General features: G+C 58.7%; 195 protein-coding genes, 5 tRNA genes, 3 rRNA genes, 1 other RNA gene and 7 pseudogenes. 106 read left to right on the forward strand and 105 right to left on the reverse strand.

The genetic code is table 11. From position 1 onward, the window contains the following. The first annotated feature begins 346 nt into the window (after positions 1 to 346). The 9 genes from LG371_RS06345 to xth all read left to right on the forward strand — a co-directional run bounded on the left by LG371_RS06345 (position 347) and on the right by xth (position 7313). On the forward strand, positions 347 to 1327 hold the full coding sequence (locus tag LG371_RS06345) for a bile acid:sodium symporter family protein (RefSeq protein ID WP_225748062.1): 981 nt from the start codon (positions 347 to 349) through the stop codon (positions 1325 to 1327). A 109-nt stretch (positions 1328 to 1436) separates the two neighbouring features. Beyond that, entirely contained in the window at positions 1437 to 1937 is a 501-nt protein-coding gene (locus LG371_RS06350; protein WP_225748063.1) for a GNAT family N-acetyltransferase, read from the forward strand. 120 nt (positions 1938 to 2057) lie between these two features. After that, positions 2058 to 3218 (forward strand): beta-ketoacyl-ACP synthase III, encoded by a 1161-nt coding sequence (locus LG371_RS06355; RefSeq protein WP_225748064.1) that lies wholly within the window; start codon positions 2058 to 2060, stop codon positions 3216 to 3218. 89 nt (positions 3219 to 3307) lie between these two features. After that, positions 3308 to 3700 (forward strand): hypothetical protein, encoded by a 393-nt coding sequence (locus tag LG371_RS06360; protein WP_067592989.1) that lies wholly within the window; start codon positions 3308 to 3310, stop codon positions 3698 to 3700. 39 nt (positions 3701 to 3739) lie between these two features. Beyond that, a complete protein-coding gene (locus LG371_RS06365) occupies positions 3740 to 4390 on the forward strand; it encodes an FABP family protein (protein WP_225748065.1) in 651 nt (216 codons plus the stop codon). A gap of 215 nt (positions 4391 to 4605) precedes the next feature. Continuing rightward, the gene (gene mltB / locus LG371_RS06370) at positions 4606 to 5652 is read left to right on the forward strand and encodes a lytic murein transglycosylase B (protein WP_225748066.1); all 1047 of its coding nucleotides are present in this window, start codon (positions 4606 to 4608) and stop codon (positions 5650 to 5652) included. Positions 5653 to 5910: 258 nt separating this feature from the next. Beyond that, the gene (fdx, locus tag LG371_RS06375) at positions 5911 to 6252 is read left to right on the forward strand and encodes an ISC system 2Fe-2S type ferredoxin (RefSeq protein ID WP_225748067.1); all 342 of its coding nucleotides are present in this window, start codon (positions 5911 to 5913) and stop codon (positions 6250 to 6252) included. Between the two features lie 17 nt (positions 6253 to 6269). Continuing rightward, a complete protein-coding gene (gene iscX, locus LG371_RS06380; RefSeq protein WP_225748068.1) occupies positions 6270 to 6464 on the forward strand; it encodes a Fe-S cluster assembly protein IscX in 195 nt (64 codons plus the stop codon). An 81-nt stretch (positions 6465 to 6545) separates the two neighbouring features. Then, on the forward strand, positions 6546 to 7313 hold the full coding sequence (gene xth / locus LG371_RS06385; RefSeq protein WP_225748069.1) for an exodeoxyribonuclease III: 768 nt from the start codon (positions 6546 to 6548) through the stop codon (positions 7311 to 7313). A gap of 237 nt (positions 7314 to 7550) precedes the next feature. Here the strand turns inward: xth and LG371_RS06390 are convergent, their stop codons facing one another. The 13 genes and pseudogenes from LG371_RS06390 to LG371_RS06445 form a co-directional block, all read right to left on the reverse strand. Next, complete coding sequence (locus LG371_RS06390) at positions 7551 to 8186, reverse strand: hypothetical protein (protein ID WP_225748070.1); 636 nt, start codon at positions 8184 to 8186, stop codon at positions 7551 to 7553. Between the two features lie 97 nt (positions 8187 to 8283). Continuing rightward, positions 8284 to 9319 (reverse strand): annotated as a pseudogene (gene pyrC, locus LG371_RS06395) (dihydroorotase). Positions 9320 to 9405: 86 nt separating this feature from the next. After that, positions 9406 to 9633 (reverse strand): sulfurtransferase TusA family protein, encoded by a 228-nt coding sequence (locus tag LG371_RS06400; protein ID WP_225748071.1) that lies wholly within the window; start codon positions 9631 to 9633, stop codon positions 9406 to 9408. 326 nt (positions 9634 to 9959) lie between these two features. Continuing rightward, positions 9960 to 10721: a HEPN domain-containing protein gene (locus LG371_RS06405; RefSeq protein ID WP_225748072.1), complete on the reverse strand. Its 762-nt coding sequence runs from the start codon at positions 10719 to 10721 to the stop codon at positions 9960 to 9962. Positions 10722 to 10769: 48 nt separating this feature from the next. Continuing rightward, complete coding sequence (locus LG371_RS12390) at positions 10770 to 11069, reverse strand: DUF58 domain-containing protein (protein WP_370632669.1); 300 nt, start codon at positions 11067 to 11069, stop codon at positions 10770 to 10772. Further along, positions 10981 to 11676 carry a hypothetical protein gene (locus LG371_RS06410; protein WP_225748073.1) on the reverse strand — a complete coding sequence of 232 codons (696 nt, stop codon included), beginning with the start codon at positions 11674 to 11676 and terminating at the stop codon, positions 10981 to 10983. Before LG371_RS06410 ends, LG371_RS12390 begins: the two co-directional genes overlap by 89 nt. Continuing rightward, complete coding sequence (locus LG371_RS06415; RefSeq protein WP_225748074.1) at positions 11673 to 12578, reverse strand: MoxR family ATPase; 906 nt, start codon at positions 12576 to 12578, stop codon at positions 11673 to 11675. The genes LG371_RS06410 and LG371_RS06415 overlap by 4 nt, the downstream gene beginning before the upstream one ends. Before the next feature lie 115 nt (positions 12579 to 12693). Continuing rightward, a complete protein-coding gene (rbfA, locus tag LG371_RS06420; protein ID WP_225748075.1) occupies positions 12694 to 13065 on the reverse strand; it encodes a 30S ribosome-binding factor RbfA in 372 nt (123 codons plus the stop codon). A gap of 19 nt (positions 13066 to 13084) precedes the next feature. Beyond that, positions 13085 to 13462: a hypothetical protein gene (locus LG371_RS06425; RefSeq protein WP_225748076.1), complete on the reverse strand. Its 378-nt coding sequence runs from the start codon at positions 13460 to 13462 to the stop codon at positions 13085 to 13087. A gap of 246 nt (positions 13463 to 13708) precedes the next feature. After that, positions 13709 to 16480, reverse strand: coding sequence for a translation initiation factor IF-2 (gene infB, locus LG371_RS06430; protein WP_225748077.1), 2772 nt, complete (start codon positions 16478 to 16480; stop codon positions 13709 to 13711). Positions 16481 to 16495: 15 nt separating this feature from the next. Continuing rightward, complete coding sequence (gene nusA / locus LG371_RS06435) at positions 16496 to 17992, reverse strand: transcription termination factor NusA (protein WP_067593028.1); 1497 nt, start codon at positions 17990 to 17992, stop codon at positions 16496 to 16498. 38 nt (positions 17993 to 18030) lie between these two features. Further along, a complete protein-coding gene (gene rimP / locus LG371_RS06440; protein WP_067593029.1) occupies positions 18031 to 18456 on the reverse strand; it encodes a ribosome maturation factor RimP in 426 nt (141 codons plus the stop codon). 233 nt (positions 18457 to 18689) lie between these two features. Beyond that, positions 18690 to 19136, reverse strand: a complete 447-nt coding sequence (locus LG371_RS06445; RefSeq protein WP_067593030.1) for a CopD family copper resistance protein — start codon at positions 19134 to 19136, stop codon at positions 18690 to 18692. A gap of 106 nt (positions 19137 to 19242) precedes the next feature. On the opposite strand from LG371_RS06445, the gene LG371_RS06450 reads away from it, so the two are divergent. After that, positions 19243 to 19449, forward strand: coding sequence for a glycine zipper 2TM domain-containing protein (locus LG371_RS06450; protein ID WP_067593031.1), 207 nt, complete (start codon positions 19243 to 19245; stop codon positions 19447 to 19449). 85 nt (positions 19450 to 19534) lie between these two features. Here the strand turns inward: LG371_RS06450 and rnpB are convergent. From rnpB to LG371_RS06465, 3 genes are all read right to left on the reverse strand, one after another. Further along, positions 19535 to 19889: RNase P RNA component class A (gene rnpB, locus LG371_RS06455), an RNA gene on the reverse strand. A gap of 254 nt (positions 19890 to 20143) precedes the next feature. Then, on the reverse strand, positions 20144 to 20863 hold the full coding sequence (locus tag LG371_RS06460; RefSeq protein ID WP_225748078.1) for a hypothetical protein: 720 nt from the start codon (positions 20861 to 20863) through the stop codon (positions 20144 to 20146). Between the two features lie 451 nt (positions 20864 to 21314). Continuing rightward, positions 21315 to 22241, reverse strand: coding sequence for a patatin-like phospholipase family protein (locus LG371_RS06465; RefSeq protein ID WP_067593035.1), 927 nt, complete (start codon positions 22239 to 22241; stop codon positions 21315 to 21317). Between the two features lie 212 nt (positions 22242 to 22453). On the opposite strand from LG371_RS06465, the gene LG371_RS06470 reads away from it, so the two are divergent. From LG371_RS06470 to rrf, 7 genes are all read left to right on the forward strand, one after another. Beyond that, positions 22454 to 22885: an EamA family transporter gene (locus LG371_RS06470; RefSeq protein ID WP_225748164.1), complete on the forward strand. Its 432-nt coding sequence runs from the start codon at positions 22454 to 22456 to the stop codon at positions 22883 to 22885. A 167-nt stretch (positions 22886 to 23052) separates the two neighbouring features. After that, entirely contained in the window at positions 23053 to 24729 is a 1677-nt protein-coding gene (locus tag LG371_RS06475; RefSeq protein WP_067593042.1) for a formate--tetrahydrofolate ligase, read from the forward strand. 425 nt (positions 24730 to 25154) lie between these two features. After that, positions 25155 to 26695, forward strand: a 16S ribosomal RNA gene (locus LG371_RS06480). 66 nt (positions 26696 to 26761) lie between these two features. Next, positions 26762 to 26838: transfer RNA gene (locus tag LG371_RS06485), tRNA-Ile, on the forward strand. 51 nt (positions 26839 to 26889) lie between these two features. Continuing rightward, positions 26890 to 26965 (forward strand) — tRNA-Ala (locus LG371_RS06490). Between the two features lie 310 nt (positions 26966 to 27275). Continuing rightward, positions 27276 to 30352 (forward strand): 23S ribosomal RNA (locus tag LG371_RS06495). A gap of 165 nt (positions 30353 to 30517) precedes the next feature. Beyond that, positions 30518 to 30630 (forward strand): 5S ribosomal RNA (gene rrf / locus LG371_RS06500). Together the 16S, 23S and 5S rRNA genes with 2 tRNA genes alongside form the textbook arrangement of a ribosomal RNA operon. Before the next feature lie 214 nt (positions 30631 to 30844). Here the strand turns inward: rrf and LG371_RS06505 are convergent. Together LG371_RS06505 and LG371_RS06510 are read right to left on the reverse strand one after the other, a co-directional pair. Continuing rightward, positions 30845 to 31084, reverse strand: a complete 240-nt coding sequence (locus tag LG371_RS06505) for a polymer-forming cytoskeletal protein (RefSeq protein WP_225748079.1) — start codon at positions 31082 to 31084, stop codon at positions 30845 to 30847. A gap of 57 nt (positions 31085 to 31141) precedes the next feature. After that, positions 31142 to 33871, reverse strand: coding sequence for an Rne/Rng family ribonuclease (locus LG371_RS06510; RefSeq protein ID WP_225748080.1), 2730 nt, complete (start codon positions 33869 to 33871; stop codon positions 31142 to 31144). A gap of 612 nt (positions 33872 to 34483) precedes the next feature. On the opposite strand from LG371_RS06510, the gene LG371_RS06515 reads away from it, so the two are divergent. From LG371_RS06515 to LG371_RS06545, 7 genes are all read left to right on the forward strand, one after another. Continuing rightward, positions 34484 to 35473: an RluA family pseudouridine synthase gene (locus tag LG371_RS06515; RefSeq protein WP_067594343.1), complete on the forward strand. Its 990-nt coding sequence runs from the start codon at positions 34484 to 34486 to the stop codon at positions 35471 to 35473. Between the two features lie 86 nt (positions 35474 to 35559). Further along, positions 35560 to 35775: a hypothetical protein gene (locus tag LG371_RS06520; RefSeq protein ID WP_225748081.1), complete on the forward strand. Its 216-nt coding sequence runs from the start codon at positions 35560 to 35562 to the stop codon at positions 35773 to 35775. Positions 35776 to 35896: 121 nt separating this feature from the next. Next, a complete protein-coding gene (locus LG371_RS06525; RefSeq protein ID WP_225748082.1) occupies positions 35897 to 36418 on the forward strand; it encodes a hypothetical protein in 522 nt (173 codons plus the stop codon). A 79-nt stretch (positions 36419 to 36497) separates the two neighbouring features. After that, complete coding sequence (locus LG371_RS06530; RefSeq protein WP_067594349.1) at positions 36498 to 37322, forward strand: hypothetical protein; 825 nt, start codon at positions 36498 to 36500, stop codon at positions 37320 to 37322. Between the two features lie 231 nt (positions 37323 to 37553). Continuing rightward, entirely contained in the window at positions 37554 to 38336 is a 783-nt protein-coding gene (locus tag LG371_RS06535; RefSeq protein WP_225748083.1) for a hypothetical protein, read from the forward strand. Between the two features lie 56 nt (positions 38337 to 38392). After that, positions 38393 to 40069 carry an energy-dependent translational throttle protein EttA gene (gene ettA, locus LG371_RS06540; RefSeq protein WP_225748165.1) on the forward strand — a complete coding sequence of 559 codons (1677 nt, stop codon included), beginning with the start codon at positions 38393 to 38395 and terminating at the stop codon, positions 40067 to 40069. Positions 40070 to 40147: 78 nt separating this feature from the next. After that, on the forward strand, positions 40148 to 41494 hold the full coding sequence (locus tag LG371_RS06545) for a deoxyguanosinetriphosphate triphosphohydrolase (protein ID WP_067594355.1): 1347 nt from the start codon (positions 40148 to 40150) through the stop codon (positions 41492 to 41494). Between the two features lie 193 nt (positions 41495 to 41687). Here the strand turns inward: LG371_RS06545 and LG371_RS06550 are convergent, their stop codons facing one another. Continuing rightward, positions 41688 to 42101: a Spy/CpxP family protein refolding chaperone gene (locus LG371_RS06550; protein WP_225748084.1), complete on the reverse strand. Its 414-nt coding sequence runs from the start codon at positions 42099 to 42101 to the stop codon at positions 41688 to 41690. A 175-nt stretch (positions 42102 to 42276) separates the two neighbouring features. On the opposite strand from LG371_RS06550, the gene rpe reads away from it, so the two are divergent. The 4 genes from rpe to LG371_RS06570 all read left to right on the forward strand — a co-directional run bounded on the left by rpe (position 42277) and on the right by LG371_RS06570 (position 44562). Next, positions 42277 to 42960 carry a ribulose-phosphate 3-epimerase gene (gene rpe, locus LG371_RS06555; RefSeq protein ID WP_067594361.1) on the forward strand — a complete coding sequence of 228 codons (684 nt, stop codon included), beginning with the start codon at positions 42277 to 42279 and terminating at the stop codon, positions 42958 to 42960. A gap of 169 nt (positions 42961 to 43129) precedes the next feature. Beyond that, entirely contained in the window at positions 43130 to 43714 is a 585-nt protein-coding gene (locus tag LG371_RS06560) for an NAD(P)H-dependent oxidoreductase (RefSeq protein ID WP_067594364.1), read from the forward strand. Between the two features lie 71 nt (positions 43715 to 43785). Continuing rightward, positions 43786 to 43929, forward strand: coding sequence for a cyclophilin-like fold protein (locus LG371_RS06565; RefSeq protein ID WP_225748085.1), 144 nt, complete (start codon positions 43786 to 43788; stop codon positions 43927 to 43929). A 72-nt stretch (positions 43930 to 44001) separates the two neighbouring features. Further along, complete coding sequence (locus LG371_RS06570; RefSeq protein WP_067590405.1) at positions 44002 to 44562, forward strand: DapH/DapD/GlmU-related protein; 561 nt, start codon at positions 44002 to 44004, stop codon at positions 44560 to 44562. 143 nt (positions 44563 to 44705) lie between these two features. Here the strand turns inward: LG371_RS06570 and LG371_RS06575 are convergent, their stop codons facing one another. The 8 genes from LG371_RS06575 to LG371_RS06610 form a co-directional block, all read right to left on the reverse strand. Further along, complete coding sequence (locus LG371_RS06575) at positions 44706 to 45785, reverse strand: sulfate/molybdate ABC transporter ATP-binding protein (RefSeq protein WP_067590408.1); 1080 nt, start codon at positions 45783 to 45785, stop codon at positions 44706 to 44708. Beyond that, a complete protein-coding gene (gene cysW, locus LG371_RS06580) occupies positions 45782 to 46633 on the reverse strand; it encodes a sulfate ABC transporter permease subunit CysW (protein WP_067590411.1) in 852 nt (283 codons plus the stop codon). Before cysW ends, LG371_RS06575 begins: the two co-directional genes overlap by 4 nt. Then, positions 46630 to 47466: a sulfate ABC transporter permease subunit CysT gene (cysT, locus tag LG371_RS06585; RefSeq protein WP_225748086.1), complete on the reverse strand. Its 837-nt coding sequence runs from the start codon at positions 47464 to 47466 to the stop codon at positions 46630 to 46632. Before cysT ends, cysW begins: the two co-directional genes overlap by 4 nt. 335 nt (positions 47467 to 47801) lie before the next feature. Beyond that, the gene (gene narI, locus LG371_RS06590; protein ID WP_225748087.1) at positions 47802 to 48488 is read right to left on the reverse strand and encodes a respiratory nitrate reductase subunit gamma; all 687 of its coding nucleotides are present in this window, start codon (positions 48486 to 48488) and stop codon (positions 47802 to 47804) included. 24 nt (positions 48489 to 48512) lie between these two features. Continuing rightward, a complete protein-coding gene (gene narJ, locus LG371_RS06595; protein WP_067590423.1) occupies positions 48513 to 49157 on the reverse strand; it encodes a nitrate reductase molybdenum cofactor assembly chaperone in 645 nt (214 codons plus the stop codon). Continuing rightward, positions 49157 to 50716 carry a nitrate reductase subunit beta gene (gene narH, locus LG371_RS06600; protein ID WP_067590426.1) on the reverse strand — a complete coding sequence of 520 codons (1560 nt, stop codon included), beginning with the start codon at positions 50714 to 50716 and terminating at the stop codon, positions 49157 to 49159. Before narH ends, narJ begins: the two co-directional genes overlap by 1 nt. 77 nt (positions 50717 to 50793) lie before the next feature. Then, on the reverse strand, positions 50794 to 51147 hold the full coding sequence (locus LG371_RS06605) for a cupin domain-containing protein (protein ID WP_067590429.1): 354 nt from the start codon (positions 51145 to 51147) through the stop codon (positions 50794 to 50796). Positions 51148 to 51238: 91 nt separating this feature from the next. Further along, the gene (locus LG371_RS06610) at positions 51239 to 54919 is read right to left on the reverse strand and encodes a nitrate reductase subunit alpha (protein ID WP_225748088.1); all 3681 of its coding nucleotides are present in this window, start codon (positions 54917 to 54919) and stop codon (positions 51239 to 51241) included. A gap of 290 nt (positions 54920 to 55209) precedes the next feature. Between LG371_RS06610 and LG371_RS06615 the strand changes: the two genes are divergently transcribed. From LG371_RS06615 to LG371_RS06625, 3 genes are all read left to right on the forward strand, one after another. Then, a complete protein-coding gene (locus LG371_RS06615) occupies positions 55210 to 55638 on the forward strand; it encodes a molybdopterin-binding protein (protein WP_067590435.1) in 429 nt (142 codons plus the stop codon). A gap of 118 nt (positions 55639 to 55756) precedes the next feature. After that, positions 55757 to 56221 (forward strand): hypothetical protein, encoded by a 465-nt coding sequence (locus LG371_RS06620; protein WP_225748089.1) that lies wholly within the window; start codon positions 55757 to 55759, stop codon positions 56219 to 56221. Then, on the forward strand, positions 56205 to 56438 hold the full coding sequence (locus tag LG371_RS06625) for a hypothetical protein (protein WP_225748090.1): 234 nt from the start codon (positions 56205 to 56207) through the stop codon (positions 56436 to 56438). The genes LG371_RS06620 and LG371_RS06625 overlap by 17 nt, the downstream gene beginning before the upstream one ends. Before the next feature lie 183 nt (positions 56439 to 56621). Here the strand turns inward: LG371_RS06625 and LG371_RS06630 are convergent, their stop codons facing one another. Then, the gene (locus LG371_RS06630; protein ID WP_067590441.1) at positions 56622 to 57368 is read right to left on the reverse strand and encodes a HesA/MoeB/ThiF family protein; all 747 of its coding nucleotides are present in this window, start codon (positions 57366 to 57368) and stop codon (positions 56622 to 56624) included. Positions 57369 to 57530: 162 nt separating this feature from the next. Between LG371_RS06630 and LG371_RS06635 the strand changes: the two genes are divergently transcribed. Beyond that, entirely contained in the window at positions 57531 to 58094 is a 564-nt protein-coding gene (locus LG371_RS06635; RefSeq protein WP_067590444.1) for a hypothetical protein, read from the forward strand. A gap of 93 nt (positions 58095 to 58187) precedes the next feature. Here LG371_RS06635 and LG371_RS06640 read toward each other — a convergent pair whose 3' ends face one another. Both LG371_RS06640 and LG371_RS06645 read right to left on the reverse strand, forming a co-directional pair. After that, positions 58188 to 58841, reverse strand: a complete 654-nt coding sequence (locus LG371_RS06640; RefSeq protein WP_225748091.1) for an alpha/beta hydrolase — start codon at positions 58839 to 58841, stop codon at positions 58188 to 58190. A 9-nt stretch (positions 58842 to 58850) separates the two neighbouring features. Then, positions 58851 to 59222: an EthD domain-containing protein gene (locus LG371_RS06645; protein WP_225748092.1), complete on the reverse strand. Its 372-nt coding sequence runs from the start codon at positions 59220 to 59222 to the stop codon at positions 58851 to 58853. A 61-nt stretch (positions 59223 to 59283) separates the two neighbouring features. Between LG371_RS06645 and LG371_RS06650 the strand changes: the two genes are divergently transcribed. From LG371_RS06650 to LG371_RS06665, 4 genes are all read left to right on the forward strand, one after another. After that, complete coding sequence (locus LG371_RS06650) at positions 59284 to 59619, forward strand: MerR family DNA-binding transcriptional regulator (RefSeq protein WP_067590454.1); 336 nt, start codon at positions 59284 to 59286, stop codon at positions 59617 to 59619. A gap of 252 nt (positions 59620 to 59871) precedes the next feature. After that, positions 59872 to 60630, forward strand: coding sequence for a molybdate ABC transporter substrate-binding protein (modA, locus tag LG371_RS06655; RefSeq protein ID WP_067590456.1), 759 nt, complete (start codon positions 59872 to 59874; stop codon positions 60628 to 60630). 86 nt (positions 60631 to 60716) lie between these two features. After that, on the forward strand, positions 60717 to 61388 hold the full coding sequence (modB, locus tag LG371_RS06660; RefSeq protein WP_067590459.1) for a molybdate ABC transporter permease subunit: 672 nt from the start codon (positions 60717 to 60719) through the stop codon (positions 61386 to 61388). Further along, positions 61385 to 62074 (forward strand): ATP-binding cassette domain-containing protein, encoded by a 690-nt coding sequence (locus tag LG371_RS06665; protein WP_067590462.1) that lies wholly within the window; start codon positions 61385 to 61387, stop codon positions 62072 to 62074. Before modB ends, LG371_RS06665 begins: the two co-directional genes overlap by 4 nt. A gap of 48 nt (positions 62075 to 62122) precedes the next feature. On the opposite strand, the gene LG371_RS06670 is transcribed toward LG371_RS06665, so the two are convergent. The 12 genes and pseudogenes from LG371_RS06670 to LG371_RS06725 all read right to left on the reverse strand — a co-directional run. After that, positions 62123 to 62983, reverse strand: coding sequence for an EamA family transporter (locus LG371_RS06670; RefSeq protein WP_067590465.1), 861 nt, complete (start codon positions 62981 to 62983; stop codon positions 62123 to 62125). Positions 62984 to 63077: 94 nt separating this feature from the next. After that, on the reverse strand, positions 63078 to 63653 hold the full coding sequence (locus LG371_RS12395) for an IS1595 family transposase (protein WP_370632666.1): 576 nt from the start codon (positions 63651 to 63653) through the stop codon (positions 63078 to 63080). Then, positions 63650 to 63955, reverse strand: coding sequence for a MazG-like family protein (locus LG371_RS06680; protein ID WP_225748093.1), 306 nt, complete (start codon positions 63953 to 63955; stop codon positions 63650 to 63652). Before LG371_RS06680 ends, LG371_RS12395 begins: the two co-directional genes overlap by 4 nt. Before the next feature lie 9 nt (positions 63956 to 63964). Further along, the gene (locus tag LG371_RS06685) at positions 63965 to 64288 is read right to left on the reverse strand and encodes a DNA methyltransferase (RefSeq protein WP_225748094.1); all 324 of its coding nucleotides are present in this window, start codon (positions 64286 to 64288) and stop codon (positions 63965 to 63967) included. Positions 64289 to 64370: 82 nt separating this feature from the next. Then, positions 64371 to 64613, reverse strand: coding sequence for a hypothetical protein (locus tag LG371_RS06690; RefSeq protein WP_225748095.1), 243 nt, complete (start codon positions 64611 to 64613; stop codon positions 64371 to 64373). A gap of 2 nt (positions 64614 to 64615) precedes the next feature. After that, the gene (locus LG371_RS06695) at positions 64616 to 64915 is read right to left on the reverse strand and encodes a hypothetical protein (RefSeq protein WP_067589377.1); all 300 of its coding nucleotides are present in this window, start codon (positions 64913 to 64915) and stop codon (positions 64616 to 64618) included. Further along, positions 64915 to 65157, reverse strand: coding sequence for a hypothetical protein (locus tag LG371_RS06700; RefSeq protein WP_067589374.1), 243 nt, complete (start codon positions 65155 to 65157; stop codon positions 64915 to 64917). Before LG371_RS06700 ends, LG371_RS06695 begins: the two co-directional genes overlap by 1 nt. A gap of 70 nt (positions 65158 to 65227) precedes the next feature. Next, positions 65228 to 65713 carry a DUF4760 domain-containing protein gene (locus LG371_RS06705; RefSeq protein WP_225748096.1) on the reverse strand — a complete coding sequence of 162 codons (486 nt, stop codon included), beginning with the start codon at positions 65711 to 65713 and terminating at the stop codon, positions 65228 to 65230. A gap of 334 nt (positions 65714 to 66047) precedes the next feature. Next, positions 66048 to 66260, reverse strand: coding sequence for a hypothetical protein (locus LG371_RS06710; protein ID WP_067589371.1), 213 nt, complete (start codon positions 66258 to 66260; stop codon positions 66048 to 66050). 9 nt (positions 66261 to 66269) lie between these two features. Beyond that, positions 66270 to 66446: a hypothetical protein gene (locus LG371_RS06715; RefSeq protein ID WP_225748097.1), complete on the reverse strand. Its 177-nt coding sequence runs from the start codon at positions 66444 to 66446 to the stop codon at positions 66270 to 66272. Positions 66447 to 66839: 393 nt separating this feature from the next. After that, the gene (locus tag LG371_RS06720) at positions 66840 to 68492 is read right to left on the reverse strand and encodes a hypothetical protein (protein ID WP_225748098.1); all 1653 of its coding nucleotides are present in this window, start codon (positions 68490 to 68492) and stop codon (positions 66840 to 66842) included. Positions 68493 to 68611: 119 nt separating this feature from the next. After that, a pseudogene (locus LG371_RS06725) lies at positions 68612 to 68932 on the reverse strand (transposase); the annotation flags it as partial. A 97-nt stretch (positions 68933 to 69029) separates the two neighbouring features. On the opposite strand from LG371_RS06725, the gene LG371_RS06730 reads away from it, so the two are divergent. The 4 genes from LG371_RS06730 (at position 69030) to LG371_RS06745 (ending at position 76722) form a co-directional block, all read left to right on the forward strand. After that, positions 69030 to 71513, forward strand: coding sequence for a class I SAM-dependent DNA methyltransferase (locus LG371_RS06730; protein WP_225748099.1), 2484 nt, complete (start codon positions 69030 to 69032; stop codon positions 71511 to 71513). A gap of 2 nt (positions 71514 to 71515) precedes the next feature. Further along, positions 71516 to 72760 (forward strand): restriction endonuclease subunit S, encoded by a 1245-nt coding sequence (locus tag LG371_RS06735; protein ID WP_225748100.1) that lies wholly within the window; start codon positions 71516 to 71518, stop codon positions 72758 to 72760. 114 nt (positions 72761 to 72874) lie between these two features. Beyond that, positions 72875 to 76030, forward strand: coding sequence for a type I restriction endonuclease subunit R (locus LG371_RS06740; RefSeq protein ID WP_225748101.1), 3156 nt, complete (start codon positions 72875 to 72877; stop codon positions 76028 to 76030). A 2-nt stretch (positions 76031 to 76032) separates the two neighbouring features. Next, on the forward strand, positions 76033 to 76722 hold the full coding sequence (locus LG371_RS06745; RefSeq protein ID WP_067590474.1) for a M48 family metallopeptidase: 690 nt from the start codon (positions 76033 to 76035) through the stop codon (positions 76720 to 76722). 136 nt (positions 76723 to 76858) lie between these two features. On the opposite strand, the gene LG371_RS06750 is transcribed toward LG371_RS06745, so the two are convergent. Both LG371_RS06750 and LG371_RS06755 read right to left on the reverse strand, forming a co-directional pair. Continuing rightward, complete coding sequence (locus LG371_RS06750) at positions 76859 to 77530, reverse strand: response regulator transcription factor (protein WP_225748102.1); 672 nt, start codon at positions 77528 to 77530, stop codon at positions 76859 to 76861. Next, positions 77527 to 79440 carry a type IV pili methyl-accepting chemotaxis transducer N-terminal domain-containing protein gene (locus LG371_RS06755; RefSeq protein ID WP_225748103.1) on the reverse strand — a complete coding sequence of 638 codons (1914 nt, stop codon included), beginning with the start codon at positions 79438 to 79440 and terminating at the stop codon, positions 77527 to 77529. The genes LG371_RS06750 and LG371_RS06755 overlap by 4 nt, the downstream gene beginning before the upstream one ends. A gap of 308 nt (positions 79441 to 79748) precedes the next feature. Here LG371_RS06755 and LG371_RS06760 point away from each other — a divergent pair, with 308 nt between their 5' ends. From LG371_RS06760 to grcA, 11 genes are all read left to right on the forward strand, one after another. Next, positions 79749 to 80999 (forward strand): nitrate/nitrite transporter, encoded by a 1251-nt coding sequence (locus LG371_RS06760; protein WP_225748104.1) that lies wholly within the window; start codon positions 79749 to 79751, stop codon positions 80997 to 80999. Between the two features lie 79 nt (positions 81000 to 81078). Beyond that, entirely contained in the window at positions 81079 to 82464 is a 1386-nt protein-coding gene (locus LG371_RS06765) for an MFS transporter (protein WP_067590486.1), read from the forward strand. A 133-nt stretch (positions 82465 to 82597) separates the two neighbouring features. Next, on the forward strand, positions 82598 to 83824 hold the full coding sequence (glp, locus tag LG371_RS06770; protein WP_225748105.1) for a gephyrin-like molybdotransferase Glp: 1227 nt from the start codon (positions 82598 to 82600) through the stop codon (positions 83822 to 83824). Positions 83825 to 83933: 109 nt separating this feature from the next. Further along, complete coding sequence (gene moaA, locus LG371_RS06775; RefSeq protein ID WP_225748106.1) at positions 83934 to 84920, forward strand: GTP 3',8-cyclase MoaA; 987 nt, start codon at positions 83934 to 83936, stop codon at positions 84918 to 84920. A 3-nt stretch (positions 84921 to 84923) separates the two neighbouring features. After that, on the forward strand, positions 84924 to 85445 hold the full coding sequence (gene moaB / locus LG371_RS06780; protein ID WP_067590494.1) for a molybdenum cofactor biosynthesis protein B: 522 nt from the start codon (positions 84924 to 84926) through the stop codon (positions 85443 to 85445). Positions 85446 to 85449: 4 nt separating this feature from the next. Further along, complete coding sequence (locus LG371_RS06785) at positions 85450 to 86064, forward strand: molybdenum cofactor guanylyltransferase (protein WP_225748107.1); 615 nt, start codon at positions 85450 to 85452, stop codon at positions 86062 to 86064. 244 nt (positions 86065 to 86308) lie between these two features. Beyond that, entirely contained in the window at positions 86309 to 86782 is a 474-nt protein-coding gene (gene moaC, locus LG371_RS06790; RefSeq protein ID WP_082890688.1) for a cyclic pyranopterin monophosphate synthase MoaC, read from the forward strand. After that, entirely contained in the window at positions 86766 to 87020 is a 255-nt protein-coding gene (gene moaD, locus LG371_RS06795; protein ID WP_067590495.1) for a molybdopterin converting factor subunit 1, read from the forward strand. Before moaC ends, moaD begins: the two co-directional genes overlap by 17 nt. Position 87021: 1 nt before the next feature. Beyond that, positions 87022 to 87468, forward strand: a complete 447-nt coding sequence (locus LG371_RS06800; protein ID WP_067590496.1) for a molybdenum cofactor biosynthesis protein MoaE — start codon at positions 87022 to 87024, stop codon at positions 87466 to 87468. 356 nt (positions 87469 to 87824) lie between these two features. Next, positions 87825 to 88163: a cupin domain-containing protein gene (locus LG371_RS06805; protein WP_067590504.1), complete on the forward strand. Its 339-nt coding sequence runs from the start codon at positions 87825 to 87827 to the stop codon at positions 88161 to 88163. Positions 88164 to 88279: 116 nt separating this feature from the next. Next, entirely contained in the window at positions 88280 to 88669 is a 390-nt protein-coding gene (gene grcA, locus LG371_RS06810) for an autonomous glycyl radical cofactor GrcA (RefSeq protein ID WP_225748108.1), read from the forward strand. A gap of 116 nt (positions 88670 to 88785) precedes the next feature. Here the strand turns inward: grcA and LG371_RS06815 are convergent, their stop codons facing one another. The 7 genes and pseudogenes from LG371_RS06815 to LG371_RS06845 all read right to left on the reverse strand — a co-directional run bounded on the left by LG371_RS06815 (position 88786) and on the right by LG371_RS06845 (position 94750). Then, a complete protein-coding gene (locus tag LG371_RS06815) occupies positions 88786 to 89499 on the reverse strand; it encodes a hypothetical protein (protein WP_225748109.1) in 714 nt (237 codons plus the stop codon). A 96-nt stretch (positions 89500 to 89595) separates the two neighbouring features. Then, positions 89596 to 90338 (reverse strand): annotated as a pseudogene (gene nfsA, locus LG371_RS06820) (oxygen-insensitive NADPH nitroreductase). 198 nt (positions 90339 to 90536) lie between these two features. Next, complete coding sequence (locus LG371_RS06825; protein WP_225748110.1) at positions 90537 to 92096, reverse strand: TerC family protein; 1560 nt, start codon at positions 92094 to 92096, stop codon at positions 90537 to 90539. Between the two features lie 209 nt (positions 92097 to 92305). Continuing rightward, positions 92306 to 92767, reverse strand: a complete 462-nt coding sequence (locus tag LG371_RS06830; protein WP_067590516.1) for a threonine/serine exporter family protein — start codon at positions 92765 to 92767, stop codon at positions 92306 to 92308. 3 nt (positions 92768 to 92770) lie between these two features. Next, positions 92771 to 93538 (reverse strand): threonine/serine exporter ThrE family protein, encoded by a 768-nt coding sequence (locus LG371_RS06835; RefSeq protein WP_225748166.1) that lies wholly within the window; start codon positions 93536 to 93538, stop codon positions 92771 to 92773. Positions 93539 to 93841: 303 nt separating this feature from the next. Beyond that, a complete protein-coding gene (locus LG371_RS06840; protein WP_067590522.1) occupies positions 93842 to 94108 on the reverse strand; it encodes a hypothetical protein in 267 nt (88 codons plus the stop codon). 207 nt (positions 94109 to 94315) lie between these two features. After that, complete coding sequence (locus LG371_RS06845) at positions 94316 to 94750, reverse strand: MarR family winged helix-turn-helix transcriptional regulator (protein WP_067590525.1); 435 nt, start codon at positions 94748 to 94750, stop codon at positions 94316 to 94318. Positions 94751 to 94888: 138 nt separating this feature from the next. Here LG371_RS06845 and LG371_RS06850 point away from each other — a divergent pair, with 138 nt between their 5' ends. Further along, positions 94889 to 96010, forward strand: coding sequence for an efflux RND transporter periplasmic adaptor subunit (locus LG371_RS06850; RefSeq protein WP_225748111.1), 1122 nt, complete (start codon positions 94889 to 94891; stop codon positions 96008 to 96010). Continuing rightward, on the forward strand, positions 96010 to 99087 hold the full coding sequence (locus LG371_RS06855; protein WP_225748112.1) for an efflux RND transporter permease subunit: 3078 nt from the start codon (positions 96010 to 96012) through the stop codon (positions 99085 to 99087). Before LG371_RS06850 ends, LG371_RS06855 begins: the two co-directional genes overlap by 1 nt. 344 nt (positions 99088 to 99431) lie before the next feature. Here LG371_RS06855 and ccsB read toward each other — a convergent pair whose 3' ends face one another. The 5 genes from ccsB to LG371_RS06880 form a co-directional block, all read right to left on the reverse strand. Next, the gene (gene ccsB / locus LG371_RS06860; protein ID WP_067590715.1) at positions 99432 to 100634 is read right to left on the reverse strand and encodes a c-type cytochrome biogenesis protein CcsB; all 1203 of its coding nucleotides are present in this window, start codon (positions 100632 to 100634) and stop codon (positions 99432 to 99434) included. A gap of 34 nt (positions 100635 to 100668) precedes the next feature. Next, positions 100669 to 102717 carry a cytochrome c biogenesis protein ResB gene (locus LG371_RS06865; RefSeq protein ID WP_225748113.1) on the reverse strand — a complete coding sequence of 683 codons (2049 nt, stop codon included), beginning with the start codon at positions 102715 to 102717 and terminating at the stop codon, positions 100669 to 100671. Between the two features lie 156 nt (positions 102718 to 102873). After that, positions 102874 to 103236 carry a PepSY domain-containing protein gene (locus LG371_RS06870; protein ID WP_225748114.1) on the reverse strand — a complete coding sequence of 121 codons (363 nt, stop codon included), beginning with the start codon at positions 103234 to 103236 and terminating at the stop codon, positions 102874 to 102876. A gap of 111 nt (positions 103237 to 103347) precedes the next feature. Continuing rightward, on the reverse strand, positions 103348 to 103701 hold the full coding sequence (locus LG371_RS06875; protein ID WP_067590538.1) for a YgiW/YdeI family stress tolerance OB fold protein: 354 nt from the start codon (positions 103699 to 103701) through the stop codon (positions 103348 to 103350). A gap of 205 nt (positions 103702 to 103906) precedes the next feature. Next, a complete protein-coding gene (locus tag LG371_RS06880; RefSeq protein WP_225748115.1) occupies positions 103907 to 104545 on the reverse strand; it encodes a cytochrome c in 639 nt (212 codons plus the stop codon). Positions 104546 to 104682: 137 nt separating this feature from the next. Here LG371_RS06880 and yihA point away from each other — a divergent pair, with 137 nt between their 5' ends. The 4 genes from yihA to LG371_RS12255 all read left to right on the forward strand — a co-directional run bounded on the left by yihA (position 104683) and on the right by LG371_RS12255 (position 107483). Next, on the forward strand, positions 104683 to 105342 hold the full coding sequence (gene yihA, locus LG371_RS06885; protein WP_067590718.1) for a ribosome biogenesis GTP-binding protein YihA/YsxC: 660 nt from the start codon (positions 104683 to 104685) through the stop codon (positions 105340 to 105342). Between the two features lie 178 nt (positions 105343 to 105520). Further along, complete coding sequence (gene tsaE / locus LG371_RS06890) at positions 105521 to 106000, forward strand: tRNA (adenosine(37)-N6)-threonylcarbamoyltransferase complex ATPase subunit type 1 TsaE (protein WP_067590540.1); 480 nt, start codon at positions 105521 to 105523, stop codon at positions 105998 to 106000. Further along, complete coding sequence (locus tag LG371_RS06895) at positions 105970 to 107247, forward strand: N-acetylmuramoyl-L-alanine amidase (protein WP_225748116.1); 1278 nt, start codon at positions 105970 to 105972, stop codon at positions 107245 to 107247. Before tsaE ends, LG371_RS06895 begins: the two co-directional genes overlap by 31 nt. 107 nt (positions 107248 to 107354) lie before the next feature. After that, complete coding sequence (locus LG371_RS12255; RefSeq protein ID WP_255593089.1) at positions 107355 to 107483, forward strand: hypothetical protein; 129 nt, start codon at positions 107355 to 107357, stop codon at positions 107481 to 107483. Here LG371_RS12255 and LG371_RS06900 read toward each other — a convergent pair. The 5 genes and pseudogenes from LG371_RS06900 to LG371_RS06920 all read right to left on the reverse strand — a co-directional run bounded on the left by LG371_RS06900 (position 107480) and on the right by LG371_RS06920 (position 111276). Next, a pseudogene (locus LG371_RS06900) lies at positions 107480 to 108812 on the reverse strand (ATP-binding protein). The gene LG371_RS12255 and the pseudogene LG371_RS06900 overlap by 4 nt on opposite strands. A gap of 84 nt (positions 108813 to 108896) precedes the next feature. Beyond that, positions 108897 to 109574, reverse strand: coding sequence for a response regulator (locus tag LG371_RS06905; RefSeq protein ID WP_225748117.1), 678 nt, complete (start codon positions 109572 to 109574; stop codon positions 108897 to 108899). Between the two features lie 123 nt (positions 109575 to 109697). Continuing rightward, positions 109698 to 110069, reverse strand: coding sequence for a SirB2 family protein (locus LG371_RS06910; protein WP_067590551.1), 372 nt, complete (start codon positions 110067 to 110069; stop codon positions 109698 to 109700). A gap of 148 nt (positions 110070 to 110217) precedes the next feature. After that, entirely contained in the window at positions 110218 to 110658 is a 441-nt protein-coding gene (locus tag LG371_RS06915; RefSeq protein ID WP_067590555.1) for a hypothetical protein, read from the reverse strand. A gap of 36 nt (positions 110659 to 110694) precedes the next feature. Further along, positions 110695 to 111276: a class I SAM-dependent methyltransferase gene (locus LG371_RS06920; RefSeq protein ID WP_067590558.1), complete on the reverse strand. Its 582-nt coding sequence runs from the start codon at positions 111274 to 111276 to the stop codon at positions 110695 to 110697. A gap of 98 nt (positions 111277 to 111374) precedes the next feature. Here LG371_RS06920 and gshA point away from each other — a divergent pair, with 98 nt between their 5' ends. The 3 genes from gshA to trpS all read left to right on the forward strand — a co-directional run bounded on the left by gshA (position 111375) and on the right by trpS (position 114558). Next, on the forward strand, positions 111375 to 112718 hold the full coding sequence (gene gshA / locus LG371_RS06925) for a glutamate--cysteine ligase (RefSeq protein ID WP_225748118.1): 1344 nt from the start codon (positions 111375 to 111377) through the stop codon (positions 112716 to 112718). 275 nt (positions 112719 to 112993) lie between these two features. After that, complete coding sequence (locus LG371_RS06930) at positions 112994 to 113296, forward strand: hypothetical protein (RefSeq protein WP_225748119.1); 303 nt, start codon at positions 112994 to 112996, stop codon at positions 113294 to 113296. A 254-nt stretch (positions 113297 to 113550) separates the two neighbouring features. Then, positions 113551 to 114558 carry a tryptophan--tRNA ligase gene (gene trpS, locus LG371_RS06935; RefSeq protein ID WP_225748120.1) on the forward strand — a complete coding sequence of 336 codons (1008 nt, stop codon included), beginning with the start codon at positions 113551 to 113553 and terminating at the stop codon, positions 114556 to 114558. 91 nt (positions 114559 to 114649) lie between these two features. On the opposite strand, the gene LG371_RS12260 is transcribed toward trpS, so the two are convergent. The 4 genes from LG371_RS12260 to hslO all read right to left on the reverse strand — a co-directional run bounded on the left by LG371_RS12260 (position 114650) and on the right by hslO (position 117295). Beyond that, positions 114650 to 114781, reverse strand: a complete 132-nt coding sequence (locus LG371_RS12260) for a hypothetical protein (protein WP_255593090.1) — start codon at positions 114779 to 114781, stop codon at positions 114650 to 114652. A 103-nt stretch (positions 114782 to 114884) separates the two neighbouring features. Then, a complete protein-coding gene (locus LG371_RS06940; protein WP_156503471.1) occupies positions 114885 to 115211 on the reverse strand; it encodes a hypothetical protein in 327 nt (108 codons plus the stop codon). 122 nt (positions 115212 to 115333) lie between these two features. Then, a complete protein-coding gene (locus tag LG371_RS06945; protein ID WP_067590576.1) occupies positions 115334 to 116269 on the reverse strand; it encodes a dihydroorotate oxidase in 936 nt (311 codons plus the stop codon). Between the two features lie 135 nt (positions 116270 to 116404). Then, the gene (hslO, locus tag LG371_RS06950) at positions 116405 to 117295 is read right to left on the reverse strand and encodes an Hsp33 family molecular chaperone HslO (RefSeq protein ID WP_067590578.1); all 891 of its coding nucleotides are present in this window, start codon (positions 117293 to 117295) and stop codon (positions 116405 to 116407) included. Positions 117296 to 117422: 127 nt separating this feature from the next. Between hslO and rfaD the strand changes: the two genes are divergently transcribed. Next, entirely contained in the window at positions 117423 to 118424 is a 1002-nt protein-coding gene (gene rfaD / locus LG371_RS06955) for an ADP-glyceromanno-heptose 6-epimerase (protein WP_067590580.1), read from the forward strand. A 177-nt stretch (positions 118425 to 118601) separates the two neighbouring features. After that, positions 118602 to 119039, forward strand: coding sequence for a GNAT family N-acetyltransferase (locus tag LG371_RS06960; RefSeq protein WP_067590583.1), 438 nt, complete (start codon positions 118602 to 118604; stop codon positions 119037 to 119039). 245 nt (positions 119040 to 119284) lie between these two features. On the opposite strand, the gene LG371_RS06965 is transcribed toward LG371_RS06960, so the two are convergent. Further along, positions 119285 to 120433 carry a class I SAM-dependent methyltransferase gene (locus LG371_RS06965; protein WP_225748121.1) on the reverse strand — a complete coding sequence of 383 codons (1149 nt, stop codon included), beginning with the start codon at positions 120431 to 120433 and terminating at the stop codon, positions 119285 to 119287. 258 nt (positions 120434 to 120691) lie between these two features. Here LG371_RS06965 and mraZ point away from each other — a divergent pair, with 258 nt between their 5' ends. From mraZ to ftsZ, 18 genes are all read left to right on the forward strand, one after another. Further along, a complete protein-coding gene (gene mraZ, locus LG371_RS06970) occupies positions 120692 to 121147 on the forward strand; it encodes a division/cell wall cluster transcriptional repressor MraZ (RefSeq protein ID WP_067590587.1) in 456 nt (151 codons plus the stop codon). Beyond that, positions 121144 to 122100, forward strand: a complete 957-nt coding sequence (gene rsmH / locus LG371_RS06975) for a 16S rRNA (cytosine(1402)-N(4))-methyltransferase RsmH (protein ID WP_067590590.1) — start codon at positions 121144 to 121146, stop codon at positions 122098 to 122100. The genes mraZ and rsmH overlap by 4 nt, the downstream gene beginning before the upstream one ends. Next, complete coding sequence (gene ftsL, locus LG371_RS06980; protein WP_067590594.1) at positions 122093 to 122356, forward strand: cell division protein FtsL; 264 nt, start codon at positions 122093 to 122095, stop codon at positions 122354 to 122356. The genes rsmH and ftsL overlap by 8 nt, the downstream gene beginning before the upstream one ends. A gap of 71 nt (positions 122357 to 122427) precedes the next feature. Beyond that, a complete protein-coding gene (locus tag LG371_RS06985) occupies positions 122428 to 124164 on the forward strand; it encodes a penicillin-binding protein 2 (protein WP_067590602.1) in 1737 nt (578 codons plus the stop codon). Positions 124165 to 124183: 19 nt separating this feature from the next. Beyond that, on the forward strand, positions 124184 to 125665 hold the full coding sequence (locus tag LG371_RS06990; protein ID WP_067590605.1) for a UDP-N-acetylmuramoyl-L-alanyl-D-glutamate--2,6-diaminopimelate ligase: 1482 nt from the start codon (positions 124184 to 124186) through the stop codon (positions 125663 to 125665). A 196-nt stretch (positions 125666 to 125861) separates the two neighbouring features. Then, entirely contained in the window at positions 125862 to 127244 is a 1383-nt protein-coding gene (gene murF, locus LG371_RS06995; RefSeq protein WP_225748122.1) for a UDP-N-acetylmuramoyl-tripeptide--D-alanyl-D-alanine ligase, read from the forward strand. Positions 127245 to 127371: 127 nt separating this feature from the next. Then, positions 127372 to 128454 (forward strand): phospho-N-acetylmuramoyl-pentapeptide-transferase, encoded by a 1083-nt coding sequence (mraY, locus tag LG371_RS07000; protein WP_225748123.1) that lies wholly within the window; start codon positions 127372 to 127374, stop codon positions 128452 to 128454. 234 nt (positions 128455 to 128688) lie between these two features. Next, positions 128689 to 128862 (forward strand): hypothetical protein, encoded by a 174-nt coding sequence (locus LG371_RS07005; protein ID WP_225748124.1) that lies wholly within the window; start codon positions 128689 to 128691, stop codon positions 128860 to 128862. Between the two features lie 132 nt (positions 128863 to 128994). Then, entirely contained in the window at positions 128995 to 130338 is a 1344-nt protein-coding gene (gene murD, locus LG371_RS07010) for a UDP-N-acetylmuramoyl-L-alanine--D-glutamate ligase (RefSeq protein ID WP_225748125.1), read from the forward strand. 168 nt (positions 130339 to 130506) lie between these two features. Next, positions 130507 to 131661: a putative lipid II flippase FtsW gene (gene ftsW / locus LG371_RS07015; protein WP_067590615.1), complete on the forward strand. Its 1155-nt coding sequence runs from the start codon at positions 130507 to 130509 to the stop codon at positions 131659 to 131661. A gap of 10 nt (positions 131662 to 131671) precedes the next feature. Then, positions 131672 to 132739: an undecaprenyldiphospho-muramoylpentapeptide beta-N-acetylglucosaminyltransferase gene (gene murG, locus LG371_RS07020; protein ID WP_225748126.1), complete on the forward strand. Its 1068-nt coding sequence runs from the start codon at positions 131672 to 131674 to the stop codon at positions 132737 to 132739. A 236-nt stretch (positions 132740 to 132975) separates the two neighbouring features. Then, a complete protein-coding gene (locus tag LG371_RS07025) occupies positions 132976 to 133476 on the forward strand; it encodes a hypothetical protein (RefSeq protein WP_225748127.1) in 501 nt (166 codons plus the stop codon). A 227-nt stretch (positions 133477 to 133703) separates the two neighbouring features. Further along, positions 133704 to 135104: a UDP-N-acetylmuramate--L-alanine ligase gene (gene murC / locus LG371_RS07030; protein ID WP_067590624.1), complete on the forward strand. Its 1401-nt coding sequence runs from the start codon at positions 133704 to 133706 to the stop codon at positions 135102 to 135104. 97 nt (positions 135105 to 135201) lie between these two features. Next, positions 135202 to 136254, forward strand: a complete 1053-nt coding sequence (locus LG371_RS07035; RefSeq protein WP_225748128.1) for a hypothetical protein — start codon at positions 135202 to 135204, stop codon at positions 136252 to 136254. Between the two features lie 79 nt (positions 136255 to 136333). After that, positions 136334 to 137254: a D-alanine--D-alanine ligase gene (locus LG371_RS07040; protein WP_067590629.1), complete on the forward strand. Its 921-nt coding sequence runs from the start codon at positions 136334 to 136336 to the stop codon at positions 137252 to 137254. Beyond that, on the forward strand, positions 137238 to 138008 hold the full coding sequence (locus tag LG371_RS07045; protein ID WP_225748129.1) for a cell division protein FtsQ/DivIB: 771 nt from the start codon (positions 137238 to 137240) through the stop codon (positions 138006 to 138008). Before LG371_RS07040 ends, LG371_RS07045 begins: the two co-directional genes overlap by 17 nt. Before the next feature lie 46 nt (positions 138009 to 138054). Next, positions 138055 to 139296 (forward strand): cell division protein FtsA, encoded by a 1242-nt coding sequence (gene ftsA, locus LG371_RS07050; RefSeq protein WP_067590636.1) that lies wholly within the window; start codon positions 138055 to 138057, stop codon positions 139294 to 139296. Between the two features lie 100 nt (positions 139297 to 139396). Next, positions 139397 to 140569, forward strand: coding sequence for a cell division protein FtsZ (gene ftsZ, locus LG371_RS07055; protein WP_225748130.1), 1173 nt, complete (start codon positions 139397 to 139399; stop codon positions 140567 to 140569). A gap of 98 nt (positions 140570 to 140667) precedes the next feature. Here the strand turns inward: ftsZ and LG371_RS07060 are convergent, their stop codons facing one another. The 4 genes from LG371_RS07060 to LG371_RS07075 form a co-directional block, all read right to left on the reverse strand. Next, positions 140668 to 141435, reverse strand: coding sequence for a TatD family hydrolase (locus LG371_RS07060; RefSeq protein WP_067590643.1), 768 nt, complete (start codon positions 141433 to 141435; stop codon positions 140668 to 140670). A 2-nt stretch (positions 141436 to 141437) separates the two neighbouring features. Beyond that, entirely contained in the window at positions 141438 to 141797 is a 360-nt protein-coding gene (locus LG371_RS07065) for a PilZ domain-containing protein (RefSeq protein WP_067590646.1), read from the reverse strand. A gap of 16 nt (positions 141798 to 141813) precedes the next feature. After that, positions 141814 to 142812 (reverse strand): DNA polymerase III subunit delta', encoded by a 999-nt coding sequence (gene holB / locus LG371_RS07070; RefSeq protein WP_225748131.1) that lies wholly within the window; start codon positions 142810 to 142812, stop codon positions 141814 to 141816. 139 nt (positions 142813 to 142951) lie between these two features. Further along, complete coding sequence (locus LG371_RS07075; protein ID WP_067590652.1) at positions 142952 to 143590, reverse strand: DedA family protein; 639 nt, start codon at positions 143588 to 143590, stop codon at positions 142952 to 142954. Positions 143591 to 143790: 200 nt separating this feature from the next. Here LG371_RS07075 and LG371_RS07080 point away from each other — a divergent pair, with 200 nt between their 5' ends. From LG371_RS07080 to LG371_RS07110, 7 genes are all read left to right on the forward strand, one after another. Continuing rightward, positions 143791 to 144174 carry a hypothetical protein gene (locus tag LG371_RS07080; RefSeq protein ID WP_225748132.1) on the forward strand — a complete coding sequence of 128 codons (384 nt, stop codon included), beginning with the start codon at positions 143791 to 143793 and terminating at the stop codon, positions 144172 to 144174. 103 nt (positions 144175 to 144277) lie between these two features. Next, positions 144278 to 145396, forward strand: a complete 1119-nt coding sequence (locus LG371_RS07085; protein WP_225748133.1) for a carbamoyl-phosphate synthase large subunit — start codon at positions 144278 to 144280, stop codon at positions 145394 to 145396. A 1-nt stretch (position 145397) separates the two neighbouring features. Further along, positions 145398 to 146474, forward strand: coding sequence for a GNAT family N-acetyltransferase (locus LG371_RS07090; RefSeq protein ID WP_225748134.1), 1077 nt, complete (start codon positions 145398 to 145400; stop codon positions 146472 to 146474). 192 nt (positions 146475 to 146666) lie between these two features. Further along, on the forward strand, positions 146667 to 146933 hold the full coding sequence (locus LG371_RS07095; protein WP_067590661.1) for a hypothetical protein: 267 nt from the start codon (positions 146667 to 146669) through the stop codon (positions 146931 to 146933). 256 nt (positions 146934 to 147189) lie between these two features. Further along, the gene (locus tag LG371_RS07100) at positions 147190 to 147780 is read left to right on the forward strand and encodes a Rieske 2Fe-2S domain-containing protein (RefSeq protein ID WP_225748135.1); all 591 of its coding nucleotides are present in this window, start codon (positions 147190 to 147192) and stop codon (positions 147778 to 147780) included. 158 nt (positions 147781 to 147938) lie between these two features. Next, positions 147939 to 148271: a hypothetical protein gene (locus LG371_RS07105; protein ID WP_225748136.1), complete on the forward strand. Its 333-nt coding sequence runs from the start codon at positions 147939 to 147941 to the stop codon at positions 148269 to 148271. Between the two features lie 11 nt (positions 148272 to 148282). Beyond that, entirely contained in the window at positions 148283 to 148927 is a 645-nt protein-coding gene (locus tag LG371_RS07110; protein WP_225748137.1) for an HAD-IA family hydrolase, read from the forward strand. A gap of 55 nt (positions 148928 to 148982) precedes the next feature. Here the strand turns inward: LG371_RS07110 and LG371_RS07115 are convergent, their stop codons facing one another. Further along, entirely contained in the window at positions 148983 to 149642 is a 660-nt protein-coding gene (locus LG371_RS07115) for a hypothetical protein (RefSeq protein ID WP_225748138.1), read from the reverse strand. A gap of 11 nt (positions 149643 to 149653) precedes the next feature. Between LG371_RS07115 and LG371_RS07120 the strand changes: the two genes are divergently transcribed. Both LG371_RS07120 and LG371_RS07125 read left to right on the forward strand, forming a co-directional pair. After that, positions 149654 to 149727, forward strand: a tRNA-Gly gene (locus LG371_RS07120). Positions 149728 to 149951: 224 nt separating this feature from the next. Further along, positions 149952 to 151271, forward strand: a complete 1320-nt coding sequence (locus tag LG371_RS07125) for an anaerobic C4-dicarboxylate transporter (protein ID WP_225748167.1) — start codon at positions 149952 to 149954, stop codon at positions 151269 to 151271. A 289-nt stretch (positions 151272 to 151560) separates the two neighbouring features. Here LG371_RS07125 and nhaC read toward each other — a convergent pair whose 3' ends face one another. Continuing rightward, positions 151561 to 152928 (reverse strand): Na+/H+ antiporter NhaC, encoded by a 1368-nt coding sequence (nhaC, locus tag LG371_RS07130; protein ID WP_067590740.1) that lies wholly within the window; start codon positions 152926 to 152928, stop codon positions 151561 to 151563. Between the two features lie 445 nt (positions 152929 to 153373). Here nhaC and ilvD point away from each other — a divergent pair, with 445 nt between their 5' ends. The 3 genes from ilvD to LG371_RS07145 all read left to right on the forward strand — a co-directional run bounded on the left by ilvD (position 153374) and on the right by LG371_RS07145 (position 156643). Further along, a complete protein-coding gene (gene ilvD, locus LG371_RS07135; protein WP_225748139.1) occupies positions 153374 to 155233 on the forward strand; it encodes a dihydroxy-acid dehydratase in 1860 nt (619 codons plus the stop codon). A gap of 225 nt (positions 155234 to 155458) precedes the next feature. Beyond that, positions 155459 to 155944 (forward strand): SH3 domain-containing protein, encoded by a 486-nt coding sequence (locus LG371_RS07140; RefSeq protein ID WP_082890692.1) that lies wholly within the window; start codon positions 155459 to 155461, stop codon positions 155942 to 155944. Positions 155945 to 156085: 141 nt separating this feature from the next. Then, positions 156086 to 156643: an SH3 domain-containing protein gene (locus LG371_RS07145; RefSeq protein WP_067590678.1), complete on the forward strand. Its 558-nt coding sequence runs from the start codon at positions 156086 to 156088 to the stop codon at positions 156641 to 156643. 207 nt (positions 156644 to 156850) lie between these two features. Here LG371_RS07145 and LG371_RS07150 read toward each other — a convergent pair whose 3' ends face one another. The 5 genes from LG371_RS07150 to LG371_RS07170 all read right to left on the reverse strand — a co-directional run bounded on the left by LG371_RS07150 (position 156851) and on the right by LG371_RS07170 (position 160452). Further along, positions 156851 to 157765 (reverse strand): metal ABC transporter solute-binding protein, Zn/Mn family, encoded by a 915-nt coding sequence (locus LG371_RS07150; RefSeq protein WP_179945888.1) that lies wholly within the window; start codon positions 157763 to 157765, stop codon positions 156851 to 156853. 122 nt (positions 157766 to 157887) lie between these two features. After that, positions 157888 to 158760 carry a metal ABC transporter permease gene (locus tag LG371_RS07155; protein ID WP_225748140.1) on the reverse strand — a complete coding sequence of 291 codons (873 nt, stop codon included), beginning with the start codon at positions 158758 to 158760 and terminating at the stop codon, positions 157888 to 157890. Between the two features lie 51 nt (positions 158761 to 158811). Continuing rightward, positions 158812 to 159291, reverse strand: coding sequence for a hypothetical protein (locus tag LG371_RS07160; protein WP_156503473.1), 480 nt, complete (start codon positions 159289 to 159291; stop codon positions 158812 to 158814). Between the two features lie 54 nt (positions 159292 to 159345). Beyond that, positions 159346 to 159690 carry a hypothetical protein gene (locus LG371_RS07165; RefSeq protein ID WP_067590686.1) on the reverse strand — a complete coding sequence of 115 codons (345 nt, stop codon included), beginning with the start codon at positions 159688 to 159690 and terminating at the stop codon, positions 159346 to 159348. A gap of 30 nt (positions 159691 to 159720) precedes the next feature. Then, complete coding sequence (locus LG371_RS07170) at positions 159721 to 160452, reverse strand: metal ABC transporter ATP-binding protein (protein WP_067590688.1); 732 nt, start codon at positions 160450 to 160452, stop codon at positions 159721 to 159723. Between the two features lie 341 nt (positions 160453 to 160793). Between LG371_RS07170 and LG371_RS07175 the strand changes: the two genes are divergently transcribed. Together LG371_RS07175 and LG371_RS07180 are read left to right on the forward strand one after the other, a co-directional pair. Then, positions 160794 to 161921 carry a polyamine ABC transporter substrate-binding protein gene (locus LG371_RS07175; protein ID WP_225748141.1) on the forward strand — a complete coding sequence of 376 codons (1128 nt, stop codon included), beginning with the start codon at positions 160794 to 160796 and terminating at the stop codon, positions 161919 to 161921. A 228-nt stretch (positions 161922 to 162149) separates the two neighbouring features. Further along, a complete protein-coding gene (locus LG371_RS07180; protein WP_067590694.1) occupies positions 162150 to 162524 on the forward strand; it encodes a DUF4431 domain-containing protein in 375 nt (124 codons plus the stop codon). Between the two features lie 157 nt (positions 162525 to 162681). On the opposite strand, the gene hemC is transcribed toward LG371_RS07180, so the two are convergent. Beyond that, on the reverse strand, positions 162682 to 163620 hold the full coding sequence (hemC, locus tag LG371_RS07185; protein ID WP_225748142.1) for a hydroxymethylbilane synthase: 939 nt from the start codon (positions 163618 to 163620) through the stop codon (positions 162682 to 162684). A 124-nt stretch (positions 163621 to 163744) separates the two neighbouring features. Here hemC and LG371_RS07190 point away from each other — a divergent pair, with 124 nt between their 5' ends. Further along, positions 163745 to 164119 (forward strand): hemerythrin domain-containing protein, encoded by a 375-nt coding sequence (locus tag LG371_RS07190; RefSeq protein ID WP_067590697.1) that lies wholly within the window; start codon positions 163745 to 163747, stop codon positions 164117 to 164119. 57 nt (positions 164120 to 164176) lie between these two features. Here the strand turns inward: LG371_RS07190 and LG371_RS07195 are convergent, their stop codons facing one another. Next, positions 164177 to 164758 (reverse strand): NAD(P)H-binding protein, encoded by a 582-nt coding sequence (locus LG371_RS07195; protein ID WP_225748143.1) that lies wholly within the window; start codon positions 164756 to 164758, stop codon positions 164177 to 164179. A gap of 142 nt (positions 164759 to 164900) precedes the next feature. On the opposite strand from LG371_RS07195, the gene LG371_RS07200 reads away from it, so the two are divergent. Together LG371_RS07200 and LG371_RS07205 are read left to right on the forward strand one after the other, a co-directional pair. After that, complete coding sequence (locus LG371_RS07200) at positions 164901 to 165254, forward strand: LysR family transcriptional regulator (RefSeq protein WP_218916347.1); 354 nt, start codon at positions 164901 to 164903, stop codon at positions 165252 to 165254. A 9-nt stretch (positions 165255 to 165263) separates the two neighbouring features. Further along, the gene (locus tag LG371_RS07205; RefSeq protein WP_225748144.1) at positions 165264 to 165788 is read left to right on the forward strand and encodes a LysR substrate-binding domain-containing protein; all 525 of its coding nucleotides are present in this window, start codon (positions 165264 to 165266) and stop codon (positions 165786 to 165788) included. A gap of 1975 nt (positions 165789 to 167763) precedes the next feature. Here the strand turns inward: LG371_RS07205 and LG371_RS07210 are convergent. The 16 genes and pseudogenes from LG371_RS07210 to LG371_RS07280 form a co-directional block, all read right to left on the reverse strand. Further along, entirely contained in the window at positions 167764 to 168216 is a 453-nt protein-coding gene (locus LG371_RS07210) for a hypothetical protein (protein ID WP_225748145.1), read from the reverse strand. Between the two features lie 26 nt (positions 168217 to 168242). Beyond that, entirely contained in the window at positions 168243 to 168518 is a 276-nt protein-coding gene (locus LG371_RS07215) for a hypothetical protein (protein WP_225748146.1), read from the reverse strand. A gap of 86 nt (positions 168519 to 168604) precedes the next feature. Beyond that, complete coding sequence (locus LG371_RS07220) at positions 168605 to 168919, reverse strand: hypothetical protein (RefSeq protein ID WP_225748147.1); 315 nt, start codon at positions 168917 to 168919, stop codon at positions 168605 to 168607. A 309-nt stretch (positions 168920 to 169228) separates the two neighbouring features. After that, positions 169229 to 169633 carry a terminase small subunit gene (locus LG371_RS07225; RefSeq protein WP_153717225.1) on the reverse strand — a complete coding sequence of 135 codons (405 nt, stop codon included), beginning with the start codon at positions 169631 to 169633 and terminating at the stop codon, positions 169229 to 169231. A gap of 60 nt (positions 169634 to 169693) precedes the next feature. Then, positions 169694 to 170101 carry a hypothetical protein gene (locus tag LG371_RS12400; RefSeq protein WP_370632671.1) on the reverse strand — a complete coding sequence of 136 codons (408 nt, stop codon included), beginning with the start codon at positions 170099 to 170101 and terminating at the stop codon, positions 169694 to 169696. After that, positions 170097 to 170243 (reverse strand): annotated as a pseudogene (locus LG371_RS12405) (hypothetical protein); the annotation flags it as partial. The gene LG371_RS12400 and the pseudogene LG371_RS12405, both read right to left, overlap by 5 nt. Positions 170244 to 170254: 11 nt before the next feature. Next, on the reverse strand, positions 170255 to 170455 hold the full coding sequence (locus tag LG371_RS07235; RefSeq protein ID WP_225748149.1) for an AlpA family transcriptional regulator: 201 nt from the start codon (positions 170453 to 170455) through the stop codon (positions 170255 to 170257). Positions 170456 to 170572: 117 nt separating this feature from the next. Then, positions 170573 to 171505: a hypothetical protein gene (locus LG371_RS07240; RefSeq protein ID WP_225748150.1), complete on the reverse strand. Its 933-nt coding sequence runs from the start codon at positions 171503 to 171505 to the stop codon at positions 170573 to 170575. Between the two features lie 266 nt (positions 171506 to 171771). Further along, a complete protein-coding gene (locus LG371_RS07245; protein ID WP_225748151.1) occupies positions 171772 to 172989 on the reverse strand; it encodes an integrase arm-type DNA-binding domain-containing protein in 1218 nt (405 codons plus the stop codon). Positions 172990 to 173212: 223 nt separating this feature from the next. Beyond that, positions 173213 to 173298, reverse strand: a tRNA-Leu gene (locus tag LG371_RS07250). Positions 173299 to 173319: 21 nt separating this feature from the next. After that, complete coding sequence (gene secG / locus LG371_RS07255; protein WP_067592190.1) at positions 173320 to 173673, reverse strand: preprotein translocase subunit SecG; 354 nt, start codon at positions 173671 to 173673, stop codon at positions 173320 to 173322. 13 nt (positions 173674 to 173686) lie between these two features. After that, positions 173687 to 174427, reverse strand: coding sequence for a triose-phosphate isomerase (gene tpiA / locus LG371_RS07260; protein ID WP_225748152.1), 741 nt, complete (start codon positions 174425 to 174427; stop codon positions 173687 to 173689). Between the two features lie 38 nt (positions 174428 to 174465). Further along, positions 174466 to 175521, reverse strand: a complete 1056-nt coding sequence (gene plsX, locus LG371_RS07265) for a phosphate acyltransferase PlsX (protein ID WP_067592196.1) — start codon at positions 175519 to 175521, stop codon at positions 174466 to 174468. 97 nt (positions 175522 to 175618) lie between these two features. Further along, positions 175619 to 176152 (reverse strand): phosphoribosyltransferase, encoded by a 534-nt coding sequence (locus tag LG371_RS07270; RefSeq protein WP_225748153.1) that lies wholly within the window; start codon positions 176150 to 176152, stop codon positions 175619 to 175621. A gap of 230 nt (positions 176153 to 176382) precedes the next feature. Next, a complete protein-coding gene (gene rpmF, locus LG371_RS07275) occupies positions 176383 to 176562 on the reverse strand; it encodes a 50S ribosomal protein L32 (RefSeq protein ID WP_003824258.1) in 180 nt (59 codons plus the stop codon). A gap of 35 nt (positions 176563 to 176597) precedes the next feature. Continuing rightward, a complete protein-coding gene (locus LG371_RS07280) occupies positions 176598 to 177101 on the reverse strand; it encodes a DUF177 domain-containing protein (protein WP_067592202.1) in 504 nt (167 codons plus the stop codon). Between the two features lie 54 nt (positions 177102 to 177155). Here LG371_RS07280 and LG371_RS07285 point away from each other — a divergent pair, with 54 nt between their 5' ends. From LG371_RS07285 to LG371_RS07300, 4 genes and pseudogenes are all read left to right on the forward strand, one after another. Next, positions 177156 to 177746, forward strand: a complete 591-nt coding sequence (locus LG371_RS07285) for a nucleoside triphosphate pyrophosphatase (RefSeq protein WP_225748154.1) — start codon at positions 177156 to 177158, stop codon at positions 177744 to 177746. A 55-nt stretch (positions 177747 to 177801) separates the two neighbouring features. After that, positions 177802 to 178095: a YciI family protein gene (locus LG371_RS07290; RefSeq protein WP_225748155.1), complete on the forward strand. Its 294-nt coding sequence runs from the start codon at positions 177802 to 177804 to the stop codon at positions 178093 to 178095. A 26-nt stretch (positions 178096 to 178121) separates the two neighbouring features. After that, positions 178122 to 178860 (forward strand): annotated as a pseudogene (locus LG371_RS07295) (SAM-dependent methyltransferase). A 117-nt stretch (positions 178861 to 178977) separates the two neighbouring features. Beyond that, a complete protein-coding gene (locus tag LG371_RS07300; RefSeq protein WP_225748156.1) occupies positions 178978 to 180555 on the forward strand; it encodes a glycosyltransferase in 1578 nt (525 codons plus the stop codon). Between the two features lie 168 nt (positions 180556 to 180723). On the opposite strand, the gene LG371_RS07305 is transcribed toward LG371_RS07300, so the two are convergent. From LG371_RS07305 to LG371_RS07330, 6 genes are all read right to left on the reverse strand, one after another. Next, a complete protein-coding gene (locus LG371_RS07305; RefSeq protein ID WP_225748157.1) occupies positions 180724 to 180864 on the reverse strand; it encodes a hypothetical protein in 141 nt (46 codons plus the stop codon). A 34-nt stretch (positions 180865 to 180898) separates the two neighbouring features. Further along, entirely contained in the window at positions 180899 to 181678 is a 780-nt protein-coding gene (locus LG371_RS07310) for an amino acid ABC transporter permease (RefSeq protein WP_067592217.1), read from the reverse strand. 196 nt (positions 181679 to 181874) lie between these two features. Then, positions 181875 to 182612, reverse strand: a complete 738-nt coding sequence (pyrF, locus tag LG371_RS07315) for an orotidine-5'-phosphate decarboxylase (RefSeq protein ID WP_225748158.1) — start codon at positions 182610 to 182612, stop codon at positions 181875 to 181877. A gap of 101 nt (positions 182613 to 182713) precedes the next feature. Then, positions 182714 to 183244: a DUF4375 domain-containing protein gene (locus LG371_RS07320; protein ID WP_067592224.1), complete on the reverse strand. Its 531-nt coding sequence runs from the start codon at positions 183242 to 183244 to the stop codon at positions 182714 to 182716. Between the two features lie 6 nt (positions 183245 to 183250). Further along, on the reverse strand, positions 183251 to 184429 hold the full coding sequence (gene lapB, locus LG371_RS07325; RefSeq protein ID WP_067592228.1) for a lipopolysaccharide assembly protein LapB: 1179 nt from the start codon (positions 184427 to 184429) through the stop codon (positions 183251 to 183253). A 4-nt stretch (positions 184430 to 184433) separates the two neighbouring features. Next, on the reverse strand, positions 184434 to 184763 hold the full coding sequence (locus tag LG371_RS07330; protein ID WP_225748159.1) for a lipopolysaccharide assembly LapA domain-containing protein: 330 nt from the start codon (positions 184761 to 184763) through the stop codon (positions 184434 to 184436). Positions 184764 to 185059: 296 nt separating this feature from the next. Here LG371_RS07330 and LG371_RS07335 point away from each other — a divergent pair, with 296 nt between their 5' ends. Continuing rightward, the gene (locus LG371_RS07335; protein WP_067592233.1) at positions 185060 to 185404 is read left to right on the forward strand and encodes a cupin domain-containing protein; all 345 of its coding nucleotides are present in this window, start codon (positions 185060 to 185062) and stop codon (positions 185402 to 185404) included. Positions 185405 to 185486: 82 nt separating this feature from the next. On the opposite strand, the gene LG371_RS07340 is transcribed toward LG371_RS07335, so the two are convergent. Further along, positions 185487 to 185562 (reverse strand) — tRNA-Thr (locus LG371_RS07340). A 161-nt stretch (positions 185563 to 185723) separates the two neighbouring features. Next, on the reverse strand, positions 185724 to 186896 hold the full coding sequence (gene ubiM / locus LG371_RS07345; protein WP_225748160.1) for a 5-demethoxyubiquinol-8 5-hydroxylase UbiM: 1173 nt from the start codon (positions 186894 to 186896) through the stop codon (positions 185724 to 185726). A gap of 218 nt (positions 186897 to 187114) precedes the next feature. Here ubiM and LG371_RS07350 point away from each other — a divergent pair, with 218 nt between their 5' ends. From LG371_RS07350 to aceF, 4 genes are all read left to right on the forward strand, one after another. Beyond that, entirely contained in the window at positions 187115 to 187720 is a 606-nt protein-coding gene (locus LG371_RS07350) for a Smr/MutS family protein (protein ID WP_225748161.1), read from the forward strand. 333 nt (positions 187721 to 188053) lie between these two features. Beyond that, positions 188054 to 190744: a pyruvate dehydrogenase (acetyl-transferring), homodimeric type gene (gene aceE / locus LG371_RS07355; protein WP_067592243.1), complete on the forward strand. Its 2691-nt coding sequence runs from the start codon at positions 188054 to 188056 to the stop codon at positions 190742 to 190744. Positions 190745 to 190812: 68 nt separating this feature from the next. After that, positions 190813 to 191433, forward strand: coding sequence for a hypothetical protein (locus LG371_RS07360; RefSeq protein WP_067592244.1), 621 nt, complete (start codon positions 190813 to 190815; stop codon positions 191431 to 191433). Between the two features lie 54 nt (positions 191434 to 191487). After that, complete coding sequence (gene aceF / locus LG371_RS07365; protein WP_225748162.1) at positions 191488 to 193104, forward strand: dihydrolipoyllysine-residue acetyltransferase; 1617 nt, start codon at positions 191488 to 191490, stop codon at positions 193102 to 193104. 207 nt (positions 193105 to 193311) lie between these two features. Here aceF and LG371_RS07370 read toward each other — a convergent pair whose 3' ends face one another. Beyond that, positions 193312 to 193653 (reverse strand): YbaB/EbfC family nucleoid-associated protein, encoded by a 342-nt coding sequence (locus LG371_RS07370; RefSeq protein WP_225748163.1) that lies wholly within the window; start codon positions 193651 to 193653, stop codon positions 193312 to 193314. Positions 193654 to 193708: 55 nt separating this feature from the next. Continuing rightward, positions 193709 to 194376, reverse strand: a pseudogene (locus tag LG371_RS07375) (DNA polymerase III subunit gamma/tau); the annotation flags it as partial.

A 194376-nucleotide genomic window follows, 5' to 3' on the forward strand; every position in this document is an offset into this window, starting at 1 on the left:
GTGTCGGGTGGGGTACGGCGTGCTGCGGAGGGGGTATTGTAATGCGAAATGGGTTGGGATTCGATTGGGCGGCGGGTTCGGGCCGGGGAGAAGCTGTGCTTTGTCTGCCCAAAACATTGTTTTAGCTTCGCAGAAACTCAGCTTGGGCTACGCCCAAACATCGTTTTCAGGTAGCCTCTTGGGCGATGGATAAGGCTACCTGAAAACGGTAGCCACAATGCGGTGAACACGCGATCTGCCGTACGCCCGAAATGTAAAGCCGGCATGATACGGCTTTTTTCCCTTTCGTTTGCCGGCGCTTTCTTGTATCTTTCGGCCTTTCCGTTAAAAATTGCAAAATTCCACCATGAACGTTTTACAGAGATTCAGCCGCCTCGTCGGCAAAACTTTTGCATTGTGGGCGGCGCTGTTTGCCATGGCCGGCTTTGTGGTGCCGGATGTGTTTATCCAGCTGGTGGCGCCGTATATCCCTTGGCTGCTGGGCATTGTGATGTTTGGCATGGGGCTCACGCTCACGCCTGCCGATTTTAAGATTTTGGGCCAGCACCCGAAGGCGGTGCTCATCGGCGTGGTGGCGCAGTTTGTGATTATGCCGACCACGGCTTATTTGCTGTCGCTGGCGTTGAACCTGCCCAAGGAAGTGGCCATCGGCGTGGTGCTGGTGGGCTCCTGCCCGGGCGGCACGGCTTCCAATGTGATGACTTTCCTGGCGCGCGGCAATGTGGCGCTTTCGGTGGCGGTAACTTCGATCACCACGCTGCTGGCGCCGCTGCTCACGCCGGCGGTGTTTTACCTGTTTGCGCACGAGTGGCTGGATATTTCCGCCGCCGCCATGCTGATGTCAATTTTGAAAATGGTGCTGCTGCCGATTGTGCTGGGCGTGGTGGCGCACACGCTGTTCCGCAAGCAGACGGAAGCGGCGGCGGATGTGTTGCCGCTGGTGTCGGTGTTGGCGATTGTGTTGATTATCGGCGCGGTGGTGGCGGGCAGCCGTCAGCAGATTATCGAAACCGGCCTGCTGATTTTTGGCGTGGTGGTGCTGCACAACGCCATCGGCTATGCGCTGGGCTTCCTCTCCGCCAAGCTGTTCAGGCTGCCTTATGATGCGCAGAAAACGCTGGCCATCGAAGTGGGCATGCAAAACTCCGGCCTCGGCGCGGCGCTGGCCAAGGGGCATTTTGCCGCCATGCCGCTGGTGGCCGTGCCCAGCGCGATTTTCAGTGTGTGGCACAATATTTCCGGCTCGCTCTTGGCGTCTTACTGGGCGGCCAAAGCCGAAAAGGCGGAGCAGGAGGCGGCCAAAGCGCAGGAAAACCCCGGGCAGTAATGAAACCTGTGTTGCCACAAGCCTGCCGTGCAGTAAAGGCTACCTGAAAATTTTAAGGCGCGATTTGCTATACTTGTCGCGCCTTATCCTTGTGTTTACCATTTGAACCATGCCCGCCATCCGCCCCGCCGCCCATGCCGATTTGCCCGCCATCGTTGCCATTTACAACGCCAGCATCCCCGGGCATCAATCCACCGCCGATTTGCAGCCGGTGAGCGTGGCGGAGCGCGAAGCGTGGTTTGCGGCGCACGGCGGCACGCGCCCGCTGTATGTGTTGGAAAACGCGGCGGGGAAAGTGTGCGCCTGGGGCAGTTTCAGCGATTATTACCCGCGCCGCGCCTACCACATCAGCGCCGAAATCAGCATCTACGTTTGCCCCGCAGAGCAGGGCGCCGGGCATGGCCGCCGGCTGTTGGAGCATATGCTGGCGCAGGCGCCGGGCTTGGGTATCCGCAATGTGCTGGCGGTGGTGTTTGCCCACAATGCGGCGAGCTTGGCGCTGTTTGGGCGCTATGGTTTTGCAGAGTGGGGTCGGCTGCCGCAGGTGTGCGATTTGGAAACGCGGCTGGCGGATATCGTCATCCTCGGCAAGGCCTTGCCGCCGGCCTAAAGGCTACCTGAAAAATATCCGCCGGCTTGGCATACAGCTTCAAACACTGGCAAACGGCATCGATTATGCTTGCCTGCAAGCACGACCCAATACACAACGGCTACCAAAGGAAAACAATAATTGGCCACACTATCCGATGTTTACATCAAGCGCATCGCCGCCTTCCTGCCCAACCCGCCGGTGGGCAACGACGAAATGGAAGCCGTGCTCGGCATGGCGGGCGAAACGCCCTCGCGCGTGCGCAAAATGATTTTGCGTTCCAACGCCATCACCAGCCGCCACTACGCCATCGACCCACACACCCGCCGCGCCACCCACAGCAACACCGAGCTTTCCGCGCTGGCCATCCGCGGCCTGCTGGAGCAGGGCCTGCCGCCCGAAGCCATTGGCAGCCTCGCCTGCGGCACTTCCTACCCCGACCAAATCCTGCCCGGCCATGCCGTGATGGTGCACGGGCTGCTGCCGCAGATTCCGCCCTGCGAAGTGGTGAGCACGGCGGGCGTGTGCGTGGCCGGCATGGCGGCAATGAAGCAGGCCGAACGCGCCGTGCGCACCGGCGAATGCCGCGAGGCGGTGGCGGCGGCTTCGGAAGCGGCTTCCGCCGTGCTGCGCGGCGAGCGTTTCCAAGCCGAAACCGGCAGCCTGCGCCTGCAAGACGCCAAGCCGGAAATTGCGTTTGAAAAAGACTTTTTGCGCTGGATGCTCTCCGACGGCGCCGGCGCGGTGCAGCTGGGCAGCGAGCCCCTGCCCGGGCAGCTCAATTTCAAAATCCATTGGATCGAGCTGCTGTCTTATGCTAACGAAATGCCGGTGTGTATGTATGCCGGCGGCGAAGTGGGGCAGGGCGGCGAATGGCTGAGCTGGAAAGAGGCCGATGCCGCCGCTTGCGCCGAACGCAGCCTGATGGCGGTGAAGCAGGACGTGAAACTGCTCAACGACAACATCGTGGCCTACACCGTGGAAAAGCCGCTGCGCCGCCTCATCGCCAAACACGGCTTGCGTGCCGAAGAAATCGATTGGTTTCTGCCGCACTATTCCTCCGGCTTCTTCCGCAGCAAGCTGGCAGCAGGCCTCGCCGCCGCCGGGCTGCCGATTGCCGAAGAAAAATGGTTTACCAACCTGCCGTATAAAGGCAACACCGGCTCCGCCGCAATCTACATCATCCTGGAAGAATTCATGCGCCGCCCCGACATCCGCGCCGGCCAGAAAATCCTGTGCTACATTCCCGAAAGCGGCCGCTTTTCCACCTGCTTTATGCTGCTCGAAGCTGTGTATGCCTAATCGCCGGAAAGGCTACCTGAAAAAAGCCCCGCCGCTTTTCAGGTAGCCGCAATATCATCCCGCCCCACACCCGCTTGGAAAGAGCCAAGATGGACATCAACGACATCCCCCAAGACGACAGCCCCAGCTACCACGGCCACCAAAAAATCATCTACGGCACCCGCAACGGCCGCTACCAAGCTGCCACCAGCACCGGCTGGCAAGACGAAGCCTACGCCACCGGCCAAGCCGTGGCCGAGCTCGAAGCGCAAACCCAAGCCGCTCGGCAAGCCGTGGCGCGCGGCGAACGCTCCCCCCTTTATTACCACATGTACCGCAGCCGCCACGACGAAGCCAGCCTCGCCCAAGCCGCCGGCGTATGGCGCTGGCAAGTACGCCGCCACATGCAGCCCGCCGCCTTCCAAAGGCTACCTGAAAAAATCCTTGCCAAATACGCCCAAGCCCTTGGCATCAGCCTGGACGAGCTGCGCCAGCCATTCTGATTATCGAATATATTCAAACCCCAACCCAAGGAGCCCGCCATGAACGCACCCCGCTTCCCCAAAGACATCTACACCGAGCCCGAAGTCGATCCCGACACCCTCGCCAACCTCGGCCCGCTCGCCCCCATGGCCGGCATCTGGGAAGGCCGTAAAGGCACCGACGTCAACCCCAAAGCCGACGGCCCCGAAACCGACGCCTACATCAAGCGCTACGAGCTCCAGCCCATCGACGGCCAAACCAACGGCCCCCAGCTCTTCTACGGCCTGCGCTACCACACCCGCATCGTCCAGCCCGGCGAAGTGGAAACCTTCCACGACCAAGTCGGCTACTGGCTGTGGGAGCCCGCCACCGGCAACATCATCCTCACCCTTTCCATCCCGCGCGGCCAAACCGCCATGGCCGTGGGCCAAGCCGCTCCCGACGCCAAAAGCTTCACCCCCACCGCCTCTCGCGGCTCCACCACCAACGGCATCTCCTCCAACCCCTTCCTCGAACACGCCTTCCAAACCGAGCGCTACACCATCCAAGTGCGCATCAACGACGACGGCACCTGGGCCTACCGCCAAGAAACCACCCTGCGGATTCCCGGCCAAAGCGAACCCTTCGCCCACACCGACCACAACACCCTGCACAAAATCGGCGAGCCCACCCCCAATCCCACCGCCCTCGCCGCGCAGAAAAACAGCTGAATCCCCGTTACACCGCTAGCAGCGCAAAAGGCTACCTGAAAATCCCGAAGACGGTTTTCAGGTAGCCTTTATGTCAGCCGGAAAATAAAATTTTGTTGATTATTCCAGTATTTATCGCCATATTTCGCGCAGGGCGCCCCACCCTCCCGTTCGCCCGTCGCCCCCGCCTGTGCTACACTGCGCCCTGTTTTCCCAATTGATTTTTTCCAAACGCCATGAAACGCAAACTCGCCCCCGCCCTCAGCGTCCTGCTTATCCTCGCCGCCTGCAGCAGCGAGCAGCCTGTGCAACCCGTGGACAGCCCGAAAATCACGCCCGAAGCCAGCCTGCCGCTTTCCGAAACCGGCTTCAGCCAAAATCCCCAAGTGCAGCGCTTTATCCGCCAGCAGGCTGCCGCCGGCGTGATGGGTGAGGCGCAGTTGCAGCAGTTTTTCGCACAGTCGGTGTATAAAGGCAATATTATCAACATTATGAATCGCCCTGGCACGTCGCGCCCGTGGTATGAATTCCGCAGCGGCAATGCCGGCGCCGGCAAAATCAACGGCGGCCGCCGCTTCCACCAGCAATACCGCCAAGTGCTCGACCAAGTGGCGCGCGAATACGGCGTGCCGGCCGAAGTGCTGGTGGCGATTGTGGGCATCGAAACCAACTACGGCAGCAATATGGGCAGCTTCCGCCTGGCCGATTCCCTGCCCACCCTCGCCTTCGGCTACCCGCGCCGCAGCGAATTTTTCCAGCAGGAGCTGCACGAATTCCTGCTGATGGCCAAAGAAGAAGGCCGCGATCCCTTCGGCTTCACCGGCAGCTACGCCGGCGCCATGGGCATGCCGCAATTTATGCCTTCCAGCTACCGCAAATGGGCGGTGGACTACGACGGCGACGGCCAGCGCAACATTTGGGGCAGCGTGCCCGATGTGGCCGCTTCCGTGGCCAACTATCTGAAAGCACACGGCTGGCAGCGCGGCGGCAGGATGATGGTGCCCGTGGCGCTCACGCCCACGCCCGAGCTTTTGGCGCTGATTGAAGAAAAAATCGCGCTGAATAAAACCGTGGGCGAGCTGCGGCAGATGGGCGTGGTGCTGCTCGAAGACGTGCCCGACCACGAAAAGGCCGTGCTGTTCCGCCTGGAAACCGCGCCCGGCCAGTATGAATACTATATCGGCCTGAATAATTTCTACGCCGTTTGGCAATACAACCACAGCCGCCTGTATGTGAGCGCCGTGCGCGAAATCGCCAACGGCGTGGGCGGCGGCAAGCTGTAAGCATCCATAAGTATCCATTCGGCGATAGGGCTACCTGAAATATGAGCTTCATGAAGCTAACAAGCAGCAACCGATTTTTCAGGTAGCCTTTTCCTTTGGTGCGCCGCCAAAGCGATAGCCCCATATCAAGCGCGCCACGGCATATCGTTTCTATTTGGCGCGGCTATAAGGGCTACCTGAAAAACCAATCAACTGTTTTCAGGTAGCCTTTTCCGCTACAATACGCCCCTCACAATATCAGCAAGAAAGCCACACACCATGCCCAAAATCACCGTATTGCCGCACAGCGAATTGTGCCCCGAAGGCAAAGTCATCGAAAACGCCCCCGAAGGCGAAAGCATTTGCAGCCTGCTGCTGGAAAACGGCATTGAAATCGAGCACGCCTGCGAGCAGTCCTGCGCCTGCACCACCTGCCACGTGATCGTGCGCCAAGGCTTCGGCAGCCTGGAAGAGCCCAGCGAAATCGAAGAAGACCTGCTCGACCAAGCCTGGGGATTAGAAGCCGAATCGCGCCTCAGCTGCCAGGCCAAAGTGGCCGGCGAAGACCTCGTGGTGGAAATCCCCAAATACACCATCAACCATGCCCGCGAGCACCACTGATTTTCAGGTAGCCCATCATGAAATGGACCGACACCCAGCGCATCGCCGAAGAACTCTTCGACCGCCACCCCGATATCGACCCTAAAACCATCCGCTTCACCCAGCTGCGCCAGCTCATCCTCGAGCTGCCCGAATTTAACGACGACCCGCAGCGCAGCGGCGAACGCATCCTCGAAGCCGTGCAGCAGGCCTGGATCGACGAAGCCGAATAGCGCGCATCCCATCACCATAGTTTTCAGGTAGCCCGTATCCCGCACACAGGCTACCTGAAAAATTCATTCCGAAAGCCAAGCATGAAAATCGCCACCTGGAACGTCAACTCCCTCAAAGTGCGCCTGCCGCACGTGAGCGACTGGCTGCTGCAACAACAGCCCGACATCCTCTGCCTGCAAGAGCTCAAGCTCGACCAAGACCAATTCCCCCTCGCTGCCTTCGAGCTTTCCGGCTACCACGCCGTGTGGAGCGGGCAGAAAACCTACAACGGCGTCGCCATCCTCAGCCGCGAAGCCGCCCAAGACGTGCACACCGGCCTGCCCGCCCTGCCGAACGACCCGCAGCGGCGCGTGATTGCCGCCACCATCGGCGGCGTGCGCGTGGTAAACGTATATTGCGTGAACGGCGAGGCCGTGGGCAGCGAAAAATTTGCCTATAAACAGCAATGGTTTGCCGCGCTGGCCGAATTTTTGCGCGAAGAATTGGCGCACTATCCCGAGCTGGTGTTGCTCGGCGATTTCAACATCGCCCCCGCCGATTTGGATGTGTACGACCCCGAAAAATGGCAGGGCAAAATCCTCTGCTCCGCCGAAGAGCGCGCCTGGTTTCAAACCCTGCTCGGCCTCGGCCTTACCGACAGCCTGCGCCACTTGCACCCCGCCGAACCGCTCTACACCTGGTGGGATTACCGCATGAACATGTTCCGCCGCAAGCTCGGCCTGCGTATCGACCACATCCTAGCCAGCCAAGCCCTGCTGCCGCGCCTCGCCGCCGCCGGCGTGGATACCGCCCCGCGTGCGCTCGAACGCCCCAGCGACCACGCGCCGGTATGGGCGGAGTTTGCTTAAGGCAATTTTTCTGTGCTTAGAAAAAGGCTACCTGAAAATTTAGCTGTGCAAGTTTCTACGCAGTTCGTTTTCAGGTAGCCTTTCATATCGAAACCCGAGAACGGGTAGGTCGGGTTAAAAAATAATATAATCTAGGTCATTTCTATTGTGTTGGGTTACACCTTAAACAGCTAACTCAATCTACGCGTACTGTTTCTGCGAGAAGAACACTTTTTGCGATATTAAAATTTTCCATTTTTATTCCTTCTCTTTAAAATTTACAAAATCAGTAATAAGACCATTTGCCAATTGGCTCTGTGGACAACTATCCATTTCAGCTATCCAAAACTTTAAACCTTCAAAAGGGTTCCCAACAGTTCCAGCCTGAACAGTAATATAATTGTACCGAAACAGCATGATTTGATTTTTTCTATCATAGTAAATATGATCAAAATAAGTAGTATAATCTTCTGATTGGTATCTTGTATATACATAGACCAGATCATTATATTGCCAATAAATAGTATACTTATTCCCTTTAAATAAAATAAATTCATCTTTAATATCATCTGTGGGGTTTCGATTAATTACTTCTATATTCTTCCAAACATCCTCCCCGCCAATCCTATTTTTCCACTCCTCCGGAGAGATAAAAACCGTTATCCCGGTTTGCTTGCACATCTCATTAACATAAGAGCGGATCTGCAAGTATTCGATGCCCCAATATACAAACCACCCGCCCATGATCAGCATGAATCCGATAAACATACCGATCATGCCTGCCAAGCGGAGGTTGGGGGAAATCCTGCGGAGAATCCTTCGGAAAAACATCATCGCCAAGATAGTTAAAACAATCCAAACAATCAAAGCGGGTATCAGCACAAGACCGATCATATATATCCTTGTTTTTTAATATTGATAAAGGCTACCTGAAAAATTCAACCCTTGTTTTTCAGGTAGCCTTTTTGTATCGGAAGCCGAGCGGCTGGGTTTATTCCTGCATGGTCCAAGCCACGCTGCCGCCGGCGCGCATGGGGACGAGCTGCCCGCCGTGGCCGATGGGGAAGCTGCTGGGCACGGTTTGCGCTTGTTTCACCAGGGTGATGGTGTCGGTATTTTCAGGTAGCCCGTAGAAGCGGGCGCCGTTTTGCGAGACGAAGGCTTCGAGTTTATGGAGCGCGCCGATTTGCTCGAAGGCTTCGGCGTAGAGCTCGATGGCGGTGGCGGCGCTGAAGATGCCGGCGCAGCCGCAGGCGTTTTCTTTGGCGCTTTGCGGGTGGGGGGCGGAGTCGGTGCCGAGGAAGAATTTGTGCGATTGCGTGCCGGATACGGCTTCGAGCAGGGCGCGGCGGTGGCTTTCGCGTTTGAGCACGGGCAGGCAGTAGTGGTGGGGGCGCACGCCGCCCACGAGGAGGTCGTTGCGGTTGAGCAGCAGGTGCTGGGGGGTAACGGTGGCGGCGAGGTTTTCGCCGCTTTGGCACACGAGGCGGGCGGCTTCGGCGGTGGTGATGTGTTCGAACACGGTTTTGAGGCCGGGCACGCGGTCGAGCACGGGCAGGAGGATGCGGTCGATGAAGGCGGCTTCGCGGTCGAAGATGTCGATGGCGGGGTCGGTGACTTCGCCGTGCACGAGGAAGCGCATATCTTGGGCGGCGATTTCTTCGAGCACGGGGAGGAGTTTGAATAGGTCGGTTACGCCGCTGTCGGAGTTGGTGGTGGCGCCAGCGGGGTAGAGTTTGAAGGCGGCGATGCCGGCGGCTTTGGCTTCCCGTATCAGGGCGGGGGTGGCGTGGTCGGTGAGGTAGAGGGTCATCAGGGGCTGGAAGGGGCTGCCGGGGGGCAGGGCGGCGAGGATGCGTTCGCGGTAGGCGAGGGCGTCGGCCACGCTGGTAACGGGGGTTGAGGTTGGGCATGATGACGGCGCGCCCCATCTGGCGGGCGGTGTGGGGCAGGACGTGGCGCAGGGTGTCGCCGTCGCGCAGGTGGAGGTGCATGTCGTCGGGGCGGATGAGGGTGAGGGTTTGCATGGTGGGCTTTCGTGTGGGGTGATGTTTTAGCTTGGCTGAGGCTTACGCTTTCAGGTAGCCTGCGGAGGGTTGGGGCTACCTGAAAATTATTTATGTTGGATCACGAGGCGGAATACGCTGTTTTCGGTGTCGGAGGAGAGGAGCCGGTGGCCGGTTTGGCGGCAGAAGGCGGCGAAGTCGTCGGGGGCGCCGGGGTCGGTGGCGTGCACGGACAGGATTTGCCCGGCCTGCATGGTGGCAAGGGCTTTTTTGGCGCGCAGGATGGGCAGGGGGCATTTGAGGCCGGTGAGGTCGAGCTGGAGGTCGGGGGTCATGGTGTGGGTTCTGTTGGTTTGGATGGGCGGATTATAGCGGAAAGTGGCAACGCGAACTTTGGTTTGAATGTGGAAAGGCTACCTGAAAATGGGAAAAATGTTTTTCAGGTAGCCTTTAGCTTGGCAAGATTATCGGCGGGAGAAAATCCGTTGCAGCCAATCGGCTTTTGCTGTTTGCAACATAAAATCTGCGCCACCGCATTTGGTGCAACGTCCCGGTTGGGGAATGCCTGCGTCCGAACGGGCAAATGCTGCATATTTCTGCCCGCAGTTTCGGCATATTCAGTAAGCGGTTTTGCCGATTTCCCTTGGCGCAATCGGCATTTTCAGTCTTCTTTCACAAAAGGGTAATACGGTTTGCCCCAGGCGTAGTCGGGATGTTGCTGCATGATATGCAGTACCAGCGGCAGCAGGCTGATGAGGATGCGGCAGGCGTCTTTTAGTTGATTGCGGTTGGCCGAACTGCCGTAGGTTGCACCGCCGTGGATAATTTGGTTGCGCAGGGTGTAGAGGCGGTCGAACATAATCAGCAGCACGGTATCGGTATCTTGTGCGGCTAAGGCGCGTTGTGCTTTTTTCCCTGCTTTTTCAAATTCCTCTTGCCAAGCGATTTCTGAAATTTTGCCATTATGGAAATCCCAAAACGGCTGGAAAACATAGCGGTTGCCCAAGAGGGAGCGGATGGCGCCAGGAAAGGTTTGCCATACTAAAGCATAAATCAGCTTTTCTTCATCCAAACGGCAGATAGTGTTTAGGAATTGGCGGAAATGGCTTCGGTCGCCGGATATTTCCCGTTCATCAATTTCGCGGGCATAGGCAGCATTGAAAGCAATCCATAATGCTTGGAAGCCGGTATCCCAATCCGGCGCGAAAGAAAGCCGCCCGCCCTGTTGGGCCAGCATTTGCTGCATATGCTTGGGGATAGCCGGCTGCTTGGCATGATTATTGGCTGCATCTTTGCCACTCAACAATTCTTCAGCCTTATCCAACCAGCTTAACGCACGGTGGATGCGCAGGCGGAATGGGTCGGAGTAGGTATCGCGGTGTTGGTGGTAATGGGTTTGGATGGTGGATAGGTTGATGCTCATAGGGGATTCCTGTTTTCAGGTAGCCTTTTACTGTCTGCTCATAACTGTTCACATCACTGCCAGCGCGGCCAGGCATTTTTCGCGTTGGCCGTTTTGCGGGGGGATGGTTTGGCCTGGCAGGATGAGGGTGTAGCGCTGGCCGCGGCCGTGGGCTTCGAGCACGCGGTAGCACAGGAGGCCGGCGAGGCGGTCGGCGCCGGTGCCGGCGGGGTAGTCGGCGTAGCTGATGATGTGGTCGGCGGCGTGGAAGGCGGGCTCTTCAAAATGTTTGTCGAGCAGGCGGCCGCTTTTGGCGTAGTTTTTCCAGGCGATGTGTTGCAGCGAGGTGCCGGGCTGGTGGTCTTGCAGGTAGGCGAGATCTTCGTTGCCGCCGAGCTTGCGGCGGGTTCGCCTTCTTCGGCGGGGGTGCTGCCGGCGGGGCGGTGTGCGGCTGGGGTGCGGGGTAGACCAGGCCTTCTTCCGGCCAATGCCACACGCATTCGACGCTGCTGATGGCAAACGGCCACACGCTGGCGCAGCGCAGCGGCGGCAGCATCAGGCGGCCGCGCCGTGCGGGCAGCACGGGCCAGGCGAAGGGCTGCGGCTGTTTGGCGGTGAAGAGGGTGGCGCGGAACTCGGGTTCATCGTCGCGGCGGCTGTCGGCCGCGAACCACAGCTGGCGGTGGCGCATTTTGGCCGAGGGGGCGGGCAGTAGCAGGATGTCGGCGGGCTGGCCTTGGAAGATTTCTTCGGGCAGGGTGAGGTCTAGGCGCAGGCCGATGAGTTGCAGGCAGTTGAGTAGGATGCCCACGCACAGGAAGCCGGCCAGCCAGAAGGCCACCAGATAGGCGAGGTTCACTTGATAGTTCAAGCCCACCAGCCACAGCAGCACCACCATCACGGCCAGGGTAACGCCGAGGCGGGTAGGGCGCAGGCGCAAATCGCGCAGGCGGGGGCTGTATTGGCCGGCACTCACGATACGGCTACCTGAAGCAGCATCTGCTCCAAAAGCTGGGTGATGGACTGCGGTTGCAGGGTTTGCAGGCGGTGTCCGGCCACGGCCACCCACACGGCTTTGATGTCTTCCGGCAGCACATAATCGCGTCCGGCCAGAAATGCCCAGGCTTTGGCGGCTTTCACCACGGCCAGGCCGGCGCGCGGGCTCAAGCCGTTTACAAACAGGCCGGGCTGGCGCGTGGCCTGCACCAGGCGGTACACATAATCGGCAGCCTGCTGCGAACATTGCACCTGCATAGCTTCGGCCTGCCATTGCAGCAGGATTTCGGCGTTGCACACGGCTTTGAGCGCGGGCAGCAGGCGGCGGTCGCCTTGGGCATAAAGCTGGCGTTCGGCTTCGGCGGAGGGGTAGCCCAGCGAGAGGCGCATCATGAATCGGTCGAGCTGCGATTCGGGCAGCGGGAAAGTGCCGAGCTGCTCCACCGGGTTTTGCGTGGCGATGACGAAGAAGGGCTTGGGCAGGCGGTAGGTTTTGCCATCTACAGATACCTGTTTTTCTTCCATGGCTTCGAGCAGGGCAGACTGCATTTTGGGCGAGGCGCGGTTGATTTCGTCGGCCAGCAGGAAGTGGTGGAAAATGGGGCCGGGGTGGAATTTGAACTGGCCGTCGGCGGGCTGGAACACGTTCACGCCCAGGAGGTCGGCGGGCAGCATGTCGTTGGTGAACTGCACGCGGCGGTAGCCCAGGCCGAGCACCACGGCCAGGCCGTGCGCCAGCGTGGTTTTGCCCACGCCGGGCACGTCTTCGAGCAGCACGTGGCCGTCGGCAAGGATGCTGGCCATCAGATGCTGGAGCACGGTTTCTTTGCCGAGAATCAGGGCGTTGAGTTGGGTGAAGACGTTTTGCAAGTGGGGGTTCATGTTGTGTTTAATCCTGATATTGTGCGAATGGGGCTACCTGAAAAAGGCTCCCTGAAAAATAGGAAACGGGCGTGAAGAAGCCCTGTTAAATCAACAGGGCTAATTTTCAGGTAGCCTAATCTTGCACCGGCTCTTCGGCGGCGACTTGTTCGATCAGCTGGGAAATGCTCATGCCGCGCTCGAGCGACTGGTCGTATTTGAAGTGCAGCTCGGGGGTTTTGAAGAGCTTGATGCGGCGGGAAAGCTCGCTGCGCAGGGGGCCTTTGGCGTGTTCCAGCGCTTCGGCGGTAATATCGCGGGTGGCGTCGTCGAGCACGGTGTAATACACGGTGGCGTGGCTGTAGTCGCGGGTGAGCTCGACTTCGTTGATGGTGATGAAGCCGGCGCGCGGGTCTTTGAGGCCGGTGCGCACGAGCTCGGCCAGCTCGCGCATGATTTGTTCGCGCACGCGGTCTTGGCGGGCGTAGCCTCGGTGGGATTTGGCCATGGGGTTCCTCTCTGGCGGGTTATTTGAGCTCGCTGGTGCGATCGAGTAGGGCATCCATCAGGGTGTCGTATTGCTGCTTGCGGTGTTGGATGCGCAGTTGGTCGAATTCGCCCAGCTGCCCTTCGAAGGTGTGGGTTTTGAAATAGGGCTTCAGGTCGAAGGTTTTTTCCAGAAAACGGATGACGTTGAGCTCGTTTTCCCGGTCGACGGGGCGCAGGGGAAAGCGCCCGGTGAGCACGAAGTTGTCGGGCATCACGGCGGTGGCCACGAGGAGCGGCTCGGCGTTTTCGCGCCGGCGGGTTTCGAGCAGCAGGGTGTAGGTTTCGAAGGTATAGGTTTGTTTGTCGTTCATCTTCGCATACTCAAATGGGTGGGCAGCGGTTTGGATTGGGGGCAAACGGTGGTGTTTGCCGGTTATACGGCATAGGCGGCATGATACGACAAGCGCTGCCGGCTTGGTAGGGGGTGGCTGCCGTGAGCCGTTTAAATCTGCCGGCATGTGGGGTGGTATGGCGGAGGAATTTGCCGGTTTTCTGTTTTTATTGGCATTTTCTGCCAGAAATATTCAGCAGGGAATGGCCGGGTATGTGGAAGGAGGCTACCTGAAACGGGTTCGGGCAGCCTCCGGTTCGCTGGTGTGGCGCTACAGGGTGCGGGCCACTTCCACCACGTCGAAGGCTTCCAGCAGGTCGCCTTCCTGGATGTCGTTGTAGTTTTTCAGCATCAGGCCGCATTCGAAGCCCATGTGCACTTCCTTCACATCGTCTTTGAAGCGTTTGAGCGATTCCAGCTCGCCGGTGTGGATGACCACATGGTCGCGGATGAGGCGCACGCGGCTGTCGCGCTTGATCACGCCGTCGGTCACCATGCAGCCGGCAATGTTGCCCACTTTGGAGATGTTGATCACCTGGCGGATTTCTACGGTGCCGGTTTGCTGTTCTTTCTGCTCGGGGGCGAGCATGCCGCTCATGGCTGCTTTCACATCGTCGATGGCGTCGTAGATGATGTTGTAGTAGCGGATTTCGATGTCTTCGTTTTCGGCCAGTTTGCGGGCGGAACCGTCGGCACGCACGTTGAAGCCGATGATGAAGGCGCCGGAGGCGATGGCGAGGTTCACGTCGCTTTCGGTGATGCCGCCCACGCCGCTGTGCAGCACTTCCACTTTCACTTCGTCGTTGGACAGCTTTTTGAGGCTACCTGAAAGTGCTTCGTAGGAGCCCTGCACGTCAGCTTTGATGATCACGGCTAAATTCTGTGCAGCCTGGCCTTCGCCGGCGTTGGCAAACAGGTTTTCCAGCTTGGCGGCCTGCTGTTTGGCCAAACGCACGTCGCGGTATTTGCCTTGGCGGAACAGGGCGATTTCGCGCGCTTTTTTCTCGTCGGCCAGTACCATGGCGTCTTCGCCGGCATTGGGCACGTCGGAGAGGCCGAGGATTTCCACCGGAATGGAGGGGCCGGCTTCCTGCACCTGCTTGCCGTTTTCGTCTACCATGGCGCGCACTTTGCCGAACGCCGTGCCGGCCAGCAGCATATCGCCTTTTTTCAGCGTGCCGCTCTGCACCAGCAGGGTGGCCACGGCACCGCGGCCTTTGTCCAAACGGGCTTCCACGATGATGCCTTTGGCGGGCGCTTCCACCGGCGCTTTCAGCTCCAGCACTTCGGCTTCCAGCAGCACGGCTTCCAGCAGGGCGTCGATATTGGTGCCTTTTTTAGCGGAAACGTCGATAAACTGTACATTGCCGCCCCAGCTGTCGGGGATCACGTCGTGCGAAGTCAGCTCTTGGCGGATACGCTCGGGATTGGCCGCTTCCTTATCGATTTTGTTCACGGCCACCACCATCGGCACGCCGGCCGCTTTGGCATGGGCGATGGCTTCGATGGTTTGCGGCATCACGCCGTCGTCGGCGGCCACCACCAGAATCACGATGTCGGTGGCCTGCGCGCCGCGGGCACGCATCGCGGTAAACGCTTCGTGGCCGGGGGTGTCGAGGAAGGTGATCACGCCGCGCGGGGTCTGCACGTGGTAGGCACCGATGTGTTGGGTGATGCCGCCGGCCTCGCCCTGCACCACTTTGGCGCGGCGGATGTAGTCGAGCAGCGAAGTTTTACCGTGGTCCACGTGGCCCATCACGGTTACCACCGGCGGGCGCGGCAGAGCCTCGGCCTGAACGGCGGTTTCGCTGTCGTCCAAGAAGGCTTCGGGGTCGTCTGCGGCGGCCGGTTTGCCGATATGGCCCATTTCTTCCACCACAATCAACGCGGTTTCTTGGTCGAGTGATTGGTTGATGGTTACCATCATGCCCATCTTCATCAGGGCTTTCACCACTTCCACGCCCTTCACCGCCATTTTGTGCGCCAAATCGGCCACGGTAATGGTTTCGGGCACCAGCACTTCGTGCACCACGGGCTCGGTGGGCGCTTGGAAGGCGTGTTGGTTCGGCTCCAGCTTGAGCTGTTTCTTGCCTTTTTTGCCGCCGCGTACGCGGTCGTCATCGCTGCGGCCGCCGCGTTCCTTGCCTTTGCCTTTGGTTGAACGGCCGCGCGGCATATCGTCGTCGCGCTGTTGGTGGCGGTCGCCTTTTTTCGGTCGACCGTTGCCGCTCGGGGCGGAGGTAGACAGCGGGGCTTTCTCGCTTGGTGCGGCGCTGCGCGGGGCAGACTGCTGCTCTTTGGCGATTTTGGCTTCTTGCTGTGCCTGCAGTTTGGCGGCTTCGCGGCGTGCCTGGCGTTCCTGTTTTTCTTTCAACAGGGCTTGCTGGTGTGCACGCAGGGCTTCGGCACGGCGGGCTTCTTCGTCGCGCACAGCCTGTTCGGCGGCGCTCACCACTTCCACCGGCTGCGGCGGCGGCTCGGCGGCTTTTTCTTTCTTCGGCTTGCGGCTGCGTTTCGGTTTGGCTGCCGGGGCTTCGGCCGGTGTGGCTACCTCGGCGGCCGGTGCAGCGTCGGCTTGGGCAGCAACAGGCGTTTCAACGGCCGGGGCTTCCGCAGCAAGCGTTTCGGCAGCTTCTGAGGCTACCTGAAAATTCTGTTCTTCCGCAGCGGGGGCGGCGGTGGGCGCTTCCACGGTGGCGGGCGCGGCTACCGCCGGCTCGGCTGCGGCTTGCGGCGCGGTTTCGGCGGCCGCTTTGCTTTCGGCCACGGCTTCAATCGGCGGTACGGCCACGCGGCGGCGGCGGCGGGTTTCCACCTGCACGCCGGCCACGGTGCTGCGTTCGGTGCGGGTGCGGCTCACGCTGATGGAGAGCGTGCCGCTGTCGTTTTGCTTGCGCAGGTGCGCCAGCAGGGCTTGTTTGTCTGCCGGGCTGATGCTGTCGGCGCCGCTGCTTTTTTCCACGCCGGCGGCTTTGAGCTGCTCCAGCAGGGTGGGCACGGATTTTTTCAGTTCGGCGGCGAATTGCTGTACGGTGTTACTCATAAATCTCCAGCCTCCTTATTCTTGTGTTTCGGCAAACCAGTGTTCGCGTGCGGCCAAAATAACGGTTTTGGCTTCCTCTTCGCTCACGCCGGTGATTTCGATCAGTTCGTCGGTGGAAAGCTCGGCCAGCCCGTCGAGGGTGGTGATGCCGGCCTGCGCCAAATCGCGCAGCATGTCTTGGTCGATGCCGTTGAGGGTTTTCAGCGCTTCTTCCACTTCGTCGAGTTTTTCTTCCGACATGATGGCCAGGGTGAGGATGGCGTCGCGGGCGCGGTTGCGCAGGGTTTCCACGGTGGCTTCGTCGAAGCCGATTTCCACCAGCTCGGCAGCGGGCACATAGGCCACTTCTTCCAGTGCGGCAAAGCCTTCTTCAATCAGCAGGTCGGCAGTTTGCTCGTCTACATTCAGGTGCTGCGTGAAGAGGCTGCGGATTTGCGCGTCTTCGGCTTCGTTGCGCTCTTCGGCTTCTTGGATGGTCATGATGTTGAGCTGCCAGCCAGTGAGGTCGGCGGCGAGGCGCACGTTTTGGCCGCCGCGGCCGATGGCGGGCGCGAGCTGGTCTTCGGCCACGATGACATCAACCGAATGGTTGTCTTCGTCAATCAAAATGCGGCTGACTTCGGCGGGGGAGAGCGCGTTGATCACAAACTGCGCGGTTTCCGGCGACCACAGCACCACGTCCACACGTTCGCCGGCTAGCTCGTTTGATACAGCGTTCACGCGCGAACCGCGCACGCCGATACAAGTGCCCTGCGGGTCGATGCGCGCATCGTTGGATTTTACGGCGATTTTGGCGCGCTGGCCGGGATCGCGGGCAGCTTCCTTGATTTCCAACAGGCCGTCTTCGATTTCCGGCACTTCCTGCTCGAACAGTTTCACCAGGAATTCGCGCGAAGTTCGGCTGAGGATGACTTGTTTGCGGCCGCTGTTGCCTTGTTCGTCCACGCGCAGGAAGAGGGCGCGGATGCGGTCGCCGCTGCGGAAGTTTTCGCGCGGGATGCATTGGTCGCGCGGGATGAGCGCGTCCAGGCGGCCGATTTCCACGATAATGCCGTGGCGCTCGACGCGTTTTACGGTGCCCATCACCACGTCTTCGCGGCGGGCGAGGAATTCTTGCAGGATTTGCTCGCGCTCGGCATCGCGGATGCGTTGCAGGATGATTTGTTTGGCGGTTTGCGCGGCTTGGCGGCCGAAGGCTACGTTTTCCAGCTCTTCTTCGTAATATTCGCCGATTTGCAGCGGGGAATCGGGGAATTCTTCTTGGATTTCCTCGATGGTTTTCTGCGTGTCAGGGTAGGTGTAGTCTTCGTCGGCCACAATCAGCCAGCGGCGGAAGGTGTGGTATTCGCCGGTGTCGCGGTCGATGCTCACGCGCACGTCCATGTGTTCGCGGTCGGCCTTTTTCTTGGCGGCCACCGACAGGGCGAATTCCAGGGCTTCGAATACAACTTCGGAATCAACGTTTTTTTCGCTGGCCAGCGCTTCGGCCAATTGCAACATCTCGCGGCTCATGGGAATGAACTCTCCACTCAATCAATCAATTAGGAAAATCAAAATTCGGGCTTCAGGCGCGCCCGCTCGATATTGGATAATTCGATGGCAACGGTTTTGCCGTCGAAGGATAGGGTTAGCACATCGTTGCCGAAGGCTTCGATGCGGCCGATAAAGTTTTTCTGCCCTTCAATCGGCAGCCGGGTTTTCAGCTTGATGAGGCTACCTGAAAAACGGGTGAAGTCGGCAGCCTTTTTCAGCGGGCGGTCGAGGCCGGGGCTGGAAATTTCCAGCCGTTTGTAGTCTACGTCTTCCACCATGAAAACGCGGCTCAAGTGGTTGCTGACGGTGGCGCAGTCTTCCACGGTGATGCCGCCGGGCTGGTCGATGAATACGCGCAAATCGCCCTGCGGGGTGAGCTCGAAATCCACCAGCTCGTAGCCCAGGCCGGGCAGGGTTTTGTCTAAAATGGTTTGAATATCCATGGTTGCCTAGTTTGGAAAACAAAAAAATGGCCTCGGGGCCATTTCTCATTTATCTCGTATAAATAACTGAAAAACGACGCGATTCTAAACCATATTCTGCGGCTTGGCAACTTTGCGTGCGCGAGGCGGGGCAAGCGGGCGCGCGGGCTGTGAGAATCGCGCAACAGAAGCGCCTGTTTGGGTAAGGCGTGGGGCGGGCGGATGTTTTTCAGGTAGCCTGTTGCGGGTTCGCGCTACCAGGCAATGTAAAACATGGCTTTGGCCAGAAACACGATGAGCAGCATCTGCGTGAGCACGGCGCGGTGGATGTATTTGGAAAAGCTCACCGTCATCGTGCCGCGCCGCATGCGGACAACGGCGGCGATGAAGTGGCAGAGGATGCTGAAGGCGAGCAGGATTTTCAGCGAAAGCTGAATGAAAAACGAATTGGCAAACGGGTTGTGCAGGATTTGCAGGTAGCGGTGCATCATCACCAGGCCGGAAGCAAACAGCAGGCCGACCACCCACGGCATCACTTGCACCGCCCGCGCCGACAGCGCCCGCTCCACTTCGCGCCGCGCCTCGCGCCCCACGCGCTTGGTGTGCATAACCGACAAAACCAGCGACTCAAACAGCACGCCGCCCACGAAAGCGATGGCGCAGAATAAGTGAACAATATGTGCGGCGGAATAAACAGACATTTACCTGCCTTTTAATGCAATCACAGAAAAGTGCGATACTCTCACAGGCAGGTAGGGCGGTCAAACGCCGCTGTGCCTTTTTATACTGATACAGAAAGGGTATATCATGAAAAAATCTACTGTTAGCTCCATTTGCGCCATGATGTTGCTGGCTGCTTCTTTGAGCGCTTGCAACGGTATGACCACCAGACAGCGTAATATTGCCGTGGGCGCGGCCGTGGGCGGCGTGGCCGGCAACGTGATCGGCGGCGACACCGGCTCTACCTTGGGCGGCGCTGCATTGGGCGGTTTGGTGGGCAGCCAGATTCGCTAAACCGGATTTTAATGATGCGGGCGGGAGTGTGGAATGCACTCCCGCCCGTTGTGTATGCGGAGAAGCCGAGCGGCTTCGTGGGGTGTACCGCAGCGGGCCGGTAAGCCGGGTTCTGTCGTTGGACAGTCATTCCTCTAGGCCGTTTGTTGCCAAGCGGCTCAAGCAACCTACCCGAATGCTCGGCGAGCAGCTTCACTGCATTCTGTTTGGTCTTGCTGCGGATGGGGTTTGGCCTGCTACGGTCTGTTGCCAGCCGCACGGTGCGCTCTTACCGCACCATTTCACCCTTACCTGTGCTGCGTTGCCGCAGCCATCGGCGGTTATGCTTTCTGTTCCACTTTCCGTCGCCTCGCGGCGCCCGGCCGTTAGCCGGCATCCTGCTCTGTGCAGCCCGGACTTTCCTCCCCGCCCGAGGGCGCGGCGACTGTCTGGCCTGCTGCGGTACGGGCGGGATTATAACGGATTGGGCGGGAAAGGCTACCTGAAAATGCAGGGGTGGGGTTTTGCGGGTTCGGCGGTTTTTCAGGTAGCCTGTTGCATGGATGGGCTGGCTGAAAAATATTGGTTGCAGTGGGAAAACGGGTGGGCGGTTGTTGGGGCAGGTTGTGGCTTGGTTTGAGGCTACCTGAAAAAAGGCTACCTGAATTTGCTTAACGGAAACGGGATGCTTTGTTTTTTAGGTAGCCTTTTGTGCTTATTTGGTGGAAATATCCAGCCTGCCGGCGAATCGGTGTTTGGGTTTCCAGAATGCCCAGCCGCTGCGGGCGGAGATTTCGAGGCTGCCGCCGTGTTCGCCGTCGGTGAGGAGGCGGGCGGCGGGGAGTTGTTTGCGTTGCAGGGCTTGCCACAGGGGGGCGAAGAATTGTTCGTCCCATTGTTGCAGGGTGCGGGCGTAGTCGTCGGGCCGGCCGAGCTCGGCGGCTTGCCGGAGCTCGTGGAGGTAGAGGGTGCTGTGTTCGAGCGGAACGCGGCACTCGGCGGCGGTGGCCTGCCAGGCGGCGAGGTTGGCCGGGGCGTGGCGGACTTGGGGGCTGCGGCTGTAGGCGGCCCAGGGCTGTGGCTGCCGATGAGTGCGGGGGTGCAGCGGGGATTCGGTGGGCAGCTCGTCCCACAGCCAGAGGGCGTTGATGGGCGGTTTGCCTTCGGCGCTGCGGCGGTGTTGACGGGATGGTTGTGCAGCCACATTTGGATTTCGGTTTGGCGTTGGAGCCATTGGCTTTGCGGCTGCCGAGGGCTTGGGGATGTCGGCGTGGTGGCCGTCGATGTTGAGGATGCAGGGGCTTGCCACTGGGCGGGGGCGGGCAGGCGGATGCTCCAGAGCTCGGAGAGAGGGGGCGAATTGCCAGCTGTCTTCGTGGCAGAAGGCGTTGAGGCCGTGGCACAGGACTTCGGCTTCTTCGGGCAGGATGTGCAAGCCGCTGCTTTGGAGCTGGGTGCTGTGCAGGCCGATTTGCTGGTGCAGGGGCTGGCGAAGGCGTAGGGCTCGGCGAAGAGGTGGTGGAGCTGGGGGCTGAGGTGTTGGAAGCAGAAGTCGGCAGGCTCGGAGGGGCGGCGGAAGCGGCCGAAACGCAGCAGTTGGTTGAGGCCGGGGGTGTGCAGGGCGGGGAGTTCGGGGGGTGGGGCCAGTGGAGGCCGGGTAGGCAGAGGGTGAACATGGTGTGCGGGGGTTGATATTTTTCAGGTAGCCTGTTGTGCGGCGTGCGGGCTACCTGAAAGTTGGATTTGGATATTGAATAAACAGGATTAGTTTGCGGGTGAGGCTACCTGAAAAGTATGGGCTGGGAAATGAGCTTCTGCGTTTTAGCTTCGCTGAAACTCGGCCTTGCTTCGCCATACCTTATTTTCAGGTAGCCTTTGCAGCGGGCTTACTGCACGCGGTAGCGCTGCAACACGGCGCGGATTTGCGGCAGGGCGGCGCGGGCGGCGTCTTCGCCGAGCTTGATGGCGTGGCTTTTTTCATCGAAGCCGCCCACGGCGCCGAGGTGCTGCACTTGCGGTTTGATCACGACGTCGGCCTTGGAGAGCTCGCTGTTGAGGGCGGAGGTGCTCATGATGTTGAGGCTTTGGTCGAGGTAGGAGAAGAAGCCGCTTTGGGTGAGGCGGGCGGGCTTGGCGGAAATGTCCACGGCAATCACCACGTTGGCGCCGAGCGAGCGAGCGGCCGATACGGGCACGGGCGCGGTGAGGCCGCCGTCCACATAGCGTTTGCCGTTGATGATGGCGGGCTGGAATACGTTGGGGATGCTGGCGGAGGCGCGCACGGCCTGGCCGGCGTTGCCGCTGCGGAATACGACGTTGCGCCCGCTGTCGAACTCGGTGGCGACGGCGGCGAATTTGCGCGGGAAGTTTTGCATGGGGCGGTTGCCGACTTGGCGGTTGATGTAGTTTTGCAGTTTTTCGCCGCGGATGAAGCCGCTGGTGGAGAGGGTGAGGTCGACCAGGTCGGCGCGTTGCAGGCTTTCGGCTTCGCGTTGCAGGCGCGGGGCGTTCATGCCGGAGGCGTAGAGGCTGCCCACCAGGGCGCCGGCGCTGGTGCCGGTAACCACTTTCACGGGAATGTTGTTTTCTTCCAATACTTTGATCACGCCGATGTGGGCGAAGCCTTTGGAGGCGCCGCCGCCAAGGGCGAGGCCGACGACGGCCTGGGGTTTGTTGCCGCTTTGGGTGGCGGTGAGCGGCTGGCGCTGGTGTTTGTGCGAACCGAGGGAGAGGCTGCTGCCGAGGGTGTCGCAGGCGGAGAGGGCGAGGGTGAGGAGGGCGATGCCGAGGCTGCGGCGGAATAATGTGTTCATGAGGAGTCCTTTTTGGCCGGTTGGTGGCGGAAACGGGGGGTATTGTAGCGGATTGGGTGTGAAGGTGGGTTAAAGGCTACCTGCAAATATGGGGCGCGGGCGGATTGGGCGGTTATAATCAGGCGAACGAATTTGGGCTACCTGAAAAACAGTGCGGCTGCTGGAGAGTTTTCAGGTAGCCTGTGGCAACTTAATATATAAGGAAACGGATGATGACTTCACATGCTTGGCTCTATTGGGCTCTGGCCTCTGCCTTTTTCGCGGCGCTCACGGCGGTTTTCGCCAAACTCGGTTTGCAGGGCATCGATTCGGATTTCGCCACCTTTATCCGCACGCTGGTGATCATTGCGACATTGGCGGCATTTTTGAGCTACACCGGCAAGTGGCAGGGCGTGGGCGGCTTCACCGGCCGCAACTGGATGTTTCTGGTGCTCTCCGGCTTGGCCACGGGCGCTTCGTGGCTGGCGTATTTCAAGGCGCTGCAAATGGGCGAGGCTTCCAAAGTGGCGCCGGTGGATAAATTTAGCATCGTGCTGGTGGCGCTGATGGCGGTGGTGTTTTTAGACGAGCGGCCGAGCGTGCAGGAGTGGCTGGGCATTGCCATGATTGCCGGCGGCGTGCTGGTGTTGGCGTTAAAACGCTGAAGTTTGCCCGAAGAGTTTTCAGGTAGCCTTCCTGTGCGTGGAGGCTACCTGAAAATATTTCAGTATATCTGTAAACATTCATCTCAATCCGGCGGCGGGCAAGGCTGATTTCGGGTACAATCCCCCATGCGTAGTCCATTCTTTAAACTCTTAAAACGGAGACCGCCATGACACAATTGTCTGATGTTCAAATCGCCCAAACCGCACAAATCAAGCATATCGACGAAATCGCCGCCAAACTGGGTTTGAGCCCGGACCAATTGGAACACTATGGCAAATACAAAGCCAAAATCAACCCTGCCGACGCTTTGAGGCTACCTGAAAAACAAGGCCGCCTGATTTTGGTTACCGCCATCAGCCCCACGCCCGCCGGCGAAGGCAAAACCACGGTCACCATCGGCCTGGCCGACGCGCTGAACCGCATCGGCAAAAACGCCGTTATCGCTCTGCGCGAGCCCTCGCTCGGCCCCGTGTTCGGCATCAAAGGCGGCGCGGCCGGCGGCGGCTACGCCCAAGTTTTGCCGATGGAAGACATCAACCTACACTTCACCGGCGACTTCCACGCCATCGGCGCCGCCAACAACCTGCTCGCCGCCCTCATCGACAACCACATCCACCACGGCAACGCGCTCAATATCGACCCCAAACGCGTGATTTGGCGCCGCGCCGTGGATATGAACGACCGCCAATTGCGCAACATCGTCGGCGGCCTCGGCAAGCCCGCCGACGGCGTGATGCGCGAAGACGGTTTCGATATTACCGTGGCCTCTGAAGTGATGGCCGTGTTCTGCCTGTCCAAAGATTTGGCCGACCTGAAAACGCGCTTGGGCAACATTTTGGTGGCCTATGCCAAAGACGGCAGCCCGGTGTACGCCAAAGACCTGAAAGCCCAAGGCGCCATGGCCGCGCTGCTGAAAGACGCCATCAAGCCCAATCTGGTGCAAACCATCGAAGGCACGCCCGCTTTCGTGCACGGCGGCCCGTTTGCCAACATCGCCCACGGCTGCAACTCGGTCATTGCCACCCGCCTGGCCAGGCACCTTGCTGATTATGCCGTAACCGAAGCCGGCTTCGGCGCGGATTTGGGCGCGGAAAAATTCTGCGACATCAAGTGCCGACTGGCCGGTTTGCAGCCCGATGCCGCCGTGATCGTGGCCACCGTGCGCGCGCTGAAATACAACGGCGGCGTGGCGAAAGAAGATTTGGGCAGCGAAAACCTGATTGCGCTGGAAAAAGGTTTGGCCAACCTGTTGCGCCACATTGGCAATATGCAGAATGTGTTCGGCCTGCCTGTGGTGGTGGCGCTCAATCGCTTCAGCGCCGACACGCAGGCCGAGCTGGATTTAGTGGCCAAAGCATGCCGTGCACAAGGCGCGGAAGTGTCGTTTACCGAGGTGTGGGGCAAGGGCGGCGCCGGTGGCGAAGACTTGGCGCAAAAAGTGGTGGCGGCCGTGGAGCAGTCGCCCAAACGCTTTGCTTTTGCCTACGATGTGGAACAAAGCATCCCGGAAAAAATCCGCACCGTCGCCCGCCGCATCTACGGCGCAGACGATGTGGATTTCAGCACCGAAGCCTTGGCGGAAATCGCCAAGCTGGAACAGCTGGGCTGGGATAAGCTGCCTGTGTGTATGGCGAAAACCCAATATTCGTTCAGCGACAATGCCAAGCTGCTGGGTGCGCCGCAAGGTTTCCGCATCACCGTGCGCGGGCTGACTTTGTCGGCCGGAGCCGGGTTTGTCGTGGTGCTGTGCGGCAACATGATGAAGATGCCGGGCTTGCCCAAAGTGCCCGCTGCGGAACGGATTGATGTGGACGAGCACGGGGTAATCAGCGGACTGTTCTGATGCTTGTTTGAGAGTGGAATAACAGCCGGGCTTGGGTTCGGCTGTTTTTTATGTTTAGTGTTGGGGCAGGTAGCCATCTGTCGGATGCAGGCCGGTTGCGAGGGTGTTGAAACTAAATTCTCAATGATATGTAGGATTTGAGTGTTTTGGATAGAAATTTAGTTCTTGAGTATTTGACAGGTGGGGAGGGGATGGCGTATAGTTCGCATCTTCGCTGCTTCCACGGCACCGTTTCGAAATTGGTTGGACTGATTGGTTTTGAGACGTGTCGTTTTTATTCGGGAGCGGAATTGTTCTTTAACAGTGAGATTACCGATAAGTGTGGATGTTTCGGCATCCGCACTGCTAAGAGAAGACAAGACGATGTTTTAGACATTGATCTGTTGGTTTCTTTGAAGCAGACCAGAAGTTTAAAGTTAGAGATTGAACATAAGAGTTTGATCCTGGCTCAGATTGAACGCTGGCGGCATGCTTTACACATGCAAGTCGAACGGCAGCGGAGGAGTGCTTGCACTTCTGCCGGCGAGTGGCGAACGGGTGAGTAACATATCGGAACGTGCCGAGTAGTGGGGGATAACCAATCGAAAGATTGGCTAATACCGCATACGCTCTGAGGAGGAAAGCAGGGGACCGAAAGGCCTTGCGCTATTTGAGCGGCCGATATCTGATTAGCTAGTTGGTGGGGTAAAGGCCTACCAAGGCGACGATCAGTAGCGGGTCTGAGAGGACGATCCGCCACACTGGGACTGAGACACGGCCCAGACTCCTACGGGAGGCAGCAGTGGGGAATTTTGGACAATGGGGGCAACCCTGATCCAGCCATGCCGCGTGTATGAAGAAGGCCTTCGGGTTGTAAAGTACTTTTGTTCGGGAAGAAAAGGGGACGGTTAATACCCGTTTCTGCTGACGGTACCGAAAGAATAAGCACCGGCTAACTACGTGCCAGCAGCCGCGGTAATACGTAGGGTGCGAGCGTTAATCGGAATTACTGGGCGTAAAGCGAGCGCAGACGGTTATTTAAGCAGGATGTGAAATCCCCGGGCTTAACCTGGGAACTGCGTTCTGAACTGGATGGCTAGAGTGTGTCAGAGGGGGGTAGAATTCCACGTGTAGCAGTGAAATGCGTAGAGATGTGGAGGAATACCGATGGCGAAGGCAGCCCCCTGGGATAACACTGACGTTCATGCTCGAAAGCGTGGGTAGCAAACAGGATTAGATACCCTGGTAGTCCACGCCCTAAACGATGTCGATTAGCTGTTGGGCAGCTTGACTGCTTAGTAGCGTAGCTAACGCGTGAAATCGACCGCCTGGGGAGTACGGTCGCAAGATTAAAACTCAAAGGAATTGACGGGGACCCGCACAAGCGGTGGATGATGTGGATTAATTCGATGCAACGCGAAGAACCTTACCTGGTCTTGACATGTACGGAACCTTCCAGAGACGGAAGGGTGCCTTCGGGAGCCGTAACACAGGTGCTGCATGGCTGTCGTCAGCTCGTGTCGTGAGATGTTGGGTTAAGTCCCGCAACGAGCGCAACCCTTGTCATTAGTTGCCATCATTTAGTTGGGCACTCTAATGAGACTGCCGGTGACAAACCGGAGGAAGGTGGGGATGACGTCAAGTCCTCATGGCCCTTATGACCAGGGCTTCACACGTCATACAATGGTCGGTACAGAGGGTAGCCAAGCCGCGAGGCGGAGCCAATCCCAGAAAACCGATCGTAGTCCGGATTGCACTCTGCAACTCGAGTGCATGAAGTCGGAATCGCTAGTAATCGCAGGTCAGCATACTGCGGTGAATACGTTCCCGGGTCTTGTACACACCGCCCGTCACACCATGGGAGTGGGGGATACCAGAAGCAGGTAGGCTAACCGCGAGGAGGCCGCTTGCCACGGTATGCTTCATGACTGGGGTGAAGTCGTAACAAGGTAGCCGTAGGGGAACCTGCGGCTGGATCACCTCCTTTCTAGAGAAAAGCGGGGCAGGAGCATCCACACCTATCGGTAATCACACAGATGCAAGAGAAGACCTTGGGTTTGTAGCTCAGCTGGTTAGAGCACACGCTTGATAAGCGTGGGGTCGGAGGTTCAAGTCCTCCCAGACCCACCACCACGCTGAAGCCAGAGGCAGAGCAGTAGAAACGCCCGAGGAGAGAGGTAAGGGGGCATAGCTCAGTTGGTAGAGCACCTGCTTTGCAAGCAGGGGGTCATCGGTTCGATCCCGTTTGCCTCCACCACAGACCCAGCACTTTTCAAATCAAAGCGAACCGCTTTCAGGCCACTTGAAAGCAGCTGGTTTTGATTTGCGAAGCGCAAGCGACGCATCGATCTTTAACAAATTGGCAAGCCGAAATCAATAAACAAACGAAGTAAGAGGGGGTGTGCCCCACTTACTGAAATTTGGGTAATGATTGTATTGACCGGATCCTGAGACAAAAGGCAGGATTCGGACACAACAAGCAGTAAGCTTTATCAGAGTAGAGGCCTTAAGTCCCGACTGTCGTCAACGCAGGGAGGGCAAAGTCAGAAAGGCACTTCAAATGATAGAGTCAAGTGAATAAGTGCATCAGGTGGATGCCTTGGCGATGATAGGCGACGAAGGACGTGTAAGCCTGCGAAAAGCATCGGGGAGCTGGCAATAGAGCTATGATCCGGTGATGTCCGAATGGGGAAACCCACCGTATTTTGTACGGTATCCTTATCCGAATCCATAGGGTAAGCGAAGCGAACCCGGAGAACTGAACCATCTCAGTACCCGGAGGAAAAGAAATCAACCGAGATTCCGCAAGTAGTGGCGAGCGAACGCGGAGGAGCCTGTATACGATAGCTGTTGAGATAGAAGAAGGAAATGGAAAGTTCCGCCATAGTGGGTGATAGCCCCGTATTCGAAATCTCGGTAGTGGTACTAGGTATACGACAAGTAGGGCGGGACACGAGAAATCCTGTCTGAAGATGGGGGGACCATCCTCCAAGGCTAAATACTCATCATCGACCGATAGTGAACCAGTACCGTGAGGGAAAGGCGAAAAGAACCCCGGGAGGGGAGTGAAATAGAACCTGAAACCTGATGCATACAAACAGTGGGAGCCCCAGATTTAAGTATCTTGGTTCTTTCAGCGAGCGAGCAGCGAGCTAAAAGCAGACTAAGGAGTGAAACTGGCAGATTTAAGCAAGATAGCAGGATGCTTAAATCTGGGGTGACTGCGTACCTTTTGTATAATGGGTCAACGACTTACGTTCAGTAGCGAGCTTAACCGGATAGGGGAGGCGTAGGGAAACCGAGTCTTAATAGGGCGACGAGTTGCTGGGCGTAGACCCGAAACCGAGTGATCTATCCATGGCCAGGTTGAAGGTGCCGTAACAGGTACTGGAGGACCGAACCCACGCATGTTGCAAAATGCGGGGATGAGCTGTGGATAGGGGTGAAAGGCTAAACAAACTCGGAGATAGCTGGTTCTCCCCGAAAACTATTTAGGTAGTGCCTCATGTATCACTTCCGGGGGTAAAGCACTGTTATGGCTAGGGGGTCATTGCGACTTACCAACCCATGGCAAACTCAGAATACTGGAAAGTGTGAGCATGGGAGACAGACAGCGGGTGCTAACGTCCGTTGTCGAAAGGGAAACAACCCAGACCGCCAGCTAAGGTCCCAAATGATAGATTAAGTGGTAAACGAAGTGGGAAGGCTTAGACAGCCAGGATGTTGGCTTAGAAGCAGCCATCATTTAAAGAAAGCGTAATAGCTCACTGGTCGAGTCATCCTGCGCGGAAGATGTAACGGGGCTCAAATCTATAACCGAAGCTGCGGATGCACGCTTCATTAAAACAGCTTACCGGAGCGAAGCGACGGAAAGCGCCCATCAAAGTCGAGCGTGACGGATGGTGGAAGCAGAGTTGTTTTAATGAAGCGTGCATGGTAGGGGAGCGTTCTGTAGGCCTGAGAAGGCGTATCGTAAGGTATGCTGGAGGTATCAGAAGTGCGAATGTTGACATGAGTAGCGATAAAGCGGGTGAAAAGCCCGCTCGCCGAAAGCCCAAGGTTTCCTGCGCAACGTTCATCGGCGCAGGGTGAGTCGGCCCCTAAGGCGAGGCAGAGATGCGTAGTCGATGGGAAACGGGTTAATATTCCCGTACTTGATTTAAGTGCGACGTGGGGACGGAGAAGGTTAGGTCAGCAAACTGTTGGAATAGTTTGTTCAAGCCGGTAGGTGGAAGGACTAGGCAAATCCGGTTCTTCGAAACACCGAGAAGCGATAACGAGCATCTACGGATGCGAAGTGACCGATACCACGCTTCCAGGAAAAGCCACTAAGCTTCAGCTTAAATCGAACCGTACCGCAAACCGACACAGGTGGGCAGGATGAGAATTCTAAGGCGCTTGAGAGAACTCGGGAGAAGGAACTCGGCAAATTGATACCGTAACTTCGGGAGAAGGTATGCCCTTCGACGTTAAGCCTTCGCGGCGTAAGCGTTGGAGGGTCGCAGAGAATCGGTGGCTGCGACTGTTTATTAAAAACACAGCACTCTGCAAACACGAAAGTGGACGTATAGGGTGTGACGCCTGCCCGGTGCTGGAAGGTTAATTGAAGATGTGAGAGCATCGGATCGAAGCCCCAGTAAACGGCGGCCGTAACTATAACGGTCCTAAGGTAGCGAAATTCCTTGTCGGGTAAGTTCCGACCCGCACGAATGGCGTAACGATGGCCACACTGTCTCCTCCCGAGACTCAGCGAAGTTGAAGTGGTTGTGAAGATGCAATCTACCCGCTGCTAGACGGAAAGACCCCGTGAACCTTTACTGTAGCTTTGCATTGGACTTTGAAGTCACTTGTGTAGGATAGGTGGGAGGCTTAGAAGCAGAGACGCCAGTTTCTGTGGAGCCGTCCTTGAAATACCACCCTGGTGACTTTGAGGTTCTAACCCAGGTCCGTGATCCGGATCGGGGACCGTGCATGGTAGGCAGTTTGACTGGGGCGGTCTCCTCCCAAAGAGTAACGGAGGAGTTCGAAGGTTACCTAGGTCCGGTCGGAAATCGGACTGATAGTGCAATGGCAAAAGGTAGCTTAACTGCGAGACCGACAAGTCGAGCAGGTGCGAAAGCAGGACATAGTGATCCGGTGGTTCTGAATGGAAGGGCCATCGCTCAACGGATAAAAGGTACTCCGGGGATAACAGGCTGATTCCGCCCAAGAGTTCATATCGACGGCGGAGTTTGGCACCTCGATGTCGGCTCATCACATCCTGGGGCTGTAGTCGGTCCCAAGGGTATGGCTGTTCGCCATTTAAAGTGGTACGTGAGCTGGGTTTAAAACGTCGTGAGACAGTTTGGTCCCTATCTGCAGTGGGCGTTGGAAGTTTGACAGGGGCTGCTCCTAGTACGAGAGGACCGGAGTGGACGAACCTCTGGTGTACCGGTTGTCACGCCAGTGGCATCGCCGGGTAGCTAAGTTCGGGAAGGATAAGCGCTGAAAGCATCTAAGCGCGAAACCTGCCTGGAGATGAGACTTCCCTTGTGGTATAACCACACTAAAGAGTCGTTCTAGACCAGGACGTTGATAGGTGGGGTGTGGAAGCGCGGCAACGCGTGCAGCTAACCCATACTAATTGCTCGTGAGGCTTGACTCTATCATTTGAAGTGCTTTGCGGTGGCTGGCCACCGGAGAGGACGGAAGATAAAGCTTACTGGAAAGAGATACACATTACCCGACGGTCGAACCTTGAGAGAGTTTGGCCGGAGAAGATTGATTGGCCGATAGCGATATCGGCGGCTTGACGATTTGTACAGTTTAGTTTGGCGGCCATAGCGGTTTGGTCCCACGCCTTCCCATCCCGAACAGGACCGTGAAACGAACCAGCGCCGATGATAGTACGGATACCCGTGCGAAAGTAGGACACTGCCAAACACCTATTCCGACACCCCGGCTTAATCAGCCGGGGTGTTTCCTTGTGGGGGACAAGCGAATTTCAGAGAAAATCTTGAGGAATAAAGTAGGGGAGAACATGTAGCGGCGGCGAGTTGTGGTTCAGTTTATACGAGGCAAAGCAGCCAAAGGCCCTGAAAAGTTTCAGGTAGCCTTTGCTTATGCTGTATGGGGAAAACAGCGAACAGGCTTGGACTTATTTGCCTGCTGCTTTCTCAGGTGGGGCGATGGCCTTGTCGGGACTGCCGGCGGGGGGCAGGGTGGCGTTGCCGGCGTTGCGGTCCATGCGGATGTCGCCGGTATAAACGGCGCCGTCTTCCACTTGCAGCGATTGGGTGCGGATGTTGCCGGTTACCCGGGCGTTCGGCTTCAGGTGGAGCGCTGTATGACTTTTTCTATTTTGTTTGCAACAATCAAACGCCCTAACCAGTTTCAACTGGTTAGGGCGTTTGATCTCTCACTGAGAGGGTTAGGAGCTACCTGAAAAACCTGCTCAGTCGCGTTGGGTTTCGATTTGCTGCAACTCTTGCGGCTGGAGTGCGGCGGTAGGTGCAGTCGAAGCTAGATCGGATCTGCGTTTGCCGCGTGGTAGCTCAGGCTCTGCGGAGTGCTGCTCGGCGGCGGGTAGGGCAGAAGGATCGGTTTGAACCAACACTAGGCCGCCCAAATCGAAGCTGCTAGGAGGAGTGGTGGCAACTGGTGAAGATGCCACAGGCAACTCCGTGCTGGTTTCATGCTGCTGCTCGGTATGGCCAATCACAGCGGCAGTGGCGGCTTCCACAGCCTCGGCTGCTGCTTGGATAGAGGCGGCCCCTTCTTCTACTGTGCTAACAGTGGCAGCCTCGGTGCCCGCGGCTTCTTCCTGTGCGAATACAAAAGTGGGGGTGGCGGCATCGCTTTCCTCCGCTACATCCGGAATGGTGATGACCAAGGGCTGGCTGTTGTCTGCGCTGTCAGCAGGCTGCAGTACTTCGTATGCTGCGGTAGCAGGCTCTTCGGTTTGCAGCCCTAATACGACGGCGGCGGAAGCCTGCACCAGCTCGGCTTGCAGCTGGATATCGAGATATTGGATGATTTTTTGTGCCGAAGGGATGTTGCGCTGGCGGCCGCGGCCTTTGCCGTTGCGCTGACTGCCAGATTGACGGTCGCGGCCGTTGCGGCGCTCGCTACGCTCATTGTTGCGCTCGCTGCGTTCGCCGTTATCGCGTTTTTCTGCCGGAGCACGCACTTCGCTGCCGATTTCTTCGGCACTGCTTACGGCCTGCAAGTCGGCACTATCGGCTAAGGAGGCTACCTGAACGGTATTGTCTTTGTGCTGGCGGCGGCGCTGGCGCGGGTTGTTTTGCGCAGAATCGCTTTGAGCGGTTTCCGGCTGCGTTACGTTGCGCTCAAGCACTTCGGCAGCGCCTTCCCGTCGGCTGCCATTTTGGCTGCGCTGCGGGTTGCGGTTATTACGGCGGTTGCGGTTGGATTGCTGCTGGCAGTTGCGGTTGCCGCCGCTACGGCTGTTGGTTTGCGGCTGGGCTTCGGTTTTGCTTTCGCTGCCGCCGAACAGTTTGGCAAACCAGGCGCCGATGCCAACGAGCAGGCCGGGTTCGGCAGGCTGTTGAACCACGGGGGCGGGACTGCTGTGCTTGATGCCTTTTACGGCCGGCTCGGGTTTGACCGGTTTGGCCTGCTGGCCAAGTTCTAGAGTAGGCTCGTCGTTTTCTGCCACTTCCATCTGTTTGTAGCTCGGTTCGGCATCATCGTCCACGTCGTCGGGGCGCACGCGGGTGATATTGTAGTGCGGGTTTTCCAGATGGGTGTTGGGAATCATCAAGATGGATACATCCAGCCGCTCTTCCAGGCCGAACAGTTCGGCGCGTTTTTCGTTGAGCAGGAAGGTGGCCACGTCCACCGGCACTTGGGCGTGCACTTCTTCGGTGTTGTCCTTCATCGCTTCTTCTTGAATGATACGCAACACATGCAGGGCGGTGGATTCAATGCCGCGGATTACGCCGGTGCCGGCGCAGCGCGGGCAGGCCACATGGCTGCTTTCGCCCAAAGAGGGGCGCAAGCGCTGGCGGGAAAGCTCAAGCAGGCCGAAGCGGGAGAGTTTGCCCATCTGCACACGGGCGCGGTCTTTCTTCAGCGCGTCGCGCAAGGTGTTTTCCACGTCGCGTTGGTGCTTGGGGTTTTCCATGTCGATGAAGTCGATCACGATTAGGCCGCCCAAGTCGCGCAGGCGCATTTGGCGCGCCACTTCTTCGGCGGCTTCCATATTGGTTTCGAAGGCGGTTTCTTCAATGTCGGCGCCGCGGGTGGAGCGGGCGGAGTTCACGTCCACGGAAACCAGCGCTTCGGTGTGGTCGATCACGATGGCGCCGCCGGAGGGCAGACTCACGGAGCGCGAGAAGGCGCTTTCAATCTGGTGCTCGATTTGGAAGCGGGAGAAGAGCGGGATGTGGTCGCTGTAGTATTTGAGCTTGCCCACGTTGTGCGGCATCACATAGCTCATGAATTCCTGCACTTGGCCGAACACTTCGCGGTTGTCGATAAGGATTTCGCCGATGTCGGAGCGGTAGTGGTCGCGGATGGCGCGGATGAGCAGTGAGCTTTCCATAAACAGCAGGTAGGGATCCTGATGCGCGTTGCCGGCTTCTTCGATGGCGCGCCACAATTGCAGCAGATAGTTGAAATCCCATTGCAGCTCTTCCACGCTGCGGCCGATGCCGGCCGTGCGGGCGATGAGGCTCATGCCGTGCGGCACGTCCAGCTGGCTCATGGCGGCTTTGAGCTCTTGGCGCTCTTCGCCTTCGATACGGCGGGAAATGCCACCGCCGCGCGGGTTGTTGGGCATGAGCACGAGATAGCGGCCGGCCAGGCTGATGAAGGTGGTGAGCGCCGCGCCTTTGTTGCCGCGTTCGTCTTTTCCCACCTGCACGATAACCTGCATGCCTTCCTGCAATACCTCTTGGATGCGGGCGCGGCCGCCTTCGTAGTCTTGGAAATAGGCGCGGGAAACTTCTTTGAAGGGGAGGAAGCCATGGCGGTCGGTGCCGTAGTCCACGAAGCAGGCTTCGAGCGAGGGCTCGATGCGGGTGATGATGCCTTTGTAGATATTGCCTTTGCGCTGTTCTTTGCCTAGCGTTTCAATATCCAAATCGAGCAGGTTTTGCCCGTCCACGATCGCCACGCGCAGCTCTTCGGCCTGGGTGGCGTTAAACAACATGCGTTTCATGATATTGCTAACCTTTTGCGTTGGTTTGCAATTCCGAAGCGTGGTAATCAGTTTGGCGATGTTCTGCCGCCGCTTGGGGCTACCTGAAAAACCGAGCGGCGTATGCGTTCGGGATGGCGGCCGGCTTGGGTGCGGCGGGCGGAAATCGGTAAAGAAGGAATGAAAGAACGAGGGCTGTGGCATGGCTGCCGCACGGCCGCTGACTGGCGGCGGGTGATTTAAAGCTGCCGGAAGCATGGCCAGCGCTGCGTATTCGGACGCGGCGGCAGGGTGCCTGCGGCGGATAAAATTCGGTATGCGATCTTCTTTATGCCCGGCAGCAGGGCGGCGGCGCTGTGCCGCGTCTTGGGCCGCTGTGGCTGCCGGAGCGGTGAAACTCAATTACTCTTTAATTTGCCTGAAATTAACGGCAGGCAAAGGAAAGCCGTTCGGAATTGTCTTTTTACGATAAAATAAACAGTAATAATAAACTTGCTGAAAGCGGCGGCTACTTTCGCTTCGGCTTCGTTGGGTGGCGCAGAATGTTTGCCGCGCCGCATGTTTGAACTTCGTGAAGCCCGTTTTTCAGGTAGCCTCAAGCGCTCTCCCAGCAAGAAGCGGATTATAGAGAAAATGCCAGCAATTAGCAAAAATTCAGTTAATTATTTAACCATCGACGAAGCCGCCGCCGGCCAGCGTCTGGATAACTTTTTAATCCGGCAGCTCAAGGGCGTGCCCAAAAGCCATATCCACCGCATCATCCGCGGCGGCGAAGTGCGTGTGAACAAAAAACGCGCGGCCGCTGACAGCCGCTTGGCCGCGGGCGACGAAGTGCGCATTCCGCCTGTGCGGCTGGCGCAGAAAACCGAGCAGCAGGCCGCCGTGCCGCCGCGCGAGTTTGAAATTGTGTTTGAAGACGAGCATTTGCTGGTGGTGGACAAGCCTTCAGGCGTGGCGGTGCACGGCGGCAGCGGCGTGAGTTTCGGCGTGATCGAGCAGCTGCGCCGCGCCCGGCCGCAGGCGCGCTATTTGGAATTGGTGCACCGGCTGGACAAGGATACCAGCGGGCTGTTGGTGGTGGCCAAGCGGCGCAGCGCGCTGGTGAAGCTGCACGAAGCCTGGCGCAACGACCAGCCGAAGAAGGTGTATTTGGCGCTGGGCGTGGGCGCGTGGCCGCAGGAGGTGCGGCAGGTGAAGCTGCCGCTGTTTAAATACACCGGCGCGGCGGGCGAGAAGATGGTGCGCGTGAGCGAAGAAGGGCAGAGCGCACACACGCTGTTTCGCGAATTGGAGCGGTTTGGCGGCACGCCGCTGCATGCGGTGGGGCTTTCCGCGTTGAGCCTGATGGAGGCCACGCTGCGCACCGGTCGCACGCACCAAATCCGCGTGCACATGCAGTCGCAAAGCTGCCCCATTGCCGGCGACGAGCGCTACGGCGACTACACCGCCAACCGCCGCCTGAAAAAGCTCGGCCTCAAGCGCATGTTTCTGCACGCGCACCGCTTGGAGCTGGCGCACCCGGCAAGCGGCGAAACACTGGTGCTGACCGCGCCGCTGCCGGAGGAATTGCAGCAGGTGTTGGCAAACCTGCGGCAGGGTGCAGCGCAGGATGAGGCTACCTGAAAAATGGCGGCTCGTTGTTTCGGAGGTTCGTTTTCGGTTTTCAGGTGGCCTGTTAGCCGTTTGACAAGAAAGGAAAAAAGGAAAATATGCAGCAAAACAATCAATCGCCCAAATTCAAAGTGATCCTGCCCGAGGGCTTTTCTTTGGAACGCCCGAAGCAGGTTATTACCCAGCCTGCCGACAGCGGCCGCGCGGATATTGAGGAAATCATCCGGCAGGAGCGGGTGTGCCGAGAAGCCGAGGCGGAGGTAGACGAGCTGATGTTGAACATGCTGCGCGGTGCGGGGCGCGGTTTGAAGTAGGGCGGCGGAAGGGCTACCTGAAAAATGGGAATGGCGGTTTTGCCGTGTTGCCGTTGCGTTTGGTTTTGCGGAAATTTGCGGAGTTGGTTTTCAGGTAGCCTGTGGAGAAACGAGGAGCTGGATGATGGATGAATCACCGCGTATCAGTTTTTTCCGTTGTAGCCTGCGGTTTCTGCCGAAGGCGGCTTTTTTGCTGGGGTTTGCATGGTTGCTGCTGAGCCTGTCGCATTATTCCGTGCATGACATGTGGGATTATGTGTTGCTGCTGGGGGTGTTTGCCTTGCCGGGCGGGCTGCTTGTGCTGTGTTGGCTGCGCTGCATTGCGGGCTTTCGGCCGGTTGTATTCACGTGGGAGGGCGTGGAGCTGCGCTCGATGTGGGGCCGGAAGCGGTTGGTGCGGTGGCGGGATATTGAGGATGTGCGCATTCACGAGATACGCGCCCAAGGCTGGACTTCGGAAGGGGTGCATCTGGTTTTGCGGGGCGATAGCCGCTATCCGCCGTATGATTGCCGCTATGCGGAGAGCCGGAAAACGGTAGCGATTTTTTATGGCAATATCATGGCGGGCGGCTGCCAGGGTTTGATCGATGCGCTGTGGGAAGGCCTCCGGCGGTATGGGACGGGCGGCAGCGGGTTGAGGTGATATTGGCAGATTGGTTTTCAGGTAGCCTCTGGCGGCGGGGAGGCTACCTGAAAAGTGAGCGGCATGGCAGGAGAGGTTGATGCAAAAAGCTTTTTATTTGAGCGTGTGGCGTTCTTTGGGATGGCTGATGCTTGGCGCGATGTTAATCATGGTGGTGAGCGCCGTGTTTTTTAGTGTGATACTGGGCAGTGTGATGCTGGGCATGCCGATATCAGAGCTTTGGTTTGTGCTGCTGGCGGCGGAGCTGCCGGTATTGCTTGTTGTGGTGTTTGTTTTGTTTCGGCAGCCGGTGATCCGCATGGATAATCGGGGCATTGAGGTAAACGATGTGTTGTTGCTGTCCTCGCAGCGGCGCAAATGGTCGGTGAGCTGGCAGGCGGTGTCGGATATTTTTATTTACAAGGTTGTTCCCCGCGAAGGCTTGAAGGATCACTATTATGTGAAGGTGGCTTATGACGGCGAGGAATGCCTGATACATTCCAGCGCGGTAATCCGGGAGGGCGCGCGGGCTGTGCGCGATGAATTGCTGTCGGCGTGGTTGGATTACCGAATCGGTGTGTCCCGCCGAACTCCTTATACGGCACAAACGCTATACCGCATCCATCTTGGAGAGCTCAATGGTTTGATTCGGCAGATGGTGCAATCGACAAAATTTGTGTGGCAGAAGTCGCCGGAATGTTCCAGAAACTTACGGGCAAGATTTGTGTTCCGGCATGATTTTTTCAGCAGGGAGGCCTTTGATCTGGTTTACGACGAGAAATGGGGCAAGCTGGGCATTTGGCAAAAAGACAGCCGCCTTCCGCCAAAAAATCTGCCTGCGATTGAGGCGGAAATGGTTTATCTGCTCAACTGTTATCTGTTTTTGTGGAAACACCCCGAGCGCGAGGAAGTGGTTTTTTCATGAGTAGATGACTTGGCGGCAGAGGGTGTGAACCATAGCGAATTAAAATAAGAATGCTATTGCATTGGCTCGCTGCCTTGCCTCTTCTTAATTTGAATCCGCTATATCTTGCAGCCGATGTTTTCAGGTAGCCTCAGACGGCGGAGGAGGCTACCTGAAAAATAAGAATGACGTTTCTCTACATTATTGCTGTATTTTCAGGTAGCCTTTGGCGGGCATGATTTGGGCAAAAAAATGAAGCGGAAGATTTATTTCAGCTGGTGGCATTCCCTGCCTTTGCTGTTGCTGGGCGGGTTTGCTGCGCTTTTCTGCTGCGGCTTGCTGTATATGGCGGCAGCGGGAGAGGCAGTGTTCGGGAGCGCGAGCGGCTGGTTTTTGCTGCTGCGCAAGCCGGTGATTTCGATGGATGAGCAAGGCATTACGGTACATGATGCGCTCAATTTTTCAGATAAGCACCGCCGTTGGTCTGCCCGATGGGACAATATCACAGAGGTGGGCTGGGGCGAGGAAGAGCTGAAAAAACAGCATCCTTTCCTCGGCCTGCTGTTCCGGCCGCGCATTGGGGTGCGGATTAAACGCCGCCATGTGGCGTATGGCGAGCGGCACGATTATGTGGTGGTGTCCAGCAGCCTGATGCAGGGTCGGGAGAAAGGCGTGCGGCAGGCCGTGCTGGCCGGGTGGCGGCGCTATAAAGCCGGCATCTCGGATAAAATCCCCTACACCGCAGAAACGCTTTACCGCATCCGCCAAGAAGATTTCGCCACTCTGATTTGGCATTTGGACGAAACGCCCCAATTCGTGCTGTTGGATTTGGAACAAGGCGTGCCCACCAAGCATGATTTGGTGTATCGCTACCAATTCAAGCAGCTATTTAGAAACGAAAAGCTGAAAATCCATTACAATAGGCCGCAACGGCAATTGAAGATTACTCAGGAAGACGGCGTGAGTGCGCCGAAACATCTGCCTGCCATTGAGGCGGAAATGCTGCGCATCGTGAATCTATATTTATATGACTGATTGCAGTATTCCAGGCTCATCAAATTGATTGTGCAACCAACTGATTGAAAGAAACCATTATGTCCCAATACGTCTATTCCATGCTGCGCGTGAGCAAGGTTGTTCCGCCGCAGAAAACCATCATCAAAGACATTTCCCTGTCCTTTTTCCCCGGCGCGAAAATCGGCCTGCTCGGCTTGAACGGCGCAGGCAAATCCACCGTGCTGCGGATTATGGCGGGCGTGGATAAGGAATTTGAGGGTGAAGCCGTGCCGATGGGCGGCATCAAAATCGGCTATCTGCCGCAAGAGCCGGAGCTCGACCCCGAAAAAACCGTGCGCGAGGAAGTGGAAAGCGGTTTGGGCGAAGTGGCCGCCGCGCAGAAGCGTTTGGAAGAAGTCTATGCCGAGTACGCCAATCCCGATGCGGATTTCGACGCGCTGGCGGAAGAGCAGGGCCGCTTGGAAGCGATTATTGCGGCAGGTTCGTCCACAGGCGGCGGTGCGGAACACGAATTGGAAATCGCCGCCGACGCGCTGAGGCTACCTGAATGGGATGCCAAAATCGGCAATCTTTCGGGCGGTGAAAAACGCCGCGTCGCTTTGTGCAAACTCTTGTTGAGCAAGCCCGATATGCTGCTGCTGGACGAGCCGACCAACCACTTGGACGCGGAATCGGTCGAATGGCTGGAGCAATTCCTCGTGCGCTTCCCCGGCACGGTGGTTGCGGTAACGCATGACCGCTATTTCCTCGACAACGCCGCCGAATGGATTTTGGAACTCGACCGCGGACACGGTATTCCGTGGAAAGGCAATTACTCGTCTTGGCTGGAACAAAAGGAAAAACGCCTGGAAAACGAAGCCAAATCCGAAGCCGCGCGTGTGAAGGCGATGAAGCAGGAATTGGAATGGGTGCGCCAAAATGCCAAAGGCCGCCAAGCCAAGTCTAAAGCGCGTCTGGCGCGTTTCGAGGAAATGAGCAACTACGAATACCAAAAACGCAACGAAACGCAGGAAATCTTTATTCCCGTTGCCGAGCGTTTGGGTAACGAAGTGATTGAATTTGTGAACGTTTCCAAATCGTTCGGCGACAAAGTGCTGATTGACGATTTGAGCTTCAAAGTGCCTGCGGGCGCGATTGTCGGCATCATCGGCCCGAACGGCGCGGGTAAATCGACGCTGTTCAAAATGATTTCAGGCAAAGAGCAGCCTGATTCAGGCGAAGTCAAAATCGGTCAGACCGTGAAAATGTCCTTAATCGACCAAAGCCGCGAAGGTTTGCAAAACGACAAAACCGTGTTCGACAACATCGCCGAAGGACGCGACATTTTGCAGGTCGGGCAGTTTGAAATCCCCGCCCGCCAATATTTGGGACGCTTCAACTTTAAAGGCAGCGACCAAAGCAAAATCGCGAGGCAGCTTTCCGGCGGCGAACGCGGACGTTTGCACTTGGCAAAAACCTTGTTGAGCGGCGGCAATGTGTTGCTGCTGGACGAACCGTCCAACGACCTCGACGTGGAAACCCTGCGCGCGCTGGAAGACGCATTGCTGGAATTTGCCGGCAGTGTGATGGTGATTTCGCACGACCGCTGGTTCCTCGACCGCATCGCCACGCACATTTTGGCTTGCGAAGGCGATTCCAAATGGGTGTTCTTCGACGGCAACTATCAGGAATACGAAGCCGACAAGAAACGCCGACTCGGCGAAGAGGGCGCGAAACCGAAACGCATCCGCTATAAGCCGGTAACACGCTAAGCGTCAAGAGGCTACCTGAAAAATCAGCCGAACGGTTTTCAGGTAGCCTCAATCAATCAGTAAAACAAAAGGATAAGCATGAACTGGCAGCAACTGCTCAGCACCAAACGCTTCAAGCCCGAAAACGGCCAGCTGGTGGCCACCGTTACCCCCTCCAGCCAGGAAGGTGCCGACGCCCTGCGCACCGATTTCCACATCGATTACGACCGCGTGGTGTTTTCCGGAGCGTTTCGGCGGCTCGGGCGCAAAACCCAAGTGCACCCCTTCGCCGAACACGACCACACCCACAACCGCCTCACCCACAGCGTGGAAGTGGCCAGCGTGGGGCGCAGCCTGGGCAACCGCGTGGGCGTGATGCTGGCCAAGGGCGGTTTCCTGCCGCCGGGCAACACCCCCTCCGACATCGGCGCCGTGGTGCAGGTGGCTTGCCTCGCGCACGACATGGGCAACCCGCCCTTCGGCCACACCGGCGAAGACGCCCTGCGCGACTGGTTCCGCGACCCCGCCCACGCAGGCTACCTGAAAAACCTCGCCGAAGCCGAACGCCGCGACGTGCAAACTTATGAGGGCAACGCCCACAGCCTGCGCATCCTCTCCAACCTCGAAATGTACCGCCACCGCGGCGGCATGCGCCTCACTGCCGCCTCCATCGGAGCCCTGCTCAAATACCCCTGGACCACCTCCGCGCCGCAGGGCTTAAAAAAATTCAATATCTACCAAACCGAGCTGCCGTTTATCGAATGCGTGGCCGCCGAGCTGGGGCTGCCCGAAATCGGCCCGCACCACTGGAGCCGCCACCCGCTCTCCTACCTGATGGAAGCCGCCGACGACATCTGCTACGCCCTCTTAGACCTGGAAGACGCTGTCGAGCTCGGCCTCTTGGACGACCGCGAAGTGGAAAACGTATTGCAAGGCATGGTGCACACCCAAGTGAACAAAGTTTGGCCCGAGCAATCCGCCCGCCAGCGCTGCGCCATGCTGCGCGGCATGGCCATCGGCCGCGCCATCGACGATATGGCGCAAACCTTCATGCTGCACCATGCCGACCTGCTCGCCGGCAGCTTTCAAGGCAAAGACCTGCTCGGCGTGTGCACCCCCGAAGTGCGCGACACGCTGGAGCAGGCCAAAGAGCTGGCGCGCACCCGCGTGTTCCGCCACCAAAGCAAGCTCATCACCGAGATTGCCGCCTTTCCCTGCATCGGCTCGATTCTAAACCTGCTGGTGCCTGCCGCCTTCGCCTACATCACCGAGCGGCAGGTGAGCGCCCGCCAATCGCTCGCCCTCGAGCTTTTGCGCGACGACCCGCTGAACGAACACGACACGCTCTACGTCGCCTACATGAAAATCCTCGATTTCGTGGGCGGTATGACCGACAACGCCGCCGCACGGCTGGCGCGCGAAGTGTCGGGCATCGGGATGCTCTAGCCGTTTGGGCGCAGGGATAGAAGGCTACCTGAAAACGCCGCACTCGTTTTCAGGTAGCCTTTATAGGTCGAAAATTGGGACAGAAACAGATAGAAATATGATGTGGCGGCGTGATGCGCCCAACCCGTCCGCCAAATAAAAGGCTACCTGAAACCTTGCTCGGGTTTTCAGGTAGCCTTTTTCGGGGAAACCGTTATTGGTGGTGCATGCAGTGCCGCATCCATTCCTGCCGCTGCTGCGGGGTGAGGATTTGCAGCAGGGCGTGCTGGGCGCGCAGGTTTTCCACTTCGCGCTGCATCTGCGGTGCGTATTTTTCGTTCACATAATGCCGCGCCATATTGTCGTCGAACACCGGGCCGGCCAGCACCAGGTTGGAAGCCTGCGTGGTGTATTGGCGCAGGTTGCGCGATTGCGCCACCAGGTTGTCGAGCCGCTGGCGGTATTCGGCGCGCACTTGGCGCATCTGCTCCTGCTGGCTGCTGCTGAGCGAGAGTTGGCGCATGTCGCAAGGGCCGTCTGCCCAAGCCGCAGAGCCGGCGGCCAGCATCACGGAAGCGAAAAAACAGCGGCAGAGAGCCTGCCGGCGGGGAAATAAGCGCTGAGTCATGATAACTCTTTGATCCAGTATAACTGTATAAATGTGCAGCCAGTATACGAATGGCGGCGTGAAACACGGTATAATTCGAGTAAACCTGTGTAAACCATATTGTGATGCGGAACATGGCGTTTTTGGCACAATATGCGCTTAATTATAGCACCCAACCATCTAAGAGAGCACAACCATGACCGACTACCGTATCGCCCCGAGCATTTTATCCGCCGATTTCGCCCGCTTGGGCGAAGAAGTGTGGAATGTGATTGCCGCCGGCGCCGACTGGATCCATTTCGACGTAATGGACAACCATTATGTGCCCAACCTCACCTTCGGGCCGATGGTGTGCGCCGCGCTCAAGCCCTATGCCACCGTGCCGATTGATGTGCACCTGATGGTGGAGCCGGTGGACGCGATGATTCAGGCCTTCGCCGAAGCCGGTGCCGACATCATCACCTTCCACCCCGAAGCCAGCCGCCATATCGACCGCAGCCTGAGCCTGATCCGCGATAGCGGCTGCCGCGCCGGGCTGGTGCTCAACCCCGCCACGCCGGTGTATGTGCTGGAAAACGTGTTGGACAAAATCGACTTGGTGCTGCTGATGTCGGTAAACCCCGGTTTCGGCGGGCAGAAATTCATCCCGCACACGCTGGAGAAAATCCGCCAAGTGCGCTCGCTCACCGACCTCTACGCCGCCGAAAGCGGTCGCCGCATTCTGATTGAGGTGGACGGCGGCATCAAAGCCGGCAACATCGCCGAAGCCGCCGCCGCCGGCGCGGATACCTTTGTGGCCGGCTCCGCCATCTTCAGCCAGCCCGACTACGCGGCGGTGATTCAAGAAATGCGCGCACAGCTCGCCAAAGCAGGCGCATAGGCTACCTGAAAAATCCTTGCAACACGAAGCGCATAGAAGCACATAAAAGGCTACCTGAAAAATATCTGGACACATTTTTCAGGTAGCCTTTATCTCGCCCGCTGTTTGCCCCGAATATGGAAACGGGATACCATCGGCCTGCTTTGAAACAGCAAAAAAGGAAAACAGCATGAAAATCCTATTGTTAGACGGCGGAAAGCGCTTCGGCTCTTCCGAAGGCCGCCTCAACCACACCTTGCATCAAACCGCTAAAGACGTTTTGAGCGCCAACGGCCACGCTACCCAAGAAACCGTAATCGACCAAGGCTACGACACCGCCGCGGAAATCGAAAAATTCCTGTGGATGGATGCCGTGGTGTGGCAGATGCCCGGCTGGTGGATGCACGAGCCGTGGACAGTAAAAAAATACATCGACGAAGTGTTTACCTTCGGCTACGACAAGCTCTGGCAAAGCGACGGCCGACATCGCGCCAACCCCACCGAAGGCTACGGCAGCGGCGGTCTGCTACAAGGCCGCAAACACATGCTCTCGCTCACTTGGAACGCGCCTATCGAAGCCTTCACCCGCCCCGGCGACTTCTTCGAAGGTGCGGGCGTGGACGGCGTATACCTGCATTTCCACAAAGCCAACGAATTTCTGGGCAGCACGCGCCTGCCCACGTTTATCTGCAACGACGTGATCAAAAACCCGCAGGTAGAGCAATATATTGCGAACTATACCGCGCACTTGAACCAAGTGTTCGGTCGGGCATAATCTGCCCAGATTGTCTGCAAACCAACATCAGGCTACCTGAAAATGTATCCGAACATTTTTCAGGTATTCTCTTGTGGCAAGGCAACAGCATCGTCGTGTTCTACGAAAGTTTCGACACGCCTTACCGCTACACGCGTATCGGCAAAATCACCGACGCGGCGGGGCTGAAAGCGGCACTCGGTGCGGGGAATACGGCGGTGCGGTTTTCCCGATAAGGTCGTCTGAAAAGACAACTTGAGTATCTATGACCGACCTGCTTTCAGACGACCTCTTAAGGAGAAAATAAAATGCACAACTACCCCCTAAACCAATATATCCCGGCAGGCAGCGAAATCTTCGCCGAAATCCACGCCATCGTCGCCCACAACGCGCCGAAAATTGCCGAACTCTCCGGCACGTTCCGCACGCCCGAGCAAATCCGCGCCGTGCTTGCCGAGATGACGGGCAGCGACATCCCCGACGATTTGCACGTCAATCTGCCGTTTTACAGCGACTTCGGCAAACACATCCGCATCGGCAAAAACGTGTTTATCAACTCGGGCGCGATGTTTACCGACTTGGGCGGCATCACACTGGAAGACGACGTGTTAATCGCCCCGCGCGTCAGCATTTTGACCGTAAACCACCCAGAAGACCCCGCCATGCGTCGCGGTTTAATCTTGAAGCCCGTCGTCATCAAAAAAGGCGCGTGGATAGGCGCGGGCGCAACCATTTTGCCGGGCGTTACCGTCGGCGAAAACGCCATTGTCGCGGCGGGCGCGGTGGTGGGCAAAGACGTGCCGCCCAACACCATCGTCGGCGGCGTGCCGGCGAAAGTGATACGGGAAATCCGGCGGGAGGTCGTCTGAAAGCGCAGTTGAGAAGAGGAATGCTGCTGCGCCTGCATGGCGGAACAGTAAAGGCTACCTGAAAACTTCTGCTTTGCAGCAACGCCGTTGCATTGCGGCACAGGTTTTCAGGTAGCCTTTTGCCGTATGCCGGAGTGGTGGCGCTAAATGGCGTATTCGATCAAATCGCTTTGGCTGAACACATAAATCTGCCTCGGGGCAAGCGGCAGCACTTGGCCGGCGGCGAGGCCGAGGCGGGCGGCTTCGCTGCTGGCAAAGCTGGCGTGCAGGGCGCGGCGGTCGGGGGCGTTTTGCGGCAAGAGGGTGAGGCGGGTGAGGGCGCCGGAGATGTGCAGGTGGTCGATGCGGGCGTGCAGCATGGGGCGCTCGGGGGCGATCTGCCATTCGTGCGGGCGCACGAAGCCGCGGGCGTTTTGCTCCTGCCAGCGGCGCTTGGGGTCGAGCGGCCAGGCGAAGCCGTTGTAGTGCCACTGCCCGCGTTCGATGCGGCCTTCGAAGGAGTCGGTTTCGCCGAGGAATTCGGTAACGAAGGCGTTTTCAGGTAGCCTGTAGAGCGTGTCGGCGCTGCCGGCCTGCTCGATGCGTCCTTGGTTCATGATGACGATTTGGTCGGACACTTCCAGCGCTTCTTCCTGGTCGTGCGTAACCAGAATGCTGGTGATGCCGAGCTCGTGGTGCAGGTTGCGCAGCCAGGTGCGCAGCTCTTTGCGCACTTTGGCATCGAGCGCGCCGAAGGGCTCGTCGAGCAGCAGCAGCTTGGGCTCGACGGCCAGGGCGCGGGCCAGCGCGATGCGTTGGCGTTGGCCGCCGGAGAGCTGGTGGGGGTAGGATTTGGCGAGGTGTTCGAGCTGCACGAGCTTGAGCAGGCCGGCCACTTTTTCGCGGATTTCGGCTTTGCCCGGGCGCTGGGCGCGGGGCAATACGGTGAGCCCGAAGGCAACGTTGTCGGCCACGTTCATGTGGCGGAACAGGGCGTAGTGTTGGAACACGAAGCCGACTTTGCGTTCGCGCACGTGCAAGCGGGTAACGTCTTGCCCGTCGAACAGGATTTGGCCGCTGTCGGCGTTTTCCAGCCCGGCGATGATGCGCAGCAGGGTGGTTTTGCCGCAGCCGGAAGGGCCGAGCAGGGAAACCAGCTCGCCGGTGGGCACTTCCAGGCGGATGTTGTGCAGGGCTTGGAAGCTGCCGAAGTGTTTGTTGATGTTTTGGATGGTGATGCTCATGGCTGGTTCCTTTCGGCGGCGGCCAGTTTGCGGTGTTGGATGCGGGTGAGCACGTCTTGCAGCACCAGCGTGGCGATGGCAAGCAGGGCGAGCAGGCTGGAGAGGGCGAAGGCGGCGGTGAAGCGGTATTCGTTGTAGAGGATTTCCACCAAAAGCGGGATGGTGTTGGTTTCGCCGCGGATGTGGCCGGACACCACGCTCACCGCGCCGAATTCGCCCATGGCGCGGGCATTGGTGAGGATGATGCCGTAGAGCAATGCCCATTTGATGTTGGGCAGGGTAACGCGCCAAAACATCTGCCAGCCGCCCGCGCCCAAAATCAGCGCGGCTTGCTCTTCGCTGTCGCCCTGCGCCTGCATCAGCGGCACCAGCTCGCGCGCCACGAAGGGGAAGGTGACGAACAGCGTGGCCAGCACAATGCCGGGAATGGCGAAAATAACCTGTATGCCCCGCGCCTCCAGCCAGCCGCCCAGCGCTGTGTGCGCGCCGAACAGCAGCACAAACATCAGGCCGGCCACCACGGGCGATACGGAAAAGGGCAGGTCCAGCAGCGTGGTGAGCAGCTGCTTGCCGCGGAAGTCGAAACGGGTGAGCAGCCAGGCCATGGCGATGCCCAGCACCGCGTTTACTGGCACCACGATGGCGGCGGTAATCAGCGTGAGGCGGATGGCGGCGCGCGCTTCGGGGTTGGTGAGCGAGGCGAGATAGGTTTGCCAGCCTTCGCGCAAGGCTTCGTAAAACACCGCCGAGAGCGGGATGATGAGCATCAGCAGCAAAAAGGCGAGTGCGATGCCGATGAGCAGCCATTGCAGCCATCGCGGCTCGGTGATATTCGGATTGGTTTTCATGCTTTGGCGCCTCCGCGTTTGCCCAGCGCCCACTGGCTCAAATTCAGCGCGAGCAGGATAAAGAAGGAAATCAGCAGCATAAACAGCGCCACCGCCGATGCGCCCTGCACGTCGTATTGCTCCAGCTTGCCGGTGATGATGAGCGGCAGGATTTCCGATTCCATCGGGATGTTGCCGGCAATGAAAATCACCGAGCCGAATTCGCCCGTGGCGCGGGCAAACATCATGCCTGCCCCGGTGAGCAGCGCCGGCGCGATTTCCGGCAGGATCACGCGGCGGAAGGTGGCCAGCCGCCCCGCGCCCAGCGAAGCCGCCGCTTCTTCGTATTCGCCGGATAATTCTTCCAACACCGGCTGCACCGCGCGCACGATAAACGGCAGGCTCACAAACACCAAGGCAATCCAAATGCCCTTGGGCGTGAAGGCTACCTGAATATCCATTTTGGCAAACCAGCGCCCAATCCAGCCGTTGGGCGCATACAGCGTGGCCAGCGCAATGCTGGTTACCGCTGTGGGCAGCGCGAAAGGCAGGTCTACCAGCGCGTTTACCAGCCCCTTAAACGGAAACTCATAACGCACCAGCACCCAGGCCACCAGCGTGCCGAACACGATATTGGTGAGCATGGCGAAGAAAGACATGCGCAGGCTCAGCCACACCGAAGCGAGCACGCGCGGCTCGGCCACCGTGTGCCAAAACGCCGCCCAGCCCATCTGCGCCGTGCTCACCGCCATCATGGCAAACGGCAGCACCACCAAAAGCGACAGGCACAATACGGTAATGCCCAGGCTCAGGTTGAAGCCGGGCAGCACGCTGGGGGTTTTCAATAAGCGCATAGGTTCCGCCATCACAATTTCAGGTAGCCCGAACTATAAACAAGGCGGCGGAAAAATAGAAAGAACGGTTGGTTGTTTGCAAATGCAGGGGAGTTATATAGGCGGCGGGGAAGGCAAAAAGGCTACCTGAAAAACCGCAATCGGTTTTCAGGTAGCCTTCCGTTTGCTTACGCGGGAGAGTTAGTGGATTAACAAAAAACGGGACAAGGCGGCGAGCCGCAGGCAGTACAGGTAGTACGGCAAGGCGAGCCAACGCTGCAGCGTTTTTTGTTAATTCACTATAAACAGTTTTCAGGTAGCCTCCGGCCAGCGGAAGGCTACCTGAAAATATGGCTTCAGCGGCGGCGCACCAGCTGCCAGGGGCGGAAAACATACAGAGCGCTGGCAAAGCCGCTCCACACGTGCACCATGCGGGTGAAGGGGAAGATGAGGAAGAAGGTCATGCCCATAAACATGTGCAGCTTGAAGAGGATGTGCACGTGCTCGATAAAGCCGGCCGCTTCCACGCCGCGCAGGGTAACGATGTGTTGCGCCCACTGCATGAGCAGGGTCATTTCGTGGCCGTCGAGGTGGCCGGCGCTCACGAAGATGGTGGAGAGGCCGAGCAGCAGGGTGGCCAAAATCCACAGCAAAAGCAGCTTGTCGCGCCAGGTGCTGTTGAGGTTGATGCGGTCGATGGTGAAGCGGCGTTTGATCAAAATCAGCAGGCCCACCAGCGCCATGCTGCCGAAAATGCCGCCGGCGGTCATGGCCAGAAGCTGCTTGGCGGAATGGCTCACGCCCAGCGCGTCCCAAAACCACAGCGGGGTGAGCAGGCCGACGAAGTGGCCGGCAAACACGGCCAGCACGCCCACGTGAAACAGGATGTTGCCCAGGCGCAATTGGCCGTCGTAGAGCAGCTGGCTGGAATCGCTTTTCCACGAATACTGCTCGCGGTCGAAGCGCGCCAGGCTGCCGAGGAAGAACACCGCCAGGCAGATATAGGGATAGATGGCGAAGAAAAAGAGGTGCAGGTTGCTCATATCAATACTCCTAAGCAGGCAGGCTTACTTGCCTTTGGGGTAAAACTGTACGGTTTGGATGCTCGGTTTGAGCAGCGGCTCGATGCCGGAGGCGTCGGGGCCGAAGGTTTCCATGGCTTCGTCCATGTCGCGCACGGGCGGCTCGATCAGCGGCTGCGGCGCCACGGGGCTGAGCGATACGGCGCATTCGAGCACGGCGGCATAAGGCGAGCCGGCGGCGCGCAGGTTTTTGCCGATGTGGTTGACCACGTGCACGGCGTCGCCCAGCAGCTTTTGCGCTTCGGCGGGCGGGATGCGGGAGAAGAATTCCAAGAGCGCGGGCAGGTAGTCGGGCAGCTCGTCGTCGCCCAATTCGTAGCCGTGGCGGCGGTATTCTTCCAGCAGGTCCACCATGGCGCTGCCGCGGTCGCGGTCTTCGCCGAATACGTGCTCGAAGATATAGAGCGCGTGCAGGCGGTTGCGGTCGAAGGTGGAAACGTATTCTTCCTGAAGCTGGCGCAGGCTGCGGCTGCCGAAGTAATCCAGCAGCGCCTGCAAGCCTTCGCGGCTGCCGGAAAGCTCGGGCAGCGTATCGAGGGCTACCTGAAATTCGGGCAGCGCTTCAATCATCTCCGCTTCGGGATAGCACAGCAGCGCCGAGAGAAATTTGTACACCGGGTTACCCTGCATCAGCGCACTCCTTTTTCGCGGTTTTCTTCGAGGTCTTTGCGGCGGTCGAAGAAGACGATGGGCGAGGCTTTGGGCTTGTCGAACAGGCTTTCTTTGGTGCTGCCGCCGGAGCAGCCGTTGCCGAAGGAGAAGCCGCAGCTGGCTTTGTCTTCAAAGGCGTTTTCCACCTGCTCTTTGTGGCTGCTGGGGATGACGAAGCGGTCTTCGTAGTTGGCGATGGCCATGATTTGATACATGTCCTCCACCATGGCGGGGGTGAGGCCGGTGCCTTCCAGGGTTTGCTCCAAGGTTTCGCCGTGCACGGTTTGGCCGCGTTTGAAGCGGCGCATGGCAATCATGCGCTCCAGCGCGTCTTTAATCGGCTCGATTTTGCCGGCGGTGAGCAGGTTGGCCAGATAGCGCAGCGGGATGCGCATTTCGTCCACGCTGGGGATGATGCCGTTTTCGCCCACCAGCCCGTTTTCGATGGCGGATTGGATGGGGGAGAGCGGCGGGATGTACCACACCATCGGCAGCGTGCGGTATTCGGGGTGCAGCGGGAAGGCGATTTTCCATTCCATCGCCATTTTGTATACCGGCGATTTCTTCGCCGCATCGAGCCAGCTCTGGCTGATGCCCTGCTTCAGGGCTTCGCGCTGCACTTCGGGGTCGTGCGGGTTGAGGAACACGCCCAGTTGCGATTCGTAGAGGTCTTGCGGGTTTTCCACCGAGGCGGCTTCTTCGATTTTGTCGGCGTCATACAGCAGCACGCCTAAGTAACGGATGCGGCCGACGCAGGTTTCGGAGCAGATGGTGGGTTCGCCCGCTTCGATGCGCGGGTAGCAGAAAATACATTTTTCGGCTTTGCCGCTCACCCAGTTGTAGTAGATTTTTTTATACGGGCAGCCGGACACGCACATGCGCCAGCCACGGCATTTGTCTTGATCGATGAGTACGATGCCGTCGTCTTCACGCTTGTAGATGCTGCCGGAGGGGCAGGAGGCGACGCAGGTCGGATTCAGGCAGTGTTCGCACAGGCGCGGCAGATACATCATGAAGGTTTGCTCGAAGGCGCCCATCATTTCTTTCTGGATGCCTTCAAACAGGGTGTCTTTGGCGCGTTTTTCAAATTCGCCGGCCAAGTCGTCTTCCCAGTTGGGGCCCCATTCCACTTTGTCCATTTTCTTGCCGGTGAGCACGGAAATCGGCCGCGCGGTGGGCGGGGTTTTCATGCGCGGGGCGTTTTGCAGGTGCTCGTAGTCGTAGGTGAAGGGTTCGTAGTAGTCGTCGATCTGCGGCAGGTTGGGGTTGGCGAAGATGTTGGACAGGATTTTCAAGCGGCCGCCCTGTTTGGGCACGAGCTTGCCGTCGGGCTTGCGCACCCAGCCGCCTTTCCATTTTTCCTGGTCTTCCCAGTTTTTCGGAAAGCCGATGCCGGGCTTGGTTTCCACGTTGTTGAACCAGGCGTATTCCACGCCGTCGCGGCTTGTCCACACGTTTTTGCAGGTAACGGAGCAGGTGTGGCAGCCGATACATTTGTCCAAATTCAGCACCATGCCGATTTGCGCTCTGATTTTCATATTGTGTTCCTTCAAGTGGTTTTTCAGGTAGCCTTTTGCAGCCGGTTGCAAGCCTGTTGAGGCTACCTGAAAATTTGTTATGCCTTTTCGAATCCTGCTTTGGGGCTGATGATGGAAACCAGGATGCAGTCTTGCCCGCCTTCCTTGCCGTTGTTGCGTGCGCCGTGGATTTGGTGGTCGCCCACCACCACGGCTTCGCCGGCGCGGATGATGCGGCCGCTTTGCGCGTCGTCCACCAGCTCGGCTTCGCCCTGCAACACAATCCAAATGTCCACGCCGTGCGGGTGGCGGTGGGCGGGCAGCATGGTTTGCGGCGGAATCTGCCACAGCACCATGTTGTCGTGCGGGTCTTGGTGCAGCACGGTGCGCACAGCTTCGGCGGAACCTTCTTTCAAGTAGTCGGCAAAATGGATAATCTGCGGCAGTTTCATGGTTTTATTCCTCATATTCGATTTTCAGGTAGCCTTTTCGGTTTTCAGGTAGCCTGTTGATGCAGGAGGTTACCTGAAAAACTTTGCAGCCTTACTCGGCGGGTTCGTCCATCCAGTCGATGTCTTTCATCTTGCGGACAATCACCCATTCGTCGCGGTTGGAGCCGACCGTGCCGTAGTAGTTGAAGCCGTAGGCCAGCTGGGCGTAGCCGCCGATGAGGTGGGTGGGGTTCAGCACAGCTTTGGTAACGGAATTGTGGATGCCGCCGCGTTTTTTGGTGGTTTCCGCCGCGGGAGTGTGCACCAGTTTTTCCTGGGCGTGCGGCATCACAATCATGGTTTCGGGAATGCGCTGGCTCACAATCACGCGGCAGGCAATCGAACCGTTGGTGTTGAACACTTCCACCCAGTCGTTGTCCACCAGCCCGGCCTTTTTGGCGTCGATTTCGGAAATCCACACGTGCGGGCCGCCGCGCGAGAGCGTGAGCATGCGCAGGTTTTCCGAATAGGTGCTGTGGATGCCCCATTTCTGGTGCGGGGTGAGGAAGTTGAGCGTGATTTCCGGGTTGCCGTTGGGCATTTTGCCCAAGAGCTGCTTGGTGGTTTTGGTGTCCACGGCGGGGCGGTACACGCAGAAGCCCGCGCCGAAATCGCGCATCCATTTGTGGTCTTGGTAGAACTGCTGGCGGCCGGTGAGCGTGCGCCACGGAATCAGCTCGTGCACGTTGGTGTAGCCGGCGGTGTAGCACACTTCTTCGCTTTCCACGCCCGACCAAATCGGCGAGGTAACGATTTTGCGCGGCTGGGCCACGATGTCGCGGAAGCGGATTTGCGTGTGCTCGCTGCTGTTGATCAGGTGCGTATGGTCGCGGCCGGTGTTTTTGCTCAGCGCCTGCCAGGCTTTTTTGGAAACGTGGCCGTTGGTTTCCGGCGCCAGCGTGAGGATCATCTCGGCGGCATCGATGGCGGTTTCCAGCTTGGGCTGGCCCTTGCCCGCGCCTTCTGGCTGCACGCCGTTGAGTTTGCGCAGGAATTCCACTTCGTGCTTGGTGTCCCAAGCCATGCCTTTGCCGTTGTTGTTCACTTTTTCCAGCAGGGGGCCGACGGCGGTGAATTTTTCATACACTGCGCCGTAGTCGCGCTCCACCACGGTCATGGCCGGCATGGTTTTGCCCGGAATCGGCTCGCATTCGCCCAGCTTCCAGTCTTTCGGGTCGAAGGGCTGGCCGAGCTCCTGCGGGCTGTCGTGCATCAGCGGGGTGAGCACGATGTCTTTGCGCACGCCGAGGTAATCCTTGGCCAGCTCGCTGAATTTTTTGGCCAGGCCTTTGTAGATTTCCCAGTCGGATTTGCTCTGCCACAGCGGCTGCACGGCTTCGGTGAGCGGGTGGATGAAGGGGTGCATGTCGGACGTGTTCAAGTCGTCTTTTTCATACCAGGTGGCGGTGGGGAAAATCACGTCGCCATACAGGCAGGTGGTGTTCATACGGAAATCGAGCAGGGCAAACAGGTCCAGCTTGCCTTCCACGCCGTCGCGCTGCTTCACTTCGGTGGGTTTCAGGCAGTCTTCTTCGTTGCTCAATAGGCCGTTTTGCGTGCCGAGCAGGTATTTGAGGAAGAATTCGTGGCCTTTGCCGGAAGAACCCAAAATGTTGGAGCGCCACACAAACATATTGCGCGGCCAGTTTTTCGGGTTTTCCGGATCGTCGCACGACATATCCAGCGTGCCTTCCTTCAGGCCTTTCACCACATAATCCACCGGATTCATGCCGGCTTTTTCGGCCGCGTCGGTTACGTCCAGCGGGTTGGTTTCCAGCTGCGGTGCGCTCGGCGTCCAGCCCATGCGGGCGGCTTTGGCGTGGTAGTCGATCATGGTGAGACGGCGCATGTCGTCGCCGGCGTCGGTGGTGAGCAGCTCGTCGGCGGATACGGTTTCGTGGCGGTATTGGCCGGTGTGGCCGTAGAAGAAGGCGGTGCCGGCCATCTGGCGCGCGGGGCGGTGCCAGTCGAGCGCGAAGGTGAGCGGCGCCCAGCCGGATTGCGGGCGCAGTTTTTCCTGGCCCACATAGTGGCACCAGCCGCCGCCGGATTTGCCGATGGTGCCGCACATCATCAGCATATTGATGATGCCGCGGTAGTTCATGTCGAGGTAGTACCAGTGGTTGATGCCGGCGCCCACGATAATCATCGAGCGGCCCTTGGTGTCGTGCGCGTTTTGCGCAAACTCGCGGGCTACCTGAATTACCTGTTCGGCTTTCACGCCGGTGTGTTTTTCCTGCCATTTCGGCGTGTAGGGCTTGTCGTCGAAATAATCTTTGGCCACGTTTTCGTCGCCCAAGCCGTTGTCCACGCCGTATTGCGCCACCAGAAGGTCGAACACGGTGGCCACCAACTGGCTGCTGCCGTCGGCCAGGGTGATGCGTTTCACCGGCACTTTGCGGAAGGTTTTTTCTTCGTCGAATTCGCCACCGAAGTAGTCGAAGCCGACGCGCACCACATCATCGGCGCACGTTTTCAGCGACAAAGCCGCCTGAACGTCTTGCTCATCCTGCGCCTTGGTTTCCAGATTCCACTTGCCGCTACCGTCCCAACGGAAGCCGATGGAGCCGTTGGGCAGCATCAGGCTGTCGGTTTTTTCGTTCCACGCCAGCACTTTCCAGTCGGGGTTTTTCTCTTCGCCGAAATTGCCGCCCAGCTGCGAGGCGCGCAGGGTGTATTCGGGGCGGTAGCCTTCACCGTCTTCTTTCAGGCACACCAGCACCGGCATATCGGTGAGGCGGCGGCAGTAGTCTTGGAAATAGTCGGATGGATTGTCGATATGGAATTCTTTGAGGATAACGTGCCCCATCGCCATCGAGAGCGCGGCGTCCGTACCTTGGCGCGGCGCCAGCCAGATGTCGCTGAACTTGGCCATTTCGCCGAAGTCGGACGATACGGCCACGGTTTTGGTGCCTTTGTAGCGCACTTCGGTGTAGAAATGGGCGTCGGGGGTGCGGGTCATCGGGATGTTGGAACCCCACACCAAAAGATAATTGGAGTTGTACCAATCGGCGGATTCGGCCACGTCGGTTTGCTCGCCCCAAGTTTGCGGCGAAGCGGGCGGCAGGTCGCAATACCAGTCGTAGAAGGAGAGCGGCACGCCGCCGATGAGGCCGAGATAGCGCGCGCCGGCAGCATAGCTCACCATCGACATGGCGGGAATCGGTGAGAAGCCGATGATGCGGTCAGGGCCGTATTTCTTGATGGTGTAGCAGTTGGCCGCTGCCACCATTTCATAAGCTTCGTCCCAGTTGGAGCGCACGAAGCCGCCCAGGCCGCGCTGGGATTTGTAGGATTTGGCGCGCTCGGGGTCTTCCACAATCCATTTCCAGGCTTCGATGGGGTCTTTGGTTTGGCGTGCTTCGCGCCACAATTCGGCCAGCGCGCCGCGCATCATCGGATATTTGATGCGCTGGGCGGAATACACATACCAGCTAAAGGAGGCACCGCGCGGGCAGCCACGCGGCTCGTGGTTCGGCAGGTCGGGGCGGGTGCGCGGGTAGTCGGTTTGCTGGGTTTCCCAGGTGATGATGCCGTTTTTAACGTAGATTTTCCACGAGCACGAACCGGTACAGTTCACGCCGTGGGTGGAGCGGGCCACTTTGTCGTGCGACCAGCGGCTGCGGTAGGCGTCTTCCCACTTGCGGTCTTCGGTGGTGAGGATGCCGTGCCCGTTGGCAAACGGCTCGCGTTTCTGCTTGAAGAAGGTGAGGCGGTCTAGGAAATGGCTCATGTTCTATCCCTGTCGTTATTAGGCTTTGCCAACGAATGCCGTGCAGCGGCAGCGCCGTGCAAAGCTTGTCTCAAAACCGGTTATAAGTGCTTGGAGTATAGAGGAGGAGCAGGGCAAAAAATATGCTTCCAACAGGTTTAAGCGCCATGCATTGGGCTAGGGGCGGCCTACGCCGAAAGGAGTATACCCACCTGCCGTTTCGGCTTAGGGCGGCGGCGGGAATACCGGCGCGGCGGAGAAATCGGTTAAGATGGCCGCGTTTCCGTTTAACATCAAAGAGGCATTCCAGCATGAAAACCAGCGCACGCAACCAGCTTCCCGGCCAGATTAAAGCCGTCAAACACGGCCCGGTGAGCAGCGAAATCACCTTGCAGCTGGCCAACGGCGTCGAGCTTGTGGCCAGCATCACCGAAGAGAGCTGCCGCGAACTCGGCCTGGCCGAAGGCGGCATGGCCACCGCACTCATCAAGGCGGGCAGCATCATCGTGGCCACCGACCTGCACCCGATGAAACTTTCCGCGCGCAACCAGTTTCACGGCATCATCACCCAAGTGGAGCGCGGCGCGGTGAATTCCATCGTGGGCATCGACATCGGCGGCGGCCTCACCCTCACCGCCGGCATCACCATGCACAGCGCCGAAACGCTCGACCTGCACCCCGGCCAGCGCGCCACTGCCGTGTTTAAGGCCGGCAGCGTGATTTTGGGCGTGCTGGCATAACGCGCGGCCAAGCGGAAAGGCTACCTGAAAACCGAACGCCTCGATTTTTCAGGTAACCTTTCCGCTTGTGCGGGCGGCTATCATGCGGTTTTATTGCGAATATTGCGGGGAAGGGCTTATGTTTGACTGGCTTGATAGGCTTTATCTGATTGATTTCCTATATCTCTTGTTACTAGCTGCCGGCTGCTACCGCTACCGCGACGGCTGCCGTCGGCTGCGGCGCGCACAGCAGGAAGACACGCGCTACACCCAAATCCCCGACGCGGACACGGTGGCATGGTGGCGCAAGGCTTCCCTGCTGGATAAGCAGTTTGGCATCTTTTTTAAACGCTACGGGCAGTTCCTTATTGCCGTATCGCTGTTCAACCTGCTGCTGAATCGGAAAACCGGGCTGGAAATCCCGCTGAACGGGTTTACGATTGCTTTCGGGTTCTGTATTACCATTGCGCTCGTTATCGGTGCGGGCGTGATGGGGGATGGCGCGTCGCGGAATTGTAACAATACCCCCTATAAAGGCGAAGGCAGTGAAAAAAAACGGGCTCGATTTTGCCAAGCACAAAACCCATGTGCTGAAGCGCTATGAAATCCAGTCTTTCCGGCCGAGGGAAGAGTGGCAGCAGAAACCGATTTGGCAGCACGAATTCATGGTGCTGGATTCCTTCAAAGGGGATATTGAGATGATGTTGAAAGGCATCCGCTGGGTTAAACCCGGCGCGGTGCTGTATTACGGCTCTTGGCTGGTGCTGATTGTCGTTACCACGGGCTACCATCTTTATGTGTTCTGCTACAGCCCGGCCTAAGCCACCAGCCAAGCGGAAAGACTACCTGAAAACCAAAAGCCTCGATTTTTCAGGTAGCCTTTCCAATCCCAAGTGAGGCTACCTGAAAACTTTAGCCGCAAGCAAATCAAATCAAAACAGGCCGCAAGGATAAAACGCTTATCCTGCGGCCTGTTTGCCTTGCCGAACGCGGCAGACCAGGGTTTACGCCCGCTCCCCGCCGCACACGCGGCATTTGGGGTTTTTCGGGATGGCGAAGTGCTGCCAGCGGCCGGAGAGGGCGTGGTAGCAGCGCAGCACGCCGGGTTCGGCGGGCAGACCGAGCAGGATTTTCAGCGCGTCGGCGGCTTGGCTGCTGCCGATGATGCCCACCAGCGGGGCGAATACGCCGAACAGGGCGCAGGCGCCGTCGCCGGCCTGTTCGCTGTCGAAGAGGCAGGCGTAGCAGGGCTGGCCGGGCAGGTCGGGGCGGTATACGGTGATTTGGCCGTCGAAGCGGGTGGCGGCGCCGGAGACGAGCGGGGTGCGGGTGGCGCAGGCGGCGGCATTGAGGGCTTGGCGGGTGGCGAAGTTGTCGCTGCAATCGAGCGCGACTTGGCATTGGGGCAGCAGGCGCAGCAGCTCGGCCTCGCCCAATTTGCCATAGGTTTCGATTTGGCAGGCGGGGTTGAGCTGTTTCAGGTGGCCTGCCATGGCGTCGGCTTTGGGGCGGCCGATGTCGGCTTCGCGGTAGGTGATTTGGCGCTGGAGGTTGGTGTCGTCGATGAGGTCGTGGTCGGCAATCAGCAGGCGGCCCACGCCGGCGGCGGCCAGATAGGGCAGGGCGGCGCTGCCCAGCCCGCCGCAGCCGAGCACGAGCACGCTGGCATCGAGCAGCTTTTGCTGGCCTTCGATGCCGATTTCGTCGAGGAGGATGTGGCGGCTGTAGCGCAGCAGTTGGCGGTCGTTCATGGCGGTGTGGGCAGGGTGCTTGGGGGAGCGGATTATAGCGTGGAATGCGCTGCTGCGACTTGCCGTGTAGCATTCATATTGCCCTGCGGCTTCGTTGCCGTGCCTTGATTTAAATCGAATTCACTATAGAATGGAGTTCCTTATCGACAGAAGGAGGTTTAAATGAAAGCAGCCAACTACTTATTGCCTTTGGCCACCGCAGCCTTGCTGGGCGCGTGCTCGAGCGGGGGCGGTATGCCGCGCGGGCAGCAAACGGCGGATTACAAAATGGAAGTGGCAGGCGGGGTGCAGGCCGAGGTGGGGCGCAGCGCGGCCGCTTCGAGCTACCGCTACGGCTTCGGCATCCGCCTGAAAAACGCGCCGCGCGTGGCTTCGGTACGCATTGAGCGCACCCGAGGCGGCGAGCTTGGCGTGGTGTTTGACGACAGCCGCAGCCCCACCACCGCCACCAAAGGCTGGCAGCGCCACGCCGACGGCTCGCGTTCCTACCTCTACAACAACGGCGACGGCACCTACGATTGGATCGGCCAAACCGCCGCCCGCAGGCTCACGCCGCAGCAGGCGCCGTGGCTCTACCAATCCGGCACCACCCACCAGCAATACCGCATCACCATCCGCGATTTGCAGGGCAAAGAAACCGTGTTGCTGCAAGACACCGCCATCCCGCCCGCGCAGAAACAGTCTATCCTGAGGCTGTGGGAAGGCCGCGGCAGGGCGCGGCGCTAGTTGGCCGAAGGGCTGGATATTGGAAGGCTACCTGAAAACGCATGGATTGTTTTTCAGGTAGCCTTTGGTTGTGGCCGGATGCGCAGCACGGCCTTATTTAGCAAACCCGTCCAGCGCCTGCCAAGCCTGCGGCAGCTCAGTAAAGCCGTCGGAAGCCAGGAAATGCCCGGCATCGGGCACGGTTATCACGCGTGCGCCCAATGCGTTGGCCAGCTTCATGCTTTCGGCCGGGGCGACAATCGGGTCGTTGGCGCTGATGATGCAGGCGATGTTGGCCGTCATGCGGCGGACGGCCGGCAAATCGAGCCGGGCCTGCCCCACATAGCGGTCGATCGAATAGCCTTCGATTTCGGGCAGCCGGGGCAGCTTCCCGGCAAAGCCGGACACCAACACCAAACCGCCGATTTCGGGCGGGCGGGTGTGAGAAAGATAATGCAGCAGGCTGATGTTGCCCAAGCTGTGGGCGATGAATAAATCATCTGGCTGCGGCATGCCGATGTGTTCGGCGAGCGTGCGCTGCCAAGCCTGAAAATCGGCGTGGCGGCTATCGGGCAGCGCGGGCACGTCCACGTTGTAGCCGCGTGCTTTCAGGCCGGCCGAAAGGCGGGCAAACCAATGGTCGTCGGGGGTGGCGCCCCAGCCGTGGATGATGAAGGCGCGTTGGGTGCGGGCTGTTTGTTTGGCACGGGGCAGCGCGCAGGCGGATAATGCCAGCGCGGCGGTTAGGCAGAATTGGCGTCGGTTCATGGCGTCTCCTTAGAAAATCACGTCTTCCCGCGCCAGCCACAAATACGATTCGGCGTGGTTCACAAAGCGGCGTTCGTCTTCATACAGCCGCCGGCTGGCGGCTTGGGCGGCGGGTGTGCTGCGTGCCGCCTGCATTTGCGCCAGGCTGTGCCACCACACTTCGCCCAGCCCGTCGAAAGGGTAGGCCAAGGTGCCGCGTGATTTTGCCAAGCCTTGCTGGACGGCATCATCAGGCAGCAGCACGGTTTGGGCGTAGCGCGCAATGCCCAAGTCTTCGCGCAGTTCGGCCACCAGCGGCGCATGGTGGTGACTCCAGTAGTGTAAAAATGCTTCGCGGCTGATGGCGGGCAGCCGTTTGACGCACATGCAGAGTTTGATCATGAGGTGCTCCGTTTGGTTTAGAATCGCCATTTTGAACCCTGACACAATGCAAAGGTCAAGCATGAAAATCGGCGAATTTGCCCAAGCCTGCGGCAGCAGCGTGCGCATGATTCGGTTTTACGAAAGACTGAATCTGATTTCCCCCAAGCGCGGCGGCAACGGCTACCGCATTTATGATGCAGGCGATGTGGCCGTGGTGCGCAAAATCGTGCTGCTCAACAAAACCGGCGTGCCGCTCAAAGACCTTGCCCTGATGAGCGACTGCCTGCGCGATGAACCGCAGGATTTCTGCGCCGCACTGCGCGGCAGGCTGGCCGAACGTTTGGCGGCGATAGACGGGCAGATTAATGATCTGCGGCAGAGTAAGGCTTTGCTGGCGGAGCTGTTGGGCAAGTAAGGCGGCAGGCTGAGGCTACCTGAAAAATTGCCCGGCACCGATTCGAGCCAAGCAATAAAGGCTACCTGAAAATTTCAGCTTCGCAGAAACTCGCGCAGCTCGTTTTCAGGTAGCCTGCCTAATCCTTCCGGCCTATGCCGGAATAACTATTGTCGGGCAAAACCCGCTTGCTAGAATTTGCCGCCGTATTTTCAGGTAGCCTCAAGCATTGCCGGGCTGCCGCCCGCAGATCATGTTCATCAGGAGAAAACCATGCCCCGCTTCCCCCGACTTGCCCTGGCCGCCGCGCTGCTGTGCGCCGCGCCGTTGGCCTTGGCCAAAGACCTCACCGTATCCGCTGCCGCCAGCCTGAAAGAGGCGTTTCAGGAAATCAATGCCGCCTACGGCCGCGCCCATCCCGGCACGCAAATCCGGCTGAACACCGCCGCTTCCGGCGTGCTACTGCAACAATTGGTGCAGGGCGCGCCGGTGGACGTGTTGGCCACCGCCGACCAGGAAACGATGGACAAGGCCGCCGAAGCCAAGGTCATCGCCCCGGCCACGCGCCGCACCTTCGCGCTGAACGATTTGGTGCTGATTCAGCCAAACCGCGCCGCCTTCCGCGTGAGCCGTTTGCAGGATTTGGCCAACGCGCAGGTGCAGCGCGTGGCGGTGGGCAACCCGGCCAGCGTGCCGGCCGGCCGCTACACCAAGGCTGCGCTGGAAAAAGCCGGGCTGTGGAACGCGGTGGGCGCGAAGATGATTGCCACGCAAAACGTGCGCCAGGCGCTGGATTATGTGTCGCGCGGCGAGGTGGACGCGGGCTTTGTGTACCGCACCGATGCCATGCTGATGCGCGACAAGGTGCGCATCGTGCGCGCCGTGCCGCTGGAAACGCCGGTGTCCTACGCGATTGCCGTTACCGCTTCCAGCAAAGAAGCCGCCGAAGCGGCGCGCTATCTGGATTTTATCCGCTCGCGCGAAGGCCGCCGCATTTTGCAGAAATATGGGTTTAACCCGGCCGTGCGTTGAATTGGAATATCCGGCAAAGGCTACCTGAAAAAGCACATTGCGTTTTCAGGTAGCCTGTTGCCATTGATTTAATTGAAGGAATTTGAGTGTTGCAAGACGTATTGCCCGCGCTGCTGCTGTCGCTGAAGGTGTCGTTTTGGGCCAGCGGGCTAAACCTGCTCTTGGGTGTGGCCTGCGGCTGGCTGTTGGCGCGCCGCCGCTTTTTCGGGCGTGACCTGCTGGACGTGCTGCTCACGCTGCCGATGGTGCTGCCGCCCACCGTGTTGGGCTACTACCTTCTGGTGCTGTTCGGGCGCAACGGCGCGCTCGGGCAATGGCTGCGCGAATATTTCGGCCTGAGCCTGATTTTCACCTGGCAGGGCGCGGTGCTGGCGGCGATGGCGGTTACCTTCCCGCTCATCTGCAAGCCGGCGCGGGCAGCGTTTGAAGAAGTGAACCCGCAATTGGAGCAGGCGGCGCGGGTGCTCGGGCTGCCCGAATGGGCGGTGTTTTTGCGGGTAACCCTGCCGTTGGCCTGGCGCGGCATTTTGGCCGGGCTGCTTCTGGCCTTTGCCCGCGCCCTGGGCGAATTCGGTGCCACGCTGATGATTGCCGGCAGCATTCCGAACCAAACGCAAACGCTCTCCATCGCCGTGTATGAAGCCGTGCAGGCGGGCGATGATGCGCTGGCGGGCAAGCTGGTGCTGCTGATTTCCGCGGTGTGCGTGGTCGTGTTGTGGAGCGTGAACCGCTTGGGCGGGGCAAGGGGGCGGGCATGAGCGCTGCGCCGGTGTTCGATTTCGCCTTCGCCCTGCAAATTTCCGGCGGCGGGCAAACCTTCGATTTAAACTGCCGCTGCCAAAGCCGCGCCAAACGGCTGGCCATCGTGGGCGCATCCGGCTCGGGCAAAAGCCTCACCCTGCAATTGCTGGCCGGGCTCCTGCGCCCGCAGGCCGGGCATGTGCGCATCAACGGCGCCTGCTACGGCGACACTGCGCGCAAGCTCTGGCTGCCGCCGCAGCAGCGGCAGGCCGGGCTGGTGTTTCAGGATTACGCCCTGTTCCCGCACCTTACCGTGGCGCAAAACATCGCCTTCGGCCTGAAGCGCAGCTGGCCCACGCCCGGGCACAAACAGGCCGCGCGGCTGGCCGCCTTCTGGCTGGACAAAATGCAGCTTGAACGCGTGGCCGCGCACTATCCGCACCAGATTTCCGGCGGCCAGCGCCAGCGCACAGCCCTGGCCCGCGCCTGCATCGCCCGCCCGCGCTGGCTGCTGCTGGACGAACCCTTCGCCGCCCTCGACACCGGCCTGCGTGCCCAAATGCGCCAATGGCTGCTCGCGCTGCAACAGGAGCTCGACCTCCCCATGCTGCTCATCACCCACGATCCGCAAGACAGCGCCGCGCTGGCCGAAGAAGTGGCCGAAATGGTGGCAGGGCGCTTGATGCACGGCGTGGCAGAATAACGGCTGCACAGCGGTAAAAGGCTACCTGAAAAATCGCCGCATCATTTTTCAGGTAGCCTTTTCCGCCACCGCCCGCTGCACGCCCCAAATAGAAGCCAACACCAACGCAAACCCCGCCAGCGATTTGCCGTCCATCCCCTGCCCCAAAAACAGCCAGCCCAACACAAAAGCACACACCGGGCTGAGCAATCCCAACGAAGATACGGCAGCAGGCGGTAGCCTCGCAATGCCGTCAAACCACAGTGCATAAGCCAACACCGCACCAAACAGGCAAAGATATAAATAACCGCCGATATTGGCAACAGTCAAATGTGGCAGCGGCGGCTCGGCAAGCAGGGCAACGGGCAGCAGAAACACGCCGCCAATCAGAAGCTGCCAGCCGGTAAACGCCAGCACGGGCAGCGACGTTTGGCGGTGTTTGGACAGATAAACGCCCAAAGCCATCGCCGCCGCGCCCGCCAGTGCCGCCGCAATTCCCGCCGCGTCATAGCGTGCCGTGGGCGACAAAACCAATAGTGCAATCCCCGCCACACCCGCCGCCGACCAAGCCCAAGCCGCTTTGGGCGGCATGGTTTTTCCAATCAGCCAGGTAAACACCAGCACCATCAGCGTCTGCGTGGAACTCAATACCGCCGCCAAACCGCCAGGCAGCCGGTACGCCGCCACAAACAGCATGGCTTGGAAAAAGCCGATATTCAAAAACCCGAGCAGCAAAACCGTCGCCCATTCCCCGCACTTGGGCATTTTCCTTGTCCACAAAAGCAGCAAAAGCCCCGCCGGCAACACGCGTATCAGCGCGGCGGTAAACGGGCGGTCGGGCGGCAGAAATTCGGTGGTAACCAGATAAGTGCTGCCCCAAATCAAGGGAGCGAGCGCGGTGGTGAGGATGGCGAGGGGGCGGCTTTGCATGGCGTTTTCCTGCGGTTTGGGCTTTCAGACGATCTTTCAAGCCGAACGTTGTCTGAAAAGTGCGGTCAAAATTTGGGGCTGACGTAGATTAGCCCTAAATTCCACACCATCTCCGCAGGATTTTAAGCTGCCGGGACGGTGTGCCGAAGTTAAACCGAAATTCGCATTCTTTCAAGAACAGCGGGAAAGATTTGCTATCGATTCCGTTGTATTTGCGTAAGACGCGTTTTGCCTGACTCCAGAAATTCTCAATGTCGTTGATGTGGTTTTGACGGTCTGCAAATTCCTTGGAATGGTTAATACGGTGATGGATAAAACCACTCACGTCCAACTTGTCGTAACTGCTCAGGCTGTCGGTATAAACAATGCTGTCCGGCATGATTTTCTTTTTGATGACAGGCAGTAACGTTTCAGACTTGGCGTTATAGGCAGTAACGATTTGCATGTAGAAAGAACTGAAGGTTAAATATCTTTTGCTGCTTTCAGGCAGCCTATCCTTCACACTTATCCATTCTGGTCGAGCTGCTTTGGCTTGCCAGCCTTCCCATTTGTACTGCGTGCCGAGGCGGCTGTATTCGTCGCCTACTCGTTCCGTCTGCGGATTGGTTGGATATAGCTCAGCCATCCATGCCTCAAACGCCTTGCGTTCTTCGATTCTTTCGGGTGTCATTGCACATCCTCCTCTTTCACGAATATGCCGTCTTTCATCACGCCGCGCCGGTCTTTGATTTCGTCATAGGCTTGGGCGATGCAGTCCTCAATTTTCAGGCCGTTCTGTGCCGCCAGGATAGTCAGCACGACTACGCAATCGCCGATGCTGTCAGCGATACGGCGGCGCGGGCGGCCACGGGAAATATCGGCGGCCAGTTCGCCGGTCTCTTCTACGAGCTTGGCCAGCTGTCGGAAACTGTCGCTGCCTGCGATAAGGTTGCGGGCTTCTGCCCATTCGCGGATTTGGGTAAATGTTTTCATGGTTGCTCCTTATGCAACGAATAAATCGCCCTGTTTGGATGCGTTGGCTAAATTCTGCACAGCTTGATTGAAATAGCTTTCTTTCAATTCCGCGCCGATAAACCTGCGCCCCATCTCTAAGGCTACAAAGCCTTCTGAACCAATGCCGACAAATGGGGATAGCACGATATCGCCGGGGTTTGTCCATAAGTCCACGCCCCTGCGGATTACGTCTAATTGCAGTGGGCAGATATGCCTTTCATCGTCATGCTCTCTTGCGCTGCGATATTGCAGCGTGTCAGATGGGTCAATGTCCATCCATATCGGGCTGGCGACTTTTTGCCATTTATCCACGGGGTATTGTTCTGGGTTGTGGATGACTTTATCGGTGATGTCGCCGGGGGGTGCGCATGGTAATCAGATAATCAGGGATGCCTTAGCGGCACATGCTGGCATTCGTGCGCACGGTTTTATGCAGCAGCCCGAGTGCTTTAGTGCGCTGCATGGCGGTAACGGGGTCTTTCCAGATGCCTTCGATGGCAAACAGTTGGCTAAGTTTCCCGTTTGGCTCGGTTTCGTAAATGTGTATGGCAGCAGCGGCAAGGCCGGCAACCATGCCCAGAATATCGCCCGCGCTGACGGGGTGTTGCTTTGCAATTAACTCTTGGCTTTTGCTCATTTCTAATCTTTCCGTTTATTCCCTGTCCGTTTGATGGCGGCTGGAAGGTGGTTTAAATTGCGGCGGCCGGCTTCGATGCGTTCGCTCATCTGTTGGTAAAATTTGTTCTGGCAGTCGGTAATGGCGGCGGTTTCGGTGATGGGGAATATATACTCAGCGTATATAACTACGCCGCGCTTGGTCTTTAATCCCTTCCACTCGTGCGCCTCTTTCGTGGAGGGGCTGGTGAGAATGCGGCGATGCTCTAGGCTGATAGTTACTTTCCCAGGGCGGGGTTTGTTGTAGCGGGTGATGACTTGCATTACTTCCCCTCCGGCTCATACACCACACCGCGCATAATCTGCACGTCGTCCATCTCTTGATATTGCCGCTCCAGTTCGGCGGCCTCTTGTGAGGCTTGGCGGTCTAGCTTGGCTACCCGTTCGGCGGCAGTCTCTGTTTGGACTGTTTGTAAATACTGGTCTTGGCTGTCTAGGGTGGGCATGGCGACAAAGGCCGCGCCCATAAAAATAGCCGCTATCCAAGCGGCGATATGGGTTTTCATTTTTAGGTCTCCATGAAAAAGCCGCCTCTTGTGAGACGGCTCAAAGCTATTATTTCTTAGATGTTAAGGACTACCTCTCTTCGCTGATCCATTTTTCAGCTAACCATTCAAATTCGCAGAATAACTTATCGTTATTATTGTTTAACTTACGCAATTCCATGATATATGGCTTGAGGGCATGCCAATCATTGATGACACTACTTCGGCTCATGCGCTTATATACAGCTTCATCAAAAATATTTTCTTTGATGCCAACACAAATAAACTCTATCGAGTTCAGAACATCAAGAACGACAATATTCTTGTTCTCGTGTTCCCCCTTCTCTGATATTTTGCACGCCAAAGCAGTAAAATTTTCTCCGTTGCGGCGCATATTGAGATATTTTTGCCGCTGTTCACGGTAATGCTGATTGCTATTATTGGAAATAAGGAGGGCTACCGTGGATTTTTGCTGATTTTGCCGTTTGGATAGTGTTACTTGTGCATACGCAAAAATGGCTAGATACACTGTTGCGATACATGTACCTAGCCCTGCTATTAAATTTAAAAAGCCCATTTAGACTTCCCAGCCCTCTGAGTAAATATGTTTCATTGCAAACTCCTTATTTTAAAGTTAAAAATATAAGTTGCTGCTTTCACCAACAACATACCCGTGAGATGTTTTGTAATTTTTGCTACTCCTGCTTTGGCTAATAATATACGTCATCGCTAAACTATTTTCAAGAATTGCCTATGTAAAGGTGCAGGCGCTCGGTAGTTAGAGGGGGATTACCCTTACAAGGAGTTCAGCCGCCGCCTGCTGCCGGTGTTTTGCCCCACCGCCGGTTGGGGGGATGCTCTCTCGCTGCCAGTTATTTTCAGGTAGCCCGCCGTTGGGCGGGCGTATCGTGTCAGGCGGCGCGTTGCCGCTCCCATCTCTCATCCTCGGCCTCATCCGCGAGTATGGCTTCGGCTCGTTTGAGCAGGATGCTGCGTATCTCGTTTTGGCTGTCTCGGCTGAGCTCGTTGATAATCTCGTCAAGCCGCGTTACTTCCAACAAGTCGGCGGCGCGTTGTACGATTGGAACGGCCTGCTCGAGGTCGCCGTCTATGCTGATGTTCATGCTACTCTCCTAATAATCTTGGTAATCGCGCTCGAAGCGGGCTTCATCTTCGCGCTCGCGCCGTACTGCTTCGGCTTCGCGCTCGAGGATTTCTTCGGCCATCTCCAGCACGATTCGCCTTACTTCGTCTTGGGCGGCGAGGCTGAGGCGGGGCATGATGTCGCTGAGGATGCTCTCCTCTGTCATCTCGTCTGCCTTGCTGCGCGGTAGTGGCCTTGCTGGCTGCCCCGTCAGCCACCTGTTCCGCCGCCGTGAGTTTGGTTTGCAGTTGCTGCAACTGCTTTTTTAATTCCGCCAACTCACCGGCGGGGACACCGCCACCCGATCCAGCTTTCTCTAACTTCTCTACCCGCTCTGCCAAAGCAGTAGCAGCATCCTTAATCTGCTTCAATTCTTCGGCGGATGCACCGCCGCCGGCTGTCTTTAACTTTTCCGCAACCTCGGTAAAGTTGTCGTTACATTTCTGAAACCCAACGCGAATACTGTCGCCGCCCGTCCCGTCGGGCAGGCTGCCTAAATTGACTTGTTCCATATTGTCTCCAATAAAAAAGACCCGTCAGGGTCTCAGTAGTGATGCGCCTATACCGGCAACCGGCACAAAATCCAGTTTTCCGGGACGTATTCCGGCGGGTTGTACACGTTGCTGTTGTGTTTGAGCGAAACGTATTTGTACACTTCCAGCCTGTCGTCGCTATGGCGGTAGCCGTGGTTGGCCCAGAACGGGAAAATATCCGCCAAATCTTCCTCGGTCGAATCTAGGACTTCATCAATCAATTCCAACCATCCCAGCCGGGCGCTGACTTCTTGCTGAATTTCTTTTTGCGCCTCCACATCCCAACCGCCCCAGGTTTCAAACTCACGCTGCGATTCCGCCTCATTGAACGCTTCGCGGTAACGCTGGCGGGCTTGCTGCCGTTTCATTGCTTCATCCGGTGAGTAGTCCGGGTTCGGTATCGTCATAGTCACCGGGTCGCGCTTGAATAGCACGTTGGCCACCCGCTGCAAATTCCATGTATTACGGAATACCCAGTCGCCTACTCGGTCTAAAACCGTCGGGCTGCCCAGCATCTCGTCCCGCGACATATTGTACTGCGGGGCGTAGTAATCCCACCCCATTGCCTTGTACGCATCCGACATCCGCGGCGAAACCGTCGGGTTCCACGGCGCACCGCGATAATCGTCGGGCACCCTTGGAGCATTCACGCGCAGCGGGGCGTTGGAGAAGGAACGTTCCAGCATACTGTGCGAGCCAGCACCGCCAACCGCATTCATCAACCCGCCGCCCGGCAGCTTGAACTGCCCGGCGCTGCCGTGGGCTAGCGGATTGCATACCTGCCGGTAATCATGACCGCCGGTAATGGTGTAGATGCAACCATTGGTACCGGGCACCCCTTTCACGGTGATGGCCTGCCCTTTGCGGGTCTCTTCGCTATTGGACAACAAGCGCAGATACGGGCGGGCGTTGTTGAACACCTCGTAGCGCAACGGTTTGTCGGGGTCTCCTTCAAATAATTCGGACAGTTGCCGGCGGTGTGTTGCATCACCCTCTTTGACCTGCCGCCTCAGCCGCCACAGGGTCGGCAGCGTGTGCGCCGGCATCGCCACATACTGCGCCCGGGGGATATTCCCCATTTCCAGCGGTGCGCCACGGTGGCTGTGCCCGAACATATCCGACCGCTCTTCCGAAGTTATCACGTACTTAATCGGCATCGGCTCATAACGGTAGGCTACCAAACCATAGGATGGCGGCGGCTCTACCGTGGAGCATTGGGCAAAGTATTCCCAAGGCACCCCGGCCAAATCGTAGAAATGCACCGTAAGCTCGGTATTGGCCGTCATTTCGACATACAGCCAGCCACCGACACAAGACACCAAACCAAACCCGTCTGTGGGCGAAGTGATATTGTTTTTATCTAAAATCGTGCTGCGGAAAGTCATGGTTACCGGTAGGCCGGTGGCCACCGGTCCAACTCCCACGCCCGAACGGAAGGCCGCCAACTGGTACTGCGGGAATTGCGGGTCATTCTGCCCATTCGGCGCGTGATTAAGCAGGTTGGCTAACTGTATATCCTGCCCGGAAAATACCGACCACACCAAACGCTCGGCCTTGTCGAACTTGTCGCCATCGTAGCCGCTGCCCCAGCCGTGGATTACTGCCGGCAATAAACCAGTAGTGCCCGGACCGGTAGCACCATATAGTGAGAACTCGTAGCGGTAGGTTTTCTCCGTCACTATATCTCCGCCAGATTCACGGAACGGGCGGCGGCTACGACCCGAATCACGCATAAAGTTGGCAATTCCCCGGGCACGGAGCGAATCTAAAGTTATGTTTAAACTGCGATCGCCCAATCCACCACAATGGTATAGACCCGTCCTTGTCGTTTCAGGATGCCGAATACCACTACCTTGCCTGCCGCACCGCGTCCCCGCCTGCCTTTGCGGCGTCCGCCGAAATAACTTTCGTCCAACTCGACCTGACCGGCGAAAATTTCATTGGCTGCCAATGCCAGATGATGGCTGATGACCATACGGATTTTACGGTAGAACAGGATAGCAGAGTTTGGCTGTATGCCCAAAATATCAGCAGCGGCACGGGTGGTAACTTCGAGCACAAAAAAGCGAAGCAGTTCTCTCAGGGGTTTTTTCTTTAATTTGCGGAGTGTTATCTTCATATTTTGAGAGTAACGTAACTGCTAATCTAGTACAGCCCTAAAATTTTTTAGGATATGTTAAAATACCCATTAATTTCCACTATCAAAACAAAATCTTATGGCAATCAAAAAAACACAGCTATACGCTTCCCTATGGGCAGGCTGCGACGAACTGCGTGGCGGGATGGACGCCGGCCAATATAAAGACTATGTACTGACCCTTCTGTTTCTCAAATACATTTCCGACAAACACAAAACCGGCACCGGCATGATAGACCTGCCTGCCGGCACGACCTTTGACGACATCGCCAAACTCAAAAACACCCCCGAAATCGGCGACAACATCAACAAAACCATCGCCAAAATCGCCGAAGCCAATGACTTGAAAGGCATCATTGACGTTGCCGACTTCAACGACGAGGACAAGCTCGGCAAAGGCAAGGACATGGTTGACCGCCTGAGCAACCTGGTCGGCATCTTTGAAAAACTCAACCTTTCCGCCAACCAAGCCGAAGACGATGATTTGCTGGGCGACGCCTACGAATACCTGATGCGCCACTTTGCCACCGAATCGGGCAAATCCAAAGGGCAGTTTTACACGCCTGCCGAAGTTTCCCGCATCATGGCGAAAATCATCGGCATAGACCCCGACAGTCCCGCCAGCACCACCGTTTACGATCCGACCTGCGGCTCCGGCTCGCTGCTGCTCAAAGCTGCCGCCCAAGCCCGCAACCAAATCAGCCTGTACGGGCAGGAAAAAGACGTATCCACCGCCTCCATTGCCCGCATGAACATGATTCTGCACCACAACGAAACCGCCGAAATCCATACCGGCAACACACTGGCAGAACCCTCATTTCTCGAACACGGCATGCTCAAAACCTTTGATTTTGCCGTTGCCAATCCACCCTTTTCCAGCAAAAACTGGACAAACGGGCTGCTCCCTTCAGACGACCGTTACAGCCGCTTCACCTACGGCATACCGCCCGAGAAAAACGGCGATTACGCCTTCCTGCTGCACCTGGTCAAAAGCCTGAAACCCACCGGCAAAGGCGCCATCATTCTGCCGCACGGCGTACTCTTTCGCGGCAATGCCGAAGCGCGCATCCGTGCCGAGCTGCTCAAACAAGGGCTGATAAAAGGCATCATCGGACTGCCTGCCAACCTCTTTTACGGCACGGGCATCCCCGCCTGCATCATCGTCATCGACAAAGCCCACGCCCAAACCGCACAAATTGCCGACAACGACCCGCAGCAAATCATCAGCGGCGGCAGCGTCTTCATGATTGACGCCTCACGCGGCTACATCAAAGACGGCAACAAAAACCGCCTGCGCGAGCAAGACATCCACAAAATCATCGACACCTTCACCCGACAGCTTGAAATCCCGCATTACAGCCGCCTGGTCCACCTCAGCGAAATCGCCGCCCAAGACTACAACCTCAACCTGCCGCGCTACATCGACAGCGGCGAACGCGAAGACATCCAGGACCTGGCGGCACACCTCTACGGCGGCATCCCCGCGCGCGACATAGACGCCCTTGAAGCCTACTGGACAGTATTGGGTCGTCTGAAAACCGAACTCTTTACCCGACAGGACGGACGCTTCATAGCCGCCCTGCTCGCAGAACACATCAAAGCCCACATTCTCGCCCACCCCGATTACGCCGCCTTCCAGACCGAAACCCTTGCCCACTTTACACGCTGGCAAACGGCAAACAAGCTGCACGCCATCGCCCGTGGCGACAGCCCCAAAACCCTGATACACCGCTGGGGCGAGAGCCTGCTTGCCTGCTTCAAAAACAGCCGCCTGCTCGAAAACTACGACATCTACCAAATCCTCATGGACTACTGGGCGGACACCCTGCAAGACGACGTGTACCTCATCGCCCAAGACGGCTGGCAGGCAGGAAAAAACCTCATAGAAATCACCAAAGAAAGCGCAGAAACCGCCAACCTCACCGTCGTCTTCGCCACCGACGGAACCGGCAAAAACGGCAAAACCAAAACAAAACGCACCACCCGCAAATACCGCAGCGAGCTGATTCCGCCCGAGCTGGTCGCCAAACGCTACTTTGCCGCCGAACTGGACGACATCGCCGACAAACAAACCCGACTGGACAACATCAGCCAGGAGCTGGAAAACCATATCGAAGAAAACAGCGGCGAAGACGGCATACTCGCCGCCGCCCTGGATGAAAAAGGCAAACTCACCGCCAAAAGCCTCAAAGCCGCCGCCAAAGCTGCCGTCGACAAAGACGAAAAAGCCATATTTGAGCGCACATCAGAGCTGATGGAACAGGAAAAAAACGCCAAAGACACGCTCAAAGCCGCCCAAGAAGCCCTGAACCTTGCCGTATTCGAACAGTTTGCCCGCCTTTCAGACGACCAAATCCAAACCCTGACCGTGGACGATAAATGGCTTGCCGACCTCAAAAACCGCATCAACAGCCTGCTGGAAAACACCATGCAGACCCTGATCAGCCGCCTGAACACCCTGGAAACCCGCTACCGCACCCCGCTGCCGACACTTGCCGCCGAAGTGGAAACATGGCAGGCAAAAGTTGACGCACATCTGAAAAACATGGGGGTTGGGCTGTGAACATGGAAAACCGGATAAAAACAGGCTACAAACAAAGCGAATTGGGGGAAATTCCGCAGGATTGGGAAGTAGTGGGATTGGGGGAGGTAGCAACGATTAAATCTGGTGGGACACCATCAACTAATCAGTCTGAATTTTGGAATGGCAATATTCTTTGGTGCACCCCAACAGACATAACATCTTTATCAGGAAAGTATTTATTTGATACAAATAGAAAAATTAGTGAATTAGGACTAAAATTTTCAGCCGCAGATTTATTGCCAGCAGGTACTATTTTAATGACTTCAAGAGCTACGATTGGAGAATGTGCAATCGCTGCCCAACCGATGACAACCAATCAAGGATTTAAGAATTTTATTTGTAAAGAAGGTATGAGCAATGAATTTCTATATTACTTGCTGGGTACGCAGAAAGATAAATTTATTGAATTGTGTAATGGCAGCACGTTTTTAGAAATAAGTACAACACAAGTTCGCAAATTCTTAATCATCATTCCCAAATCCACCGCCGAACAAACCGCCATCGCCACCGCCCTAAGCGATACCGATGCCCTGATAGGTCGTCTGAAAGACCTGATAGACAAAAAACAGGCAGTCAAAACCGCCGCCATGCAAACCCTGCTGACCGGCAAAACCCGCCTGCCTGCCTTCGCCAAACGCCCCGACGGCACACCCAAAACAACCGTCAAAACCGAATACGGAGACGTGCCGGAGGATTGGGGAGTGGTGGAATTGGGGGAAGTGGCATTTATTAAGACAGGTTCAAAAAACAACCAAGATCAAAAAGAAAACGGACAATATCCTTTTTTTGTTCGCTCGGCTACTGTAGAACAAATTGACACGTATTCATATGATTGCGAAGCAATTTTAATCCCTGGCGAAGGAAATATAGGGAGCATTTTTCATTATATAAATGGAAAATTTGACGCTCATCAACGTGTTTATGTTATTCGTGATTTTAATAATGTGATAGGCAAATTTGTGTATTTTGCGCTAAAACAAAAATTTGGTAAGCACGCAATGGAAAACACGGTAAAAGCAACGGTGGACTCGCTAAGACTACCAACTTTTCAAAAGTTTAAATTTGCAATCCCCAAATCAACCACCGAACAAACCGCTATCGCCCAACTGCTCAGCGATATGGACACTGAAATCGCCGCCCTGGAAAGTCGTCTGAAAAAAATACAGACCATCAAACAGGGCATGATGCAAAGCCTGCTGACCGGCAAAATCCGCCTGCCGTTTTAAGCAGCCCTTCATTCCCGCGCAGGCGGGAATCGAGTCTGTCGGGGCGCAGCTTTCAAAGGCTACCTGAAAACACAAAACCCCGGATTCCCGCGTTCACGGAAATGACGGAAAGAGATGCTGAAATTGCAGGCGGCAGATGATAAAAACAAACCGAAGAGAGAAAACACCATGACGATTGAAATCGGACAACCTGAAAGAAAAACGCAAAACCGCGTGGTCGAAATGTTTGTACGGCAGCTGGGCTACCGCAATTTGGGCAGCCTTCAGGGCTTGGACAATAAAAATATCCGCGAAGACGATTTGAAGGCGTGGCTGAAAAAACGCGGGGTTTCAGACGACCTCGTGCAGGGTGCGGTCAAATCTTTGCAGGGTTTGAACTATGTCGGCGGCGGCAGGCGGCTTTATGATGCGAACAGGGAAATTTACGGGCTGTTGCGTTATGGTGCGAAAGTCAAAACGGGTGCGGGGGAGCAGACGCAGACGGTGTGGCTTGTCGATTGGAAAAATCCGCTGAACAATGATTTTGCCATTGCCGAGGAGGTCAGCATCAAAGGGGCGCAATACGGCAAACGCCCCGATGTGGTGCTGTATATCAACGGTATTGCGGCGGCGGTGCTTGAACTTAAGCGTTCTTGTGTTTCGGTATCGGCAGGTATCCGCCAAAATATCACCAATCAGCAAAAGGAATTTTGCGAGCGTTTTTTTACTACCGTCCAGCTTGTGATGGCGGGCAATGATACCGAAGGGCTGCGTTACGGGACGGTCGAAACGCCGGAAAAGTATTATCTGCAGTGGAAAGAGGACGGCTCTGTATCTAAGGTCATCGGCGATTTGGATTTCGATTTGGGCTGTTTGTGCCGCAAAGACAGGTTGGTTGAGCTGATTCATGATTTTATGGTGTTTGATGCGGGTATCAAAAAAACCTGCCGCCCAAACCAGTATTTCGGCATCAAGGCCGCGCAAGCCAAATTGCAGGAGAATCGGGGCGGCATCGTCTGGCATACGCAGGGCAGCGGCAAAAGCCTGACAATGGTGTGGCTTGCCCAATGGATTTTGGAGCAAGGCGGCGGCAGCCGTGTGCTGGTGATTACCGACCGCAAGGAGTTGGACGAGCAGATTGAACGGGTGTTTAAAAATACGGGACACGCCATGTACCGCACAAAAAGCGGCAGGGATTTGGTCAATGTGTTGGACGGCAACGAAAAATCCTTGATTTGTTCGCTGGTGCATAAATTCGGCAGCAAAGAAGAGGATGAAAACGATAAGTCGGACGACCGCGAGCTGGAGCAGTATTTGAACGATATCCACTCGGCGAAAGGCGGTTTTTCGCCCAAGGGTAAAATTACGGTGTTTGTCGATGAATGCCACCGCACCCAGTCGGGCAAGCTGCATGAGGCGATGAAGGCTTTATTGCCCGATGCGGTATTTGTGGGCTTTACGGGTACGCCTTTGTTGAAAGCGGATAAGAAAAAATCGGTTGAGGTGTTCGGCGGATTTATCCATACCTATAAATTCGATGAGGCGGTAAAAGACGGGGTGGTGCTGGATTTGCTGTATGAAGCGCGCGACATCGAGCAGTCGCTGTCTTCCCCCAAACGGGTGGACGATTGGTTTGAAGCCAAAACGCGCGGCATGACCGATATTGCCAAAACGCAGCTCAAACAACGCTGGGGAACCATGCAGAAACTGCTGTCTTCCAAAAACCGCTTGGAAAAAATCGTGAATGATATTCTGCTGGATATGAACACCAAGCCCCGCCTTGCCGACGGCCGCGGCAATGCGATTTTGGTGTGCGCCAGCGTCTCTCAGGCGTGCCAATGTTATGAGCTGTTCAGTCAGGCAGGTTTGAAAGATAAAGTCGCTATTGTAACCAGCTTCAAGCCTGATGCTTCAGCGGCAAAAAATGCCCTGTCGGCAAATGTGCAGGACGAAGAGCTGTTCAAATATGAAACCTACCGCAAAATGATTGCCGATTATTATCGGCAGCCTGAAGACAAGGCGGGCAGCTTGGTAGAGCAGTTTGAAATCGATGTGAAAAAACGCTTTATCGAAGAGCCCGGACAAATGAAGCTTCTGATTGTGGTGGACAAGCTTCTGACGGGCTTTGATGCGCCCTCCGCTACCTATCTTTATATCGATAAAAAAATGGCAGACCACAATCTTTTTCAGGCTATCTGCCGTGTAAACCGCTTGGACGGCGAAGATAAAACCTACGGCTATATTATCGATTACCGCGATTTGTTCAAGTCTCTGGAAAAGGCATTTAAAGACTTTACCCAAGAGGCTTTCGGCGGATATGAAACCGAGGATGTGAACGGCTTGCTCCAAGACCGCCTGAGCATTGCCAAAGAAGATTTGGAAACGGCATGGGAAGCGGTGCAGATGTTGATTGAGCCTGTGCTTGCACCCAAAGACCTGACTGCATTTAAAGCCTATTTCTGCGGCAAAGACAGCAAGGAAAACCTGCAACCCGAGTATCAGGCAAAACGGCTGGCTTTTTACCGTGCAACGGCAAAATTAATCCGTGCATTCGCTGCAATCGCCAATGAGCTGCTTCAAGCGGGATATAGCGAACAAGAAGAAAAGGAATGGCGTGAAAGGGTGAAAACCATCACCGGATTGCGCGACGACATCAAAGTCGCCAGCGGCGATTATGTGGATTTGAAAACCGCTGATGCGGATATGCGTTATTTAATCAACCAATATGTGCGCGCTGAAGACAGCGAAAAGTTGAATACTTTTGAAAATGTAGGACTGCTGCAATTGCTGGTCGGCAAGGGCGGCGAAGCGGTTGAAGACTTGCCCGAATCTATCCGCTCCGATGAAAGCAGTATTGCAGAAACGATTGAAAATAATGTCAGAAAAAGAATTGTGGACGAAAATCCGACCAATCCGAAATACTTTGAAAAAATGTCGGTACTTCTGGATGAATTGATCGAGCAGCGTCGTCAGGAATCAATTGACTATAAAGAATATTTGGAAGAGATAGCCCGCCTTGCCGAGCAGGTTTCAAATCCGGTGCAAAGCAGTTACCCCAAAGAAATCGATACTTTCGGCAAACAGGCACTTTTTGACAATTTGAGCCAAGATACCGGTTGGGTGAAGCGTGTGCATGATACGGTTCAAAGTCGTAAACAGGACGGCTACCTCGCCAATAAGATGAAACAGAAACATTTGAAAACCTGCTTGGAGCCGCTGGCACAGGAAAAAGGGTTGGATGTTGAGAAAATGTTTGAATTAATCATTCAACAAGCAGAATACAGGGCTTAATCATGCAAATCGGTACATTAAGCATAGAAATACGCAGAAAATCCATTAAAAACCTGCATATCGCCGTTTTGCCCCCGCATGGCTCGGTACGCGTTTCCGCACCGCTGAAAATGAGCGATGATGCGGTGCGTATGGCAGTTGCCAGCCGTTTGACATGGATAAAGAAGCAGCAGCGTGCATTTGAAAATCAAGCCCGGGAATCCAGGCGCGAAATGGTTTCCGGAGAAAGCCATTATTTATGGGGGAAACGCTATCTGCTGGAAGTATTGCCCACTACGGGCAAGCATCGTCTTGAAATAACGCATCATAAAATCAAGCTGTTTGTCGGCAAAAAAACCGCCCAAGACAAGCAAATGGCAGTGCTTGAGAAGTTTTACCGCAATGAGCTGAAGCGGGAAATCGCCAAACTGTTAGATTTTTGGCAGGAAAAAATGGGTGTCCGGGCAAGCCGTTTCGGTGTGAAAAAAATGAAAACGCTTTGGGGGAGCTGTAATACGCAAACAGGCAGTATCTGGCTGAATCTGGAACTTGCCAAAAAACCGCCTCAATGTTTGGAATATATCGTCGTGCATGAACTGACCCACCTGCTGGAGCGGCATCACAACGAGCGGTTTATGGCACATATGGATGCGTTTTTACCCAATTGGCAAAGCACCAAACAATTGCTCAATTCGCTAAAGTTGGGCGTCTGATATTCTTTAAAATCAAAAAAGTCGTCTGAAAACAGTTTTTAAACCTTTTCAGACGACCTTTTATTTCAGGCTACCTGAAAAACCCAAACCAGGTTTCAGGTAGCCTTTTGCTTGCGTGGAACCGACGGTGAAAACCTTATGCCTTGGGCTCTTCCTCGGGTAGCGGCAGCTTGTGCTGCACGGCATACACGGCGGCCTGCACGCGGCTGCCGAGCTCGAGTTTGCGCAGGATGTTTTGCACGTGCACCTTCACGGTGGATTCGGCCAAATCCATGCGCTTGGCGATGATTTTGTTGCTGTGCCCCACGGCGAGGTAGCGCAACACTTCCAGCTCGCGCGAGGTGAGCGTGTCGAGGGCGTTTTTGGATTGCGGCTGGGCGGGGCGGATGAGGGATTGCACCATGCAGGCCATCATTTCGGGCGAAAACACGTTGTCGCCGTTGGCGGCTTTGCCGATGGCGTCGATGAGGAAGTAGGCGTTGATGTTTTTTAAGAGGAAGCCGCAGGCGCCCAGGCGCATGCATTCCACCAGGTCTTCGCCGTCTTCGGACACGGTGAGCATCACCACTTTCTGCTCGGGGCGGCTGCTGAGGATTTGCGCCAAGGCTTCGCGCCCGTTCATCACCGGCATGTCTAAATCCAGCAGCACCACGTCGGGCTCAAGCTGGCTCACCAGCTTCACGCCGCTCAAGCCGTCGGCGGCTTCGCCCACCACTTCGTAGTTTTCCTGCCGGGCGAGCAGGGCTTTGATGCCGCTGCGGAACAGGGTGTGGTCGTCGATGAGGACGATCTTGATCGTGTTGGTCATACCTGCCTTCTTTCTTCGGAGGGAAGTTTCAGGGTTACCCGGGTGCCGCCCGGGGCGGATTGCAGGGTGAGCTCGGCGCGGATGCGGCTGGCGCGCTCGCGCATGATGTGCAGCCCCACGTGATGGCCGTTGCGCTCTTTGATGCGTTCGGTGTCGAAGCCGCAGCCGTCGTCTTGGATGCTCATGATGAAATCTTGGCCGTTGTCGAAGCGGATGTCCACCTGCCCGGCTTGGGAATGTTTGCGCACGTTGGAGAGGCTCTCCTGCAAAATAAACACCACTTGCAGCTGCTGCTCGGTGCTCAGCGGCGGGCCGTTGCCGTGCCAGCTCAGGCGCACGGCGGTGCGGGTTTGCCGCTCGAAGCGCTCGGTGAGCGCCTGCACCACGCCGGCGAAGTCTTTGTTGTTGATTTTGGTGCGGAAGTTGTTGAGCAGCTCGCGCACGTCGTCGTAGCACTCCTGGATGCCGTCTTTGATGTATTGCAGGTTTTCGTTGATTTGCCCCTGCTCGTGGTTTTGCATGGCGGCTTCCAGCATCTGCACTTGCAGGTTGAGGAAGGTGAGCGCCTGGGCGATGCTGTCGTGCAGGCCTTGGGCAATCAGGTTGCGCTCCTGCAATACGGCGAGCTGGCGGCTTTCGTCGATGAGGCGCAGGTTGCTGATGACCACGCCGAACTGGCTGCACAGCGCTTCCCACAAGTCGCCGTCGGCCACGGCCACCGGCTCTTTCTGTTTGAAATAGAGCGTAACCATGCCGAAATCTTGCGCTTTGTAGCGGATTTTGAAAATGCGCAGCTGGGAAAAGCCGAGGCGGCTGCATTCGTTGCCGTTATCGGCGGCGGTTTGGCCGTCGGTTTCGCTTTCGCCTTCGGCATGGCGCACGAAGCGGATGGGCTGCCAGTCGTCTTGCATCACGGCGTGGCCGCACAGGCAGTCGTCGAAACGCTGGCAGGCTTCGGCGGTTTGCAGCGAATCGGGCAGGCCGATTTGGGTGACCAAATCCATGCGCTGGCGTTTGAAGTCAATCAGGCGGATGCTGCCGGCGTCGGCCGACACCATTTCGAGCATTCTTTTTAAAAATACTTCGGCGGCTTCGGTGGTGGTTTGGGTTTGGCTGAGGAAGTGCGAGAAGAAATAGAGGGTTTCCAGCGTGTGGTGTTTGGCTTCCAGATCGTGCGTTTTCTCGGCCACTTCTTCTTCCAGATGGGAATAGAGCTGGGAGAGGCGGCTGCTCATTTGGTTGAAGCCGTTGTCTACGCGGGCGAATTCGGCGGAGCGGTCGATGGGGATCTGGATGCCGAGCTGCCCGCCGTGGATGGCGGCCACGCCCTGTTGCAGGTGTTGCAGCGGCCAGATAATCCACCAATACAGCAGGAACACCATAAAGGCGGCGCTCATCACCACCAGCACCAGCAGGCTGCTCTGAAACAGGCGCAGCCAGGAAATATAGCGCGTGTTGGCCTGCTCCACGGCGGAGACCACGTTGTCGAGGCGGTTGAGGAAGGGGTGCAGCTCTTGGTCGGTGATGGGGTGGTGTTCTGTGGAGGCTACCTGAAAACGCGGGCGGATGCGCTGCTGCCAATGGGCATCCAGCTCATTGAAGCGCTGCCACACGATGTCGTCGGGCGGCAGGAAGAGCGGGCGGCGGCGGTCGCCGTGGCGCACGTTGGCCAGGATGCTGTCGTATTGCTGCAGGCGTTGCTCGATTTCGGCAGACGGGGCGTTTTCGCGGATGAGCAGGGCGATGCGGTAGCTGCGCAGGCGCAGGCTGCCGATGTCGTTGATGGCGGCCGCGCTGCCTTCCAGCCGCCACGACAAAAGCAGGGTGTAGCTGATGGAGGCCACGGCAATCACCAGCCACAGCAGGGTGAGCAGTTTGAGGCGGACGGAGAGGCTTTTCAACGGTTTCATCGGCGGAATCGGGCTGGCAAAACGGCGGCTGAGGCCGGCCTAGTTAAGCAGCATTATACGCGCGAACCGTTTCACTTTTTGAGCTAGGCAAAAGTAGGCCGCCCGCCTAATCCGAAAGGATTAGACGGGCTAGCTACAACAGGGCTTATTTCACGCAGGGCTTTGCTCTAGAATTTCTGCCGGAATGGCGGTTTTCAGGTAGCCTGTTTAAGCTGATGTTTAAACGGGAAAATTTGGAGAATTTGCGGTTCTCGTTTTCAGGTAGCCTGCCGCTTTGCCCGCTTTAATCACGCATAGAGAACAAGAAAATGAAATCAGAAAACTACAAACGCTACTCGGTGCTGGCCTCCAGCACGTTCGCTTTCACCGTCTGCTTTATGGTTTGGATGATGCTGGCGATTGTCGGCGTGAAGGTGCAGGAGCAGCTGGGCCTGAACGAAACGGAAACCGGCATCCTGATGGCCGTGCCGGTGCTTTCCGGCTCGCTCATCCGCGTGCCGCTGGGCATCTGGACCGACAAATTCGGCGGCCGCATTGTGATGTTTGTGCTGATGGTGCTGTCTGTGCCCGCCATCTTCCTCATGGCCTATGCCACGCATTTCTGGCACTTCATTGCCATCGGCCTGATGATGGGCTTGGCCGGCGGCTCGTTTTCGGTGGGCACGCCCTATGTGGCGCGCTGGTTTCCCAAGCAGCAGCAGGGCTTGGCGATGGGCATTTTCGGCGCGGGCAATGCCGGCAGCGCCATCAATAAATTCGTCGCCCCCGCGCTGATTAAATATTCGGCAGCAGCCGGCGCGGGCGCGGCGGCCTGGGTGATTGTGCCCAAGGTGTATGCCGCCATTATGGCCGCCACCGCCGTGCTGTTTTGGTTTACCACTTATCCCACCCCGCACAACCCGAATACCGCGCCCAAGGCCTCGCTCAAAGAGCAGCTGGCCATGCTGAAAGACCTGGGCGTGCTGCGCTATAGCCAGTATTATTCCGTGGTATTCGGCGGTTACGTCGGCCTGGCGCTGTGGATGACCAAATACTACATCAACGAATACGGCCTCGAAATGGCCACCGCCGGCCTGTTGGCGGCCTGCTTCTCGCTGCCCGGCGGCGTGCTGCGCGCCATCGGTGGCTGGCTGTCGGACAAATACGGCGCATATAAAGTTACTTGGGGTGTGATGTGGGTGCTGTGGGTGTGCTTCTTTATTCTCTCTTACCCGCAAACCGATTTCGTGATCGCCACCACCAAAGGCCCGCAGAGCTTCCATATCGGGCTGAACGTGGTGCTGTTCACCATCCTGATGTTTACCGCCGGCATCGCCATGGCGGTGGGCAAGGCTTCGGTGTTCAAATTTGTGGCCGACGACTACCCGAACGACATCGGCACGGTGTCCGGCATTGTCGGCCTGGCGGGCGGCCTGGGCGGCTTTCTCTTGCCGATTATGTTCGGCATGCTGCTCGACCTCACCGGCATCCGCTCCACCACCTTCATGCTGCTCTACGGCACGGTGTGCGTGTCGCTGATTTGGATGCACTTCTCGTTTAAAACCAAACGCGGCCAGTAAGCCGGAGAAGGCTACCTGAAACAGGGTTTACCGTTTTCAGGTAGCCTCTAGCAAACCCATATTTCATTAGGAGCACCCCATGTCGTCCCACCTGATTCAAGACTGGCGGCCGGAAGACGCCGAGTTTTGGCGGCACACCGGCAAACCCGTTGCCCGCCGCAACCTGTGGATTTCCATCCCCGCGCTGTTCCTCGCCTTCGCCATCTGGCAGGTGTGGAGCGTTACCATCCTCAATCTGCCCAATATCGGCTTCAAGTATACGGATAACCAGCTCTTCTGGCTGGCCGCGCTGCCCGCTTTGTCCGGCTCCACCCTGCGCGTGTTTTATTCCTTTATGGTGCCGATTTTCGGCGGCCGCAAGTGGACCACCATCACCACCGCCAGCCTGCTGCTGCCCGCGCTGGGCATCGGCTTCGCCGTGCAAAACCCGGACACCGGCTACTTCACCATGGTGATCCTGGCGCTGCTGTGCGGCTTCGGCGGCGGCAACTTCTCCTCCAGCATGGCCAACATCAGCTTCTTCTTCCCCAAAGCCGAAAAAGGCACCGCGCTCGGCCTGAATGCGGGCTTGGGCAATTTGGGCGTGTCTGCCGTACAGTTTGTCGTGCCGCTGGCGATTACCGCCGGCCTGTTCGGCGCGCTTGGCGGCGAGGCGCAAACCTGGGCCAAAGGCGACGTAACCAAACAGATGTGGCTGCAAAATGCCGGCTTCGTGTGGGTGCCGTTTATCATCATGTCCACCGCCGCCGCCTGGTTTGGCATGAACGATTTGGCTAGTGCCAAATCCAGCTTCAAAGAGCAATCGGTGATTTTCACGCGCAAACACAACTGGCTGATGTGCATCCTCTATTTGGGCACCTTCGGCTCCTTCCTCGGCTTTTCCGCCGGCTTCCCCAAGCTCACGCAAACCCTGTTCCCCGATGTAAACCCGGCGCAATATGCCTTCTTGGGCCCGCTCATCGGCGCGCTCACCCGCTCCGCCGGCGGCTGGGTGTCGAGCAGGCTGGGCGGCGCAAAAACCACGCAGGTGGTGTTTGTGGGCATGATTGTCGGCATCCTCGGCGTGCTGGCCTTTTTGCCCGCCGCGCCCGGCCAGGGCGGCAGCTTCTGGGGCTTCTTCGTCTGCTTTATGGCGCTGTTTGCGCTCAGCGGCCTGGGCAACGCCTCCACCTTTGTGCAAGTGCCGCTGATTTTCTCCGGCATGCACCAGAAGCTCTTGGCCGAAGGTAAATCCACCCCCGAAAAAGCCGTGCAGGATGCCAACCGCGAAGCGGCGGCAGTCATCGGTTTCACCGCTGCCTTCGCCGGCTACGGCGGCTTCCTGATTCCGAAAAGCTTCGGCACTTCGCTGGACCTCACCGGCAGCGCCAACGCCGCCCTCATCGGCTTCGTTTCCTTCTATGTGGTGTGCGCCGCCATCAATTGGTGGTATTACGCCCGCAAACATGCCGAAGCGAAGTGTTAAAGTAGAGGCTACCTGAAAAATGCGCCAACCGTTTTTCGCTTCGCAGAAACGCTGCTTCGCTCCGTTTTAACTGCGTTTTCAGGTAGCCTTTAGCGCCCGCCGCACACACGGTTTGATCAACAAGGAAAACATCATGGCCCTCACACCCGTTCACGAACTGCAAGCGCTGATTCACGAAAAAATTGCCGCCGCCCGCAAACCGCCAGCCAGCGAGCGCGTGCCGCTGGTGTCTGCTTTGGGGCGCGTGCTGGCGCAGGACGTGGCTTCCGCGCTCAATCTGCCGCCCGCCGACATTTCCGCCATGGACGGCTACGCGCTGCCCGAAGCCGCTGCCGCAGGCAGCGAGTGGCGGATAGCGGGCGAATCGGTGGCCGGGCAGCCGTTTTCAGGTAGCCTGCCGGAAGGCGGCTGCGTGCGGATTATGACCGGCGCGGTGGTGCCCGCCGGCTGCCGCAGCGTGGTGATTCAGGAAAACGTGCAGGCGGACGGCGGCATCATCCGCCTGGAAAAAGACGCGGCCGAAGGCGGCAACATCCGCCGCTGCGGCGAGGAAATCGCGGCAGGCGAAACTGTGTTGCAGGCGGGGCGGATTCTGCGCCAGGCCGACATCATGCTCTTGGCCGCGCTGGGCTGCGCCGAAATCGAAGTGTTCCGCAAAGTGCGCGTGGCCGTGCTTTCCAGTGGCGATGAGCTGCTGGAGCCGGGAGAGCCCGCTACGCGCAGCGGCAGCATTTACGACAGCAACCGCTACATGCTGATGGCGCGGCTGTCGGCGCTGCCGGTGGAGGTGATTGACTTCGGGCAGGTGGCCGACAAGCTGGAAGACGTGCTGAAAATGCTGGATAAGGTGATCCAGCAGGCCGACGTGCTGATTACCACCGGCGGCGTGTCGGTGGGCGATTACGACTTTATGCGCGAGGCCGTGGAGCGCGTGGGCAGCATCCACCACTACAAAGTGGCGCTCAAGCCGGGCAAGCCTTTTGTGTTCGGGCAAATGCTGAACACTTGGTGTTTCGGCCTGCCGGGCAACCCCGTGTCGGGTTTTGTGGGCTTCGATATGTTTGTGAAAGCCGCGTTGTGGCAGCTTTGCGGCGCGGCCGAAATCCCGCAGCCGCTGCGCTTTGCCGCCAAGCTGGCCGAGCCCGCCGTGAAGAACCACAGCCGCACCGATATCCAGCGTGCTATCATCAGCCGCCAGCCCGACGGCACTTGGCTGGCCGCCCCCTGCGGCAGCCAGGATTCGCACCGCATCTATCAAGTGAGCCGCGCCAACGCCTATCTGATTCTGCCCGCCGAAAGCGGCTCGCTGCCGGCCGGCGCGGAAGTGACCGTGCAGCCTTTTGCAGAAGCGTTTCTGTAGCACAGCAGGCTACCTGAAAATCTCTCCAAGCCTCGTTGCTAGTTTTCAGGTAGCCTTTCAGCCCAAGCCACACATAATAATCCACACCGCACACCCCAAAGACCGCGCCATGACCGCCCAGCCCCCGCTCACCGACCCCTACCGCCGCCGCCTCAGCTACCTGCGGCTGTCGGTTACCGACCTGTGCAACTACCGCTGCACCTACTGCCTGCCCAACGGTTATCAAGGCAAAGCCAAGCCCGACGAGCTCAGCCTGCCCGAAATCCAAACCCTGGTGAACGTATTCGCCGCCGCCGGCACGCGCAAAATCCGCCTCACCGGCGGCGAGCCCACCCTGCGCCGCGACCTGGCCGACATCATCGCCGCATGCAAAGCCAACCCGCTGATTGAAAACGTGGCGCTCACCACCAACGCCTTCCGCCTGGCCCAGCTCTTTTCCGCCTACCGCGCCGCCGGGCTCGACAAAATCAACATCAGCGTCGACAGCTTCGACCCCGACACCTTCTTCCAAATCACCGGCAAACGCGAATGCGCCAACATCCTGCGTGCCCTCGACGACATCTTGGATTCAGGCTTCTACGGCGTGAAAGTGAACACCCTGCTGCTGCGCCGCTACGCCGGCCGCACGCTGCAAGACGCGCTTGCCTTCGTGCGCGCCCGCCCCGTTACCCTGCGCTTTATCGAGCTGATGCAAACCGGCGACAACGGCGCCTTCTTTAATAGCCAGCACCTCTCCGCCGCCGAAATCGAGCGCGGCCTGCAAGAGCAGGGCTGGCAGCTCGCCCCGCGCCAGCCGCATGCCGGCCCCGCCCGCGAATATTTCCACCGCGATTTTGCCGGCAGCATCGGTTTCATTGCCCCCTACAGCCAAGACTTCTGCAAAAGCTGCAACCGCCTGCGCGTTACCGCCCAAGGCAAAATGCACCTCTGCCTGTTTGGCGGAATCGCCTACGACCTGCGCCCCTTCCTGCGCGCGGGCGACGAGCACGGGCTGCGGCAGTATCTGCACCAAACCATCGCCGAAAAGCCCGAACACCATTATTTGCACGACAAAAAAGTCGGCCTCATCACCAACCTTTCCATGACCGGAGGCTAAACCATGTACCGCGCCGCACCCGAATTCCGCCCCTTCCGCATCCACCTGCTCACCGTTACCGACACCCGCAGCCCGAAAGAAGACGGCAGCGGCAACTATCTGGCCGAAGCCCTGCAAGCCGCCGGCCACGAGCTGCGCGCGCGCGAATGGTGTCGCGACGAGCTCTACGACATCCGCGCCCGCGTGTCTGCTGCCATTGCCGAGCCGCACACCGACGCGGTGCTGATTACCGGCGGCACCGGCATGTTCGACCGCGACGTAACCCCCGATGCGGTGGAAATCCTGTTCGATAAAGCCATTCCCGGCTTCGGCGAAGTGTTCCGTGCCGTGTCTTTGCAGGAAATCGGCATGTCCACCATCCAATCGCGCGCCGTGGCCGGCATTGCCAACCGAACGCTGATTTTCTGCCTGCCCGGCTCCACCGGCGCCTGCCGCACCGCCTGGGAAAACATCATCGCCCCGCAGCTCGACCCGCGCATCAATAGCTGCGGCTTCACCCGCGTGCTGAACGCGTGGGGCAAATAAAACCATGGCTTCCACGGCGGCTTGTCGCGAACCGCTGCTGATTTTGTGCGGCGGGCTCAGCCGGCGCATGGGCCGACCCAAGCCGTTGCTGACCTATCGCGGCGTGCCGTTGATTGAGCGTTTGGCGGCGGCGCAACGCCCGCTGTGGCTGGCCGCTGCCGGGCAGCGTTTTCCCAATATTCCGCAGGCGCACTATTTGCCCGATGCCCTGCCCGAACGACAGGGCGCGCTGTCGGCCATCCTGCCTGCGTTGGATCGGGCAGCGGCGCAGGGATATAGCGGCGTATATGTGCTCTCCTGCGATACGCTGCTGCTGCCGGAGCAGGTGGCGGATTGTTTGCAGCAGGCACGGGGCAGCGCGGCCTGGTGCGACGGCGTGGCGGCCTTGCAGGACGGAGAACGGACGTATCCGCTGCTGGCGCATTGGTCGGCGGCGCTGGCCGAGCCGCTGCGACAGTATCTGGCAAGCGGGCAGCGCCGTGTAACCGCTTGGCTGGAAACCGTGCCGTTTGCCGCCGCGCCGCTGCCGGCCGAGTGGCGGCCGTTGTGCAATTTCAATATGCCGCAGGAGTTTGAGCAGGCGGTGGCGCAGGCGGAGTGGCTGTCGGCGCAAGGCTGAAGTGTATTTTCAGGTAGCCTCTATCGGCTTGGCGTGATATGTAGAGGCTACCTGAAAGCAGTTAAAAAGCTTCAGCGCAGGTGAAACGAAGAGGCAACTTTCCGCCAAGCCTAAAATTATTTGGCCGAGTGTTTTTCAGGTAGCCTGATTCATCCGCGCCCAGCCCCAATATAAAAAGGCTACCTGAAAACAGATGGGCAGCTTTCAGGTAGCCTCCGATCATTGATTTTCCATTAAGGACAAGATTTTGCTAACACATTTAGACCAACAAGGCCGCAGCAGCATGGTGGACGTGGGCGATAAAGCCGTTACCCGCCGCGTGGCCGCAGCTGCCGGGCGCGTGGTGTTCCCGCCCGAAGTGTATGCCCAAATCCAGGCCGCCAACGGCCAAACCGCCAAGGGCGCGATTAGCGAAGTGGCGCGGCTGGCGGGCATCATGGCGGCCAAAAACACTGCCAACCTGATTCCGTTGTGCCACCCGATGATGCTGGAGCGCTGCAAGCTGGAGCTGGCCTACGACGATGCCGCGCACAGCCTGAACATCCGCGCCGAAGTGGCCGTGAGCCACAAAACCGGCGTGGAAATGGAAGCGCTCACCGCCGTATCCGTGGCCGCGCTCACCGTGTACGACATGACCAAAGCCTTGAGCCACGACATCCAAATCCAAGACATCCGCCTGATTCACAAATCCGGAGGCAAACATGAGTTCAACCGTTGAAATCACCGTGCTGTATTTCGCCGCCCTGCGCGAACAGGCCGGCAAAGAGCAGGAAACGCTCGCCGTTGCCCAAGGCAGCACCCCCGCCGCGCTATATGGCCAACTCTCGCAGCAATACGGCTTCACCCTGCCGCAAGAGCGAGTGCGCGCGGCGGTAAACCATGCCTTTGCCGATTGGGCGCAGCCGCTAGCCGAGCGCGACATCGTGGCCTTCATCCCGCCCGTGGCCGGAGGCTGAAATGTTTGATTTGACTATGCAGGCCATCAATAGCCAAGCCCTGCGCCAAAGGCTGCTAAACAACGAGCAATGCGGCGCCTTCCTCAGCTTCGAAGGCTGGGTGCGCCGCCAAAACGACGGGCAGCGCGTGGATTATCTGGTGTACAGCGTGTATGAAGAGCTGGCGCGCCGCCAGGGGCAGGCCGTGATTGAAGAGGCCAAACGCCGCTTCGGGCTGGCCGAAGCCGTGTGCGTGCACCGCTACGGGCGGCTGGAAGTGGGCGACATGGCGGTGTGGGTGGGCGTAACCGCCGGCCACCGCGACGCAGCCTTCGCCGGCTGCCGCTTCATCATCGACACAGTGAAGGCGGAAGTGCCGATTTGGAAACAGGAGTTTTATAGCGGCCAGCACGCCGCCGCCTGGCTGGATAACCAAGCGGCAGATGCCAAACGCACACTGATTGAGTAATACCCGCCCTCAGAACAGGCTACCTGAAAACTGGCTTTATTCGTTTTCAGGTAGCCTGTTTGTGATTCCGCCGCCCGGGGCTACCTGAAAATCGGATTGGCAAAGAAGTGAATATTTCTTCCTAATTGGAACGCTATTTCCTTTATTTCAGGCTTTGTTCGGCAGTATTGAAGTTAATGTTTTAGGCAGCTTGCTCAAGCCCGCCATCCCCACTTTTGCCCAATCGGCACACTGCTGCCGAATCTTTTATCATTCATGCGGTATCGCCTTGAGCCTGCGGGTGAAAATCGGATAAAATAGCAGGCAGGAAAAGCGGCTTCACTGCGCCGCCAAACGTATTTCAAAGGCAGAAAATCATGCAAGGCTATCAACTGAACCCGAAAGAAACCTTGGGCGGCATCGTAGTGGAAGATGCCGATCAGCAAATCGTGCAGCTCAACCTGCAAAAAGGCAACGAAGTGCCGCCGTATTCCGCCGAAGCCATCATCACCGTGGTGGTGCTCGCCGGCGCGGCCCGCGTGAAAACCGAGCAGGGGCATATTGATTTGCACAGCATGAATCTGGCGCGCATCGAGCCGGGCGAAACGCACGTGATCGAAGCCTTGGAAAACGACACTTCCATCTTGGTGGTGAAACAGCTGTGTTACAACGCGCTGTTGAATAAGAAACTGCGCTTCGGCCAATGCTGTTTATAAAGTTTGTTTTGCCGCATCGGCTTCCCGCTTGGGGGTTGATGAGGATTTTTGAAGTTTGTTTGTAGTCTGTTTGTAACCTTATGGCTCACAAGGGCTTTTATTTGGAGATATAAATCATGATTAAAGGGATTCAAATCACCCAATCCGCACAACATCCTGCTTTGGCACGTTCTTTCTGGCTGCTGGACGACGAAACCCAGCAAGCCCGCTGTTTGTGCAGCAACGACGAGCATTTTGTGGCCGACCAAGTGGTTGCCCTGAGCGATTTGGGCGACGTGAACTATGAAGAAGTGCCCGTGGATGTGCGCGTTGCCCCGAAAGTGGAAGGCGGCCAACACCTGAACATAAACGTGCTGACCCGTGAAATGCTGGAAGACGCTGCGGCCAACCCCGAAAAATATCCGCAGCTCACCATCCGCGTATCCGGCTATGCAGTGCGCTTCAACTCCCTGACTCCGGAGCAGCAGCGCGACGTGATCACCCGCACTTTCACCCAGCATATGTAAGCTGAGCGGTAATCAAAAAAGGCTACCTGAAAATTTTCAGGTAGCCTTTTTGTGTGGACGGCAGGAGATTATTTCTAAGTAGGGGCTACCTGAAAACGAAACTGTCGGCTTGCCCGCTAAAAAGAGTTGGGCGTTTCCTTATATCGATAACATTGCGGTTTGCTTTCATTCCCTGGCTGTTCGCAGAACCCGTATTTTTCACAACGGATACCTAACTTTCTCTCTCCATACAACCAGCAGTAGAGATCGCATCCAGAAAGTGCGTGGATATTTATTCCTCGCCAAGAAAAATCATCTAGAGGTTTGCTCACTTCCGGGTGGGGTTCGGTAGAAATAAATTGTTTTTCGTCCACTCCTATAAATCTCGGCATATTCTCAAGCTGCGCATAAATATTTCCTTCCAAATTTGCCGGGCGACCATGCAAGGTTTTATCAAACTCTACCCGCTGCCAGCGGCCATTGATGGCCTGATATTGTCGATAGGCGAAAGTTTCGTTCCAGTCGTAACAAAGGCCTGGCCGAACAATGAGGTTCCATACACCTTGTTTATCCCGATCCAGGATTAGCAGCTCCCATTTATCCGACCATTCCGGCGGGAGATCCAGCCCTTCGGCATCAATCACGCGGATGCTTTGTTTTGTCAGGCTGTCCCTCGTTTCCCAATTGGCATAGCGTTCGGTAAGAATCACCGTGCCATCGCTGAGGCGCACCTCTTCCTGCCAAGTGCGTGGTGGATAAGGATCCGGACCGAAGATGGCATATTTGGCGGCAAGGATAAACAGCCAAACGAAAAAGGGTGCGCCGATTAAGAAAAACAATGCTTTTTTCATGATGTTCTCCATGTTCGGGGAGAGAGGCTACCTGAAACGCAATGCAGTGGAGTTTCTGCGCAGCGAAATTTTCAGGTAGCCTTTTCATTGCCGGATTTATTGCTTGGCAAAGCCGCGCTGTTGCAGGAAGGGCAGGATGTGCGGGCGCAGGGGTTTGGCCAGGGTGTTGGCGATTTGGCGCGTCCAATCAAGGTCGAGGCCGCTGCGGGCTTGGTAGTAGGCGGCAAGCTCGCGGTTGTAGGCTTCGAGGGTGTTGGGGCTGCATTCGCGGTAGCGGTTTTCGCTCACAAAGGCTTCCAGCGGCAGGCGCGGGCGGTAGAGCGGCTGCTGGGCGGGGTGGCCGATGCACATGCCGAACAGGGGCACGGCGGTGTCGGGCAGGCCGAGGGCTTCGGCTGCGGCGGCGATGTCGTTGCGCAGGGAGCCGATGTATACGCCGCCCAGGCCGAGCGATTCGGCGGCGAGCAGCACGTTTTGCGCGGTGATGCCGGCATCCACGGCGCCGAGCAGCAGGGCTTCGGTGTAGCCGGTTTGGATGTCGGGCACGAGGCGGCGGTGTTTGCTGTAGTCGATGCAGAATACGAGGAATTCGGGGGCGAGGCGCACGTATTCTTGGTTGGCGGCGATTTGGCAGAGGCGTTGGCGCAGGGCGGGCTCGGTAACGCGGATGATGTGGATGCACTGCATGAAGCTGGAGGATGAGGCGGCGCGGCCGGCTTCGAGGATGGCTTGCAGCTGTTCGGGGCAACGGGCTCGGCGGTGAATTGGCGGATGGAGCGGTGGGCGAGGGCGGTGGCGAGGGTGGGCTGGGAGGGAGGATGGGGGCGGGCATGATGCAGTCCTTAAGTGGTGGGAGGGGGAAGGCTACCTGAAAAATGTTTTGGCAAAGTGGGATGGGTTCAAGGGAGACGGGTGCGGTTTTGCGGAAGCGGCTTGATTTGGTTTTCAGGTAGCCTGTGGGGCTTATGGTTTTCTTGTGGCGGCGGATTTTGTATCTGCCGTTTGTTTGTTTGCCAAGGGTTGAGGCTACCTGAAAATTATTCGGGCAGGGGGCTGATGCTGATTTGCTCGATGCGCTGACCTTCTTTGCTGCTCACGGTGAAGCGCCAGCCGTAGTAGTCGAGGGTGTCGCCCTCGTTGGGCAGGGTTTGCAGCTCTTCCATCATCAGGCCGGCCACGGTGTGGTAGTCGGCGTCTTCTTCGGGCGGGGGGAGGCCGAGCTGGGGGGCGAGCTCGGCGTATTCGAGGCTGCCGTCTACGATGAGGGTGTTGCTGCTTTGGGCTTGGGCGTCGGGCTGCTCTTGGCGCTCGAAGGCTTCGGGAAACTCGCCGGCGATGGCTTCGAGCAGGTCTTTGGTAGTAACCATGCCTTGTACGGCGCCGAATTCGTCCACCACCAGGGCGTAGTCGGCGCCGCTGTGGCGGAACTGCTCGATGGCGGAGAGGGCGTTGGTGCTGTCGGGCAGGATGAGGGGCTGGCGCAGGGCTGCTTGGATGTTGGGCTCTTCGCCGGCCAGGAGCTGGTTGAGCAGGTCTTTTTTGTTGATGTAGCCCAGGGGCTCGTCGGCGCCGGCCTTGCCCACCACCAGGAGGCGGGAGTAGGGCGTGTTTTGCAGCTGGGCGTATTGCTGCTCGCGGCTTTGGGAAAGGTCGAGGCGTTCGATGTCGCGGCGGGGCACCATGATGCCGGGCAGGGGGCGCTCGGCGAGGGTGAGCACGCTGCGGATCATGGATTTTTCGTTTTCTTCAAAATGGCTGCTGTCGCTGCCTTCTTCGCCGGCTTTGGCCAGCATGGTTTCGCGGATGCCCATCATGCCGAGCACGTTTTCGGCGGTGCGGCGGCGCCAGGAGCGGCTGCCGTAGGCGTTTTTGTCGGTGTTGCGCTGGGAGATTTGGTTGAACACTTCAATCAGCACGGAGAAGCCGATGGCGGTATAGAGGTAGCCTTTGGGGATGATCACGTGGAAGGCTTCGGCAATCAGGCTGAAGCCGATCATCAGCAGGAAGCCCAGGCAGAGCATCACCACGGTGGGGTGGCGGTTGACAAAATCGGTGAGCGGCTTGCTGGCCCAAATCATCAGCGCCATCGCCACCACCACGGCGGCCATGGCAATTTGGATGTGTTGCACCACGGCCACGGCGGTGACCACGGCGTCGATGGAAAACACAGCGTCGAGCACCAAAATCTGAATCACCACGTTCCAAAAGGGCGAATGCTTTTTGCGGTGGTCGGTGTCGGACACGGCGTAGTGGTTGGCGCCTTCGAGCCGCTCGTGCAGCTCGGTGGTGGCTTTGTAGAGCAGGAAGAGGCCGCCGAGAAACATGATGATGTCTTTGCCGGCCACTTCCAGCCGCCCCAGGGAAAACAGCGGGGCGGTGAGCTGCATGATGCGGCTCATGAAGGCGAGCATCAGAAGGCGCAGCAGCACGGCCAGCATCAGGCCGGTAACGCGGGCGCGGTCGCGCTGGGCGGGGCGCACCTTGCCGGCCAAAATAGCCACAAACACGAGGTTGTCGATGCCGAGCACCACTTCGAGAATAATCAGCGTGGCGAAGCCCAGCCAGGTAACCGGGTCGGCCAGCCAGGAGAAATCCATGAATACAATTCCTTGCTAAACAGGTTGTGGAAACAAGCAAAGGCTACCTGAAAAATTTCAGGTAGCCTTTCATCACACGATATGCAGGCCGAAGCCGCCGCAGCGGCAGGCTCGGGCTCTAAAGGGGCGGGGGAAGCAGGGTGCATATCGGAGAGGGGGAAACAAGATGGGGCAAGTGTAGCAGATTGCGGCACGATGCGTAATACGGCCTACACCACCGGCCGCTGCCGGTAGAACAGCAGCCCCGGCAGCGCCAGCCCGAAAGCCAGCGCGCCGATCACAAAGCCCGCCTTCAGAAAATAATCCACCGTTTGCACCAAAAGCTGCTCGGAAAAGCCCTTGTGGTTCATCTGCACCAGCGCAATCATCGCCTTATACACATACACCCCCGGAATCATCGGGATGATGGAAGCCACGGTGAACACCTTCGGGTGCGCCTTATAGCGCTGCGACAAATACACGCCGATGAAGCCCACCAGCGAAGCCGCGCACAGCGTGGCCAAACCCTGCGACATGCCCGCATGCATCAGCAGCGTGCGCGTGCCGTGCCCCAGCGCGCCCAAATAGGCGCAATATTTCAGCGCATTGCGCGGCACGTTGAACAAAATCGCAAAGCCCACGGCGGGGATGGCGGCAAAAAACATATCGTCTAACAAATCCAGCAGCAGCATGGCTCACTCCCAAGCGGAAACGTTTAGCAGGCTCAAAGCCAGCACGATGCCCAGGCAGGTGCTGAATGTGAGCACCGTGGCCACCGCCCAGCGGCTGATGCCCATGTTCACATGGCCTTTCAGAATATCGGCCAGCGAATTGATCAGCGGCACCCCGGGCACCAAAAGCAGCACGCTCGAAGCCATTGCCACTTCCGGGCGCGTACCCCAGCCGTATTTCAGCGCCATGCCCGACACCATCGAAGCCACAAACGCCGTAACCGCAAACACCACCGCCGGATTGTATTGCCGCGCCGACAAAATCTGCCGCACCCACATGCCGCAGGCCGAAGCGATAAACGTGATGCCGCAAATCAGCGGGTCGCCGCCGGAAAGGTGGGCGAAACTGGCGCAGGAAAGCCCCACCATAAACACCACCAGATAGCGGTTGTATTTCACCGGCTTCACCGCATCCAGCCGCGCGCGCACCTGCCGCACGCCATACAGTCCGCGCTCGGCGCCGATCACGATGTGCTGCACCGAAGTGATCACCGACATATTGATGCCCTTGTCGAAATTCTTGCGCGTGGTGGTAATGCAATGGTTGTTGCACAGCGTGGTGATCACGATGGCGTTGGGCGTGAGCGCGCATTCCACCGCATCCATGCCCAGCGCGCGGCCGAGGCGGAAGGCGATTTGGTCGATCAGCGTGCTTTCCGCGCCGTATTGCAGCAGCAAAAGCGCGGCTTGGATGCACAGGCGGGTGATTTCCTGCTGCTGTTCGTGATCAATGGGGGGGGTTGGCGGTGCCGGGGAGGGAGAGGGGCGTCATCTTAATAAACCGGAGTGGGGAAAGGGTTGAGATGGCGTGCGGAAACGGCCGGGGCAGCCTGTTGTTTTGATTGTTGTGGGGAGGCGGATTATACCGCAAGCCCCATGCGGCAGCCACTTAGGAGGGGGAAGGGCTACCTGAAAACGGGGTTTGGCACAGCCGAAGTTGAGTTTCTGCTCAGCTAAGACGATATTTGGGCGATACCCAAGCCGGGCTGCTGCGAGGCGAAAACGGCAAACTGTTTTTCAGGTAGCCTGCAGGCGTTAAAACATCGGCTTCATTTCCAGCACCAGTAGTTCGTTTGCCTCGTATGCAAAGCGGTATATCTTGCCGCTGTACCGGTTGAATAGATAGCCGTAGAAGTCGCCTGTGCTTGTGTTTTCGGATAGTTCCAATATAAAAACAGCGTTTTTCTCAGGAAATCGGCCTTTAATGGATTGATCTAGCTTTGGAATCCGCTCGGCCACATATTTTGTGAGGCATGAGGCGTCGGTGATTGCCGGGTTTTTATCTGGTTTTATTGTTTTCATATTGCCATCCCTTTGGTCAGTATTGCTGTTTTCCCGTTGTTGCGAAAGGTGCAACTTTTCTTTGTGTTCTCCTTTTTCTCTCTTTTGTATCGGTTTGTTATGTTGGCTTGGCAGAAGCCGGACAGTGTTTTGTTTTCAGTTTCGCAGAGGTATTGCCTTGGCCTGAGTCAAACTGTTTTCAGGTAGCCTCCAAGTTGGCGGCTCGGATTAGCCTGGCTTTCCCATTTCTGTGCGGCATATTTGGCAAAATTCGCTCATCAGGGCAAACATCTGCTCGGTTTTCTTTTTGCCGAAGGCGGCGATGGCGTTGTCGCACATTCGGTTGGTGCGCGCCATCACGGGCTCGGCCTGTGCCCGGCCGGCTTCGGTGAGCAGCATAATGCGTTCGCGCTTGTCGGTCGTGCTCGGGTGGAATTCGATCCAACCTTTTTCACGGTATTCCTTGCATACGTTGAACACGGTTTGTTTGGGCAGGAAGTATTCCTGGCAAATCTGCTTTTGCGTGCACTGCCCTTCTGGGACGGCGGCAAGGCTGTAGAGCACGGCGAAGTGGGTATAGCTTAGCCCGAGCTGTGTAATCCAGTCGTCAAACACGGCATCGATTTCGCTCACGTGTTTGCCGATTAATTCTGAACTGTGCATGGAAAATCCTATATTTTTAGATGATTGGTTGCATATTAACACTTTTTGCATGGATGTGTAATAGTCTTATTTATGACTTGTATTAAGTCTTAAAGAATACTAAAATGCGCGCCTAATAGTATTTTTTAGGACTGAATAATGCGTGGGAAACGGATAATTCTGCTCGGCTTGTGCTGCATGGTGCTGGCTGGCTGCGGCAAAAGTAACGGCGACGACACGGCACAGGCTGCACCGATGAAAATCAATGTGGTGCAGATGCGGCAGGGCGGGCAGGAACAAACTCTGCTGCTCTCCGGCCGGGTGGTGGCGAAGGAAGACGTGGCTGTGGGCACGCCGCTGCAAGGCTTGCAGGTGCTGTCGGTGAAGGCCGACGTGGGCGAGCGCGTGGAGCGGGGGCAGGTGCTGGCTGTGCTGGAACACAGCGCCGTGCAGTCGCAGCTGGCGCAAAATGAAGCCGCGCTTAAGCGCGCGCGTGCCAACTTAGCTTCCCAGCAGGCGGCTTGGCGCGAGGCGGCTGCCACGCTAAACCGCTATCAGGCGCTGGCCGACGGCGATGCGGTAAGCCGCATGGAGCTGGATCAACAGCGTGCCAAAGCGCAAACGGCAAAAGCCGCAGTGCAGGCGGCACAGGCCGAAATCGCCCAGATGCAGGCACAATTGAGCGACAGCCGGTATCAGCGCCAAAAAGCACAAGTTATCGCACCTGTCGGCGGCGTGATTACCAGCCGTGCCGTGGAAGCAGGTACGCTTACGGGCGGTAATGCTTTGTTTCACATTGCCCAAAACGGCGTGCTGGAAGTGCAGGCGGAAGCGGGGGCGGAAGATTTGGAGCGGCTCTCGCTCGGGTTGGAAGCGGAAATCACCGCCGACAACCGCAATATCGGCAAGGGCAGTATCCGACTGATTCAGCCTGAAATCGACAGCATTAGCCGTGTGGCGAAAATCCGCATTTCGACGGAGGGCGTGTTGGACAGCACCATCGGCAGCTATGTTCAGGTAGCCGTGCGCCTGCCTGCACGTTTGGTAAACGGCAGCCTGCCGTTTTCGGCAATTGGTTTTGATGATGAGGGCAAGACTTTCGTGAAAATTGTGGATATGCAAGGGAAAGTGCATATCCGGCATGTGGAGATCGGCGCGGTGTACCGCGATTCGGTGGAAATCGTTTCCGGTCTGAAAGCAGGCGAACGTGTCGTGCGGCAGGCGGGAGCATTTGTCGAGGCGGGCGATGTGGTCGAGCCGGTTTTACAGGGGGAGAAATAATGTCGTTCAACGTTTCCTCTTGGGCAATCCGTCGTCCGATTCCCACCATTGTGCTGTTTTTTGTTTTAACACTGGTAGGTATTTTTGCTTTTCAAAAACTACCCGTTAATGCCGATCCAAATGTGAATTTCCCTGTGGTAAACGTAACGATTTCGCAGGCGGGGGCTTCGCCCGACGAATTGGAAAACTCGGTAACGCGCCGCGTGGAAAACGCACTTTCGGGGATGGCGGGCGTGCGGCACATCACTTCTTCGATTACAGAAGGCTCGTCCGTTACCACAGTTGAATTCCAATTGGAAACCGATACAGACCGTGCGGTAAACGATGTACGCAACGCGGTTACGCAAATCCGCGATGAGTTGCCGTCCAACATCACCAACCCCGTGGTGGAACGGATGGATAGCGAGGGCGGGGCGTTGGGCTATTATGCGGTGCAGTCGCCGAATATGACACAGACCGATTTAGCGTGGTTTATCGATGAAAACGTCAGCCGTGCATTGTTGTCGGTAAACGGCGTGCAGCAGGTCAAACGCCTGGGCGGGGAAAAACGCGAAATCCGCGTGGATTTGCAAGCGGAAAAACTCAACGCCTACGGTATCAGTGCGGAACAGGTGAGTATGCAGCTGGCGCAGACCAATGCCAACGTACCGGCAGGGCGGACGGATGTGTTCAGACAGGAATTGTCCGTACGTGTATTGGGTGCGAAAAAAACCGTACAGGATTTGGCGGATACCGAAATCGCCTTGAATGACAACCGCAAAGTGAAGCTGTCGCAGCTCGCCCTTGTACGTGACGCACACGCCGAAGTACACAGCCGTGCGCGTTTGAACGGACGCGAAGTATTGGGCTTTCAGGTGTACCGCACCAAAGGCTCGAGCGATACGGTGGTGGCAAAAGGCGTGGAACAAGCCTTACAGGAGCTTGCCGCACAGTATCCCGACGTGCGGATTAAAGAAGTGTACAGCTCGGTGGACACCACCAAGGAAAACTACAACGTTGCCATCAATACCCTGCTGGAAGGGGCGGGGCTGACTGTGTTGGTGGTTTGGCTGTTTTTGCGAAACTGGCGTGCCACATTGGTTGCGGCCATTGCGCTGCCGCTTCCCATCCTGCCCACTTTTGCCGCCATGCACCTTTTAGGCTACACGCTCAACAGCATTTCCCTACTCGCCATTACGCTGGTCATCGGTATTTTGGTGGATGACGCGATTGTCGAAATCGAAAACATCGAACAGCATTTGCACATGGGCAAACGCCCGTATCAGGCGGCATTGGACGCATCCGACGCCATCGGTTTGGCAGTGATGGCGATTACCGCGAGCATTGTTGCCGTATTTTTGCCTGTGAGCTTCATCGGCGGCGTGGTAGGGCAGTATTTCACCCAGTTTGGCATTACGGTGGCTGCGGCTGTGTTGACCTCATTGCTGGTGGCGCGGTTGGTTACCCCGCTTTTGGCAGCATACATCCTGCACCCTGTACAGACCAAGCCGCACGATACGCCGCATGGCCGTCTGAAAACAGGCTACCTGAAATTATTGGATAAAGCTCTGCGTTTCCGTAAAACCACCTTGTTGCTGGGCGGTGTGTTTTTGGCGTTGTCGTTTGCAATCGTGCCGTTTCTGCCCACCGGTTTTATCCCCAAAGGCGACACCGGCATGAGCCAAATCGATTTTACCCTACCGCCGGGAAGCCGTTTGAAACAGACCGACGACACTTTGCGGGAAATCGACCGCACCATCCGCCGGTTTGACGAAGTAGCCTTGACCTTTATCACCGCAGGCAGCAGCGAAACCAACAAAGGCGAAGTGCTTATCCGTTTGAAACCGCATAACCAACGCAGCATCACGCAGAAAGAGTTTGAAGACAAACTGCGCGACGAATTGGCAAAACTTTCCGACATCCGCTTTGCCTTCCGCAATGAAATGGCGGCGCGCGACGTGTCCGTCATACTCACGGGCAACGACCCTGCCAAACTCAATCAGGCGGCACAAGCACTCAAAGCCCAAATGCGGGGGCTGGATGTTTTGGAAAATGTGCAAATCAACGCACCACTTGCCAAAACCGAGCTGCGTATCAAATTACGCGAAGACGAAGCCGCCAAAGCAGGCGTGAGCGCGCAATCTGTCGGCAACGTTTTGCGTATCGCTACCGTGGGCGATGTGGACGGCAACGCCGCACGCTTTACCTTCCCCGACCGCCAAGTGCCGATACGCGTAACCCTCGCTGCCGCCGATCGCAACAGTTTGGACACCATCAAACAGCTCCGCATTCCCACCTCAAACGGCGGAACCGTCGCCCTGCATACCGTGGCGGACATCTCTTTCGGCACAGGATCGGCAAGCCTCGAACGCTTCGACCGCGAACGCCGCATTGCCGTAGAAGCCGATTTGGCAGTCGGGCAGACCATCGGCACGGCACTCACACAGGTAAACCAACTGCCGATTATGCAAAACCTGCCCGAAGGCGTGCGCGTGCCGCAATACGGTGAAGCAGAATATATGGATGAAATGTTTGGAAAATTTGGTGCGGCCATGGGCTTCGGCGTAGTAATGGTATTGATGGTGTTGGTGCTGCTGTTTAAAGACTTCCTGCAACCGCTCACCATCCTCACTGCATTGCCGCTTTCCATCGGCGGCGCGGCAGCGGGGTTGTGGCTCTACGGCGCGGCATTGGATATGTCGTCCGTCATCGGCATCCTGATGCTGATGGGCATCGTTACTAAAAATTCCATTTTGCTGGTGGACATCGTGATTGAAAAACGTGCCCAAGGCATAGAACGCTTTACCGCGCTTATTCAATCCGGCGCAGAGCGCGTACGCCCGATTATGATGACCACTATAGCCATGATAGCCGGCATGATTCCCGCCGTATTTGCAGGCGGTGCTGGAGCCGCATTCCGTGCACCGATGGCGGTTGCCGTTATCTGCGGCCTGGCAAGCTCCACCTTGCTCAGCCTGATTTTCGTACCCGTGGTGTATTCCCTGATGGACGACTTGCGGGCTTATCTTGCCCCCAAACTGGCAAAACTGACCTCGGTAACGGAAGAAGATAGGCAGCGGGCAGAGCAGGAAGCATAAGGCGCAAACAGCAAGCCGCAGCCGGAATGGCAAAAGGCTACCTGAAAATTATCCAACTGATTTTCAGGTAGCCTTTCTTTGGTGCAGCACATGGCAGGGGCGGATTTTCAATTTCCCCTTAGTTGCCGACGAATTGAATGGTTGCTTACCCATGCAATCAGGCAAACAGCAGGCAGATATAAAATCCGCCGCCCCGATAGATAGGAAGCATATTGCCCAAGGCTGTAGCCCGTTGAGGCGTAATAAAGGCTACCTGAAAAACCAAACTATTTTCAGGTAGCCTTTTAGTGCCAGGCAAGGCTGTTAAGCATTTGCCAAGGCAAGATTTTATTTTTCAGGTAGCCTCAAAGCCCGCCGTAGGAGTGCAGCCCGCTGAGGAACATATTCACGCCCACAAAGGCGAAGGCGGTGATGAAGAAGCCGATAATCGCCCACCAGGCCAAAAGCCTGCCACCCCAGCCGCGCACCAGGCGGATGTGCAGCCAGGCCGCATAGTTGAGCCACACCACCAGCGCCCAAGTTTCTTTCGGGTCCCAGCTCCAATAGCGCCCCCAGGCATCTGCCGCCCACAGCGCGCCGAGCACGGTGGCGATGGTGAAAAACAGGAAGCCCACGGCCACGGCCTGATACATCACCTCCTCAATCACTTCCGCTTCCGGCAGGCGCAGCGCGGGGCGGCTCAGCTTCATCAGCTCGGCCACGCCGAGAAACGCCGCCAGGCAGAACGCGCCGTAGCCGATGAAGTTGGCCGGCACGTGCAGCTTCATCCACCACGACTGCAAAGCCGGAATCAGCGGCTGAATTTGCTGCGCGTTGCGGCTGAAGGTGTACCACAGCACAAAGCCCACCAAAATCGTTTGCAGGGCATACACAAACACGCCCAGCCGGTGCAGGCGGAACTTGCCTTCGTAGTAGAGGAACATCAGCGAAGTGATCACGATAAACAGGATAAACACTTCATACAGATTGGAAATCGGGATGTGGCCGTTGCCCGGGCTGAGCAGGTAGCTTTCGTGCCAGCGCACCAGCATGCCGGTGAAGCCGGCCACGGCGGCTGCCCAAGCCAGCGCGCGCGCAATGCGCAGCAGCGGCGTGGCCGGCGCATCGGCAGCCTGCCGTTTGCCGCCGAGCAGGCCCAGCGCGTAGCACAGCCAGGCCATCGGCACCAGCGCGCACAGCCAGCCGATGGCCGATTGGCTGGCCAGGAAATAGCGCAGCAGGAAGCGTTCGCCGTTGGCCATCTGCCCGGCATAGAGCTGCGTGGCGGCATAAGCGAGCGCGATGCACAGCGGGATAAACCAGCGCAAGGGCTTGTCGAACCAGCCCAAGGCGATCGCCGCTGCCGCGCTGCCCCACAAAATGCACACTTCATACGCATCCATGCGGTGCGGCAGCAGAATCTGCACCGCGGCGGCAATGGCAAGCATGAGGGCGGCAAACAGCCAGTCGGCCCAAGTGAGGCGTTTCCAGAAGCGGCGCTCCTGCAAGAGTTCGTGCGCCGGCAGCTCGGGCGGGGCGTAGGCATCGTGTGCCTGAGCCTGCGCCATGGCGGGCGGCTGCGGCAGAACGCGGGTGGGGGAATCAGGGTTGGTCATGGTTGAGCTCCTGTGCGAGGCGCGTGAGGTGTTGTGTGTGTTGGCTAAATGATTGTTCGAGCCGGCGCGGGTGGCGGGCGGCGCTCATGGCAAAGCGCACGCTGCCGTTGTGATACAGCAGCCAGGCGCGCTGCTCGCGGATGTAAAACATCAAAAACGTGCCCAATATCAGCAGTGCCGAGCCGAGATACACCCAGCCTTGGCCTGGCGAACGGGTCATTTGCAGGCCGGAGGATTTCACTTCGTTGAAGCCGTTTAATTGCAGCAGCACGGGTGAGCCGAAGCGGGTGAGGCCGGTGTAGGCGTCGAAACTGTTGAGTAGGAAGCGGTTGCGCTCCTCGCCCTGCGGCCATTCCAGCCCTTGCTCGGCCAGCGCCTGATCGAGCGCGATGTTGCCCGCGCCAAACAGCATTTGGTAGAACAGCTCGCGCATGCGTTCCCGCTCGGCGGCGGGGATTTGGGTTTGCACGAATTGGTTGATGCCGGTGAGGCCTTCGCGGGCGAAGAGTTCCAAGATGTTGTTGAGCGCGTCGCGGAAGCGTGCTTTGGAGGCCTCGGGCATATCGGCCACGGCGCGGTCGAGCACGGCTTGGCGCTGTTTGGGATTGAGCAGCACGGCGCGCAGGTGCATGAAGGTGTCGGGCTTACCCTGTTTGTCGGCGGGAATCATCAGCCAGCGGTAGGGCTCGGCGTTGCTGGCGCGCTCGCCGGTGGCGAAATAGTAGTCGCCGCCGCGCCGCAGGGGCAGCATGTAGTTGACGTATTCGCGCGCCTGGCCGGCCTGGTCGCGCAGTCGGAAGGTGATGGTGGGGCCGACGTTGCGCTGGGCGTCGGCCTGCCGCACGCTGCGGGCGTCGTTTAGGCGCTGTTGCAGGCTGCCGGGCTGTTGCGGAGCGCTGCTGCTGTCGGCTTCTTCTTCGTTTTCCACGTTCAGCGGGCGCAGCTCGGCAAATTCGAGGGTGTATTGCTTATCGGGCTGGCTTTGCCCCAAATGCAGGGGGAAGGCGCTGAGCGAGGCGGCTTTGAGCTCGGTGGATGCGGCGGAGGCCGCGCCGAGGTTCCAGGCGCGGAAGGTGAGGCCGGAGCCGCCGTCGCCGAAGCTGGCCTGATAGAGCGTGATGCCATGCAGGGTGAAGGGGTGGTTCACGCGCAGGGTGGGGGTGTAGGTGTCGCCGCTTTGCTTGTCGGTAACGACGAGGTCGCTGGCGAAGTTTTTCGGCATGCCGCTGTCGTAGTATTCCACGTGGAATTGCTTGAGGGTGACGCTGAAGGGCAGCTCCTGCACCAGCAGCCCGTTGCCGGTGTCGAGGAAGATTTCTTGGATGGTTTGCCCTTCGCGGATGTTTACGTTGCCGCGGAAGGAGAGCGTGCCGCTGCCCAGGCGGCTTTGTGCGCCGAAGTCGTTGGAGAATTGGGCGGTTTTGTCGGGCTTGAGGCTACCTGAAAATACGGCGAGCTTGAGCGGCAGGTTGCTGTCGATGAGGCCTCCCAGGCAGATGACGATGATGGCGGCGTGGGTGCAGATGTAGCCCCATTTGTTGATACTGCCTTTTTTGGCGGCGATGATGAGGCTGCCGTCGGCGCGTTGCTCGCGGCGCACGGCGAAGCCGGATACTTTCAGGTAGCGTTCGGCGATGTCGGGCTGCGGGGCTTGGCTGAGCTGGGTGCTGTGTTTCATCGCGGCCAAGGAGCGGGCGGAGGCGTTGATGCGGAAGCCGCGCATTTCGCGCAGGAAGGGCGGGATGTTGCGCCAGAGGCACAGGCCGGTGGAGAGGATGAGGAAGGCGAGGATGGCCACAAACCATGGCGCGGAATATACGTCGTAGAGGCCGAGGAAGCGGAAAATCTGGTGCCAAAACGGGCCGAATTCCACCAAATAGGCCACTTCGGATTGGTTTTGCTGCAACACCGTGCCGATCACGGAAGCGAGCGCCAGCAGCGAAAGCAGCGCCACGGCGAAACGCATGGAGCTGAGGAAGGCAAACCAAGGCCGCCGCAACAGCGGGGTTTGGGCGGGGGCGGGCGGGGTACTCATAAACCGAAAATCCGGCCGGGCGGAAAAGGGATAAAATAATGGAATTATACCTGATTTAGCGCAAACTTTCGGCGGATTTGCAGAGAAGGGAAAGGCTACCTGAAAAGTGGTTTTCGCTTTTTCAGGTAGCCTTTGTGCGCTAGGCGGGCAAGGGGGTTAATCGTCGGGGTCGAATTTGGAGGAGAGGATGCGGCCGCTGCGGGCATCCACGATCACTTCGTAGTCGCCGCGGCGGGCGTCTAAATCCACTTCATACACGCAGCGGCCGCGCCAGGTGGTGAAATCCACGTCGGTAACGCGGGCGCGGGTGTGGCGGGCGGCGATGTTGGCGGCGCGGGCGCTGGAAATGTAGCCTTGGCGCGTGCGGTTGGCTTGGGCGCGCTGCGGGCGGTGTTGCTGTGCGTGGCTGCCATGGTGGTGATGGTGGTCATCATGGTCGTGGCGGTCGGCCAGGGCGGGCAGGGAGACGGCCATCAGGGTGGCGGCGAGCAGCAGCAGGGAGGGTTTGCGTGCGGGCATGGGCGTCCTTTCGGTTGGGGTGTGGCAAACAAAGGGAAAGGCTACCTGAAAATGTTTTAGCGCTGCGCAGAAACTCGCGAAGCTCGTTTTCAGGTAGCCTGCCGGGGATGATTACTGGATACGGGTAACGGCTTTCACGTCCACTTCGGTGTGGCGCCATTCTTGGTCGATTTCGGCTTCGAGGCGCACTTTGTCGCGCGGGGTGATGTTCAGGCCGCGCCATACGTCGTCGTCGATTTCCACTTCGATGGCGCCGCTGGCGTCGCGGAAGATGTAGTGTTCGCGGCGCACTTGGCGTTCGATGCGGCCTTCGAGGGTAACGCGGGCGTCGTCGGGCAGGCCGCGCAGGTCGGCCACGCGGCTAACGGCGGGCTGGGCGGCGGCGGGCTGGCCGTTTTCGGAGAAGCCGGCGGAGGCGGTGGCGGATACGGCCAAGAGGGCGGTGAGGAGCAGAGCGTTTTTCATGATGTTTTCCTTTTTTGAGGTGGGAGGTTTAAAAAGTGGGCAACGGGTGTTGCCCTTGATTTGATGGTTCGCATTATAGGGAGGGTGGTTTAGCTGAAAATTAGGGAAGTGGAAAGTTTTGTAAACCTGCTAAAGGCTACCTGAAAAATAAAACGGCCGTATCCGGGGGGGATACGGCTGTTGGCTGCGGGCAAGGGGCTAAGGTTTAGTGCAGGCCTTGGATGAAGTTGCCCACGGCGTCCATTTCTTCGTTGCTCATGCGCTTGGCGATGTCGCCCATGATGGTGTTGCCGCGCAGGCCGCTCTGGTAGGCGCGCAGTTGGTCTACGATGTAGGATTTGTGCTGGCCGGCCAGGCGCGGGTAGGCCACGGTGCCTTCTTGCTGGGTTGTGTTGCCCGGGATGCCGGCGCCGCCTGGGCCGTGGCACGACATGCAGGCGGGAATGCCGCGCGAGGCGATGCCGCCGCGGAACAGGCGCGCGCCCAGTTCGGGGTTTTCTTTGGGGTTGGTTTCGCCGGATTTGGGAATCTGGCGGTAGAAATAGGCGGCCACGTTGGCAATATCCTGCTCGCTCAGGTTTTCCACCAGGGGGCGCATGGTTACGGCGGCGCCGGTGTTGCGCTGGCCGGCCTTGATGGCCAGGGTTTGCTGGATGATATAGGCCGGATGCTGGCCGGAAAGGCGCGGATACATGGCGATGTTGGTGTTGCCGTCGGCGCCGTGGCAGGCGGCGCACACGGTGTCGGCAATCTGTTTGCCGCGGGCGGCGTCGGCAGCGGGCGGCGCGGCCAGGGCGAAACCGGAAACGGCCAGCAGGAGGCCGGCAAGGGTAGTGTGTTTCATGAATATGCTCCGAATCAGCGGGGCGCTGTTTGCCGCGCCCTCCCAAATACTCTGTTTTCCAACCGGGCAGCCCGATTGAAACCGATATTGTTATAAACGTGGTATTCTATACTAAATTTTACTTTTTGTTCCAGCTTATGCCGCTTTTTAGAAACGCCGAATTCTTCACCACGGTAAACCACCTCAAAGACCTGCCGAATACGCCCGCCGAAATCGCCTTCGTGGGGCGCAGCAACGCCGGGAAATCCAGCGCCATCAACACGCTCACCGGCCACACGCGCCTGGCCTTCGTGTCGAAAACCCCGGGCCGTACCCAGCACATCAACTTCTTCCGCCTCGCCAACGGCTGCTACATGGCCGATTTGCCCGGCTACGGCTACGCGCAAGTGCCCGAAGCCGTGCGCGCGCATTGGATTCAGCTGCTCGGCGGTTACCTGCAAACCCGCCCCCAGCTGATCGGGCTGGTGCTGGTGATGGACGCGCGCCACCCGCTCAAAGAACTCGACAAACAAATGCTGGATTTTTTTGCCGCCACCGGCAAGCCCGTGCATATTCTGTTGTCGAAAGCCGACAAACTTTCCAAAAACGAGCAAATCAAAACCCTCGCCGCCGTGCGCCGCGCACTCCAGCCCTTTGCCGAGCGGCAGGCCGTGGGCGTGCAGCTGTTTTCCAGCCTGAAAAAGCAGGGCATGGAAGAAGTGGACGAAGTGGTGGCCGGATGGTTTGCGCAATGGCAGGCGGCGCACGGGCTACCTGAAAACGGGCCGGCCGCCGCCAACGAAGAAGAGGCTACCTGAAAAATCCAAAAAGAAAGGGAGCGGCCAATTTTCCACGCTAAAGGGCAGGCCAACTTTGAATGATGCCGCACCCGCATTTTCAGGTAGCCTCAGCCAAGGCCGCCAAGGGCTACCTGAAACCTGCCTAGCACCGCGCCGCTTAAACTTTCCCAACAATATTTCAGGGTATAATCCTGCAATGGACAAGCTTTCCCTCTTCCTCAACGGCGAATCCGCCACCGAAGCCCTCGCCGCCCGCATTGCGCCCGATTTGGCCGCGCCGCTGGTGTTGTGGCTCGAAGGCGATTTGGGCGCCGGCAAAACCACGCTGGTGCGTGCCGTGCTGCGCCGCCTGGGGCACACCGGCGCGGTGAAAAGCCCCACCTACGCCATTGTGGAAAGCTACGAGCCGGGCGGCCTGGCGGTACATCATTTCGATTTATACCGCTTTGCCTCGCCCGAAGAATGGGAAGACGCCGGGCTCGACGATTTATTCGCCGCCCCCGCCGTCCACTTCATCGAATGGCCGCAGCGCGCCGCAGGCTTCGTGCCCGAGGCCGACCTCTCCATCGCCCTGCAAATGCAAGGCGGTGGCCGCATCTGCACCCTTAGCGCCGCTTCCGAAAAAGGCAAACAACTCCTCGCATTATGGCAAAACTTACCCGCCGAACTTTCCTAACCCACAGCGCCGCCGGCCTGCTGCTCTTGAGCATCACGCCCACCGGCGAAGCACACGCCGCGCCACAATTCGTGGCCGTGCGCATGTGGCCGGCCTCCTCCTACACCCGCGCCACGCTCGAATCCACCCGCCCGCTGCAACACAAATACTTTCTGCTGGATAACCCGCGCCGCCTGGTGGTGGACATCCAAGGCGCCAGCCTCGACGGTGTGGTGCAGAGCCTGCCGCAGAAGCTGAGCCGCAACGACCCGTATGTGGCCGGTATCCGCGTGGGGCAGTTCAATCCCGACACCATCCGCGTGGTGATGGATTTGAAAACCGCCGTCAATCCGCAAGTGTTCGCACTCGCGCCGGTGGCCAATTTCAAACACCGCCTGGTGATCGACCTCTATCCCACGCAGGCCGTGGCGCTAGCGCAGGAAGCCAACGACCCGCTGATGGCGCTCCTGCAAGACTACACCAACGGCCGCATCCGCCAAGACGGCACCGCCACCGCGCAGGCGCAAACCAGCGTGCCGCCGGTGCAGAACCATGCCGCCAACACGCGGCGCGGCAACCGCAGGCTGGTGGTGATGCTCGACCCCGGCCACGGCGGCGAAGATTCCGGCGCGGTCGGCCCCAGCGGCCTGCGCGAGAAAGACGTGGTGCTTTCCATTGCACGCGAGGCCAAGCGCGAAATGGAACGGCTCGGCTACCAGGTATACATGACGCGCAACGAAGACGTGTTTATCCCGCTGGGCGTGCGCGTGGCCAAGGCGCGCAGCCGCAAGGCCGATATTTTCATTTCGATTCATGCCGATGCCTTCACCACGCCGCAGCCGCGCGGCACCGGCGTGTATGCCCTCAGCCGCGGCCGCGCTACCAGTGCCGCCGCCCGCTGGCTGGCGCAGTCGCAAAACGCTTCCGACCAAATCGGCGGCATCCGCGTGAGCGGCAACCGGCAGGTGGACCATACCTTGTTTGACCTGGTGCAAACCGCCACCATCAACGACAGCCTGCGCTTGGGCAAATCGGTGCTGGATGAAATGGGCAAAATCAACCGCCTGCACAAAGGCCATGTGGACCAGGCCGGTTTTGCCGTGCTCAAAGCGCCGGATATTCCTTCGATTTTGGTGGAAACGGCCTTCATCTCCAACCCCACCGAGGAGCGGATGCTGGCCAGCAGCCAGTTCCGCCAAAAAGCCGCCCGCGCGATTACTGCTGGCGCGCAACGCTATTTGGCCACGGCGGTGGTGGTGCGGCGTTAGCGGCAGCGGTATTTTGTGTCAAATTAAAAGGCTACCTGAAAATGTGTGGGAACATTTTCAGGTAGCCTTTTTGTGCTTCGGCGGTAGCGGCGGGCAGGCTGGTTTGGATGGTTGGGGCGGGTGGTTTTCGCTTCGTGGAAGCCGGTGTTTTAGCTTCGCTGAAGCTGGCGCTTTCAGGTAGTCTTTGTTGGATGGAAGGCTACCTGAAAATTTTGCTGGTGATTAAAGACGGTTAGCCGAGATGGCTTTTGCTGAGGTAAACGCTGACGAGCAGGCCGCTGGGGAAGCGGGGGCTGTTGGAAAGCTCGATGTGGCCGCCGTGGCGTTCGGCGATGGTGCGGGCGATGGAGAGGCCGAGGCCGGTGCCTTCTTGGCCGCTGCCGAGAATGCGGTAGAAGGGGTCGAACACGCGGCTGCGTTCGGCGGGGGGGATGCCGGGGCCGTTGTCTTCGATGCGCAGGATGATGTGGCCGGGGGTTTCGGCGGCGGAGAGGTCGATTTGGCTGCCGGCGGGGGTGTAGCGGATGGCGTTGTCGGTGAGGGTTTTGACGAGGGTGTAGAGCTCGGCTTGGTTGGCGTGGAAGATGGGGTCGGCGGGGCTGGCTACGCCGAGGTCTTGCTGTTTGGCTTCGGCGAGGGTGGAGGTCTTCAATCACGCTGCGGAAGAGGGCTTGGCTGCTGAGGCGGGCTTTGGGGCGCTGGGCTTCGGGGGCTTGGGCGCGGGTGAGGGAGAGGAGCTGCTCAAGCAGATGGCGGTTGCGGCGGATGCCTTGCAGGAGGGTGGCGAGCTGGCCGGCGGCGGGCTCGGGCAGGGGCTGGGCGGCGAGGCGTTCGGCTTGCAGGAGAGGGCGGTCATGGGGCTGCGTAGTTCGTGGGCGGCATCGGCGATGAAGCGTTGCTGCTGCTGCATGGCGGCTTCGGTGCGGGCGAGCAGGTGGTTGATGGCGCGGATGAAGCCGCGGATTTCGTGGGGCTGGCCGGCTTCGGGCAGGGGGGTGAGGTCGGCGCTGGGGCGGGTGTCGAGGCTTTGGAGAGGCGGCGCACGGGTTGCATGGTGCGCTGGACGATGAGGATGGTGGGAGGATGGAGAGGGGGCGAGCAGGAGCAGGGGCAGGCGCTGCTCCAGGCGGCGTGTTCGGCCATGTCTTCGCGGAATTCGTTTTCTTGCAAGACGGCGATGGGGCCTTGGGGGTGTGGCGGATGTAGGCGCGGTAGGTGTCGCTGTCGCCGGGCTCTTGGAAGGTGTGGAGGCCTTCGGGGAGGTTGGGGGGGAGGGTGATGTGTTCGTCGTCTTTGTCTTGATGATGCGCGCGGGCTTGCTCGCCGGCGGGGGTTTGGATGCGGATGTGGGCATCGCGCTGGCTTTCGGTGTTTTCAGGTAGCCTTTGGGGGTCGATGTGGGCGGCGATTTGGCGCAGGAGGTCGTCTTGGAGCTTGTGGGTGCTGCGGTAGCTGTCGTAGAAGGAGAAGCCGCCGGCGATGAGGGCGGCGAGCAGCAGGGCGCTGCTGAGGGCGGCGGCGAGGCGCAGCTGGAGGGAGTGGCGGAAGGGGAGGGGGAGCTTCATGGGGTTTGGGTGTTTTGAAACTTTTAATATGCTGATTTTGGGCGGCTTGCGGGTTTCAGGTAGCCTGATGGGGGGTTTGCGGGTTTAGTCGGGCTGGGGCTCTTTGGGCACCATCCAGCCGACGCCGCGAATGTTTTTGATGTGTTCTTTGCCGATTTTTTTGCGCAGGGCGTGGATGAGGTAGTCGATGGCGTTGCTTTCCACTTCTTCGCCCCAGCCGTAGATTTTGTCTTCGAGGCTGCTGCGGGAGAGGATGGTGCCGGGGCGTTGGAGCAGGGCTTCGAGGATGGCGAATTCTTTGTTGCTGAGGATGACGGGCTCGCTTTGGCCGGCGATGTGCACTTGGTGGGCGGCGGGATGGAGGGTGAGGGCGCCGTTGCCGGGGGCAGGGTTGGCCTGGCGGTGGTAGCGGCGCAGGATGGCGCGGATGCGGGCTTGCAGCTCGGCCATGTCGAAGGGTTTCACTAGGTAGTCGTCGGCGCCGCCGTCGAGGCCGGATAGGCGGCTGTGGAGGTCGTCGCGGGCGGTGAGGATGAGCACGGGGGTGGGGTTGCCGCTGCCGCGCAGTTGCTGCAATACGCTGAGGCCGTCTTGGCCGGGCAGGCCGAGGTCGAGCAGGATGAGGTCGTAGCTTTGGCTTTTGAGGGCGGCGGTGGCGCTGTGGCCGTTGTCGAGCCAATCGACGGCGTGGCCGCTGTCGCGGAGGCTGCCGGCTACGGCTTCGGCGATCATGGTGTCGTCTTCGATGAGGAGGAGGCGCATGGTGGGAGGCTACCTGAAAAAGATGGCGGCAGTATAGCAGGGGTGAATTAGCTGAAAATTAGGCTACCTGAAAATAGGGCGGCTGGATTTTTCAGGTAGCCTGTTGGCTGAATCGGGTGGGCGTTAAAACAGGGGTTTGTAGGTGGCGAGCCAGTAGATGAGGCCGAGGCAGGCCATCGAGAGGGCGTAGCCGAGCCACCATTTGCCGGAGCGCGGCGGGCTTTTGAGGCAGAACATGCCGAGAAAAATATACACCACCACTAAAATCAGCTTCACGCCGAGCCAGTTGGCGTTGCCGAAGGGGGTGTAGCGGGTGAGGGCGATCAACATCATGCCGGTGAAGAGCAGCAGGGTGTCGTTGATGTGCGGCAGGAAGCGAAGCACTTTGGGCACGGGGCGCTGCGGGCGGGCGGTGCGCAGCCAGAAGCGGAGGTTGAACAGGATAACGGTGATGATCACGAACAGCAGGTGGCTGTGTTTGACGATGGGGTACATGGCGGCTCCGGTGGTGTTTGTGTGTGGGTGTTTTAGTTGGCAGGCGGAAGGCTACCTGAAAGTATGAGAACAGCCAATAGCCCTTTGGGGTGAAATGGGGAAGGCTACCTGAAAATATGGCGGGTATTTTCAGGTAGCCTTTTCGGCATTACCAATCGTGGTCAAGGCAGCCGCGTTCGTCGGCGAGGCGGTAGGCGGCGTCGAGCTGGGCCTGCATGGTGGGCGGCAGGGCTTCGCGTTCGCCTGTGCGGTAGCGTTTCCAGTAGGGCGAGAGGGTGAAGCGGCAGGTTTCGGCCAGCTCGCTCTGTATCATGATGAGGTGGCAAACTGTGTAGGCGAAAGCGTCTTGCGGGTCGAAGGCGGCCAGTTCGATCACGTCGCCGGGGTAGAAGGCTTGATCTAAACCCAAGCTCACGTAGCCGTTTTGCTCGTGCACGATTTGGTGCAGGGCATTGAAGTGGCGCTCTGCTTCCATGCCGTAGTCGAAGCGGCTGATGCGGCGCAGGGTGTCATCGCTGGCTTGTTGGATATAAGGGAAGAGGGCGGGCGGAAATTCGGGGGCGGATTGGCGTTTTCGTTTTTTAGACATAGGTTTTGAGCTTGGATGAAGTTGCCGTTTCAGATTTCAGGTAGCCTTTGCTGCGGCTGCGGCGTGTTTTTCGATGGCCAGCAGATAGGGCGGGCGGTTGCGGCGGTTGAGGAAGCCGTAGCGCAATACGGCAAACTGCTGCTGCGGCAGTTCGGCCGCCCAGGCGGATACGGCTTCGGCTTCGAGCGCGCCGGCGGCGTGGCCGGGGTAGAGCACGGCGGCCAGCAGCCCACCGGGGCGTAGCAGCCGCACGGCTTGGCCGAGCGCGGCGAGGGTGCTGCCGGTTTCGGTGGTGAGCGATTTGTTGCCGCCGGGCAGGTAGCCGCAGTTGAACACAATGCTGTGCGCGAGCTCGTGCACATAGTGCGCCAGCCGGGCATGGCTGTCGGCAATCAGGCGCACCTGCTGCTCCTCTCCGGCTTCCTGCAAACGGGTTTGCGTGGCGGCGAGGGCTTGCGGCTGGATGTCGAAAGCATACACGCGGCCGCGCGCGCCCACGCATTGCGCCAGAAACAGCGTGTCGTGGCCGTTGCCGGCGGTGGCGTCGATGGCGGTGCCGCCCTCGGGCGTGGCTTGGGCGAGCAGGCGGTGGGCGAAGGGGAGGATGTTGTCGAGCATGGGATAGCCTTGCGGGATATAAGGGGATTGCCGATTGCGGCGCGGGCTTGGAGTATAATGCCTGCCGTCTGCACGCACCGTTTGAAAGGATAATCAGCATGGGCATTCCGGCCATTTCCCCGCAATACGCGCAATATCTGCGGGATTTTGAAACACTCATCCTGCAAAAGCAAGCCGAAATCGAAGCCTGGTTCCGCAGCCAGTGGAAGCGGCACAAACCGCCGTTTTACGGCTCGGTGGACATCCGCAACAGCGGCTACAAAATGGCTTCCATCGACATGAACCTCTTCCCCGGCGGCTTCAACAACCTCAACCCGCAGTTCAGCCCGCTGGCCGCCGCTGTCGCCACCGACGCGGTGGAGCGCTATTGCGAATCGGCCAAATCCGTGCTGATTGTGCCGGAAAACCATACGCGCAACACCTTCTATCTGGAAAACGTGTATGCGCTGAGCAATATCCTGCGCCAGGCCGGTTTTGCCGTGCGCTTGGGCAGCCTCAACCCCGAAATCACCGCGCCCACCGAGTTTCAAACCGCACTGGGGCACACCATTTTGCTCGAGCCCCTGCAACGCACCCGCGAGCGCGTGCACCTGGCCGACGGCTTCTCTCCCTGCCTCGTGCTGCTGAACAACGACCTCTCCGGCGGCGTGCCCGAAATTTTGCAGGGCATCCGCCACACCGTGCTGCCGCCCCTGCACGGCGGCTGGACCACCCGTCGCAAAACCGCCCACTTCGCCGCCTATAACCAAGTGGCCGCCGAATTTGCCGCGCTGATCGGCGTGGACGAATGGCAGATCAACCCCTATTTTGAAAAAGTGTCCGGCCTGAACTTCCACGAGCGCGAAGGCGAAGATGCGCTGGCCGCCGCCGTGGAGCGCGTGCTGGCCAAAACGCAGGCCAAGTACAACGAAAAAGGCATCACCGACCAGCCCTTCGTGATTGTGAAAGCCGACGCCGGCACCTACGGCATGGGCGTGATGAGCGTGAAATCCGCCGACGAAGTGCGCGCGCTCAACCGCAAAAACCGCAACAAAATGGCCACCGTGAAGGAAGGCTTGGCGGTAAGCGAAGTGATTGTGCAGGAAGGGATTTACACCTACGAAACGCTCAACGGCGCCGTGGCCGAGCCGGTGGTGTATATGATCGACCGCTTCGTGGTGGGCGGCTTCTTCCGCGTGCACGAAGGGAGGGGCACGGATGAAAACCTCAACGCCAGCGGCATGCGCTTCGTGCCCCTGAGCCGCAATATGCCGCAAACCGACAGCAGCGGCGAAGACCCGGAATACCTCGCCGGCAGCAAGCGTGTGTTCGAGCAGTGGCAAACGCTCGGCCTGCCCGACTACAACCAGGGCTGCGACTGCGCCAACAACCGGCTGTATGTGTACGGCGTGATGGCGCGGCTCTCGCTCTTGGCGGCTTCGATTGAGTTGGAGCAGGGTTGATGTGATGGAATGGAGGGCTACCTGAAAGCGCCAGCTTCAGCGAAGTTAAAACGAAGCTTCAACGCAGTTAAAACACAGCGCAGTAGAGTTTCTGCGAAGCTGAAATTTCAGGTAGCCTTTTTTAATATTAATACATGAAGGAAAGATACCGAAGACTAGGGGCTAATGGGAACAATGGCAATTGCATACAAAGAAAAATATTTCTGGATACACAATGCAACAGGCGAAGTCTTTGCTGCCATTCTGTTGGAGGAACTGAAAAACATCCCGATAAAATGGTGGCGTTACGAGCAGAAATTGAAGAATTGTTGCCTCATTGGGTTGTCGGTATCCTAGTTTCGCTGAAGGATTATTTACAGACTGAGGAGAATATTCCAATCTTCCTTCAGGCCATTCAGCGTTCGTTAGAACTTGCGCGGTTATCGTCGGATGAATTGTGTATATCGGGTTTTTCAGTTGGCAAAGATGTATTTTTTGAAGAAATATCGGCATTTAAGCAACTGATTACCGAATACGATACATTTAATAAAAATGCAAAAATTTATGCGCCCCTCTCGCAAAAGTGGATTACGGCATAATGCTGATATATATAAGAAAGTGAAGACGGGTAGTGTAGGCAACGGGTTGCCTACACCATCATTCTAATTTTCAGGTAGCCTTTCCCCAAACAAAGGCTACCTGAAAACATAGCGCAGCCAAGTTTCTGCGAAGCTAAAAAATTTCTCCGCCACCCCGCAGCAGGCATGACCGCTACCCTCCCTTGCACTATAATCCCCACTTTCCGCCGCCCCGCACCGCGGCCCCATCCCCGCAAACCACACGAAAGCTCCCCATGAAAAAACGAGTCCTTACCGGCGTTACCACCACCGGCATCCCCCACCTCGGCAACTACGTCGGCGCCATCCGCCCCGCCATTGCCGCCGCCGCCAACCCAGACGCCGAATCCTTCCTCTTCCTCGCCGACTACCACGGCATCATCAAATGCCACGACCCCGAAGTCATCCACGCCTCCACCCAAGCCGTGGCCGCCACCTGGCTCGCCTGCGGCCTCGACCCCGAGCGCACCACCTTCTACCGCCAAAGCGACATCCCCGAAGTGCCCGAGCTCAACTGGATACTCACCTGCATCACCGCCAAAGGCCTGATGAACCGCGCCCACGCCTACAAAGCCGCCGTGCAGGCCAACCTCGACGCCGGCCAAACCGACCAAGACCATGGCGTGGAAATGGGCCTCTACAGCTACCCCATCCTTATGAGCGCTGACATCCTCATGTTCAACGCCCACGAGGTGCCCGTGGGGCGCGACCAAATCCAACACGTGGAAATGACCCGCGACATCGCCCAGCGCTTCAACCACCGCTTCAAAGAACTGTTTGTGCTGCCCGAAGCCAAAGTAGACGACAACGTCGAACTCCTCGTCGGCCTCGACGGGCGCAAGATGAGCAAAAGCTACGGCAACACCATCCCCCTGTTTGAAAGCGAGAAAAAGCTGCAAAAAGCCGTGAACAAAATCATCACCAACCTCAAAGAGCCCGGCGAGCCCAAAAGCCCCGACGAAAGCCCCCTGTTCGACATCTACAAAGCCTTCGCCACCCCCGCCGAAACCGCCGAATTCACCCAAATGCTCGCCGACGGCCTGGCCTGGGGCGAAGCCAAAAAACTGCTCGGCGCCAAGCTCAACGCCGAGCTCGCCCCCAAACGCGAACGCTTCCACGAGCTCACAGCCCGCCCCGCGCAAATCGAAGACATCCTGCAAGCCGGCGCCGCCAAAGCCCGCAAACAGGCCCGCGAGCTGCTCGACCAAGTGCGCGACGCCGTGGGCATCCGCACATTGCGCTAAGCCGCATAATTGTTTGGTGCAACACGCAAAAAGGCTACCTGAAATTTTAGCTTCGCAGAAACTCAGCCTTGGCTGCGCCAAGACATCGTTTTCAGGTAGCCTTTTGTTGCGGAAAGGGCAGGGCGTGCGGAATGCGCATACGGTTTGCCGTAATGGTTTCGGCAGCACGCTGCCACGCCACAGGGGCGGATTTCACATCCGCCCGCACCGCGAATATCGGCATGCCCACGCCGTTGGAAACAAGCGAAAAGGGCGGATATAAAATCCGCCCCTACGAAGGATTTGAAGTTTCAGGTAGCCTGTTGGTAAATAGGGGAATAGGCAAATTAATCTGGTAAATCATTGGATTGTTGGAAATGGGTATACAAATACCGCTTGTTGTATTCGTCCTGCCTGTCAAAAAAGTAGAGGAAATCGTTCAAGAAGCTGCTTAGCTCCAAATCGGGCAGGTATTTGTGCTTGGCGGCGGACAAGGCCTGCTGTATGGCAAATAATTCTGTAAATATTTCGCCGGCATCTTCAAAATCTGCCTGCTGCATGGATTGGATTAATTCTTTAATCTTGCTATGGCAATGAGTCAGCAATCTATCCAACCGTTGTTTTGCTGAATAGAATTCGGCAGATTGGGCAACTAAGTCTTGTAGGAAAACCATAGTATTAATGCCTTGCGGTAAATATTGGGCATGAATGTTTGAGCCGGGGTATACAAAGGCTACCTGAAAATGTGAGTTGATGTTTTCAGGTAGCCTTTTGTCGTTGCAACGGCGGCTTGGGCTTAGCCGAGGTATTTCAATTTGCCGCGGAAGTCTTCTAGGGTTTCGTAGCCTTTTTCGGCCATGATGGCTTGCAGCTCTTCGGTGATGCGGGCGAAGGCGGACACGCCTTCTTTGTGCAGGGTGGTGCCCACTTGCACCATGCTGGCGCCGCAGAGGATGTGTTCGAAGGCGTCGCGGCCGGTGAGCACGCCGCCGGTGCCGATGATTTGGATGGCGGGGTTGAGCCGCTGGTAGAAGGCGTGCACGTTGGCCAGCGCGGTGGGCTTGATGTATTCGCCGCCGATGCCGCCGAAGCCGTTTTTGGGGCGGATGGCCACGGTTTCGTCTTCCACATAGAGGCCGTTGCCGATGGAATTGACGCAGTTGACGAATTTGATGGGGAATTTGTTGAAGATGGCGGCGGCCTGGTCGAAGTGGACGATGTCGAAATAGGGGGGCAGCTTCACGCCCAGCGGCTTGCTGAAATAGGCAAATACTTCGCCGAGGAGTTTTTCCGTGGTTTCGAAATCGTAGGCGATTTGGGGCTTGCCGGGCACGTTGGGGCAGGAGAGGTTGAGCTCGGTGAGGCCGGTGAAGCCACTTTCCTGCACTTGGCGCAGGATGGTGTGGGTTTCGTCGGGCGACATGCCGACGAGGGAGAGGAAGAAGGTGCGCTCGGGCTCGCGGTTTTGCAGGTCGAGCAGGTAGTTGAGGTAGTAGGCGAGGCCTTGGTTGGGCAGGCCCATGGAGTTGATGCTGCCCAGGGGCACGTCGCGGTAGCGGGGCTCGGGGTTGCCGGCGCGGGGCTCGAGGGTGGCGGTTTTGGTGACGAAGCTGCCGGCGGCGGAGTTTTTCACTTCTTCGAGCTCGGCAATGGTCATGCAGGCCACGCCGGCGGCGTTCATCAGGCAGTTGTTGAATTGGAAACCGGCGATTTGGGTTTGGGTGCTGGGCATGGTGTCTCCTTGAATTGGTGGCGGAACGCCCGGTATTGTACCCGAACGGCGGGGGCTTGGCTTGCGGCAGTGCAAGGGAAAGGCTACCTGAAAATCAGTTTTCAGGTAGCCTTGATTGTGGAAAGCATACGGATATTATTGCAGCTGCTGCCCGATCATGGCTTCGATTTCCATGCCGAACAGGGCTTGGATGTCGGTGTCGTCGAACACGTATTTTTCGCCGCAGAAGTCGCAGTCGATGGCGATGCTGCCTTGCTCGGCCACGATGCCGCCCACTTCCTGCCCGCCCAGGAGCAGGAGCATGTCGCTCACTTTGCCGCGCGAGCAGGTGCAGGCGAATTCGAGGGCTTCGGGCTCGAACACGCGCGGCGGGGTTTCGTGGAAGAGGCGGTAGAGCAGGTGCTGGGCGTCTAGGCTGAGCAGCTCTTGGGCGGTGAGGGTGTCGGCGAGGGTGGTGTAGTGTGCCCAGGCGTCGGCGTCGATTTGTTTTTCAGGTAGCCTTTGCAGCAGCAGCCCGCCCACGGCGTGCTCGGAGGCGGCGAGGGTGATGTGGGTGTCGAGCTGTTCGGAGCGGCGCATGTAGGCGGTGAGCATGGCGGCGATGCTGCTGCCTTCGAGGGGCACGATGCCTTGCCAGGGCTCGCCTTCGTTGGGCTGGAGGGTGATGCCGAAAATGGCGTTTTCGCCGAGCAGCTCGGTGAGGCTGCGGCCGTCGTCGAGCCGGGCTTGTTCGTTCCAGCGGGCGGTGGCGCGGCAGCTGTGGTTGGAGTCGGTTTCGGCCACCAGCATTTTGAGGTCGCCCTGGCCTTGGATTTGCAAGATGAGTTTGCCAGGCAGCTTGAGGTTGCTGGAGAGCAGGGCGCCGGCGGCCAGCAGCTCGCCCAGTGCGCTTTGGATAACGGCGGGGTAGTGTTTGCGCTGCACGATGTGTTGCCATACGTGTTGCAGGTGCACGTGCAGGCCGCGCACGGGCTGGTCGTCGAAAATAAAGCGGGTGCGCAGGTCGGCGGCGGGATGGGTGGTCATGGGTTTTCCTTATCGTTATGAATTGAGCTTGGGCTGCAATATGGCTGCGGGTGGCGGAATATCAAGTTTCAGGTAGCCTGAAATCGGTTAGAATACGCGCCGATACTGGATTGAACAGGAGATACGCATGACCATCATCGTTACCGGCGCCGCCGGCTTCATCGGCAGCAACATTGTGCACGCGCTCAACCGGCGCGGCATCAGCGACATCATCGCGGTGGACAACCTCAGCCGCGCCGACAAATTCCGCAACCTCGTACATGCCGACATCGCCCATTATCTCGACAAACACGAATTCATCCGCCAAGTGCGCGCCCACCAAATCAACGGCGACGACATCGAAGCCATCTTCCACCAGGGCGCCTGCTCCGACACCATGTGCCACGACGGCGTGTATATGATGGACAACAACTACCAATACACGCTCGACCTGCTCGACTGGTGCCAAGACGAACGCATCCGCCTCATCCACGCCTCCTCCGCCGCCGTATATGGCAAAGGCCAAACCTTCCGCGAACAGCGCGAGCTCGAAGCCCCGCTCAATGTGTACGGCTATTCCAAATTCCTGTTCGACCAAGTATTGCGCCGCCGCATGGCGCAGGGGCTGCACAGCCAAGTGGTCGCCCTGCGCTATTTCAACGTGTATGGCCGGCAGGAACAGCACAAAGGCCGCATGGCCTCCGTGGCCTTCCACCATTTCCACGAATACCGCGAGCACGGCCGCGTTACCCTTTTCGGCAGCTACGACGGCTACCCCGCCGGCGCGCAAAGCCGCGACTTCATCAGCGTGGAAGACGTGGCCAAAGTGAACCTTTTCTTCTACGACCACCCCGACATCTCCGGCATCTTCAATTGCGGCACCGGCCGCAGCCAAACCTTCAACGAGCTCGCCGCCGCCACCGTTAACGCCTGCCGCGCCCGCGAAGGCAAGCCCGAGCTGCCGCTGGAAGAATTGGTGGCGCAAGGGCTGATTGTGTATAGCGACTTCCCCGAGGCGCTCAAAGGCAAATACCAAAGCTTCACCCAGGCCGACATCGGCGCCCTGCGCGAAGCCGGCTATGCCGAAGATTTCGACGACGTGGCCGCCGGCGTGCGCCGCTATGTGGATTGGCTGGCCGAGCAGGATTAAGGTGCGGCACAGGCAAAAATTTTCAGGTAGCCTTTTCGCAAGCAAAGGCTACCTGAAAGCGCCAACCGCAATTCCAAGCCAGCAATCCTTGATTTATCTGCTGGTTTGCCGCCCTTGTTAAGTATATCATCAAACTCGCCATTATCGGCCAAAACTCACTACCGAAAGGAGAAAGCAATGATTCGTGCCGCCACTTTGCAGGATTTGGATGCCTTAACCGAGCTGTTTGCCGCCTATCTGGTGTTTTACCAAGTGGAATCGCAGCCCGAAAAAGCCCGCGCCTTCCTCCGGCAGCGGCTGGAAAACGGCGATTCGCGGCTCTACCTGTGCGAAGAAAGCGGGCAGGCGGTGGGCTTTATGCAGCTCTACCCGCTGTTTGATTCGCTGGCGCTCAAGCCCTTGTGGATGCTGAACGATTTGTTTGTGCGCCCCGAATGCCGCAACCACGGCTGCGGCGCCAAGCTGATTGCCGAAGCCAAACGCCTGGCGCAGGATACTGGCGCCGCCGGCGTGATTCTGGACACCGCCAAAACCAACGCCCCGGGCAACGCGTTCTATCCGAAAACCGGCTTCCACCGGATTGAGGATTTCAACTTCTACCGGCTGGATGTGTAAACACGCCGGATTATAGGTTTTCAGGTAGCCTCTAAGCGCTCAGAGGCTACCTGAAAATTTTTCGGCGCAGGATTTTAGGCCGCCTTGGGTTGGATTGGCGGGTTTCGGCAAATTTAATCCACTATAAAACGCTTGCAGGATAAGGTTCTGCAAGCGTTTTGCTGTTGGCGGAGACAGGGTGGCTACCTGAAAGCGTGAGCTTCAACGGGGTTGAAACACCGGCTGCAAGGCGGCTCAAGCGGCGGCTAGAGTTTGTGGCACAAATCGCCGAGGGCGAAGCCTTGCCAGTCGGGGTCGATGCGGCGGCCGAAGGCGATGGCTTTAAACAGCTCGCCCATTTCCTGCGGGGCGAGCAGGGTTTGGCAGGCGGCGGCGCGGATGTAGGCTTCGCTTTCGGGGCTGCCCTGCGCGGCCAGGCGTTCGGTGAGGCCGAGGTTGAGCAGGAAGGCGGCTTGGGTGGCGTAGCCGATGAGGTCGAGCCCGGCCTGCACGGCGGCTTCGGTGAGGGCGGTGAAGTTCACATGGCAGGTGAGGTCGGTGAGGCCGACGCGCTCGAAGGGGTTGTGCACGGTGTGGTGGCGGTAGTGGCCGATGAGAGTGCCGCCGCTGCGCTGGGGGTGGTAATACTGGGCAGCGTCGAAACCGTAGTCGATAAAGAGCAGGGCGCCGCGCGCGAGCCGCTGGGCGAGGGTGCGCACGAAGGCTTGCTGGCGCAGGTGCAGCTCGCTGGTGTAGCCGTCGATGTCGGGCAGGAGGGCTTGGGCTTCGGCGGCAAGCTCGGCGGGCGGGGGGGTACTCTGCCATTGGAATTGCCCGGCTTCGTTTAGGCTCACGCCCATCAGCCGCCATTGCCCGTGTTCGCGGCGCACGATGTCGCAGGGCATGGCGTCGAGCACTTCGTTGCCGATCACGATGCCGTCGAGCTCGGCGGGCAGCTCGGCCAGCCAGCTGATTTTGTGCAGATATTGCGGTACGGTGGCGGCGAGGTGGCGGCGTTGGCGCTCGGCCAAATCGGGGGAGACTTCGATGATGTGGTAGTGCTTGAGGCTACCTGAAAGTTCGCTAATCAGCTGGGCGGCGAGCTCGCCGGTGCCGGCGCCGAATTCATACACGTTGCCGGCGGTTTGCGGCAGCAGGGGCAAAAGCTGCGTGGCGAGGGTTTGCCCAAACAGGGGGGTGAGCGCGGGGGCGGTGATGAAGTCGCCGCCGGCGCCGATTTTGTGCGCGCCGCCGGTGTAGTAGCCGTATTGCGGCTGGTAGAGGGCGAGCTGCATGAAGTCGGCAAAGGGCAGGAAGCCGCCGCGCTCGCGGATGTGTTGTTGTATCAAGCCACACAGGGCGCGGGAGGAGGCGCTTTCTTCGGCGGAAGGCTCGGGCAGGGCAGGGCGGTTCATAGAGCAATTACATGAAAAATCGGAAAACATTCGGGATTATAAAGGTTTGCTGCCGTGAGGCGAAATAACGGGCGGCAATAAAATCGGCAGCGGGGCGGGCGGGGCAAACTATTTTATGTAAAAACAGTTTGTTAATCCTGCATTTTTGCCGCATTGGCAATTGACCGTGGGGGCGGCTTTGCGTATAGTGTCGTTTCGTGGGAAATTGTGGGGCAAAGTGCCTTTACAATTCCGGAAATCAACCGAAGGTGGGGCAAAGTGTTTGGCGGCGTACATGAATTGAGCATTGACAGCAAGGGGCGCTTGGCGATTCCGGCCAAGTTCCGCGATCTGCTTGCGTGCCACTACACGCCGTCTTTGGTGGTAACCGTGGAGGCGCGCACGCATTTGGTGATGTATCCGGAGGCGGAGTGGCAGAAAACGGCGGAAAACTTGCAGGCGATGAATGTGTCGGGCAATCCGGCGGCCAGAATGTTCCGCGATTTGATGCTGAACCACGCCGAAACGCTGGATTTGGATGCTTCCGGCCGCATCCTGCTGCCGCCGAGCCTGCGCCGCCGCGTGCAGTTTGATAAGGAAGTAACGCTGGTGGGCCGCGCTGACCGCTTGGAATTGTGGAACCGCGAGCAGTGGGAAGCCAATATGAATGCGGTGCTGGATATGGATCCGGACGAATTGGCCGCGCAGCTGGATAAGGCCGGGTTCCGCTTATGAGCCAGCAGGAATGGGGGCACGTAACCGTGCTGCTGCACGAGGCGGTGGACGCCTTGGCGGTGAAACCGAACGGCATTTATGTGGACGGCACTTTCGGCCGGGGCGGGCATTCCCGCCTGATTTTGTCGAAGCTGGGCGAACACGGCCGGCTGGTGGTGTTCGATAAAGACCCGCAGGCGGTGGCCGTGGCGCGGCAGCTGGCGGAAACCGACAAGCGCGTGCACGTAGTGCACGGGGGCTTTGCCGGTTTTCAGGTAGCCTTACAAGAGCTGGGCATCGAAGCGGTGGACGGCGCGCTGTTTGATTTGGGCGTGTCTTCGCCGCAAATCGACAACGCCGAACGCGGCTTCAGCTTCCGCCACGATGCGCCGCTGGATATGCGCATGGACACTACACGCGGCCAAACCGCCGCGCAGTGGCTGGCCGAAGCCGACGAAAAAGAGATTCGCGAGGTAATCAGAGATTATGGTGAAGAGCGGTTTAACAGCCAGATTGCGCGTGCGATTGTGCAGCAGCGGCAGGAGCGCCCCATCGCTACAACCGGCCAGCTGGCGCAGCTCGTGGCGCAAGTCGTCCGTACTCGTGAGCGCGGGCAAGACCCGGCGACTCGGACGTTTCAGGCCGTGCGGATCTTCATCAACCGTGAGCTTGAAGAAATAGCCGCCGTGCTGCCGCAGGCTTCAGGCTACCTGAAAACCGGCGGGCGCTTGGCGGTGATTGCCTTCCATTCGCTGGAAGACAGGATTGTGAAACAGTTTATCCGCCGCCACAGCCGGCCGGCGCCGCTGCCCAAGTGGGTGATGGTGCGCGAGAGCGAGCGGCAGATGCCGCCCCTGGCGGAAATCGGCAAGCCGCAAAAGGCTTCGGCGGCGGAAGTGGCCGCCAATCCGCGCGCACGCTCTGCCGTGTTGCGCGTGGCCGAACGGACGGCGGGAGAGTTTGCCGATGAATAAGCTGAATATTTTGCTGTTTGTGCTGGTGTTGTTGTCGGCGCTGGCGGTAGTGTCGGTGCAAGATAGCTCGCGCGAATCGTTTATCGCGCTGGAAAAAGAAAACCAGCGGCAGGCGGATTTGGAAGAAGAATACCGCCGCCTGCAATGGCAGCAGGCCAAATTGGCCAACCACGACTTTATCAAGGATGTGGCGCAGAAGCAGCAGTTGCAGGCGCCCACCATGCAGAATACCAAAATCGTCCGCTTAAGCTATTGATGCGGGTGAGCTAAATAAAATAATGAGTTGAATTGTCGGCAGCAGGCGGCAGCAGAGAGTATGGACAGACCATGTTAATCAAAAGCGACTACAAACCGCAGATGCGGCAGAAGCCGGCCAAGCAGAAGAAACCGGTGAGCACCAACGGCCGGATTGCCTTTGTGCTGCTGGTGTTTGCTTTGGCTTTCGGCACAGCGGTGGCTTGGAGCGTGCATTTGCACACGGTGGAACAGGACAGGCTGCAGGAAGAAGGCAACAAGCGCTTCGTGCGCACGCTGGTGCAGCCGGCCAACCGCGGCACCATCACCGACCGCAACGGCGCCGTACTGGCCTTGAGCGCGCCCACCGATTCGCTGTATGCCGTGCCCTCCGCCATGGAGAAAATGCCCAGCCAGGAGCAGCTGGAGCAGCTTTCCGCGCTGATCGACGTGCCGGTGGAAACCATTGCCGACCGTCTGGCGCGCACCAACAGCGATTTTGTGTTCCTCAAGCGCCAGATGACGGCAGAGACCGCCGCCAAAGTGCGCGAGCTGAAGATTGACGGCCTGGCCTTCCAAACCGAATCCAAGCGCCAATATCCGATGAGCAACCTGTTTTCGCACGTGATCGGCTTCACCAATATCGACGGCAAAGGCCAGGAAGGCTTGGAGCTGTCTCGTGAAGACGACCTGCGCGGCCAAGACGGCGCGCGCGTGGTGCTGCGCGACAACAAGGGCAATTATGTGGATTCGCTGGATTCGCCGCGTAACCGCGATGCAGTGGACGGGCGCAATATGGTGCTGTCGCTCGATCAACGCATCCAGTCGCTGGCGCATGAGAAGCTGGCGCAGGCCATTGCCTACCATCAGGCCAAAGCCGGCACCGCCGTGGTGCTGGATGCACAAACCGGCGAGATTCTGGCGCTGGTGAACCTGCCCGACTACGACCCGAACCAGCCCGGCGAGGCCGACAGCGCCCTGCGCCGCAACCGCGCGGTAACCGATATGCTGGAGCCCGGCTCGGCCATGAAGCCCTTCCCGATTGCCAAAGCCTTGGATTCGGGCAAAGTAAACGAAAACATGGTGTTCAACACCAACACCTACAATATCGGCGCGGCCACCGTGCGCGATACGCACAATTACCCCTCGCTCACCCTGCGCGGCATCATGCAGAAATCGTCCAACGTGGGCGTGAGCAAGCTCTCGGCCATGTTTAAGCCGGAAGAAATGCACGATTTCTACCAATCCGTGGGCTTCGGCCGCCGCATGCATTCCGGTTTCCCCGGCGAATCGCCCGGCTTGGTGCGCGATTGGCGCAACTGGCGCCCGATCGAGCAGGCCACCATGTCGTTCGGCTACGGCTTGCAGGTGAGCCTGCTGCAACTGGCGCACGGCTACACCATCTTCACCAGCGACGGCAAACTCCTGCCGGTGAGTTTCCTGCGCCAGAGCACCGCGCCGCAGGGCGAGCAGGTGATCAAGCCGGAAACTGCGCGCGCCATCCGCCGCATGATGGTGGCCGTAACCGAGCCCGGTGGCACCGGCACGCACGGCGCCGTGCCCGGCTTCGACGTGGGTGCCAAAACCGGCACTGCCCGCAAACTGGTGGACGGCCGCTACGCCGACAACAAACACATGGCCACCTTCATCGGCTTCGCCCCCGCCGAGCATCCGCGCGTGATTGTGGCGGTGAACATCGACGAGCCCACGCAAAACGGCTACTACGGCGGCATCGTGGCCGGGCCGGTGTTTAAAGACATCATGGCCGGCTCGCTCAACATCCTGGGCGTAACGCCCACCAAACCCGTGCAGCGCGTGGCTGCCAAATAAATCGGTGCTGGAGCCGACCATGTATTGCTTGAAGGACAAACAGTTTCCCCTGCCCGACAACTGCACTCTGCCGCCCGCTGTGGCGGCGGGGTGCATTTTGCGTATGGACAGCCGCCTGGTGCGCCCCGGCGATATTTTTGTGGCCTGCCAGGGCGAATATGCCGACGGGCGCAACTACATCCCCGCCGCCATCGCCAATGGCGCGGTGATGGTGTTTTGGGACAGCAGCGACGGCTTCTCTTGGCAGCCCGAATGGCAGGTGGCCAACTGCGGCGTGCCGCATTTGAAGCAGAATGCCGGCCTGCTTGCCGCCAAACTGTATGGCAATTTTTCAGGTAGCCTCTCCTGCTGGGGCGTAACCGGCACCAATGGCAAAACCTCGATTACGCAATGGCTGGCCCAAGCCGCCGGCCTGTTCGGCACGCCCTGCGCCATCATCGGCACCGTGGGCAACGGCTTCTGGGGGCAGCTTGAAGCCACCACCCACACCACGCCCGACCCCGTGCGCGTGCAAACCCTGCTGCACCAGTTCAAGCAGCAAGGCGCCGCCGCCGTGGCGATGGAAGTGTCCAGCCACGGGCTCGACCAAAACCGCGTGGTCGGCACGCCTTTCTCCAGCGCCATCTTCACCAACCTCACCCGCGACCACCTCGACTACCACGGCAGCATGGCCGCCTACGGCGCGAGCAAAGCCAAACTGTTCTACTGGCAAAGCCTCAAACACGCCGTCATCAACACCGACGACCCCTTCGGCCGCGAGCTGGCCGCCCAACTGCGCGCCGAGCGCCCCGAATTGCAAGTGTACGGCTACGGCTTCAACGCAGAAGCCTCCGTCCGCATCACCCGTTTTGCCGCCTCCGCCCAAGGCATGCAGGTGGCCTTCGATACGCCGTGGGGCAGCGGCGAAGTGCACAGCCGGCTGCTCGGCCGTTTCAACGCGCAAAACCTCGCCGCCTGCGTGGGCCTGCTGTGCGCCGAGGGCTACGCGCTGGTCGACGTGCTGCGCGTGCTCGCCCGAATCCAGCCCGCCACCGGCCGCATGGACTGCATCAGCCATCCCGGCCGCCCGCTGGTGGTGGTGGATTACGCCCACACGCCCGACGCGCTGGAAAAAGCGCTCGCCACCCTGCAAGAAATCAAGCCGCAGGGCGCGAGCCTGTGGTGCGTGTTCGGCTGCGGCGGCAACCGCGACCGCGGCAAACGCCCGCTGATGGGCGCCGCCGCCGTGCAGGGCGCCGATAAGGTAGTGGTAACCAGCGACAACCCGCGCATGGAAGAGCCGCAAGACATCATCGCCGACATCCTGCCCGCCGTGCCGCAGCCCGCTCTGGTGGAAGCCGACCGCTGCGCCGCCATCGAAACCGCCATCCGCCGCGCCGCGCCGCACGACATCATCCTGATTGCCGGCAAAGGCCACGAAACCTATCAGGACGTGCAGGGCGAGAAGCACCACTTTTCCGATTTCGAAATCGCCGAAGCCGCATTGGCCGAGCTTGCTTAAACAACAAAGGCTACCTGAAAAAACGGCACATCAGATTTTCAGGTAGCCTGCTGATTGAGCAGGCCGGCCTTGCCGCTCCCATCCTTCATTTTCAGGTAGCCTCATGGCGATTATGGCTACCTGAAAGCGTGGAAACTTTTTCAGGTAGCCTGCCCGTTTCGGCCTGCCCCACCGCATATTTTTAATGGAACTTCCCATGCCCACACTCGACTTAGCCTTCGTTTGCCGCGCCCTAAACCTGCCCGCGCCGCAGCGCAACCTCCTCATCCGCCGCGTGATCACCGACAGCCGCCAAGCCGCCGCTGCCGACGAGCGCGGCGCCGATTTGTTCGTGGCCCTGATCGGCGAGAAACACGATGCCCACGATTTCGTGCCCGCCGTGCTGGAGCAGGGCGCCTTGGCGCTGGTATCGCGCGCCGACTGCGCCGCACTTTCGAGCAGCCTGCAAGTGGCCGACACCTTGGCCGGGCTGCAAACGCTGGCGGCGGCCTGGCGCGAAGCGGTGAACCCGCTGGTGCTCGGCATCACCGGCTCTTCCGGCAAAACCACGGTGAAGGAAATGCTGGCCGCCATCCTGCGCCGCCAATTTGGCGAAGCGGCCGTGCTGGCCACCGCCGGCAATTTCAACAACCACATCGGCCTGCCGCTCACGCTGCTCTCGTTGCGCCCGCAGCACCGCTACGCCGTGATCGAAATGGGCATGAGCCACTTCGGCGAGCTCGACGCGCTCACCCGCCTCGCCCGCCCCGATGCCGCGCTGGTAAACAACGCCCTGCGCGCGCACATCGGCTGCGGCTTCGACGGCGTGGGCGACATTGCCCGCGCCAAAAGCGAAATCTACCGTGGGCTACCTGAAAACGGCACGGCGCTGGTTCCGGCGGAAGACGAATACGCTGAAGTGTTCCGCGCCGCCTGCCGCGCGCTGAATGTGCGGCAGATCGAGTTTGGTGTGGAGAAGGGCGAGATTTACGCTGAAAACGTGCAGCTGCTGCCCTTGGGCTGCCGATTCGATTTGGTGTGGCACAACGAACGTGCGGCGGTGGCGCTGCCCGTGCCGGGCAAACACAATGTGGCCAACGCCGTGGCCGCTGCCGCCTTGGCTTTGCAGGCGGGCGTGGGGCTACCTGAAATTGCTGCCGCGCTGGCCGATTTTGCCAACATCAAAGGCCGTTTGCAGCGCAAAGCCGGCCTGCGCGGCGCCACGCTCATCGACGACACCTACAACGCCAACCCCGACAGCATGAAGGCCGCGCTGGATGTGCTGGCCGAGCTGCCTGCGCCGCGCGTATTCGTGATGGGCGACATGGGCGAGCTGGGCGACGACGAAGCGCCGGCCATGCACGCCGAAATCGGCCGCTACGCGCGGGATAAGGGCATCGAGGCCGCCTATTTTGTGGGCGATTTCAGCGTGGAGGCTGCGGAAGCCTTCGGCGCGGCGGGCTTGTGGTTTGCCGCCAAAGACCCGCTGATCCAGGTGCTCGCGCACGATTTGCCGGAGCGCGCTTCGGTGCTGGTGAAAGGCTCGCGCTTTATGGCGATGGAAGAGGTGGTGCAGGCCTTGCAGGACGGGTCGGCGTGAGCGCGGCGGCTGGTTTATAATGCTGCCTTTTGGCAGTTTGTGCTGTTTGCCGCAGCGTGTGCACAATAATTTTCAGGTAGCCTCAGCTTGCAGGCAGCCTGTTTCAAAACGATTTTGAGGAAGTTTTATGTTTTTATGGTTGGCCAAGCTCAGCAATTGGATTTCGGCGCTGAATGTTTTCCAATACACCACTTTCCGCGCGGTGATGGCGGCGCTCACGGCGCTGCTGTTCAGCCTGATGCTGGGGCCGTGGACCATCCACAAGCTCACCGAGCTGAAGGCGGGGCAGGCCATCCGCAGCGACGGCCCGCAAACCCACTTGGCCAAGGCGGGCACGCCCACCATGGGCGGGGTGCTGATTTTGGTGTCGATTACGGTGTCTACGCTGTTGTGGAGCAATGTGTCGCACCCGTATATCTGGATTCTGCTGGGCGTGCTGCTGGGCACGGGCGCGCTGGGCTTCTACGACGACTGGCGCAAGGTGGTGTATAAAGACCCGCACGGCGTGTCGGCCAAGTTTAAGATGGTGTGGCAGAGCAGCGTGGCGCTGGCGGCGGGCCTGCTGCTGTTTTATGTGGCGAGCAATGCGGCCAACAATATTTTGATTGTGCCTTTCTTCAAGCAGGTGGCGCTGCCTTTGGGCGTGGTGGGCTTTGTGGTGCTGTCGTATTTCACCATTGTGGGCACCTCCAATGCGGTCAACCTCACCGACGGCTTAGACGGGCTGGCGGCCTTTCCGGTGGTGCTGGTGGCCGGCGGGATGGCGATTTTCGCTTATGCCGCGGGGCACTGGCAGTTTGCGCGCTATTTGCAGCTGCCTTTCGTGCCGGGGGCGAACGAGGTGATGGTGTTTTGCGCGGCGATGTGCGGTGCGTGTTTGGGCTTTTTGTGGTTCAACGCGGCGCCGGCGCAGGTGTTTATGGGCGACGTGGGCGCGCTGGCGCTGGGCGCGGCGCTGGGCACGGTGGCGGTGATTGTGCGGCAGGAGTTTGTGTTGGTGATTATGGGCGGGCTGTTTGTGGTGGAAGCGTTGAGCGTGATGCTGCAAGTGGGCTGGTATAAGAAGACGAAAAAGCGCATCTTCCTGATGGCGCCCATCCACCATCATTTCGAGCAGAAGGGCTGGAAGGAAACGCAGGTGGTGGTGCGCTTTTGGATCATCACCATCGTGCTGGTGCTGGTGGGTTTGAGCACGCTGAAAATCCGCTAAACGGTTTTCAGGTAGCCTCAACAGGCTAAGAGGCTACCTGAAAACAGACATTGCAAGCTTCTGCGAAGCTGAAATAGATTGAACTGAATAGAGAGGTTTTGTTATGGGCTTGCTGCACCTGCTTATTTTGCTGACCTTTGCCAAGATGCAGGATTTTCCGAAAACTCTCGCGCCTGGCAGTGGGCGCTGGCCTTTGCCGGCATCACTTTCCTGTTTGGCCTGACAGACGGCAATATGGCGGCGGCGCTGATTGCCGCGGCGTTTTGGGGCTTGTATTCCTGGGGCTATTTGGCCCTGCTGCGGCGGGTAACCGACAGTTTGATTTTGTGGCTGATGGTGTGCATCGGCGGGATTTTGTTGCCGTGGCTGCTGCTGATGAAGCTGTTGCTTGGCATGAGCGGGCAATAAAGGCTACCTGAAAACGAAGTTTCCGCAGGAAGCGGAGTTTCTGCAAAGCTAAAAATAGGCTTTGGCAAAACCAAACCTAATGAAGAGAGAAAACCGCCGCCCGCAGGCAAGCTGCGCGGCATGGAGAACAAAATGAAAAGCGAATGGCAAAACCAAAAAATCCTCGTGGCCGGCATGGGCGGCAGCGGCATTTCCATGCTCGACTTCCTACGCCGCAAAGGCGCGCAGGTGGCCGCCTATGATGCCGACTTCCCCGCCGACAAACAGGCCGAGCTGCAACAACGCTTCCCCGGCCTCGCCTGCCACACAGGCTACCTGAAAAACGCCCTGGCCGAAGGCTTCGGCATCCTTGCCCTCAGCCCCGGCATCAGCGAGCGCACGCCTGAGATCGAAGCCTTCAAGCAGGCCGGAGGCCGCGTGCTGGGTGACGTGGAAATCCTCGCCCACGAGCTTTCCGGCAGGCGCGACAAAATCATCGCCATCACCGGCAGCAACGGCAAAACCACCGTTACCAGCCTGGTCGGCCACCTGTGCCGAGAATGCGGGCTCGATACCGTGGTGGCCGGCAACATCGGCACGCCCGTGCTCGAAGCTTATGAAGACAGGCAGGAGCAAAGCGCCGACGTGTGGGTGCTCGAGCTCTCCAGCTTCCAGCTGGAGAACACCGACCACTTAAACGCCGCCGCCGCCGCCGTGCTCAACATCTCCGAAGACCACCTCAACCGCTACGACGACCTGCTCGACTACGCCCACGCCAAAGATAAAATCTTCCGCGGCAGCGGCGTGCAAGTGCTCAACGCCGACGACCCATTGTGCCGCGCCATGAAGCGCAGCGGGCGCGAAGTGCGCCGTTTTTCGCTGCAACAGCAGGCCGATTATTGGTTTGACGCCGCCTCGGGCTACCTGAAACACGGCGCCGAAACGCTGATTGCCGCCGCCGACATCCCGCTGCAAGGCCTGCACAACGCCGCCAACGTATTGGCTGCGCTCGCCCTGTGCGAAGCCGTCGGCCTGTCGCGCGCCGAACTGCTGCGCCACGTGCGCACTTTCAAAGGCCTGCCACACCGCGTGGAAAAAATCGGCGAGAAAAACGGCGTGGTGTTTATCGATGACAGCAAGGGCACCAACGTGGGCGCCACCGAAGCCGCCATCGCCGGCCTGCAAAGCCCACTCTTCCTGATTGCCGGCGGGCAGGGCAAAGGGCAGGACTTCACCCCACTGAAAAACGTGCTGCCCGGCAAAGCCCGCGCCGTGCTGCTCATCGGTGTGGACGCGCCGCAAATCCGCCGCGACCTCGCCGGCTGCGGCGTGGAAATGATCGATTGCGCCAGCTTGCAGGAAGCCGTGCAAACCGCCTACCGCCAAGCCGAGCCCGGCGACATCGTATTGCTCAGCCCCGCCTGTGCCAGCTTCGATATGTTTAAAGGCTATGCGCACCGCTCGCAGGTGTTTATCGAGGCGTTTGAGGCGCTGTAGGCGGGTGGTTGAATTTCAGGTAGCCTTTCAAATTTTGAGGCTACCTGAAAACCGCTGCTTGGTTTGAGCTTCGCTGAAGCTGGTGTTTTCAGGTAGCCTCCTCCGCAGCCGCAATGGCTACCTGAAAAAGTTTTCCCATTGATTTTTGAAGTAACCCGAAACACCCGAATGATTACCGAATCCAAACTCCTCGACCGCAAAATCCTGCGCCACGGCCACACTGTCGATCAATCGCTGCTGTGGCTGGTGGTGCTGATGCTGGGCTTCAGCCTGGTGATGGTGTATTCCGCCTCGGTGGCGTATGCCGGGCAGGCCAACGGCAGCAAATGGTTTTTCCTGATCCGCCAGGCTTCGTATATCGGCGGCGGCGGCCTGCTGGCCTGGGCGGCGTTTCAGATACCGATGCGGGTGTGGCAGAAATATTCGATGGCGCTGCTCTTGGGCAGCTTGATCCTGCTGATGGTGGTGCTGGTGGTGGGGCGCGAAATCAACGGCGCGCGCCGCTGGATTCATGTGGGGCCGATCAATTTGCAGCCCACGGAGTTTTTCAAGCTGGCGGTAATCCTTTATCTTTCGGGCTTTTTTATGCGTCGCTCGGAAGTGTTGCAGCATTTGAGAAAGGTGTGCTGGGTGGCGCTGCCGGTGGGCGGCGGGCTGGGGCTGATTATGTTGCAGCCGGATTTCGGCTCGTTTGTGGTGGTGTCTGTTATCAGCATCGGGCTGCTGTTTTTGGTGGGGCTGCCGTTTCGCTGGTTTATCGTGGTGGTGCTGGCGGGCTTGAGCGGCATGGGCGCGCTGGTGCTGATTTCGCCCTACCGCATGGCGCGCGTAACCGCCTTCCTCGACCCCTGGGCCGACCCGCTGGGCAGCGGCTACCAGCTTACCCACGCGCTGATGGCCATCGGCCGTGGCGGCTGGACGGGCGTGGGCTTGGGCGCGGGTTTGGAAAAACGCTTCTACCTGCCCGAGGCGCACACCGATTTCATCACCGCGGTAATCGGCGAGGAATTCGGCTTCCTCGGCATGATGGCGCTCACCGCCTGCTATTTGTGGCTGGTGTGGCGCGCGTTTTCCATCGGCAAGATGGCACGCGATTTGGAGCTGTTTTTCGGCGCCTTCGTGGCCAGCGGCGTGGGCATTTGGCTGGGCATCCAGAGCTTTTTCAACATCGGCGTGAACATCGGCCTCTTGCCCACCAAGGGGCTCACCCTGCCGCTGATTTCCTTCGGCGGTTCGGCTTTGTGGGCCATGCTGATCGCGCTGGCGCTGCTGCTGCGCGTGGATTATGAAAACCGCCGCAAAATGCGCGGGTTTAATGTGTAAAGGACGGAATATGGGCGGCAAAACATTTTTGCTGATGGCCGGCGGCACCGGGGGGCATATCTTTCCGGCGCTGGCGGTGGCCGCCGCGCTGAAGGAGCGCGGGCAGAACGTGCTGTGGCTGGGCAGCGAGGGCGCGATGGAAACGCGCATCGTGCCGCAGCACGGCATTGAAATCGAAACGCTGGCCATCAAAGGCGTGCGCGGCAACGGCCTCAAGCGCAAGCTCGCGCTGCCGTTCACGCTGTGGCGTACCGTTTGCGCGGCCAAACGGATTATCCGGCAGCACCATGTCGATGGCGTGATCGGCTTCGGCGGTTTCGTCACCGTGCCCGGCGGCATTGCGGCCAAGCTCTGCGGCGTGCCGATTGTGATTCACGAGCAAAACGCGGTGGCCGGCCTTTCCAACCGCATTTTGGCCAAGCTGGCCAGCCGCGTGCTGTATGCCTTCCCCAGAGCCTTTGCCGGGGAAGACGGGCTGGTGGGCAATCCGGTGCGCGCCGATATTGCCGCCTTGCCCGCGCCCGAAGAGCGCTTTGCCGAGCGCGAAGGCAGCCTCAAGCTGCTGGTTACCGGCGGCAGCCTGGGCGCAGATATCCTAAACCGCCTCTTGCCCGAAGCGCTGGCGCTGCTGCCCGAAGAGCAGCGCCCGCAGGTGTGCCACCAGAGCGGGCGCGGCAAGCTGGAAGGTTTGCAGCAGCGTTATACCGAAGCGGGCGTGCAGGCCGAATGCAGCGAGTTTATCGACGATATGGCGGCGGCCTACGGCGCGGCGGACTTGGTGGTGTGCCGCTCCGGCGCGCTTACCATCGCCGAGCTGGCGGCGGCGGGCGTGGGCGCGCTGCTGGTGCCCTATCCCTACGCGGTGGACGACCACCAAACCGCCAATGCGCGCTTCGTGGCCGCCGGCGGGGCGGGGGTGCTGCTGCCGCAGGGCGAGCTCACGGCGCAGAAGCTGGCCTCCACCCTGGCCGGCCTGAACCGCGACACCTGCCGCCAATGGGCGGAGCATGCACGGCAGATGGCCAAGCCCGACAGCGCGGCCAAAGTGGCGGAAGCAGCGCTGGCGGCCGTGGGCTGATTGCCGGATGAGGCTACCTGAAAAATAGAAGCATTGTTGGATTTTTCAGGTAGCCAGAACGGCAGGGAAATGCAATCATGTTTAATTGGCTGAAAAGCAAAAGCCGCCGCGAAACCGAGCGGTTGAATGCGCTGCTGGCAGAAGTGTTCGCGCAGCTTGGCGAGTAGCGGCTGCGGCAGGCAGTGGCAAATGGGGCGGTGGAGCGGTTTTCGCGCGGCGTGGGCAACCGATTTGACGTGTTCTTTTCACCCTGTGCGGCAGAATATGAAGCGCTGTTACCGAAACGGAATGCGGTGTTTCGCGGGATCGAGGTGTGCAATGCCGACGGTCAGCAAACGCGGCTGGAGCTTGTGGTAATCGACAATCTGCCGGCGGGCATTGCGTTTGATCATGCAGGATTTGATTTCACGCAGCCCCTGTCGGCGGATGTCGGCTCGATTACCCGAGCGGCTTCGGCGGAAGAGCAGACTGGCCTGCGCCGCTTGGAGACACTAGGTTTTGCTGGCAGCGTGCCGGCGGCGCTGGATGAAGTGGAAATCGCGGGGCTAGGCTATCTGCGGTTGCGGGAAATTGCCGATGGTGATTTTATCGGCTTAGGCGCGGACGATGTACTGTATTGGTGTCGGCATGAGGGCGAGGTGTTGGCCTTGCCGCCGGGCTTGGTGGCCGAGCTGCGGGAGAAGCTGTTTACTGCTTCGCGCGGGGAAGTGGCGGCGCTGCTGGAGAAGCTGCCTTAGCTTAGTAAAAACTCGCTCGCCCGTTTTAATTGCGCTGCAGCCCATGCTTTCAACTAGCCTGAAAGATGCAATAGTAGGCTACCTGAAAATCGGCGTAGAAGTTTTCAGGTAGCCTCTTCAGCCGTGTGTTAATTTGTGGAAAACATGGCATGATTGGGCGGCGGCATTTACAATAACACTTTTTTACACACCGGCTGCCGCGCGGCGGCCGCAAGAATAGTTGGCAGATTATGAAAGAACGTGTCAAACGCATCCATTTCGTCGGCATCGGCGGCGCCGGTATGTGCGGCCTGGCCGAGGTGCTGTATAAAGAATTCGACGTGTCCGGCTCCGACCAGGCGCAAAGCCCGGTAACGCGCCAGCTCGCCGATATGGGCATTAAAGTGTTCAACGGCCATGCGGCGGAAAACATCGAAGGCGTGGACGTGGTGGTTACTTCCACCGCTATCAAGCCAGACAACCCCGAAGTGCTGGCGGCGCGCGCGGCCAAGATTCCGGTGATTCCGCGCGCCATGATGCTGGCCGAGATTATGCGTTTCGGCCAAGGCATTGCCATCGCCGGCACGCACGGCAAAACCACCACCACCAGCCTCACCGCCTCCATCCTCACCGCCGCCGGCCTTGATCCCACCTTCGTGATTGGCGGGCGCCTGATGGCGGCCGGCACCAACGCCAAGCTCGGCGGCGGCAAATATATCGTGGCCGAAGCCGACGAATCCGACGCCTCCTTCCTCTACCTCACGCCCGTGATCACCGTGGTGACCAATATCGACACCGACCACATGGACACCTACGGCCACAGCGTGGACAAGCTGCATCAGGCCTTTGTGGAGTTTGTGCACCGTATGCCGTTCTACGGCAAGGCGTTTTTGTGTATCGAGAGCGAGCACGTGCGTGCCATCCTGCCGCGTATCCAAAAGCCCTTCGCCACCTACGGCTTCAACCCCGAAGCGGATATTTATGCCGACAATGTGCGCAACGAAGGCGCGCAGATGTGCTTCACCGTGCACCTGAAAAACCGCGATATCGCGCCGTTTGACGTGCGCCTGAACGCGCCGGGGCGGCACAATGTGCTCAACGCGCTGGCCGCCATCGGCGTGGCGCTGGAGTGCGGCGCCGATGTGGAAGCCATCCAACGCGGGCTGGCCGGCTTCGGCGGCGTGGGTCGGCGTTTCCAGAGCTATGGCGAAATCAAGCTGCCCCAGGGTGGCAGCGCCTTGGTGATCGACGACTACGGCCACCACCCCGCCGAAATGGCCGCCACCCTGGCCGCCGCGCGCGGCGCCTATCCCGAACGCCGCCTGGTGCTGGCCTTCCAGCCCCACCGCTACACCCGCACCCGCGATTTGTTTGAAGACTTTGTGCGCGTGCTGAACACCGCCGACGCCTTGGTGCTCACCGATGTGTATGCCGCCGGCGAAGATCCGATTGTGGCCGCCGACAGCCGTGCGCTCATCCGCACCCTGCGCGTGGCCGGGCGGCTGGAGCCGATTTACTGCGCCGATGTGGCCGATATGCCGAGTACCCTGCTCACCCTGCTGCAAGACGGCGACCTGCTGTTGAACATGGGCGCTGGCAGCATCAACAAGGTGCCGCAGGCTTTGCGCGATTTGGCGGGCGCGGCGTAGTTTTAGCTTCGCAGAAGCTGGCGCTTTCAGGTAGCCTGATTGTGGATAGTTCAGGCTGTGCTGAACAATTTTCAGGTAGCCTTTGCAAGGACAAAATATGAGTTCGTCAGAATCCGGCGGCAACGCCCGCTCCTACCGCGTACGTTTGGATGAATTAAATGCCAACGCCCGCCGCTTCTGGGCGGATTGGCAGCAGGAAGAAGCACGGCTGGCGGCGCTTGCCGATGCCGTGGCCTTCGTAACCGAAGCCAACGAATTGCTGCAACGCCACTGCCCGGAAGTGGTGGTGGAGCTGGACGGAGAGCCGGCCAACGGCGCGCTGGTGTTCAGCGCCAACGGTGTGATTGCGCGGTTTCCGCAGGTGCTGGCGCTGGTGGCCGAAGCGGCGGAGGGCACGCAGCGCTCGGTGGTGTGCTTCCGGCAGCGGGTGGGTGCCTCGGAGCAGTTTGCCATCCGCATGAACGGCGTGGATTTGCGCGCGGCGGATATTTTGGTGCGCTGCGAGGAGTGGCAGGGTTTGCCGGCGCTGGAAATGGCGTTTGCCGCCCCACCGAAGGAAGAAGACAAGGCTGCGGTGCAGCACTTGGCCATCATCATGCTCGACCATGTGCTGGGCGAGTGGGACGCGGTGGTGAAAGTGGGCGCGCTGGATTTTGTAGATGCCGTGCCGCCGGATGCCGTGCCGCTCAACAGGCTACCTGAAAAATTAGACGAAGTGTGGAAAGCCTTGGGGCGCGACGCGCTCTATCCCGAGCCGGAATGGGAGTTTGCCGCCTACCAGTGCGACGAAGACGAAGAAGCCGGCCGCGATGCGCTGGTGCTGCTGCGCAACGAATCGGCCAACGGCCTGCTCGGCCGCGCGGACATGGGCTGGGTGGTGTCGGTACAGTGCAGCATCGACGGCGAAGAGGGGCTCACCGCCGCCTATCAGTTGCAAGACGAGCTCGATGCCGAAGCCGCCCACCAGCAGCAGGGCATCGTTACCTTGTCTGTGACCAACCTCACGCGCGGCGAGCGCACCGTGTTTGCCGCCACCGGTGAGCCGGAACGGCTGGCAGCTAAGGCGCAGGAGATATGCGCACGGTTTGCGCAGCTCAAGCCGCAGGTGGATTGCGAATACGATCCGAACTGGCGGCATTATCGGTTTTAAGTTTTCAGGTAGCCTCTCAGACGGGCGTCTGGCAAAGGGGCTACCTGAAAAAAGTTTTAGCAAGAAAGAAGCAAAGCAAATGAACAAGCAGTTTGGCAAAGTGGCCGTGTTGAACGGCGGGTTTTCCACCGAGCGCGAAGTGTCGCTCGACAGCGGCGCCGCCGTGTTGGCCGCCTTGCAGGGCCGGGGCATCGACGCCCACCGGTTCGATCCGAAAGAGCAAGACATCCTGCAACTGAAGGCGCAGGGTTTTCAGGTAGCCTTCAACGTGCTGCACGGCACCTACGGCGAAGACGGCACCGTGCAGGCGCTGCTCGATTCCATCGGCATCCCCTACACCGGCTGCGGCATGGCCGCCTCCGCGCTGGGTATGGACAAATACCGCTGCAAACTGATTTGGCAGGCGCTCGGCCTGCCCGTGCCCGATTTCGCCGTGCTGCACGACGACAGCGATTTTGCCGCCGTGGAAGCCGAGCTTGGGCTGCCGATGTTTGTGAAGCCCGCCGCCGAAGGCAGCAGCGTGGGCGTGGTGAAAGTGAAGCAGGCCGGCGAGCTGCCCAAAGTGTACCGCGAGCTGCGCGAACGCCACCTGCACGGCGAAATCATCGCCGAACGCTTCATCGACGGCGGCGAATACACCTGCGCCGTGCTCGGCAAGCAGGCGCTGCCCAGCATCCGCATCATCCCCGCCACCGAGTTTTACGACTACGACGCCAAATATTTCCGCAACGACACGGTATACCAATGCCCGAGCGATTTGGACGCGGCAGGCGAAGCCGAAATCCGCCGCCTGGCCAAAGCCGGCTTCGAAGCCATCGGCGGGCGCGGCTGGGGCAGGGTGGATTTTCTGCGCAGCAAGGAAGGCCAGCTGTATCTCTTGGAAATCAACACCGTGCCCGGCATGACCAGCCACAGCCTGGTGCCCAAGGCCGCCGCACAAACCGGCTTGGATTTTGCCGACTTATGCGTTGAAGTGCTGAGCCATGCGACTTTGGGATAATGCCGGCGCGTTAAAACGCATCAACAGCAGCCTCTACCTCTTGGCCGGCATCGGCTTGGTGACGGCTGCCGTGATGTGGATGATGAATTCGCCGTATTTCCCTGTTAAACTGGTGAAAATCGACGGCCAGCTCCAGCGCCTGAGCGCCGCCCAGCTGCAACAAACCGCCAGCCAGCATATTCGCGGCAATATTTTCAAAGCCGATTTAAACGAAGCGCGGCAGGCGTTTGAAGCGCTGCCGTGGGTGGCCAAAGCCGAAGTGCGCCGCCTGTGGCCGGATACGGTGCAGATTCAGGTGGTGGAGCGCAAACCCGTGGCGCGCTGGGAAGGCGGCGGCTTGGTGGACAGCGAAGGCAAAGGTTTCGATGCGCCGAGCGACGAAAACTTTCCCATATTTGCAGGCACGCCGGGAATGCGTAAAATTATGGTGGACGAATTTGCCGAATTTCAGGCCATTTTGGCGCCTACCGGCCAAAGCATCAGCCGGATGGACTACAGCCCGCGCTCGTCGCGGGTGCTGACCTTGGGCAACGGCATCCAATTGCACTTGGGGCGCAATGAGGCGTCCATGCGCCTGCGCCGTTTCGTGCAGGCCTGGCACGAAATCCTGAAAGATCGCGCTGCCGACATCCGCTACGTGGATTTGCGCTACCGCGACGGCTTTGCCGTACGCTACCGGCAAGGCGCCGATAACGAAGGCAACGATAACGAAAACGACAACGAAACCACACCCCGCAATCAGGCGGCCGACTAACCATTTCAACAATCCGATAATTTAAGCAACAAGCGAGACAAACATCATGGCAAACAACAAACAACTGGTAGGCGCGCTGGACATCGGCACTTCCAAAACCATCGTTTTGATCGGCGAAGTGCAAGATGACGACGAAATCCACATCATCGGCTTCGGCCAAGCGCCCTCGCACGGGCTCAAAGCCGGCATGGTCACCAACATCGATGCCACCGCCCAAGCCATCACCCAGGCAATGGAAGAGGCCCAGCTGATGGCCGACTGCCAAATCGGCAGCGTGGTTACCGGCATTGCCGGCAACCATATCCGCAGCATGAACTCGCAGGGCGTGGTGAAAATCAAAGAAGGCGAAGTGATGCAGGCCGACATCGACCGCGCCATCGAAACCGCCAAAGCCGTGAATATCCCGCCGGATCATCAGATTCTGCACACCGTGGTGCAGGAATACATCATCGATAACCAGCCCGGCGTGCGCGAGCCCATCGGCATGAGCGGTGTGCGCCTGGATACGCGCATCCACATCGTTACCGGTGCCGTTACCGCCATGCAGAACATCCAGAAATGTATTGAACGCTGCGGCCTGCATATCGACAATATGATTTTGCAGCCCCTGGCCAGCGGCCGCGCAGTGTTGACGGAAGACGAAAAAGAATTGGGTGTGTGCGTGATCGACATCGGCGGCGGCACCACCGATATTGCCGTTTACACCAACGGCGCCATCCGACACACCGCCGTGATTCCGGTGGCCGGCGACCTGATCACCAAAGATTTGGCGCAAGCCCTGCGCACGCCCTACAGCGCCGCCGAATACATCAAAATCAACCACGGCGTGGCATTGGCCACCGGCGACGGCTTGGACGAAATGATCGAAGTGCCCAGCGTGGGCGACCGCCAGCCGCGCCAGATTTCGCGCCGCGTGCTGGCCAGCGTGATCGGCCCGCGCGTGGAAGAAATTTTGGAGCTCACCCGCAACGAGCTGCACCGTTCCGGCTTCCCCGAAGAAGTGCTCACTTCCGGCGTGGTGCTCACCGGCGGCGCTTCGTTGCTCTCCGGCGTGGTGGAGCTGGCAGAAGACGTGTTCAACCTGCCCGCCCGCATCGGCGTGCCGAAGGAAATGGGCGGCCTCTCTGAGCGCATCCGCAACCCGCGCTACGCCACCGCTATCGGCCTGTTGCAGACCGCGGCGGAACAAGGCGGCAGCCAGCACGCCGCGCATCCCGCCGGCAGGCAGGGCGGCGAGGGCGATTCTGTCTTCTACCGCCTTAAAGAGTGGCTGAAAAACAATTTCTAGCCTTTTTGCTTATTCTTGCACACAAAATCCGTTCAAACCTTTATAATACGGGCGATTTCAGTTTTCAGGTAGCCTTCCGGGCACAATCAAGGAGTGTTAAATGCAATTGGTTTATGATGTTGTCGAATCCGCAGCCAGCCCCGCGGTCATTAAGGTTATCGGTATCGGCGGCGGCGGCTGCAATGCCATTAACAACATGATTGACAACACGGTACAAGGCGTCGAATTCATCAGCGCCAATACCGATGCCCAATCCTTGCAGAGCAATAAAGCACCCAAACGCATCCAGCTGGGCACCAACCTGACCAAAGGCTTGGGCGCCGGCGCCAATCCTGAAACCGGCCGTGCCGCCGCGCAGGAAGACCGCGAAACCATCGCCGATGCCATTCAGGGCGCCAATATGCTGTTCATCACCACCGGCATGGGCGGCGGCACCGGCACCGGCGCCGCTCCCGTGGTGGCCGAAATCGCCCGCGAGCTGGGCATCCTCACCGTGGCCGTGGTAACCCGCCCGTTCGAGCACGAAGGCAAACGCATCCAGATTGCCAAAGAAGGCTTGGATACCCTGAAAAACCAGGTGGATTCCCTCATTGTTATCCCGAACGACAAGCTGATGACCGCATTGGGCGAAGACGTAACCGTGCGCCAGGCATTCCGCGCCGCGGACAACGTATTGCGCAACGCCGTGGCCGGTATTGCTGAAGTGATTACCTGCCCGGGCATGATCAACTTGGACTTTGCCGACGTGCGCAACGTGATGGGCATTACGGGCATGGCCATGATGGGCTCCGGCTTCGCGCAGGGCATCGACCGCGCCCGTATAGCCACCGAGCAGGCGATTGCCAGCCCGCTGCTGGACAACGTAACGCTGGAAGGCGCGCGCGGCGTGCTGGTGAACATCACCACCGCCCCCGACGGCCTGACCATGAAAGAATATAAAGAAATCATGTCGGTGGTGAGCGAATATGCCCACCCGGATGCTGAGCTGAAATACGGCACGGCCGAAGATGCGGCCATGCAGGAAGGCGAAATCCGCGTTACCATCATCGCCACCGGCCTGAAAGAGCAGGGCGACAACAGCCAGAGCAGCAATCTGCGTATGGTGAAAGCCGCCCAAGCCACCGGCACCGACGGCGGCTTCCCGGAAATCGACAGCGTGATCCGTTCCGGCCGCACCGCCCGCACCATGAATTTGGCCGCTTCCGATTTTGCCAACCAATCTGTGCTGGACGATTTCGAGATTCCGGCGGTGATTCGCCGACAAGCTGATTAAGCCGGTTTGGTTTATAGTAAAAGGCTACCTGAAAATTTTCAGGTAGCCTTTTGTTGCGTCCATACCTTTGGGCGGATAAGCCGATTGAATCGGACTAATCAAGCTGCTGGAATTTTGTGAAACAGGCGCAGGCAGTTGGCGGTGGTGGCTTGGGCGATGTTTTCCAGGGTGTCGCCGCGCAGTTGGGCAACGAAGGCGGCAGTGTGCCGCACGTAGGCGGGCTCGTTGGTTTTGCCGCGTTTGGGCACGGGGGCGAGGTAGGGTGAGTCGGTTTCCACCAGCAGCCGGTCGAGCGGCACGTAGCGGGCGGCTTCTTGGATGGCGGTGGCGTTTTTGAAGGTAACGATGCCGGAGAAGGAAATGTAGAAGCCCAAATCCAAGGCCAGCTTGGCGATGCGCACGTCTTCGGTGAAGCAGTGGATCACGCCGGCGTGGGCTTGGTGCTCGCGCAACAGGCGCATGGTGTCGTCGGCGGCATCGCGGGTGTGCACCACGAGGGGCAGGCCGCTGCGGTTGGCGGCTTCGATGTGTAGGGAGAAGCGTTGGTGCTGCCAGGCCAAATCGCCTTTGCACCAGTGGTAGTCCAGGCCGGTTTCGCCGATGCCGACCACTTTGGGCAGGGCGGCGCGCGCCAAGAGCTCATCCAGGCTGAATTCTTGGGCTTCGGGGTCGTCGGGGTGGATGCCGACGGTGGCGTAGATGTGGGGGTGGGCTTGGGCGATGGCGTGTACTTCTTCGAAGCTCTGGCGGCTCACGCTGATGGCGATGGCTTTGCCCACGCCGGCTTCGGCCATGTTGCCGAGGATTTCAGGTAGCCTTTGGGCGAGCTCGGGGAAGTTGAGGTGGCAGTGCGAATCGATGAGCATGGCTACATGGTGTAGGTGGCGCGGTCGGTGTGCAGCAGGCCGGGCAGTTGGTCTTCGATGTAGTTTTTACACTTGATGGCGGTTTCGTCGTCGCCGAATGCGAGGCCGACGCCTTGCGGCTGGCCGCTGGTGGTGCGGCTGAGGTTGATCCACACCACGCGGGTGCGCAGGAAGTATTTTTCAGACTGGTCGAACAGCTCGAGAATCAGCAGCACTTCTTCGCCCATGGTGAATTGATCGTTGGTGGGCACGAAGATGCCGCCGTGTTCGAGGAAGGGCATGTAGCTGTAGTAGGCGGTGGGTTTGTCTTTGAGGCTCACGCTCATCATGCGGCCGGGTGCTTGCTCGGCGGGTGTGCTCATGGTATGTCCTTGTTGTTTAGTAAGTAGAGGGTTTGTTTTGCCAGAAGGCGAGATAGTCGATTAACAAATTTTCAATCTGCATTCTAACACTTAAGGTGTGGCGGCCGTAAGGGCTGAGGCGGTTTAGGCGCTGCACCAATTGAAACAGGGGCTGCCCTGCCGTGCGGGAGGCTACCTGAAAAAGGGCGGCTTCGTGCTGCGGGTAATACAGCGGGGGCAGCTGCTGCTGGGCGAGGGCGGTGTCGGCCAGCCATTTGTGCAGCCAATCCAGGAATACGGCGAGCGGCCATTTTTGCTTGTCGAAGGCGGCGGCGTAATCCAGCATGGCGAGCAGGCGCGGCTTGGCCAGCAGCTGGCACAACTCTTCGCGCAGGGCGTCTTGCTCGGGCTCGGCGGCAAACAGGGGGGCGCCGCTGTGGAAGGCGAGCAGGGCTTCGGCCTGGGCGGCATCGTGCGAGCCGTGCGTTTTCAGGTAGCCCAAGGCTTCTTCGGCGCTCGGGGCGGGCAGCAGGAAGGGGCGGCAGCGGCTTTTGATGGTGGGCAGCAGGCGGTCTTTGTTGTGCGTTACCAGCAGGAACACCACGGCGGCGGGCGGCTCTTCCAGCATTTTCAGCAGCGCGTTGGCGGCTTGGATGTTCATGGTTTCCGCCGGCTGCACCAGCACCACGCGCAGCCCGCCGCGCACGGAGCTTTGCAGCAGGGGGGAGAGCACGGCGCGCACGGCGTCGATTTTGATTTGCAGCAATTTGCGGCCGCTTTCACCTTCGGCCGGCAGCTCGGGCGTGAGCTCGTAGTAGTCCGGGTGGCTGCCTTGGGCGAACAGGTGGCAGGAGGGGCAGCTGCCGCAGGGCTGGTGCCCGGCTTGCGGCTGCTCGCACAGCAGCGCCTGCGTTAGATGGCGGGCGAAGGCGGTTTTGCCGGTGTTGCGGCGGCCGGTGAACAGCCAGGCGTTGGGGCGGTTGGCCCACTGCGCGGCCAGCTGCTGCCAGGCGGATTGTTGCCAGGGGTAAATCATAGCGGGATGAGGCTGCCGGAAAAGATGAGGCTACCTGAAAAATTTTCTCTTTAAGAAACAAAGCTTCGGTGCGGGGAAGCGGGCGGGAAGGCTACCTGAAAAATGCGCGCGGCACAAATCGGCAGCCGGGGCGGGCAAACTAGCCTTTTTTGCCCCACTTGGCCCTGGCGATTTCCACCGCCATCGGCAGCACCGAAATCACGATGATGCCGATCACCACCAGGCCGAAATTGTTTTTCACCACCGGCAGCTCGCCGAAGAAATAGCCGGCATAGGTGAGCAGACCCACCCACAGCACGGCGCCGATGATATTGTAGCGGATAAAGCGGCCGTAGTGCATGTCGCCCATGCCGGCCACGAAAGGCGCGAAGGTGCGCACAATCGGCACGAAGCGCGCCAGAATGATGGTTTTGCCGCCGTATTTTTCGTAGAAGGCGTGGGTTTTATCCAGATATTCGCGTTTGAAGATGCGCGAATCGGGTTTGGAAAACAGCTTTTCGCCGAAATATTTGCCGATGGCAAAGTTTACCGCGTCGCCAATCACCGCCGCGGCGAGCAGCAGCGCTGCCGCCAAGTGCACATTCATGCCGCCCAGCGCGGCCACCGCCCCGGCGGCAAACAAAAGCGAATCGCCTGGCAGGAAGGGCGTGACCACCAGCCCGGTTTCGCAAAACACGATGAGGAATAGGATGGCGTAAATCCAAACGCCGTAGCTTTGGGTGAGCTCGATGAGGTGTTGGTCGATATGCAGGACGAAATCAATCAAGTGGGCAATCATGGCGGGTGTGCGTGTGGGAAATGGGCGGCATTGTAAGGCAAGAGCGGACGGGCTGAAAGGGGCGGGCGGCTGCGGCGGGGAAATAAGTTAGAATGTAGCCTTTAAAGAGGCTACCTGAAAAATCAAGCCGCGCCGGAATACGGGCATTGAAGGCTACCTGAAAAATATCGGTTGCGGCAGAACCCAAATAAGGAAACGCGATGAGCTGGTTTTTCGCCTGCGTCGGCGGCATCGTGCTGCTGCTGATTATCGAGCTGGGATTGCGCCTGCATGTGGACAAATATGCCGCGCCGCTGTTGGCCTGGTATCGCCACACCGCGCCGCCGGGCAGGGAGGTGAAGGAAGATTATTTCCTGCCGGATTCGATGATGGGCCGCGGGATGAGTTTTCGGGCACGGCCGGTGGAGCGGCTGGTGTGGCGGCATGCCGAGGTGGCGGATAATCCGTATATCCGGCCGGCGGCTTATGCGGAGCTGCGGCCGTATGTGTTGATGCTGTACGGCGTAATACTCTGCTGCAACGAGGTATGTTTTTGCTGTGCCTCTGCTGCTTTGGCTGTGGAAATTGGCTACCTGAAAAACTAAATCCTGCCCCGAATGAAATGGAAACGTGTTCAAGGCTACCTGAAAAATCAAACCGCGTTGCCATGCCACCCACCAAAGGCTACCTGAAATCTAGGCCCCCCCAATGAACCTCCTCATCACCTCCCCCCGTGCCCCCGTGGCACTCGAATGGGCGCGCTTCGCCCGCAGCGGCGGCCACCGCGTCGTGTTTTGCGACAGCCTGCGCTTTCCCGTGGGCGCGTTTGCCGGCTTGGGCGAATACCGCCGCATTCCGCCCCCGCGCCTCGATTTTGCGGGCTACGCGCAAGCCATGGCGGAACTGGTGGCGCAGGCCGACTGCGTCATCCCCACCTGCGAGGACATTTTCTATCTCGCCAAGCTGGATTTACCCGCCGCCGAACGGGCGAAATGCCGGATGCCCGACAACGAAACCCTGTTCGCCCTGCACGACAAATTCCGCTTTTTCGCGCGGATGCCGCAAGGCACGGCGGTGCGCTTTCCCGAAACGCGGCGCGTGGCCTCGCCCGATGAAGTGCGCTTGGACGACGATACGCGCAAAACGGTGCTGAAACCCGTGTATTCCCGCTTCGGGCGTTCGGTGGTGCGCGGCGTGCGCGAAGGCAGCCTGAAACACCTCCGCATCGGCGCGGACTATCCCTGGGTGCAGCAGGAATTCATCGCGGGGCAGGGCGTGTGCAACTATGCCGTGTGCGAGCGCGGCAAGGTGCTGGCGCACGCCGCCTACCGCCCGCGCTACCTGCTCAACGGCGCGGCATCCACCTATTTCGAGCCGCTGCACGATTCGCGCTTGGACGAGTTTGTTGCCCGCTTTGCCGCCCAAAACGCCTACCACGGGCAGGCGGCGTTCGACTTTATTGACGACGGGCGCGACCTGTGGCTCATCGAATGCAACCCCCGCGCCACCAGCGGGCTGCACCTGCTGCGCGGCCGTTTGGCGTTTGATGCGGCAGGCAGCCTCGTGCCGCAGGAAAACCCGCCCCCGCCCCGCCCCCTGCGCGTGGGCGCGAGCCTGCCGCTGCTGTTCGGCGTGCAGGCATGGAAACGCGGAACATGGGCCGAGCTTTGGCAGGATTACCGCCGTGCCCAAGACGTGATTGCCGATTTGCCGTTTTACGCGCAATGGCTGGCCTTGGGCGAGATGGTTTGGCGCAGCGCGAGATACCGCAAGCCGCTCACCAACGCCAGCACCTTCGACATCGAGTTCGACGGCGATGGAAACTGATTTGTCCCGCGCCTTTGCCGCGCTGTTTCGCGACGTGCCGCTGCACGCACTGTTTGCCAACATGAACGCCCGCGCCGAAGAGCTCGACACAGGCAGCCTGAACATCCCCTGCACCGTCATCGACCGCACCACGCCCAACTGCTACACCGCCTCGCCGCACGCCGCCATTGTGGATTACGCCCGAGACGAACTGGTGAAACTGCCGCCGCTGCGGCGCATGGCGGCGGCAGGTCTGCTGGCGGGCTTGGGTGGTATTTTGCGCGCCAACCAAATCGACCGCATGGCCACGCTCAACAACTACTGCCTTTCCACCAACAGCTTCTCGCAGCGTTTTCAGGTAGCCTCCATGGCGGATTTGACCGATGCCGCCGTGCAGAAATGGCCGCGCCACGCCCTCTCCGTCCGCTCGCTCAACGTGCGCCAGCACGCGGATTTAATCGCCCGCCTGCAACGGCTCGGCTGGCAGATGCTGGTGTCGCGCCAAGTCTATATCATCGACGACTGGCCGCACGCCTGCGCCAAAGCCAACACCCGCCGCGACCGCAAACTGCTGCACGACGGGCGTTATGTGTTCCAACGTTTGGACGCAAGCAGCCCCGAAGCCGATTTTCAGGCAGCCCTATATTGCTATAACCGTCTGTATCTGCACAAATATTCCCAGCAAAACGTGCAGTTCGCCACCCGCTTCCTGCGTGAAGCCGCCGCGCGCGGCATCCTGAGCCTGTATCTGCTGCGCGACGCGGAAACCGGCGCGGGAGCGGGCGTGTCCGGCATTGTGAAGGACAGCGACACCGCCACCGCCCCCATCGTGGGCTACGACGATGCCGTGCCGCAATGCGCAGGGCTGTACCGCCGCTGCATGGCGCAGGCGATGCAGACCGCGCACGAAGCCGGGCTGGTGTTGAATTTCAGCTCCGGCGCGCCCGATTTCAAAAAAGTGCGCGGAGCCGCCCCCGCCATCGAATACATGGCGGTCTATACCCGCCACCTGCCGCCGCCGCGCCGAGCGATTTGGACGCTGCTGCACGCGCTGAGCCATGCGTTTTACAAGAAAACGCTGCTGAAATACGGCCTGTGAAACGGGAGGCTACCTGAAAAAAACCGACATCGTTTTTCAGGTAGCCTCCAAGCCCGCAGGGTAGGTTGGGTCAAGCCCCAACATTTCAGACAATTCAAAGGTTTTGTTGGGTTTTGCAACCCAACCTACATATACTCCCACGGGAGGGCAAAACGGAAGCGGCAGGCAATGCCCTATCCGAAAGGAATGCGTATGGCAGACATCAGCCGAGAAACCAACCAGGCAATCAAACAATTGGCCGAAGCGGTATTGGACGGCAGCATATCCAGAGAAGCCGCCTCCCGAAGCGCATCCGCCCTGCTTGGGCGGATAGAGTCCGCCGGCGCGGAAACCGACCCCGCTGTTTTCTCCTTCCTGCAATATATCGAAGGCTGGGACACGCCCGATTTCGAGCGGGAATATCTGTTTTGCCTGGGCGATTTTGCAATCGAGTTCGACAAGGTTAAAGACAGGTTTTAAGGCGGCGGGGCGCAATTCAGGCTACTTGAAAAAGAGGGCATTGTTTTTCAGGTAGCCTCCAAATCCGCAGTCGGATAGGCCAGCATTGCTGCCCGACCTGCGGCAAACCGCCCGAATATACACAAACCGCAATCAGGCTACCTGAAAACCGGAAACGCCGTTTAGCTTCGCAGAAACTCCGTTTTAGCTTCGCAGAAACTTCGCTTCCTTCGGAAACTCCGTTTTCAAGCAGCTTTTAATACCACAGGAACACCGCATGAACATCGCCAAAATGAAACGCGCCTGGTACCCGCTGGTGCCTTCCGCCAAACTCAAACACAAGCCCCTTGCCCGCAAGCTGTTGGGGCAGCCGCTGGTGTTGGCGCGGCTTGGCGGGCAGGCGGTGTGTTTCGACGACTGCTGCCCGCACCGCCATGTGCCGCTGAGAGCGGGCAAAATCGTGTCGGGGCGGCTGCAATGCGGCTACCACGGCTGGCAGTTCGACGCGGCGGGCAAAGTGTGCGCCGTGCCGGGCGGAATGTGCGCCTGCGAAGAGGCCTCCGCCGTGCCCGCCCATCCCTGCCGCGAACACGGCGGCTGGGTGTGGGTGTGCCTTGCGCCCGACGTGCCGTTTGCGCCCTATGCCGATTTCGACGCGCCGCCCAGCTTTGAAACCGTAAACGCCGCCAAACAGATGGAAGGCGATTTCATCCACGCCATCGAAAACTTCCTCGACCCCACCCACACGCCCTATATCCACCGAGGCCTGCTGCGCGGCGCGGGACGGCAGGGCATGACCGTGAGCCAGAGCCGCCACGCCAAGGCTTTGCCACCCGCTACGTCCTCCACGAGCGGCAGAACGGCCTGATTAACAAGCTGTTCGACCAAGGCATCACCGTAAACGACGCCGCCTTCACCTTCCCCGGGCTGGCGCGCATCGACTACCTGTCCCCGCGCGGCTGCGAATACCGCATCTCCGCCTTCTTTATCCCGCAGGACAAAGGCCAAATCGGCCTGAGCGTGCGCGTGCATTTCCCCCAAACCCGCCTGCTGCTTGCCGTGAAAGCCCTGCTGTTCCGCCCCTTTGTTGAATGCCTGCTGTTGCAGGACGCCGCCGTCATCAAACGGCAATACCGCCACCACAGCCGCTATTTCGCCAACCGCCCTATTGCAGCACGCCCAACGATTTGGTCATCGACCACCTGCTGCATCTTTTGCTGGAAAACGCGCCCGAGGGAGAGGACAAATCGGGCGAGATGGTGCTGTATGGCGGATAATCCGCCCGGCGCGCAAACCGCAATCAGGCTACCTGAAAAATACCGCCATGCTTTTTCAGGTAGCCCCAATCCAACCCAATAGAAAGAACCCCCATGAAACCCTACCGCGTATTGATTTTCGATTGGGACGGCACCTTGGCCGATTCCCCCGCCCAAATTGTGAGCCGCGTACAAACCTCGTTCCGCGAATTCGGTCGCACGCCGCCGGGCGAAGCCGCCATCCGAGACATCATCGGCCTTGGCCTGCACGACGCACTGCGCCGCCTCTGCCCCGATTTGAACGACGCACAAATTGCCGAAGTCGGCCGGGTGTACCAAACCGACCGATTCCACCACAGCCCCCCCGATATTCTATTCGACCGCGCCTACGATGTTTTGCATCGGCTACAGCAGCACTACTGGCTCGCCGTCGCCACTGGCCGCAGCCGGCGCAAACTCGACACCGGGCTGGCAGATACCAACACCCAAAGCCTCTTCCTCGCCACCCGCACCGCCGACGAATGCGCCTCCAAGCCCCAGCCCGACATGGTGTTCTCCATTTGCAACGAGCTCGGCGTGCACCCCCGCGAAGCCCTGGTGATCGGCGACACCACCCACGATTTGCAGATGGCGGCCAACGCCCGCAGCCCCGCCGTATCCGTTACCACTGGCGCCCACACCCCCGCGCAGTTGCAAACCGTGCCCCACCTGGCCATGCTCGACGGGCTCGCCAGCCTGGCTGATTGGCTGGAAGCATAAAGGCTACCTGAAAGCGTGAGCTTCAACGAAGTTAAAACCAGCGAAGCGAGTTTCGCTAAAACGGTAAGCTGCCACACAGTGAAAGCAGGCAAAGCAAATTTCGCCAAAACGCCGGTTCGGGCAGGGATGCCACGCGAAGGCAGCCGGCGGGCAGTTGCGCTGCTTGGGCGGCGAGCTGGAGGGGCTGGGTGGTGAGGCGGCGCAGGGCTTCGCTGGCGGGGATGTTGTCGGTTTTGTTGAAGTTTGCCGTGTCGTTGTTGCTCTTGTGGTCGTATACGTTTGCGGTGCCGTTGGCGAGGAAGGTGTAGCTGTTTTCGCCTTTGAGGATGATGCTGTGGTCGTAGATTTGGATTTGTTGCAGGCGGCCGTCTTTGCCGTAGGTGTATTGCAGGCCGTGCCGGCTGCAGGCGCTTGGGTTTCTGGCGCAGCTTTCGGGGTTGGCGAGGGGGGAGATGTGGAGGAAGGATACGGTGTTGTTGAAGCCTGAAATAGTCCCCGCAGGCGAAGCGGGACGGGCAGGCTTTGTCTGCTTCGGGCAGAAACGAGGAAGGGGCGAAGCTGGAATGGCGTTGTATTCGGCCGGAAGGGGAGTATTGGGTGTGTGCGGCCGGAGGCGATGCGGCGTCGCGGGATGGGCTTTTGCGCGAGCTGTTTTTCCGCGATTAGGCGGTATGCGGGCATGGGCAGGTGCGGCGGCTTCTGCTATACTGCGCACACTCCTGTTTTGCGGGTATCGTCTAATGGTAAGGCACCGGCTTCCCAAGCCGACTATGCGGGTTCGATTCCCGTTACCCGCTCCATTTGTCCCACGCTGTTTGGCGTGGGATTTTTGTTGGCGTTTTCAGGTAGCCTTCGTTCTGCGTGTGAGGCTACCTGAAAAATGATTTCGGCGAGGGGCGGGCGGTTTGCGGCATGGCTGGCATAAAACTTGTTTTATTTGCTGTTAATTTTTGCTAAACTGCGGCCTTCGTTTTGCATACATAAATTTACTTTTGGAGGCAACATGGGCTTTTTTGCTCAACATATGCAGTTTTTCATCCAGTTTGCCGTGGTGCTGCTGTGCATTTTGGCCGGCGCGCGCGTGGGCGGCATCGGCCTGGGTGTGTTTGGCGGCGTGGGTTTGGCGGTGCTGTCGTTCGGCTTCGGCCTGGAGCCCACCAGCCCGCCGATTGATGTGATGCTGATGATTATGGCGGTGGTGTCGGCTGCGGCAGCCATGCAGGCGGCGGGCGGTTTGGACTATATGATTAAAATCGCTACCCGTGTGCTGCACAAAAATCCGAAATACATCACCTTTATCGCGCCGATGGTTACTTATAGCTTCACCGTGCTGGCCGGCACGGGGCATGTGGCGTATTCGGTGCTGCCGGTGATTGCGGAAGTGAGCCGCAAAAACGGCATCCGCCCGGAGCGGCCGCTTTCGATGGCGGTGATTGCTTCGCAGTTTGCCATTATTGCCAGCCCGATTGCGGCGGCGGTGGTGGCTTGCGTGAGCTATTTGGAGCCGCAGCACATCACGATGGCGGACGTGCTGAAAGTGAGCATTCCTTCCACGGTGTTGGGCATCGGCATTGCCTGCGTGCTGGTGAACAAAATGGGCAAGGAGCTGAAAGACGACCCGGAATACCAGCGCCGCCTGCAAGACCCGGCCTACCGCAAGCTGTATGAGGCGGAAACGGCGGTAGCGGATACGGAAGTGGGCGCCAAGGCTAAGATTTCGGTGGGGATTTTCTTGTTTGCCGCCATTTTGGTGGTGTTGCTCGGCGCGCTGCCTTCGCTGCGCCCGGTGTTTAACGACAAGCCGATGGGCATGGCGCACACGATTGAAATCGTGATGCTGGCCGCGGCGGCGCTGATTATCGTCACCTGCAAGCCGGACGGCAACGCGATTACGCAGGGCTCGGTGTTTCATGCCGGTATGCGCGCGGTGATTGCCGTGTTTGGCGTGGCCTGGCTGGGCGATACGCTGATGCACGGGCATTTGGACGAGGTGAAAATGGCGGTATCGGGCTTGGTGGAAAGCGCGCCTTGGGCATTTGCCTTTGCGCTGTTTGTGCTTTCCGTGCTGGTAAACAGCCAGGGGGCGACGGTGGCCACGCTGTTTCCGGTGGCGATTGCGCTGGGCGTGCCCGCGCCGATTATCATCGGCACGTTTGTGGCGGTGAACGGCTATTTCTTTATCCCGAACTACGGCCCGATTATTGCGGCCATCGATTTCGACAGCACGGGCACCACGAAAATCGGCAAGTATATTTTCAACCACAGCTTCATGCTGCCCGGGCTTTTGAGCATGGGCTTCAGCCTGGTGCTGGGGCTGATGTTTGCCAAAATGTTTTTGGGTTGAACGGTTCGTCCGTTTGAGAAACCGCCCGGGCTTCGGCTCGGGCGGTTTGATTTTGGGGAGGAAGAGGCTACCTGAAAAACGGTGGGGATATTTTCAGGTAGCCTGAAACCAGGTTTTTCTGGTTTCGGCATGATGAGATACGGCGGCAGTTGCAAAGCCAAGGCAGGCCGATTGGCCCGTGGGCGCGAAAGGCTACCTGAAAATTTTAGCTTCGCAGAAACTCGCGTTGCTCGTTTTAACTGCGTTGAAGCTCACGCTTTCAGGTAGCCTTTTGGTTTGGCCGTGTGCTTTATGCCGCGGCTTCGCTTTTACTCAGAGTGATGCCGGTGAAGCCGAACACGAGGGTGAGCAGCAGGCTGAGGTAGCAGAAGAAGGCATAGGGCAGGTAGTCGATCACGGCCACGCCCAGCGCGTGGTGGATAAACACGCCGCACACGCTCCAGGGCACCAGCGGGTTGGTTACCGTGCCGGCGTCTTCCACGGTACGGGCGAGGTTGCGAGGATGCAGGCCGAGCCGTTGGTATACCGGTTTGAAGGTGTTGCCGGCCAGGAGCAGGCTGAGGTATTGCTCGCCGATGAGCACGTTTACGCCCAGCGAGGTGGCGGCCACGGTGAAGGTGGCGCGGCCGGCGTTCACCAGCATGTGGCTGATGCCGGAGAGCAGGGCGGGCAGGATGCCCAGGGCGTTGAGCAGGCCGCCGAGGCTGAGGGCGAGGATAACGATGGTTTGCGTGAAAAACATGCTGCTGATGCCGCCGCGTGAAATCAGTTTGCCCACGTCGCCCAAATCGCTGCCTTCGGGCGCTTGGTAGCCGTTGAAGAAGTAGCCGCCGAGCTGCTCAATGCTGGGGCTGCTGTGCAGATAGGTGAGGGCGAGCGCCACCAGGATGGTGAGGATGATGGTGTAGATGGCGTTCACACGGCGCAGGGCGAGGGTGATGAGCACGGCGAAAGGCAGCAGGGTGTAGCCGTGCACCAGGCCGCTGGCATGAAGCTGGGTTTTGAAGGCGGCCACCATGCCGAGGTCGGCATTGGCGGTGTGGCCGGAGAGCAGCCACAGCAACACGGCGGTGATGAGCCAGGCGGGCACGGTGGTGTACATCATATTGCGGATGTGGTCGAAGAGGTCGATGCCCACGATGGAGGCGGCGATGCTGGTGGTGTCGGAGAAGGGCGACATCTTATCGCCGAAAAACGCGCCGGACACCACCGCCCCAGCCACCACGGCCGGATTGGCGCCCAGCGCCGTGCCCATGCCGATAAAGGCCACGCCCAGGGTGGCACAAGTGGTGAGGCTGCTGCCGATGGCCACGCCCACCAGTGAAGTGAGCACGAAGGCGGAAAGATAGAAAATACGCGGCGAAATCAGCTCGAAGCCGTAATACATCAGCGTGGGAATCGAACCCGCCATCATCAGCGCGGACACCAGCAATCCGATGAAGAAAAAGAGATAAATCGCGCCGATGCCCGAGAGCACGCCGCGCGCCATGCTCAGCTGCATTTGGCCGAATTCCAGCCCCTTGCTTTTGCCGAACACCAAGAGCGTGCACAACACCAAAATCACCGACAAATGCGGCACCCAGCCAAACTGAATCATGGTGATACCCATCACGGCCACCACCAGCGCGGCAATCACCGCCGCCTCGCGCGGGCGCATTTCCAACAAGGCTTCTTTTGCTTCTTTCACTTCAGTTTCCTCTAATTTTGCATTGGCAGTTTGTGCCACAATTTTTGTAAAGAAGCCGCCAAACTATCATTTTCCGACCGCCAAGGCAATCTCGGCGTGGGAAACACCCGATTCAAACAGGCAGGAATTTGCTCGATTTGTGTTTTAGGTTACCTGAAAACGGTTTGGAATCATATTGAAAACAGAGTTTGTGGAATAAAATTGCAAAAATATGGATAAAATATAAAACAAATGGCGCATAGCGTTTTGAGTCAACACTTGCAACAAGCCCGCCCTATTCGGCTAAAATACGTCCCAACCGAAAGGCTACCTGAAAACCAAGCGCCCAATCCGTTTTCACTAAGCGTGGAAGCCGGCGTTTTCAGGTAGCCTCAACTATTCTATAAACCATCGTGCCCAACAAAGGACCACCCAAATGCCCGACTACCGCTCCAAAACCTCCACCCACGGCCGCAACATGGCGGGTGCGCGTTCGCTCTGGCGCGCCACCGGCGTCAAAGACGAAGACTTCGGCAAACCCATTATCGCCATCGCCAACTCCTTCACCCAGTTCGTACCCGGCCATGTGCACCTGCACAACATGGGCCAGCTCGTTGCCCGCGAAATCGAAAAAGCCGGCGCAATTGCCAAAGAATTCAACACCATCGCCATCGATGACGGCATCGCCATGGGGCACAGCGGCATGCTCTACTCCCTGCCCAGCCGCGATTTGATTGCCGATTCCGTGGAGTACATGGTGAACGCCCATTGCGCCGACGCACTGGTGTGCATCTCCAACTGCGACAAAATCACCCCTGGAATGTTGATGGCCGCCATGCGCCTCAATATCCCAACCATCTTCGTCTCCGGCGGGCCGATGGAGGCGGGCAGAGTGGTCGGTGCTATCAATATTGCCGCCGACCGCCGTTTGGATTTGATTGACGCTATGATTGATGCGGCAGACGACAACGTATCCGATGCCGCTGTGAGCGAAATCGAACAAAACGCCTGCCCCACCTGCGGCTCATGTTCAGGCATGTTTACCGCCAACTCTATGAACTGCCTCACCGAAGTGCTCGGCTTGTCGTTGCCCGGCAACGGCTCGCTGGTGGCCACCCACGCAGGGCGCAAAGAGCTGTTTCTCGAAGCAGGGCGCATGATTGTAGACATCACCCGCCGCTACTACGAGCAAAACGACCACACCGTGCTGCCCCGCAGCATCGCCACCAAAGCCGCCTTTGAAAACGCCATGAACCTCGACATCGCCATGGGCGGCAGCACCAACACCATCCTGCACCTGCTCGCCGTCGCCCAAGAAGCCGGCGTGGACTTCAAAATGGCCGACATCGACCGCCTCAGCCGCGTCGTGCCCTGCCTGTGCAAAACCGCGCCCAATAACCACGACTACTACATGGAAGACGTGCACCGCGCCGGCGGCATCATGGCCATTTTGAAACAGCTCGACCAAATCGGCAAACTCGACACCCGCGTCTCCACTATTCATTCAGGCAGCCTGAAAGAAGCCATCCAACGCTGGGACATCGAAAACCCCGCCAATACCGAAGCCATCGAACGCTTCAAAGCCGCACCCGGCGGCATCCGCACCACCCAAGCCTTCTCGCAAAACCGCCAATGGAAAACGCTCGACCTCGACCGGGCCAACGGCTGCATCCGCGACGCCGCCCACGCCTACTCCCAAGACGGCGGCTTGGCCGTACTCTTCGGCAACATCGCCGAACGCGGCTGCGTGGTCAAAACCGCAGGCGTGGACGAAAGCATCTGGCAGTTCACCGGCCGCGCCCGCGTGTTTGAAAGCCAGGAAGCCGCCGTAGAAGGCATTTTGGGCAACCAAATCGTCGCCGGCGACATCGTCATCATCCGCTACGAAGGCCCCAAAGGCGGCCCGGGGATGCAGGAAATGCTCTACCCCACCAGCTACCTGAAATCCAAAGGCCTCGGCAAAGCCTGCGCCCTGCTCACAGACGGACGCTTCTCCGGCGGCACATCCGGTTTAAGCATCGGGCACGCCTCCCCCGAAGCCGCCGAAGGCGGCGCAATCGGTCTCGTACACGAAGGCGATACCATTGAAATCGACACCCCCAACCGCCGCATCCACCTCGCCATATCAGACGAAGAACCCGCCCGCCGCCGCGCCGAAATGGAAGCACGCGGCAGCCAAGCCTGGAAGCCGGAAAACCGCGACCGCCACGTCTCCCAAGCCCTGCGCGCCTACGGCCTCATGGCCACCTCGGCCGACCGGGGCGCGGTAAGGGATGTGAGCCAGATTGAGCGTTGATTGACGGCGCAGCCGTGCACCGTTTTTGCTCCACAGAAGCGGACACCGCTGCTTTAGTTGCGTAGAAACTCGCTTTGCCCGTTTCAACTGTGTTGAAGCTGCATTTTCAGGTAGCCTGTATCACCATGCAGGCTACCTGAAACTTTATTTCGGCCAGTATTTTAGGTATGATGGCTGTATGTAAAGAAATGTTTGTGGGTAGCCGATTAACTGAGGAGGTGTCTTATGTTTTCTTCCGTATCACGTTGGCAGCCTTCCGCTATGGCTTTGCTGGCAGCGTTCTCTTTATCTGCGGTAGCGCAAACTGATCCGCATATGCAGCCGGACAATCGGGTAAACCTGCGCGCGCAGCCCACCACGCAAAGCGGGATATTGGTGCAACTAGATCGCAACGAGAAATTCGCAATTTTGGGCCGACAGGGAAACTGGTATCACGTGCAGCGCCGGCACAGCGGCTACATAGAAGGCTATATTCACAAGAGCCAGGTGGTGCACCTGCTGCACAGCTATATCGTGAGCAGCCGCGACGGCTACGCCAATGTGCGCGAAGCCTATAAAAGCGGCGTTTATATGGACGAGCCGCCGATTGCCCAACTGCGCAGGGGTACGCGGGTGTGGGTGTATCCTGAGCAGAGCATGGGCAGCTGGCTGTTTGTGACCGAGCCGGTGATGGGCTTTGTGCACAAAAGCCAGTTGCAGCGCGAAAATTGAGAAGCAAGGCCGCACCGCATTTTCAGGTAGCCTGTGTTGCCATGCAGGCTCAGGCTACCTGAAATTTATCCGGCACATATCAGCCATCATGATGGCTGATAATGCCGCCAGATTTTCCCAACCCCGTATAGGAGCAAGCCCATGATTTCTTCCCCAACCATCCGAACCGCCGCCCTCAGCGCCGTGCTGCTGGCAGCTTCCGCTTCCGCTGTCGCCGGTGCCGACACCGACAGCTGCGTCCTGCCCAGCCCCGCTTCTGTCTCCACCTATCTGGTTACCGACGGCGATGAAACCGTAAACATTCGCGCCCAGCCCACCACCCGCGCCGACATCCTTGCCGTGTGTGACAACTTGGGCGAGGTCGCCATCCTCGGCAAAAATGGCGCGTGGTACCGTGTGCAGCTGGCTTTGCGCCCGTACCAGCCGCAAGATCGGCGCCTCATCGATGGCTATGTGCACCAAAGCCAGGTTAGCCTGCGCCACGTTTATATCGTGCACAGCGCCGACGGCACGGCCAACCTGCGCATGAATGCCAACATCCGCGCCGAAATACAGCAACGCATCCCCAACGGCACCACTCTGATCGAGCGCCCCGCCAATCGCAGAGGTGATTGGCTTTATGTGGGTGTGCAAGGCAGAGGCGGCGACACTTATGGCTATGTACACAAAAGTCAGATAAGGCCGAAAGCCGTGCGTTAACGGTGCGGAAATTTTCAGGTAGCCTCCGGCAGCCCGCAGAGGCTACCTGAAAAAAGTAGGCCGGGTATGCAGGCCGAATGTTTTCCACACCATACGCAGGATTGTCGAGCATGAATGCCCGGGCGACTGCGGCATGCAAAAAGGCTACCTGAAAACTATTTTTCAGGTAGCCTTTACTATGCCCGGTTCAAACCGGTTTCAAAGCAATTACTGCTTCATCGCGTTCACCAGTGAGCTGACGTTGTGGCGGAACATCTGCTCGTAGGTGGCGGCGGGGGCGCCGCGGCTGAGGGCGTCGGAGTAGAGCTTGCCGTTTACGCGGATGCCCGTTTCGCGGGAAATGCGTTCCACCATGCGCGAATCTTTGATGTTTTCGCTAAAGGCGGCGCGGATGTTTTGGCTGCGGATTTGGCGGATGAGTGCGGAAACCTGGCGGGCGGAGGGCTCGGCTTCGGTGCTCACGCCTTGCGGGGCGATGAATTCCACGCGGTAGCGTTTGCCCAGGTAGTTGAAGGCGTCATGCCCGGTGAGCACTTTGCGGCGGGCGGCGGGCACGCTGTTGAATTGGGTTTGCGCCCATTGGTGCATGGCGTCGAGGCGGCCTTGGTAGTTGGTGAGGCGTTGCTGATAATAGGCGCGGCCTTGGGGATCGACCCGGATGAGGGCGTCGGCTACGTTTTGGGCGTAGGTTTTCATCAGCACGGGGTCGTTCCATACGTGGGGGTCGAATTCGCCGTGGTGGTGGTGATCGTGGCCGTGGTGGCCGTGATCGTGGTCATGGTCGTCGTGCTCTTCGGCTTTCATCGGGCGGATGTTTTTGGTGGCTTCGGCAAAGGGGGTGCCGCTTTGGCGGATGCCGCGCATCACGGCGGCCTGCTCGAAGCCGAGGCCGTTTACCAGCACGAGCTTGGCGTTGCGGATGCGGTGCATGTCGCGGCTGGTGAGGTTGTAGGCGTGGGCGTCTTGGTCGGGGCCGACTAGGCTGCTCACGTTCACGCGCTCGCCGCCCACCTGCTTGGCCACGTCGCCCAGAATGCTGAAGCTGGACACGACTTCCAGCGGCGCGGCATAGAGGCTGCCGGAGAAGAGGGCGGCGATGAGGCCGAGTTTCCAATGTTTCAATTTCATCTTTTGCTCCTTTTGATTGGCTTGTATCAACGAGCCGTTTGGCTCTTCCTTGAGGCTACCTGAAAATTTTCAGGTAGCCTTTAAAGCTGGTTGGGTGCAGTTGGGCACAGCAAACCTCACACCCGCAAATGCCGCCCGCGCCACCATTTCGGCAGCATCCCGCCCTCGCGCCCGATAAACAGCGACACCGCATACACGCCGCCCAAACACAAAATAATCGCCGGCCCCGAAGGGATGTCCACATGGTAGGAAAACAGCAGCCCGCAGAAGCTGCACGCGAGCGCAATCAGCACCGCGAGCGCAATCAGCCCGCCCATACTGCGCGCCCACAGCCGCGCCGTAATCGCCGGCAGCATCATCACCCCCACCGACATCAGCGTGCCGATGGCCTGAAAGCCCGCCACCAAGTTCAGCACCACCAGCATCAGAAACAGCACATGCCACAGCCCGCCGCGCCCGTTTACCGCGCGCAGGAAGAGCGGGTCGATGCTCTCCAGCATCAGCGGGCGGTAGATCACCGCCAGCATCAGCACCGACACCGCGCTCACGCACAGCACCAGAATCAGCGAAGGCGTGTCCACCGCCAGCACCGAGCCGAACAACAGGTGCAGCAAATCCACATTGCTGCCGTAGCTGCTCACCAGCACCACGCCCAAGGCCAGGTTGGCCAGATAAAACGCGGCAAAGTTTGCGTCTTCCTTCAAATTCGTGTGCCGGCTCACTAGGCCGGCGAGCAGCGCCATCGCCAGCCCGGCGGCAAAACCGCCCAGGCTCATCGCCGGCAGGCTGAGCGAACCGGCGGCAATATAGCCCGCCGCCGCGCCGGGCAGCACCGCATGGCCGAGCGCGTCGCCCACCAAGCTCATGCGCCGCATCACCAAAAACACGCCCACCGGCGCCGCGCCCACGGCCAAAAACAGCACGGAGGCGAGCGCATAGCGCATGAAATCGTCGGCAAAGGGTTCGATGAGGAGCTGGGATAGGGTCATGGTGTGTGTTTGGCTCAAGTGAGTGGTGGGAATGGGCGGCGGTGTCAGTTTTCAGGTAGCCTTTAATGCTGGCGGCTTGGGTTGATTGTTAGTTAAAAACGCAAACCACATATCATCTTCCGCTGCATTGGAGAAAATATCCGGATATTTCCCTCCAAAAATATAGTGGGCGATAAATTCGTTGAATGGGCAGCTTATCGGCTTATCTACTTCAAAATTGATCTGCCCGGAACGGATGTCGGCAAATATCGGCGCATACAAAACCTGGCCGATTTCATACACCGCCCCTTTAAGGCGTTCTTCAACGCGGTATTGCCTATCCAAAATCTCTGCCGTGCTCCAAAGCACAATATCCCCAAACGAGCCGCCATTGCATATTGCCAGGAAATTTTGGTGCTCTTGAATCAGCAGCTGTTTCAATGGATGAGGAATATCGCGCGCGCCATCGGGGATGTCTGCAATCAATGCGGCTTCGGGTAAGCTGTTTAGCTTGGTTCGATAATGGTTTACTAATTCTGCTGATGTCATCATTTTCTGTTGGTTGGGGCTGCCCTTGAATATGCGGCATGATGTTCGATTCGGTTTTCAGGTAGCCTGTTTGGCGGGCGGGCTGTCATTGGCAGTGATTACGCCTTCGCCCACGGCGGTGCCGCCTTCCATAATCCAAAATTCTGTGCCGGGGCGCAGGGCGGAATAATCCACGCGGCCGGGGTAGAGATAATCCAGCCCGGCTTGCAGCGGTTTGCCTAGCCGGCTGTGCTCAAACTCGGCAAACACGATGCCGAACATTTGGCGGCTGCCTTTGGGCGCGAAGTGTGGGCGGTAGCCTGCGGCGGGAAAGTGCGGCCGGCTGCGGATGCGCTGCGGAAAAGCTCCAGCGGGGAAATCTTCGCTGCGGTTTTGGAAAAAAATCACTCGGGCGGCAAACATGGGCTACCTGAAAATAGGCTACCTGAAAACCTAGGCTTCGCACCATTCGCGGCTGTCGGCATGGCGGTGCATGGCGTGGGCGGCCTGTTTCAGGTAGCCTTCGGTGAGCACGTCTGCGGTGGCGCCGCTGGCGATTTTTTCGCGCGCAATCAGGAAGGTGTGGGGGAAATAGGCGCGCACCTGCTCATAATCGTGCAGCACGGCAATTACGGCGCGGCCTTCGTCTTGGTGGCATTGGCGCAATACGTCGAGCAGCTCGTAGGTGGTGCGCGCGTCCACGGCGTTGAAGGGCTCGTCGAGCAGCAGGAATTTGGCGTTTTGCACCAGCATGCGGGCGAGCAGCACGCGTTGGAACTGGCCGTTGGAAAGCTGCCCGATGCCGCGGCGGGCGAAGTCGGCCATGCCCACGCGTTCGAGCGCGGCGTGCACCCGTTCGCGCTGGGCGGGCTTGACGCCGCCGAAAAAGCCGATTTCATACCACAAGCCCATGGCGGCCAGCTCATACACGGAAATAGGCTGGCTACGGTCGATGTCGGACTGCTGCGGCAAATAGGCGATGTCGCGGCGCTCGAGGCCTTGCCAGTGCACGGCGCCAGTGCTGGTTTTCAGCAGGCCCATGATGGCTTTGAGCAGGGTGGATTTGCCCGCGCCGTTGGGGCCGAACACCGCCCACATGCTGCCGGGTGCGAATTCACCGCAAATGTGGTGCACGGCGGGGTGGCGGCGGTAGCTCACGGTGAGGTTGTCGAACACGATGCTCATAGCGCGGCGCCCGTCCAGGCGAATACGCCCAGCATCAGGGCGATGAGTGCGGCCGCCAGAAGCAGGCGGCGGGGGAGGCTGTCGAGTAACCAGGAGTGCATAGCGGTGGCCGTGTTATGTTGTAACGGGCGGCATGATACTCTATAACATGTGCTTTATCCATAGCCAAGGCTACCTGAAAATCCGGATATACCCTGCCGCCAAAGGGCGGATGCCGCGCCATGAAGTGCCAATCTGCTGTTCGGATAAAGAAAATACTTGCCTAGGCAGAGCTTTCCAAGTTTAATAGGCAAAATTTGATTTGGCGGAAACCGCGCTCCGCCCCCAAGGAAGGAATAACGATGAAAAAACTGCTTCTGGTTTCGCTGTGTGCCGGATTGCTGGCCGGCTGCGGCGGCGCACAGGAAAACAACAACGCCTCGGCGCCTGCCGCCGACAGCGCCAAGGTGCTCAATCTCTACAACTGGGCGGATTATGTCGATCCCGCCACGCTCACCGAGTTCACCAAGCAAACCGGCATCACCGTGCGCTCCGCCTATTACGACAACAACGAAACCCTCGAAGCCAAAATGCTCAGCGGCAGCAGCGGCTACGATTTGGTGGTGCCCTCCATTGCCAACGTCGGCCGCCAGATACAGGCCGGCGCCTACCAGCCCATCGACAAAAGCCAAATCCCCAACTACGGCAACCTCGACCCGCACCTGCTCAAGCTGATGGAGCAGGTGGATCCCGGCAACAAATACGCCGTGCCCTATTTCTGGGGCATCAACACCCTCGCCATCAACACCCAAATGGTGCAGAAAGCCCTGGGCGGCGCCCCTCTGCCCGAAAACCCCTGGGATTTGGTGTTCAACCCGCAATACACCGCCAAGCTCAAATCTTGCGGCATTTCCTATTTCGACAGCCCGCTCGAGCAATACCCATTGGCACTCAGCTACTTAGGCAAAGACCCCAACAGCACCCAGCCCGAAGACCTGCAAGCAGCCACCGACCTCATGCGCGCTGTGCGCAAAGACATCCGCCTCTTCACCGGCGCCACCTACATCAACGACCTGGCCGCCGGCAACCTTTGCGTGGCCATCGGCTACGGCGGCGACCTCAACATCGCCCGCAACCGCGCCATCGAAGCCGGCAACGGCATCGACATCCAAGTGCTCGTGCCCAAAACCGGGCTGGCCGTGTGGATTGATTCCCTGATGATCCCCAAAGACGCGCACCACCCCGCCAACGCCCTCAAATATATTAACCACACCCTAGACCCCAAAGTGGCCGCCGCCAACGGCAGCTTCGTCACCTACGCTCCCGCCAGCCAGCCCGCGCGTGAGCTGATGCCCGAGAAATACCGCAACGACCAATCCATCTTCCCCAGCGAAGAAGCCATGGCCAACAGCTACGTCATCCTGCCCAAAGACGCGCACACCAGCCGCCTGATGACCCAGCTTTACCAAAGGCTGATGGCGATTAAATAAAGCGTTTGCCCGATTGCGCTAAAGGCTACCTGAAAAATAGTTTTCAGGTAGCCTTTTTGTGTGCGGCGTTAGTGCGGATAGGGGGTGAACAATAGGTTAATGAGGACGTGATGGAGGTGTTTAGCAGTTTACTGAGACATAGGTAGGGAGAAAGAACATCGCTGGCTGCCTTTTTCGTTAGCTTGGAGTATGATGGCAGAGTGTTTGATTGTGTTAAGGAGATGGAGAATGAAGAGGTTGCTTGCTTTGTTGTTCTTGTGTGTATCCCTGCCTGCCTTGGCTTATGAGTACAAGTATGGAGAATGGGTAGCATTTACTGGGAAATTACAGACGATGCGCGGGGGCTGGATGGCTATTGTGTTGGATAAGCCGATAACTGTTGTGCCGAAACCCGGGGATGATGATGGTATAGACACGCCGGAAACAGGCGTGAGGATAATGCAGTTGGCTATGTCATCTCCCGAGCATTTCCGGCAGTATCGGCAGTTCAAAGGCAGAATGGCGCGGGTACAGTGTGAAACGCTGTTCCATTCACATACTGCGCACCATCAAACACCGGTATTGTGTAGTGTGGCTCGGATTTCTGCGCCGGATAGGCCGTAGGATAGGAGATAATGAAGAAGCTTGAATGTGTACAGATTGAATGGTTTGATTTTAGCTTCACAGAAACTGCGCTTTATTTTCAGGTAGCCTTTATTTGAGGCTACCTGAAAATTTTTGAGCTTAGGGGAAAGCCGTCTGCATTTGATGTGGGCGGTTTTCAGGTAGCCTGCCCGGCCAGTACGGCGGCGATGAGTTCTTGCGCGCCATCGTCGGCGAGCTTTTTGGCCACGGCGCGGCCGAGGGTGTCGGCGTATTCGCTCGGGGCTTGGGCTTGGGCGCGCAGGATAACGGAGCCGTCGGGGTGGCCAACGAGGCCGTGCAGGGTGAGCAGGCCGGCTTGGTCGGTGCAGTAGGCGGCCAGCGGCACTTGGCAGCTGCCGCCGAGCGCGCGGGCGAGGGCGCGTTCGGCGGTGACGCAGGCGGCGGTTTGGGCGTGGTTGAGCGGGGCGAGCAGGGGCATGAGCTCGCGGCGGTGGGCGGCGATTTCGATGCCGAGCGCGCCTTGGCCGGCGGCGGGCAGGCTGTCGGCGGGGGAGAGGGTGTGGCGGATGCGGCTGTGCAGGCCGAGGCGTTTGAGGCCGGCTTCGGCCAGGATGATGGCGGCGTAGTCGCCGTGGTCGAGCTTGGCGAGGCGGGTTTGCACGTTGCCGCGCAGGGGGGCGACCTGAAGCCGGGGAAAGCGGGTGCGCAGCTGGGCTTCGCGGCGCAGGCTGGAGGTGCCGACAATGGCGCCGTCGGGCAGGTCTTCCAGCCGTTGGTAGTTGTTGGACACGAAGGCGTCGAAGGGGCTTTCGCGCTCGCAGATGGCGGCCAGGGCAAAGCCTTCGGGCAAGGCCATGGGCACGTCTTTGATGGAGTGCACGGCGAGGTCGGCGCGGCCGTCGGCCAGGGCTTGTTCGAGCTCTTTCACAAACAGGCCTTTGCCGCCGATTTTGGAGAGGGTTTTATCGAGGATGCGATCGCCCTGGGTGGTGATGCCGAGGATGGATACCTCGCAGCCGGGGTAGAGGGTGCGCAGGCGGGATTGGATATGTTCGGCCTGCCACATGGCCAGGGCGCTTTCGCGGCTGGCGATAACGAGTCGGTTCGGAGTCATTCTGGGGAAAACGGAGGTTGCAAACGGCGGGCAGTCTATCACGAAACGGGCGGCGGTTTCGGATTTGCTTGGCGCTGGCTATAATGTTTCCACCATTGAAAGGCTACCTGAAAGGCCGCATGCCATGAAACGCCACCCGCTGCTGATTCCGCTGTCGCAAGACCATCATCATTCGCTGGCCATGTGCGCCCGCATCCTGCGCGACCCCGCCGCCGACCACCGCGCCGATTTCCTCGGCCACCAAGCCGACCTGCTGGCGCACTTTGCCGAAGAAGAACGGCTGTTTGCACCGTGGTGGGGCAAGCTGGCGCAAACGGCCATGCGGCAGCGCTTTGAAAGCGATCACGCGCTGCTGCGCCAAATGCTGGCCGCGCCCGAGCTGGACAATCCGGATTGGCTGAAAAACTTTGCCGAAACCCTGCGCGGCCATGCGCGATTTGAAGAGCGGGAGCTGTTTCAGGCTTTGCAGGAGGTGTTGCCGGAAGAAGAGGCTACCTGAAAAACCAAGCCGCGGGCATTTTGTTCGCGGCTTGATTTTTCAGGTAGCCCCTAAAGCTCACATCTTGGCAATCCCCACGCTTTCGCGCACATAAAGCCCAGGCTCGCGCACCAATTTGGCGATAAAGTCGGCGATGCTGCACTTGGAAACCTGGCTGCCTTGGAACGGTTCGCCTTTTAGCGTCAGGCGGTAGTTGATTTCTTTGGCACAGGTAAACCAGGCGTGGCGGATAAGGGTGTAGTCCAAATCCGAAGCTTCGATCACGGCCGCGCTTTGGCGGTAGGGCTCCCAAATCGCGCCGTGGCTTTCGCCCGTTTCGCCGTAAATTCCCATCGAGCTAATCCACACCAGCCGCTTCACGCCCACCGCGTGCATGGCGCGCACGGTGTTTCGCGCCATCTCTTGGAGGCTACCTGAAAGATTGGCGTAAACCAGCGTTTTGCCCTGCATGGCGGCGGTTAGCGTGCCGGTGTCCATCACGTCGCCTTCAACGATTTGCACGCGGCCGCCCGCCATGTGTTGCAGGCGCTTTGCATGGCGCAAAAACAGGGTGAGCTCGGCATCGGTTTCGTCTAAAAGCACGGGGATCACGCTGCGCGCCAAACCGCCGTTTGCGCCGAGGATTAAAACATGCTGCATGGTGTTGTGGCTCCTGGGTTGGTTGGGATAAGTGCATTATAGGCGGCGCCTGTGTGCTTGATTAGCCGGTGATTTTTGATTAGGCTTATGAGCGGATTTCATGAAACCGGTATTCGGAGCAATCAGTATTCGGAGCAATCAAATGAAAGAAAACCTCAACGACCTGCGCGCCTTTGTTACCGTGGCGCAGGCGGGCAGCTTTACCAAAGCCGCGCAACAAGTGGGCGTGTCGCAATCGGCCTTGAGCCACACCATACGCGGCATGGAAAGCCGTTTGAAAGTCAAGCTGCTCCAGCGTACCACCCGCAGCGTTTCCACCACCGAAGCGGGCGAGCGGCTGTTTCAAAAACTGCTGCCGCTGTTTGACGGCATCGACAGCGCGATGAACGATTTGGGCGAAACCGACGGCGAAGTGCGCGGCAGATTGCGGATTAACGGCACGGAGCACGTGTTCAACGTCGTCCTGCGCGACAAATTCATGCGATTTATGCAGTAATATCCGCTGGTGTCTTTGGAGCTGGTTGGCGAAACCCGCTTTTCCGACATCGTGGCCGAACGCTTCGACGCGGGCATCCGCTTGGGCGATGATGTGCAAAAAGACATGATTGCCGTGCGCGTGTCGCCCGATATGCAGATGTGCGCCGTTGCCGCCCCGGGCTACCTGAAAATATATGGCACGCCCAAAACGCCGTTTGAGCTGACTGAACACCAATGCATCAGCCTGTCTTTGTCTTCCGGCGGCACGCTTGCTTGGGAATTCCTCGACCCGATTACCGGCAGAACCGCCAAAATCCGCCCGCAAGGCCGCTTCACCGCCAACGCCTCGCCCGTGTTGGTTTCCGCCGCCCAAGCAGGCATCGGCATCGCGTGGACGCCTAAAGACATGGTGGCAAAAGAACTCGCCGACGGCAGCCTCACCGAAATCCTGGCCGACTGGCGCATGAGCTACACGGGCTACCATCTCTACTATTCCGACCGGCGGGCAGATTCGCCGCTCTTCGGGGCTTTGGTAAAGTGTTTGAAAGAATAAGGAGAAGGGTGGGGAAAGAATAGAAAGGCTACCTGAAAACTTAGCGCAGCGGAGTTTCTGCGAAACTAAAATCGGGTAGCCATAATGCAAAATAAAACAGCCCGAAAAATCGGGCTGTTTTTGCTTGATGGTGCGACAATGAGACTTGAATTAGTGATTTAATGCATTGTTTATAAGATATTTTATTTTCATGTTGTGTTGATATACCCCCAAATATACCCCCATTTGCACAAGTCAAAATCTTTCCCCTGTCGCGCGCGTGAGGCCCGCATTCCGAAGGTGCAAATTCTGCATGTGCAAATTCTGCATATTGGGATTGCATGGGATTGATGTTTCAAATGGAGCTTTCGTGGGGTTGTTTTGCAAATGCGGTTCGGCAAGGCGGTTTTAATCGGTTGCATGGCTCGGGGCTGGTGTCGGGTAGCGGGCGGCAAACGACAGGGGGTGGGGCTGCCTGCCGATGCCTTGCCTGAAAAAACCAAACTTGGGACGGCAGGAGGGCAGGGAAACAGGCCTTGCCCCGTTCTGATTTTCAGGAATCCTGCTGCCTTCGCCCTGCGGAATATCCCAAAACGTGCGCTAGGTGGTCTAGGATGCGCTAGGATTGTGTTTATATTACCCGCTAATGGGGGTATTAGCCTGCAAGGTATAAATCGCGTTAAAACGTAAAATAGCGGCATTTATGCGCTTGTTGGTTTTTGGCAGGTGCTGCCGCTGCTTTTCTGTTTCCGGTCGGCAGGGTGGTGATTGGTTTGTTTGGCAGGCGGCAACGGTAAGATTGCGGCAAGGTTTGAAACGGGGGCGCGCCCTTTTTATATCGTTCGGATAATTCAGGCGTGGTAGTTTCACACGGTCATGCGATTTTCACACGGTCATGCGGGAAACGCACGCCGAAGGGTTGTGCTGTGCCGTTGGTGGCCTGCAAGGGCTTGATGCGTAGGGAAGCCCCAAAGTTGGGGGCTGGTGTCGGGCGGCAGGGAAGGAAGCGGGCAGGGTTTGGGGCATGGTGCAGCCTGCCCTGCTTCAGGTAGCCCAGCGCGGCTGCTCCCGTTCAGTCGGCCTGCAGGTGTCGGCAGGGGTAGGGCCGATGCCGGGCGGATAGTCTGCAAGGAATAGGTCGGCAGGGGATGGCCGCCGTGTGTTTCCCCGCCCCCCAAGTTTTCAGGTGGTTTGCTTCCGTGTGACAAGGTTGGTTTTCCCATTGCCTGCCTACCCGAAAATTTATCAGGTGAAAAGTTTTCAGGTAGCCCGAAATTTTCCGCCGTGTGCCGCCCGTGTGTTTCTGCCTATATTTTGTGCAAGAGGGTGAAAGAAAAAATGGGGGTATATATGGCTTATATATATAGGACTTCAGAAATTGAAGTAACTCGGAGGCCAAAAATGGCCTGACTACTTCAGTTTTTGAAGTAATTGCCCATTTTTTAGGCAAGCGTTACTTCAGAAATTGAAGTAATAGCGGCTTAATTACTTCAGTTTTTGAAGTACAAGAATTAATTTTTTTTGAATGAATTTGTTGCTGTATAACACACAAGCCGCCCCTGTTTTTCGGGGGTGGCTATCGAGGTTTTTGCCCCTGCTCCGGTTGCTGCAAACTTGTCCTGTTTTCCGGCGCGGCTGGTGCAGCAGGTTCACTAGGTGGTGCATTTGGTTCACCAGCTCTGCCCGAATCAGCGGCGGGAAAACCTGACAAAACCTGACATTGCCGCACGGGCAAAACCTCATAAAACCTCACTCCGAAGCTCGGAAATAAATCCGGCTCTCGGATTTCAATCCGAACTACCGGGGAATGCAAAACACCAGCGCGGCGGCTGGTGTCGGGTTTTCAGGTAGCCTTATCTGTAAATAGCTAATTAGCCATCATGCGTCTAATAGTGGCTAATACAGGATTCCGGCAGCTGGGAAAATCGAACTAGTTCCAAAACGGAAATAGTTCAAACTAGATGCAAAACCACCCATGCGGGCGGCTTGTTCTCTCTCAATGCTGCTTTAACTGCGGGGCGGGGCTTAGTTCGTAATGCCTGCGTTTCCAGTCGTCGGGGGCGCGGCGGGTTTCGCCTATATCCAGCTTACTGCCGCAATCATCAATGGCTAGGAAAGTCAGGGCGTATAAGGTGCATTGGTTCTTGCCGCCCTGTCTTGATACGGCTATCAGCCCGCTTTCCAGCAGCTCACGCTTGGCTTTGGCAAGGGTGGCGGTCGATTTAAACGCTCCCGCCTCTGCCGTTTCTTTGTCGGTGGCCGATAAATCGCCGTTGTTGTAGCCGTTGTATTGCGCCATCAGGTAAGTCAGCAGCTTCACAGCGTTGCCTGACAGGGTCTGTATCACGGGACTGCGCAATACGTCGTAGCGGAGCGGGAAAAACGGCTCTCTGTTGCGTTTCTCCGCTGCCTCCTGCCATCTCTCGGCCTTTCTTTTTCGGTTGCCCATTTCTCTGCTCCTTTTCGGGATGCTGCCTAGGCATTCAGGGCGGCGGCGAATTTCTGATAAACGGCTGCCTGCTTGCTCGGGTTGGTTTCCAGTATCAGAAACAGCAAATCCGGGGCTTCCTGCTTCAGCTCCTCTATGCGCTGCTTGGCGGCGGTTTTGGTGGGGAAATGGCCGATTGGCCGGTATTCATACACCAGCGGGCTTTCAGGCCGGCAATAACCCACGGCCAGCAGGCAGGATTTCGGCGGCTTGGGCGAATGATAGGGTTTGATGGGTTTTGCAGTGCGTGGATAAGATTTCATGATGTTTGTCCTTTTCAGGTAGCCTGCCCCACCCGATGTGCGGATTGCGGGTGCACTTCGGGCTTTGTGGGGGTGAGGTGTGGGGATTAGGCGTGTTGGGATTTGCCCTGATTCAGACGTTCAAGCAGCTTGTCGTAAAAACCACTGATGCCGGGCTGCCGTGCTTTTAAGGCAGTAAAGGGGGTATAACCGTAGATTTCTGGCGGCAGGGTATCGATAAATGCCAAGCAGGCGGTATGGGCGGCTTGTTTGGTGGGGTAGAAGCCCAATGGATGCCAGCGGCAGGCCATAGGGTCGTAACAGCTGTTGGGAATAGCCACGGCGGCCAGATAGGCGGATGCCGTGGTCGGTTTTTGGATGGGATATTGCGCGGTCTGCGCGGTTTGATTAATTGCTTCCATTTGGAAAGCTCCTGTATGTTTTGAGATTTGAGAAGCCCGAATAGGGGGCGGTGCTCTCTCCGGCATACAGTCCGGCGCGGTCGTTACCGATACCGCACACCGCCATAACTTGAAAGGCCGTATGAATTTAATACGTTCGTCTGATTTTGACACGGTCGTGTTAATTTCACACGCACGCCAATCAGGCTACCTGAATTGTGATGGCGATAAAAAATCTGCAAGCGGTGCAGATTTCCGCTGTATGTTGAGAGAGAGGCTGCATTCTGCTTCTCAAGGCTCAATCTGTCAAATGTTTTGCAAAGGGGATGCTTAGTGCGTTTCCCAATGCTCCTCTGTTTGCGGGGCTACCAGCTCGATGATGACGGGCGGGCTGTCCGTTGCGTTCTCGGGCTGGGGTTTGTCCAAGCCAAGCAGTTTTGCCTTGCCCATGGTGGCGGCTACCATGGCGGAAGCGCTGCCGCCCTCCTGTGCGGTATGCCGTGCCTGTTCCAATTCTGCAAGCAGGGTATCTACCGTTATTTCGTGCCGTTTCCTGTGCGTTGCCTGCAATTTAGCGATTCTTGCCGCAATCTTGCCGTTATCCAGCAGTTCCTTGGCTTTGCGGTTGATACTCTCGGCTTTCATCTTTCCAGCGTTGTATGCCTGCCGGTAGGCTTCGCTGGCGTTGCCAGTTTCTACATACAGGCAGACAAAGCGTTCTTGTTTCGGGGTCATGGCTAATCCTTTGTTTTTAAGCAAGGCTGTATTTCCGGCTGGGTATTTTCAGGTGGCCTGCTAAGGGTTTCCTTGGGGTCGATGATGACGCGGGTTATCTTTATCGGGGGGCATGCTGCCGTCTGTCGATTTCAAGTCTAGTTCGGTTTTCTCGCTGTACTTTTTCGGGGCAAGGCGGGCGGCTTTCCATTTGCGGGCGTCTATCTTCAATTTGGCTTTCGCTACTTCGCCGGTTTCAGGCGGGCAGTTGTCGGCTATCTCTATGATTTCGTCGGCGTAGAAGTCTGCCTGTTGTTCGCGCGCGTGCGCGTATCGCTCCGAAAATTCGGGGCTTTCGGCCAGCCATTTGTAGACGGTGCTGGGGGCAGGCAGGTTCTTCCTGCGGCAGATGGCGGCTAGGCTGTGGCCTTGCCTGCCGCAGTTCGCAGATGCGGGCGTTGCAGCCCATAATGCCCATTTGGTGCATATCGTAGGCGGTCAGGCTCTGCCCGCTCTGCAGGGCGGAGAGGATGCGCTGGTTTTGCGTGGGGATGGTAGAATGGCGGGTAGTGGTAATTCCCTTTGTTTGGCCGTTCGGATGCTTGTCGTTCGGGCGGTTTTTGTTTTGCATGGCCTGCCTCCCTAGCGGTTTTCGGCCAGCTTGCAGATGTAGCCGTCAATCTCTGATTGCAGCCAGCCGGTGGTATTGGCAGAAATCTTGAAGGGTTTGGGAAAGTCGGGGCGGTATAGCCGGTGCTTGGGATTGTTCCAGTTCCAAAGGGTGGAGAGGGAAACACCGAACAGGGCGGCGGCTTGTCTGGGGCGGATGATGCTTTGTTGCATGGTTTGATACCTCGTTAGCTGTTGTTGGATAACGGGGCAAAGAATAAGCCGCCTCGTGGGCGGCTTTCTAGGAAGTAGCGTGTTGATTTCCGGTAGTAGCGTGCTGACTTCAGGAAGTCAGCTAGTTGATTTCCTATTTTGGAAATTTTTTATCCACGTCATAACGGTTTTTTCAGCTGGTTCTCGGTAAGCGGGGATAGCTCTTTCAGCGATTGAATCCCTTATCATTTTGCACAATGCAGCCTTCCCGCCGTGTTGTCCAAGCAATGCCTGATGCTTTTCAAGCAGTTCGTTTACAGCAGCAATCGTGCCTACCTTTTCATAGGGGCTTTGTTTGGCTTTACCTGCCTTTCTTGCATTTTCCTTAAGCACACTTGCCTTTACTTCTTTATAAAATAAAGATTTATCTTTATTTGTTTGTGTTGATAAAAAATCATACTCTGCAATTCTTAATATATTCCAAGCTTTAAATATATTACCAACTGCATTTTCTCTACTAACTACTCTCCATTCTTCAAGCGATAACGGGAATCCTTCTTGCTCTGTTTCATCTTTAATCCTATTTAAATCAAAATTATCCATAGCATAATTAAGGTGCCACAAAGATAAAATAGCTAAAAATTCATACTCCTTACCATTTGGGAAATTTTTATCTTCCTCATCTATTTCATATTCAGAAAAATAATTTAACAATGCTTCATAATCTTCTGTATTATTTTCTGTCTCCAAATATGATGTCTCTTCTATATATTTAATTGTTTCAAATGTTGGGTAGCACACTACTTCCCCTTCTTCATAACCCCAGTCGAATAGATTATTTAGACTTCCATCAACAGGAAGATTTTCTTTTAACTCATCAATTGCTATGCGTTTTTTCTCTTCAAAATAAAAATCTATGCTTTCCATAATGAAATTTGATACATACTCAATTTGTTCATGTGTCCTATTTTTTAATAAATTTTCTAATGCAGACAGTAAATTATCAGTAGCAGGAGCAACAAATCTACTTATTTGCCATATGGATTGCCTGAGTTCTTTCCAAGTTCTCATTTCACCTCCTGTTTTCAGGTAGCCTCAAATGGGTTTAGCGGCGCGGGGGAACCAGCTCTATATCGTCGGCACTATCGGGATAATTCAGGCTTTGCAGCGCCTCTAGTGCGTTGTCTGTGATGATGGCTGGCATGGTGTTCTCCTTTTGCTCGTCGGTTTCGCTGCCTTGCCTCTATCATGCAATACGGCGTTATACGGCATTAGGCTGGATTAAGGATAATGCGAAGCGAAATAAAACACCAGCCCGCCTGCCGGTGTCTTGTTTTTCAGGTAGCCCCATCTGTTGCAATCAAGGCTTGGGCTTGGCGGTATCGCTCCCGCAGATAGTCTGAATACCATTGCATCATCTCCCGCCGCTCGGCCAGATACTCCGCCCGGTTGTAGGCGGCTCTAATCCGGTTGCTTTCTTCATGCGCTAACTGGCGTTCTATGGCATCTGGGTTGTAGCCTTGTTCGTTCAGGATGCTGCTTGCCAAACTGCGGAAGCCGTGCGGGGTGGCTATGCCTTTGTAGCCTAGGCGCTCAATGATGCGGGTTAGGGTGGCATCGCTGATAAAGCCGGTAGTTTTGGTGCGGCTGGGAAATAGATAGGGAGTATTGCCGGTTAGGCCGTGCAGTTCCCGCAGTAGCTCCAGCGCCCAATCGGAAAGCGGCACAGTATGGCTGCGTTTCATCTTCATGCGCTCGGCGGGAATAATCCATTGCGCCGCTGAAAAGTCCACTTCCACCCATTGCCCGCCGCGCAGTTCGGTATTGCGTACAAACACCAGCATAGTCAGCAGCAGGGCAATTTTGTTTGCCGGCTCAATATCGGCCGGTATCAAGCGGCGGTAAAACTCGGCCAGTTCTTCGCGGGGCAGGGCGGGCATGTGGCGGGTAGTCTTTTTCTCGAAGTGGCCGCGTAGCGGTACGGCTGGGTTGCGGTCAGTTATCTCCAGCATGGCGGCATAGGTGTACACCGCGCCTATCCATTGCCGCACTTTCTCGGCGGTTACATTTGTGGCACGGGCCACAATGGCGGCAATAACGGGTTTCACGTCGGAAACGCTTACTTCGGCCAGCGGTATTTGCCCAATGTGGGGAAACACGTCTTTTTGCATATCGGCAAGGATACGTTCGGCGTGAACGGGCTGCCAGCGGTGCAGGTTGTCGGCATGCCAACGGCGGGCAAGGGCTTCAAAGGTATTTAGGGCGGCAGCTTTTCGCTCTTGTTTTTCCTGTTGCTTGGCGGCAGCGGGGTCTTGCCCGTCTGACAGCAGACGGCGGGCGTTTTCGGCAGCCTGCCGTGCTTCGGAGAGGGAAACGGCAGGATACTTGCCGATAGTCAGCGTTTTTTCCTTGCCGTCGATACGGTATTTCAGGCGGAAGATTTTGCCGCCTGCCGGGGTAACTTCCAGATACAGGCCACCACCGTCAAACAGCTTAGCTTTTTTTCCTGTGCCGGTAGGTTTCGCGTTCTTGATTTGGCGGTCGTTCAGGGGCATTCTGGGGGTATATTTTTGAGGGTATTTTCCGGATACCCCCAATCATACCCCCATAAAAGGGGCAATTCAATTAGACGGCATTAGACGGGATTAGCTGAATAGGGAGGGGGAAAGGATAGGCTGAATCAGCCTGAAAGCCTTGCCTGTCTTGAATTTGGCTGATTGCATTGGATGGCGTTAGACGTAAAAAAACAGCCCGAAAATTTGGGCTGTTTTTGTTTGATGGTGCCGACAATGAGACTTGAACTCATACGACCTACGGTCACTACCCCCTCAAGATAGCGTGTCTACCAATTCCACCATGTCGGCTTGAAAAAATTGTTGAGGCTGCTACTCCGGAATCACTGCCTGGCTGGCGGCTTGCGCCGGGGCGGCAGGCTGGGATGCGGCAGCAGGAGCGGCTTGCTGCACAGGCGCGTCATCCAAACCGAGCCGGCTGCCATTGCCTTTGCTCGAGATGATGCTGAGTGCGATGCAGCAGCAGAAAAATATGGCAGCGGCAACGGCGGTGCTGCGGCTCAGGAAGTTGGCGCTGCCAGCCGAGCCGAATACGCCTTGCGCGCTACCGGAGCCGAAAGCGGCGCCGGCATCCGCGCCTTTACCCTGTTGCATCAGGACAAGACCGATGATTGCCAGCGAGGCAAAGCCGCCGATAATCATAATAATGGTTTTAAATGCTTCCATGTCTGTTCACTGTTTATTGTGCGGCGGCTTGGGCGATGGCTGCGAAACCGTCTGCTTTTAAAGAAGCTCCGCCGACTAACGCGCCGTCTACTTTGGGCAGGGACAGAATCGTTTGCGCGTTCTGCGGATTGACACTGCCGCCGTAAAGAGCGCGGATATTAGCACCCTTGCTGGCGAAAGACAAGAGCTCGGCGTAAATAAAGGCGTGCATGTCGGAAATTTGCTCGGGCGTGGCCACTTGGCCGGTGCCGATGGCCCATACCGGCTCGTAGGCAATAGCAAGGTGTGTTAGGGCTTTGCCGCGCAACACGGCAAGTTGTTCGGCCACAACGGCTTGCTCGCGCCCGGCTTGGCGTTCGGCTAGGGTTTCGCCAACGCATAGGATGGGGATTAAGCTGGCAGCCAGAACGTTATCCAGCTTGGCCGACAGGATTTCGTTGTTTTCGCTGAAATATTGGCGGCGTTCGGAATGGCCGAGCAGTACGAATTGTGCGCCGAGGTCGGCCAGCATGGCGGCGGAGGTTTCGCCGGTGAAGGCGCCGTCGGCGGCAAAGCGGCTGGCGTCTTGCGCGCCGATGTGTAGGGCGGGGGCGGCTTGCCGGAATGCGCTCAAGTAGGGCAGGGGGGCGGCGATGCCGGTTACCACGTTTTCAGGTAGCCTTTGTTCGGCCCAGGCTTGGGCGAAGGCTGCAACGGTATTGCTGCGACCGTTCATTTTCCAGTTGCCGATAATCCAGGGTTGTTGCCACATCATGATGCCGCCATCCTTTCCTTGGGTTGAGACGGGTTGCCTTATTGGGGCTGGGGTGCGGGGGTTTCGGTTTGCTCTGCCGCGGCGTTCAGGCGGGCCATCTGGGTGGCGATGCCTTGTTCGATTTTGGCCATGGAGCCGGATTCGACTTCGTGGTAGGCCTCCAGCAGGGCGTATTTGAAGGCCTCTACGTCGGCGCCGCCGTGGCTTTTGATCACGATGCCGCGCAGGCCGAGGAAGATGGCGCCGTTGAATTTGCGCGGGTCGAGCCGGTTTTTGAAGCCGCGCAGGGTGGGGAAGGCGAGCAGGGCGGCCAGCTTGTTCAGCCAGTTGCGGCTGAATTCTTCGCGGATTACGCCGCCGATGAATTTAACTGCGCCTTCAATCGCTTTGAGCACGGCGTTGCCGGTGAAGCCGTCGGCCACCACCACGTCTACTTCGCCGCTGAATACGGCGTCGCCTTCTACGTTGCCAATGAAGTTTAGCGGGCTGTTTTGCAGCAGCTGGTGTGCTTCTTTGATGACGCTGCCGCCTTTGATGTCTTCGGTGCCGACGTTGAGCAGGCCGATACGCGGCTGGCTGCTGCGCGGATACATGGCGCCAAACAGTTCGCCGCCCATCACGCCGAATTGCAGCAGCTGCGCGGCCGAGCAATCCACATTGGCGCCCAAGTCGAGCATCAGTGCCAAGCCGCCGCCTTTGGAAGGCATGAATTTGGCAATGGCCGGGCGGTCGATGCCGGGCAGGGTTTTGAGTACGAAGCGGGCGGTGGCCATCAGTGCGCCGGTGTTGCCGGCGGATACGGCGGCTTGTGCGGCGCCGTCTTTCACTTGGGTGATGGCGATGCGCATGGAGGAGTCTTTTTTGTTTTTTAGGGCGGATTGCGGCGCTTCGTCCATGCCGACCACTTCCGTGGTGTGCACGATGTGCAGCCGTTCGTGGCCGGCGTGCGCGCCGAGGGCGTTGCGGATGGAGGGTTCGTCGCCCACTAAAATCAGCTTGGTATCGGGTTTGGCTTGCAGGAATTCCAGCGCTGCGGGAATGGTTACCGTGAGGCCGGCATCTCCGCCCATGGCATCGATGGCTAAGGTAATCATCTGATTCTATTCTCCATTATTTCTTGTGGCCGTGCGATTGAGGCTACCTGAAAAATGCAAACCGTGTGCGGCGGATGTTTCAGGTAGCCGGCAGGGCTTAGGGTAGGGCCTGGCGTTGGGCGGCCAGGGCGTTGTGTTCGGTGATGTCGTCGGCATCCCAGGGGTAGTTGATCCACCAATCGGGGGTAACGAGGCCGCTGAAATAGGCGATGCCGGGCGGCAGGATGCCTTTCTTTTCTTTGATTTTTTCGTGTAATACAGCCACGCCCATCGAGGCGAAGTCTTCCTGCATCAGCTGTTCGAGGCAGAATTGCAGGGTAACGCGGCTGTCGTCTACTTCGTCCACCACCAAAACGTGTTTGCCTTTCAGGCTTTCCGGCATGGGATCGAGCCATTGGATTTTCTGCACGGAATCGCGCGTGGCGTGGCTGTGGTCGTTGCAGTAATAGGCGGTGGTTACGGCGTAGATGGGGATATTGAGGAAGCTGCGCAGGATACGCGCGGGGATGAAACCGCCGCCGCCGATGGCGATCATGGTGTCGTAGCGGGTGCCGGACGTTTGAATTTTGTGGGCTAAGCTGCGCAGGGCTTGGTGGATTTCGTCATAGGTGTACCAGATTTTTTCCGACATGTTTCAATCCTTGGTTGGGGCGTGCGGCAAACTCGGCAACGGAGCCGGGCTCTGTGTGCCGGTAAACAGCGGCAAATTGTAAACAGGCAGAGGGCGCTCGGCAACCGGAAGGCTACCTGAAAATGCAATTTGCCCTTAGGCAGCCTAATTGCCGCAGTTTGCCGGGGCAACGCAAAAAAGCCAGTAATTGCGTGGGCAATCTGCTGGCTTGGTATCTGCCTGTGGCCGACTTATTCGTCTTTGGCTTTCACCACTTTGCGGCCACGGTACATACCGTTGGCAGAAATGTGGTGCGGGCGGTGCACTTCGCCGGTGGCGCTGTCCACAGACAGGGCGGGGGCGGTCAGCGCGTCGTGGGCGCGGTGCATGCCGCGGCGTGAGGGGGATTTTTTGTTTTGTTGAACAGCCATGTTGCAAACTCCTGAAAATAAACCTGAGTAAATAATTAACGACCACTTTTCAGCGCCGCCAAGGCAGCGAAGGGATTGGGGCGATCCTGATTGATTTCGGCCAGCTTGCCGTGCTCGCAGTCTGAGTGGCAGGGGGCGTAGGGCAGGGTCATCAGAATTTGGTCTTCCACCAGCATGCCGACGTCCAGCTCCGGCTCCAGCAGCATGCCTTCCAGTTCTTCTTCGGCGGCCATGGCTTCGTCCAAGGCCGTTTCGTTGTCGAACAAGACGATGCGCGCCCGTTCGTCTAAAACAAACGGCATCGGCTGCATGCAGCGTTGGCAAACCAGCGACAATTGCGCGGAAACCGACAAATCCAAATACAGCCGCTCGCGTTTGTCGCGGCCGCCCTGCAAGGCAAAGTCCACCGGCGTTTCCCGCTCGGCCAAACATTCGTGCCGGGCGATGCGCTCGTCCATCTCGTTCAGCCGGATTTGGCCGGCCAAATGCTGCGCCTGCGCGGCGACTGCTTGCGGATCAATCAAAATAGGGTCTGACATAAACGCGCCATGATATAATCCGCCGCCTGAAACGTCAATATTTTAATACGGTTTATGAACGAATCCCTGCTGATTGTGCTCGGCTCTTCCTCGGTATTCCGCCAGCAGCAGCTGGCCAAACTCGGCCTGCGTTTTACCTCTGCCAAGCCCGATTGCGACGAAACGCCGCTGCCGGGCGAAACGCCGCGGCAAACCGCCGAGAGGCTGGCCGAAGCCAAAGCCCGCTCGCTGGCGGCGCGTTATCCGCGGCATTTGGTGATTGGTGCCGACCAGGTGGCCTGTTGCGGCGGGCGGCAGTTGGGCAAGCCGATGAGCGTGGCGAAAGCACAACAGATGCTGGCCGACACCGCCGGGCAAGAGCTGCATTTCTACAGCGCCCTGTGTGTGCTCAACACGTTTTCAGGTAGCCTGCAGCGCCATGTGAACACCACCGCCGTGAAAATGCGCCCGCTCACGGCGCAGCAGATTGCCAGCTATCTCGAGCGCGAACCGGATGCCGTTTACTGCGCCGGCGGCGCCAAGAGTGAAGGTTTGGGCGGCGCGCTGATTGAACGCATCGACAGCAGCGATCCCAACGCGCTGATTGGCCTGCCGATTTTCCGGCTGATTGATTTTTTGCAGGCCGAAGGTGTGGCGGTGTTGTAAGCTTGAGGCTACCTGAAATTTCAGGTAGCCTCTTCTGCCTTTTGGAGAATAAGCTATGTTTATTGTTTCCTTGAATGACATCAAACCTTTAGCCGAAATCGAAGCGTACCTGCCTGCACACATTGAATACCTCAACCGCCACTATGCCGCCGGCCACTTCCTGTTTTCCGGCCGCAAAGAACCGCGCACCGGCGGCGTGATTATTATGCGAGCCGGGAGCCGGGCGCAGGTGGAAGCCATGATTGCCGAAGACCCGTTTTACCAAGCCAAGCTGGCCGAATACCAAATCACCCAGTTTATCCCGACAAAAACCGCCGATGATTTAATCGCCTATCGGGAAACCCTTTAATGCGGCCTCTAGGCTACCTGAAAAATATGCAACCCACCCTGTTCCTCATCCCCACCCCGCTCGGCACCCCAGCCCCCCTGCCTCCTGCCGCAGGAGCAAGCCCTGCTCGCCGGCCTCACCGACTTCGTGGTTGAAGCCGAAAAAACCGCCCGCGCCTGCCTGCGCCATTTCGGCTTGAACACGCCTTTGCAGCAGCTTAATCTGCGCGCGCTGAACAAACACACCGCCCCCGACGAGCTGCCCGGTTTGCTGCAACCGTTGCGCCAAGGCCGCAGCATGGGTCTGCTCAGCGAAGCCGGCTGCCCCGCCGTGGCCGACCCCGGCGCCGCGCTGGTGGCATTGGCGCACCAGGCCGGCTTTGCCGTGTGGCCGCTGGTGGGGCCTTCCAGTCTGATGCTCGCACTGATGGCATCCGGCGCCAACGGCCAGCAGTTCGCCTTCCGCGGCTACCTGCCAGCCGACCCCGCCGGCCGCCAAGGCTACCTGAAAACCATCGAGCACGATTCGCGCAGCCGCAACGAAAGCCAAATCTTCATCGAAACCCCCTACCGCAACAACGCCCTGCTGGCCGACGCCGTCGCCACCCTGCACCCCGACACCCTGCTGTGCGCCGCCAGCAACCTCACCCTGCCCGAGCAGCGCATCCTCAGCATGTCGGCAGGCCGATGGCGCACGCAGGCGGCGCTGCCCGACCTGCACAAACAGCCCACCGTGTTCGTGCTGTATGCCGGCCAAGCGCCCGCGCCCGCCCGCAAACGCCGTTAAGCCGTAGAGGCTACCTGAAAAGTGCGATAAACGAAGTGAAAACGAAAAAGCGAAGCCAAGCACGGCCGATATTTTTCAGGTAGCCTTTCCCCACCCAACCGCCAGAAGAGAAGCCTTATGAACCCCATTCCCGTGAGCATCACCATGCTGGTGAAAAACGCCGAGCGCCATCTCGAAGCCAGCCTCGCTGCCCTGGCTGATTTCGACGAAATCATCCTCCTCGACAACGGCTCCACTGACCGCACGCTCGACATCGCCCGCCGCTTCCCCAACGTGGCCGTGCACCATCACGACTTCATCGGCTTCGGTCCTATGAAAAACCTTGCCGCCGGCCTCGCCCGCAACAACTGGGTGCTCAACATCGACAGCGACGAAATCCTGCCGCCCGAGCAGGCCGCCGCCATCCGCGCCCTCGATTGGCAGGCGCACGGCAAAATCTACGCCCTGCCGCGCCTCAACCACTACCGCGGCCGCCCCATCCGCACCTGCGGCTGGTATCCCGACTGGGTAAAGCGCCTCTACCACCGCCGCACCGTGCGCTTCAACGACAACCAAGTGCACGAATCCCTGATCGAGCCCGCCGGCAGCAGCGTGGAAAGGCTACCTGAAAACCATCCGCTCCTGCATTATTCATTCGACGGCGCCGCCGAGCTCATCAGCAAAATGCAGCACTACACCGACCTCTTCGCCGCCCAGCAGCAATTCAAACGGCGCGCCTCCGTGCCCGGCGCGGTGGGGCACGGCGCGGCAGCGTTTTTCAAAAACTATATTTTGAAACGCGGCATCCTCGACGGCGGCGACGGCTTCACCATCGCCTTTGCCAACGCCAGCGGCGCCTACTACAAATACATCAAACTGCACGAAGCCAACCAGCGGCTTACCGTGTCGCTCATCATCCCCCCCTACAACCGCCCCGACGCGCTGGAAGCCGTGTTGCGCTCCGTACTGGCGCAGCGCGTGCTGCCGCAGGAAGTGATTGTGGCCGACGACGGCTCGCGCGACGACACCCGCGCCGTGATCGAGCGCTATCAGGCCGAATTCCCCGTGCCGCTGCGCCACGCCTGGCAGCCCGACGACGGCTTCCGCCTGGCCGAATCGCGCAACCGCGCCCTGGCGCAGGCCGGCAGCGACTACATCGTCATCATCGACGGCGACATGGTGCTGCACCCCGAATTCATCGCCGACCACAAACGCGCGGCCAAAAAAGGCCTGTTTGTGCAGGGCAGCCGCGTGATCCTCACGCCCGAGAAAACCGCCGAGCTGCTGGCCGAGCCTGCCCGCTACCGCGTGCTGAAATGGTATGAAAAAGGTTTGGAAACACGCTTTGAAAAACGCTTCTCCGCCTGCCGCCTGCCTTGGCTTTCCGGCCAGATTTTGCGCCGCGAAATCCAAAACGATTTCCACGGCATCCGCGGCTGCAATATGGCCTTCTTCCGCGAAGATGCGCTGAAAATCAACGGCTTCAACAACGACTTTGTCGGCTGGGGGCGCGAAGATAGCGAGTTTGTCGCCCGCTTTTTCAACAGCGGCGGCCAACGCGCCAACCTAAAATTCGCCGCCGTGGCCTACCACCTCTACCACCCCGAGGCCGAACGAGCCGCCCTGCCGGAAAACGACCGCCTGCTGGCCGATGCGCAGGAGAAAAAGCTGGCGTGGTGCGAAAACGGGGTGAATCGGTTTCTGCCTGCCGAATAGGCGGCATGAATGAGAAGAGGCTACCTGAAAACCTGGATTGCGGTTTTTCAGGTAGCCTTTGATTTGGGCAATGCGGCCGCTGGGCGCGATTCTGGTTGGAACGGTATCGGCATGCTGATGCCGCCGTTATTCATGCGCAGGCAGGGTGTTTGGCCTGGCCGGAGGTTTTCAGGTAGCCTGTTGGGCTGCTTTGAGGCTACCTGAAAATGGGGCTAATGGATAAATGGCATGGCTGTGCCATCGAGGCAGCAGGCTTGTGATAAAGGCTACCTGAAAACGAACCCCGCGAGTTTCTGCGAAGCTAATCATTTCAGGTAGCCTTTTGCTATGTTGCGGCAGCGGTTTAGCGGTTGCCGTCGGTATTGTATTTTTTCTCCAGGCGGGCGAAGAACCAGGCCAGCGCCATGGTGAGCACGAGATACACCAGGGCGATGAAGTAATACGGCTCTTCATACACATAATAACGGCCGGCCGCGCTCTTAGCGACGTAGGTGAGCTCGGCCACGGCGATGGTGGCCAAGAGAGAGCTGTCTTTGAGCAGGGTGATGAATTCGTTGCCCAAGGGGCCGAGCATGCGGCGCAGGGTTTGCGGCAGGATGATGTAGCGCATGGCTTGGCCGTAGCTTAAGCCCAGCGAGCGGGCGGCTTCCATTTGGCCGCGGTCGATGGATTTGATGCCGGAGCGGAATACTTCGGTGATGTAGGCGCCGGAGTTGAACGACAGCGCCAAAATGCCGGCTACCAGCGGGGCGTAGTTTTGGCGCAGGAAAACGGCCAAGTCGCCGCGGATCAGCAGACCGTCTTGCTGGTGCACTAACAGGGGAGACCATACGTTGTGCCAAATGAAAATCTGCACCAGCATCGGCGTGCCGCGAAACAGGGTAACGTAGAGGCGCGAGCATTGTTGCAGCAGCCACAGCAGGCCTCGGCTGACCATATTGCCTTTTTCGATGCGGATCACGCGGATCAGGGCGTTGCATAAGCCCAAAATCATGCCGAAGAAGGTGGAGGCGGCGGCGATGCCGATGGTGGCCAGCACGCCGAAGAAGAACATTTGGCGATATTCGTAGATAATCGGGAAATGTTGGGAAAACAGTTGAATAAGGCCGGTTTCGCTGTTCATGGCAATCTTTGCTCTATTGCGGAAATGTTTACGGATTTTGACGAAATAAGGGGCGGATTGTACAAGAAAACGGCGGGTTTGTCAGGCGGTGGGCGGCTAGCAGGGGATTTGCCGAGACACTTGGTAATGAAGCGGACAAAAGGCTACCTGAAAAACCGGAGTGGGTTTTCAGGTAGCCTTTATTGCGTTTGATCGCTTAAGCGGCGGGGTTGGCCAGGCGGTTGATTTCGGCCAGCACGGCGGTGGGGTCGGCGGCTTGGGTAATGGGGCGGCCCATCACCAGATAGCTGGCGCCGGCGGCGAGGGCTTGGGCGGGGGTCATGATGCGGCGCTGGTCGTCTTGGTTGCCGCCGGGGTTGGGGCGGATGCCGGGGGTAACCAGCACAAATTCGCTGCCACGCTCTTGGCGCAGGGTGGCGGCTTCGTGCGGGGAGCAGACCACGCCGTCGAGGCCGGACTGCTGCGCTAAGGCCGCCCAGCGCGATGCCCATTCGGCGATGGGGGCGGTGAGGCCGAGCTCGTTTAAATCGCCCTGTTCCATGCTGGTGAGGATGGTGACGCCGATGAGCAGCGGGCGTTGGGTGTGGTTGGCCACGGCTTCGGCGGCGGCTTCCATCATGCGGCGGCCGCCGGCGGTGTGCATATCCACCATCCACACGCCCATGTCGGCGGCCACACGGCAGGCGGCGGCAACGGTGTTGGGGATGTCGTGGTATTTGAGGTCGAGGAAGAGCTGGAAGCCTTGGTGGATGAGGGCTTCGGCCAGGCGGCGGCCGGTGGCGGTGAAGAGCTCTTTGCCGATTTTGAGCCGGCACAAATCGGGGCTGAGGCGGCGTACGAAGGCGAGGGTGTCGGCTTCGTTGGCAAAATCGAGGGCGACAATCACGGGAATGCGGGCGGCGGGCGGGGTGGGGTCGAGGATGAGCGGGTTCATGTGTGTTCCTTGTTGGCGGATGTTTGAAATGGGGCTACCTGAAAAAAGGCTACCTGAAAAAGGGGAAGGGTTTTCAGGTAGCCTTTCGGCGTGCGGGATGCTCAGGCGGGAAACAGGCTGGCCGGCTGCACCGGGGGCAGGGGGCTGTTCACTTGCCCTGCGGCGGCGGCCAGTTGGGCGAAATCGGCGGGATGGCGGCGCACGTAGGAGCAAATCGTGCAGAAGTCTTCCTCGCAGGCGATGCAGTAGTCGGCATCGAGCGGGTCGAACTGGGGGAATTGTGCGCGCAGCTCTTCGATGTTGCCGTTGCGCTCGGCGGCGGCGCGGATGGCGGCGCCGTGCTGCTGATAGAGGGTGCGGGCGCGGTCGATGATATCGGGGGTGTCTTGCACGCCCCAGCGGCGCAGGGTTTCGGCCAGCTGGGCGGAAAGGGCGTGTTCGGCGCGGCTGGCGGCAATCAGTTGCACCAAGCCGTCGTCTTCCATGATGAGGTCGAGGCTGAGGTAGGCGAGCAGGGCGTGCTCGGCGGCGGTGAAATGCTCGATGCCTCGGGCGGTGTGGCGCACGCGCTGCGACCAGACGTTGAGCATGCGGTAGAGCTCGTTGATGGTGAACATATTGTGTTGGGGCATGGATGGCTAAACTTCGATTTTGTTGGGGGTAAAGGTTTCCCACTTGTTGCAGGCGGGGCAGTGCCAGAAGAAAACTTGCGATTTGAAGTGGCAGTGCCGGCAGCGGTACATCACGTTTTTCTGCAAGGTGCGGCCGATAACGCCGCGGATCATGTCGGCATCGGATTTCCAGGCGGGATTGAGCTGGTTCAGGCGCAGGCCGAGCAGGCGGTATACGCCGCCGAGGTCGGGCTTCTGGCGCACGATTTCCACGGCGGTTTCGGCGGCTTTCTCTTCGCCGTAGAGCAGCAGGGATTTTTCGTATACGACGTTGATTAAATCGAGCTGGGGGAAGGTTTTCAGGTAGCCTGTGAGCACGGCGAGGCCGGCGGCGGCTTGGCCTTGGGCATCATAGGCGTCATAAAGTTTTTCGCCCACCATGCTGAGGTAGGCGTGGTTTTGTTTTTCGATGGCGGTGTAGGCGGCCACAGCGGCGGGGTAGTTGCCTTGTTTCTGCTCCAAATCGCCGAGAATCATGTTGGCGCGGGCGCATTTGCGGTTGGCATCCAGCGCTTGGGCGATGTTGGCGCGGGCTTGCTCGAAATCGGATTTGAACAGGGCGGCTTGCGCCAGTTCGCAATAAAATTGCGCGATTTCAAAGCGGTAGGTTTGTTCGTCGTGGCTGAGCAGCTGGGCGGTTTCGATGGCTTTGGCCCAGTCGCGGTCTTGCTGGTAGATGTTGAGCAGCACTTGGCGGGCTTGGGTGGCCATATTGCCTTGTTGCAGGCCGAGGAAGATTTGCTCGGCGCGGTCTACCAAGCCGGCGTTTTGGTAGTCTTGCCCGAGCTCGAACAGCACTTGGTTGCGCTTTTCGCCCACGGTTTCGGGGGCTTCGAGCTGGGCTTGGTGCAGGCGGATGGCTTTGTCGTTTTCGCCGCGCTGGCGGTAGAGTTTGCCCAGGGTGAGGTGCAGCTCGTAGGCGTTGTCGCCGGCGGGCAGCAGCTCGGTCATGTCGGCCAGGTGGCGGGCGGCGCTGCCGAGGTTGCGGTCTACCAGCGCATCGAGGCTGGCGTAAAACGCGGTGGGCACGGATTTGGCCTGCTTGAGCACGGCTTTCATGTCCACCCGCGCGGCAAACCAGCCCATGGCGAAAAACACGGGCAGCAGGATAATCGGCGTGAGCCACCACCAGATATTGCCGTCCATGCGCTTATTCCTTCACCGGCGCGGCGGCGGGCACGGGCTGCTCGGCATCCACCGGCACGGGCGTTTGCAGCTCTTCCTGCGCGATGCGGGCGTTTTTGCGCACTTCGTTGCGCAGGCGGTTGTTTTCATGGCGCAGCGAGAGCAGGCGGCCGAACATAGAAAACACGCCGAACACGGCGCCGACGATAAAGAAAATCAGCAGGAGCACAATCAGCGGCAGGTTGATTTCGCTGCCGGGCAGGTAGGAAAAGCCCACCAGCTTGGTGTTGAATGCGGCCAAAACGATGAACACGGCCAGAAGCAGCAGTTTGACAATCAGCGAAATCAGTTTCATGGGGCAAGCCTTTCATCATGCGGGCGGGAATGGATATCAATGGCGAAGTGTAAACCATTTGGGGGTTTTCAGGTAGCCTAACTGATGGCCCGCGCCGCTTTGGAGGCTACCTGAAAACGTGTCGGCACGCTTTCCATGAAGCCGATTGGTAACATAATCACGAGGGCAAAAGGCTACCTGAAAATGTGTTATGATGTTTTCAGGTAGCCTACTCTATTTTGGCAAGCCTTGAAAATAAAAAGATTTCACCAAACCCTGCCGGCCGGATTTTCCACCCTCACACAAGGAGCAATCTGATGTCTGCCACTTCCGTTACCCCCGTATCCGAATCCCTGTTCAAGCTCGGCCTGAACCAGGCGTTGCCCATCAGCGAGCAGGCCACCACCTCGCGCACGGTGCTGAATAACGATCTTTTGCGCGTGGTGATGTTTACGCTGGACGCCGGCCAAATGCTCACCGAGCACACTTCCACCAAAGCCGTGGTGGTAACCCTGCTGGAAGGCGAGATGGACTTCTCCATCGGCGCGCGCCACGAAATCCTGCATGCCGGCGACGTGGTGTATCTGGCGCCGAACGACAGGCACGCGCTTACCGCCGTGAGCGCTTGCCGGATGCAGCTGGTGATGGTAAATGCGGATTGATGCGCCCTTGGGCCGGGCAGGATAAATCCCAATCGCACAAAGAAAACAGGCTACCTGAAAAAGGCAGCCTGTTTTGCTGTATTGGTGCCGGCGGCAGGAATCGAACTCGCGACCCCCTGATTACAAGTCAGGTGCTCTACCAACTGAGCTACACCGGCGAAGAAGCGGCGCATTATGCCGAGCTTGCGGGGGTTTGGCAAGGGGTTGGCTTCAGATGGGGTGGATGTGTTGTTTTGCGGCGAACGTGAGTCGGATAATTTTCAGGTAGCCTCAACGGAATGAGAGGCTACCTGAAAAATAGCGGGGCAGGGATGGCACGCTAGCCGGTGAGCTGCTTGGTGATGAGTTTTTTCACCGGGGGCAGGTGGTTGCTCAGGCGCAGCACGGTGTTGCGCAGGAATTTGGCGGGCGCGGTTTCGGTGGTGAAGAGTTTCACCACGAAGTTGGTGCCGTGATAGAGCGCACGGGTGTGCAGGATGTGTTTGGCTTCATATTTCTCCAAGAGGTCGGCGGAGGCGATGTCTTGGCCGGAAGCGGCGGCCTGCACGATGAGGCCGGCGAGGATGTTGGCGCTGGCAAGCCCGAGGTTGAAGCCGTGGGCGGTAACGGGGTGCATGCCCACGGCGGCGTCGCCGATGAGGGCGGTGCGGCGGGCGGAAAAGCGGCGGGCGTGTACGCCGACCAGGGGGTAGGTGTGGATGCTGCCGGCGGGGGTCATTTTGCCGAGCAGGCCTTGCAGCTGCTGTTCGAGGTCGGCGGCGAGGGCTTCGGGGCTGAGCTCGGTGATTTCGTGCAGGTGGCGGTTGTCGATGGTGATGACGCAGTTGGTCATGTATTCGCCCAGCGGGAGCAGGGCGATGGTGCGGCCGTAGCGGAAGCATTCGCAGGCGGTGTTTTCGTTGGAGACGGTGTGGGCAAAGCGGGCCACGAGCACGGTGCGGCCGAAGTCGTGCATGTCGGCGGAAATGCCGGCTTGGCGGCGGGTTTGGGAGAAGCGGCTGTCGGCGGCGATGAGCAGCTTGGCGGATACGGTGTCGCCGTTGTCGAGCAATACGCTCACGCCGTCTTCGCCGTTGACGGCTTCCTGCACTTTGTGGCCGGTGAGGAAGTGGATGTTGTTGTGCTGGCTGGCGGATTCGTAGGCGGCGCGGCGGATGTCGTGGTTGGATACGAGGAAGCCGAGCTGGCCTTTGCCGTCGGTGGGCGGGGGGAAGCTGAGGGTGTAGGGGGAGCTGCCGTTGAGCACTTTGGCGGCTTTGAGGGGATACACGGCTTCGGCGGGAATGCGCTGCCACATGCCGAGCTGTTCCATAATCTGCTGCGAGGGGTGGGTGAGGGCGATTTCGCGGCCGTCGTAGGGCGGATTGGCGAGGGTGTCTTGGCTGCTTTGCTCGATGAGCAGGATGTTGAGGCCGCTGGGTGCGGCGGCGGTGGCGAAGCTGAGGCCGGCGGGGCCGGCGCCGATGACGACGATGTCGCAGGTGTGCTGCATGATGGGCTCCTGTGGGCATGATGCGCTGGGGAAGGGTTGCGGGGATTATACCGCAAGTTGCGGGGTGGAAACGGGAGGAAAGGACTACCTGAAAATATGGAAAGGGGTTTTAGTTGGGCGGAAAATTTTTCAGGTAGCCTGTTGCGGGTTGGAGGCTACCTGAAAATCTGTCGGGTATTTGGGTTTACAATAGTGCCTTCAATTATCGGAGCGCAAACATGAGCAAACAGGATACGCAGCAGCTGCTGAAACAGTTGGGCAAGGAGGCGAAGCGCCGGCAGGAGGAAGCAGCGGCGCAGGCGCGGAAAGAAAAGGCGCAGGCGTTTGATTTTGCGGCGGCGGTGGGGGCGGTGGTGCCGCTGAAAAGCAGCAACCGTGTGCCGCTGCCGCAAGAGAAGGGGCCGCTGAAACGGCGTTTCGATGCGGAAGGGATGATGGACGAGGGGCGGTATTTTTATGTGAGCGAAGAGAGCGAGCGCGAGCCGCCGCGTTCGTTTTGCAAAAACGGGCGCGGGCAGGACGACATCCGCCGTTTGGTGTCGGGGCATTGGCCGCGGGTGGCGCGCTTGGATTTGCACGGCTACACGCGGGAGGAGGCGCAGCAGGTGTTGAGCGAGTTTATTGAGGAGGTGTACCACCGGCGCGGGGTGTGCGCGGAAATTGTGCACGGCAGCGGGCTGGGTTCGCAGGGCTTTGCGCCGGTGTTGAAAAACTTGGTGCGGCGCTGGCTGATGGCGCATCCGGACGTATTGGCCTATGCGGAACCGCACGGCGGCAACGATGGGGCGGTGTTGGTGTTGCTGCGCAAACGGCGGGATGAATAGCACTCGGTGTTTCCATTTTGTTGTTTTGTGCATGCCGGCGCGGCGGGAAATTTTGGGTGATTTTTCAGGTAGCCTACTGCGGATGGGGCGTGCGCAGCGGGGAAAATAAAGCGGCGGCGGCTGGAAAAAATCGTTGCCATTCCGGCGTTGTGCTGTTAATATCCCGCGGAAATACAGTGTGTTGCGGCATCGTTTGCCTGGCGCTTATGTTCGGAAAACAACAGTTTTCCGATTTGTTTGTTTAAGCGTATGCTTTTATAGCTGATTTCTGCTGTGTTGCAAAACGAAAAAGCGAATTTTGTTGATTAACCCGAAGTAAAGAGGATGAGGATTATGTCTGTTGAGAAACATGATCACGATGTAGACCCGATTGAAACCCAAGAGTGGCTGGATGCGCTCAGTTCCGTGCTCGAAACCGAAGGCTCGGAGCGGGCGCATTTTCTGTTGGAAAACCTGGTGCGCTACACCCGCCGCCGCGGCGTGCACCTGCCGTTTAGCGCCACCACCGCTTATCTGAACACCATTCCCGTGGGCCGCGAGCAGAGATCGCCCGGCAATATGGAGCTGGAACACCGCATCCGCGCCGCCATCCGCTGGAACGCCGCCGCCATGGTGCTGCGTGCCGGCAAAAAAGATTTGGAGCTGGGCGGCCACATCGCTTCCTTCCAGTCTTCCGCCACTTTGTATGACGTGGGCTTCAACCACTTCTGGCGTGCCAAAAACGAAGCCGCCGGCGAAGAAGGCGATTTGGTGTTTGTGCAAGGCCACTCTTCCCCCGGTATTTATTCCCGCGCCTTTGTGGAAGGCCGCCTGAGCGAAGAGCAGCTGGACCACTTCCGCCAGGAAGTGGGCGGCCAAGGTCTGCCGTCTTACCCGCACCCGCACCTGCTGCCCGATTTCTGGCAGTTCCCCACCGTATCCATGGGCTTGGGCCCGTTGATGGCGATTTATCAGGCACGCTTCCTGAAATATCTGGAATCCCGCGGCCTAGCCAAAACCAAAGGCCGCAAAGTATGGTGCTTCTGCGGCGACGGCGAAATGGACGAGCCGGAAAGCCAGGGTGCCATCGCTTTGGCTGCTCGCGAAGGTTTGGACAACCTGATTTTCGTGATCAACTGCAACCTGCAGCGTTTGGACGGCCCGGTGCGCGGCAACGGCAAAATCATCCAAGAGCTGGAAGGCAACTTCCGCGGCGCCGGCTGGAACGTGCTGAAAGTCATCTGGGGCCGCCGTTGGGACGCCCTGCTGGCCAAAGACACCAACCACGCCCTCAAACAGCGCATGGAAGAATGTCTGGACGGCGACTACCAAACCTTCAAATCCAAAGACGGCGCCTATGTGCGCGAGCACTTCTTCAACACGCCCGAACTGCGTGAAATGGTGGCCGATATGTCCGATGCCGAAATTTGGGCATTGAACCGCGGCGGCCACGACCCGTATAAAGTGTATGCCGCCTACCACGAAGCCGTGAACAACGCAGACGGCCGCCCCACTGTGATCTTGGCCAAAACCATCAAAGGCTACGGCATGGGCGCTTCCGGTGAAGGCCAGAACGTGGCCCACCAAGCCAAGAAGATGGACGTGCAGTCGCTCAAACAGTTCCGCGACCGCTTCGGTATCGAAGTGACTGATGAGCAAATCGAAAGCGGCAACCTGCCTTATTTCCGCTTCCCCGAAGACAGCCCGGAAATGCAGTATCTGCGCGAGCGCCGCAACGCTTTGGGCGGCTACCTGCCGGCACGCCATCCGAGCACCGAAGCCCTGCCGATTCCCGCATTGGAAACCTTCGATGCCCAGCTGCAATCCAGCGGCGAGCGCGAATTCTCCACCACCATGGCCTTCGTGCGCATCTTGGCTGCCTTGCTGAAAGACAAGCAAATCGGCCGCCGCATCGTGCCGATTGTGCCCGATGAAAGCCGCACCTTCGGTATGGAAGGCATGTTCCGCCAATACGGCATTTGGAACCCGAAAGGCCAGCAATACACCCCGCAGGATAAAGATCAGCTGATGTTCTACAAAGAATCGGTAGACGGCCAAATCCTGCAGGAAGGCATCAACGAGCCCGGCGCCATGGCAGATTGGATTGCTGCCGCCACCAGCTATGCCAACAACAACTACGCCATGATTCCGTTCTATATTTACTACTCCATGTTCGGATTCCAGCGCGTGGGCGATTTGGCCTGGGCAGCCGGCGACATGCACGCCCGCGGCTTCCTCTTGGGCGGCACCGCAGGCCGCACCACCCTCAACGGCGAAGGCCTGCAACACGAAGACGGCCACAGCCAGCTGCAGGCCGACCTGATTCCGAACTGCGTGAGCTACGACCCCACCTTCCAATACGAAGTGGCCGTGATCGTGCAAGACGGCCTGCGCCGCATGTATGTGGACAACGAAGACGTGTTCTTCTACATCACCCTGATGAACGAAAACTACGCCCACCCCGCCATGCCGCAGCGCAAAGGCATCGAGCAGGAAATCCTCAAAGGCATGTATTTGTTCCGCGAGGGCGGCAAAGGCGACAAACGCGTTCAGCTGATGGGCTCCGGCACCATCCTGCAGGAAGTGATTCACGCCGCCGAACTGCTGAAGAACGACTTCGGCGTGGAAGCCGACATCTGGTCTTGCCCCTCCTTCAACCTGCTGCACCGCGAAGCCATCGAAACCGACCGTTGGAACCGCCTGCATCCGGCTGCCGAGCAGAAGCTGCCCTTCGTGAGCCAGCAGCTGCAAGGCCACACCGGCCCGGTGGTTGCCGCTACCGACTACATCCGCAGCTTCGCCGACCGCATCCGCGCCTACATCCCCAAAGAAAACGGCGATTATGTGGTGCTCGGCACCGACGGTTTCGGCCGCTCCGACAGCCGCGCCAACCTGCGCAGCTTCTTTGAAGTGGATCGCTACCACGTGGCCGTGGCCGCGCTCGACGCTTTGGCCAAACAGGGCAAAGTGGGCAAAGACGTGGTACAGCAAGCCATCGAGAAATACGGCGTGCAAACCGAAGTGGCGCCCAGCTGGAAACGCTAAACCGCCCTTGAATTTTCAGGTAGCCTCACCGCAGTATGAGGCTACCTGAAAACCGAAAAGGAAAAGCAATGAAACCGTTATTCTTAATCTGCTCAGCCGTTTTGCTGGCTGCCTGCGCATCCAATGCGCCGGTGGTGCAGGAAGAAAGCACCAGCTACGACAGCAACACCCAAGCGCGCGTGCGCCTCTACGGCCAAAACGAAAAGCCCACCATCATGGTGAGCGGCATCGACTGCGAAGCTGAAGACCGGCGGGCGCGCCGCGGCCACAAAGTGAACGTGGGCGGCAGCTTGGGCGATGCACTCGGCTCGTTTGCCGGCACGGTCAAAAGCCGCAGCCTGGGCATGCCCGAAACCGCGCACAGCAAAAGCATCGGCCAAATGAACGGCGTCCTCTCGCGGGCGTTTTTCCGCGAATATGCCGTGCCGGCCGGTAAGGCCGTGAACGTGCAGGCTGCCTACATCGGTTTACGGAATATGCCCGAACCGACCATGCAGCACATCACCATTCAAAACGAGGGCTCGTGCAACACCCGCATGGCCTCGTTTGTGCCGCAGGCCGGGCGCGATTACGAAGTGATCGGCCTGTCGGGGCGACGCTGCGCGGTGTCGGTGTATGAAGTCGGCGCACAAGGCCAGCTGAAGCCCGTGGCATTGCAAGATGCGGTAAGTTGCAGAAGAAGACGTTAATTTCATGATGCCGGTTTGCCGCCGGCATCCAACCGAATAGCATAAGGAACGCTTATGAGCACCGTAGAAATCAAAGTCCCCGATATCGGCGGACACGAAAATGTAGACGTGATCGACGTGGCCGTGAAGGCCGGCGATACCATCGCGCTAGACGACACCCTGATCACCCTGGAAACCGACAAAGCCACCATGGACGTGCCGGCCGATGCCGCAGGCGTGGTGAAGGAAGTGAAAGTGAAAGTGGGCGACAAAGTATCTGAAGGCACCGTGATCGTGCTGGTGGAAGCCGCTGGTGCAGCCGCTGCCGCTGCGCCCGCCGAAGCGCCCAAAGCCGCGCCCGCCCCCGCTCCGGCTGCTGCACCTGCTCCAGCCGCCGCAGCCAATGTTCAGGTAGCCGTGCCCGATATCGGCGGCCATGAAAACGTGGATGTGATCGCCGTGGAAGTGAAAGTGGGCGACACCGTGGCTGTGGACGACACCCTGATTACCCTAGAAACCGACAAAGCCACCATGGACGTGCCCTGCACCGCCGCCGGCACCGTCACCGCCGTGCACCTGAAAGTGGGCGACAAGGTTTCCGAAGGTACCGTGATTATCGATGTGGCCGCCGCCGGTGCTGCTGCCGCAGCCGCGCCTGCCCCTGCTCCGGCCGAAGCGCCCAAAGCCGCCCCGGCTGCCCCCGCTCCCGCCGCCGCACCTGCCGCTCCGGCCACCGCCGCCTACGGCAGCGCCCCGATCAACGAAGCCGGTTTCGCCAAGGCGCATGCCGGCCCCTCCGCCCGCAAGCTGGCGCGCGAGCTGGGCGTAGATTTGAGCCTGGTGAAAGGCACTGGTAACAAAGGCCGTATCACCAAAGGCGACATCAAAGAATTTGTGAAAGCCGCCATGCAGGGTGGCGCGGGCAAACCGGCTGCCGCCGGCGCCTCTTTGGGCAGCGGTTTGGATTTGCTGCCGTGGCCGAAAGTGGATTTTGCCAAATTCGGTGAAATCGAAGTGAAAGAGCTCAGCCGTATCAAGAAGATTTCCGGCCAAAACCTGTCGCGCAACTGGGTGATGATCCCGCACGTTACCGTAAACGAAGATGCCGACATGACCGAGCTGGAAAACTTCCGCAAGCAGCTCAACAAAGAATGGGAGCGCGAAGGCGTGAAACTGTCGCCGTTGGCCTTCATCATCAAAGCCAGCGTGTCCGTGCTCAAAGCCTTCCCCGAGTTCAACTCTTCGCTCGACGGCGACAACCTGATTCTGAAGAAATACTTCCACATCGGCTTTGCCGCCGACACGCCGAACGGCCTCGTGGTGCCCGTGATTAAAGACGTGGACAAAAAAGGCCTCAAGGAAATCAGCATCGAGCTGGGCGAATTGAGCAAAAAAGCCCGCGAAGGCAAGCTCAAACCGCAGGAAATGCAGGGCGCCTGCTTCACCATTTCCAGCCTGGGCGGCATCGGCGGCACCGGCTTCACGCCGATTGTGAACGCGCCGGAAGTGGCCATTTTGGGCGTGTGCAAATCGCAGATGAAACCGGTGTGGAACGGCTCCGCTTTCGAACCACGCCTGATGTGCCCGCTCTCCCTGTCGTTCGACCACCGCGTGATCGACGGCGCCGCCGGTATGCGTTTCACCGTGTATCTGGCCAACCTGCTCAAAGACTTCCGCCGCGTTTCGCTGTAAGCGTTTGGGCATGATGAAAGGCTACCTGATTGTTTCAGGTAGCCTTTTTGTTGGCGGGCGGGATAGGTGGCCTGGCGGCTACCTGAAAACGAACGAAGAGAGTTTCGCCAAAACGAACGAAGTGAATTTCGCTCAAACGGTTGCGGCGGGCAAAACAAACCGGCTGGCCGATTGGGTTCGGGCAGCCGGTAGTTCCGATGCGGCGGGTTATTTGAAGAAATTGTCCATGCCGGGGGGCAGGCCGAGGCCTTGGGTGAATTGCGCCATGTGCTCTTGGGCGGCGGCTTCCACTTTGCGCGAGGCGTCGTTGAAGGCGGCAGCAATCAGGTCTTCGAGCATTTCTTTGTCGCTGGCGGCATCGACGGCGAGGCTGTCGTCGATTTGGATGCGTTTGACGGCGTGGTGGCAGCTGAGGGTGATTTTCACCAGGCCGCCGCCGGCTTCGCCTTCGACGGTGATGTTGGCCAACTCGGCTTGCGCCTGTTTCATTTTTTCCTGCATTTTCTGTGCTTGCTGCATCAGGTTGCCGAGGCCGGCTTTGTTGAACATGGGTGTGCTCCTGTAAAAAGTGGGTGGGGAAAAAGGGTGTTTGGCAGTTGTGGCCTTAGGTGTGGCCGCCTTCCTGCAATACAAGGCTTTCGGGCAGCCAGCGGGCGCCGAAGAGCCGGAGGATGTCTTGCGCGGCGGGGTCGCTTTCGAGCAGATTTTGGGCTTGCTCGCGGGCGGCTTGGCGCAGGCGCTGCTGGCGCAGGGCGAGGGTTTCGGGGGCGCTGCCGTCGGCCGGCCAGTCGGTGGTGCGGATGGCGACGGGGTGGCCGTAGGCGGCGGCGAGGTGCTGCTCGATGCGCTGGATGTGCTCGCGGCTGATGCTGACCTGCCCGGCTTCGGCTACGGCGAGGGTGAGCAGCTGCTGCTGCGGGTCGTAGCCGAGGCAGGCGGTGTGCTGGGCGCTCATTTGGGCTGCGCCGATTTTGGGGGCGAGGGCGGCTGCGATATCCGGCCAAGTGCTGGCGCTGGGCAGGGGGAGGGAGGCTGTGCCGGCGTGTTCGGGGGGTTCGCCATCGGCTGCTGGGGTGGGAGAAGGCTCGTTTGGCCTGCTTTGCTTGTTTTCAGGTAGCCTTTGGTTTGGCTGGCTTTCGGACTGCAGGGCTTCCAAACTGGCGGGCGGCGGGATGTCGTCCCACGGCGGGCTGCTCTCGAAAGCGGAGGGAAGCGTTTCGGCTGGAGCGGCTTGCGGCTCGGCAGGATATGGGTGCTCGGGTTCGATTGAAT

This window comes from Eikenella sp. Marseille-P7795, assembly GCF_916618725.1.
GTDB classification, from domain to species: domain Bacteria; phylum Pseudomonadota; class Gammaproteobacteria; order Burkholderiales; family Neisseriaceae; genus Eikenella; species Eikenella longinqua.

What these genes read in the sequence shown, in the direction of transcription:
- LG371_RS06345 (WP_225748062.1), top strand. Translation starts at nt 347, where the DNA reads ATGAACGTTTTACAGAGATTCAGCCGCCTCGTCGGCAAAACTTTTGCA.
- LG371_RS06350 (WP_225748063.1), top strand. Translation starts at nt 1,437, where the DNA reads ATGCCCGCCATCCGCCCCGCCGCCCATGCCGATTTGCCCGCCATCGTT.
- LG371_RS06360 (WP_067592989.1), top strand. Translation starts at nt 3,308, where the DNA reads ATGGACATCAACGACATCCCCCAAGACGACAGCCCCAGCTACCACGGC.
- LG371_RS06365 (WP_225748065.1), top strand. Translation starts at nt 3,740, where the DNA reads ATGAACGCACCCCGCTTCCCCAAAGACATCTACACCGAGCCCGAAGTC.
- mltB (WP_225748066.1), top strand. Translation starts at nt 4,606, where the DNA reads ATGAAACGCAAACTCGCCCCCGCCCTCAGCGTCCTGCTTATCCTCGCC.
- fdx (WP_225748067.1), top strand. Translation starts at nt 5,911, where the DNA reads ATGCCCAAAATCACCGTATTGCCGCACAGCGAATTGTGCCCCGAAGGC.
- iscX (WP_225748068.1), top strand. Translation starts at nt 6,270, where the DNA reads ATGAAATGGACCGACACCCAGCGCATCGCCGAAGAACTCTTCGACCGC.
- xth (WP_225748069.1), top strand. Translation starts at nt 6,546, where the DNA reads ATGAAAATCGCCACCTGGAACGTCAACTCCCTCAAAGTGCGCCTGCCG.
- LG371_RS06390 (WP_225748070.1), bottom strand. Translation starts at nt 8,186, where the DNA reads ATGATCGGTCTTGTGCTGATACCCGCTTTGATTGTTTGGATTGTTTTA.
- LG371_RS06400 (WP_225748071.1), bottom strand. Translation starts at nt 9,633, where the DNA reads ATGACCCCCGACCTCCAGCTCGACCTCACCGGCCTCAAATGCCCCCTG.
- LG371_RS06405 (WP_225748072.1), bottom strand. Translation starts at nt 10,721, where the DNA reads ATGAGCATCAACCTATCCACCATCCAAACCCATTACCACCAACACCGC.
- LG371_RS06415 (WP_225748074.1), bottom strand. Translation starts at nt 12,578, where the DNA reads ATGAACCCCCACTTGCAAAACGTCTTCACCCAACTCAACGCCCTGATT.
- rbfA (WP_225748075.1), bottom strand. Translation starts at nt 13,065, where the DNA reads ATGGCCAAATCCCACCGAGGCTACGCCCGCCAAGACCGCGTGCGCGAA.
- infB (WP_225748077.1), bottom strand. Translation starts at nt 16,480, where the DNA reads ATGAGTAACACCGTACAGCAATTCGCCGCCGAACTGAAAAAATCCGTG.
- nusA (WP_067593028.1), bottom strand. Translation starts at nt 17,992, where the DNA reads ATGAGCCGCGAGATGTTGCAATTGGCCGAAGCGCTGGCCAGCGAAAAA.
- rimP (WP_067593029.1), bottom strand. Translation starts at nt 18,456, where the DNA reads ATGGATATTCAAACCATTTTAGACAAAACCCTGCCCGGCCTGGGCTAC.
- LG371_RS06445 (WP_067593030.1), bottom strand. Translation starts at nt 19,136, where the DNA reads ATGTCTGTTTATTCCGCCGCACATATTGTTCACTTATTCTGCGCCATC.
- LG371_RS06450 (WP_067593031.1), top strand. Translation starts at nt 19,243, where the DNA reads ATGAAAAAATCTACTGTTAGCTCCATTTGCGCCATGATGTTGCTGGCT.
- LG371_RS06465 (WP_067593035.1), bottom strand. Translation starts at nt 22,241, where the DNA reads ATGAACACATTATTCCGCCGCAGCCTCGGCATCGCCCTCCTCACCCTC.
- LG371_RS06470 (WP_225748164.1), top strand. Translation starts at nt 22,454, where the DNA reads ATGACTTCACATGCTTGGCTCTATTGGGCTCTGGCCTCTGCCTTTTTC.
- LG371_RS06475 (WP_067593042.1), top strand. Translation starts at nt 23,053, where the DNA reads ATGACACAATTGTCTGATGTTCAAATCGCCCAAACCGCACAAATCAAG.
- LG371_RS06510 (WP_225748080.1), bottom strand. Translation starts at nt 33,871, where the DNA reads ATGAAACGCATGTTGTTTAACGCCACCCAGGCCGAAGAGCTGCGCGTG.
- LG371_RS06515 (WP_067594343.1), top strand. Translation starts at nt 34,484, where the DNA reads ATGCCAGCAATTAGCAAAAATTCAGTTAATTATTTAACCATCGACGAA.
- LG371_RS06520 (WP_225748081.1), top strand. Translation starts at nt 35,560, where the DNA reads ATGCAGCAAAACAATCAATCGCCCAAATTCAAAGTGATCCTGCCCGAG.
- LG371_RS06525 (WP_225748082.1), top strand. Translation starts at nt 35,897, where the DNA reads ATGATGGATGAATCACCGCGTATCAGTTTTTTCCGTTGTAGCCTGCGG.
- LG371_RS06530 (WP_067594349.1), top strand. Translation starts at nt 36,498, where the DNA reads ATGCAAAAAGCTTTTTATTTGAGCGTGTGGCGTTCTTTGGGATGGCTG.
- LG371_RS06535 (WP_225748083.1), top strand. Translation starts at nt 37,554, where the DNA reads ATGAAGCGGAAGATTTATTTCAGCTGGTGGCATTCCCTGCCTTTGCTG.
- LG371_RS06545 (WP_067594355.1), top strand. Translation starts at nt 40,148, where the DNA reads ATGAACTGGCAGCAACTGCTCAGCACCAAACGCTTCAAGCCCGAAAAC.
- LG371_RS06550 (WP_225748084.1), bottom strand. Translation starts at nt 42,101, where the DNA reads ATGACTCAGCGCTTATTTCCCCGCCGGCAGGCTCTCTGCCGCTGTTTT.
- rpe (WP_067594361.1), top strand. Translation starts at nt 42,277, where the DNA reads ATGACCGACTACCGTATCGCCCCGAGCATTTTATCCGCCGATTTCGCC.
- LG371_RS06560 (WP_067594364.1), top strand. Translation starts at nt 43,130, where the DNA reads ATGAAAATCCTATTGTTAGACGGCGGAAAGCGCTTCGGCTCTTCCGAA.
- LG371_RS06570 (WP_067590405.1), top strand. Translation starts at nt 44,002, where the DNA reads ATGCACAACTACCCCCTAAACCAATATATCCCGGCAGGCAGCGAAATC.
- LG371_RS06575 (WP_067590408.1), bottom strand. Translation starts at nt 45,785, where the DNA reads ATGAGCATCACCATCCAAAACATCAACAAACACTTCGGCAGCTTCCAA.
- cysW (WP_067590411.1), bottom strand. Translation starts at nt 46,633, where the DNA reads ATGAAAACCAATCCGAATATCACCGAGCCGCGATGGCTGCAATGGCTG.
- cysT (WP_225748086.1), bottom strand. Translation starts at nt 47,466, where the DNA reads ATGCGCTTATTGAAAACCCCCAGCGTGCTGCCCGGCTTCAACCTGAGC.
- narI (WP_225748087.1), bottom strand. Translation starts at nt 48,488, where the DNA reads ATGAGCAACCTGCACCTCTTTTTCTTCGCCATCTATCCCTATATCTGC.
- narJ (WP_067590423.1), bottom strand. Translation starts at nt 49,157, where the DNA reads ATGCAGGGTAACCCGGTGTACAAATTTCTCTCGGCGCTGCTGTGCTAT.
- narH (WP_067590426.1), bottom strand. Translation starts at nt 50,716, where the DNA reads ATGAAAATCAGAGCGCAAATCGGCATGGTGCTGAATTTGGACAAATGT.
- LG371_RS06605 (WP_067590429.1), bottom strand. Translation starts at nt 51,147, where the DNA reads ATGAAACTGCCGCAGATTATCCATTTTGCCGACTACTTGAAAGAAGGT.
- LG371_RS06610 (WP_225748088.1), bottom strand. Translation starts at nt 54,919, where the DNA reads ATGAGCCATTTCCTAGACCGCCTCACCTTCTTCAAGCAGAAACGCGAG.
- LG371_RS06615 (WP_067590435.1), top strand. Translation starts at nt 55,210, where the DNA reads ATGAAAACCAGCGCACGCAACCAGCTTCCCGGCCAGATTAAAGCCGTC.
- LG371_RS06620 (WP_225748089.1), top strand. Translation starts at nt 55,757, where the DNA reads ATGTTTGACTGGCTTGATAGGCTTTATCTGATTGATTTCCTATATCTC.
- LG371_RS06630 (WP_067590441.1), bottom strand. Translation starts at nt 57,368, where the DNA reads ATGAACGACCGCCAACTGCTGCGCTACAGCCGCCACATCCTCCTCGAC.
- LG371_RS06635 (WP_067590444.1), top strand. Translation starts at nt 57,531, where the DNA reads ATGAAAGCAGCCAACTACTTATTGCCTTTGGCCACCGCAGCCTTGCTG.
- LG371_RS06640 (WP_225748091.1), bottom strand. Translation starts at nt 58,841, where the DNA reads ATGAACCGACGCCAATTCTGCCTAACCGCCGCGCTGGCATTATCCGCC.
- LG371_RS06645 (WP_225748092.1), bottom strand. Translation starts at nt 59,222, where the DNA reads ATGATCAAACTCTGCATGTGCGTCAAACGGCTGCCCGCCATCAGCCGC.
- LG371_RS06650 (WP_067590454.1), top strand. Translation starts at nt 59,284, where the DNA reads ATGAAAATCGGCGAATTTGCCCAAGCCTGCGGCAGCAGCGTGCGCATG.
- modA (WP_067590456.1), top strand. Translation starts at nt 59,872, where the DNA reads ATGCCCCGCTTCCCCCGACTTGCCCTGGCCGCCGCGCTGCTGTGCGCC.
- LG371_RS06665 (WP_067590462.1), top strand. Translation starts at nt 61,385, where the DNA reads ATGAGCGCTGCGCCGGTGTTCGATTTCGCCTTCGCCCTGCAAATTTCC.
- LG371_RS06670 (WP_067590465.1), bottom strand. Translation starts at nt 62,983, where the DNA reads ATGCAAAGCCGCCCCCTCGCCATCCTCACCACCGCGCTCGCTCCCTTG.
- LG371_RS12395 (WP_370632666.1), bottom strand. Translation starts at nt 63,653, where the DNA reads ATGACACCCGAAAGAATCGAAGAACGCAAGGCGTTTGAGGCATGGATG.
- LG371_RS06680 (WP_225748093.1), bottom strand. Translation starts at nt 63,955, where the DNA reads ATGAAAACATTTACCCAAATCCGCGAATGGGCAGAAGCCCGCAACCTT.
- LG371_RS06690 (WP_225748095.1), bottom strand. Translation starts at nt 64,613, where the DNA reads ATGAGCAAAAGCCAAGAGTTAATTGCAAAGCAACACCCCGTCAGCGCG.
- LG371_RS06695 (WP_067589377.1), bottom strand. Translation starts at nt 64,915, where the DNA reads ATGCAAGTCATCACCCGCTACAACAAACCCCGCCCTGGGAAAGTAACT.
- LG371_RS06700 (WP_067589374.1), bottom strand. Translation starts at nt 65,157, where the DNA reads ATGAAAACCCATATCGCCGCTTGGATAGCGGCTATTTTTATGGGCGCG.
- LG371_RS06705 (WP_225748096.1), bottom strand. Translation starts at nt 65,713, where the DNA reads ATGGGCTTTTTAAATTTAATAGCAGGGCTAGGTACATGTATCGCAACA.
- LG371_RS06710 (WP_067589371.1), bottom strand. Translation starts at nt 66,260, where the DNA reads ATGAACATCAGCATAGACGGCGACCTCGAGCAGGCCGTTCCAATCGTA.
- LG371_RS06715 (WP_225748097.1), bottom strand. Translation starts at nt 66,446, where the DNA reads ATGACAGAGGAGAGCATCCTCAGCGACATCATGCCCCGCCTCAGCCTC.
- LG371_RS06730 (WP_225748099.1), top strand. Translation starts at nt 69,030, where the DNA reads ATGGCAATCAAAAAAACACAGCTATACGCTTCCCTATGGGCAGGCTGC.
- LG371_RS06735 (WP_225748100.1), top strand. Translation starts at nt 71,516, where the DNA reads ATGGAAAACCGGATAAAAACAGGCTACAAACAAAGCGAATTGGGGGAA.
- LG371_RS06740 (WP_225748101.1), top strand. Translation starts at nt 72,875, where the DNA reads ATGCTGAAATTGCAGGCGGCAGATGATAAAAACAAACCGAAGAGAGAA.
- LG371_RS06745 (WP_067590474.1), top strand. Translation starts at nt 76,033, where the DNA reads ATGCAAATCGGTACATTAAGCATAGAAATACGCAGAAAATCCATTAAA.
- LG371_RS06750 (WP_225748102.1), bottom strand. Translation starts at nt 77,530, where the DNA reads ATGACCAACACGATCAAGATCGTCCTCATCGACGACCACACCCTGTTC.
- LG371_RS06755 (WP_225748103.1), bottom strand. Translation starts at nt 79,440, where the DNA reads ATGAAACCGTTGAAAAGCCTCTCCGTCCGCCTCAAACTGCTCACCCTG.
- LG371_RS06760 (WP_225748104.1), top strand. Translation starts at nt 79,749, where the DNA reads ATGAAATCAGAAAACTACAAACGCTACTCGGTGCTGGCCTCCAGCACG.
- LG371_RS06765 (WP_067590486.1), top strand. Translation starts at nt 81,079, where the DNA reads ATGTCGTCCCACCTGATTCAAGACTGGCGGCCGGAAGACGCCGAGTTT.
- glp (WP_225748105.1), top strand. Translation starts at nt 82,598, where the DNA reads ATGGCCCTCACACCCGTTCACGAACTGCAAGCGCTGATTCACGAAAAA.
- moaA (WP_225748106.1), top strand. Translation starts at nt 83,934, where the DNA reads ATGACCGCCCAGCCCCCGCTCACCGACCCCTACCGCCGCCGCCTCAGC.
- moaB (WP_067590494.1), top strand. Translation starts at nt 84,924, where the DNA reads ATGTACCGCGCCGCACCCGAATTCCGCCCCTTCCGCATCCACCTGCTC.
- LG371_RS06785 (WP_225748107.1), top strand. Translation starts at nt 85,450, where the DNA reads ATGGCTTCCACGGCGGCTTGTCGCGAACCGCTGCTGATTTTGTGCGGC.
- moaD (WP_067590495.1), top strand. Translation starts at nt 86,766, where the DNA reads ATGAGTTCAACCGTTGAAATCACCGTGCTGTATTTCGCCGCCCTGCGC.
- LG371_RS06800 (WP_067590496.1), top strand. Translation starts at nt 87,022, where the DNA reads ATGTTTGATTTGACTATGCAGGCCATCAATAGCCAAGCCCTGCGCCAA.
- LG371_RS06805 (WP_067590504.1), top strand. Translation starts at nt 87,825, where the DNA reads ATGCAAGGCTATCAACTGAACCCGAAAGAAACCTTGGGCGGCATCGTA.
- grcA (WP_225748108.1), top strand. Translation starts at nt 88,280, where the DNA reads ATGATTAAAGGGATTCAAATCACCCAATCCGCACAACATCCTGCTTTG.
- LG371_RS06815 (WP_225748109.1), bottom strand. Translation starts at nt 89,499, where the DNA reads ATGAAAAAAGCATTGTTTTTCTTAATCGGCGCACCCTTTTTCGTTTGG.
- LG371_RS06825 (WP_225748110.1), bottom strand. Translation starts at nt 92,096, where the DNA reads ATGGATTTCTCCTGGCTGGCCGACCCGGTTACCTGGCTGGGCTTCGCC.
- LG371_RS06830 (WP_067590516.1), bottom strand. Translation starts at nt 92,767, where the DNA reads ATGCTGCTGCTGGATTTGTTAGACGATATGTTTTTTGCCGCCATCCCC.
- LG371_RS06840 (WP_067590522.1), bottom strand. Translation starts at nt 94,108, where the DNA reads ATGAAAACAATAAAACCAGATAAAAACCCGGCAATCACCGACGCCTCA.
- LG371_RS06845 (WP_067590525.1), bottom strand. Translation starts at nt 94,750, where the DNA reads ATGCACAGTTCAGAATTAATCGGCAAACACGTGAGCGAAATCGATGCC.
- LG371_RS06850 (WP_225748111.1), top strand. Translation starts at nt 94,889, where the DNA reads ATGCGTGGGAAACGGATAATTCTGCTCGGCTTGTGCTGCATGGTGCTG.
- LG371_RS06855 (WP_225748112.1), top strand. Translation starts at nt 96,010, where the DNA reads ATGTCGTTCAACGTTTCCTCTTGGGCAATCCGTCGTCCGATTCCCACC.
- ccsB (WP_067590715.1), bottom strand. Translation starts at nt 100,634, where the DNA reads ATGGCGCAGGCTCAGGCACACGATGCCTACGCCCCGCCCGAGCTGCCG.
- LG371_RS06865 (WP_225748113.1), bottom strand. Translation starts at nt 102,717, where the DNA reads ATGAGTACCCCGCCCGCCCCCGCCCAAACCCCGCTGTTGCGGCGGCCT.
- LG371_RS06870 (WP_225748114.1), bottom strand. Translation starts at nt 103,236, where the DNA reads ATGCCCGCACGCAAACCCTCCCTGCTGCTGCTCGCCGCCACCCTGATG.
- LG371_RS06875 (WP_067590538.1), bottom strand. Translation starts at nt 103,701, where the DNA reads ATGAAAAACGCTCTGCTCCTCACCGCCCTCTTGGCCGTATCCGCCACC.
- LG371_RS06880 (WP_225748115.1), bottom strand. Translation starts at nt 104,545, where the DNA reads ATGAAACACACTACCCTTGCCGGCCTCCTGCTGGCCGTTTCCGGTTTC.
- yihA (WP_067590718.1), top strand. Translation starts at nt 104,683, where the DNA reads ATGCCGCTTTTTAGAAACGCCGAATTCTTCACCACGGTAAACCACCTC.
- tsaE (WP_067590540.1), top strand. Translation starts at nt 105,521, where the DNA reads ATGGACAAGCTTTCCCTCTTCCTCAACGGCGAATCCGCCACCGAAGCC.
- LG371_RS06895 (WP_225748116.1), top strand. Translation starts at nt 105,970, where the DNA reads ATGGCAAAACTTACCCGCCGAACTTTCCTAACCCACAGCGCCGCCGGC.
- LG371_RS12255 (WP_255593089.1), top strand. Translation starts at nt 107,355, where the DNA reads ATGGTTGGGGCGGGTGGTTTTCGCTTCGTGGAAGCCGGTGTTTTAGCT.
- LG371_RS06905 (WP_225748117.1), bottom strand. Translation starts at nt 109,574, where the DNA reads ATGCGCCTCCTCCTCATCGAAGACGACACCATGATCGCCGAAGCCGTA.
- LG371_RS06910 (WP_067590551.1), bottom strand. Translation starts at nt 110,069, where the DNA reads ATGTACCCCATCGTCAAACACAGCCACCTGCTGTTCGTGATCATCACC.
- LG371_RS06915 (WP_067590555.1), bottom strand. Translation starts at nt 110,658, where the DNA reads ATGTCTAAAAAACGAAAACGCCAATCCGCCCCCGAATTTCCGCCCGCC.
- LG371_RS06920 (WP_067590558.1), bottom strand. Translation starts at nt 111,276, where the DNA reads ATGCTCGACAACATCCTCCCCTTCGCCCACCGCCTGCTCGCCCAAGCC.
- gshA (WP_225748118.1), top strand. Translation starts at nt 111,375, where the DNA reads ATGGGCATTCCGGCCATTTCCCCGCAATACGCGCAATATCTGCGGGAT.
- LG371_RS06930 (WP_225748119.1), top strand. Translation starts at nt 112,994, where the DNA reads ATGGTGGCGTTACGAGCAGAAATTGAAGAATTGTTGCCTCATTGGGTT.
- trpS (WP_225748120.1), top strand. Translation starts at nt 113,551, where the DNA reads ATGAAAAAACGAGTCCTTACCGGCGTTACCACCACCGGCATCCCCCAC.
- LG371_RS12260 (WP_255593090.1), bottom strand. Translation starts at nt 114,781, where the DNA reads ATGCCGATATTCGCGGTGCGGGCGGATGTGAAATCCGCCCCTGTGGCG.
- LG371_RS06940 (WP_156503471.1), bottom strand. Translation starts at nt 115,211, where the DNA reads ATGGTTTTCCTACAAGACTTAGTTGCCCAATCTGCCGAATTCTATTCA.
- LG371_RS06945 (WP_067590576.1), bottom strand. Translation starts at nt 116,269, where the DNA reads ATGCCCAGCACCCAAACCCAAATCGCCGGTTTCCAATTCAACAACTGC.
- hslO (WP_067590578.1), bottom strand. Translation starts at nt 117,295, where the DNA reads ATGACCACCCATCCCGCCGCCGACCTGCGCACCCGCTTTATTTTCGAC.
- rfaD (WP_067590580.1), top strand. Translation starts at nt 117,423, where the DNA reads ATGACCATCATCGTTACCGGCGCCGCCGGCTTCATCGGCAGCAACATT.
- LG371_RS06960 (WP_067590583.1), top strand. Translation starts at nt 118,602, where the DNA reads ATGATTCGTGCCGCCACTTTGCAGGATTTGGATGCCTTAACCGAGCTG.
- LG371_RS06965 (WP_225748121.1), bottom strand. Translation starts at nt 120,433, where the DNA reads ATGAACCGCCCTGCCCTGCCCGAGCCTTCCGCCGAAGAAAGCGCCTCC.
- rsmH (WP_067590590.1), top strand. Translation starts at nt 121,144, where the DNA reads ATGAGCCAGCAGGAATGGGGGCACGTAACCGTGCTGCTGCACGAGGCG.
- ftsL (WP_067590594.1), top strand. Translation starts at nt 122,093, where the DNA reads ATGAATAAGCTGAATATTTTGCTGTTTGTGCTGGTGTTGTTGTCGGCG.
- LG371_RS06985 (WP_067590602.1), top strand. Translation starts at nt 122,428, where the DNA reads ATGTTAATCAAAAGCGACTACAAACCGCAGATGCGGCAGAAGCCGGCC.
- LG371_RS06990 (WP_067590605.1), top strand. Translation starts at nt 124,184, where the DNA reads ATGTATTGCTTGAAGGACAAACAGTTTCCCCTGCCCGACAACTGCACT.
- murF (WP_225748122.1), top strand. Translation starts at nt 125,862, where the DNA reads ATGCCCACACTCGACTTAGCCTTCGTTTGCCGCGCCCTAAACCTGCCC.
- mraY (WP_225748123.1), top strand. Translation starts at nt 127,372, where the DNA reads ATGTTTTTATGGTTGGCCAAGCTCAGCAATTGGATTTCGGCGCTGAAT.
- LG371_RS07005 (WP_225748124.1), top strand. Translation starts at nt 128,689, where the DNA reads ATGGCGGCGGCGCTGATTGCCGCGGCGTTTTGGGGCTTGTATTCCTGG.
- murD (WP_225748125.1), top strand. Translation starts at nt 128,995, where the DNA reads ATGAAAAGCGAATGGCAAAACCAAAAAATCCTCGTGGCCGGCATGGGC.
- ftsW (WP_067590615.1), top strand. Translation starts at nt 130,507, where the DNA reads ATGATTACCGAATCCAAACTCCTCGACCGCAAAATCCTGCGCCACGGC.
- murG (WP_225748126.1), top strand. Translation starts at nt 131,672, where the DNA reads ATGGGCGGCAAAACATTTTTGCTGATGGCCGGCGGCACCGGGGGGCAT.
- LG371_RS07035 (WP_225748128.1), top strand. Translation starts at nt 135,202, where the DNA reads ATGAGTTCGTCAGAATCCGGCGGCAACGCCCGCTCCTACCGCGTACGT.
- LG371_RS07040 (WP_067590629.1), top strand. Translation starts at nt 136,334, where the DNA reads ATGAACAAGCAGTTTGGCAAAGTGGCCGTGTTGAACGGCGGGTTTTCC.
- LG371_RS07045 (WP_225748129.1), top strand. Translation starts at nt 137,238, where the DNA reads ATGCGACTTTGGGATAATGCCGGCGCGTTAAAACGCATCAACAGCAGC.
- ftsA (WP_067590636.1), top strand. Translation starts at nt 138,055, where the DNA reads ATGGCAAACAACAAACAACTGGTAGGCGCGCTGGACATCGGCACTTCC.
- ftsZ (WP_225748130.1), top strand. Translation starts at nt 139,397, where the DNA reads ATGCAATTGGTTTATGATGTTGTCGAATCCGCAGCCAGCCCCGCGGTC.
- LG371_RS07060 (WP_067590643.1), bottom strand. Translation starts at nt 141,435, where the DNA reads ATGCTCATCGATTCGCACTGCCACCTCAACTTCCCCGAGCTCGCCCAA.
- LG371_RS07065 (WP_067590646.1), bottom strand. Translation starts at nt 141,797, where the DNA reads ATGAGCACACCCGCCGAGCAAGCACCCGGCCGCATGATGAGCGTGAGC.
- holB (WP_225748131.1), bottom strand. Translation starts at nt 142,812, where the DNA reads ATGATTTACCCCTGGCAACAATCCGCCTGGCAGCAGCTGGCCGCGCAG.
- LG371_RS07075 (WP_067590652.1), bottom strand. Translation starts at nt 143,590, where the DNA reads ATGATTGCCCACTTGATTGATTTCGTCCTGCATATCGACCAACACCTC.
- LG371_RS07080 (WP_225748132.1), top strand. Translation starts at nt 143,791, where the DNA reads ATGAGCTGGTTTTTCGCCTGCGTCGGCGGCATCGTGCTGCTGCTGATT.
- LG371_RS07085 (WP_225748133.1), top strand. Translation starts at nt 144,278, where the DNA reads ATGAACCTCCTCATCACCTCCCCCCGTGCCCCCGTGGCACTCGAATGG.
- LG371_RS07095 (WP_067590661.1), top strand. Translation starts at nt 146,667, where the DNA reads ATGGCAGACATCAGCCGAGAAACCAACCAGGCAATCAAACAATTGGCC.
- LG371_RS07100 (WP_225748135.1), top strand. Translation starts at nt 147,190, where the DNA reads ATGAACATCGCCAAAATGAAACGCGCCTGGTACCCGCTGGTGCCTTCC.
- LG371_RS07110 (WP_225748137.1), top strand. Translation starts at nt 148,283, where the DNA reads ATGAAACCCTACCGCGTATTGATTTTCGATTGGGACGGCACCTTGGCC.
- LG371_RS07125 (WP_225748167.1), top strand. Translation starts at nt 149,952, where the DNA reads ATGCAGTTTTTCATCCAGTTTGCCGTGGTGCTGCTGTGCATTTTGGCC.
- nhaC (WP_067590740.1), bottom strand. Translation starts at nt 152,928, where the DNA reads ATGCGCCCGCGCGAGGCGGCGGTGATTGCCGCGCTGGTGGTGGCCGTG.
- ilvD (WP_225748139.1), top strand. Translation starts at nt 153,374, where the DNA reads ATGCCCGACTACCGCTCCAAAACCTCCACCCACGGCCGCAACATGGCG.
- LG371_RS07140 (WP_082890692.1), top strand. Translation starts at nt 155,459, where the DNA reads ATGTTTTCTTCCGTATCACGTTGGCAGCCTTCCGCTATGGCTTTGCTG.
- LG371_RS07145 (WP_067590678.1), top strand. Translation starts at nt 156,086, where the DNA reads ATGATTTCTTCCCCAACCATCCGAACCGCCGCCCTCAGCGCCGTGCTG.
- LG371_RS07155 (WP_225748140.1), bottom strand. Translation starts at nt 158,760, where the DNA reads ATGACCCTATCCCAGCTCCTCATCGAACCCTTTGCCGACGATTTCATG.
- LG371_RS07160 (WP_156503473.1), bottom strand. Translation starts at nt 159,291, where the DNA reads ATGATGACATCAGCAGAATTAGTAAACCATTATCGAACCAAGCTAAAC.
- LG371_RS07165 (WP_067590686.1), bottom strand. Translation starts at nt 159,690, where the DNA reads ATGTTTGCCGCCCGAGTGATTTTTTTCCAAAACCGCAGCGAAGATTTC.
- LG371_RS07170 (WP_067590688.1), bottom strand. Translation starts at nt 160,452, where the DNA reads ATGAGCATCGTGTTCGACAACCTCACCGTGAGCTACCGCCGCCACCCC.
- LG371_RS07175 (WP_225748141.1), top strand. Translation starts at nt 160,794, where the DNA reads ATGAAAAAACTGCTTCTGGTTTCGCTGTGTGCCGGATTGCTGGCCGGC.
- LG371_RS07180 (WP_067590694.1), top strand. Translation starts at nt 162,150, where the DNA reads ATGAAGAGGTTGCTTGCTTTGTTGTTCTTGTGTGTATCCCTGCCTGCC.
- hemC (WP_225748142.1), bottom strand. Translation starts at nt 163,620, where the DNA reads ATGACTCCGAACCGACTCGTTATCGCCAGCCGCGAAAGCGCCCTGGCC.
- LG371_RS07190 (WP_067590697.1), top strand. Translation starts at nt 163,745, where the DNA reads ATGAAACGCCACCCGCTGCTGATTCCGCTGTCGCAAGACCATCATCAT.
- LG371_RS07195 (WP_225748143.1), bottom strand. Translation starts at nt 164,758, where the DNA reads ATGCAGCATGTTTTAATCCTCGGCGCAAACGGCGGTTTGGCGCGCAGC.
- LG371_RS07200 (WP_218916347.1), top strand. Translation starts at nt 164,901, where the DNA reads ATGAAAGAAAACCTCAACGACCTGCGCGCCTTTGTTACCGTGGCGCAG.
- LG371_RS07210 (WP_225748145.1), bottom strand. Translation starts at nt 168,216, where the DNA reads ATGGGCAACCGAAAAAGAAAGGCCGAGAGATGGCAGGAGGCAGCGGAG.
- LG371_RS07215 (WP_225748146.1), bottom strand. Translation starts at nt 168,518, where the DNA reads ATGAAATCTTATCCACGCACTGCAAAACCCATCAAACCCTATCATTCG.
- LG371_RS07220 (WP_225748147.1), bottom strand. Translation starts at nt 168,919, where the DNA reads ATGGAAGCAATTAATCAAACCGCGCAGACCGCGCAATATCCCATCCAA.
- LG371_RS07225 (WP_153717225.1), bottom strand. Translation starts at nt 169,633, where the DNA reads ATGACCCCGAAACAAGAACGCTTTGTCTGCCTGTATGTAGAAACTGGC.
- LG371_RS07235 (WP_225748149.1), bottom strand. Translation starts at nt 170,455, where the DNA reads ATGCAACAAAGCATCATCCGCCCCAGACAAGCCGCCGCCCTGTTCGGT.
- LG371_RS07240 (WP_225748150.1), bottom strand. Translation starts at nt 171,505, where the DNA reads ATGAGAACTTGGAAAGAACTCAGGCAATCCATATGGCAAATAAGTAGA.
- LG371_RS07245 (WP_225748151.1), bottom strand. Translation starts at nt 172,989, where the DNA reads ATGCCCCTGAACGACCGCCAAATCAAGAACGCGAAACCTACCGGCACA.
- secG (WP_067592190.1), bottom strand. Translation starts at nt 173,673, where the DNA reads ATGGAAGCATTTAAAACCATTATTATGATTATCGGCGGCTTTGCCTCG.
- tpiA (WP_225748152.1), bottom strand. Translation starts at nt 174,427, where the DNA reads ATGATGTGGCAACAACCCTGGATTATCGGCAACTGGAAAATGAACGGT.
- plsX (WP_067592196.1), bottom strand. Translation starts at nt 175,521, where the DNA reads ATGATTACCTTAGCCATCGATGCCATGGGCGGAGATGCCGGCCTCACG.
- LG371_RS07270 (WP_225748153.1), bottom strand. Translation starts at nt 176,152, where the DNA reads ATGTCGGAAAAAATCTGGTACACCTATGACGAAATCCACCAAGCCCTG.
- rpmF (WP_003824258.1), bottom strand. Translation starts at nt 176,562, where the DNA reads ATGGCTGTTCAACAAAACAAAAAATCCCCCTCACGCCGCGGCATGCAC.
- LG371_RS07280 (WP_067592202.1), bottom strand. Translation starts at nt 177,101, where the DNA reads ATGTCAGACCCTATTTTGATTGATCCGCAAGCAGTCGCCGCGCAGGCG.
- LG371_RS07285 (WP_225748154.1), top strand. Translation starts at nt 177,156, where the DNA reads ATGAACGAATCCCTGCTGATTGTGCTCGGCTCTTCCTCGGTATTCCGC.
- LG371_RS07290 (WP_225748155.1), top strand. Translation starts at nt 177,802, where the DNA reads ATGTTTATTGTTTCCTTGAATGACATCAAACCTTTAGCCGAAATCGAA.
- LG371_RS07300 (WP_225748156.1), top strand. Translation starts at nt 178,978, where the DNA reads ATGAACCCCATTCCCGTGAGCATCACCATGCTGGTGAAAAACGCCGAG.
- LG371_RS07305 (WP_225748157.1), bottom strand. Translation starts at nt 180,864, where the DNA reads ATGATTAGCTTCGCAGAAACTCGCGGGGTTCGTTTTCAGGTAGCCTTT.
- LG371_RS07310 (WP_067592217.1), bottom strand. Translation starts at nt 181,678, where the DNA reads ATGAACAGCGAAACCGGCCTTATTCAACTGTTTTCCCAACATTTCCCG.
- pyrF (WP_225748158.1), bottom strand. Translation starts at nt 182,612, where the DNA reads ATGAACCCGCTCATCCTCGACCCCACCCCGCCCGCCGCCCGCATTCCC.
- LG371_RS07320 (WP_067592224.1), bottom strand. Translation starts at nt 183,244, where the DNA reads ATGCCCCAACACAATATGTTCACCATCAACGAGCTCTACCGCATGCTC.
- lapB (WP_067592228.1), bottom strand. Translation starts at nt 184,429, where the DNA reads ATGGACGGCAATATCTGGTGGTGGCTCACGCCGATTATCCTGCTGCCC.
- LG371_RS07330 (WP_225748159.1), bottom strand. Translation starts at nt 184,763, where the DNA reads ATGAAACTGATTTCGCTGATTGTCAAACTGCTGCTTCTGGCCGTGTTC.
- LG371_RS07335 (WP_067592233.1), top strand. Translation starts at nt 185,060, where the DNA reads ATGTCTGCCACTTCCGTTACCCCCGTATCCGAATCCCTGTTCAAGCTC.
- ubiM (WP_225748160.1), bottom strand. Translation starts at nt 186,896, where the DNA reads ATGCAGCACACCTGCGACATCGTCGTCATCGGCGCCGGCCCCGCCGGC.
- LG371_RS07350 (WP_225748161.1), top strand. Translation starts at nt 187,115, where the DNA reads ATGAGCAAACAGGATACGCAGCAGCTGCTGAAACAGTTGGGCAAGGAG.
- aceE (WP_067592243.1), top strand. Translation starts at nt 188,054, where the DNA reads ATGTCTGTTGAGAAACATGATCACGATGTAGACCCGATTGAAACCCAA.
- LG371_RS07360 (WP_067592244.1), top strand. Translation starts at nt 190,813, where the DNA reads ATGAAACCGTTATTCTTAATCTGCTCAGCCGTTTTGCTGGCTGCCTGC.
- aceF (WP_225748162.1), top strand. Translation starts at nt 191,488, where the DNA reads ATGAGCACCGTAGAAATCAAAGTCCCCGATATCGGCGGACACGAAAAT.
- LG371_RS07370 (WP_225748163.1), bottom strand. Translation starts at nt 193,653, where the DNA reads ATGTTCAACAAAGCCGGCCTCGGCAACCTGATGCAGCAAGCACAGAAA.